This window comes from Aurantiacibacter hainanensis (assembly GCF_036321025.1).
Classification (GTDB): Bacteria; Pseudomonadota; Alphaproteobacteria; order Sphingomonadales; family Sphingomonadaceae; genus Alteraurantiacibacter; species Alteraurantiacibacter hainanensis.
In genome coordinates, this window is sequence record NZ_JAZAPB010000001.1 from 506,887 (window position 1) to 728,659 (window position 221,773).

At 65.0% G+C, this 221,773-nt stretch carries 234 protein-coding genes, 5 tRNA genes, 1 other RNA gene and 1 pseudogene (2 of these 241 running past the window's edge); 104 read left to right on the forward strand and 137 right to left on the reverse strand.

The window, feature by feature from the left end:
• The 4 genes and pseudogenes from AAA989_RS02445 to AAA989_RS02460 all read right to left on the reverse strand — a co-directional run.
• Positions 1–225 (reverse strand): annotated as a pseudogene (locus tag AAA989_RS02445) (DUF5681 domain-containing protein); its annotated part reaches 54 nt to the left of the window's first position; the annotation flags it as partial.
• Positions 201–719 carry a DUF5681 domain-containing protein gene (locus tag AAA989_RS02450; RefSeq protein ID WP_338240930.1) on the reverse strand — a complete coding sequence of 173 codons (519 nt, stop codon included), beginning with the start codon at positions 717–719 and terminating at the stop codon, positions 201–203. The gene AAA989_RS02450 and the pseudogene AAA989_RS02445, both read right to left, overlap by 25 nt.
• The gene (locus AAA989_RS02455; protein WP_338240931.1) at positions 716–1,207 is read right to left on the reverse strand and encodes a DNA-methyltransferase; all 492 of its coding nucleotides are present in this window, start codon (positions 1,205–1,207) and stop codon (positions 716–718) included. Before AAA989_RS02455 ends, AAA989_RS02450 begins: the two co-directional genes overlap by 4 nt.
• Before the next feature lie 38 nt (positions 1,208–1,245).
• A tRNA-Ser gene (locus AAA989_RS02460) sits at positions 1,246–1,336 on the reverse strand.
• A 163-nt stretch (positions 1,337–1,499) separates the two neighbouring features.
• On the opposite strand from AAA989_RS02460, the gene hspQ reads away from it, so the two are divergent.
• Positions 1,500–1,880 (forward strand): heat shock protein HspQ, encoded by a 381-nt coding sequence (hspQ, locus tag AAA989_RS02465; protein WP_338240932.1) that lies wholly within the window; start codon positions 1,500–1,502, stop codon positions 1,878–1,880.
• Positions 1,881–1,895: 15 nt separating this feature from the next.
• On the opposite strand, the gene AAA989_RS02470 is transcribed toward hspQ, so the two are convergent.
• A complete protein-coding gene (locus AAA989_RS02470; protein WP_338240935.1) occupies positions 1,896–2,804 on the reverse strand; it encodes an ABC transporter permease in 909 nt (302 codons plus the stop codon).
• An 86-nt stretch (positions 2,805–2,890) separates the two neighbouring features.
• On the opposite strand from AAA989_RS02470, the gene AAA989_RS02475 reads away from it, so the two are divergent.
• Positions 2,891–3,577, forward strand: coding sequence for a GcrA family cell cycle regulator (locus tag AAA989_RS02475; protein WP_338240936.1), 687 nt, complete (start codon positions 2,891–2,893; stop codon positions 3,575–3,577).
• A 96-nt stretch (positions 3,578–3,673) separates the two neighbouring features.
• Here the strand turns inward: AAA989_RS02475 and AAA989_RS02480 are convergent, their stop codons facing one another.
• The 5 genes from AAA989_RS02480 to AAA989_RS02500 all read right to left on the reverse strand — a co-directional run bounded on the left by AAA989_RS02480 (position 3,674) and on the right by AAA989_RS02500 (position 8,712).
• Complete coding sequence (locus AAA989_RS02480) at positions 3,674–4,333, reverse strand: DUF885 family protein (protein WP_338240937.1); 660 nt, start codon at positions 4,331–4,333, stop codon at positions 3,674–3,676.
• Positions 4,315–5,460, reverse strand: coding sequence for a DUF885 family protein (locus tag AAA989_RS02485; RefSeq protein WP_338240938.1), 1,146 nt, complete (start codon positions 5,458–5,460; stop codon positions 4,315–4,317). Before AAA989_RS02485 ends, AAA989_RS02480 begins: the two co-directional genes overlap by 19 nt.
• 149 nt (positions 5,461–5,609) lie before the next feature.
• Positions 5,610–6,131 (reverse strand): class I SAM-dependent methyltransferase, encoded by a 522-nt coding sequence (locus tag AAA989_RS02490; protein ID WP_338240940.1) that lies wholly within the window; start codon positions 6,129–6,131, stop codon positions 5,610–5,612.
• Positions 6,132–6,409: 278 nt separating this feature from the next.
• Positions 6,410–7,762 (reverse strand): MFS transporter, encoded by a 1,353-nt coding sequence (locus AAA989_RS02495; RefSeq protein ID WP_338240941.1) that lies wholly within the window; start codon positions 7,760–7,762, stop codon positions 6,410–6,412.
• Positions 7,762–8,712: an SDR family oxidoreductase gene (locus AAA989_RS02500; RefSeq protein WP_338240942.1), complete on the reverse strand. Its 951-nt coding sequence runs from the start codon at positions 8,710–8,712 to the stop codon at positions 7,762–7,764. Before AAA989_RS02500 ends, AAA989_RS02495 begins: the two co-directional genes overlap by 1 nt.
• A gap of 176 nt (positions 8,713–8,888) precedes the next feature.
• Here AAA989_RS02500 and AAA989_RS02505 point away from each other — a divergent pair, with 176 nt between their 5' ends.
• Complete coding sequence (locus AAA989_RS02505) at positions 8,889–9,407, forward strand: DUF1993 family protein (RefSeq protein WP_338240943.1); 519 nt, start codon at positions 8,889–8,891, stop codon at positions 9,405–9,407.
• Between the two features lie 18 nt (positions 9,408–9,425).
• Here the strand turns inward: AAA989_RS02505 and AAA989_RS02510 are convergent, their stop codons facing one another.
• From AAA989_RS02510 to AAA989_RS02535, 6 genes are all read right to left on the reverse strand, one after another.
• A complete protein-coding gene (locus AAA989_RS02510; RefSeq protein WP_338240945.1) occupies positions 9,426–10,490 on the reverse strand; it encodes a class I SAM-dependent methyltransferase in 1,065 nt (354 codons plus the stop codon).
• Positions 10,491–10,533: 43 nt separating this feature from the next.
• Positions 10,534–11,217 (reverse strand): spermine/spermidine synthase domain-containing protein, encoded by a 684-nt coding sequence (locus tag AAA989_RS02515; protein WP_338240947.1) that lies wholly within the window; start codon positions 11,215–11,217, stop codon positions 10,534–10,536.
• Positions 11,218–11,291: 74 nt separating this feature from the next.
• Positions 11,292–13,604, reverse strand: coding sequence for a polyribonucleotide nucleotidyltransferase (pnp, locus tag AAA989_RS02520; protein WP_338240949.1), 2,313 nt, complete (start codon positions 13,602–13,604; stop codon positions 11,292–11,294).
• Positions 13,605–13,810: 206 nt separating this feature from the next.
• Positions 13,811–14,080 carry a 30S ribosomal protein S15 gene (gene rpsO, locus AAA989_RS02525; protein ID WP_338240950.1) on the reverse strand — a complete coding sequence of 90 codons (270 nt, stop codon included), beginning with the start codon at positions 14,078–14,080 and terminating at the stop codon, positions 13,811–13,813.
• A 25-nt stretch (positions 14,081–14,105) separates the two neighbouring features.
• Positions 14,106–15,053: a tRNA pseudouridine(55) synthase TruB gene (gene truB / locus AAA989_RS02530; protein ID WP_338240951.1), complete on the reverse strand. Its 948-nt coding sequence runs from the start codon at positions 15,051–15,053 to the stop codon at positions 14,106–14,108.
• A 22-nt stretch (positions 15,054–15,075) separates the two neighbouring features.
• The gene (locus tag AAA989_RS02535) at positions 15,076–15,795 is read right to left on the reverse strand and encodes a site-2 protease family protein (RefSeq protein WP_338240952.1); all 720 of its coding nucleotides are present in this window, start codon (positions 15,793–15,795) and stop codon (positions 15,076–15,078) included.
• A 111-nt stretch (positions 15,796–15,906) separates the two neighbouring features.
• Here AAA989_RS02535 and AAA989_RS02540 point away from each other — a divergent pair, with 111 nt between their 5' ends.
• Genes AAA989_RS02540 through AAA989_RS02550 form a run of 3 tightly spaced genes read left to right on the forward strand, consistent with a single transcriptional unit; the run spans position 15,907 to position 19,626 of the window.
• Positions 15,907–17,517, forward strand: a complete 1,611-nt coding sequence (locus AAA989_RS02540) for an AbgT family transporter (protein WP_338240953.1) — start codon at positions 15,907–15,909, stop codon at positions 17,515–17,517.
• 25 nt (positions 17,518–17,542) lie between these two features.
• Positions 17,543–19,138, forward strand: coding sequence for an AbgT family transporter (locus tag AAA989_RS02545; protein ID WP_338240955.1), 1,596 nt, complete (start codon positions 17,543–17,545; stop codon positions 19,136–19,138).
• Positions 19,135–19,626 carry a flavodoxin family protein gene (locus AAA989_RS02550; RefSeq protein ID WP_338240957.1) on the forward strand — a complete coding sequence of 164 codons (492 nt, stop codon included), beginning with the start codon at positions 19,135–19,137 and terminating at the stop codon, positions 19,624–19,626. Before AAA989_RS02545 ends, AAA989_RS02550 begins: the two co-directional genes overlap by 4 nt.
• On the opposite strand, the gene rbfA is transcribed toward AAA989_RS02550, so the two are convergent.
• The 9 genes from rbfA to pspF form a co-directional block, all read right to left on the reverse strand.
• A complete protein-coding gene (rbfA, locus tag AAA989_RS02555) occupies positions 19,623–20,018 on the reverse strand; it encodes a 30S ribosome-binding factor RbfA (protein WP_338240959.1) in 396 nt (131 codons plus the stop codon). The two genes, AAA989_RS02550 and rbfA, sit on opposite strands and share 4 nt — an antisense overlap.
• Complete coding sequence (locus AAA989_RS02560) at positions 20,018–20,572, reverse strand: DUF1697 domain-containing protein (RefSeq protein ID WP_338240960.1); 555 nt, start codon at positions 20,570–20,572, stop codon at positions 20,018–20,020. Before AAA989_RS02560 ends, rbfA begins: the two co-directional genes overlap by 1 nt.
• Entirely contained in the window at positions 20,548–20,961 is a 414-nt protein-coding gene (locus AAA989_RS02565) for a PaaI family thioesterase (protein WP_338240962.1), read from the reverse strand. The genes AAA989_RS02560 and AAA989_RS02565 overlap by 25 nt, the downstream gene beginning before the upstream one ends.
• Before the next feature lie 96 nt (positions 20,962–21,057).
• Positions 21,058–23,595, reverse strand: a complete 2,538-nt coding sequence (infB, locus tag AAA989_RS02570; RefSeq protein WP_338240963.1) for a translation initiation factor IF-2 — start codon at positions 23,593–23,595, stop codon at positions 21,058–21,060.
• 72 nt (positions 23,596–23,667) lie between these two features.
• Entirely contained in the window at positions 23,668–24,357 is a 690-nt protein-coding gene (locus tag AAA989_RS02575) for a DUF448 domain-containing protein (protein ID WP_338240964.1), read from the reverse strand.
• Positions 24,338–26,005 carry a transcription termination factor NusA gene (gene nusA, locus AAA989_RS02580; RefSeq protein ID WP_338240965.1) on the reverse strand — a complete coding sequence of 556 codons (1,668 nt, stop codon included), beginning with the start codon at positions 26,003–26,005 and terminating at the stop codon, positions 24,338–24,340. The genes AAA989_RS02575 and nusA overlap by 20 nt, the downstream gene beginning before the upstream one ends.
• Positions 26,005–26,565, reverse strand: coding sequence for a ribosome maturation protein RimP (rimP, locus tag AAA989_RS02585; RefSeq protein WP_338240966.1), 561 nt, complete (start codon positions 26,563–26,565; stop codon positions 26,005–26,007). Before rimP ends, nusA begins: the two co-directional genes overlap by 1 nt.
• A 166-nt stretch (positions 26,566–26,731) precedes the next feature.
• On the reverse strand, positions 26,732–27,127 hold the full coding sequence (locus AAA989_RS02590; RefSeq protein ID WP_338240967.1) for a hypothetical protein: 396 nt from the start codon (positions 27,125–27,127) through the stop codon (positions 26,732–26,734).
• A 152-nt stretch (positions 27,128–27,279) separates the two neighbouring features.
• Positions 27,280–28,308 (reverse strand): phage shock protein operon transcriptional activator, encoded by a 1,029-nt coding sequence (gene pspF, locus AAA989_RS02595; protein WP_338240968.1) that lies wholly within the window; start codon positions 28,306–28,308, stop codon positions 27,280–27,282.
• Between the two features lie 154 nt (positions 28,309–28,462).
• On the opposite strand from pspF, the gene AAA989_RS02600 reads away from it, so the two are divergent.
• From AAA989_RS02600 to AAA989_RS02660, 13 genes are all read left to right on the forward strand, one after another.
• A complete protein-coding gene (locus AAA989_RS02600; protein WP_338240969.1) occupies positions 28,463–28,615 on the forward strand; it encodes a hypothetical protein in 153 nt (50 codons plus the stop codon).
• 74 nt (positions 28,616–28,689) lie between these two features.
• Positions 28,690–29,445, forward strand: a complete 756-nt coding sequence (gene pspA / locus AAA989_RS02605) for a phage shock protein PspA (protein WP_434781433.1) — start codon at positions 28,690–28,692, stop codon at positions 29,443–29,445.
• A gap of 3 nt (positions 29,446–29,448) precedes the next feature.
• Entirely contained in the window at positions 29,449–29,754 is a 306-nt protein-coding gene (pspB, locus tag AAA989_RS02610) for an envelope stress response membrane protein PspB (protein WP_338240970.1), read from the forward strand.
• Positions 29,751–30,128: an envelope stress response membrane protein PspC gene (gene pspC, locus AAA989_RS02615; protein ID WP_338240971.1), complete on the forward strand. Its 378-nt coding sequence runs from the start codon at positions 29,751–29,753 to the stop codon at positions 30,126–30,128. The genes pspB and pspC overlap by 4 nt, the downstream gene beginning before the upstream one ends.
• Positions 30,129–30,164: 36 nt before the next feature.
• Positions 30,165–30,473 (forward strand): hypothetical protein, encoded by a 309-nt coding sequence (locus tag AAA989_RS02620; protein ID WP_338240972.1) that lies wholly within the window; start codon positions 30,165–30,167, stop codon positions 30,471–30,473.
• Positions 30,473–30,829, forward strand: a complete 357-nt coding sequence (locus AAA989_RS02625; RefSeq protein ID WP_338240974.1) for a hypothetical protein — start codon at positions 30,473–30,475, stop codon at positions 30,827–30,829. The genes AAA989_RS02620 and AAA989_RS02625 overlap by 1 nt, the downstream gene beginning before the upstream one ends.
• Positions 30,829–31,140, forward strand: a complete 312-nt coding sequence (locus AAA989_RS02630) for a hypothetical protein (RefSeq protein WP_338240976.1) — start codon at positions 30,829–30,831, stop codon at positions 31,138–31,140. The genes AAA989_RS02625 and AAA989_RS02630 overlap by 1 nt, the downstream gene beginning before the upstream one ends.
• Positions 31,140–31,439 (forward strand): hypothetical protein, encoded by a 300-nt coding sequence (locus tag AAA989_RS02635; protein ID WP_338240977.1) that lies wholly within the window; start codon positions 31,140–31,142, stop codon positions 31,437–31,439. Before AAA989_RS02630 ends, AAA989_RS02635 begins: the two co-directional genes overlap by 1 nt.
• Entirely contained in the window at positions 31,436–31,666 is a 231-nt protein-coding gene (locus tag AAA989_RS02640) for a hypothetical protein (RefSeq protein WP_338240978.1), read from the forward strand. The genes AAA989_RS02635 and AAA989_RS02640 overlap by 4 nt, the downstream gene beginning before the upstream one ends.
• Positions 31,667–31,694: 28 nt before the next feature.
• The gene (locus tag AAA989_RS02645) at positions 31,695–31,934 is read left to right on the forward strand and encodes a hypothetical protein (protein ID WP_338240980.1); all 240 of its coding nucleotides are present in this window, start codon (positions 31,695–31,697) and stop codon (positions 31,932–31,934) included.
• A gap of 24 nt (positions 31,935–31,958) precedes the next feature.
• Positions 31,959–32,366 (forward strand): SufE family protein, encoded by a 408-nt coding sequence (locus tag AAA989_RS02650; RefSeq protein WP_338240981.1) that lies wholly within the window; start codon positions 31,959–31,961, stop codon positions 32,364–32,366.
• Between the two features lie 7 nt (positions 32,367–32,373).
• On the forward strand, positions 32,374–32,724 hold the full coding sequence (locus AAA989_RS02655) for a YbaN family protein (protein WP_338240982.1): 351 nt from the start codon (positions 32,374–32,376) through the stop codon (positions 32,722–32,724).
• Between the two features lie 68 nt (positions 32,725–32,792).
• Complete coding sequence (locus AAA989_RS02660; RefSeq protein ID WP_338240984.1) at positions 32,793–32,951, forward strand: YqaE/Pmp3 family membrane protein; 159 nt, start codon at positions 32,793–32,795, stop codon at positions 32,949–32,951.
• Between the two features lie 2 nt (positions 32,952–32,953).
• On the opposite strand, the gene AAA989_RS02665 is transcribed toward AAA989_RS02660, so the two are convergent.
• A complete protein-coding gene (locus AAA989_RS02665) occupies positions 32,954–33,472 on the reverse strand; it encodes a sterol desaturase family protein (RefSeq protein WP_338240985.1) in 519 nt (172 codons plus the stop codon).
• Between the two features lie 44 nt (positions 33,473–33,516).
• A complete protein-coding gene (locus AAA989_RS02670) occupies positions 33,517–33,939 on the reverse strand; it encodes an acyl-CoA thioesterase (protein WP_338240987.1) in 423 nt (140 codons plus the stop codon).
• Between the two features lie 99 nt (positions 33,940–34,038).
• On the opposite strand from AAA989_RS02670, the gene leuC reads away from it, so the two are divergent.
• The 10 genes from leuC (at position 34,039) to AAA989_RS02720 (ending at position 41,108) form a co-directional block, all read left to right on the forward strand.
• Positions 34,039–35,481 (forward strand): 3-isopropylmalate dehydratase large subunit, encoded by a 1,443-nt coding sequence (gene leuC, locus AAA989_RS02675; RefSeq protein WP_338240988.1) that lies wholly within the window; start codon positions 34,039–34,041, stop codon positions 35,479–35,481.
• The gene (locus AAA989_RS02680; protein ID WP_338240989.1) at positions 35,468–35,998 is read left to right on the forward strand and encodes a DNA-deoxyinosine glycosylase; all 531 of its coding nucleotides are present in this window, start codon (positions 35,468–35,470) and stop codon (positions 35,996–35,998) included. The genes leuC and AAA989_RS02680 overlap by 14 nt, the downstream gene beginning before the upstream one ends.
• Before the next feature lie 6 nt (positions 35,999–36,004).
• Positions 36,005–36,160: an isopropylmalate isomerase gene (locus AAA989_RS02685; RefSeq protein WP_338240990.1), complete on the forward strand. Its 156-nt coding sequence runs from the start codon at positions 36,005–36,007 to the stop codon at positions 36,158–36,160.
• The gene (gene leuD, locus AAA989_RS02690; RefSeq protein ID WP_338240991.1) at positions 36,160–36,765 is read left to right on the forward strand and encodes a 3-isopropylmalate dehydratase small subunit; all 606 of its coding nucleotides are present in this window, start codon (positions 36,160–36,162) and stop codon (positions 36,763–36,765) included. Before AAA989_RS02685 ends, leuD begins: the two co-directional genes overlap by 1 nt.
• A gap of 66 nt (positions 36,766–36,831) precedes the next feature.
• Positions 36,832–37,155 (forward strand): DUF1476 domain-containing protein, encoded by a 324-nt coding sequence (locus tag AAA989_RS02695; RefSeq protein ID WP_338240992.1) that lies wholly within the window; start codon positions 36,832–36,834, stop codon positions 37,153–37,155.
• Positions 37,156–37,179: 24 nt separating this feature from the next.
• The gene (locus AAA989_RS02700) at positions 37,180–37,413 is read left to right on the forward strand and encodes a BolA/IbaG family iron-sulfur metabolism protein (RefSeq protein WP_338240993.1); all 234 of its coding nucleotides are present in this window, start codon (positions 37,180–37,182) and stop codon (positions 37,411–37,413) included.
• A 42-nt stretch (positions 37,414–37,455) separates the two neighbouring features.
• Positions 37,456–37,788 (forward strand): Grx4 family monothiol glutaredoxin, encoded by a 333-nt coding sequence (gene grxD, locus AAA989_RS02705; protein WP_434781434.1) that lies wholly within the window; start codon positions 37,456–37,458, stop codon positions 37,786–37,788.
• 108 nt (positions 37,789–37,896) lie between these two features.
• Positions 37,897–38,775: a hypothetical protein gene (locus AAA989_RS02710; protein ID WP_338240995.1), complete on the forward strand. Its 879-nt coding sequence runs from the start codon at positions 37,897–37,899 to the stop codon at positions 38,773–38,775.
• A 5-nt stretch (positions 38,776–38,780) separates the two neighbouring features.
• Positions 38,781–39,398 carry an SOS response-associated peptidase gene (locus AAA989_RS02715; protein ID WP_338240997.1) on the forward strand — a complete coding sequence of 206 codons (618 nt, stop codon included), beginning with the start codon at positions 38,781–38,783 and terminating at the stop codon, positions 39,396–39,398.
• Between the two features lie 330 nt (positions 39,399–39,728).
• On the forward strand, positions 39,729–41,108 hold the full coding sequence (locus AAA989_RS02720; protein WP_338240998.1) for an NAD-dependent succinate-semialdehyde dehydrogenase: 1,380 nt from the start codon (positions 39,729–39,731) through the stop codon (positions 41,106–41,108).
• Positions 41,109–41,178: 70 nt separating this feature from the next.
• On the opposite strand, the gene AAA989_RS02725 is transcribed toward AAA989_RS02720, so the two are convergent.
• Positions 41,179–41,255 (reverse strand) — tRNA-Arg (locus AAA989_RS02725).
• 57 nt (positions 41,256–41,312) lie between these two features.
• Here AAA989_RS02725 and AAA989_RS02730 point away from each other — a divergent pair.
• A complete protein-coding gene (locus tag AAA989_RS02730; protein ID WP_338240999.1) occupies positions 41,313–42,020 on the forward strand; it encodes a queuosine precursor transporter in 708 nt (235 codons plus the stop codon).
• A gap of 22 nt (positions 42,021–42,042) precedes the next feature.
• Here the strand turns inward: AAA989_RS02730 and AAA989_RS02735 are convergent, their stop codons facing one another.
• The 3 genes from AAA989_RS02735 to AAA989_RS02745 are packed head-to-tail and all read right to left on the reverse strand — an operon-like array spanning position 42,043 to position 42,553.
• Positions 42,043–42,267 (reverse strand): PspC domain-containing protein, encoded by a 225-nt coding sequence (locus tag AAA989_RS02735; RefSeq protein WP_338241001.1) that lies wholly within the window; start codon positions 42,265–42,267, stop codon positions 42,043–42,045.
• Entirely contained in the window at positions 42,264–42,386 is a 123-nt protein-coding gene (locus tag AAA989_RS02740) for a hypothetical protein (RefSeq protein WP_338241003.1), read from the reverse strand. Before AAA989_RS02740 ends, AAA989_RS02735 begins: the two co-directional genes overlap by 4 nt.
• 38 nt (positions 42,387–42,424) lie before the next feature.
• Positions 42,425–42,553 (reverse strand): hypothetical protein, encoded by a 129-nt coding sequence (locus AAA989_RS02745; protein WP_338241004.1) that lies wholly within the window; start codon positions 42,551–42,553, stop codon positions 42,425–42,427.
• Between the two features lie 223 nt (positions 42,554–42,776).
• Here AAA989_RS02745 and recF point away from each other — a divergent pair, with 223 nt between their 5' ends.
• Positions 42,777–43,862 carry a DNA replication/repair protein RecF gene (recF, locus tag AAA989_RS02750; protein ID WP_338241005.1) on the forward strand — a complete coding sequence of 362 codons (1,086 nt, stop codon included), beginning with the start codon at positions 42,777–42,779 and terminating at the stop codon, positions 43,860–43,862.
• Positions 43,863–43,872: 10 nt separating this feature from the next.
• Here recF and AAA989_RS02755 read toward each other — a convergent pair whose 3' ends face one another.
• A complete protein-coding gene (locus tag AAA989_RS02755; protein ID WP_338241006.1) occupies positions 43,873–44,565 on the reverse strand; it encodes an arylesterase in 693 nt (230 codons plus the stop codon).
• A gap of 72 nt (positions 44,566–44,637) precedes the next feature.
• On the opposite strand from AAA989_RS02755, the gene AAA989_RS02760 reads away from it, so the two are divergent.
• Both AAA989_RS02760 and AAA989_RS02765 read left to right on the forward strand, forming a co-directional pair.
• Positions 44,638–45,339, forward strand: coding sequence for an ABC transporter ATP-binding protein (locus tag AAA989_RS02760; protein ID WP_338241008.1), 702 nt, complete (start codon positions 44,638–44,640; stop codon positions 45,337–45,339).
• Between the two features lie 3 nt (positions 45,340–45,342).
• Entirely contained in the window at positions 45,343–47,850 is a 2,508-nt protein-coding gene (locus AAA989_RS02765; protein WP_338241010.1) for an ABC transporter permease, read from the forward strand.
• Here the strand turns inward: AAA989_RS02765 and AAA989_RS02770 are convergent.
• The 3 genes from AAA989_RS02770 to AAA989_RS02780 all read right to left on the reverse strand — a co-directional run bounded on the left by AAA989_RS02770 (position 47,847) and on the right by AAA989_RS02780 (position 51,710).
• Entirely contained in the window at positions 47,847–48,344 is a 498-nt protein-coding gene (locus tag AAA989_RS02770) for a DUF805 domain-containing protein (RefSeq protein WP_338241011.1), read from the reverse strand. The two genes, AAA989_RS02765 and AAA989_RS02770, sit on opposite strands and share 4 nt — an antisense overlap.
• A gap of 26 nt (positions 48,345–48,370) precedes the next feature.
• Positions 48,371–48,844: an RDD family protein gene (locus AAA989_RS02775; protein ID WP_338241012.1), complete on the reverse strand. Its 474-nt coding sequence runs from the start codon at positions 48,842–48,844 to the stop codon at positions 48,371–48,373.
• Positions 48,845–48,977: 133 nt separating this feature from the next.
• Complete coding sequence (locus AAA989_RS02780; protein WP_338241013.1) at positions 48,978–51,710, reverse strand: TonB-dependent receptor; 2,733 nt, start codon at positions 51,708–51,710, stop codon at positions 48,978–48,980.
• A 301-nt stretch (positions 51,711–52,011) separates the two neighbouring features.
• Here AAA989_RS02780 and typA point away from each other — a divergent pair, with 301 nt between their 5' ends.
• Complete coding sequence (gene typA, locus AAA989_RS02785; protein ID WP_338241014.1) at positions 52,012–53,856, forward strand: translational GTPase TypA; 1,845 nt, start codon at positions 52,012–52,014, stop codon at positions 53,854–53,856.
• A gap of 24 nt (positions 53,857–53,880) precedes the next feature.
• On the opposite strand, the gene AAA989_RS02790 is transcribed toward typA, so the two are convergent.
• Together AAA989_RS02790 and AAA989_RS02795 are read right to left on the reverse strand one after the other, a co-directional pair.
• On the reverse strand, positions 53,881–54,270 hold the full coding sequence (locus AAA989_RS02790; RefSeq protein ID WP_338241016.1) for a hypothetical protein: 390 nt from the start codon (positions 54,268–54,270) through the stop codon (positions 53,881–53,883).
• Entirely contained in the window at positions 54,267–55,019 is a 753-nt protein-coding gene (locus AAA989_RS02795) for a hypothetical protein (RefSeq protein ID WP_338241017.1), read from the reverse strand. The genes AAA989_RS02790 and AAA989_RS02795 overlap by 4 nt, the downstream gene beginning before the upstream one ends.
• 176 nt (positions 55,020–55,195) lie before the next feature.
• Between AAA989_RS02795 and AAA989_RS02800 the strand changes: the two genes are divergently transcribed.
• Positions 55,196–56,362: a glycosyltransferase family 4 protein gene (locus AAA989_RS02800; protein WP_338241018.1), complete on the forward strand. Its 1,167-nt coding sequence runs from the start codon at positions 55,196–55,198 to the stop codon at positions 56,360–56,362.
• Here AAA989_RS02800 and AAA989_RS02805 read toward each other — a convergent pair.
• Both AAA989_RS02805 and AAA989_RS02810 read right to left on the reverse strand, forming a co-directional pair.
• Positions 56,354–56,791, reverse strand: coding sequence for a hypothetical protein (locus AAA989_RS02805; RefSeq protein WP_338241019.1), 438 nt, complete (start codon positions 56,789–56,791; stop codon positions 56,354–56,356). The two genes, AAA989_RS02800 and AAA989_RS02805, sit on opposite strands and share 9 nt — an antisense overlap.
• A gap of 67 nt (positions 56,792–56,858) precedes the next feature.
• Positions 56,859–57,782 (reverse strand): PadR family transcriptional regulator, encoded by a 924-nt coding sequence (locus AAA989_RS02810; protein ID WP_338241020.1) that lies wholly within the window; start codon positions 57,780–57,782, stop codon positions 56,859–56,861.
• A 118-nt stretch (positions 57,783–57,900) separates the two neighbouring features.
• On the opposite strand from AAA989_RS02810, the gene AAA989_RS02815 reads away from it, so the two are divergent.
• Both AAA989_RS02815 and AAA989_RS02820 read left to right on the forward strand, forming a co-directional pair.
• Positions 57,901–59,214: a replication-associated recombination protein A gene (locus AAA989_RS02815; protein ID WP_338241021.1), complete on the forward strand. Its 1,314-nt coding sequence runs from the start codon at positions 57,901–57,903 to the stop codon at positions 59,212–59,214.
• On the forward strand, positions 59,211–60,074 hold the full coding sequence (locus tag AAA989_RS02820) for a hypothetical protein (protein WP_338241022.1): 864 nt from the start codon (positions 59,211–59,213) through the stop codon (positions 60,072–60,074). The genes AAA989_RS02815 and AAA989_RS02820 overlap by 4 nt, the downstream gene beginning before the upstream one ends.
• A gap of 9 nt (positions 60,075–60,083) precedes the next feature.
• On the opposite strand, the gene AAA989_RS02825 is transcribed toward AAA989_RS02820, so the two are convergent.
• Entirely contained in the window at positions 60,084–60,452 is a 369-nt protein-coding gene (locus AAA989_RS02825; RefSeq protein ID WP_338241024.1) for a TM2 domain-containing protein, read from the reverse strand.
• A gap of 120 nt (positions 60,453–60,572) precedes the next feature.
• Here AAA989_RS02825 and AAA989_RS02830 point away from each other — a divergent pair.
• Positions 60,573–60,648: transfer RNA gene (locus tag AAA989_RS02830), tRNA-Thr, on the forward strand.
• Positions 60,649–60,672: 24 nt separating this feature from the next.
• Here the strand turns inward: AAA989_RS02830 and AAA989_RS02835 are convergent.
• Together AAA989_RS02835 and queF are read right to left on the reverse strand one after the other, a co-directional pair.
• Positions 60,673–61,977 carry a UDP-glucose dehydrogenase family protein gene (locus AAA989_RS02835; protein ID WP_338241025.1) on the reverse strand — a complete coding sequence of 435 codons (1,305 nt, stop codon included), beginning with the start codon at positions 61,975–61,977 and terminating at the stop codon, positions 60,673–60,675.
• Between the two features lie 85 nt (positions 61,978–62,062).
• Positions 62,063–62,521, reverse strand: a complete 459-nt coding sequence (gene queF / locus AAA989_RS02840; RefSeq protein WP_338241026.1) for a preQ(1) synthase — start codon at positions 62,519–62,521, stop codon at positions 62,063–62,065.
• A 96-nt stretch (positions 62,522–62,617) separates the two neighbouring features.
• Here queF and AAA989_RS02845 point away from each other — a divergent pair, with 96 nt between their 5' ends.
• The 9 genes from AAA989_RS02845 to AAA989_RS02885 all read left to right on the forward strand — a co-directional run bounded on the left by AAA989_RS02845 (position 62,618) and on the right by AAA989_RS02885 (position 70,739).
• The gene (locus tag AAA989_RS02845; RefSeq protein WP_338241027.1) at positions 62,618–63,457 is read left to right on the forward strand and encodes a sulfurtransferase; all 840 of its coding nucleotides are present in this window, start codon (positions 62,618–62,620) and stop codon (positions 63,455–63,457) included.
• A complete protein-coding gene (gene metC, locus AAA989_RS02850; RefSeq protein WP_338241028.1) occupies positions 63,454–64,671 on the forward strand; it encodes a cystathionine beta-lyase in 1,218 nt (405 codons plus the stop codon). The genes AAA989_RS02845 and metC overlap by 4 nt, the downstream gene beginning before the upstream one ends.
• The gene (locus tag AAA989_RS02855) at positions 64,668–65,927 is read left to right on the forward strand and encodes a mechanosensitive ion channel family protein (RefSeq protein ID WP_338241029.1); all 1,260 of its coding nucleotides are present in this window, start codon (positions 64,668–64,670) and stop codon (positions 65,925–65,927) included. Before metC ends, AAA989_RS02855 begins: the two co-directional genes overlap by 4 nt.
• A gap of 69 nt (positions 65,928–65,996) precedes the next feature.
• Positions 65,997–66,728 carry a hypothetical protein gene (locus AAA989_RS02860; RefSeq protein WP_338241030.1) on the forward strand — a complete coding sequence of 244 codons (732 nt, stop codon included), beginning with the start codon at positions 65,997–65,999 and terminating at the stop codon, positions 66,726–66,728.
• A 91-nt stretch (positions 66,729–66,819) separates the two neighbouring features.
• Positions 66,820–67,575 carry a uroporphyrinogen-III C-methyltransferase gene (cobA, locus tag AAA989_RS02865; RefSeq protein ID WP_338241031.1) on the forward strand — a complete coding sequence of 252 codons (756 nt, stop codon included), beginning with the start codon at positions 66,820–66,822 and terminating at the stop codon, positions 67,573–67,575.
• Positions 67,572–67,868, forward strand: coding sequence for a DUF2849 domain-containing protein (locus AAA989_RS02870; RefSeq protein WP_338241033.1), 297 nt, complete (start codon positions 67,572–67,574; stop codon positions 67,866–67,868). The genes cobA and AAA989_RS02870 overlap by 4 nt, the downstream gene beginning before the upstream one ends.
• A 1-nt stretch (position 67,869) precedes the next feature.
• Positions 67,870–69,504 (forward strand): nitrite/sulfite reductase, encoded by a 1,635-nt coding sequence (locus AAA989_RS02875; RefSeq protein ID WP_338241034.1) that lies wholly within the window; start codon positions 67,870–67,872, stop codon positions 69,502–69,504.
• Complete coding sequence (locus AAA989_RS02880) at positions 69,497–69,961, forward strand: DUF934 domain-containing protein (protein WP_338241035.1); 465 nt, start codon at positions 69,497–69,499, stop codon at positions 69,959–69,961. The genes AAA989_RS02875 and AAA989_RS02880 overlap by 8 nt, the downstream gene beginning before the upstream one ends.
• Entirely contained in the window at positions 69,954–70,739 is a 786-nt protein-coding gene (locus AAA989_RS02885) for a phosphoadenylyl-sulfate reductase (RefSeq protein WP_338241036.1), read from the forward strand. Before AAA989_RS02880 ends, AAA989_RS02885 begins: the two co-directional genes overlap by 8 nt.
• Positions 70,740–70,748: 9 nt before the next feature.
• On the opposite strand, the gene AAA989_RS02890 is transcribed toward AAA989_RS02885, so the two are convergent.
• The 31 genes from AAA989_RS02890 to AAA989_RS03040 all read right to left on the reverse strand — a co-directional run bounded on the left by AAA989_RS02890 (position 70,749) and on the right by AAA989_RS03040 (position 103,021).
• Entirely contained in the window at positions 70,749–71,951 is a 1,203-nt protein-coding gene (locus AAA989_RS02890) for a cupin domain-containing protein (protein WP_338241038.1), read from the reverse strand.
• A 71-nt stretch (positions 71,952–72,022) separates the two neighbouring features.
• Complete coding sequence (locus tag AAA989_RS02895) at positions 72,023–72,484, reverse strand: hypothetical protein (protein WP_338241039.1); 462 nt, start codon at positions 72,482–72,484, stop codon at positions 72,023–72,025.
• A gap of 151 nt (positions 72,485–72,635) precedes the next feature.
• Positions 72,636–73,544 (reverse strand): NAD-dependent epimerase/dehydratase family protein, encoded by a 909-nt coding sequence (locus tag AAA989_RS02900; RefSeq protein WP_338241040.1) that lies wholly within the window; start codon positions 73,542–73,544, stop codon positions 72,636–72,638.
• Positions 73,541–74,674 (reverse strand): glutamate 5-kinase, encoded by a 1,134-nt coding sequence (proB, locus tag AAA989_RS02905; protein WP_338241041.1) that lies wholly within the window; start codon positions 74,672–74,674, stop codon positions 73,541–73,543. Before proB ends, AAA989_RS02900 begins: the two co-directional genes overlap by 4 nt.
• Before the next feature lie 56 nt (positions 74,675–74,730).
• Positions 74,731–75,795 (reverse strand): GTPase ObgE, encoded by a 1,065-nt coding sequence (gene obgE / locus AAA989_RS02910; protein WP_338241042.1) that lies wholly within the window; start codon positions 75,793–75,795, stop codon positions 74,731–74,733.
• 85 nt (positions 75,796–75,880) lie between these two features.
• Positions 75,881–75,956, reverse strand: a tRNA-Ala gene (locus AAA989_RS02915).
• 108 nt (positions 75,957–76,064) lie between these two features.
• Positions 76,065–76,991, reverse strand: coding sequence for a hypothetical protein (locus AAA989_RS02920; RefSeq protein ID WP_338241043.1), 927 nt, complete (start codon positions 76,989–76,991; stop codon positions 76,065–76,067).
• 172 nt (positions 76,992–77,163) lie between these two features.
• A complete protein-coding gene (locus AAA989_RS02925) occupies positions 77,164–77,940 on the reverse strand; it encodes a Bax inhibitor-1/YccA family protein (protein WP_338241044.1) in 777 nt (258 codons plus the stop codon).
• 130 nt (positions 77,941–78,070) lie between these two features.
• Complete coding sequence (locus AAA989_RS02930) at positions 78,071–78,871, reverse strand: pyrroline-5-carboxylate reductase family protein (RefSeq protein ID WP_338241045.1); 801 nt, start codon at positions 78,869–78,871, stop codon at positions 78,071–78,073.
• 32 nt (positions 78,872–78,903) lie between these two features.
• The gene (locus AAA989_RS02935; protein ID WP_338241046.1) at positions 78,904–79,410 is read right to left on the reverse strand and encodes a type III secretion system chaperone family protein; all 507 of its coding nucleotides are present in this window, start codon (positions 79,408–79,410) and stop codon (positions 78,904–78,906) included.
• Between the two features lie 158 nt (positions 79,411–79,568).
• Positions 79,569–81,152, reverse strand: a complete 1,584-nt coding sequence (locus AAA989_RS02940) for a tetratricopeptide repeat protein (RefSeq protein WP_338241047.1) — start codon at positions 81,150–81,152, stop codon at positions 79,569–79,571.
• Positions 81,153–81,268: 116 nt separating this feature from the next.
• On the reverse strand, positions 81,269–82,969 hold the full coding sequence (gene ftsZ / locus AAA989_RS02945) for a cell division protein FtsZ (protein ID WP_338241049.1): 1,701 nt from the start codon (positions 82,967–82,969) through the stop codon (positions 81,269–81,271).
• Between the two features lie 107 nt (positions 82,970–83,076).
• Positions 83,077–84,372, reverse strand: a complete 1,296-nt coding sequence (gene ftsA, locus AAA989_RS02950; protein ID WP_338241051.1) for a cell division protein FtsA — start codon at positions 84,370–84,372, stop codon at positions 83,077–83,079.
• Positions 84,372–85,298, reverse strand: a complete 927-nt coding sequence (locus tag AAA989_RS02955) for a cell division protein FtsQ/DivIB (protein ID WP_338241052.1) — start codon at positions 85,296–85,298, stop codon at positions 84,372–84,374. Before AAA989_RS02955 ends, ftsA begins: the two co-directional genes overlap by 1 nt.
• Positions 85,291–86,256 (reverse strand): D-alanine--D-alanine ligase, encoded by a 966-nt coding sequence (locus tag AAA989_RS02960; protein WP_338241053.1) that lies wholly within the window; start codon positions 86,254–86,256, stop codon positions 85,291–85,293. Before AAA989_RS02960 ends, AAA989_RS02955 begins: the two co-directional genes overlap by 8 nt.
• A 4-nt stretch (positions 86,257–86,260) precedes the next feature.
• Positions 86,261–87,223, reverse strand: a complete 963-nt coding sequence (murB, locus tag AAA989_RS02965; RefSeq protein WP_434781421.1) for a UDP-N-acetylmuramate dehydrogenase — start codon at positions 87,221–87,223, stop codon at positions 86,261–86,263.
• The gene (murC, locus tag AAA989_RS02970; RefSeq protein WP_338241054.1) at positions 87,220–88,644 is read right to left on the reverse strand and encodes a UDP-N-acetylmuramate--L-alanine ligase; all 1,425 of its coding nucleotides are present in this window, start codon (positions 88,642–88,644) and stop codon (positions 87,220–87,222) included. Before murC ends, murB begins: the two co-directional genes overlap by 4 nt.
• Entirely contained in the window at positions 88,641–89,837 is a 1,197-nt protein-coding gene (gene murG / locus AAA989_RS02975) for an undecaprenyldiphospho-muramoylpentapeptide beta-N-acetylglucosaminyltransferase (protein ID WP_338241055.1), read from the reverse strand. The genes murC and murG overlap by 4 nt, the downstream gene beginning before the upstream one ends.
• Entirely contained in the window at positions 89,834–91,060 is a 1,227-nt protein-coding gene (locus tag AAA989_RS02980) for an FtsW/RodA/SpoVE family cell cycle protein (protein WP_338241056.1), read from the reverse strand. Before AAA989_RS02980 ends, murG begins: the two co-directional genes overlap by 4 nt.
• Positions 91,057–92,418 (reverse strand): UDP-N-acetylmuramoyl-L-alanine--D-glutamate ligase, encoded by a 1,362-nt coding sequence (gene murD, locus AAA989_RS02985; RefSeq protein WP_338241057.1) that lies wholly within the window; start codon positions 92,416–92,418, stop codon positions 91,057–91,059. Before murD ends, AAA989_RS02980 begins: the two co-directional genes overlap by 4 nt.
• Entirely contained in the window at positions 92,415–93,488 is a 1,074-nt protein-coding gene (mraY, locus tag AAA989_RS02990; protein WP_338241059.1) for a phospho-N-acetylmuramoyl-pentapeptide-transferase, read from the reverse strand. Before mraY ends, murD begins: the two co-directional genes overlap by 4 nt.
• A gap of 11 nt (positions 93,489–93,499) precedes the next feature.
• Positions 93,500–94,957, reverse strand: coding sequence for a UDP-N-acetylmuramoyl-tripeptide--D-alanyl-D-alanine ligase (locus AAA989_RS02995; RefSeq protein ID WP_338241060.1), 1,458 nt, complete (start codon positions 94,955–94,957; stop codon positions 93,500–93,502).
• On the reverse strand, positions 94,954–96,429 hold the full coding sequence (locus AAA989_RS03000; protein ID WP_338241061.1) for a UDP-N-acetylmuramoyl-L-alanyl-D-glutamate--2,6-diaminopimelate ligase: 1,476 nt from the start codon (positions 96,427–96,429) through the stop codon (positions 94,954–94,956). The genes AAA989_RS02995 and AAA989_RS03000 overlap by 4 nt, the downstream gene beginning before the upstream one ends.
• The gene (locus AAA989_RS03005) at positions 96,429–98,192 is read right to left on the reverse strand and encodes a peptidoglycan D,D-transpeptidase FtsI family protein (protein WP_338241062.1); all 1,764 of its coding nucleotides are present in this window, start codon (positions 98,190–98,192) and stop codon (positions 96,429–96,431) included. The genes AAA989_RS03000 and AAA989_RS03005 overlap by 1 nt, the downstream gene beginning before the upstream one ends.
• Complete coding sequence (locus tag AAA989_RS03010; protein ID WP_338241063.1) at positions 98,189–98,731, reverse strand: hypothetical protein; 543 nt, start codon at positions 98,729–98,731, stop codon at positions 98,189–98,191. Before AAA989_RS03010 ends, AAA989_RS03005 begins: the two co-directional genes overlap by 4 nt.
• The gene (gene rsmH / locus AAA989_RS03015; RefSeq protein ID WP_338241064.1) at positions 98,728–99,678 is read right to left on the reverse strand and encodes a 16S rRNA (cytosine(1402)-N(4))-methyltransferase RsmH; all 951 of its coding nucleotides are present in this window, start codon (positions 99,676–99,678) and stop codon (positions 98,728–98,730) included. Before rsmH ends, AAA989_RS03010 begins: the two co-directional genes overlap by 4 nt.
• Positions 99,675–100,178: a division/cell wall cluster transcriptional repressor MraZ gene (locus tag AAA989_RS03020; RefSeq protein WP_338241065.1), complete on the reverse strand. Its 504-nt coding sequence runs from the start codon at positions 100,176–100,178 to the stop codon at positions 99,675–99,677. Before AAA989_RS03020 ends, rsmH begins: the two co-directional genes overlap by 4 nt.
• 203 nt (positions 100,179–100,381) lie before the next feature.
• A complete protein-coding gene (locus AAA989_RS03025) occupies positions 100,382–101,230 on the reverse strand; it encodes a motility-associated ABC transporter substrate-binding family protein (RefSeq protein WP_338241067.1) in 849 nt (282 codons plus the stop codon).
• Positions 101,214–101,588: a hypothetical protein gene (locus tag AAA989_RS03030; protein WP_338241068.1), complete on the reverse strand. Its 375-nt coding sequence runs from the start codon at positions 101,586–101,588 to the stop codon at positions 101,214–101,216. Before AAA989_RS03030 ends, AAA989_RS03025 begins: the two co-directional genes overlap by 17 nt.
• A gap of 9 nt (positions 101,589–101,597) precedes the next feature.
• A complete protein-coding gene (locus AAA989_RS03035; RefSeq protein WP_338241069.1) occupies positions 101,598–102,620 on the reverse strand; it encodes a cysteine synthase A in 1,023 nt (340 codons plus the stop codon).
• Between the two features lie 83 nt (positions 102,621–102,703).
• A complete protein-coding gene (locus AAA989_RS03040; protein ID WP_338241070.1) occupies positions 102,704–103,021 on the reverse strand; it encodes a 2Fe-2S iron-sulfur cluster-binding protein in 318 nt (105 codons plus the stop codon).
• Between the two features lie 75 nt (positions 103,022–103,096).
• Here AAA989_RS03040 and AAA989_RS03045 point away from each other — a divergent pair, with 75 nt between their 5' ends.
• From AAA989_RS03045 to AAA989_RS03055, 3 genes are read left to right on the forward strand one after another with little or no spacing between them, the layout of a single operon-like run.
• The gene (locus AAA989_RS03045; protein ID WP_338241071.1) at positions 103,097–103,714 is read left to right on the forward strand and encodes a DNA-3-methyladenine glycosylase family protein; all 618 of its coding nucleotides are present in this window, start codon (positions 103,097–103,099) and stop codon (positions 103,712–103,714) included.
• 54 nt (positions 103,715–103,768) lie between these two features.
• Positions 103,769–105,745 carry a S9 family peptidase gene (locus tag AAA989_RS03050; protein ID WP_338241072.1) on the forward strand — a complete coding sequence of 659 codons (1,977 nt, stop codon included), beginning with the start codon at positions 103,769–103,771 and terminating at the stop codon, positions 105,743–105,745.
• The gene (locus AAA989_RS03055) at positions 105,742–106,596 is read left to right on the forward strand and encodes an SDR family oxidoreductase (protein ID WP_338241074.1); all 855 of its coding nucleotides are present in this window, start codon (positions 105,742–105,744) and stop codon (positions 106,594–106,596) included. Before AAA989_RS03050 ends, AAA989_RS03055 begins: the two co-directional genes overlap by 4 nt.
• A 9-nt stretch (positions 106,597–106,605) precedes the next feature.
• Here AAA989_RS03055 and AAA989_RS03060 read toward each other — a convergent pair whose 3' ends face one another.
• Positions 106,606–106,893: a 4a-hydroxytetrahydrobiopterin dehydratase gene (locus AAA989_RS03060; protein WP_338241075.1), complete on the reverse strand. Its 288-nt coding sequence runs from the start codon at positions 106,891–106,893 to the stop codon at positions 106,606–106,608.
• Between the two features lie 53 nt (positions 106,894–106,946).
• Here AAA989_RS03060 and ccmA point away from each other — a divergent pair, with 53 nt between their 5' ends.
• The 3 genes from ccmA (at position 106,947) to AAA989_RS03075 (ending at position 109,423) form a co-directional block, all read left to right on the forward strand.
• On the forward strand, positions 106,947–107,543 hold the full coding sequence (gene ccmA / locus AAA989_RS03065) for a heme ABC exporter ATP-binding protein CcmA (RefSeq protein WP_338241076.1): 597 nt from the start codon (positions 106,947–106,949) through the stop codon (positions 107,541–107,543).
• Positions 107,540–108,202, forward strand: coding sequence for a heme exporter protein CcmB (locus AAA989_RS03070; RefSeq protein ID WP_338241077.1), 663 nt, complete (start codon positions 107,540–107,542; stop codon positions 108,200–108,202). The genes ccmA and AAA989_RS03070 overlap by 4 nt, the downstream gene beginning before the upstream one ends.
• A gap of 180 nt (positions 108,203–108,382) precedes the next feature.
• Positions 108,383–109,423, forward strand: a complete 1,041-nt coding sequence (locus AAA989_RS03075; RefSeq protein ID WP_338241078.1) for a hypothetical protein — start codon at positions 108,383–108,385, stop codon at positions 109,421–109,423.
• A 35-nt stretch (positions 109,424–109,458) separates the two neighbouring features.
• On the opposite strand, the gene AAA989_RS03080 is transcribed toward AAA989_RS03075, so the two are convergent.
• From AAA989_RS03080 to AAA989_RS03090, 3 genes are all read right to left on the reverse strand, one after another.
• The gene (locus AAA989_RS03080; protein ID WP_338241079.1) at positions 109,459–109,815 is read right to left on the reverse strand and encodes a c-type cytochrome; all 357 of its coding nucleotides are present in this window, start codon (positions 109,813–109,815) and stop codon (positions 109,459–109,461) included.
• 66 nt (positions 109,816–109,881) lie between these two features.
• A complete protein-coding gene (gene map / locus AAA989_RS03085; RefSeq protein ID WP_338241080.1) occupies positions 109,882–110,706 on the reverse strand; it encodes a type I methionyl aminopeptidase in 825 nt (274 codons plus the stop codon).
• Between the two features lie 44 nt (positions 110,707–110,750).
• Complete coding sequence (locus tag AAA989_RS03090; RefSeq protein WP_338241081.1) at positions 110,751–111,575, reverse strand: PdaC/SigV domain-containing protein; 825 nt, start codon at positions 111,573–111,575, stop codon at positions 110,751–110,753.
• A 57-nt stretch (positions 111,576–111,632) separates the two neighbouring features.
• Between AAA989_RS03090 and AAA989_RS03095 the strand changes: the two genes are divergently transcribed.
• From AAA989_RS03095 to glnA, 5 genes are all read left to right on the forward strand, one after another.
• On the forward strand, positions 111,633–113,015 hold the full coding sequence (locus AAA989_RS03095; protein WP_338241082.1) for a leucyl aminopeptidase family protein: 1,383 nt from the start codon (positions 111,633–111,635) through the stop codon (positions 113,013–113,015).
• A gap of 92 nt (positions 113,016–113,107) precedes the next feature.
• The gene (locus AAA989_RS03100) at positions 113,108–113,467 is read left to right on the forward strand and encodes a hypothetical protein (RefSeq protein ID WP_338241083.1); all 360 of its coding nucleotides are present in this window, start codon (positions 113,108–113,110) and stop codon (positions 113,465–113,467) included.
• Positions 113,468–113,469: 2 nt separating this feature from the next.
• Positions 113,470–114,405, forward strand: coding sequence for an N-acetyl-gamma-glutamyl-phosphate reductase (gene argC / locus AAA989_RS03105; protein ID WP_338241084.1), 936 nt, complete (start codon positions 113,470–113,472; stop codon positions 114,403–114,405).
• Positions 114,406–114,650: 245 nt separating this feature from the next.
• Positions 114,651–114,989, forward strand: a complete 339-nt coding sequence (locus AAA989_RS03110) for a P-II family nitrogen regulator (protein ID WP_338241085.1) — start codon at positions 114,651–114,653, stop codon at positions 114,987–114,989.
• 65 nt (positions 114,990–115,054) lie between these two features.
• Positions 115,055–116,464, forward strand: a complete 1,410-nt coding sequence (glnA, locus tag AAA989_RS03115) for a type I glutamate--ammonia ligase (RefSeq protein ID WP_338241086.1) — start codon at positions 115,055–115,057, stop codon at positions 116,462–116,464.
• Between the two features lie 83 nt (positions 116,465–116,547).
• Here the strand turns inward: glnA and AAA989_RS03120 are convergent, their stop codons facing one another.
• Both AAA989_RS03120 and AAA989_RS03125 read right to left on the reverse strand, forming a co-directional pair.
• Positions 116,548–117,195 (reverse strand): hypothetical protein, encoded by a 648-nt coding sequence (locus tag AAA989_RS03120; RefSeq protein ID WP_338241088.1) that lies wholly within the window; start codon positions 117,193–117,195, stop codon positions 116,548–116,550.
• Positions 117,195–117,404 (reverse strand): helix-turn-helix transcriptional regulator, encoded by a 210-nt coding sequence (locus AAA989_RS03125; RefSeq protein ID WP_338241089.1) that lies wholly within the window; start codon positions 117,402–117,404, stop codon positions 117,195–117,197. The genes AAA989_RS03120 and AAA989_RS03125 overlap by 1 nt, the downstream gene beginning before the upstream one ends.
• Before the next feature lie 138 nt (positions 117,405–117,542).
• Here AAA989_RS03125 and AAA989_RS03130 point away from each other — a divergent pair, with 138 nt between their 5' ends.
• The 3 genes from AAA989_RS03130 (at position 117,543) to AAA989_RS03140 (ending at position 119,820) form a co-directional block, all read left to right on the forward strand.
• Positions 117,543–118,160 carry a lysozyme gene (locus AAA989_RS03130; RefSeq protein WP_338241090.1) on the forward strand — a complete coding sequence of 206 codons (618 nt, stop codon included), beginning with the start codon at positions 117,543–117,545 and terminating at the stop codon, positions 118,158–118,160.
• A 61-nt stretch (positions 118,161–118,221) separates the two neighbouring features.
• Positions 118,222–119,256 carry a hypothetical protein gene (locus tag AAA989_RS03135; RefSeq protein ID WP_338241091.1) on the forward strand — a complete coding sequence of 345 codons (1,035 nt, stop codon included), beginning with the start codon at positions 118,222–118,224 and terminating at the stop codon, positions 119,254–119,256.
• Positions 119,257–119,265: 9 nt separating this feature from the next.
• Complete coding sequence (locus AAA989_RS03140) at positions 119,266–119,820, forward strand: fasciclin domain-containing protein (RefSeq protein ID WP_338241092.1); 555 nt, start codon at positions 119,266–119,268, stop codon at positions 119,818–119,820.
• An 87-nt stretch (positions 119,821–119,907) separates the two neighbouring features.
• On the opposite strand, the gene AAA989_RS03145 is transcribed toward AAA989_RS03140, so the two are convergent.
• The 4 genes from AAA989_RS03145 to AAA989_RS03160 form a co-directional block, all read right to left on the reverse strand.
• Positions 119,908–124,131: a translocation/assembly module TamB domain-containing protein gene (locus tag AAA989_RS03145; protein ID WP_338241093.1), complete on the reverse strand. Its 4,224-nt coding sequence runs from the start codon at positions 124,129–124,131 to the stop codon at positions 119,908–119,910.
• The gene (locus AAA989_RS03150) at positions 124,131–126,263 is read right to left on the reverse strand and encodes an autotransporter assembly complex protein TamA (protein ID WP_338241095.1); all 2,133 of its coding nucleotides are present in this window, start codon (positions 126,261–126,263) and stop codon (positions 124,131–124,133) included. Before AAA989_RS03150 ends, AAA989_RS03145 begins: the two co-directional genes overlap by 1 nt.
• A 10-nt stretch (positions 126,264–126,273) precedes the next feature.
• Complete coding sequence (locus tag AAA989_RS03155) at positions 126,274–127,125, reverse strand: arginyltransferase (RefSeq protein WP_338241096.1); 852 nt, start codon at positions 127,123–127,125, stop codon at positions 126,274–126,276.
• A gap of 178 nt (positions 127,126–127,303) precedes the next feature.
• Positions 127,304–128,542 (reverse strand): threonine ammonia-lyase, encoded by a 1,239-nt coding sequence (locus tag AAA989_RS03160; protein WP_338241098.1) that lies wholly within the window; start codon positions 128,540–128,542, stop codon positions 127,304–127,306.
• A gap of 103 nt (positions 128,543–128,645) precedes the next feature.
• Between AAA989_RS03160 and AAA989_RS03165 the strand changes: the two genes are divergently transcribed.
• The 3 genes from AAA989_RS03165 (at position 128,646) to AAA989_RS03175 (ending at position 131,537) form a co-directional block, all read left to right on the forward strand.
• Entirely contained in the window at positions 128,646–129,536 is an 891-nt protein-coding gene (locus AAA989_RS03165; RefSeq protein WP_338241099.1) for an NAD(P)-dependent oxidoreductase, read from the forward strand.
• A complete protein-coding gene (locus tag AAA989_RS03170) occupies positions 129,533–131,197 on the forward strand; it encodes an amidohydrolase (RefSeq protein WP_338241100.1) in 1,665 nt (554 codons plus the stop codon). Before AAA989_RS03165 ends, AAA989_RS03170 begins: the two co-directional genes overlap by 4 nt.
• Positions 131,198–131,303: 106 nt before the next feature.
• Positions 131,304–131,537, forward strand: a complete 234-nt coding sequence (locus AAA989_RS03175; protein ID WP_338241101.1) for a hypothetical protein — start codon at positions 131,304–131,306, stop codon at positions 131,535–131,537.
• A gap of 58 nt (positions 131,538–131,595) precedes the next feature.
• On the opposite strand, the gene tatC is transcribed toward AAA989_RS03175, so the two are convergent.
• The 9 genes from tatC to AAA989_RS03220 all read right to left on the reverse strand — a co-directional run bounded on the left by tatC (position 131,596) and on the right by AAA989_RS03220 (position 138,934).
• A complete protein-coding gene (gene tatC / locus AAA989_RS03180; protein ID WP_338241102.1) occupies positions 131,596–132,423 on the reverse strand; it encodes a twin-arginine translocase subunit TatC in 828 nt (275 codons plus the stop codon).
• Positions 132,423–132,854 carry a Sec-independent protein translocase protein TatB gene (gene tatB, locus AAA989_RS03185; protein ID WP_338241103.1) on the reverse strand — a complete coding sequence of 144 codons (432 nt, stop codon included), beginning with the start codon at positions 132,852–132,854 and terminating at the stop codon, positions 132,423–132,425. Before tatB ends, tatC begins: the two co-directional genes overlap by 1 nt.
• A 26-nt stretch (positions 132,855–132,880) precedes the next feature.
• Positions 132,881–133,144 carry a twin-arginine translocase TatA/TatE family subunit gene (gene tatA, locus AAA989_RS03190; RefSeq protein ID WP_338241104.1) on the reverse strand — a complete coding sequence of 88 codons (264 nt, stop codon included), beginning with the start codon at positions 133,142–133,144 and terminating at the stop codon, positions 132,881–132,883.
• A gap of 31 nt (positions 133,145–133,175) precedes the next feature.
• Positions 133,176–133,859: an SMC-Scp complex subunit ScpB gene (scpB, locus tag AAA989_RS03195; RefSeq protein ID WP_338241106.1), complete on the reverse strand. Its 684-nt coding sequence runs from the start codon at positions 133,857–133,859 to the stop codon at positions 133,176–133,178.
• A complete protein-coding gene (locus tag AAA989_RS03200; protein ID WP_434781435.1) occupies positions 133,852–134,670 on the reverse strand; it encodes a segregation and condensation protein A in 819 nt (272 codons plus the stop codon). Before AAA989_RS03200 ends, scpB begins: the two co-directional genes overlap by 8 nt.
• A 5-nt stretch (positions 134,671–134,675) precedes the next feature.
• On the reverse strand, positions 134,676–135,695 hold the full coding sequence (gene nagZ / locus AAA989_RS03205) for a beta-N-acetylhexosaminidase (protein ID WP_338241107.1): 1,020 nt from the start codon (positions 135,693–135,695) through the stop codon (positions 134,676–134,678).
• A gap of 87 nt (positions 135,696–135,782) precedes the next feature.
• Complete coding sequence (locus AAA989_RS03210) at positions 135,783–136,490, reverse strand: SPOR domain-containing protein (RefSeq protein WP_338241109.1); 708 nt, start codon at positions 136,488–136,490, stop codon at positions 135,783–135,785.
• A 2-nt stretch (positions 136,491–136,492) separates the two neighbouring features.
• Complete coding sequence (gene argS / locus AAA989_RS03215) at positions 136,493–138,238, reverse strand: arginine--tRNA ligase (RefSeq protein ID WP_338241110.1); 1,746 nt, start codon at positions 138,236–138,238, stop codon at positions 136,493–136,495.
• Positions 138,239–138,283: 45 nt separating this feature from the next.
• Entirely contained in the window at positions 138,284–138,934 is a 651-nt protein-coding gene (locus AAA989_RS03220; protein WP_338241111.1) for a hypothetical protein, read from the reverse strand.
• A gap of 89 nt (positions 138,935–139,023) precedes the next feature.
• On the opposite strand from AAA989_RS03220, the gene ispH reads away from it, so the two are divergent.
• Genes ispH through rnhA form a run of 3 tightly spaced genes read left to right on the forward strand, consistent with a single transcriptional unit; the run spans position 139,024 to position 141,413 of the window.
• Positions 139,024–139,998: a 4-hydroxy-3-methylbut-2-enyl diphosphate reductase gene (gene ispH, locus AAA989_RS03225; RefSeq protein ID WP_338241112.1), complete on the forward strand. Its 975-nt coding sequence runs from the start codon at positions 139,024–139,026 to the stop codon at positions 139,996–139,998.
• Between the two features lie 9 nt (positions 139,999–140,007).
• Positions 140,008–140,982: a homoserine kinase gene (gene thrB, locus AAA989_RS03230; protein WP_338241113.1), complete on the forward strand. Its 975-nt coding sequence runs from the start codon at positions 140,008–140,010 to the stop codon at positions 140,980–140,982.
• On the forward strand, positions 140,979–141,413 hold the full coding sequence (gene rnhA / locus AAA989_RS03235) for a ribonuclease HI (RefSeq protein ID WP_338241114.1): 435 nt from the start codon (positions 140,979–140,981) through the stop codon (positions 141,411–141,413). Before thrB ends, rnhA begins: the two co-directional genes overlap by 4 nt.
• A gap of 20 nt (positions 141,414–141,433) precedes the next feature.
• Here rnhA and AAA989_RS03240 read toward each other — a convergent pair whose 3' ends face one another.
• The 3 genes from AAA989_RS03240 to AAA989_RS03250 form a co-directional block, all read right to left on the reverse strand.
• Positions 141,434–141,610, reverse strand: a complete 177-nt coding sequence (locus AAA989_RS03240; RefSeq protein ID WP_338241115.1) for a YegP family protein — start codon at positions 141,608–141,610, stop codon at positions 141,434–141,436.
• Positions 141,611–141,678: 68 nt separating this feature from the next.
• The gene (locus tag AAA989_RS03245) at positions 141,679–142,791 is read right to left on the reverse strand and encodes an NAD(P)/FAD-dependent oxidoreductase (protein ID WP_338241116.1); all 1,113 of its coding nucleotides are present in this window, start codon (positions 142,789–142,791) and stop codon (positions 141,679–141,681) included.
• Positions 142,792–142,799: 8 nt separating this feature from the next.
• Positions 142,800–143,708 carry an alpha/beta fold hydrolase gene (locus AAA989_RS03250; protein WP_338241117.1) on the reverse strand — a complete coding sequence of 303 codons (909 nt, stop codon included), beginning with the start codon at positions 143,706–143,708 and terminating at the stop codon, positions 142,800–142,802.
• Positions 143,709–143,858: 150 nt separating this feature from the next.
• Between AAA989_RS03250 and AAA989_RS03255 the strand changes: the two genes are divergently transcribed.
• The 7 genes from AAA989_RS03255 (at position 143,859) to AAA989_RS03285 (ending at position 151,245) form a co-directional block, all read left to right on the forward strand.
• Positions 143,859–144,350: an A24 family peptidase gene (locus tag AAA989_RS03255; RefSeq protein WP_338241119.1), complete on the forward strand. Its 492-nt coding sequence runs from the start codon at positions 143,859–143,861 to the stop codon at positions 144,348–144,350.
• Between the two features lie 75 nt (positions 144,351–144,425).
• Positions 144,426–145,535: a Flp pilus assembly protein CpaB gene (gene cpaB, locus AAA989_RS03260; protein WP_338241120.1), complete on the forward strand. Its 1,110-nt coding sequence runs from the start codon at positions 144,426–144,428 to the stop codon at positions 145,533–145,535.
• 5 nt (positions 145,536–145,540) lie between these two features.
• Positions 145,541–147,214: a type II and III secretion system protein family protein gene (locus AAA989_RS03265; RefSeq protein WP_338241122.1), complete on the forward strand. Its 1,674-nt coding sequence runs from the start codon at positions 145,541–145,543 to the stop codon at positions 147,212–147,214.
• A 5-nt stretch (positions 147,215–147,219) separates the two neighbouring features.
• On the forward strand, positions 147,220–147,882 hold the full coding sequence (locus AAA989_RS03270) for a CpaD family pilus assembly protein (RefSeq protein ID WP_338241124.1): 663 nt from the start codon (positions 147,220–147,222) through the stop codon (positions 147,880–147,882).
• Positions 147,882–149,174, forward strand: a complete 1,293-nt coding sequence (locus AAA989_RS03275) for a pilus assembly protein CpaE (protein WP_338241126.1) — start codon at positions 147,882–147,884, stop codon at positions 149,172–149,174. Before AAA989_RS03270 ends, AAA989_RS03275 begins: the two co-directional genes overlap by 1 nt.
• A 77-nt stretch (positions 149,175–149,251) precedes the next feature.
• The gene (locus AAA989_RS03280; protein ID WP_338241127.1) at positions 149,252–150,223 is read left to right on the forward strand and encodes a type II secretion system F family protein; all 972 of its coding nucleotides are present in this window, start codon (positions 149,252–149,254) and stop codon (positions 150,221–150,223) included.
• Positions 150,224–150,249: 26 nt separating this feature from the next.
• Positions 150,250–151,245 (forward strand): type II secretion system F family protein, encoded by a 996-nt coding sequence (locus AAA989_RS03285; RefSeq protein ID WP_338241128.1) that lies wholly within the window; start codon positions 150,250–150,252, stop codon positions 151,243–151,245.
• An 84-nt stretch (positions 151,246–151,329) separates the two neighbouring features.
• Here AAA989_RS03285 and AAA989_RS03290 read toward each other — a convergent pair whose 3' ends face one another.
• Genes AAA989_RS03290 through AAA989_RS03300 form a run of 3 tightly spaced genes read right to left on the reverse strand, consistent with a single transcriptional unit; the run spans position 151,330 to position 153,551 of the window.
• Positions 151,330–151,806: a MarR family winged helix-turn-helix transcriptional regulator gene (locus AAA989_RS03290; RefSeq protein WP_338241129.1), complete on the reverse strand. Its 477-nt coding sequence runs from the start codon at positions 151,804–151,806 to the stop codon at positions 151,330–151,332.
• A gap of 47 nt (positions 151,807–151,853) precedes the next feature.
• Positions 151,854–152,741 carry an S-methyl-5'-thioadenosine phosphorylase gene (mtnP, locus tag AAA989_RS03295; RefSeq protein WP_338241130.1) on the reverse strand — a complete coding sequence of 296 codons (888 nt, stop codon included), beginning with the start codon at positions 152,739–152,741 and terminating at the stop codon, positions 151,854–151,856.
• Between the two features lie 24 nt (positions 152,742–152,765).
• Entirely contained in the window at positions 152,766–153,551 is a 786-nt protein-coding gene (locus AAA989_RS03300) for an SDR family NAD(P)-dependent oxidoreductase (RefSeq protein ID WP_338241132.1), read from the reverse strand.
• Positions 153,552–153,854: 303 nt separating this feature from the next.
• Between AAA989_RS03300 and AAA989_RS03305 the strand changes: the two genes are divergently transcribed.
• Together AAA989_RS03305 and AAA989_RS03310 are read left to right on the forward strand one after the other, a co-directional pair.
• Positions 153,855–157,088: a TonB-dependent receptor domain-containing protein gene (locus tag AAA989_RS03305; RefSeq protein ID WP_338241133.1), complete on the forward strand. Its 3,234-nt coding sequence runs from the start codon at positions 153,855–153,857 to the stop codon at positions 157,086–157,088.
• 100 nt (positions 157,089–157,188) lie between these two features.
• Positions 157,189–157,980, forward strand: a complete 792-nt coding sequence (locus AAA989_RS03310; protein ID WP_338241134.1) for a hypothetical protein — start codon at positions 157,189–157,191, stop codon at positions 157,978–157,980.
• A gap of 19 nt (positions 157,981–157,999) precedes the next feature.
• Here AAA989_RS03310 and clpB read toward each other — a convergent pair whose 3' ends face one another.
• Entirely contained in the window at positions 158,000–160,579 is a 2,580-nt protein-coding gene (gene clpB / locus AAA989_RS03315) for an ATP-dependent chaperone ClpB (protein WP_338241135.1), read from the reverse strand.
• Between the two features lie 279 nt (positions 160,580–160,858).
• Here clpB and AAA989_RS03320 point away from each other — a divergent pair, with 279 nt between their 5' ends.
• Together AAA989_RS03320 and AAA989_RS03325 are read left to right on the forward strand one after the other, a co-directional pair.
• Positions 160,859–163,750 (forward strand): M16 family metallopeptidase, encoded by a 2,892-nt coding sequence (locus AAA989_RS03320; protein WP_338241136.1) that lies wholly within the window; start codon positions 160,859–160,861, stop codon positions 163,748–163,750.
• A gap of 25 nt (positions 163,751–163,775) precedes the next feature.
• The gene (locus AAA989_RS03325) at positions 163,776–164,084 is read left to right on the forward strand and encodes a hypothetical protein (RefSeq protein ID WP_338241137.1); all 309 of its coding nucleotides are present in this window, start codon (positions 163,776–163,778) and stop codon (positions 164,082–164,084) included.
• On the opposite strand, the gene AAA989_RS03330 is transcribed toward AAA989_RS03325, so the two are convergent.
• The 8 genes from AAA989_RS03330 to rpsU form a co-directional block, all read right to left on the reverse strand.
• A complete protein-coding gene (locus tag AAA989_RS03330) occupies positions 164,081–164,545 on the reverse strand; it encodes a tRNA (cytidine(34)-2'-O)-methyltransferase (protein WP_338241138.1) in 465 nt (154 codons plus the stop codon). The two genes, AAA989_RS03325 and AAA989_RS03330, sit on opposite strands and share 4 nt — an antisense overlap.
• Positions 164,546–164,555: 10 nt before the next feature.
• Positions 164,556–166,055, reverse strand: a complete 1,500-nt coding sequence (gene gatB / locus AAA989_RS03335) for an Asp-tRNA(Asn)/Glu-tRNA(Gln) amidotransferase subunit GatB (RefSeq protein WP_338241139.1) — start codon at positions 166,053–166,055, stop codon at positions 164,556–164,558.
• Positions 166,052–166,315 (reverse strand): hypothetical protein, encoded by a 264-nt coding sequence (locus AAA989_RS03340; protein ID WP_338241140.1) that lies wholly within the window; start codon positions 166,313–166,315, stop codon positions 166,052–166,054. The genes gatB and AAA989_RS03340 overlap by 4 nt, the downstream gene beginning before the upstream one ends.
• The gene (gatA, locus tag AAA989_RS03345; RefSeq protein WP_338241141.1) at positions 166,312–167,793 is read right to left on the reverse strand and encodes an Asp-tRNA(Asn)/Glu-tRNA(Gln) amidotransferase subunit GatA; all 1,482 of its coding nucleotides are present in this window, start codon (positions 167,791–167,793) and stop codon (positions 166,312–166,314) included. The genes AAA989_RS03340 and gatA overlap by 4 nt, the downstream gene beginning before the upstream one ends.
• The gene (gatC, locus tag AAA989_RS03350; RefSeq protein ID WP_338241142.1) at positions 167,793–168,095 is read right to left on the reverse strand and encodes an Asp-tRNA(Asn)/Glu-tRNA(Gln) amidotransferase subunit GatC; all 303 of its coding nucleotides are present in this window, start codon (positions 168,093–168,095) and stop codon (positions 167,793–167,795) included. The genes gatA and gatC overlap by 1 nt, the downstream gene beginning before the upstream one ends.
• 58 nt (positions 168,096–168,153) lie before the next feature.
• Complete coding sequence (locus AAA989_RS03355) at positions 168,154–169,824, reverse strand: DUF4153 domain-containing protein (RefSeq protein WP_338241143.1); 1,671 nt, start codon at positions 169,822–169,824, stop codon at positions 168,154–168,156.
• Positions 169,825–169,828: 4 nt separating this feature from the next.
• Complete coding sequence (locus tag AAA989_RS03360) at positions 169,829–170,404, reverse strand: FKBP-type peptidyl-prolyl cis-trans isomerase (RefSeq protein WP_338241145.1); 576 nt, start codon at positions 170,402–170,404, stop codon at positions 169,829–169,831.
• A gap of 121 nt (positions 170,405–170,525) precedes the next feature.
• Positions 170,526–170,732, reverse strand: coding sequence for a 30S ribosomal protein S21 (rpsU, locus tag AAA989_RS03365; RefSeq protein ID WP_119084150.1), 207 nt, complete (start codon positions 170,730–170,732; stop codon positions 170,526–170,528).
• Between the two features lie 205 nt (positions 170,733–170,937).
• On the opposite strand from rpsU, the gene crcB reads away from it, so the two are divergent.
• Genes crcB through AAA989_RS03390 form a run of 5 tightly spaced genes read left to right on the forward strand, consistent with a single transcriptional unit; the run spans position 170,938 to position 174,028 of the window.
• Positions 170,938–171,351 carry a fluoride efflux transporter CrcB gene (gene crcB / locus AAA989_RS03370; RefSeq protein WP_338241147.1) on the forward strand — a complete coding sequence of 138 codons (414 nt, stop codon included), beginning with the start codon at positions 170,938–170,940 and terminating at the stop codon, positions 171,349–171,351.
• A complete protein-coding gene (locus AAA989_RS03375) occupies positions 171,348–172,463 on the forward strand; it encodes an RluA family pseudouridine synthase (protein WP_338241149.1) in 1,116 nt (371 codons plus the stop codon). Before crcB ends, AAA989_RS03375 begins: the two co-directional genes overlap by 4 nt.
• Positions 172,460–173,116, forward strand: coding sequence for an HAD-IA family hydrolase (locus AAA989_RS03380; protein WP_338241150.1), 657 nt, complete (start codon positions 172,460–172,462; stop codon positions 173,114–173,116). Before AAA989_RS03375 ends, AAA989_RS03380 begins: the two co-directional genes overlap by 4 nt.
• Positions 173,109–173,336: a hypothetical protein gene (locus AAA989_RS03385; RefSeq protein WP_338241151.1), complete on the forward strand. Its 228-nt coding sequence runs from the start codon at positions 173,109–173,111 to the stop codon at positions 173,334–173,336. Before AAA989_RS03380 ends, AAA989_RS03385 begins: the two co-directional genes overlap by 8 nt.
• On the forward strand, positions 173,312–174,028 hold the full coding sequence (locus AAA989_RS03390; protein WP_338241152.1) for an ATP12 family chaperone protein: 717 nt from the start codon (positions 173,312–173,314) through the stop codon (positions 174,026–174,028). Before AAA989_RS03385 ends, AAA989_RS03390 begins: the two co-directional genes overlap by 25 nt.
• Here the strand turns inward: AAA989_RS03390 and AAA989_RS03395 are convergent.
• The 4 genes from AAA989_RS03395 to AAA989_RS03410 are packed head-to-tail and all read right to left on the reverse strand — an operon-like array spanning position 174,025 to position 177,569.
• Positions 174,025–174,609, reverse strand: coding sequence for an ABC-type transport auxiliary lipoprotein family protein (locus AAA989_RS03395; RefSeq protein WP_338241153.1), 585 nt, complete (start codon positions 174,607–174,609; stop codon positions 174,025–174,027). The genes AAA989_RS03390 and AAA989_RS03395 overlap by 4 nt on opposite strands.
• A gap of 17 nt (positions 174,610–174,626) precedes the next feature.
• On the reverse strand, positions 174,627–175,574 hold the full coding sequence (locus AAA989_RS03400) for an MlaD family protein (protein ID WP_338241154.1): 948 nt from the start codon (positions 175,572–175,574) through the stop codon (positions 174,627–174,629).
• Between the two features lie 10 nt (positions 175,575–175,584).
• Positions 175,585–176,463, reverse strand: a complete 879-nt coding sequence (locus tag AAA989_RS03405; RefSeq protein WP_338241155.1) for an ABC transporter ATP-binding protein — start codon at positions 176,461–176,463, stop codon at positions 175,585–175,587.
• Positions 176,460–177,569, reverse strand: coding sequence for an MlaE family ABC transporter permease (locus tag AAA989_RS03410; RefSeq protein ID WP_338241156.1), 1,110 nt, complete (start codon positions 177,567–177,569; stop codon positions 176,460–176,462). The genes AAA989_RS03405 and AAA989_RS03410 overlap by 4 nt, the downstream gene beginning before the upstream one ends.
• 86 nt (positions 177,570–177,655) lie before the next feature.
• On the opposite strand from AAA989_RS03410, the gene AAA989_RS03415 reads away from it, so the two are divergent.
• The 3 genes from AAA989_RS03415 (at position 177,656) to AAA989_RS03425 (ending at position 181,649) form a co-directional block, all read left to right on the forward strand.
• Positions 177,656–180,367, forward strand: a complete 2,712-nt coding sequence (locus AAA989_RS03415; protein WP_338241157.1) for a valine--tRNA ligase — start codon at positions 177,656–177,658, stop codon at positions 180,365–180,367.
• Positions 180,368–180,372: 5 nt separating this feature from the next.
• Positions 180,373–180,732 (forward strand): VOC family protein, encoded by a 360-nt coding sequence (locus AAA989_RS03420; protein WP_338241158.1) that lies wholly within the window; start codon positions 180,373–180,375, stop codon positions 180,730–180,732.
• A 182-nt stretch (positions 180,733–180,914) separates the two neighbouring features.
• Positions 180,915–181,649, forward strand: a complete 735-nt coding sequence (locus AAA989_RS03425; RefSeq protein ID WP_338241159.1) for a 7-carboxy-7-deazaguanine synthase QueE — start codon at positions 180,915–180,917, stop codon at positions 181,647–181,649.
• On the opposite strand, the gene AAA989_RS03430 is transcribed toward AAA989_RS03425, so the two are convergent.
• The 5 genes from AAA989_RS03430 to AAA989_RS03450 all read right to left on the reverse strand — a co-directional run bounded on the left by AAA989_RS03430 (position 181,650) and on the right by AAA989_RS03450 (position 187,846).
• Entirely contained in the window at positions 181,650–183,260 is a 1,611-nt protein-coding gene (locus AAA989_RS03430; RefSeq protein ID WP_338242174.1) for an ATP-binding protein, read from the reverse strand.
• A 244-nt stretch (positions 183,261–183,504) separates the two neighbouring features.
• Positions 183,505–184,305, reverse strand: a complete 801-nt coding sequence (locus AAA989_RS03435; protein WP_338241160.1) for a TIGR02186 family protein — start codon at positions 184,303–184,305, stop codon at positions 183,505–183,507.
• Positions 184,305–185,234, reverse strand: a complete 930-nt coding sequence (locus AAA989_RS03440; RefSeq protein ID WP_338241161.1) for a sulfite exporter TauE/SafE family protein — start codon at positions 185,232–185,234, stop codon at positions 184,305–184,307. The genes AAA989_RS03435 and AAA989_RS03440 overlap by 1 nt, the downstream gene beginning before the upstream one ends.
• A 54-nt stretch (positions 185,235–185,288) precedes the next feature.
• Positions 185,289–186,446, reverse strand: a complete 1,158-nt coding sequence (locus tag AAA989_RS03445; protein WP_338241162.1) for a hypothetical protein — start codon at positions 186,444–186,446, stop codon at positions 185,289–185,291.
• A complete protein-coding gene (locus tag AAA989_RS03450) occupies positions 186,443–187,846 on the reverse strand; it encodes a glycosyl transferase family protein (RefSeq protein ID WP_338241164.1) in 1,404 nt (467 codons plus the stop codon). The genes AAA989_RS03445 and AAA989_RS03450 overlap by 4 nt, the downstream gene beginning before the upstream one ends.
• Positions 187,847–187,980: 134 nt before the next feature.
• Between AAA989_RS03450 and nhaA the strand changes: the two genes are divergently transcribed.
• Positions 187,981–189,207, forward strand: a complete 1,227-nt coding sequence (gene nhaA / locus AAA989_RS03455; RefSeq protein WP_338241165.1) for a Na+/H+ antiporter NhaA — start codon at positions 187,981–187,983, stop codon at positions 189,205–189,207.
• Positions 189,208–189,873: 666 nt separating this feature from the next.
• Here the strand turns inward: nhaA and AAA989_RS03460 are convergent.
• Both AAA989_RS03460 and AAA989_RS03465 read right to left on the reverse strand, forming a co-directional pair.
• Entirely contained in the window at positions 189,874–190,158 is a 285-nt protein-coding gene (locus AAA989_RS03460; protein WP_338241166.1) for a DUF3297 family protein, read from the reverse strand.
• A gap of 33 nt (positions 190,159–190,191) precedes the next feature.
• Positions 190,192–190,467, reverse strand: coding sequence for a hypothetical protein (locus AAA989_RS03465; RefSeq protein WP_338241167.1), 276 nt, complete (start codon positions 190,465–190,467; stop codon positions 190,192–190,194).
• A gap of 160 nt (positions 190,468–190,627) precedes the next feature.
• Here AAA989_RS03465 and AAA989_RS03470 point away from each other — a divergent pair.
• A tRNA-Leu gene (locus tag AAA989_RS03470) sits at positions 190,628–190,712 on the forward strand.
• A gap of 73 nt (positions 190,713–190,785) precedes the next feature.
• Positions 190,786–192,375 (forward strand): trigger factor, encoded by a 1,590-nt coding sequence (gene tig / locus AAA989_RS03475; RefSeq protein WP_338241168.1) that lies wholly within the window; start codon positions 190,786–190,788, stop codon positions 192,373–192,375.
• Positions 192,376–192,423: 48 nt separating this feature from the next.
• Here tig and AAA989_RS03480 read toward each other — a convergent pair whose 3' ends face one another.
• From AAA989_RS03480 to AAA989_RS03490, 3 genes are all read right to left on the reverse strand, one after another.
• On the reverse strand, positions 192,424–194,550 hold the full coding sequence (locus AAA989_RS03480; RefSeq protein ID WP_338241169.1) for a TonB-dependent receptor plug domain-containing protein: 2,127 nt from the start codon (positions 194,548–194,550) through the stop codon (positions 192,424–192,426).
• Between the two features lie 83 nt (positions 194,551–194,633).
• On the reverse strand, positions 194,634–196,151 hold the full coding sequence (locus tag AAA989_RS03485) for an amidase (RefSeq protein WP_434781422.1): 1,518 nt from the start codon (positions 196,149–196,151) through the stop codon (positions 194,634–194,636).
• A gap of 40 nt (positions 196,152–196,191) precedes the next feature.
• A complete protein-coding gene (locus tag AAA989_RS03490) occupies positions 196,192–198,285 on the reverse strand; it encodes a TonB-dependent receptor plug domain-containing protein (RefSeq protein ID WP_338241171.1) in 2,094 nt (697 codons plus the stop codon).
• Positions 198,286–198,507: 222 nt separating this feature from the next.
• Between AAA989_RS03490 and AAA989_RS03495 the strand changes: the two genes are divergently transcribed.
• The 4 genes from AAA989_RS03495 (at position 198,508) to AAA989_RS03510 (ending at position 201,762) form a co-directional block, all read left to right on the forward strand.
• On the forward strand, positions 198,508–199,203 hold the full coding sequence (locus tag AAA989_RS03495; RefSeq protein WP_338241172.1) for an ATP-dependent Clp protease proteolytic subunit: 696 nt from the start codon (positions 198,508–198,510) through the stop codon (positions 199,201–199,203).
• A gap of 198 nt (positions 199,204–199,401) precedes the next feature.
• Entirely contained in the window at positions 199,402–200,673 is a 1,272-nt protein-coding gene (clpX, locus tag AAA989_RS03500; protein WP_338241173.1) for an ATP-dependent Clp protease ATP-binding subunit ClpX, read from the forward strand.
• A 146-nt stretch (positions 200,674–200,819) separates the two neighbouring features.
• Positions 200,820–201,026: a hypothetical protein gene (locus AAA989_RS03505; RefSeq protein WP_338241174.1), complete on the forward strand. Its 207-nt coding sequence runs from the start codon at positions 200,820–200,822 to the stop codon at positions 201,024–201,026.
• A 43-nt stretch (positions 201,027–201,069) separates the two neighbouring features.
• On the forward strand, positions 201,070–201,762 hold the full coding sequence (locus tag AAA989_RS03510) for an aspartate/glutamate racemase family protein (RefSeq protein ID WP_338241175.1): 693 nt from the start codon (positions 201,070–201,072) through the stop codon (positions 201,760–201,762).
• On the opposite strand, the gene AAA989_RS03515 is transcribed toward AAA989_RS03510, so the two are convergent.
• The 6 genes from AAA989_RS03515 to mtgA form a co-directional block, all read right to left on the reverse strand.
• Positions 201,759–202,256: a GFA family protein gene (locus tag AAA989_RS03515; RefSeq protein ID WP_338241176.1), complete on the reverse strand. Its 498-nt coding sequence runs from the start codon at positions 202,254–202,256 to the stop codon at positions 201,759–201,761. The genes AAA989_RS03510 and AAA989_RS03515 overlap by 4 nt on opposite strands.
• 119 nt (positions 202,257–202,375) lie before the next feature.
• Positions 202,376–202,927 (reverse strand): fasciclin domain-containing protein, encoded by a 552-nt coding sequence (locus tag AAA989_RS03520; protein ID WP_338241178.1) that lies wholly within the window; start codon positions 202,925–202,927, stop codon positions 202,376–202,378.
• 85 nt (positions 202,928–203,012) lie between these two features.
• A complete protein-coding gene (locus AAA989_RS03525; protein ID WP_338241180.1) occupies positions 203,013–203,759 on the reverse strand; it encodes an anti-sigma factor in 747 nt (248 codons plus the stop codon).
• Positions 203,756–204,328, reverse strand: a complete 573-nt coding sequence (locus tag AAA989_RS03530) for a sigma-70 family RNA polymerase sigma factor (protein WP_338241183.1) — start codon at positions 204,326–204,328, stop codon at positions 203,756–203,758. Before AAA989_RS03530 ends, AAA989_RS03525 begins: the two co-directional genes overlap by 4 nt.
• Positions 204,325–205,248 (reverse strand): cation diffusion facilitator family transporter, encoded by a 924-nt coding sequence (locus AAA989_RS03535; protein ID WP_338241184.1) that lies wholly within the window; start codon positions 205,246–205,248, stop codon positions 204,325–204,327. The genes AAA989_RS03530 and AAA989_RS03535 overlap by 4 nt, the downstream gene beginning before the upstream one ends.
• A 5-nt stretch (positions 205,249–205,253) precedes the next feature.
• On the reverse strand, positions 205,254–205,925 hold the full coding sequence (mtgA, locus tag AAA989_RS03540; protein ID WP_338241187.1) for a monofunctional biosynthetic peptidoglycan transglycosylase: 672 nt from the start codon (positions 205,923–205,925) through the stop codon (positions 205,254–205,256).
• Positions 205,926–206,070: 145 nt separating this feature from the next.
• Here mtgA and AAA989_RS03545 point away from each other — a divergent pair, with 145 nt between their 5' ends.
• The gene (locus AAA989_RS03545; protein WP_338241189.1) at positions 206,071–206,343 is read left to right on the forward strand and encodes a DUF4242 domain-containing protein; all 273 of its coding nucleotides are present in this window, start codon (positions 206,071–206,073) and stop codon (positions 206,341–206,343) included.
• 60 nt (positions 206,344–206,403) lie between these two features.
• Here AAA989_RS03545 and rpoH read toward each other — a convergent pair whose 3' ends face one another.
• Positions 206,404–207,246 carry an RNA polymerase sigma factor RpoH gene (gene rpoH / locus AAA989_RS03550; RefSeq protein WP_434781436.1) on the reverse strand — a complete coding sequence of 281 codons (843 nt, stop codon included), beginning with the start codon at positions 207,244–207,246 and terminating at the stop codon, positions 206,404–206,406.
• Positions 207,247–207,430: 184 nt separating this feature from the next.
• The gene (locus tag AAA989_RS03555) at positions 207,431–208,384 is read right to left on the reverse strand and encodes an RluA family pseudouridine synthase (protein ID WP_338241191.1); all 954 of its coding nucleotides are present in this window, start codon (positions 208,382–208,384) and stop codon (positions 207,431–207,433) included.
• 16 nt (positions 208,385–208,400) lie between these two features.
• Here AAA989_RS03555 and AAA989_RS03560 point away from each other — a divergent pair, with 16 nt between their 5' ends.
• From AAA989_RS03560 to rnpB, 4 genes are all read left to right on the forward strand, one after another.
• The gene (locus tag AAA989_RS03560; RefSeq protein WP_338241192.1) at positions 208,401–208,796 is read left to right on the forward strand and encodes a M67 family metallopeptidase; all 396 of its coding nucleotides are present in this window, start codon (positions 208,401–208,403) and stop codon (positions 208,794–208,796) included.
• 138 nt (positions 208,797–208,934) lie between these two features.
• On the forward strand, positions 208,935–209,588 hold the full coding sequence (locus AAA989_RS03565) for a histidine phosphotransferase family protein (protein ID WP_338241193.1): 654 nt from the start codon (positions 208,935–208,937) through the stop codon (positions 209,586–209,588).
• A 29-nt stretch (positions 209,589–209,617) separates the two neighbouring features.
• Positions 209,618–210,376, forward strand: coding sequence for an N-acetylmuramoyl-L-alanine amidase (locus AAA989_RS03570; RefSeq protein ID WP_338241194.1), 759 nt, complete (start codon positions 209,618–209,620; stop codon positions 210,374–210,376).
• 65 nt (positions 210,377–210,441) lie between these two features.
• An RNA gene (rnpB, locus tag AAA989_RS03575) (RNase P RNA component class A) lies at positions 210,442–210,844 on the forward strand.
• 16 nt (positions 210,845–210,860) lie between these two features.
• Here the strand turns inward: rnpB and AAA989_RS03580 are convergent.
• Positions 210,861–211,658 (reverse strand): metallophosphoesterase, encoded by a 798-nt coding sequence (locus tag AAA989_RS03580; protein WP_338241196.1) that lies wholly within the window; start codon positions 211,656–211,658, stop codon positions 210,861–210,863.
• A 285-nt stretch (positions 211,659–211,943) separates the two neighbouring features.
• Here AAA989_RS03580 and AAA989_RS03585 point away from each other — a divergent pair, with 285 nt between their 5' ends.
• Positions 211,944–212,687 carry a TorF family putative porin gene (locus AAA989_RS03585; RefSeq protein WP_338241197.1) on the forward strand — a complete coding sequence of 248 codons (744 nt, stop codon included), beginning with the start codon at positions 211,944–211,946 and terminating at the stop codon, positions 212,685–212,687.
• A 178-nt stretch (positions 212,688–212,865) separates the two neighbouring features.
• Here AAA989_RS03585 and AAA989_RS03590 read toward each other — a convergent pair whose 3' ends face one another.
• Positions 212,866–213,183 carry a PRC-barrel domain-containing protein gene (locus AAA989_RS03590; protein WP_338241198.1) on the reverse strand — a complete coding sequence of 106 codons (318 nt, stop codon included), beginning with the start codon at positions 213,181–213,183 and terminating at the stop codon, positions 212,866–212,868.
• A 25-nt stretch (positions 213,184–213,208) separates the two neighbouring features.
• A complete protein-coding gene (locus AAA989_RS03595) occupies positions 213,209–213,748 on the reverse strand; it encodes a hypothetical protein (RefSeq protein ID WP_338241200.1) in 540 nt (179 codons plus the stop codon).
• A gap of 434 nt (positions 213,749–214,182) precedes the next feature.
• Between AAA989_RS03595 and AAA989_RS03600 the strand changes: the two genes are divergently transcribed.
• Positions 214,183–214,713, forward strand: a complete 531-nt coding sequence (locus tag AAA989_RS03600; RefSeq protein ID WP_338241202.1) for an eCIS core domain-containing protein — start codon at positions 214,183–214,185, stop codon at positions 214,711–214,713.
• Between the two features lie 246 nt (positions 214,714–214,959).
• Complete coding sequence (locus AAA989_RS03605) at positions 214,960–215,397, forward strand: VOC family protein (protein WP_338241204.1); 438 nt, start codon at positions 214,960–214,962, stop codon at positions 215,395–215,397.
• Between the two features lie 9 nt (positions 215,398–215,406).
• Here AAA989_RS03605 and AAA989_RS03610 read toward each other — a convergent pair whose 3' ends face one another.
• On the reverse strand, positions 215,407–216,594 hold the full coding sequence (locus AAA989_RS03610; RefSeq protein WP_338241206.1) for a cation:proton antiporter: 1,188 nt from the start codon (positions 216,592–216,594) through the stop codon (positions 215,407–215,409).
• A 188-nt stretch (positions 216,595–216,782) separates the two neighbouring features.
• Between AAA989_RS03610 and der the strand changes: the two genes are divergently transcribed.
• From der to AAA989_RS03625, 3 genes are all read left to right on the forward strand, one after another.
• Complete coding sequence (gene der, locus AAA989_RS03615; protein ID WP_338241208.1) at positions 216,783–218,267, forward strand: ribosome biogenesis GTPase Der; 1,485 nt, start codon at positions 216,783–216,785, stop codon at positions 218,265–218,267.
• Positions 218,268–218,273: 6 nt separating this feature from the next.
• On the forward strand, positions 218,274–218,789 hold the full coding sequence (locus tag AAA989_RS03620) for a DUF2721 domain-containing protein (protein WP_338241209.1): 516 nt from the start codon (positions 218,274–218,276) through the stop codon (positions 218,787–218,789).
• 148 nt (positions 218,790–218,937) lie between these two features.
• On the forward strand, positions 218,938–219,138 hold the full coding sequence (locus AAA989_RS03625) for a hypothetical protein (protein WP_338241210.1): 201 nt from the start codon (positions 218,938–218,940) through the stop codon (positions 219,136–219,138).
• 4 nt (positions 219,139–219,142) lie between these two features.
• Here the strand turns inward: AAA989_RS03625 and bfr are convergent, their stop codons facing one another.
• The 4 genes from bfr to AAA989_RS03645 all read right to left on the reverse strand — a co-directional run.
• Entirely contained in the window at positions 219,143–219,646 is a 504-nt protein-coding gene (gene bfr / locus AAA989_RS03630) for a bacterioferritin (RefSeq protein WP_338241212.1), read from the reverse strand.
• A 135-nt stretch (positions 219,647–219,781) separates the two neighbouring features.
• Positions 219,782–219,973: a (2Fe-2S)-binding protein gene (locus AAA989_RS03635; protein ID WP_338241213.1), complete on the reverse strand. Its 192-nt coding sequence runs from the start codon at positions 219,971–219,973 to the stop codon at positions 219,782–219,784.
• A gap of 96 nt (positions 219,974–220,069) precedes the next feature.
• Positions 220,070–221,344 carry a DUF418 domain-containing protein gene (locus AAA989_RS03640; RefSeq protein ID WP_338241215.1) on the reverse strand — a complete coding sequence of 425 codons (1,275 nt, stop codon included), beginning with the start codon at positions 221,342–221,344 and terminating at the stop codon, positions 220,070–220,072.
• An 85-nt stretch (positions 221,345–221,429) separates the two neighbouring features.
• Positions 221,430–221,773: the 3' portion of an SPOR domain-containing protein gene (locus AAA989_RS03645; RefSeq protein WP_338241217.1), read on the reverse strand. The gene runs 805 nt beyond the window's last position; only the last 344 of its 1,149 coding nucleotides appear in the window; the start codon falls outside the window, past its right edge; the stop codon is at positions 221,430–221,432.

Genomic DNA, 221,773 nt, shown 5'->3' on the forward strand with positions numbered 1-221,773 from the left:
TAGTTGGAGAAGAAAAGCCTCGGCGGCTGTTACCCGCCGTTCCCGACCGTCTTCGCGGATCGTGACCATCTGTCCCAGAACAGCATCGTGCGGAACTTCGCGGTGACGGTTCTTCGGCCGTCCACGCGGATTGCCGGATTGCCCCTTGCGGAACCGCGTCACGCGTGGGGGCTTTCCATAGCCGATTTCTTCCTGCCCGCTCATGCGGTCCGCCCGCGCGGCCATCGAAGGGTGTCCCCGTCGAAGGTGAAGAACTTGATTTCATCGACCTCCTTCTTGCTGAACTTCCTTCGACCCGGCCGACTGAGTGCTGCCTGCGCTGCCCAGGCACGCACCTTCCAGCGCTTACCTTCGAAGCCGGGATCGGGCTCAGCGATGCCAAGAATGCGCATGGCCTCGTTGGCATTATCAGCATCATGGTGATGTTCGACCTTGACCGGGTGCGAGGGAGCCTTGTCCCTCGCCCGCAAGGCACGTTCACGTTTCTCGATCATCTTGAGGATCTTGCGGATCGCCATGCGGCTACCCTTGATAGCATCGTGGTAGGTCTGCAGCTCGAGCGCTTCGTCGATCGTCAGTTGTTGAGTCTTGCCCGACTGGGTCACCGTAAGCGTCTTATCGAAGATGATGTCGAACGCGGAGTTATGGGGACGCCGTTTTTTCGGCCGCCCCTTGGGATTGCCGGACTGACCGGGCTGGAAACGCGTGTCGTTGCTCATGCCGCTATCTCACCATCAGCGCGGCAAACGAGTTGCGGCTCCTTGCCGGTCAGGTCGGTCCAGCGGGTCATCGCCAGGTCGACATAAGCAGGATCGATGTCTAGGCCGCGGAAACATCGTCCAACCCGCTCGGCGGCGATCAGGCTGGTGCCCGAGCCAAGGAAAATGTCGAGCACCAGCTCGCCCTGGGTGACATCGCAGATCGCGTCGGCGACCATGGCAACGGGTTTCACTGTCGGATGCAAGGCGAGGTCCTCGCGGCGCGATCCCTGCATCGAGTTGACGCTGGCATAGTCCCAGACATTGGTGCTATTGCGGCCATGCTTGGCGAGTTCGACAGTGTTCGTATGCGGGGCGCTTCCGACCCGGTAAACGAAGACCATCTCGTGCTTCGAGCGATAGAGCGAGCCCATGCCGGCATTGCTCTTGTTCGAGACGCTGAGAAGGTCGTCGTAGGTGTCGCCTACCGCAGCGAACACATCGTCCATATGCCGCCAATCCATACACACGAAGTGCTGGGGGTAGGTGGCGGAGAGGGAGGGATTCGAACCCTCGGAACCCCAGAAGGGCTCAACGGTTTTCGAGACCGCCCCGTTCGACCACTCCGGCACCTCTCCGCGAAAGGGTAACGGCTGTATTAACCCGCAGTCGATTGGGAGCGCGGCGGTTAGCTTAGCGCGGTTCGCTTGCCAAGACCCTTCCGCGCATTTCGCATCAAAAATGGGGGACTATCATTTCACAACGCTTGTGAAGGGGGTCGATAGACATATATCAGGTGGCATGGATCGCTCGGAATTCTACTCGTCCCAGGCCGGTCGTCGCATCGATGCGCCCCGCCGTTCGCGCGCCCGCTTCGCCATCGGGGACATCGTCAAACACCGCAAGTTCGACTTCCGCGGCGTCATCTTCGATATCGATCCGGTCTACGCCAATTCCGAGGAATGGTACGAACAGATCCCGGCCGAGCAGCGCCCCGATCGCAACCAGCCGTTCTATCACCTGCTGGCCGAGAACGAGGAAAGTTCCTACGTCGCCTATGTCAGCCAGCAGAACCTGCTGATCGACACGGAGGGCGAACCCATCGACCATCCGCAGGTGAACCAGCTGTTCGAGGAATTCTGCGCCGGTCGCTATCGCCTCCGCCGCAGCCTGACGCACTAGACGCCGGGCGATCGCCTAGCTCTTGATCTTCCAGCCGCTTTTCAACACGCGGTAGGTGATGAAGCCCAGCACCAGGTTCAGCACACCGACGCCCACGGCTGCACCCAGTACGTGGGCATTGTCGTTGCCGATATCGCTGACGCCCAGGAAGCCGTAGCGGAAGCCCGATATCATGTAGAAGAACGGGTTCGCCATGCTGATCGCCTGGAAGAACGGCGAGAGGTTGGAGATCACGTAGAACGTGCCCGACAACAGGCTGAGCGGAGCGACGACGAAGTTGGTGATCGCCGCGTTGTGATCGAACTTTTCCGCCCAGATGCTGGCCAGCAGGCCGAAGATCGCCAGCATCGTGGCGCCCATCAGGCCGAACCAGATCACCGCCCAGGGATGCGCCACGGAAAGGTCGACATCGGGATAGAGCACCATGGCCAGCGCCACTGCGCCGCCCACCATCACCGCGCGGGTAATGGCGGCCATCACGATGCCGATCATCAGTTCCGCTTCCGACAGGGGCGGCATCAGCAGGTCGATGATGGTGCCCTGCAGCTTGCCCGACAGCAGGCTGAAGCTGGAATTGGCAAAGGCATTCTGCATCATGCCCATCATGATCAGGCCCGGCGCCACGAAGGTGCCGAAGTTCACGCCCATGATCTCCCGTCCCGAGCGGCCGAGAGCCACGGTGAAGATGACGAGAAAAAGCAGCGTGGTGACGGCCGGAGCCCAGACGGTCTGCGTCTGCACCTTGAGAAAGCGGCGGATCTCCTTAATATAGAGGCTCCACAGCCCGATCCGGTTTATCCCGACGATCTGCGGCTCTCCCTTGGGCGGGAATTTTCGACCGGCATTGCTGCCGGTATCGAGAAACTCGTGCCCCCCATCGGTGAGTCCGGTTTCGGAAGCTGTCGCGGGTGCTTGATCGGCCATGGGGGCGCGACTATCTCCCAATGGCCGGGCTGGCAAGAAAACATGGGGCGCTCGGCGCCTCGACAAACGAACGGAATTGCCTTTTCATGAGTTGGACCGAAGAACGCATCGCCACCCTCACCAAGATGTGGGAAGGCGGATCGACCGCGAGCGAAATCGCCACCGAACTGGGCGGCGTGTCGCGCAACGCGGTGATCGGCAAGGCGCACCGCCTTGGCCTGAAGGCGCGGCCCAGCCCCGTGAAGGCGAACGAGAAGAAGAAGGTTGCCAAGAAGAAGGAGCCGGCTGCCAAGCCCGCAGCGGCAAAGGCACCCAAGGCCAAGCCCGCTCCGGTAAAGAAGGCCAGGGAAGAGGAGGCTCCGAAGGCCGATCCCGCGCCCGTGCAGGCTTCTTCCGGCAACGAGAGCCAGCCGCTGCCCGACAAGCGCGAGGACTTGCCCAAGATCGTTTCATACGGCCCCGGCGGCTTCCTGCGGCAGGGTCCGGGCGACCAACAGCCACCCATCCCGCCCGCGCCGCCCCGCCGCCTGGTTCCGGCCAAGCCCGATCCCTCGATCGCAGACAAGACCAGCCTTCTGGACCTGAACGACCGGGTCTGTCGCTGGCCGATGGGCCACCCCGGCGAACCCGACTTCCACTTCTGCGGCGAGAAGGTGAATCCCGGCTTCCCCTACTGCGTGCAACACTGCGGCCGGGCCTACCAGGCGCAGCTGCCGCGCGGTGCTCGCCGTCCCCCGCCCCCGCTGCCCTTCGGCGGACCGCGCGTTCGCTGACGGCTTACAGCCGGATACAGAAAGGCCCGCCATCCAAATCCGGGCGGCGGGCCTTTTCTGTTTTGGCGACTTTCGCCGCCTGTCTTCCGAAGCGGCTTACCGCTGACCCAGCTGCGCGGGAATGAATTCCTCGCGCACCGCCTGGGCAATCAGGTCGAGGGGGATGATACCCTGGCTCAGCAGGAAATCGTTGAAGGCCATTTCGTCGAACCGCTCGCCCAGCGCCAGTTCGGTCTCGATGCGTAGGTCGATCAGCTTGCGATAGCCGTAGTAGTACGATCCCGCCTGGCCGGGCATGCGGAACTCGTAGCGGTCAAGCTCCTGCTTCGTCATGCCGGGCGAGAACAGTGCATCCTCGCGCAGCACGCGTTCGGCCTCGTCGCGGGTCATCAGGCCGAGATTGAGGGCGGGATCGAGGAAGGCGCGGGCCGCGCGCAGCAGGCGGAACTGCAGCGCGATGAATTGCCCCTCGATCGGCTCGTGCGGCAGCATCTCGGCCTCCGCATAGAGCGCCCAGCCCTCCACGTTCACGCTGTTGAAGGCGTAGAGCATGCGGGCAAGGCTGACGCCCTGCTCCACCAGCGCGGCGAATTGCATCTCGTGGCCGGGGCGCGCTTCGTGGGCGCTCAACGTCCAGCTGGCGGCCGGGAAATTGAAATCGTCGTAGCGATCTTCCGGACCCGCCGTGGGGTTGCCGACGGTCAGCACGAAGGTGCCCTGTTCTCCGGTGTTGCCGATCAGGCGCGGCGGGCGCATGTGCGGCGCGGGCTACACAGCGCTCCGGCCTGCGAGGCAACGCGCATCTGCAGTTCGGTATCCGGCAGAGAAACGATGTCGTTGCGACGGATTTCCGCTTCCAGCTGGCGGTTCACGTCGCGGTAGAAATCCTCGATCTCGTCATTCGGCACGGTCATCTGCTTCAGACCGGCCATGACCGAGGCCATGTCGGTTTCTTCCCAGCCGTACTTCTCGGCGATCTGCGGAGCCAGCGCTTCCATCTGCGCGCGCAGCTCATAGAAGCCGCGGCGCGCTTCGCTCATCAGTGCGCGCGGATCCTGGTCGATACCCACCTGCTCCAGATTGAGGGCGTAGATTTCCTCGGGAAGACGCGCGGTGTCGCGGCTTAGCGGAAGCACGGTTTCCTGCGTCCACTCTCCGTACTCGGTAAGCTGCGCCTCCATCGCATCGAGAGCCTCGTCGGCGCCCGCGATCTCGTATCTTTCGAACAGTTCGCGGATACCTGCGACGAAGGTCGGAATGTTCCTGACGGATTCCTCCACCTGCACCCGGTACGGCCCGACCTTGCCTTCACCTCGGCTGGCCTCGAAACGCCTCTTCGCCAGTTCGGTCATCGGCTCGGTATCGGGCCACGTTCCCGTATAGCGCTGCAGAAGTTCGAGCGCCTTCGGACGGCGGTTTTCGGCGGTCTGGTCGGACAGGAGCTGCCCGATGGCGCCGAACATGCTTTGCGGAACCTGCGCGAACTCCAGCGTCAGGCTGTTGCCGAGCTCGATCCCTTCGATGTCCTGCTGCAGTGAATCGATCAAGATCTGCAGGTCCTGCCGGACAAGCGGGTTCGTCTCGGTTTCCCTCGCAGCTTCGAAATCGGCGATCAGGGCACGGGCCGCCGCGATGTAGCGTTCGTCCCGATCGAGCGACATGTCGGTGACAAGGCCGTCATATTGCTCATAGCCCGAGGACGAAGCGTTGATGGGGAAGAACTCCGCCTGCATCTCAATGACCCGCTCGGTGTAGGCATTGCTCGTTTCGACCCATGCGGGTGTCGCCGGTGCTTGCGCTACCTCCTGCGCGTGCAGGGGGGCGGCTGGGAAGGCGACGGCAGATGCAGTTGCAAGCGCGATGGCTGCGGCAAAAGTCTTCATGTAGGTCTCCGTTCTGATGTCAGATCCGGTGCGCGCATCAGGAAGGTTTTGCAAGCTCGCGATCGCCCGGAAGGCCTTTCGGCAACTGCATCGGGATCGAGAGGATATCTAGCGGCCCCGACCCGGGCGGGCTGGAGAAGTGGGAGGGCTCAGCCCTCCTCTGACTTCCAGCCCCAGACCAGCAGGCACGGCGGGATGTTGCGCCAGACGAAGCCGGTTTCCACTTCGTCGAAGTATTCTTCCGTCAGTTCCTTGGCAGCCGGACGGAACTGGTAGGTCAGGAAGGCACCTCCGCCGCGGATCACCCGGCGTGTCGCCTCCACGATGCTCCTGCCCACCGTGTCGGGCAGAGAGGAAAACGGCAGGCCGGAGAGCACGTAGTCGGCCTTCTCGTGGCCGATCTTGTGCACGTATTTCTCCACGTCCTCCGCAGAGCCGAGCACGGCGTGAAAGCGGCTGTCGTCGATGGTATCGCGCAGGTACTCGATGAAGCGGGGATTGGTGTCGATCACCAGCAGTTCGCCACTGGGAGGCAGACGATCTAGGATTTCGGGACAGAACGTGCCGACGCCAGGGCCGTATTCCACGAACAGTTTGCATCGCTCCCAATCGACCCGTTCCAGCATGGCATCGATCGTGACGCGCGAAGACGGGATGACCGAGGCCACCATTCCGGGATTTTCGATAAACCCGCGAAGGAAAACGCCAAACGGGCTGGAGAACCGCTTTCCTGCCGAGCGTCTTCCTCCATCCCTCGAAAGGGCCCTTTCATTTCCATTCACGTGGCTGCGACTCCTTGATTTCTCGGGAAGAATGATTGTCCGGCATTCGCCGGGATCGTTGCGCCGTTCCGGCAGACATACATGGCGACTGTGGCGCTTTTCTCAACAACGGCCCAATCCATAGGGGTTTCCGGCCATAACGCACAACCGTTTCCAAGACACCCGCGCTATCCCGTCTTCCCCAGGGGCGGCACATGCCTGTCCACGACGAAGGCTGCCGCCGAGACCAGCACCGCCGCCGCGGCCAGGGTGCCGAAGAAGGGCCATACGCCCTCTCCGCCAAGGTCCAGCAGCCAGCCGCCCAGTCCCGTGGCGGAAACAGCGCCCACACGGCTCATGAAAATGCCGAAACCGATGCCGCCCGAACGGCAGCTGGGCGGATAGCCGTGCGTCATCATCACGTACATACCCGCAATGCTGGCGCTGAAGGCAAAGCCCGAGAGGCCCACCAGCCAGGTAACATAGGCGCGCGTCCCATCGTCCAGCGTCGCCGGCAGGTCTTCGATGGTCCAGCCGATGGCGAGCATCCAAACGACCATGATTGCGGAGAGCAGTGCCATGACGATCTTCGATCCGAAGCGGCGCATGACGATGCCCACCAGGATCGATCCGATCATGGAACTGATGCCCGCCAGCGCCACGGCCTCTCCCGCCTGGTTCAGGGTAAAATCCTCCGCCGTCAGGAAAGTCGTGCCCCAGCTGAGGATGCCGTAGGCGACCAGTGTAGATGCGGCAAAGGCGATGCCGATGCCAAGGTTCAGGCGCAGGTTGCTGCGGTGAAGAACGCCGATGTCCGGCCCATCCGCCACGTCCGTCTCGTGCCGGTCCCGCTCCAGCACCACATCGTCGTCCAGCACCAGTCGCGCGTTTTCCTGTGCCTGCTCGGCGCGTCCCCGTGCCAGCAGGAAAGACGGGCTGTCGCGCAGGACCGCCCAGATCACGAAGACGACCAGCAAGGTAGCGAGGCCGAAGATCAGGAAAGTCCCTTCCCAGCCGTAGGCGGCTTCCAGGTCAGGGCCGATCCAGCCGACTATTGTTCCGCCAATGGGCGTGCCCACCGCCAGCGTGCTGACCGTGACCGGACGCCAGCGATCGGGCAGCCATTCCCCCGCCATGGCGAGAGCGTTGGCATAGGCTCCGCCAAAGCCGAGGCCGGCAAACATGCGCCAGAAGGCCATCGCCCAGACGCCATCCGAGGTGGCGGCCGCCATGGTTCCCAGCGAGAACACGAGCGCGGCGATCACCAGGGTCCAGCGTCGTCCGATGGCATCGCCAAGCCATCCGCCGCCCCAGCCGCCAAGGCCGAAGCCGATCAGCGCGGCCATCATGGCAATGCCGAAGGTGGAGCGGGAGACGTCGAAGGCCTCCATCACCTTGGGCGCGACGACGCCCAGCAATTGCAGGTCTATGCCGTCACACACCAGCACCAGCATGCACACGGCCACGATGGCCCACTGGATCGGCTTCACCGGCTGCGCGTTCAGCGCGTCGCCGAACGTGGTCTTCGGATTGCTTGCCATTATCGGGAATTCTCCTGCGGGCTCTTCGATCCCAGGTCGAGCGCCATGTCCTCTGCTTCCTGCGCGGGAACGGGCCGGTTGCCCGGAGCCATCAGGCGTTTCACCATCTCGCGCCGCGTCGTCTCGAACTTCACCCGGCCGGGCGTGGGTTCGTCGTCGGGAAAAGCGTCCTCGATCTCGCGGTGGCGTTCCTTCACTTCTTCGAGGAATTCGCGGTTGGTGAAGATGTAGAAGCGGTTCTCGCGGATCGCCTCCACCACGGCGCGGCCGGTATCCAGAGGATCGATGGCCCCGCGCATCGCGTCCCACAGGTCCTTCAGGAACTGCGGCGCGTTTTTCTCGTCCAGCGTGGGATCGTCCTCGGGCGTGGGCACCAGCGCAGTACGGGTGGCGCCGGGGAACAGACAGGACACGCCGATGCCCTTTTCCGCCAGCTGGATGCGCAGGCTCTCCGAAAAACCTCTCACGGCGTATTTGGCGGTGGAATAGGCGGCAAGACCCGGCAGCGGCACGACCCCTGCCATGGAGCTGGTATTGACCACGTGACCGCCCTCGCCCTGCGCCCTGATGATCGGCACCACGATCTTCGTACCGTTTATCACGCCGCCCAGGTTTACCGACAGCGCGCGGTCCCAGTCCTCGAAATCGGGGCTGGCGGCAGTGCCACCTCCGTTCACCCCGGCGTTATTGCAGAGCACGTGGATCTTGCCGAAATGGTCCAGCGTCTCATTGACCGCCGCGCGCAGGTTTTCGCGATCGGCGACATTCGTCTTCACGAAGTGAACGGCGTTGTTGCCCGCCAGTTCGCCTTTCGCCTTGGCGATATGGTCCTCGTTCCAGTCGGCCAGGCTTACCTTCATGCCCTCTGCCAAGAACGCCTTGGCCATGCCGAGGCCGATGCCGCTGGCCCCTCCGGTGATGAAGCCCACGCGCCCTTCCAGTTGCTGCATCGGATGCTCTCCCTCTCCGGTCCCACAATGCCAGCCGCCATGCGAATGTCACGCACAAAGCTGAACGGGCCAAATTGCCTGACGGGTCGGCAGCTTGAATAAAACGGGGCAAGGTGGCAGCAGATGAAATCAATACGGCGCGCAGCTTCGCATGCCGTTGCAGGAGCACGAAAACGATGTCCTTCTCCCTTTACGAGGCGACTATTCCCACCATGATCCAGATGCTTAACGCGGCACAGGGATGGATCGAAAAGGCGAAGGACAGCGAATTATCGGAGGAGGAAGTGGCCGGTGCCAGGCTGACCGACGACATGGCCCCCTTCGCCAAGCAGGTGCACTGGATGCTGGCCCATTCCACCGGCGCGATCGAGGCAGTGCGCAAGGGAACGATGTCGCCTGATCTCGAAGACCCGACCACCGAACTAGAAAAGATGCGCCTCAACCTCGGCGCGGCAGAGAACACGCTGCGCGCGCTCTCCATGGGCGAGATCGAGAGCTTCATCGGGCAGGAAGTCCGCTTCGTCTACGAGCCGAACAACGTGGACATTCCCTTTACCGCGGAGAACTTCCTGCTCAGCTTTTCGCAGCCGAACTTCTTCTTCCACACAACGACCGCCTACGCCATCCTGCGGCACATCGGCGTCAAGGTAGGCAAGATGGACTACATGGGCCAGGTGCGCGCGGCGCGCGAGTAGCGCCGCGTTCCGGCCCGCTCAGCCGGTAACCTCCAGCACCATGTTCGTGGGCGTCTCCGCCGCCCGGCGAACCTTTCCGAAGCCAGCTTCCCGGCAGACTTCGGTCAGCTGCTTCTGCCCTGCCTGCGCGCCAAGCCCGCGGCCTACCTCCTGCGCCAGCGACGCGGGCGTGCAGGCCACCGTGCTGAAGCCGTAGAATATCTGGCCCAGCGGATGCATGTTTTCCGCCATGCTGTCGCCCGCCATCGGCTCCACCAGCATGAAGGTGCCGTCCTCCTTCAAAGTCTCGCGGATATGGCGCGCCGCGCCCACCGGGTCGCCCATGTCGTGCAGGGCGTCGAAGATGCAGGCGAAATCGTATCCCTCGCCCAGATAGTCCTGCGCGCGCGCCACCTCGAAGCTGACGTTCTTCAAGCCCGCCTCTGCCGCCTGCTGGCGTGCCTTGTCGATCGAGGGCTCGTGAAAATCGATGCCGACGAACGTGGAATTGGGATAGCGCTGCGCCATAAGCACGGTGGACGAGCCGTAGCCGCAGCCGATGTCGACCACCTTTGCACCCGCTTCCAGCTTGTCCGTGACGCCCTCCAGCGCGGGCAGCCACTCGTCGATCAGGTGCGCCTGATAGCCAGGGCGGAAGAACCGGTCGGTCGAGCAGAAAAGGCACGGCGAATGGTCGCTCCAGTCCCGGCCCTCACCCGACTTGAACGTCTGCACAGCCTTTTCGTGGGTCTCGAACTGCGCGACGATGGCCTGGATGAAACCCTGCATGCAGGCGGGCTGGCCTTCCCTTGCCATCACCAGGGCCTTTTCCGGCGGCAATTCGAATGTCTCGCTCTCTGGATCGAAATCCACGTAACCCGCCGCCGAGACGGAACCGAGCCATTCGTGCAGGTACTTGGGGTTCATCCCGGTCTTGTCGGCCAGCTGGCTGCAGGTCATCGGGCCTTCGCCATCCATCGCGTCGAATATGCCGGCCTGGTCACCCATGTAGGCCATGAACAGGCTTACGGCACCTGCCACGTCGCCCACGATCTTGCCGGCCATCTCCTCGACCTTGGCCATGTCGATCTGTTCTTCGCTCATCCGTCCTCTCCTTCAGACTCGCGACTCCGAGGGTGATGATAGGCTAGGAACGGCGGGCGAACCAGATCGTGTGCCGTGGCCCCTTGTTGTTGGGCCGGGCACGCACGCTTTCCACCGTTACATCCAGCCGCCCGTCCTTCAGGCGGCGGGTGAACTTGTGATCCGGCGCGGCGGACCATATGGCCAGCACGCCGCCGGGGTTCAGGGCATCGCGCAGGCGGGCAATGCCGGTGCGGGTATAGAGCCGTTCGTTCCCCTCGCGCACGATGCCGTCGGGACCGTTGTCGACATCCAGCAGGATTGCGTCGTATTTCGCCGTGGTGCCGTCCCCCGCGTCGTCCACCAGCGCGGCGACATCGGCGATCACGACTTCGCCACGCGGATCGTCGAGGGTGTCACCGGTCAGTTCCGCCAGCGGGCCTTTTGCCCAGTCGATGATCTGGGGCACCACTTCGGCCACGACAACCTCGCCCTCGCCTGCCGGGAGGGCATCCAAGGCGGCACGGTAGGTGAAGCCCATGCCATAGCCGCCGATCAGCACGCGCGGTTTTTGCACGTCCAGTCGGTCCAGCGTCAGGCGCGCCAGCTGTTCCTCGCTGAACTGCATGCGCGTGCCCATCAGCTCGTCGCGGCCCAGCATGATGATGAAATCGCGGCCGTGGCTGACCAGCGTGAGCTTGTCTCCGCCGGGTATCTGCGCGGTGGCGATTTCCTCGCGTGGCAACATGGCAATCCACTCCAGTCAAAAAGAAAGGGCCGCGAGTTGCTCGCGGCCCTTCCGTTCTAGCCAATCGAACAGGATTAGTCGTCCTTGAGGAAGGCCGGCATGTGATCGGCGCTGCCGCCGTCATTGTCGCCACCCTTGCCACGACCGCCACGCTCGCCGCCGCGACCGCCACGATCGCGACCGCCGCCACGCGGGCCACGACGATCACCGCCGCCACGGCCACCACGGTCGCCGCCGCCGCCTTCGCGCTTTTCACGCGGGGGACGGGTATCTTCCAGCTCTTCGCCGGTTTCCTGGTCGACCACGCGCATCGACAGGCGGACCTTGCCGCGATTGTCGATCTCGAGGACCTTGACCTTAACTTCCTGTCCTTCGGACACGACGTCGGTCGGCTTCTCGACACGCTCGTTCTTCATTTCGGACACGTGGACGAGACCGTCCTTGCCGCCCATGAAGTTCACGAATGCACCGAAGTCGACGATGTTGACGACCTTGCCGGTGTAGATCTTGCCGACTTCCGCCTCTTCGACGATGCCTTCGATCCACTTGCGTGCGGCCTCGATCTCGTCGGCGTTGGAGGAGCTGATCTTGATCACGCCCTCGTCGTCGATGTCGACCTTGGCACCGGTTTCGGCCACGATCTCGCGGATCACTTTGCCGCCCGTGCCGATGACGTCGCGGATCTTCGCCTTGTCGATCTGCATCGTCTCGATACGCGGAGCGTGCTTGGAAACCTCGCCGCGGGCAGAGCCCAGCGCCTCGGTCATCTTGCCGAGGATGTGCGTACGACCGGCCTTCGCCTGCTCCAGCGCGGTCTGCATGATTTCCCTGGTGATGCCGGCAACCTTGATGTCCATCTGCAGGCTGGTGATGCCCTTTTCGGAACCGGCCACCTTGAAGTCCATGTCGCCCAGGTGATCTTCGTCACCCAGGATGTCGGACAGCACGGTGAAATCGTCGCCTTCAAGGATCAGGCCCATGGCGATGCCCGAGACGGGACGCGCGACGGGAACACCGGCATCCATCATGGCCAGACAGCCGCCGCACACCGTCGCCATCGAGCTCGAGCCGTTGGACTCGGTGATGTCGGACAGGATGCGGATGGTGTAGGGGAAATCCTCATGGCTCGGCAGCACCGGGTGCAGCGCGCGCCATGCCAGCTTGCCGTGGCCGGTCTCGCGGCGGCTGGTGAAGCCGAAGCGGCCAACCTCGCCCACCGAATACGGCGGGAAGTTGTAGTGCAGCATGAAGTGGTTGTACGAAAGGCCTTCCAGCCCGTCGATCATCTGCTCGGCATCCTTGGTGCCCAGCGTGGTGGTGCAGATCGCCTGCGTCTCACCGCGCGTGAACAGCGCCGAACCGTGCGTGCGGGGCAGCAGGCCGACCATCGCCTCGATCGGGCGAACCTCGTCGGTCTTGCGGCCATCGATACGCTGGCCGTCCTTGAGGATGGCCTTGCGCACGATGTCGCTCTCCAGCTTCTTCACCAGCTTGAGCTTGCCGAGATATTCGGCCGGATCGTCGTGATCCAGGCTCTCGTAGTGATTGCGGGCCTTCTCGCGCGCCGCACTCACCGCATCCTGGCGGTCACCCTTGTCGGTGATCTTGTAGGCGGCTTCGAGGTCCGGGCCGATGATGCCGCGCAGTTCCTCCAGCGTGGCCGACTTGTCTTCGACCGGCTGAAGTTCCCACGGATCCTTCGCAGCCTTCTCGGCCAGTTCGATGATCGCACCGATGACCTTGCGGCTTTCCTCGTGCGCGAACATGACGGCGCCGAGCATTTCTTCCTCGGTCAGCTCCTTGGCTTCGGATTCGACCATCATCACCGCGTCCTGCGTGCCGGCGACGACCAGGTCGAGGCGACCCTCTTCGTCCAGCGCCTTGTCCAGCGACGGGTTCAGTTCGTATTCGCCATTGCGGAAGCCGACGCGCGCGGCACCGATCGGGCCCATGAAGGGCACGCCGGAAATGGTCAGCGCGGCAGAGGCGGCGATCATCGCGACGATATCGGGTTCGGTCTCGCCGTCATAGGACAGGACCTGCGCGATAACGTTGATCTCGTTGTAGAAACCTTCCGGGAACAGCGGCCGCACGGGGCGGTCGATCAGGCGGGAGGTCAGCGTTTCCTTCTCGGTCGCGCGACCTTCGCGCTTGAAGAAGCCGCCCGGGATACGGCCCGCGGCGGAGAATTTTTCCTGGTAGTGGACGGTAAGGGGGAAGAAGTCCTGCCCTTCCTTCACACTGCGGGCGGCGGTCACGGCGCACAGCACCACGGTTTCGCCATAGGTGGCCAGAACGGCGCCGTCGGCCTGACGGGCAATACGGCCGGTTTCCAGAGTGAGGGTCTTTCCGCCCCACTCCAGCGATACGGTTTTCGTGTCGAACATTGATTTTCCTTCTGAACCCGCCCGGCCACATTGCCGCGCGGGGCCTACAATTTCCGGGTGAACCGTCCCGGTCCGGTGTGGGGCCTTGTGCGCCCCTAGGCCCCTTCACCGAATTGCGAAGGATGCCGTTTTGCATTGCATGCCGAATGTGACGGCTTGCAGATAGACGAAGGGGCGGCTCTTGGAGCCGCCCCTTCGAGAAACTCTTATTTGCGAAGACCCAGCTTCTGGATCAGGGCATTGTAACGCTCCAGATCCTTCTTCTTGAGATAGGCCAGCAGGCTGCGACGCTTGTTGACCATCTTCAGCAGGCCACGACGGGAATGGTTGTCCTTGTGGTGGTCCTTGAAGTGCTCGGTCAGGTTGCGGATGCGCTCGGTCAGGATGGCGACCTGGACTTCCGGCGAACCGGTGTCGCCCTTGGCGACGGCGTTGTCCTTGATGACTTCGGTCTTCTTTTCGGCGGTAACCGACATGTATTCATACCTTTCGCAGTATCTTTCAAAGGTTGAACCCCCGCACGACCTTCATCGCGCCACCTTCGAGTTCCACCAGAGCCACCGGGACATCGCCCAGTTTCGCAAAGTAGAGCCCGTCGGGTTGGGGCAATCCGGAAACGACCCGGCCCTGTCGGGCCGCCTGCGCACTATCCGGATCGAGAGCGAGGGCCGGGATACCGTCCAGCCCCGCCTCCAGCGGCAGGAGGTGGTCTTGAAGTGGCGCGCCCTTACCGATTTCGTTCAGCTTGTCCAGCGAAATCGCCTGATCTTCACTGAAAGGCCCGGCCTTCGTGCGACGTAGATAGGTCACATGACCCACGGTGCCAAGGGCATGGGCGATATCGCGTGCAAGGGATCGGATGTAGGTGCCCTTGCTGACCCGCGCGACCAGCGTGATGGTATCGGCCAGTTCTAGCGGCCTTTGCGGATCGTAGGGATCGGGACGGCCCAGCGTCGTATCGAACGGCGAAACGCCTTCATGCGACAGGTCCGGCCCCAGGAATTCCAGGGAATGGATGGTGACACGCCGCGTCTCCAGTTCCACGTCCTCTCCACGGCGCGCCAGATCGTAGGCGCGCTTGCCATCCACTTTCAGGGCCGAGTACTTCGGCGGCACCTGCTCGATTTCGCCGACAAAGTGTTCGCAGATGGCGGCGATCGCGGCCAGAGGCGGACGCCGGTCGGAGCGTTCGACCACTTCGCCTTCTGTATCCAGCGTATCGGTCTCCTCGCCGAACTGGATGGTGAATTCGTAGGTCTTGTCGCTGTCGAGCATGCGGCCCGACAGCTTTGTCGCCTCGCCCAGCGCGATCGGCAGTACGCCCTCGGCCAGCGGGTCCAGCGTGCCGCCGTGGCCCACCTTGGTCTTGGGATAGCCCCCTTCACGAAGGTTCCGCTTCACCGCGCCCACCGCCTGTGTCGAGCCCAGGCCGCGCGGCTTGTCGAGCACAAGCCAACCGTTTGGCGAGGATTCAGCCACCGGCGATCCAGTTGGCAATCGCCAAATACTGCCCCATCGCCCAATCAACGGGCGGACCGACCGTGTTCTCGATCACACCGCTGTCGGGAAAGGCCCAGGTGATGGCGATCAGCATGACGAAGAACACCATGCCGAGCGCCTGCAACTTTTGCCACTGGCCCGCCCAGCGCCGGGGCAGCAGTCCGCCGACGATGTGCGACCCGTCGAATGGCGGAATGGGCAGGAGGTTGAAGAGCGCCAGGAAGATGTTGATGAGGATGAAATAGAACATGCCGCTGGCAATCGGAGCGAGCAGCCCGTCTGAATTCTCGATCAGCATCATGCCCGTATCGCCGACGGCCATTCTTGCGCCTTCCGGATAGACGAGGCCCAGGACGACAGCCCCCAGCAGTGCCAGCACGATGTTCATGGCCGGCCCAGCCGCCGCCACCGCCATCATGCCGAAACGGGGGTTGTCCAGCCGGTCGAAACGCACCGGAACCGGCTTTGCCCAGCCGAACACCGGCCCTCCGAACACCGCCAGGGCGCCAGGAACCAGCAGCGTACCGACCGGATCTACATGGCGGATGGGATTGAGGGAAAGGCGGCGCTTTTCCTTCGCCGTGGGATCGCCCAGCGCCAGGGCAGTCCAGCCGTGGGCCACTTCGTGAAAGACGATGGCCACGATCAGGCACGGGATCAGGATCGCCGCCAGGATAAGGGTGTCACTCATGCCGGGTGTAGATGGGGAGCCATTCACCGGGGGTAAAGCCCCGCGACGCTTGTCATGAACGCCAGGATGCCGCACGAAGTATCAGACGCAATCACTTGATCGGAGTTTTCGATGAGCGACAGCAGCGCCGCCACAACGACGCAGAAGGGTTTTCTCGGCTGGGTTGAGCGTACCGGCAATCGCCTGCCAGACCCGGTTTTCCTGTTCTTCTGGCTGATCGCCATCCTCATCGGCATTTCGGTAATTGCCAGCCTTTCCGGCCTCTCCGCCGCACACCCGGTGGAGATCGACCCCGACACCGGCACCAACCGCGTGATCGAGGCGGTCAGCCTGCTGAGCGCGGAGAACATCCAGCGGCTCTGGGTGGAGATGCCGGAGACCTTCACCCACTTCCATCCGCTGGGCTACGTTCTGGTGGTGATGCTGGGCGCGGGCGTGGCCGAACGGTCGGGCCTGTTCGGCACGGCGATGCGTGCGGGCGTTCGCAATGCGCCGGTCAGCCTGCTCACCCCCATCGTCGTGCTGGTGGGCATGCTGGGCAACCTTGCCGCCGACGCCGCCTATGTCGTGCTGATTCCTCTGGCAGGCATCATCTTCCACGCCGCGGGTCGCCACCCGGTGGCGGGCATCGCCGCCGCATTCGCGGGCGTTTCGGGCGGCTTTTCCGCCAATCTCGTGCCGGGCCAGCTCGACGCGCTGCTGTTCGGCATTACCGAGGCGAGCGTGGAGACCGTCTTCGGCGACTGGACCGCGAACATCGCGGGCAACTGGTACTTCATCGCCGCCATGACTTTCGTGTTCCTGCCGGTCATCTGGTTCGTCACCGACCGCATGATCGAGCCGCGGCTGGGCAAGTGGAACCCGGACATGGCCGGTCGCCCCGCCGACGATGAGGAGCAGGACCGCCCGCTCACCACGCCCGAAAAGCGGGGCCTGAAGTGGGCCGGCCTCGCCGTGCTGGCCGTGTGCGCCCTGTGGGTATTCTTCGCCTTTGGCCCCGGCACGCCGCTGATCGACGAAACCGCCAGCCCCGAGGCGCAGTGGACGCCGTTCTACCAGAGCCTGGTGGCAGGCTTCTTCCTGCTGTTCCTGCTGGCGGGCTGGGCCTACGGCAAGGGCGCGGGCGTGATCGACGATCACCGCGGTCTTGTGAAGATGATGGCCGGGTCGATGGAAGACATGGCCTATTACCTGGTCCTGGCCTTTGCCGCCGCCCACTTCGTGGCGATGTTCGCCTGGTCGAACCTCGGCCTGATCCTGGCGGTGAACGGCGCGGATTTCCTCGGCGGGCTGGGCCTTCCGGCCTGGGCGCTGCTGGGCGCGATCGTGATCGTCGCCGGCGTGCTGAACCTGTTCGTCGGTTCCGCCAGCGCCAAGTGGGCGCTGCTGGCGCCGGTGCTGGTGCCGATGCTGATGCTGCTGGGCATCACGCCAGAGATGGCAACGGCCGCCTACCGCGTGGGCGACAGCGCCACCAACATCATCACCCCGCTTATGGTCTATTTCCCGTTGATCCTGATCTTCTGCCAGCGCTGGCAGAAGGATTTCGGCCTGGGATCGCTGGCGGCAACCATGCTGCCCTACTCCATCGGCCTGATGATCATCGGCGTCCTGATGACAATCGCCTGGGTGTTCTTCGATATTCCGCTTGGACCGGGGGCGCAGGTTTTCCAGGTGGTGCCCACGGCCATCGATCCGACCGGCCCTGCCACGGCGCCATAGGACGCGACGCTTCAGGGGGGACGAATTGGCCAGCACGGGACCAGGTACGGACAGCACTGCCACGGCAACGGGCACGCAGACCGGCTTCCTCGGCTGGGTAGAACGCACCGGCAACCGGCTGCCGGATCCGGTCTTCCTGTTCGTCTGGTTCATCCTCGCCCTGATCGGCATTTCGGTCGCGGGTTCGCTGGCGGGCTGGTCGGCGGCCCACCCGGTCGACATCGATCCGGAAACCGGCGCGCCGCGGATCGTGGCCGTCGAGAGCCTGCTCAATCGCGAGAACCTGCGGCTGCTGCTGACCCAGGTGCACGAAACCTTCACCCACTTCCCGCCGCTGGGCTACGTTCTCACGGTGATGCTGGGCGCTGGCGTAGCCGAGCGATCCGGACTGTTCTCCACCGCAATGCGCGCCAGCCTGGCCAATGTGCCGCGCTTCTGGATGACTCCAGCGGTGGCGCTCGTCTCCATGCTGGGCAACCACGCCGCCGATGCCGCCTTCGTGGTGATGATCCCGCTCGCCGCGATCATCTACCATGCTGCCGGACGCCATCCGCTGGTGGGCATAGCCGCCAGTTTCGCGGGCGTTTCGGGCGGCTTTTCGGCCAACCTGCTGCCGGGTCAGCTGGACGCGCTGCTGCTGGGCATAACGGAGGCAGCGGTGCAGACCGTGTTCGGCGACTACACCGCAAACATCGCGGGCAACTGGTATTTCATCGCGGCACTGACGATCGCCTACCTGCCGGTGATCTGGTACGTCACCGACCGGATCATCGAGCCCAAGTTCGGCACCTACAAGGCCCCGCCCGAAGCGCCGGTGAAGGACGAGCCGGAAGAAGAGGTCACGAAGGACCAGAAGCGCGGCCTGCGCCTCGCCGGGCTGGCCGTGCTGGCGCTGGTCGCGCTGTGGGCATTCCTGACACTGGGCCCCAATCCCCCGCTGATCGACGACACTGCCCCGCCCGAGGGGCGGCTGACACCGTTCTACCGCAGCCTGCTGCCGTTCTTCCTGCTGGTGTTCCTGGTGCCGGGCTGGATCTACGGCCGGGCGGCGGGCACCATTCCCGATCACCGCAAGCTGGTGGAGATGATGTCCGGCGCCATGAAGGACATGGCCTACTACCTCGTCCTCACCTTCGCCGCCGCGCATTTCGTGGCCATGTTCGCCTGGTCGAACATGGGCCTGGTGCTGGCGGTGAACGGGGCGGACGTGCTGCGATCTTCCGGAATGCCCGCATGCGCGATGCTGGTGGCCGTGCTGATATTCGGCGGATTGCTGAACCTGCTGATCGGCTCTGCCAGCGCCAAGTGGGCGGTGCTGGCGCCGGTCTTCGTGCCGATGCTGATGCTGCTGGGAATCTCGCCGGAAATGGCGACAGCAGCCTACCGCGTAGGTGACAGTGCCACGAATATCGTCACCCCGCTGATGGTCTATTTCCCGCTGATGCTAGTGTTCGCGCAGCGCTGGGTGCCCAGCTTCGGCCTCGGCAGCCTTACCGCGATGATGATGCCCTACCTCGTCGGGATCGGCCTCGCAGGCATCGCCATCACCATCGGCTGGGTCGTGTTCGACCTCCCGCTTGGGCCAGGGGTGGGCGTGTTCCTCGAGCCAGCTGGCCAATGACGCGCCTGGCCATCATCTGGTATTCGCGCACCGGTGGGAGCCGTCAGCTTGCCGAGGCGGCTCACGAAGCCGCGCGAGAGGCTGGCGAGGTAGAAGTCCGCCTGCTCGAGGCGAAGGACGCCGAGGCCGACGACCTGCTCTCCGTCGATGGCTACATCTTCGCCTGTCCCGAAAACCTGGCCGCCATCGCGGGCGTGATGAAGGCCTTCTTCGACCGGACCTATTACGAGGTGCTCGGCAGGATCGAGGGGCGCCCCTATGCCGCGATAATCTGCGCGGGCTCGGACGGCGAGAACGCGAAGCGGCAACTGGAACGGATCTGCCAGGGCTGGCGGCTGAAACGCGTGGCCGACACGCCGATCATCAATGTCGGCGCGCAGACGAAGGAGGAAATCCTGGCCGAGAAGTCGATCGGCGAGGACGATCTGGAAAAGGCGCGCGAACTGGGCGCCACCCTTGCCGCAGGGCTGGAGATGGGGGTCTTCTAGTCGTCCTCGTCGAGGTCGCGCCGCACCTTGGGATCGTCCAGCAGCTGCTCGATCCGGCTGGCCTCGTCGAAGCTTTCGTCGGCGCGGAATTGCAGCCTGGGCGCGTATTTCAGGCCGAGACGCTGAGCCACTTCGCGCTGGAAGAAGGCGGTGTTGGTCCGCAGCGCCTTGATGACGACCTCCTCGTCCTCGCCCAGCAGGGGCTTAACGTAGATCTTGGCGTTGCGCAGGTCGGGCGACATGCGCACTTCGGTGACGGAGATGTTGTGCGCGCGCAGGGTCTCGTCGTGCGCTTCGCCGCGGGCGAGCAGTTCGGAGAGGATATGCCTCACGCGCTCGCCCACCTTGAGCAGGCGGACGGACTGGTCTTCGGGTTGCGAATGGCGGGCCATTACTTTTCCATTGCCTCCATGATCCGGCGAATCGAATGAATGTTGCGAGCCGTGCCCCGGCAGCCGAGGCGGCGCTCGATGAAGTTCTTGGTCAGCTTGGAACTGCCTGCCCCATCGACGTAATCGATGTGGAGGGCACAGGTGCCCGGCGCAAGTTTCTCCCGCCCGCGCCCCTGGTGATCGGCCTGCAGCTGCGCGAAGGCTTCTGCGTCCGGCTGGCCTTCGAGAAACATCGTGTGAACGAGGTTGTCGGCGCCGCTCCCGGTAAACGGATTTTCCTCCAGCGCCTTCGCCAGCTCCGCCGACGAACGCACGGCGGCGAAGCTTTCGATGCCGAATTCGTCCACCAGCAGCGCCGCGATCCGCTCCTCCGCGTCGCCGGAACCATGATCGTCGAACAGCACGTTCCCGCTGGCCGTGACGGTAGCGACATCGGCAAATCCCGCGCTCTCGAATGCGGAGCGCAGGTCGGCCATCTTCACCCGATTGCCGCCGACGTTGATCGATCCCAGCAGCGCGACCTTGCGCATCAGCCGGTCTTCGCGCCCGGCCATTCGGTCACCATCGATGTGGCCGTGGCGCGCACGCAGAGATTTCCCTCGTGGTCGAACAGCTCGCCCTCCAGGAAAGCCACCCGCCTGCCCGCCTTCACCGCGCGCGCCTTCACCGTGATCCGTTCCATCGGGACGGGCCGCAGGAACGACATGGTGATGTCGAGCGACAGTTGCAGCTTGCCGCCTGTGGCCATGAACACCACCGCGCCGAACGCCTCGTCGATCGGCCCGGCCAGGAGCCCGCCCTGGGCCGTGCCGCGCATGGCGGCGAACTCGTCCGGCAGGGTGAAGGCCATCTCCACGCTCCGGGCGTCTTCGTCATAAGAGAGGTATTCCGCGCCCATCAGCTTGGCCGAGGGCCAGCTGGGCAGCGAGTTAATTTCCGTCATCGTCGCCCTTGCCGGTTACTCCCGCGAGATAGGGAACGGTCACGATGAAAAGGCCCGCCAGCATCGCCAGGCCGAAGATCATTGCGAAGGTGTCCACTAGAGGGTCCGCTCTTCCTCGTTCACTTCGAACACCTCAAGCTGGTCGCCCGGCTGGATGTCGTTGGTGTTCTCCAGCACGACACCGCATTCCAGACCGGCGCGGACTTCGTCCACGTCGTCCTTGAAGCGGCGCAGCGACTGGATGACCGTTGCCGACACGATGACGTCGTCGCGGGTGAGACGGGCGTGCAGTCCCTTGCGGATGACGCCTTCCACCACCAGCAGACCGGCGGCCTTGTCGCGCTTGCCGGCAGGGAACACCTGCTTGACCTCGGCGCGGCCGACCACGTTTTCCACCTTCAGCGGGCCAAGCTCGCCAAGCAGTTCCTTCGTGATCTCGTCGGTCAGGTGATAGATCACGTCGTGATACATCATGCGCACGCCGTCGCGCTTCACCAGTTCGCGCGCCTTGGCATTGGGGCGCACGTTGAAACCGATGATCGGAGCGTTGGAAGCGGCCGCCAGCGAGACATCGGTCTCGGTGATGGCACCCACGCCAGCATGAAGCACGCGCACCTTGATGTCGTCGTTCGACAGGTTGTGCAGCGCGGTGTTGATCGCTTCCACAGAACCCTGGACGTCGGCCTTCACAACCACCGGCCATTCGATGACGTTGGTCTTGTTGAACATCGTATCGAAGCTGGTGGGGGCGAGAGCCGTGCGCTTCTCGGTTTCCTTTTCCTTGCGGTACTCGGACACCTCGCGGGCGCGCTGCTCGTTCTCCACCACGGTCAGCTTGTCGCCGGCCGAGGGAACACCGGACAGGCCCAGCACTTCCACCGGAACCGAGGGACCGGCTTCCTTGACCTGCTTGCCCTGGTCATCGATCAGCGCGCGGACCTTGCCGCTCTGGGTGCCGACCACGAAGGTGTCGCCACGCTTCAGGGTGCCGCGGGTAATCAGCACGGTGGCCACGGGGCCGCGGCCCTTGTCCAGCTGCGCTTCGACCACGGTCGCCTCGGCATCGCGGTCAGGGCGAGCCTTCAGCTCCATCAGTTCGGCCTGGAGACCGATCTTCTCGATCAGTTCGTCGAGGCCCGTGCCGTCCTTGGCGGAGACTTCGACGTCCTGCACGTCGCCGCTCATCTCTTCCACGATGACCTCGTGTTCGAGCAGGCGGTTGCGGATCTTCTTCGGATCGGCTTCCGGCTTGTCGATCTTGTTGATCGCCACGATCAGCGGCACGTTCGCCGCCTTGGCGTGATTGATGGCCTCGATCGTCTGCGGCATGATGCCGTCGTCGGCGGCCACCACCAGCACCACGATATCGGTGACGTTGGCACCACGCGCGCGCATCTCGCTGAAGGCGGCGTGGCCCGGCGTATCGAGGAAGGTGATCTTCGACTTGTCCTTCGTCGTCACCTGGTAGGCACCGATGTGCTGGGTGATGCCGCCCGCTTCCCCGCGCGTGACATTGGTCTTGCGCAAGGCGTCCAGCAGGCTGGTCTTGCCGTGATCGACGTGACCCATGACGGCCACGACCGGCGGACGCGGCTGCAGCGTCTCTTCCGGATCGACGTCTTCGTCGGTGGAGATGTCGACGTCGGCTTCCGACACCTTCTGGATGTTGTGGCCGAACTGTTCGACCAGCAGTTCCGCGGTATCCTGGTCGATCGTCTGGTTGACGGTCACCATCATGTCGAGGTTGAAGAGTTCCTTCACCAGGTCGGCGCCCTTCTCGCCCATGCGCTTGGCCAGTTCGGCAACGGTGATGACTTCCGGCACCACCACGTCGCGAACCTGCTTCTCGCGCGGCTGGCTGGAGCCACCGCCCTGTGCGCGGCGTTCCTTTTCACGGGCGCGCTTCAGCGCGGCAAGGCTGCGGGCGCGACGGCCCTCGTCCTCGTTCAGCGCCTTGTTGACGGTCAGCTTGCCGGAGCGACGCTTCTCGCTAGCGCCGCCACCGCGTTCCACGCGGCCGACGCTCTTCTTTTCCTCTTTCTTGCGTTCCGGGCGCTTTGGCTCGGGACGCGCAACGGGAGTGAACTTGCGCGCGGCGGGCTGCTTGTCGCCGCCCTCTTCGGGCGCGGGTGCGGGCGCTTCCTCTTCGGCAGGTGCTTCGGCTGCGGCCTTGGCGGCAGCTTCTTCCTCGGCCTTGCGCTGCTTTTCGGCCTCTTCCTCGGACTTCTTCTTCTCTGCGACGCGCTTCTTCTCGTCGGCAGCAGCTTCCTTCGCCTGCTTGTCCTCGCGCTTGCGCGCTTCTTCGGCCAGGCGCAGCCGCTCTTCCTCGGCCTCGCGCTGGAGACGCGCGACCTTTTCCTGCGGCGTCTCGCTATCGGCCGCAGGCTTCCTGGGCGCAGGCTTCTTCGGCTCAGGCTTCTTCGCCGAGGGTTCGGGCGCGGGTTCGGGCGCAGGTGCAGGCGTCGGCGCGGGCTCTTCACCCGGCTTCACGAGCTTGCGACGACGCTTCACTTCCACCGCCACCTTGTTGGTGCGGCCGTGGCTGAAGGTCTGCTTGACTTCCCCGGCATCCACCGCTCGCTTGAGGCCAAGCGGTTTGCGGGTGCGCTTCGGGGTTTCGTTCTCTTCGCTCATGTGCTCGTTTCAGTCCTTCAAATTCAATCAATCACGCTTCCCGCCCGGGAAGCCTGTCCGCCACCCGGCGAGTTACGTGTCAGCAGCCGCTGGTACGGCCCCCAGAAAGGTCTGCAGACGCCCTAGCGGAATGGATAACCGCAGTGCCGATTTGGCATCGGCAAGCGCCAGGTGGACGACATTTTCGCGGCCCAATGCCACAGACAGGGCCTCGCGGTCCAGTGGCAGGCGTTCACCTGCGCGGCCCGAACCTTCTTCATCGAGGCCGACCCGCCATGCCTGGTCCAGCTTGCGACACCCGTCCTCTTTCGCGTCCGACGCGTGGTAGAGGGCGGCTACCGTCCCCATCCGCGCCTCGTTTGCGATGCGATCGGACCCCAAGATAAGACGTCCGCTGCGCATTTCGAGACCCAGCCGTTCCAGCACGGCCTTTTTCAGCGCCGCCTCCAGGCGTCTAGGCAAGTCCTCGGGGATGCCGAGGTCGCCGGTCTTGAAGGCGCGGGCAAGCGCACCCTTCAGGCGACCGGACTCCATCGCTTCCTCGAGTTCGGCCTTCGAAACTCCGATCCACGCGCCCCGCCCCGGTGCCTTGGCAAGTGCATCGGGCAGCACGTCGCCGTCCGGAGAAACGGCCAGGCGCACGAGATGGTCGCGCGGGGCCGTCCTGCCGGTCAGCACGCAGCGACGTTCGCTCCCCGTTTCGGGGCAAACGCCGGAGTCGGTTTTAGGCGAACCTAATGTGTCATTGCGAGGATTCCGCATCGGCGGCCTCCTCTGCTTGGGTCTCGGGTTCGGCAGCAGGCGCTGCCTCTTCCTCGTCCTCGAACCAGTGCGCGCGGGCGGCCATAATGATCTCGTTGCCCTGCTCTTCGGTCAGGCCGAACGCACCCAGTACGCCGCCCTTGTCCTGCTCCCGCTGCGGACGCCGTGCCGGCGGGCCGTCGGGGCTGTTGTTGCGGCGACGCGGCGCTTCGCGCTTCTTCGCGATCAGTTCGTCGGTGGCGAGATCGGCAAGATCGTCGAGCGTCTTGATGCCGGCCTTGCCCAGCACCACCAGCATTTCCTCACGCAGGTGCGGGAGTTCGGCCAGTGCGTCTTCCACGCCCAGTTCGCGGCGCGTTTCGCGGTGGGCGGCTTCCTGCCGCTCCAGCGCTTCCTGCGCGCGGGACTGAAGCTCTTCGGCCAGTTCCTCGTCGAAGCCCTCGATCGTGGCGAGCTCGTCGAGCTGCACGTAGGCCACTTCCTCCAGCTCGGCGAAGCCTTCGGCAACCAGCAGCTGCGAGAGGGTCTCGTCGACGTCCAGCTCTTCCTCGAACATCTTGGAGCGTGCGGCGAATTCCTTGCTGCGCTTCTCCGAGGCTTCTTCCTCGGTCATGATGTCGATCTGGCTGTCGGTCAGCTGGCTGGCGAGACGCACGTTCTGGCCGCGGCGGCCGATGGCCAGCGAAAGCTGGTCGTCGGGCACGACCACCTCGATGCGGCTCTCGTCCTCGTCCAGCACCACGCGCGAAACGGTGGCGGGCTGAAGGGCGTTCACGACGAAGGTGGCGGTGTCATCGCTCCAGGGAATGATGTCGATCTTCTCGCCCTGCAGTTCCTGCACGACGGCCTGCACGCGGCTGCCCTTCATGCCGACGCACGCGCCGACCGGGTCGATGCTGCTGTCGTGCGAGATCACGCCGATCTTGGCGCGGCTGCCCGGATCGCGGGCGGCGGCCTTGATCTCGATGATGCCGTCGTAGATTTCGGGCACTTCCTGCGCGAACAGCTTGCGCATGAAATCGGGATGCGCGCGGGACAGGAAGATCTGCGGACCGCGATTGTTGCGCTCCACCTTGCTGATCAGCGCGCGCACGCGCTCGCCAACGCGGGCGGCTTCGCGGGGGATCTGCTGGTCGCGGCGGATCACGCCCTCGGCGCGGCCCAGGTTCACGATCACGTGGCCGAATTCGACCGACTTGATGACACCGGTGATGACCTCGCCGGCGCGGTCCTTGAATTCCTCGTACTGACGCTCACGCTCGGCATCGCGGACTTTCTGGAAGATCACCTGCTTGGCGCTCTGCGCGTCGATGCGGCCCAGATCGTCCATCGCGGGCAGCGGATCGACGATGAAGTCGCCCACGCTCGCGCCCGGCTCAAGCTTCTGCGCCTGCTCGAGGTCGACCTGCTTGAAATAGTCCTCGACCTCTTCGACCACCTCGACCACGCGCCACAGGCGCAGGTCGCCGGTCTGCGGGTCCAGCTTGGCCCGGATGTCGTTTTCCTGGCCGAAGCGCGCACGCGCGGCTTTCTGGATGGCCTCTTCCATCGCTTCGATCACGATGGTCTTGTCGATCATCTTCTCCGATGCGACGGAGTTGGCGATCGCAAGCAGTTCGGCCTTGTTGGCGGAAATGGGACTGGCCATCAGTCTTGAGCCTCTTCTTCCTGTTCGAGTTCTTCGATATCTTCGACGCCCGACATGTCGAGCGGCCTTGTTGCGGCAATCAGCTTGTCCGTCAGGATCAGCTGCGCCGAGTGAATTTGGTCCAGCGGCACTTCGACGCGGCCGCTCTTCCGGTCCTCGATGGCGACGGTGCCTCCATCGATGCCGAGCAGTTCGCCGGTCAGATGACGATGCCCGCCGACTTTCTCTGCCAGGGCGATCTTGGCCTCGTGGCCGGCCCAGTCGGCAAAGTCCTTTGGCCGGGTCAGCGGACGGTCGATGCCGGGGCTGCTCACTTCCAGGTGATAGGCGCCCTGCACCAGTTCCTCGCCGCCTTCCTCGACCGCATCGATGCGGTCGGAAATTCGGCGCGAGAGATCCATGCACTGCTCAACCACCAGCTGACCCGTCTCGGGATCCTCTGCCATGATCTGCAGCGTTCGCTCTTCACCCGAGCCGGTCATCTTCACGCGCACGAGTTCGAAACCCAGGGCCTGGGCCTCGGGTTCGATGACTTGTGTCAGGCGCGCGATATCGACCAAGCGGGTCTCCAAAAAACTGGCGACATGGCGGACATGGAGCCGGGTGCCGGCCCCTCGCGGCGCCAGCCCCTCCAGTGTCACGACAATGTCGGGATGGCCGTCATGTAGGCCGGTACTGTCTGGAAAGCAATATGCCGCGTGCGAAAAGCTGCGGCCCGCGCAAACCTCAGGTCGCGTTGCGCGACGTCGCCTGGGACTTTGCCAGCGCCGCCTCGCCCCAGCCGCCATCGTCCGCGTCGGCGTAGAGCTCTTCCACGGGATCGCCATAGTCGCCGATCACGTAGTCGCTTTCCTCGTTGACCTGGGCCTCTTCCGCGCGTTCGCGAAGTTCCTCGACGGAAGGCTGCTGCGGCGCGCCACCCGCGAAGATGACCTTCGCAACCTGCGACTCGGGTTCAGGTCCGCCGCCCAGGGTCAGCCCGGTAAGGCCGAACCAGCCAACCACCCCGATCGCGGCGAAGAAGGACGTCATGCTGATGACCATCGCCCTCTTGTCCTGCGATGTACCACCATGCTGACGCAGGGCCGTGGGGCGAAGGAGGCGGCTTGCAGCTTGCGACATCGTTTCCGTTTCGGCCTCTCTCTAGTGGCAATCGGGGATGGCGGGCGGGTGCGCCAGAGGCGCGGCGACCAGTCAAACCGGCGATTTCGCGATTATCCTTAACCCGCAGTTCCTAAGCGGCCCTTAATGGGCGCGGATTCAACGGGCACATCTCAGGCATCCTGCCCGATACCGTGCTTCTTCATGGTGTGGCGCAACTGGTCGTACGTCAGGCCCAGCGCCTTTGCGGTCTGGCGCTGGTTCCAGCGATTCGCACCGAGCGCATGCTCCACGATGGTCTTCTCGTGCGCATCCACGGCTGCGCGTAGATCGTCCACCTTGTCGAACTGCTGGCGCTGCACCGGTGTTGCGCTGCTCTGCGTATGTTCGTCATCCCGGCGTTCGGGACTGCTTGAGGGAAGCGGTTTCCACGGACTGTCGAAAGGATCGAAGACCACTTCCCCGATCGGCTGCTCCCAGCTGTCCCAGCGATAGACCGCGCGCTCCACCACGTTGCGCAGTTCACGCACGTTGCCCGGCCATGGATGGTTTTCCATCGCGGTCGCGACGTGATCGGCAAAACCGGGCCACTCCTCCCAGCCCAGCTCGGCCGCCATGCGACGGCCGAAATAGTCCGAAAGCACGGGAATGTCCCCCTCGCGCACGCGCAGGGGAGGCAGGGTGATCACTTCGAAACTCAACCGGTCGAGAAGGTCGGGCCGAAACGTGCCCTCCTCCGCACGGCGGGGCAGGTCCTCGTTCGTGGCGGCCACGATGCGCACGTCCACACGCTTCGGGCGGGTGGCGCCGATGCGGGTCACCTCGCCATATTCCACGGCGCGCAGCAGGCGCTCCTGCGCGCCCATCGACAAGGTGCCCAGTTCGTCGAGAAATAACGTGCCCCGGTCGGCTTCCTCGAACCGTCCCTCGCGCGCTCTGGTAGCACCGGTGAAGGCGCCCTGTTCGTGACCGAACAGTTCCGCCTCGATCAGCGTTTCGGGCAGAGCGGCGCAGTTCAGCGTGACCAGCGGCTCTTCCCATCGGTCGGACAGGCGGTGCAGACGCTCGGCGATCAATTCCTTGCCGGTTCCCCGTTCGCCGATTACCAGTACGGGACGCGCCATCGGGGCTGCGCGACTGGCCCGCTCCACCGCGTCGAGAAAGGCGCCGGACTGGCCAATGAACTGGTTTTCACGTTCCATTGCCAAGATATAGTGCTTTTTCCCAACACTTGGCAATAGACACTAACGTGTTAAGGCAAGGGTGGCTGAAAAACCGCAGATTTCCGCCGATCCCACAGTTTGGCACGGCTGTTGCAATTAATCGGGCAGAAAGGGTTCAGGAGGAAATCACCCAATGTTCGATCGCCGCTTCTTCAACAGCCAGCTTGGCCAGGCCGCCCTGGTCAGCATCGCCGCGATGATCGCATTCACGGTCTTCGCCGGCATGGAGCCGATGGCAGACGTGCCGACCTTGCTGGTCGGCGCCCCCACGGTAGAACTGGCGTGAGCAACGAAGACCGCAATTCCCTTACGCCGCTGGGACGCGGAAAGGCTGGCGGACGCACTCGTCTCGACAAGGAGATCGAGCGCATCCGCACCAGCCCCACGCCCACCGGTAACTCGCTCAATATCGGAGGACCCTTGATGGGCATTTTCTCTCGTACCCGCGACATTATCGCCGCCAACTTCAACGAACTTCTCGACCAGGCCGACGACCCGTCGAAGATGATCCGCATGATCATCCTGGAAATGGAGGAGACACTGGTGGAGGTGCGCGCCAGCGCCGCGCGTACGATCGCCGACCAGAAGGAAATGCACCGTCATACGGTGAAGCTGGAGCGGCTGCAGACCGACTGGTCGGAAAAGGCGCAACTGGCGCTGAGCAAGGACCGCGAGGACCTGGCCCGCGCCGCGCTGATGGAGAAGCGCAAGGCTTCGGACATGTGCGACCAGCTGAAGCAGGAAATCGCCGTGCTCGATGACGCGCTGCGGTCCTACGAACAGGATATCGCCAAGCTGCAGAACCGACTGCGCGAGGCGCGCAGCCGCCAGAGCCAGATCTCGGCCCGCCTGGAAAGCGCGGAGAACCGGGTGAAGCTGCGCAGCCTGATGACCAGCGACCGGGTGGACGAGGCGCACAGCCGCTTCGACCAGCTGGAGCGCCGGGTGGACTACGCCGAAGGCCGCGCCGATGCCCTGGGCATCGGCCAGGACAAGGCATCGCTCGCCGACGAATTCGCAGCCCTGGAAGGCGGTGACAAGGTGGACGACGAACTGGAGGAAATGAAGCGCGCGCTCGGCAAGAGCAGCAGCGCCAAGAAAGACGAAGGGGAATAAGACGTGGAAGAAGTTGCCGGAATTCTAATCGTAGCTTCGATTTTCATCGGCCTGCCGTGGATCATCCTCCACTACATCACGAAGTGGAAGACGTCCGCCACGATCACCACCGATGACGAAGCGCTGCTGGAAGAACTCTACCAGCTTGCCAAGCGGCTGGACGAACGGATGGATACGGTCGAGCGCCTCGTCGCCGCCGACAACCCCGATTTCGAACCCGCCCGCATCCGCCACGACAAGGCAGTCGACAACGTACCGCTGCGCGAGCTGGAAGAACTGCTCGCCGAGAAGAAGGGAGACCACGCATGAATTCGCCCCGCACCACGCTTTATCGCGACAAGATGAACGGAAAGCTGCTGGGTGTCTGTGCGGGTGTCGCCGACTACACCGGCATCCAGGTGATCTGGGTCCGCCTGATGGCGATCTTCCTCACCTTTGCCGTCAGCGGTTTCACGATCCCGATCTACCTTCTGGCCGGCATCCTGCTGAGCAAGAAGCCGCCGCACCTCTACACCGCGCCGGACGAGACGCAGTACTGGCAGCGCGTGCGGCAGAGCCCGAAGCGCACGGCACGCGAAATCCGCGCCCGGATGAAGGACATCGATCGCCGCCTGGCCGATGTGGAAACCTACTACGTTTCCGCCAATCCGCGCCTGTCGCAGGAAATCGAACAACTGCGCTGAGGGGCGCACGCCAACAAGGAAAGGGGGACCTCGACCATGGGTGAACTGATACCAATCTTCGGCATCGTGTTCGGCTGCATGATCCCGATCAGCGTGATCTGGACCAAGCACAAGCAGAAGATCGCCGAGATGCAGGTGGACGCAACTGCCGCAAGCACCGCCGAACGCGCCGCGCAATACGCCAGCCAGGTGCAGAAACTGGAAGATCGCGTCCAGGTGCTCGAGCGCATCGTGACCGACAAGGGCTATGACGTAGCCACCCAGATCGAGGCCCTGCGCGACCAGCGTTCGGTTGATGAAAGCAACGGCGTAGCGCTGGACTTTGCGAAGAAGGAGACCGCCTGATGGACTGGGGAAGCCCCGAATTCGTGATCGCGATCGTCGCCGTGTCGATGCTCGGCTGGATCATCAACAACTGGATCCGCGCCAAGCACGGCTATCCGCTCGAAGACGAATGGGGCGGCAAGTCCGAACGGATCGAGAAATCCGACAGCCGCGAGGCGGAGATGCTGCGCGAGCAGAACAAGCAGCTGCGCGACGTGATGGAGCGCATGGAAGACCGCATGATCGTGCTGGAGCGCATCGTCACCGACAAGGGCTATACCGTGGCCGAGGAGATCGAAGCCCTGCGTGACAAGCCCGGTCGCAACGACCGCGAGAGCGGCGTGCAGCTCAACTTCGAGAAGAAGGAACAGGCGTGATGGAACTGATCACCGAAACCACCGTCATCGCGGGCGTCGCGATCATGACGGTCGGCTGGATCATCAATACCTGGATGCGGATGAAGCACGGCTACCCGCTGGAAAACAGCTGGGGCAAGGCCGTCTATCCCAAGAACGACCAGGCCGTGGAGCGCGTGAAGCTGCTTAGCCAGGAAAACGCCGCCTTGCAGGCCGAACTGGGTTCGCTGAAGGACCGGCTCGCCAATGTGGAGCGGATCGTCACCGACAGTGGCTATCAGCTCACGCATGAGATCGAGAGCCTGCGCCGCGACAAGAAGGACGCGAACTGATGGACGGCGAACTGATCCTGATTTTCGGTTTCGTCCTCACTATTCTGGTGACGGTCCTGACGTTCGGAACCATCGCCGGACAGCGTAGCCGGGAGCACAAGTTGCGGAGGCTCGAGATCGAGGCGCGCATCGAAGAGGCCAAGGCCCAGCAGGCCCTGAACCAGCGTCAGGAGGCGGTGGACATCGAGGAGCGTTTGCGCGTGCTCGAACGCATCGTCACCGATCCGGGCGCCGATCTTTCGCGCCAGATCGAGGATCTGCGCAAGGACAGCCTGGCCCGGAAGGAGGCGGCATCGTGAGTTTCTGGAGTGCCGCCGTCCTCATCGTGCTGATCGTCGTCGTGGCCAAATACTTCCAGGGGCGCGGTTCCCGCGAACTGCCCCCTAGCGAGGGCCACAGCGAGCGCGAACGCGAACTGGAACACGAAGTGGAACAGCTGCGCGAGAGGGTGAAGGTGCTCGAACGCATTGCCACCGATCCCTCGCGCCGGACTGCCGAAGAAATCGAGAAGCTGCGCGACGAGTGAGGCTCGTCGCCCTCGCAGGGAGGACCAAATGACGCAAATCGACCTGTTGATCGCCGCCAGCGCCCTGCTTGCTCTGGCCATGCTGACCGCCTCCACGCTGCTGGGATGGCAAGGCTGGCTCGCCCTCAAGAACCGCGAGCTGGAGATGAAGCGCGTGCCGCCCGAAATGGAAGGTGGATCACGCGAGGGCATGGCGCGGATCGAGATCGCCGACCTCAAGGAGCGCATCCGCAAGCTGGAAGCCATCGCCAACGGGGTGGACCTCTGACGCGCAGCCGCTAGATGCTGCTGCATGCGCACAATTGAAGACATCCAGGAAGAATACGAATTCCTCGAAGGCGACGAACGCTATCGCCTGCTGATCGAACTGGGCCGCGAGCTGGACGAAATGCCCGCTGCCCTCAAGACCGACGCCACGCTCGTCCGCGGCTGCTCCGCCCAGGTCTGGGTCTATCCCACCACCGAGGGCGAGAAGCTGCACTTCCTGGCAGACAGCAATGCCGCCATTACCAAGGGCATTGTCGCACTGGTGATTTCCACCGTGCAGGACAAGCCCGCCGCCGAGGTCGCGCAGATGGACATCGAAAAGGCGCTCGCGCCGTTCGATCTTCGCAACCAGCTTTCCTCCAACCGCACGCAGGGCGTGCCCAACATGATCGCCCTGGTGCAAGAGCACGCCGCGCGCATGGCGCAAGGCTAGGAACGCCGTGGCGCGCCCCCTCTGGATGGCGGCGGGCGCAGTGCTGTTGGTGCTGGGGTGGGTCGGCATGGTCATGCCGATGATGCCCGGCTTCGTTTTCCTGCTGGGAGCGCTGTTCTGCTTCGCGCGCGGCAATCCGGCATGGGAAGCGCGGATGCTGGATCACCCGACCTACGGCCCTGCCCTTCGGGACTGGCGCGAGCATCGCCGAATTGCGCGCAAGGCGAAGTGGTCGGCCATGGCATTCATGGCCCTTGCGGCGGTGCTGTCCGGTGCAATGGCGGGATTTCCCATTGCGCTCGTGCCCATCACCATCATGGCCCTGGTGGCCGGCTGGATCTGGACGCGGCCGGACTGAAGGAACAGGCGTCGGGCTCAGCGATTGATTGGACAAACACCGTTCAATCGATTTTTGGAGCCTTTTCCATGAGTATCATCGTCCTGATCGCCTCGATCCTGCTGCCGCCGCTGGGCGTCGCGCTGAAGCACGGCCTCGGCAGCACTTTCCTCATCAATCTGATACTGACGCTGATTTTCTTCGTGCCTGGTGTGATCCACGCGATCTACGTGAATTTCGTGCGCTGACTTCAGGCGCCGGCGCTCTCGCGCACGACTGCAATGCCAGCCTCTCGCTGGCGGCGCAGTTCGGCCTTCAGCTTGGCCGGATCACGGGCGAAGACGAAGCCGAAGCTGACCCCGCCCTCCTTTCCGATCGTGGCATGGTGCAGCTTGTGCGCCTGCACCAGCCGCTTGGCATAGCCGCTCTTGGGAACCCACCTGAAATAGCGCTGGTGCACCAGCCCGTCATGCACGAGCGTGTAGATGATGCCGTAGCCAAGGATGCCCACACCGATCCACGTGGCCGGAATCCAAGCGGCATCGCCCAGCACCAGCGGGCTGCCCCAGGCAAACATCGAGATGCTCATGGCCGCCCCGACGACGGCATAGAGATCGTTCTTCTCGAAGGTGTTGTCGTGCGGTTCGTGATGATCGCGGTGCCATGCCCAGCCAAAGCCGTGCATGATGTACTTGTGGCTCGACCAGGCGACGAATTCCATCGCCAGGATGGTCACAAGCACGATCGCGATGGGAACGAGGATGTCCATGACGCCAATATAGGCGCTTGCGCCCGTTGCCGCAAAGAGCCTTGTTACGAGTCTTTGGGTCCGCCGGCGGGCGGAAGGCCGAAACAGCGCTCCGCCACGTCCTGGTCGATGCGCGCGGGGCGATGCGTTTCGCTGTCGATGCAGCACCACATCGATTGAACCTCGGCCAGCACTTCCTCTCCGCGGCGGATCACCGTGTTGTAGAAGCTGCGCGCGCCCTTGATCTTCTCAAGCACCGTCTCGGCGATCACGTCATCTTCGAGGAAGGCCGGACGGCGATAGGTGATCTCGTGCTTCAGGGCGACCCAGGCCTTGCTTGCCACCTCTTCGGCGGGAGCGAGTTTCTGCCAGTGCTGCAGCACGACGTCCTGAACCCAGTTCAGGTACTTGGAATTGTTCACGTGCCCCATGAAATCGATATCGTCGGGCAGGATCTTGATCGGAATCGAAAAGGGCTTGGCTGACATACCTGTAAGTTAGGTGGACAACGTTAACTTTCCAAGACACGACAAAGCCTTTTTTCGTGCAGCTTGGCTATGACCGGTGGGCGCGCTATCTGGCTGGCCATGGCCAGCAGACCGCGCACCCTCTACGAAAAGATCTTCGACGCCCATGTGATCGAGCGGCGTGACGACGACACCTGCCTGATCTTCATCGACCGTCACCTGGTGCACGAAGTGACCAGTCCGCAGGCGTTCGAGGCGCTGCGCATGAAGGGCCGCACCGTTCGCCACCCCGAACTGACGCTGGCCGTTCCAGACCACAACCTGCCCACCACGCCGCGCGTGGATGCCGATGGCAACCGCGTGCCCATCGCCGACGAGGAAAGCCGCAACCAGCTTGCCGCGCTGGAGCGCAACGCGCCCGAATTCGGCGTACGCTACTTCGATGCCACGGCGCGCCAGCAGGGCATCGTCCATGTCGTCGGGCCGGAACAGGGATTCTCCCTTCCGGGGACCACCATCGTGTGCGGCGACAGCCACACCGCTTGCCATGGCGGCCTCGGGGCCTGGGCCTTCGGCATCGGCACGTCGGAAGTGGAGCACGTGCTCGCCACCCAGACGCTGCTTCTGCGACAGTCGAAGACCATGGAAGTGCGCGTTGAAGGGCAGCTTGGCCTTGGCGTGACGGCGAAGGACCTGGTGATGCATATCATCGGCACCGTGGGCACCGCGGGCGGCACCGGGCACGTGATCGAATATCGCGGCAAGGTGTTCGAGGACATGAGCGTCGAATCGCGCCTTACCGTGTGCAACATGAGCATCGAGGCCGGAGCCAGGGGCGGCCTCATCGCTCCCGACGAAACGACCTTCGCCTACATCAAGGGCCGCCCATTCGCCCCGCGCGACGAAGAGTGGGACGATGCCGTCGCCTACTGGAAGACGCTCTACACCGATGAAGGCGCCGAGTTCGATCGCAGCGTGGTGATCGATGCCACCAGGGTCGAACCCTCGGTGACCTGGGGCACCAGCCCGGAAGATGTCGTGCCCATCGGCGGGGTCGTGCCCGCGCCCGAAAGCTTCGACGATCCCTCGAAGCAGGAGGCCGCGCGCGCCAGCCTCGATTACATGGACCTGGAGCCAGGCACCCGGATGCAGGATGTCGAGGTGCAGAACATCTTCATCGGCAGCTGCACCAACAGCCGCATCGAAGACCTGCGCGCCGCCGCCGAAGTGCTGCGCGGACGGCGCAAGCATCCCAATATCCGCTGGGGCATCGTCGTTCCCGGATCGGGCCTGGTGAAGATGCAGGCCGAGGCCGAAGGACTGGACAAGGTCTTCACCGATGCGGGACTCGAATGGCGCGAGCCAGGATGTTCGGCGTGCCTGGGGATGAACCCGGACAAGGTTCCGGCCGGAGAGCGCAGCGCCTCCACCAGCAACCGCAATTTCGTGGGCCGACAGGGCCCCGGCGCCCGCACGCACCTCGTCTCGCCCGCCATGGCCGCGGCAGCTGCCGTCATGGGCCGCCTGACAGACGTGCGCGAACTCACGCGTGAGCCAGCGTAAACAGTCTTTTGCTCCCGTCGTCAGCGCCGAAACACGGGTCCTGATCCTCGGCAGCCTGCCGGGCGAGAGGTCGCTCGAGGCAGGGCAGTACTACGCCCATCCGCGCAATCTCTTCTGGTCACTTCTCGAAGGCGTGCTCGATACCGAACTGGTGCGGCTTTCCTATCAGGACCGGCTCGAGGCGATCCTGCACCATGGAATCGGCCTGTGGGACTCGGTCCGCTCGGCACGGCGCAGCGGCAGCCTCGATTCGGCCATGCGCGACGTGGAAGGGGCCGATCTGCCCGCGCTCGTTTCCGGTCTGCCGAACCTGCGGGCCGTGGCCTTCAACGGCAAGACTTCGGAACGGGTGGGCAAGCCGCAAGTGGCCGAATTGCCCGTCGATTTTCTTACCCTTCCCTCCTCCAGCCCCGCCTATGCCGCGATGCCGCTGTACGAGAAGCAAGCGCGCTGGCTCGTGCTGAAAGATTATCTTGCGCGCGATTTTCTTGAAACACCTTCCGCGCAGGACCATTGAGCAGACATGACTGACAACATCCCCAAGAAAGCCGCCATTGCCGGCGCCATCGGCTCCGCCGCGGTTGCCGCCGCGCTCCTTTACGTCAATCGCCGCAAGAAAAAGAACGAGCCTACCCAGCCGGGCCCGATCCCGAGCGGCGAGAAGCCGGAAACCGATTGATGGACAAGGTCGGCGAGGTTTCGGGCCGGGCGATCCCGTTCGGCCGAAAGAATGTTGATACCGATCTGATCATCCCGGCGCGCTGGCTGAAGACGACCAGCCGCGAAGGGCTGGGTCAGGGTGCATTCGAAGCCGTGCGCACAGACAATCCCGACAACGTGTTCGACCAGGCCGAGTTCGCCGGAGCGCCGATCCTGGTGGCAGGCGACAATTTCGGTTGCGGCTCCAGCCGGGAACACGCCGCCTGGGCCCTCCTCGATCTGGGCATACGGGCCGTGATCGCCCCCAGCTTCTCCGACATCTTCGCGGGCAACGCATTCAAGAACGGAATTCTCACCGTAGCCCTGCCGCAGGAACAGGTGGACCGCCTGCTGGAGGTCGCCAGGACCGATCCTATCACGATCGACCTAGAGGCGCAGAGCGTCACCACGCCCTTCCAGGATCGCTTCCGTTTCGAGATAGACCCGTTCCGCAAATACTGCCTGACCGAGGGGCTGGACGAAGTCGGCCTGACTCTGACCCGCGACGAGGCCATTTCGCGCTATGAAGAGCGCATGGCGGCAGGAAAGCCATGGCTGGCCCGCGGCACGGGAGTTGCGGCCTGAGCGGCCAGCGCCTATTCCCGCAGGACGTGAGATGCGGCCACCAATCAGGAAAAGAGAGTTAGCCCAATGACCAATTTCAAGGATCGTGAGCGCGGCGAGGAAGCCAAATACGCGATGGACGAGGAAACCGCCTTCAAGGTGGCCGTTCGCCGCAACCGCCTGTTCGGCGAATGGGCGGCCGGACTGATGAATCTGACCGAGGAAGAGACGGACGCCTACAAGAAGGCGGTGGTCCAGGCCGATTTCGAGGAAGCGGGCGACGAGGACGTCGTCCGCAAGGTGCTGGGCGATCTTACCCAGGCCGGTTGCGACGTGGACGAAGCGCAGGTGCGCGCGAAGCTGGAGGAAAACGCTGTCGAGGCGCGCCGCCAGTTCATGAGCGAATCCTGATCCAGCACACCGGAGCAATACCCCATGCCCATGCCAGCCGCGCAGATCGAAGCCCTCATCAAGTCCGCCATCCCCGATGCCACCGTGGAGATAGAGGCCCTGGTTGACGACAACGATCACTGGCTGGCGCGGGTCACCTCCGCCGAATTCGAAGGCAAGAACCGCGTGCAGCAGCACAAGATGGTATTTGCCGCGCTGGGCGATCGCATGGGCGGAGAGCTTCACGCCTTGCAACTGCACACCAGCGTTCCCACCTGACCGCTACGTTACAAACATTGATTGGTGGGACAGATGAGCGACATGGACGGTGAAACCAAAGACCGGATTTCCAAGATCGTAGAAGACGCAGACGTGGTGCTTTTCATGAAGGGCACGCCGCTGTTTCCGCAGTGCGGCTTTTCGAACCGCGCAGTCTCCATTCTCGATCATTGCGGCGTTGCATTCGAAAGTGTCGACGTGCTGCAGGACATGGAAATCCGCCAGGGCATCAAGTCCTTTTCGGACTGGCCGACGATCCCTCAACTCTACGTGAAGGGCGAATTCGTGGGCGGCAGCGACATCATGATGGAAATGTTCGAGGCCGGCGAACTGCAGCAACTCCTGGACGAAAAGCAGGTCGCCAAGGCCAATTGACGGCCTTCAATTCAAACCACGTTCACCCCGTTTCCGCCTAGGCTTGTGGCCCCTCCCGCGACGACGCTAGAGGGGCTTGGCTTTCACTCGGCAGGTTTCGGGGAACAGATGGTTCGCACTCTTTTCATAACGGCCGCGTTGGCGCTTGCGCTGCCTGTCGCAGCGCAGGAAGCCATGCCCGAAGACCTCGACCAGCGCATGGCTGCCGCCAGGCAGGCCGAGGCGACGGCGCGGATGCTGGCCGACGTTCAGCGGGCCAGCGCCATCGCGCAGCAGCAATACGCAGGCATGACCGGCGGCGACTTCGGCGATGGATATCGCGGCGCTGTCGCGTTTCCGGGCGAGGGACTGGGCGTGTGGAACGTGGTGATCGCCGCGGCGCGCGGCGAAGGGGCGCAGGCCCCGCTTGTCGCCCTGGCGGAATATGAAATCGCGCAGGACGAGATCCTTTCCGAGACGATGCACGACAGCGCCGACGCACCGCCGCTAAGCGGCACCGCGCTGGTCATGGCCCGGGCCAAGTACGTTGCGCCCCGCGCCGTCATTGCCGCCCCCGACGCGGGGTATTGTCTCGACGGAGAACCCGCCGAAGAAGGCGCAAGCCATTCCGTGATCTACATTCCCATCGTCCTTCCCCCTGCGGAAGACGGGACGATGGAGGCCTACGTCCTGAACGGTCCGATTGCCGAGGGCTCCGTTCCTCTGGGCAAGCATTACCGCGTCACCTTCGACGAATTCGGCCAGGTAGGCACGCCCACGGTGGTAACGGACACGTGCGAGGTCGTGACCTGGGATCCCGCAGATCCCGAGGTCGCCACGAGCATCTACGTCACCCAGTACGAAGGCGGCAGCCAGCCCAATGCGCTGCAGACCTTCATATCAAGCCAGTTGCCGATGAGCCTGGGCGTGGTGACAGGCGACATCGTCTGGCCCCTGACAGGCGGCATGATCGCCCCGCCCGTTCCCGCGGCACAGGCGGGCCTCTAGCGGCCATGTGCAACCTCTATCGCATGGCGAAGTCGCAGGACGAGGTTGCGCATTTCTTCGATGCGATCGCGCAGGATCTATCGGTATCTCCCGGCGGCAACGCGCCCGAACTGGTCTATCCCGGTTATCCCGGAATGGTGCTGGCCGACGGGCGGCTGACGCAGATGACCTGGGGCTTCCCCCTTGCTCGCAAGGGTGCGAAAGGCCAGCCGCTGAAGCCCAAGCCGATCAACAATGCTCGCTCTGACAAGCTGGGCAGCCCATTCTGGTCCGCCAGTTTCAGGGCGCGGCGCTGCCTGATCCCGGTGTCCGACTTTGCCGAAGCCGAAGGACCCAGGGGCGGCAAGACGCGCACCTGGTTTGCCCTGCCCGACAGTGATCTGATGGCCATAGCCGGGTTCTGGCGCGACAGCGCCGAATGGGGCGAGGCCTATACGATGGTGATGACCGACGCGAACCGGCACGTTCACGGCGTGCACGACAGGATGCCGGTCATTCTCCATCCCGCGGACTGGTCCGCCTGGATGACAGGTTCGGCGGACGAAGCCTTCGGCCTGTGCCGACCCTACGATGGCGACATGCGTGTCGATCGCACGGACGAACCCTGGGCGGGCCGGCGGTGATCTCGTGATTTCGGGATAGGCGTTCTTCGGGGAGGCGGAGCCGGGAGACTTGGTTGGGGACCTTTGTGTCGGCCCCGCCTCGTTCGAAGAACTCTTGGGTACGCCAACTACATTGCAGGCCCCGTGCCAGTTTTGCCGACCCAAGGATTTCCGCCGGAGACGATGGTTGGCGAAACGTTAACGGCTGTCCCGCCTGTCAAAAATCCCGACATTCCGGCCTGAATTGTTCCGGTCAGCGCGTCCCCGGCGCGTCCCGACCAATTCGCCGGACCTTGTGCCCCCCTCCAGGCGTCGAAAGGGCAAAGCCCCATTCGCGAAGGACATTTCAGCATGAGCACGATCACCACAGTCAATCCCGCCACAGGCCAGAACCTCGACAGTTACGAGGAAATCGGCAGCGCCGAAGCCATGGCGAAGATCGAGTCCTGTCACGAGGCCTTCCTTTCGTGGAAGCTGAAATCGCGAGAGGAGCGGGCCGAGGTCATCAAGGGCATCGGCCAGGCGCTGCGCGATCACAAGGAAGAGCTGGCGCAGCTGATGACCGACGAGGTCGGCAAGCTGATCGGCGACAGCCGCGAGGAAGTGGAACTGTGCGCGGCCATCTGCGACTACACCGCCAATTGCGGCCCGGCCGAACTCGCCCCCGAACCGCGCGATCCCGCCAACGCCGGGCGCGGCCTGGTAAGCTACCAGCCGATCGGCGTCGTCTACGGCATCCAGCCCTGGAATTTCCCGGCCTATCAGGTCATCCGCTACTCCATTGCCAACCTGATGGCGGGCAACGGCGTATTGCTGAAGCACGCGGCAAACTGCACCGGCAGCGGGCTGAAAATCGCGGAAATCTTCAAGGCGGGCGGACTGCCCGAAAACCTCTTCACCGTGCTGGTGATCAGCCACGACGTGTCCGACGCGGTGATCGAGCACGAGAAGGTTCGCGGCGTGACCCTGACCGGATCGGACAAGGCCGGTAAGCACATTGCCGAAGCGGCCGGGAAGGTGCTCAAGCCCACCGTTCTCGAACTCGGCTCCAACGATGCATACCTGGTGCTGGAAGACGCCGACATCGATACCGCGGTGGAAGTCTGCACGCAGGCGCGGCTCTACAATAACGGCCAGACCTGCATCAACGGCAAGCGCTTCATCGTGACCGACAAGGTCTATGACGCCTTCCTGGAAAAGTTCGTCGCCAGCTTCGAGAGCGTCAAGACCGGCGATCCGAACGACGATGAAACCGACATGGGCCCGATGGCGCGCGATGACTTGCGCGACACGCTGCAGGAACAGGTGGACAAGAGCGTTTCGAAAGGCGCGAAGATCGAGTGCGGCGGCGCAATTCCCGACGGACCCGGCGCCTTCTATCCCGCCACCGTGCTGACCGGTGTGCAGAAAGGCCAGCCTGCCTACGATGACGAACTGTTCGGACCGGTCGCATCCGTTATCCGCGCCAAGGACGACGACGACGCGATCCGCCTTGCCAACGACAGCCGCTATGGCCTTGGCGGAGGCATCATCTCGAAGAACGAGGAACGCGCCGTGGAACTGGCGGCCACGCATTTCGACACCGGTATGGTGTTCGTGAACGTTTACGGCGTGGCGGATCCCTCCATGCCGTTCGGCGGTGTAAAGAATTCCGGTCACGGCCGCGAACACGGCGGGTTCGGGATGCGCGAATTCACGAATGCCAAGAGCATCTTCGTCGGAGCGGCCTGATCTGCTGACTTCTCAGGCGCCGGGCGGACCCCGTCCGGCGTCCTCGGCTTTGGGGACCGCAAAGGAAGAATGGCGCGCCCAGCAGGATTCGAACCTGCGGCCTCAGGTTTAGAAGACCCGTGCTCTATCCAGCTGAGCTATGGGCGCGTGGCATTCGCCTCTAGCGTTCTTTGCGGCACACGCAAATGGCGCTAGCACCCGGATATGGACACCGCAGGGCCGGACAGCCATCGTTTTCGCTACTTCGACCTGGTCATGGCGGCCTTTGTCGTGGTGCTTGTCCTGTCGAACGTCATCGGGGCTGCCAAGCTTTCCACCGTGGCAGGCTTCACCTTCGGGGCGGGCATTCTGTTCTTCCCGCTATCCTACGTGATCGGCGACGTGCTGACCGAGGTGTACGGCTATGCCCGCGCGAGGCGAGTGATCTGGGCCGGTTTCGCTGCTCTTGTGTTCATGGCGGTCATGAGTTTCGTCGTCGTTGCCCTCCCCCCATCCGAAAGCTGGACGGGACAGGCCGCCTACGAGCAGGTTTTCGGCCAGGTGCCCCGCATAGTGCTCGCCTCCATCACCGCGTTCTGGGCCGGCGAATTCGTGAATTCCTATGTCATGGCGAAGATGAAGGTGTGGACCGCGGGCAAGGCCCTGTGGACGCGGACCATCGGTTCGACCGTGGTGGGCCAGGGTGTCGACAGCCTGCTGTTCTATCCCATCGCCTTTCTCGGCGTGTGGGAGACGCGCGACGTGCTGATCGTGATGGTCACGAACTGGGCGCTGAAAGTGGGCTGGGAGGCCGTGCTGACGCCGGTTACCTACCGCGTCGTCGGCTTTCTGAAGGATAGGGAAGGCGTCGAGATATTCGATACCGACACCGATTTCTCGCCATTTGCGAGCCGCGAACGCCCTAGGGCGTAGCCAGGCGAAATGGCCGCCGGCGTCAGTCCGCCAGCAGCCAGATCGCGAGATAGATGAGGATGAAGCTGCCGAACCCGGCAACGGCACCCACCAGGAATACCAGCCGAACGATCAGCGGGTTGATCCCAAGGTATTTGGCAATCCCTCCGCAAACCCCGGCGATCTTGCCGTCTGCGTGATCGAGACGGAAGCTCTTCGAAGATGCCGGGCGCACGGCGTTGTAGTTGTCGTGGCTCAGCTTGCTCATGCCAGCAGGCCCGCGACGCTCGTAGCATGGGGGTTTGCAAAGCTGCTGACCAACAGCGTAAGGGTTACGGCGATGGCGGCGAAGCCGGCCATCAGCTTGGTCTGGAATTCATTGGTCATTTCAGTCTCCTTGGTTTGAACGTGGTTGGAAGTTTGGATCAGGCCAGGATGCTGGCGATAATGCTGGCTTCCGGGGTCGAAAAGCTGCTGACGAGGATCGTGGTGGTCACCACCACGGCGGCGAAAGCGGCGGAAATGCGAGCGGCGAAGTCATTGGCGAAAGTCATTTTGTTTCCCTCTTGTGTTTGGATCGAACCATTTCGTCCCATGTCCCCAACATTGCAGGCGGCGTGCCAGTTTTGAAAAACCGCAGAATTCTGCCATTCCTGTTCACGCAACAGAAAGGTTTCCGATTTCTGAAACCCACAATGTGGGAAATTTCACCAATATTCTGACACGGCGCTTTCCGGTGGCGTGCCGCTGCCGCCTCGCATAGGGACTGCCTGCAACATGGCGCTCGATCGCATCACCCTGTCGACCTTCCGCAACCATGCCGCCACGCAGATGGACGGCACGCAGCAGCTCAACCTGCTGGTGGGGGAAAACGGCGCGGGAAAGACCAATGTGCTCGAAGCGCTTTCGCTCTTCGCTCCAGGGCGCGGAATGCGCCGCGCGGCCCTCGCCGACATGGCCGAGCTGGAGGGCGCAGGCGGATTTGCCGCCAGCGTATCGTTGGACACCGGCGATGGCGGCGAGCCGGTCAAGCTGGGAACGGGCATGGCGGCGGAGAGGCCTGGACGCCGCATAGTGCAGGTCAACGGAGCGGAAGCCACGGCGATCAGTCTAGGCGAGTGGCTCGCCATGGGATGGCTGACCCCGGCCATGGACCGCCTCTTCACGGATAGCGCGGGCGCGCGGCGGCGCTACATGGATCGCCTCGCCGTGGCGCTGGAGCCGGGCCACGCTCGCGCCGCCAGCCGCTACGAGGCTGCCCTGCGCGAGCGGAACAAGCTGCTTTCGGACGAGAACGAACCCGATCCGGCCTGGCTGGATTCAATCGAGGCGCAGATGGCACAGGCGGGTGCGGCCCTTGCGCAAGGGCGTGTCCGCCTGATCGAGGCGCTCGACCGTCGCCTGCTGGAACTGCCCGAAGCGCCGTTTGCCCGCCCCGCCCTTGCCTACGTGCCCGGTGGGACGCTGACCGAAGCCGACCTGGCCGCAATGTGGCGACAGGAACGCTCCCGCGACCGGGCGGCGCAGCGAACTCTGGCAGGCCCGCACCGCGACGAACTGGCGGTGACCATGGCGGGAAAGGGAATGGCGGCCGCGGAATGCTCGACCGGAGAGCAGAAGGCCATGCTGGTCGCGATCACCCTCGCCCACGCCGAACTCGCCGCGCGCGGCCGTCCAGGTGTCCTGCTGTTGGATGAAGTGGCCGCCCACCTCGATCCCGTACGACGAGCGGCGCTGTTCGACCGGCTGCGCGCCAGCGGCACTCAGGTCTGGCTGACGGGCACCGAAGCCGCCCCGTTCGAGAGCATCCTTGAAGAAGCCGCCGTATGGCGAGTGGCCGGGGGAACGGTAGAGCGGCAGTAGGCCTTGCCGACTATTCCTCGCCGTCGGGCAGCGCGGCAGCCACATCGTCCACCGTCGCTGCGACCATCGCTTCCAGTCCTTCCGCGGTCGGGTGGATGCGATCGTCCTGCATCAGCTCGGGCTGGTCGTAGACTGGCTCCATGAAGAACGGCACCAGCGCGGTATCGTATTGCTGCGACAGCGCGGGATACAGGCCGTCGAACTGGCCCACGTATTCCACGCCCAGGTTGGGCGGCGCGCGCATGCCCATCAGCAGCACGGGGATACCGCGCGATTGCACTTCCTCGATGATGGCGCCCAGGTTCTCGCGCGTCTGCTCCACGTCGATCCCGCGCAGCAGGTCGTTGCCGCCCAGTTCGATGATCGCAAGGTCGATGTCCGCCTCGGCATTGTCCAGCACGAAGCCGATCCGCTGGCGACCCGCGGCAGTGGTGTCGCCCGAAACGCCTGCATCGATCACCCGGGCATTGATCCCGCGCCCGCGCAGGGCTCGCTCCAGCGTCTCGGGATAGCCCTGCTCCTCGTCGACGTTGTAACCGGCCATCAGGCTGTTGCCGAAGCCCAGGATCACCCGTTCCGGCCCCATCACCGGCATGGGCTCTTCAAGCGCGCTCGCAGGTGCTGCGGTTGCTCCGGGTTCCGCCACCGGCGTTTCGGAGCCACAGGCGGCCAGCGCCAGCGTTATCGGGGAAATGATCGACAAAGCGCGTATGGCGCTAGGCCACCGCCTTAGGACTGGCTTGCTCATGCATCATAGCTATGCCATCGCCGCCCCGTGACAAGTCCTGATCATGCGAAACCCGTCATCGCTGCCAGCAACCTGCGCCTCACCCTTGGTGACGGCGCGGCGGCAGTGGAAATCCTGCGCGGGATCGACCTGCAGGTAGCCCCCGGCGAAACGCTGGCGCTGCTCGGCCCTTCGGGAAGCGGGAAGAGCTCGCTGATGGCGGTGCTCTCGGGCTTGGAACGCGCCACCTCGGGCTCGCTGATGGTGGCGGGGGAGGACTTTACCTCTCTCGACGAGGATGCCCTTGCCCTGGCGCGCCGGGGCCGTATCGGCATCGTGCTTCAGGCCTTCCACCTGCTGCCGACGATGACGGCGGTGGAGAACGTGGCGACGCCGATGGAACTCTCGGGCGACAAGGATGCCTGGGAGCGCGCTTCGCAGGAGCTGGAATCGGTTGGCCTGGGCCACCGCCTGACCCACTATCCCGCACAGCTTTCGGGCGGCGAGCAGCAGCGCGTGGCCATCGCCCGCGCCATCGCTCCGCGTCCGCCGCTTATCTTCGCCGACGAGCCGACCGGCAATCTCGACGCCACCACGGGCGACAGCGTGGTCGACGTGCTGTTTCGCCGCCGCAAGGAAACGGGGGCGACGCTGGTGATAATCACCCACGATCGCCACCTTGCCGAAATGTGCGACCGGGTGGTGACGCTGGCCGACGGCAATATCGCCACCGACACGAAAGCGGCCTGACGCATGGGCTGGGCCACCGCCTGGACCATCGCCCGGCGCGATCTGGCCAGCGGGTTTCGCGGGCTGCGCCTGCTGCTCGTCTGCCTGTTTCTGGGTGTCGGCGCGCTGGCGGCGATCGGCAGCCTGACTTCCGCCATACAGGGCGAGCTGGATAGCCAGGGACAGGCGATCCTGGGCGGCGACCTGGAGATAGAGCTGTGGCAGCGCATGCCCAGCGAAGAGGAAATGACCTTCCTCGAAGAGTACGGCACGACCTCGCCCGGCTATCGCCTGCAGGCCATGGCCACGACGCCCGATGCCGCCGTACCCGTGGAACTGAAGGCGGTCGCGCCCAACTATCCGATGTACGGCACGCTGCGGCTTGCAGGCGGCTCCACCTTCGGTGCGCCGCCCCAAGGGCAGGCCTTCCTGGCCCCGGGCGCGGCAGAACGGCTGAACGTCGAGCCGGGCGACAGCTTCACGCTGGGCACCGAGCAAGTGATGGTGGCCGGCATCATCGAGGAGGAGCCGGATCGCCTGTCCGAAGGCTTTGCGCTGGGACAGACGGTGATTGTGCCGCTGGGCCTGCCCGAAGCTGCCGGTCTCGTGGCGCCCGGCGCCATGTTCCAGACCAAGACCCGCATCGCCTTCGACGGCAACCAGGACCCTGATGAGGTGGCGGAGGCCCTGCAGGAAGCCTTTCCGGAAAGCCCCTTCGACATCCGCACGCGCAACCGCGCTTCGCCCGGCGCGGATCGCTTTGTCAGCCGCATGGGCGAATTCCTGACGCTGGTGGGGCTTGCCGCGCTGGTGATCGCGGGCATCGGCATCGGCGGCGGCGTGAATTCCTATCTTGAAGCGCGGCGCAATTCGATCGCGACGCTGAAGATCCTGGGCGCAACCTCGCGCGACATCAGCCACATCTATGCGCTGGAAATCGGCATCGCCGCCTGCCTTGGCGCGGCGGCGGGCCTGGCTGTAGGCGTGATGGTGACGCCGCTGCTCGCGGGCGCTCTCGGCTCCCTGCTGCCCGTCACGACCGAGTTCGTGATCGATCCGCTGGCGCTTTTGCGCGCGGCGGCATTCGGCCTGCTTGTCGCGCTGGTGTTCGCCGCACCGCCGCTGGTGCGCGCCCGGCAGTTTCCGGCGATGGCCCTGATGCGCGCGCGGGTTTCGCCGCTGGCGCAGCAATGGCGCGCCGCCGCGCTGCCCGTCGGCCTCGGCATCGCAGGCATCGTGGCGCTCGCAGTGATCGGTTCCAACGATCCGCTGCTGTCCGCCATGTTCCTTGGCGGGGCCGCAGCGATCCTGGGTTTCCTGGCCCTCCTGGGCCGGGCCATTCGCTGGGCGGCTTCGCGCATGCCGCGCCCGTCCGATCCGATCGTGCGAGCCGCCGTTGCCAATCTCCACCGCCCCGGAGCCGCCACCGGATCGCTGGTGACGGCGCTGGGCTTCGGCCTCTCCGCCTTTGTCCTGCTGGCAGGCGTGCAGTCGAGCCTGGACGGCAACATCCAGCGCTCCGTGCCCGAGCGCGCGCCCGACTACTTCGTGCTCGACGTGCCGCGCGAAGGAGTGGAGGAATTCCGCTCCATCGTCACCGGCATCGCGCCTGACGCATCCATCGAGACGGTGCCGTCCCTGCGCGGCGCGATCACCGCCTTCGGACCGGAAGGGGACATGACGCGCGTGGCCGACATGGAAGAGCGCGAGGGGACCTGGGGCCTTCGCGGCGAACGCGGCCTGACCTATTCCGATACCGTGCCGAGCGGCAATGTCCTCACCAATGGCGATTGGTGGGATGAAGGATATTCGGGCGAACCCCTCGTCTCCGTTGACGAGGAACTGGCCACCGCGGCAGGCATCGCCATCGGCGACATGATCACGGTGAACGTGCTTGGCGTCGATTTCACCGCGCGCGTCGCCAACACCCGCCGCATCGACTGGGAAAGCCTGGGCTTCAACTACGTCTGGGTATTTTCCGCCAACACGTTCGACAGTGCTCCGCACAACCTCGCCGCCACCATCGAACTGCCCGAGGGCACCCAGGCGAGCGGTTTGCTGCGCACGCTGGTGTCGGCCTTCCCCAGCTCAAGCGTGATCGAGGTCGGGCCGATCCTGGCCGAAGCGCGCACCATTCTCGATCAGGTGAGCCTCGCCATCCTGGCCGCCGCCTCTGTCGCAGTGCTGGCGGGCATCGCGGTGCTGCTGGGGGCGATTGCCGCCGCGCGCGCGGCGCGCATCTACGACACCGTGATCCTGCGCGTGCTGGGCGCCAGCCGCCGTCAGTTGCTGGTCCTGCAGTTCGCCGAATTCGGTCTGCTCGCCGCCGTGCTGGCGGTGGTGGCGCTGGCGATGGGCAGCGGGATCGCGTGGCTCGTCATCGTGCAGATGTTCGAATTCGACTGGCTGCCCGACTGGACGGAAATCATCGCCGTGCTGGGTGGAGGACTGGTGCTGGTCCTCGCCTTCGCGCTGGGCGCCTCGCTGCCCCTGCTGCGCGCCCGCCCGGCGCAGACGCTCCGCTCGCTCTAGGTGAAAACCGAGGCGTGGGCCGGATCCTTGGGATCGGGCCCCCAGCGGTTCGGCCCCTCCTGCCCCGGAAGCGCGCAGATCACGAGGATGCCGATGAACCCGAAGAACGAGATCATGTTCAACACGGGCACGAAATTCAGGATCAGCACCCCGGCATACCACCAGCCGGACATCCCCCGGTCATGCAGGCGACGCACGGTAACCGCCAGGTTCGGCACCAGTGTTCCCAGCACGAATATCAGGTAGAAAACTGCGCCGAGCCAGAAAGCGGCGCCCATCCCGGCGAAGGGCTCTGCATCCAGCGTCGACGGGTCGATATTGTCGCCGAACATTATCTGCCAGGGAAAGCCGGAGAACATGACGAGCATCAGCCCGATGGCGAGGGCGAAGTAGCCCAGCGTCCACCACCAGAACTCTGCCCGCCCCGCTCGTCCGCGGAAATCCGCGTAGCGGCGCAAAGGCTCGATCATCCATTGAAGCGGCGATTTGCCCATCCCTGCCCCCTGACTTGCGGACGCGACTATTCGAAAACGCCTGCCGTCGCGTGTTCGCCCGGCTTCCCCTTGATGACGAGGGTGCTGGCCAGCATGTCGTGCAGGCCCTGCTTTTTCGCAGTGAAGGCGACCATGATGTAGCCGATCAGCAGGATCAGCGCGGAAAGGATCTTCGCGAGATATCGCCCTACGCCACGCAGGAAGCTGATCCTGTTTCCGCCATCGTCGACGACCACCAAGCCAAGCACCTTCTTGCCAACCGTTGCCTGCCAGGAGGAGCTTTCCAGTCCGGCGAAATAAGCAATGCCGATGATGAAATTCAGCAGGCTGCCCAGCGGGCTCGCGCCTTCGGGTTCTACGCCAGTGGGGGCCAGCGCAGCGTCAAGATCGACGCCGAAATCAATGCCGGTCAGCGTCTGCAAGACCGTGATCGAAATTCCCAGGACGATTATGTCGATCAGATAGGCCGCAACCCTGATCCAGAACCCTGCATAAAACATGTGAAACCCTGCCCCTTCAGTCTGCCCGCATGTGATTAGGAAACGATCATAGTTTCACTGCGAGCGCAAGGTGCTCGAATGAAAAAGGGGGCCGCGAAGGGCCCCCTTTCCGTAGCTCTCGTCGTCCTGCGACTTACCAGCGGAAACGGCCGGTAATGCCGTAGGTGCGCGGATCGTTCGGGTAGCCCGAGACGCTGCGCGGCTGGGCCGGGGTATCGAACACCGTTCCCAGGTTGCGGTCGTCGGTGAGGTTCCGGCCCCACACGGAGATCGAGTAACCGGCTTCGCTCTCGTAGGTGAGCGAGGCGGTAAGGTTGTCGATCTGCGAAGTGAACGGCAGGCCTGCCTCGATCGCCGGCTGACCGTTCACGATCGTACCGTCCGGTCCCCGCACGGCGAAGGCGGGAAGGCCTTCCACCAGTTGCGTTTCGGAGGACCAGAAGTAGTTCACGCGCGGGATCAGCAGGCCGTTGCCAAGATCGGCTTCGTACTGCGCACCGACGATCACGGTCCATTCCGGGATGCCCGACGGACGCGTGCCCGAGATATCGCCCTGCGCCGACTGCTCGAAGCTGTCGAAGGTCGGGTCGAGATAGGTCACCGCGGCGTTCAGCGTCAGGTCGGGGGTGGGGAAGAACGTGCTTTCCAGCTCCACGCCCCAGGTCGACTGGCTGCCGGCGTTGGCCAGCACGAAGCCCGAACCGGTGAAGATGTTGGACTGGAAGCCCTCGATCTCCTGGTCGAACACCGTCAGGTTGGCGCTGAAGAAGTCGAAGTTGGCCTTGATGCCGACTTCCATCACCTTCGATTTCTCAGGCCCGGCGAAGCGCGAGCCGAAGGTCAGGTTGGGCAGGTCGAGCCCGGCAGCGATGATCGCCGCGCGGTCCGTCGGAGACGGGCGGGCATCGCGAGACAGGTTCACCGAGCTGGCCTTGAAGCCCGTCGCATAGCTTGCGTAGATGTTCACGTCGGGCGTGATGTCGTAGGCAAGACGCGCGGTGTAGCTGAAGTTGTCGTCGCTGATCTCGCCGTCTTCCACCTCGTTGGGAACGCCCAGGAACGGCGGCAGGAACTGCAGCGCGCGGAGCGGATTCAGCGGGTTCGCCAGCGGGTTGTTGACGTTGGCTGCGGCGAATTGCTGTGCCCCGGCCTGGATCTGGCCGAAGGCGGCCATGTTGGCTGCGGCGAAGGCACCGATCTCTGCAGCGGTCGCCATGCGACCCAGCATCAGCGCATTGCCGACACCCTGCGCCAGGGCGCCCTGGAACAGCACCTGCTGCCGGAAAGGAGCCAGCTGCGGCGCGTCGAAATCGATCGACGAGAAGATGTCGGTCGACACCGCGTTCTGGGTGAAGGTCTTGCTGTCATCGGTGTAGTTGCCGCCGAGCGTCAGGACCAGACCGTCGACGAGCTCAAAATCAATCTGCCCGAAGATCGAGTAGGCCTCGGATGCGAGGGTGTAGTCTTCGGTGAAGCCCTGCCCTTCCTGGAAGAACTGGCCGACGAAGTTCTGGCCGAAGCTGGCGCTGAACACCTGTTCCAGCGGCGTGGCACCAGGTGCCACCGGGCTGGGGAACAGGGTGAAGGCCCCGCCCGACTGGCTGGCCACCAGCAGGTTGGCGTAGTTGCGGAAGTCCTCTCCGTAGAGAAGCTGATTCGCCTGATCGACGTCCTCGTTGATGTAGAACACGCCCAGCAGCACGTCGATGGCATCCGTGATGGAACCGGCGATGCGGAATTCCTGGGTGAAGGTGTCGATCTCCAGGTCCTGCGAGTTCGGGTAGATCAGGTCGGCACTGGAGAAGTCCGAATCCTGGAAGGTAACGGCCTCCGTCGTGCGGCTGGCGGTGATCGAGGTGAGCGTGAAGTCCCCAATTTCCCAGTCGGCCTGGCCCGAAACGCCGTAGTTGCGGATCTTGTTGGTGGAATCGAAATTGTTGAAGATGACGTCGGCGAACGGATCGTTCGGGTCCGTCACCTGTCCGCCAACGCCGATAACGGCGGCCGTGGCCGGGCCGCTCTGCACGTTGACGACGCCGCAGCAGATCTCGTCGATATCGTCGATATCGCCAATTATGCGGAGACTGAAATTGGTGCCGTTGTCGATCAGCACCTGACCGCGGGCATACCAGCGATCGCGATTGTTGGCTTCGCTTCCGGTGCCAAGGTCGTCGAAGAAACCGTCACGGCTGTTCAGGCCACCACCGATGCTGACCGCGACATTCTCGGACAGCGGGCCAGTGGTGTAGGCGCGCGCCACGAAGGCATCGTAGTTGCCGTAGGTGAGCTCTGCACTGCCGCCGAAGTCGAACTGCGGCTCCTCGGTGGTGACCGAGATCACGCCCGCGGACGCATTCTTGCCGAACAGGGTCGACTGAGGGCCGCGCAGAACCTCGATGCGCTGCACGTTGGGCAGGTCGGAGATGGAGCTGGCGGTGCGGCTGCGATAGACGCCGTCGATGAACACGCCGACCGAAGGCTCGATACCGGCGTTGTTGGCACCGTTGCCGAAGCCGCGGATGAAGAAGCCGGTGTTGGCCGAGGACTGGCGCTGGCCGACGGTGAGCGAGGGCACGACGGTCTGCAGGTCGCGGATGTCACGGATCTGGTCGCGTTCCAGCGTCTCGCCGCTGGTCACGGAAACCGCGACAGGTACTTCCTGCAGGGTCTGCTCACGCTTCGTCGCGGTCACGACGATGCTGTTGCCCTGGTTGCTTTCCTCGCCTGCTTCCTCGGGATAGATATCCTGGCCCGCTTCGGCTTCGTCCTGCGCATAGGCGGCGGCAGGTGCGAGCAGGGCAATGGCGGCGGCACCGCACAGGCACTTGCGCGAAAAACCGGCGATGCCGGCGGTCTTGCTGGTCATTGAATTCTCCATCTCTCCCTCGAAGCCCTGCGCCCCCTTTCTGGGGTATCGACCTGGCTTCAAGCGACCTCTTTTAGGCGGTTCACCAATACCCGCCGGAAAAGCGCCAGACAATCGGGAGTTTACCAACCGATTACGGAAGAAACCGCCTCTGTTACATTCGCGCAACATGGAGGGGTCTAACGTATACGTTAACCAACTCGGCCCGTCGCGACTTGCGGCGCGGGCGCGCATCGGCTATCGGCGCGCGAGTTCGCAGGTGCAGCATATGCCGCCCGCCGTAATCCAGGAAACACACATCATGTCCGCCCCCCTTCGCAACGTGGCGATCATCGCCCACGTCGACCATGGCAAGACCACTCTTGTCGACCAGCTCTTCCGTCAGTCCGGCACCTTCCGCGATAACCAGCGCGTCGAGGAACGGGCGATGGATTCCAACGAACTGGAGCAGGAACGCGGAATCACGATTCTCGCCAAGCCCACCAGCGTGGAATGGGCGCCGGAAGGGGCGCAGCAGAACTATCACATCAACATCGTCGACACTCCCGGCCACGCCGACTTCGGCGCCGAGGTGGAACGCATCCTGTCCATGGTGGACGGCGTGATCCTTCTGGTGGACGCCGCCGAAGGCCCGATGCCGCAGACGAAGTTCGTCACCGGCAAGGCGCTGGGCCTGGGTCTCAAGCCCATCGTCGTCGTCAACAAGATCGACCGTCAGGACGCCCGCGCTTCCGAAGTGCTGGACGAGGTGTTCGACCTGTTCGTGAACCTTGATGCCAACGACGAACAGCTGGACTTCCCCGTCCTCTACGCCTCTGGCCGTTCCGGCTATGCGAGCGAGGACATCGATGCCCGTGAAGGCAGCCTGACGCCGCTGTTCGAACTGATCGTAAGCCACGTGCCCGCGCCCGATCTCGATCCCGACGGCGATTTCGCCATGCTCGCCACCCTGCTGGATCGTGACGCCTTCCTGGGCCGTATCCTGACCGGCCGCATCGAAAGCGGCCGCCTGGAAGTGGGCATGCCGATCAAGGCGCTGGACGTGAACGGCAAGGTTGTCGAAACCGGCCGCGCGACCAAGGTCTTTGCCTATAACGGCCTGGAGCGCGAGCCCGTGCTGCACGCCAAGGCGGGCGATATCGTGGCCATCGCCGGGCTTACCGATGCCACCGTTTCCAACACGCTGGCCGCGCCGCACGTGAGCACTCCGATACACGCGCAGCCGATCGATCCGCCCACCCTCTCCATGACCTTTGCCGTCAATGACAGCCCCTATGCGGGCCGCGAGGGCGACAAGGTGCAGAGCCGCGTGATCCGCGAGCGGCTGGAGCGCGAAGCCGAAGGCAACGTCGCCATCCGCGTGACCGAAAGCGCCGGCAAGGATGCCTTCGAAGTCGCCGGGCGCGGCGAATTGCAGCTGGGCGTGCTGATCGAGACGATGCGCCGCGAGGGCTTCGAGCTTTCCATCAGCCGCCCGCGCGTGCTCTATCGCGAGGAAAACGGGCAGCGCATGGAGCCCTATGAAACAGTCGTGATCGACGTCGACGACGAGTTCTCCGGCACGGTCGTCGAGAAGATGTCGCAGCGCAAGGCCGAGATGACCGAAATGCGCCCGAGCGGCGGTGGCAAGACGCGTCTCACCTTCATCGCCCCGAGCCGCGGCCTGATCGGCTATCACGGCGAATTCCTCTCCGACACGCGCGGCACGGGCATCATGAACCGCCTGTTCGACAGCTATGGTCCCTACAAGGGCAAGATCGCCGGGCGCCAGAACGGCGTGCTGATCTCGATGGAACAGGGCGAGGCCATGGCCTACGCGCTGAACACCATCGAGGAACGCGGCGTCCTGTTCGTCTCGCCGGGCGAGAAGCTCTACGAAGGCATGATAATCGGCGAGAACGCGAAGCCGGAAGATCTCGAGGTCAATCCGCTGAAGTCGAAGCAGCTGACGAACTTCCGCGCCAGCGGCAAGGACGAGGGCATCCGCCTCACTCCGCCGCGCCGCATGACGCTGGAGCAGGCCATCGCCTACATCGGCGACGACGAGATCGTGGAAGTCACGCCCGAGAACATCCGCCTGCGCAAGCTTCACCTCGACCCGCACGAGCGCAAGCGCGCCAAGCGGCAGTCCGCCGAAGCGGCCTGATTCCCGCGGTCGCCTGCGGGCGGCTCAGCGGCAGCGATGCAGGGTGAAGGCACCGCGCGCGTCATAGCTGGCGCGCATGGTGTTCTCGTCCTGCAACGCCATGCGGAACGCCGTCTGCGCGCCTTGCGCTTCCAGCTGCACCACGGCGACCCCGTCGCGCAGCGTCACCTGCTCGACCTCGCCCCCGAAATCGGGCCGGTCGATGCGGGTCGCCGCGATTTCGTAGCGCCGGGTATTCGCGGTGAGGCAGGCAGCGGCGGTTTCGCCCCAGCGCCCCCGATAGTCGACCGGGATGACGTGCGACTGCATCACGGCGGTCTCATTCCCCTCTTGGGCATCGGGCTCGGAGGGGGAACAGGCGGCGAGCACTGCCGGCAGCAGCAGGAGAAAGACACTGAGTCGGCGGAACGTCATGCCCAGTGCCTTTCCGCCAGGATCAGTCCGGCGTAGAGCAGCGCGCCGAACAGGAATGGCAGGAAGAAGCTCTGCCGTTCCTCGGGCAGTTCCTCCTTCAGCACGTTCAGGATGATGCCGCCCGCCAGGAAGGCGAACAGGAACCCGATCAGTACCGGCGACAGGTCCACCGCCAGGCCAGCGACCCAGCCGGCGATAACGGCGGCGCTGATGACCCAGCGGCCCATGCCGTCGTAGGCTTCCCTATGATCCTGCCGCATGCCGAAATCGGCGGTGAAGAAGTGCAAACCCATCGCGACGAAATAGAGCGCCAGCGACCAGCCGCCGGCTTCCTCCCGATGCAGCAGGAGATAGCCGATCAGCGCATTGAACATGCCGTAGGTGACGAGATGCAGGTAGAGCGCCCCGTTTCCGGGCCGGTCCCCTCCCCCCGCTTCGGCATTCTTCGCACGGCTGACTTTCACCATGCGCTCCAGCCCGTAGAACACCGCCAGTCCCGCCAGTGTCAGCGAATAGACCGCGCTTTCGGCCGCCAGTGCGGACAGGTCCAGCTCCTCGACGAATTCGCGCTGGTGCGCGGATATATCGGGAAGAACGTGCAGGAAGACATAGGCCACCGCGACGCCGCCGGCGAAGGAAAGCCAGCGGCTGCGCGGCGTCACGTCGAGGAAATGCAGGCGATTGACGAAAACGTGGATGGCCACGAAGCCCGCGACCATCGCCGCGGTAATCGCGGTCTCCCCGATCATAATCTCACCCTTGCCCATAGCCCCCGAACGCGGGCAACCGCTGGCGCGTTCCGATCACGCGCCGGGCGATGACTGTTGCCCGAAACCGGATGCAAGGCGCTGTGCCGTGCGCCAAGTTCGCCGCCTGGCCACCCAACCCCTCGCCAATCGGCAAAGCCTCGCCTAAAGGCGTCGCGATGGAATTGAGCGATCTTCGCGTGGCGCTGTTCAGCGGCAACTACAATTACGTCCGCGACGGCGCGAACCAGGCCCTGAACCGGCTGGTGGATTTCCTGCTGCGGCAGGGAGCGGACGTGCGCGTCTATTCCCCCACCACCGATACGCCCGCGTTCGAACCGGCGGGCGAACTGGTGAGCCTGCCGTCCGTGCCCATTCCCGGTCGCGGCGAATACCAGTTCTCCACCGGTCTTGGCAGCACGATCAAGGCGAACCTTGCCGAGTTCGATCCGCACATCGTTCACATTTCCAGCCCCGATGTGGCCGGTCACCGCGCGCTGACCTGGGCGCGCGCGCACGACAAGCCGGCGCTCGCCAGCGTGCACACCCGGTTCGAGACCTACCCGCGCTACTACGGCTTCGGCTTCGTGGAACCGGTTTTCGTCGCCCTGCTGCGCCGGTTCTATCATCGCTGCGATGCCATTGTGGCCCCGTCTGCCAGCATGATCGCGGAACTGCGCGAACAGGGCATGCACAGCGATATCGGAACCTGGTCGCGCGGGGTCGACCGACATATTTTCAATCCCGAGCGGCGCGACATGGCCTGGCGGCGCTCGCTGGGCATCGCCGACGACGACATGGCCGTCGGCTTCCTGGGGCGGCTTGTGCTGGAGAAGGGCATCGACATCTTTGCCGAAACCATGGTGGACCTGCGCGAGCGCGAGATTCCGCACCAGGTCATCGTGATCGGTGAAGGACCGGCGAAGGATTTCTTCGCGGAGAAGGTGCCCGAAGCGAAATTCGTCGGCTTCCAGCAGGGCGAGGACCTGGGCCGCGCCGTCGCCAGCATGGACGTGCTGCTGAACCCGTCGGTTACCGAGACCTTCGGCAACGTCACATTGGAGGCGATGGCCTGCGGCGTGCCGGTGGTCGCGGCCGATGCCACGGGCGCATCCAGCCTGGTGGAGGACGGGGAGACGGGATACCTCGTTCCCCCGCGCGACATCGCCGCCTATTCTTCACGGCTGGCCGGCTATGCCGCAGATCCGGCCCTGCGCCGCGCCCATGGCGAAGCGGGCGCGAGGCGCGCCGATGCCTACGACTGGGATACGATCAACGGCGCCGTGGCCGATACCTACCTGCGCCTGATCGAAGCGCGCCGCGCGGACGCCAGGCGCTCAGCGTAGCACGCCCCTGCGCATCATCACGTAGGCATAGACCGCCAGCAGAATCTGGCTGATCCAGATGACCACGGTCATGATCAGGCCCGTCCCGTCCAATACGCCGGCCGGTGCCGGATTGGTGAACTGGTAGATCGAGGATCCCACCAGCCCCAGCAGGCCCAGCGCGAGGGCGAGAAAGGCGTACTGGCTGCGCAGCACCAGCAGGATGGCGCCGAGAAATGCGGACCACACGCCGAGAGCCCAGAACACCTCCATCCACAGCGGAAAGCTGTAGAAATATTCGAGCTGCTCGGGCGTGAAGGCAGACATGTATGCCTCGTTGCGCGTCTGCGTCATGAGGTAATCGTAAGCGCCGAACCCGTTCCACAACAGCGCCAGGATGCCGATCACCCACAGGTGCCACGGCGTGGCGGGACGTTCCATGATGGCCATATGTCAACCTCCCTGTTGCAACCGATCCTAACACGACCGGCCGCAACAGGGAATTACGTTAACCTAGTTATAGACGCTCGATCTTGCGCGCCAGTTCGTCGATCAGATCGACGACCTGGTCCTTGTCCATGTCCTTCAGAGCGCCGCTGGCAGCCTTGTTCTTCAGCACGGTGCCAAGGTTGCCCATGGCGCGGAAAAGTTCCGAAGACCCCTTGGGCCGCGCCTTCTCGCGCTTGCGGCCAAGCCGCGCCCACAGGTCCTCGAGCTCGTCCTTGCGATCCTCCAGTTCGGCAAGACCTGCCTTCGTCGCCTGGAACAGCTTCTTGGCATCGTCGCTGTCCTTCTCGGCGATTGCGCCTTCGTCGGCGAGCATCTGCAGTGTCGGATAGATCGTGCCGGGGCTGGGCGAATAGGCGCCGGCGGTCATGTCCTCCAGCGCCTTGATCAGTTCGTAGCCGTGGCGCGGTTCCTCGGCCAGCATGGCCAGCAGCACAAGGCGCAGTTCGCCGGGGCCGAACAGACGGCGACGGCGCGGGCCTTCGCGGCCTGCCTCGTCACGTCCGCCGCGATGCTGCCCGCTCTTGGCGAACAGGCCGCCGGGGCCGAACATGCCTTTCTTGCCGAAGGGTCCGCCGGCGCCGAACGGGCCGCCAGGACCGAAAGGCCCGCCCGGACCGAAGGGTCCGTCCGCGCCGAAGGGCCCACCGGGACCGAAGATATCGTTGCCGCGATATTCGCGCCGGCGATAGCGACGCGGGCCGCGATCGCTATCGTCATCGAAGTCATCGTCGTTGCCGGCGATCTCTACCTCGATCTCGACGTCGAAATTCTCGTCTTCGGGCTCGCCCTTGCGCTCATCAGCCTCTTCATCGTCGACGGGTTCGATATCCTCGGGCTCGACGATTTCCTCCCGCGCCTTCGAACTGCGCCGCGAGCTCCCCCGCGCGTCAGTCCTGCGCGGCTTTCCCGGCTTTCTCCTATCCTTGTTCATCGTGTCTCTCCAGGTCGTCCCGCTCTTAAGATATATCTTAGACCTATCGTAACAAGATGCGCCGAAAAATTTCTCCCTGTGCCCTGTCGCCGCCCGGACGAGGCGCTACATAGGCGGCATGGCCGATCTTTTTGCCGACGAGATGCCGCAAAGCACGCCCGAACAGGTGAACGCGGACGCCCCGCTCGCCGATCGCCTGCGACCGCGCAGCCTGGCAGAGGTGATCGGGCAGGAACACCTGACCGGCCCCGAAGGCGCGATCGGACGCATGGTGGCGGCCGGCCGCCTTTCCAGCGCGATCCTGTGGGGGCCGCCGGGAACGGGAAAGACCAGCATCGCGCGCCTGCTCGCCGACGAGGTGGGCATGCGATACGAGGCGGTGAGCGCGGTATTTTCCGGGGTCGCGGACCTGAAGAAGGCCTTTGCCGCTGCCGAGCAGGCGCAGAAGGCTGGCCAGCGCACGCTGCTGTTCGTTGACGAGATCCATCGCTTCAACCGCGCCCAGCAGGATGGCTTCCTGCCGTTCGTGGAGCGCGGCATCGTCACCCTGGTAGGGGCGACCACCGAGAATCCCAGCTTCGAGCTCAATGCCGCCCTTCTCAGCCGCGCGCAGGTGCTCATCCTGCGCAGACTGGACGCGGAAGCCCTGGCCAAGCTGCTGGACAGGGCCGAGGAACTCGAAGGCCCCCTGCCCCTGACCGACGAAGCGCGCGAGGCGCTGATCGCGTCTGCCGATGGCGACGGTCGCTTCCTGCTCAACCAGGCGGAAACGCTTTACGCGGCCAATATCGAAAAACCGCTCGATCCGGCAGCGCTGGGCCAGTTCCTGCAGCGCCGCGTCGCCGTGTACGACAAGGATCGCGAGGGGCACTACAACCTCATCTCCGCGCTTCACAAGGCAGTGCGCGGGTCCGACCCGCAAGCCGCGCTGTACTACATGGCGCGCATGCTGGTGGCGGGCGAGGAGCCGCTGTTCGTGGCCCGGCGGCTGGTCCGCATGGCGGTGGAGGATATCGGCCTTGCCGATCCGCAGGCGCTGACCCAGTGCATGGCGGCCAAGGATGCCTACCAGTTCCTGGGAAGCCCCGAAGGCGAACTGGCGCTCGTGCAGGCCTGCCTCTACCTCGCCACCGCACCCAAATCGAACGCCGTCTACAAGGCGCAGAAGGCGGCCTTCCGCAGCGCCAGGGAGACAGGCAGCCTGATGCCGCCGATGAATATCGTCAACGCGCCGACCAAGCTGATGAAGGACGCGGGATACGGCAAGGGCTACACCTACGATCACAATGCGGAGGAAGGCTTCTCGGGCGACGATTACTGGCCCGAGGAGATGGAGCCGCAGCGCTATTACGAGCCGGTCGAGCGCGGGTTCGAGCGCGAGATCAGGAAACGCCTCGAATACTGGGACAAGCTGAGGGCCGAACGCTCTTGAGGCGATTTACGGAGTTCTGCGCCATAGACTGGTCGGGCGCGGTGGGAGAGCGGCATCGCGGGATCGCCGTCGCCCTTGCCGGGCAGGAGGGCCCGCCCCTTCTCAGCGTGCCGGAAGGCGGCTGGTCGCGGCAGGCAGTTACCGACCTGCTGCGAGATGGCCTGTCCGGCGATACGCTGGTGGGCCTCGACCTTGGCATTTCGCTGCCCTTCGCCGACAGGGGAGCCTTCTTTCCCGGCTGGGATGCCAGCCCGCCCGACGCCAGGGCCCTGTGGGCGATGATCGAGCGGATCAGCTCGGACGATCCGCACCTTGCCGCATCCACTTTCGTCGATCATCCGCAGGCCAGCCGCTATTTTCGTCGCCACGGCGGACGCGAGGGCGACATGTTCGGCGGGGGTCGCGGGCGTTTCCGGGTGACGGAGATCGAACAGGCGAAGCGGGGCTGCAAACCCTATTCGAACTTCAACCTGGTCGGCGCGGCGCAGGTGGGCAAATCCAGCCTCACGGGCATGCGCATGCTTCATGCCCTTCGCGGCCAGGTTCCCGTCTGGCCCGTGGATCCGCTCCCCGCCAGCGGGCCGGTGATCGTGGAGATCTACACCGCGCTTGCAGCCATTGCCGCAGGACGCGCGGCATCCCGGGCAAAGATGCGCAGCTACGATGATCTCAATGACGCCCTGGCGGCACTGGGCAGCCCGCCCGTATCCGGCAGCGGCCCGATCGACGATCACGCCAGCGATGCGTTGGTGACGGCGGCCTGGCTGAGGCGCGTGGCAAACGAGCCGGCGCTCTGGACCCCCCGGTTGCTGACCCCGCGGCTTGCGGCGACGGAAGGCTGGACCTTCGGCGTTCCCTAGGTCACCGGATTAGCGGCGCCGCAGTTCGCGGATTTCCTCCACGCGCGGGTCCAGCTTTTGCGGCTGGATCGGTGGCGGCGACGAGAGCTTGCTCTTGTCGCCGGGCTGTCGTCCGGCCTCGATATTCCGGATCGTCTTCATGTTCTCGTCCCGAACCATTTCGGGGATCAGGAAGGCATCGATCAGCCACCAGAAGGCCATCGGGATCAGGCCCACGATGGTCAGCGACAGCACCAGTTGCGCGATTCCCGAGCCCGTGCGACCGAGATAGAAGCGGTGCGCGCCAAAGAAGCCGAAGAAGAACCACAGCAGGTATGTGGCACCGGTGGACTTGCGATGCGCCTCGAAAATCAACTGCTCGCGGGTGCGGGAATCCATTGTTCGCTCCAGATTCGTCCCATGCGGATTGAAGCACATCGGACTGACGAAGCAACCCGAATCTTCCTCTGGATTTCTGGCGCGTATTGGACCAAAGGGGCCACCCGCATTAGCATGCGCGCCGGCTTAGCTCAGTTGGTAGAGCAGTTGATTTGTAATCATCAGGTCAGGGGTTCGACTCCTCTAGCCGGCACCACCCCCTCAGATCACGCTCCTGCCGTCACCGTCCGACGGCGACGTAGGTGAACCCGTGTCGCTCGACGTCGCTGCGGCTGTACAGGTTGCGCAGGTCCACCAGCAGCGGGTTCTTCAGCAGGCTCTTCACGCGGTCGAGGTCGAGAGCACGGAACGTGTCCCACTCGGTCACGATAACCACGGCATCGGCACCCTCGATGGTATCGTAGGGTCCGTCGCAATAGGTGACGTTGTCGATCACCTTCTTCGCCTGCTCCATGCCTTCGGGATCGTAGGCCTTCACCCTGATGCCCGCGTCCTGCAACGTCTGCACGACGCTGATCGCCGGGCTGTCGCGCATGTCGTCGGTGTTGGCCTTGAAGGTCAGGCCGAGAACCGCGACGGTCTTGCCGTGCTGGTCGCCGCCGCCTAGGACATTGATGACCTTGCGGCCCATGCCGCGCTTGCGCTGGTCGTTGCTGGCGACCACGCTTTCGACGATCCGCAGGGGACTTTCGTAATCCTGGCCGGTCTTGAGCAGCGCCAGGGTATCCTTCGGGAAGCAGCTGCCGCCGTAACCGGGGCCGGGCTGAAGGAAGCGGTTGCCGATGCGGCTGTCGAGGCCGATGCCCTTCGCCACGTCGCGAACGTCCGCGCCCACTTTCTCGCACAGGTCGGCGACTTCGTTGATGAAGCCGATCTTGGTGGCGAGGAAGGCATTGGCGGCATACTTGGTCAGTTCCGCGCCGCGCCGGCTCATGCTGATGAGCGGGGATTCATTGCGCGTAAGCGGACGATAGACTTCGCAGAGCACGGTTTCGGCGTGCTGGTCGTTCACGCCGATCACCACGCGGTCCGGCCGCTTGAAGTCGTCGATCGCGGCGCCTTCGCGCAGGAATTCGGGGTTGGAGGCGACGGAGAACTGGAGATCGGGCGCTTCCTCGCGGATGATGCGTTCCACCTCGTCGCCCGTGCCCACCGGGACGGTCGACTTGTCGACGACCACCACGCCATCCGGAAGCAGCGGCGCCATCTCGCGCGCGGCGGCGTAGACGTAGGACAGGTCCGCATGGCCATCGCCGCGCCGGCTGGGCGTGCCCACCGCGATGAACACGGCGTCGGTCCTGGGCAGCGCCTCTTTCAGGTCGAGCGTGAAGGACAGCCGGCCGGCCTCGACGTTCTTCGCAACCAGTTCGTCCAGTCCCGGCTCGAAGATCGGGATCTCCCCGTTCAGCAGGGCGTCGATCTTCGACTGGTCCTTGTCGACGCAGATCACCTCATGCCCGAAATCGGCGAAGCAGGCCCCTGAAACCAGGCCCACATAGCCTGTCCCGATCATCACGATACGCATAGGAAATTGGTCCTCAGATTGGTTGCAGCAGTCCTAGGCAACAGGCTTGAGCCCGGCAAGCGACGGAAAGAACGGCAAAACATGGCTACCCGCGCCCGCGATAGGACGCCACGCCCTGGTCCGGGACCCACAGGCCCCCGGGCGGGGCATCGCTCTGCCAGAATACGTCGATGGGAATTCCGCCGCGCGGATACCAGTAGCCGCCGATCCGCAGCCAGCGCGGCTGCATCTCGTCGAACAGGCGCTTGCCGATGCCGACTGTAACGTCCTCGTGAAACCCGCAATGGTTGCGGAAACTGCCCAGGAACAGCTTCAGGCTCTTGCTTTCCACGATGGTTTCGCCGGGCGCATAATCGATCACGAGGTGCGCGAAATCGGGCTGGCCCGTCACCGGGCACAGCGACGTGAATTCGGGCGCGGCGAAGCGCACCAGGTACAGCTGTCCGGCGCGCGGATTGGGCACGTAGTCCAGCACCGCCTCCTCGGGCGATGCGGGAAGCGCGCTTTGCTGGCCCAGATGCAGCGGGGAAGTGTCGTCGCTCATGCGCGCCCAAATGGCCTGCATCGCCGCGCCGCGCAAGCGGCTGGCGCACCAGGTGTGCCATTTACGATCACTCTGGAAGCGGTTAGGCCCCACGGGATGAAATCCCTCGTATCGACGCAGTGGCTTGCCGAAAGGCTGGATGCCGATGACCTCGTCGTCCTCGATGCCTCCGCCCATCTTCCCAATGCCGGACGCGATGCGGAAGCAGAATTTGCCCAGGCGCACATTCCCGGCGCGCGCTTCCTCGATCTCAAGACCCTGGTCGATCCCGACAGCGCGGTGCCCGCCGCATTGCCCACCCGCGTGCAGTTCGAGGAGCGGCTTTCCGCGCTAGGCGTCGAGACGGGCAACCGCGTGGTGCTCTACGACAACAGCGCCATGCGCACCTCGGCGCGGGCCTGGTTCATCTTCCGACTGTTCGGGGTGGACAATTTCGCCGTGCTGGACGGCGGTCTGCAGAAATGGGTCGAAGAAGGGCGCGAGACCGAGGCCGGTCACCCGAAACCGTCCCGCTCGCAGTTCCGCGCGACAGGTGGCACCGGCACCGTGCGCGACAAGGCGGCGATGCTGGCCAATTGCGAAACCGGCATGGAGCAGACGGTGGACGCGCGCGATGCCGGTCGTTTCACCGGAGAAACGCCGGACACCATCCACAACCTGCCCGGAGGCCACATTCCGGGCGCTCGCAACCTGTTCTTCGGCGACCTCTTGCGCGAGCACACGACGTTCCGCTCCCCGTCCGAACTGGCGGAGGCATTCGCGAAGGCCGACATCGATCCCGCCCGGCCCCTGGTGGCCAGTTGCGGCAGCGGGGTAACCGCATCGGTCGTGCTGTTCGCGCACCACCTGCTGGGTCACCAGCACGGCGCGCTCTACGACGGCAGCTGGAGCGAATGGGGTGCCGATCCGCACACGCCCAAGGAAACCGGCGCATGAGCGACAAGCCCCGCAAGCCGTCTACCCGCGCCGTGGAGGCCGGTCGAAAGCCCGAATGGACGAGCGTTGCCGGCCAGCCGGGCAGCGTGGTGAATCCGCCGGTATGGCGTGCCAGCACGCACCTTTACGAAGACACCGGGGACCTGGCCAAGGGACGCCCCAACGAGGACGGTCATTTCTACTACGGGCGTCGCGGCGGCCCCACGCAGTGGGCTCTCGCCGATGCCCTGACCGAGCTGGAGCCGGGAGCGGACGGCACCGAACTGTTCCCCAGCGGCGTCGCCGCCATCGCCTGCACACTTCTGGCATTGCTGCGACCCGGGGACGAGTTGCTGGTGACCGACAACGTCTATGAGCCAACGCGAAACATCGCGCTTGCCATGCTCAAGGAGTTCGACATCACCGCGCGGCCATTCGATCCGCTGGACCCCGATAGCCTGGCGGACATGATCGGCGAAAGCACGAAGGCGGTAATGCTCGAAAGCCCCGGCAGCCTGACGCTGGAGGTGAGCGATATCCCTGCGCTTGCCGCCATCGCGCGGGACAGGGGCGTGCTGTCCGTCCTCGACAACACCTGGGCGACGCCGCTGGGATTTCCCGCCCTTTACCATGGCTGCGACGTTTCGGTGATGAGCCTTACCAAGCACGTCGGGGGCCATTCCGACGTCATGATGGGCAGCGCCGCCGCCGCCAGGCCCGTGCTCGCCCGCATTCGCAGACAGGCGCAGATGATGGGACAGGTGGTTTCGCCCGACGATGCCGCCCTCGCCCTGCGCGGATTGCGGACCATGCCGCTGCGCCTGCAACGCTCCACCGAGACGGCGCTTGAACTTGCCCGGTGGCTATCCAGCCGGCCGGAAGTTTCAGCGGTGCTGTGCCCGATGCTGCCGGGTGCCCCGGGACACGACCTCTGGGTGCGCGATTTTTCCGGCGGGTGCGGGCTGTTCAGCTTCGTTGTGGCCGAAGGTGCCGACAAGAGCGCGCGAGCCAGGCTGATAGACAGCCTGGAACTGTTCGGCATCGGCTTCAGCTGGGGCGGTTTCGAAAGCCTTGCCATCCCCTTCGATCCCGCGCCGGTCCACACGCTTCGCCCGTGGCCACCGGAAATCGATGAAGGCAGCGGGCTTGGCGTAAGGCTTTCCATCGGGTTAGAAGACGCGGAAGACCTGATTGGCGATCTCGCCCAGGGCCTCGATGCGATGGGAGCGACATGAGCGGATCAGCCAGTCTACCGGATTCCGCCACCGCGGCTCAGCCCGCTTCCCAACCCTCTGCAACGCCGGAGGCCGTGACGCTTCGCGATCCCGAAACGGGGGAGCCGCTGATCAATCCCGAAACGGGTGAGCCCCTGATGGGCATCCCCTCGCCCAGCGAGGCGGTGCCGGTGCTGGACCCGGAGACGGGCGAACCGATCATCGATCCCGAAACGGGAGAGCCCCTGCTGGCCATTCCCGATCCGGCCCCCGCCCCCACGCCCACCGCGGAAGCGGATAGCGTCACCGCCATTACCACCGCCGAAGATCTGCGGGATGCGGTGACCGAACGCAGCGAAACGGCTGGCGGAATCGTCAGTACGCTGGATGCCGCCGCGGTGGAGATCGGCTCCATACGGTTCTCGATGTGGGATGCCTTCGTGCTGATGGGGGTCATCCTGCTGGTGATCCTGCTCGCCTGGGGCATCACCCGGCTGATCCGCTTCGCGCTTCGCCGGATCACACAGCTCGACGGTTCGCAGCGTTTGCTGACGGAGAAGATTTCGACGATCGTCGTATGGGCGCTGGCCTTCCTGATCGGGATCGACCTGCTGGGCATCGACCTGACCGCGCTGGCCGTGTTCTCCGGCGCCTTTGGCCTCGCCATCGGTTTCGGCCTGCAGAAGACCTTCGGTAACCTGATCGCGGGGATCATCCTGCTGATGGACAAGTCGATCAAGCCCGGCGACGTGATTTCCGTAGCCGATTCAGCAGGAAACGAAGGTTTTGGCCAGATCCGCAAGATCGGCATCCGCGCGATCTCGGTGGTGACGCGCGACCAGACGGAATACCTCATTCCCAACGAGAACCTGATGATCAACCAGGTGGTGAACTGGTCCTACAGCTCGCGCGACGTGCGGGTGAAGGCACCGGTAGGCGTATCCTACAACAGCGATCTCGATCTGGTGACGGAGCTGCTCTACAAGGCGGTGGAGGAGACCCCGCGCATCCTCAAGACGCCCAAGGCGCGCGTCAACATCATGGCCTTTGGCGACAGTTCGGTGGATTTCGAGGTGCGGTTCTGGATCACCGACCCCGAAGGCGGTCTCGCGAACATCCGGTCCGACGTCTACGGCCGCATCTGGCAGCTTTTCCGCGAAAACGACATCGAGATCCCCTATCCGCAGCGCGATCTGAACTTGCGCACGAACGCACAATTCGATCAGCTGGTCGCGGCAATCAGCCAGCGGCTGGAAAACAATTCCACCAAAAGCTGATCCAGTCCGACCGGACTGTTTCAATCCCTTAACACACCGTGCTAGTTCCCCGGCCCAAGGCAAGGGAACATGACGCACTATCTAGGCATCATCACCGCCTACGGGGCCGTGGCCATTCTCGCATGGTTGCTGGCACTGCTGTATCCGCGCCTGATACCGGCGGCGGGGGAATACGCGGTCGATGCGCGCTGGCGAAAGGCCGGGCTGTTCCTCCTCGCCCTGGCGGTCGCAATAGGTCTCTCCCGACTGCGGGCGCAGGGCTGGCTGCTGGCGGACGGCAACGTCTGGCTATCGGCTGTGAACCAGCTTCTGGTGATTGTGCCGTTCCTCGTGTTCATCCTCTACATGCGGAGCAGGGCGGCGGCCCTGATACCCGACAGGCATATCCTGCGCTCGCTGGCGGTCGGTGCGATGTTGGCAATTCCGGCCCTGCTCGCCTTCTACTCGTCAGTCGATGGATGGCAGACGATCCCGGCCCTGCTGGATGCGCTGACGTTGGGCGACACGGCCGCCATCGCCCTGCGCAGCCTGCTGCGGTGCCTCGTGGTGGGCGCATTCCTGGCGCTGGTGGCAGGTGGCTGGTCGGGCCGGACCGCGCTGGCCCTTGCGGCCATTGCGATTGCAGCCACGCAGATTCCTTCCCTGCTCGACGGCGGATTTTCCGCCGAATGGCTGGTCGTCCTGATTGCCCATGTCGCGCTTGTCGTCGGCCTGCTGTCCGCCATCCTCGTCACGCGCAACATCGTGTGGTTCTGGCCGGTCCTGGTCGCGCTTAACCTGCTCCAGTTCCACACCTTCTGAAGCCGGCGAACAGGTCGGATAAAGCTGACCTAGGGTGCCGCCAAAGCTTTCTCACTGGCACGCACCGGACCGCGCGAGCATCTAGTGCGGCATGGAAATGGGCACGATCTATCTCGTGGGCGCGGGTCCCGGCGATCCCGACCTTCTGACACTGCGCGCGGCGCGGCTGATAGAGGGCGCTGATCTCATCGTTCACGATGGCCTGGTCGCCCCCGCAATCCTCGCCATGGCAGGCAACGAAGCGCGGCTGGTTTCGGTCGCCAAGAGCCGTTCGAAGCACACGCTGCCGCAGGACGAGATCAACGCCCTGCTGGTGCGCGAGGCGCGCGCCGGGCGTGACGTCGTGCGCCTGAAAGGCGGCGACCCCTTCATTTTCGGACGCGGCGGCGAGGAGCTGGAAGCTGCCCGCTCCGCCGGCGTTCCGGTAGAAGTCGTTCCCGGCATCACCGCCGCCAATGGCGCGGCCGCCGCCAGCGGCATCGCCCTGACTCACCGCGAGGATGCCAGCATCGTCAGCTTCGTTGCCGGCCAGTGCAAGGGCCTCTCCGATCAGGACTGGGCCGGCCTTGCCGGAAAGGGACGGACGCTGGTGATCTACATGGGCGTGAAGACCGCGCCCCAGATCGCCGAGAAGCTGATGGCGGACGGGCTTGCCCCCGACATGCCCATCGCCATCATCGAGAACGCCTGCCGCGCCGACATGCGCGTGCTGCGCGGGCCGCTTGCAGGGCTTCCGGGCCTGGTTCGGTCCCACGCCGTACAGAGCCCGGCCCTCATCGTCATCGGACACGTCACCGCGCGCGAGGATGCAAGGCTCGCGCAGATTATCAAGGAACAGGCGAAGTGAAGATCCTTACCGGCAACGATCTCAAGTCCGGCGCCGTCGTCTGGTGGGACGGCCAGGGCTGGACGATCCACATCACAGAGGCCGTGGACGCCGGAGACGAGGCGGAGTCCATCATTGCCTCCGAAAGCGCGGCGCGCCGCGTGAATGCCGCCTATGCCATCGATGCCGAGCAGACCGAGGACGGTCCGCGCCCGGCGCATATCAAGGACCGGGTGCGCGCGCTCGGCCCGACCGTTCGCCCCGATCTGGCCGTCCCCGCGGCCAATCACGTGGGCTGGGACTGGGTAATCTGACATGTATCGCTACGACCAATACGACCAGGCCATGGTGGACGCCCGCGTGGAGGAATTCCGCGACCAGGCCCGCCGCCGCCTCGAAGGCAAGCTGACCGAGGACCAGTTCAAGCCGCTTCGGCTGCAGAACGGCCTTTACCTCCAGCTTCACGCCTACATGTTGCGCGTCGCCATCCCCTACGGAACGCTTTCCAGCATGCAGATGCATGCCCTGGCCGACATCGCCGAGAAGTACGACCGGGGTTACGGCCACTTCACGACGCGGCAGAACATCCAGTACAACTGGATCAAGCTGGAAGACGCCGCCGATATCCTGGCCGATCTCGCCAAGGTGGAAATGCACGCCATCCAGACCAGCGGCAACTGCATCCGCAACATCAGTTCGGACCAGTATGCCGGTGCCGCCGCCGACGAGGTCGTGGACCCGCGCCCCTACGCGGAGCTGCTGCGCCAGTGGTCGAGCTTCCACCCGGAATTCGCCTACCTGCCGCGCAAGTTCAAGATTGCCGTCATCGCCTCGGAGAAGGACCGCGCGGCCATGCGGCTGCACGATATCGGCATCAACATCGTCAAGAACGACAAGGGCACGCTGGGCGCGGCTTTCTACGTCGGCGGAGGCATGGGCCGCACCCCGATGATCGCCCCCCTGATCCGCGAATTCGTGCCGCTCGACCAGATGGTGACCTATGCCGAGGCTTGCCTGCGCGTCTACAATCGCCACGGCCGCCGCGACAACAAGTACAAGGCGCGCATCAAGATCCTGGTCCACGAAATGGGCGCAGAAGAATACGCTCGTCAGGTGGAAGAGGAATTCGCTCACCTGCTGGAACAGGGAGTGGAACCGCCCTCTGCCGAGCTTGATCGCATCCGCAGCTTCTTCCAGCAGCCCGAATTCGGAGTTGGCCTGACCGAGAAGGCCGACCGGTCCGACCCCGATTTCGCCTTGTGGATCGATCGCAACTGCTCACCCCACAAGGTGCCGGGCTACGTCTCGGCTGCCATCAGCCTCAAGCCTGTCGGCGGCATCCCCGGCGATGCCACGACCGAACAGATGCACCTGATGGCGGACCTCGCCAGGGAATACAGTTTCGACGAATGCCGCGTCACCCATGCGCAGAACATCATCCTGCCGCATGTCGAGATCGGTCGCCTCTACGAACTCTGGCAGAAGCTGGACGAAGCAGGTCTAGGCACCGCCAACCTAGACAACATCGGCGATATCATCGCCTGCCCCGGGCTCGACTATTGCAGCCTGGCCAATGCCCGATCGATCCCGGTCTCGCAGAAGATTTCGGAGCGCTTTGCCGAAAACGGCAAGGGCGAACTGCTCGGCGAACTGAAGCTGAAGATCTCCGGCTGCATCAATGCCTGCGGCCACCACCATGCCGGCCACATCGGCATCCTCGGCGTGGATCGGAAGGGTGTCGAGAACTACCAGCTGCTGCTGGGTGGCAGCGAAGCGGAAGACGTTTCCCTCGGCAAGATCACTGGTCCGGGCTTCGACGAAGCCGGGATTGTCGACGCCGTGGAAACCGTGGCCGACCTCTATCTCGAGAAGAGGGAGGACGGCGAACGCTTCCTCGACACCTATCGCCGGCTTGGCATGGATCCGTTCAAGGAGGCGCTTTATGGCTGATCACAAGACCGTGGACCTCGGCACCGGTCGCGACGAGGTGCAGCTGCGCTTCCGCGAGGACGAACAGGCCGGCATCGCCGCCGTTACCGTCGATTCCTTTCTCGACCAGTCCGATGCCGAAGCCGTCCGCATCGAACCGGGCGACGATGCCCGCGACCTGCTGCCGCACCTTTCGCGCCTGCGCCTTGTCGAGGTGAACTTTCCCAGCTTCCACGACGGGCGCGGCTATTCCGCCGCCCGCCTGCTGCGCGAGCACGGCTATACCGGCGAACTGCGCGCCGTGGGTGACGTTCTCGTCGACCAGCTCCGCTACATGCGGCGCTGCGGCTTCGATGCCTTCGCGCCAGAGCGGCCGCTCGACGAGAAGGACGCCGCAGCCGCGCTGGAGCGCTTCGATCACGTTTATCAGCCCGCGGCAGACAGCCAGACGCCGATCTGGAGCTTGCGGCATGGGTGAACCCGCCCGCAAGATCGACAGGATCGATACGGCACCTGCTTTCACGCAGGTCGATGCCGATGCGCTGAACGCCCGTTTCGAGGGTGTGCCGGCGCCCGAGATGCTGCGCACGCTGCTGACCGAGGACACTCTCGGCCGCGTCGGGGTGGTGTCCAGCTTCGGCACCGAGGCCATCGTCCTGCTGCACCTGGTTGCCGAGGCGAACCGGGACGTGCCCATCATCTTCGTCGATACGCTGAAGATGTTCGGGGAAACGCTCTCCTACCGCGAGCAGGTGATAGACCTGCTGGGTTTCACCAACGCCAGCGTCGTCCAGCCCGACGCCGCGGTCCTGGCAGCGAAGGACGAGACAGGAATGCGCTGGTCCTACGATCCCGACGGATGCTGCGAAATCCGCAAGGTGGAACCGATGAACCGCGCGAAGGCCGGTCTCGACAGCTGGATTTCGGGCCGCAAGGCGTTCCAGTCCCACACCCGCCAGAACCTGCCCCGGTTCGAGGTCGAGGATGGACGCATGAAGGTCAATCCGCTGGGTGACTGGACTAAGGACGACCTCGACGCCTACTTCGAGGAGCACAATCTGCCGCGGCACCCGCTGGAAGCCCTGGGCTATCCGTCGGTCGGCTGCTCTCCATGCACCAGCACCGTCCTCCCGGGCGAAGATCCGCGCGCCGGACGCTGGCGCGGGTGGGACAAGACCGAATGCGGTATCCATTCGGTCAACGTGCCGAAGGGCGAGGACGGCGATCTTCCTCCGGGTTACGAACCCTTCCTGTAGAAGTCGCGATCAGGCCCGCACGAGCAGGCCGTAGGCCACGAGCGAGCCGATGACGTCGTCAAGCTCCTCGTTGTCCGTCACGTCGAAGTCGGACTTCGACAGCGATCCTGCGGCGATGCGGTCCTGCAATTGCCCTGCCAGCGCGTCCGACAGCGGGAGGCTGGCTCCCGCGAGCACGATCTGACGGCCCTCGCCTCCCTCCTCCCGCGAGTCCTCGAAGGCGTAGAGGACATTGTCGCGCACCGTGAAGCGATCGTCGGCCCCGATCGGTCGGCAAAGCGCGTTCAGCCCGCCACGCACCCGGCCACCCTGCGAGCGCACGAAATTGCCCGAGAAGGCCGCCAGCGTCGCATCGAAACTGGCACTGTCGGCAATGGCCCTGGCCAGGCGTTCGAATGACGCCTTGTGCGCTTCCCGGTTGCCGCCGTCGAAGAAGAGGTCGCGAGGCAGCGACCGCCGCATTTCCGGGATGCGCAGGGATGCCTCCGCCACGGCTTCCAGCATAAAGTCGGCCCAGGTCTGCACCAGTATGCCAACGGTTATGTGCAGGCTCGGCCCGTCCCCGTGGGTCAGCGCCCGGTGCGCCGTGCCGCGCGGCACGTAGAGGCACTGACCGGTTTCCAGCACGAACTGGGCCTTCAGTTCCCCGGGATCGTCGCGATCCTTCCGGAAACGCTCGCCGCGAAAGGGCAGGGTCTCGCGATCCCCGTAGATTTCCCAGTCCTTCGCCCCGGCCACCTGCAGCACGAACACGTCGTGATCGTCGTAATGGACGCCGAAGCCGTGTTCGCCGGGCGGTGTCATGTAGATGTTGGTCTGCGTTCGCGCTCCGAACGCGCGTTCCAGCGAAAGGCAGAATTCGTAGAGCTTGCCGTCGGCAAAATGCAGCTGCGGCAGGATGATCGTCGCCCCGTCGCGAAACCCGTCGAGCACCGCACCGCGATCCACCACCCCGTTGGCGAAAGTGTACTCGGCCGGACTGATCGACTGGCCGGACTTGGCCATGGCGATCGAGGTCGGGGGCAGTTCGCTGTCGGCGATGATCTCGTCGATGCGGTCGATACTCAGCAGGTCGCCGATCGCGGCGTGCCTGTGCGTGCCGCGAAAGTACGATTTCTCGTAATATGTGTCGAAGAACTCCGCGGGCGAAAGCGGGGCGATTAGCATGGCCAGCGCATCGCTGGCGGAACGGGTGCTGGCCTGGCTTGTCATGGGTCCTGCTCGAACAAAGGGGCCGGATCCGCTGCCCCCGATGATACGCAACTGCGGCTGGCGACCCGCGCCTAGCCCGTTCCGCGACCCCTGCCGTAGCCGCCCCTGTCTGAATCGTCGGAGTCGGTCAGGCCGCTGCGACCCTGGCCCACGCCGTCACTCGGGTCGCTGTCGGTATAGCCGGTGCCGGTGCCGCGCCCCCTGCCCGCAGCGTCCCTGTTGGAACCCGTGTCGGCATCGGTCACGTTTCCTCCGCGACCGTTGCCGATGGAATCGTGGGGATCGGAATCGGTCACGCCGTTGTTCTCGCTGCCGGCACGGCCATAGCCGGCGCGATCGGCATTGGTGCCGGTATCGCTGTCCGTCATGCCGGTGCGGCCATGGCCCGCGCGATCGTCGGGATCGCTGTCGGTGTAACCGGTGCTGCCTTGGCCAACCTTGTCGGTAGGATCGCTGTCCGTCCGGCCGGTCTGCTGGGCCGCTGCCGGCGCCCCGATCATCGTCGCCGCCATGCCGCCACTGACCAGAGCCACAAAGGACCGCCGCGAAACGGGCTTCACTCGCCTTGCCATCGATTTTCCCCCACTGACCTCCCATCCCGCGGGAGGCTACCTGAGACCCTCGCCGATCAAATGACCTATCAGAGATTGCCGCGCAAGTCCGCCCGCTAAGATTTGAAGGCGCCTAAAGCCAATCGTGATCGCGATACCACATGGCGGTGTCCGCAAGCCCGCGTTCGGTATCGATTTTCGGGCTCCAGATACTGGCGGGCACACGGCGCTCCAGAGCGCTCGTCCAGTCCGGATGCGCCATGTAGCTTGCCCGGTCGGGCGTCAGCTTGGCGCCGTCTCCCCTGAACAACCGGTCCAGGCGCGCGCCGAGCATCAGGACTTTCCGGGGAACATGCGGCGCCCAGACCGACTTGCCCACCGCCGCTCCGATGGCCCTTGCCAGCTCCTTGTGGGACCATCCGTTCGCGCGCCCGTCGTCAGGCTCGAAAATCCGTGATCTGGTTTCGGACCCGGGGCGGCGAAGCGCCAGCAGCAGGCGGGCAAGGTCATCGACATGGATGATCGAAGCGCGACCGGCGGGCGGCATGGGTACGAACCGCCACCGCGCCGCCTGGAACAGTTCCAGTATCTCGGTGTCGCGCGGGCCATAGACGGCGGGCGGGCGCACGATCGTCCAGTCCAGCCCGCTGGTCTGAACGACTTCTTCCGCCATCCGCTTCGAATATCCGTAGTCGGACAGGTTAGGCTCGGTCGCCGCCAGCGACGAGACGTGAATGAACCGGTCGACCCCGACCGAACGAGCGGCGGCGATGACGGCTTTCGTGCCTTCGACGTTCCCGGCTTCGAAGCCGGCCTTGTCGGGCGCGTTTACGACCCCTGCGACATGAATCATCGCTTCGGCGCCGCGCGCCAGCTCTTCTAGGGCTTCGGGTGTCGCCAGATCACCGCGCACCCAGGTTACGCCCTGCCGCTCCGGCTGTTCGCGCCGGGTCAGCGCCCGTGTTGCCAATCCCTGTTTTGCCGCCTCGTCGAGAACGGCCCGGCCGACAAAGCCGGTGCCGCCGGTGACGGCAATGGTCACAACAGCACCAGGTGATCCCTGTGGATCACCGCCGAGCGCGGCGTGTGGCCGAGGATTTCCTCGTGCTCCTCGCTCGAGTGACCCTGGATGGAGGCGACATCGGACCAGTCGTATTCCACCACGCCCTTGGCGATCATGCGGCGGCTTTCGTCGTAGACGGGAAGGATGTCTCCCCGCTCGAACTCGCCCTCCACTTTCAGGATACCCGCCGCGAGCACGCTCTTGCCGTTCTGCAAGGCCTCGACGCAGCCATCGTCCACCGTCAGCGCGCCGTTGAAGCGCATGCGCCCGCCGATCCATGCCCGGCGGCCGCTGTCCTCGCGCTTGGGCAGGAACAGCGTTCCGGTCTGCCCGGCAAGGGCCCGGCCCATCGGCATTTCGTAGCGCCCGTCGATGATGGCGAGCGCGATTCCGGCGCGCTCGGCAATTTCGGCAGCCAGCAGCTTTGCCGTCATACCGCCCGAGCCGAGACCCGAGCCCGAGCCGCCATCGGCCATGGCATGTATCTCGTCGGTAACGCCGCGCACTTCCTCCAGCCGTTCGGCGCCCGGATCGTCAGGGTGGCGATTGTAGAGGCCGTCGACATCCGTCAGCAGCATGACGCCGTCGGCATCGCAGGCCTGCGCCACGCGGGCGGCCAGGCGATCGTTGTCGCCGAAACGGATCTCGCCGGTGGAGATGGTGTCGTTCTCGTTCACGACCGGCACCACGCCCGACTTCAGCAGGCGCCGCAGGGTCGCGGAAATGTTCAGGTAGCGACGACGGTGTTCGAAATCGTCCAGCGTCAGCAGCAACTGGGCGGCGACGAGGCGACGTTCCGTCAACAGGCTGGACCATGTGGACGCGAGCGAAATCTGGCCCACCGATGCAGAGGCCTGTGCCTCGGCCAGGGTGCGCCGGCCGCCGTGGGTGAAATTCAGCTGCTTGGCGCCGATGGCAATCGCGCCGGAGCTTACGACCACGACCTCCTGGCCACGCTCCTTGGCGGTCACGATCTCGTTGACGATCGTGCGCAGCCATTCCACGCGAACCTGGCCGGCTCCGTCAACCAGCAGAGCGCTGCCGATCTTGATGACCAGGCGGCGGCATTTCTCGGGATCGCGAAAGTCGTCTAGTGTCTCAATAGGCATGGCCCGCCAGATAGTGAATGGCCCCGCGCTTTGCCAGTCTAGATTGGTTGCGCCCCTCAAAGGGGGGACCAGGGCTTCTCCTCCGGCGCCGCCTCATCGTCCGAAGCGAGGGTTCCGGGCTGCTCCGTCGCGGTGCGTTCGGGCAGGTAGCGAAGAACCGCATCCAGCAGCTTGTTCAATCCCTTGCCGCTCGCTCCCGAGATCGGAAAGACCTCGTCCGCCCCTGCTTCGATCAGCTCGTCCGCGAAGCCTGCCGCCAGTTCCTCGTCGGCAAGGTCGATCTTGTTGAGCGCCACGATCCGCGGCTTGTCCTCCAGCCCCGCGCCATAGGCCTCGAGTTCCTGCTCCACGATTCGCATGGCGGTCGAGGGGTCCTCGTGACTGATGTCGATCAGGTGGATCAACACCCGGCAGCGTTCTATGTGGCCAAGGAAGCGGTCGCCGATCCCGGCGCCTTCCGCAGCGCCTTCGATCAGGCCGGGGATGTCGGCCACCACGAATTCGCGCCCCTTGTGCCGCACGACGCCCAGCTTGGGGATCAGCGTGGTGAAGGCATAGTCGCCCACTTTCGCCTGCGCGTTGGAGACGGCATTGATAAAGGTGCTCTTGCCCGCGTTGGGCAAGCCGACCAGGCCGACGTCGGCAAGCAGTTTAAGCCGCAGCCAGACCCACATCTCCTCGCCAGGTTCGCCCGGCTGATGCTGGCGCGGAGCGCGGTTGGTGGAGCTTTTGTAGCTGGCATTGCCGCGCCCGCCCATGCCGCCATGCAGCAGGGTTATGCGCTGGCCGACCTCGGTGAAATCGGCGAGGATCTCTTCCTTTTCCTCGTCCAGCACCTGCGTGCCGACGGGAACCTCGATCACCAGGTCGTCCGCGCCAGCGCCCGTCCGGTCACGGCCCATTCCGTGCCCGCCGCGCTTCGCCTTGAAATGCTGGGCGTAGCGAAAGTCGATCAGCGTATTGAGGCCCTGCACGGCTTCCAGCACGACATCGCCGCCCTTCCCGCCGTTGCCGCCGTCGGGACCGCCGAATTCGATATACTTCTCGCGCCTGAAGCTGACGGCCCCTGGACCGCCCGCACCGGATTTCAGAAAGATTTTGGCCTGATCGAGGAAATGCATCCCGCGCCCTTATGCGCTTTTGTCCGGTCGCGCCAGTTTCTCCCCGGCTAAACCGTGGCGGACCGACAACGCCTTTCAAAGGAACTGGTGGAGCCGAGCGGGATCGAACCGCTGACCTCGTCATTGCGAACGACGCGCTCTCCCAACTGAGCTACGGCCCCGTTCCAGTGTCTTCTTCCCCGTCAGATCAGCCAGGCCGATCCGGGAAGGAGCGGCATCTAGCGGCACTTTGCCGGGCATGGAAGGGGGAAAATTCTCCCCCTTCCTCCCTATTCCTGGGCGTCGTTGGGCAAGGGCTGGACGACCGGCCTGCTGGCCGTGCTGTCATCCACGGTGATTACCGGGATCAGCGCACCCGTTTCGGTATCGGGCACGGCCACCGAATCTTCCTGCAGATAGCCCTGTACGGCCACGCCGGCAGCGCGCTGCTGGTCCGGCGTGCCATAGAGCGCCACCCAGCCGGGCTGGGACGCGCCATAGCGCTGGCCATAACGCATATCCCAGTCGCTCGAGGCTTCCTGGTAGCTTTCATAGGCGGTGTAGAACTGCTCGAACGCCATTTCGTAGCGTTGCAGCCCGCTGATCGCGAAGGTGGTGAAATCCATCTCCGGCCCGGCCAGATAGTCGTTCGCAACCGCGAGCGCTGTCGAGCAGAAGTGAGACCGCGCGGGCGGGGATGCGAAATAGTTGTACAGGCTGGTCGAATGCGTTTCCCGCAGCAGCAGGGCCGTGCGGTTCACGTTGCTGCGCCGGGTGGATTCCCCGGCATTGGCCAGCTGATCACTTGCCAGGTCGCGGAAAGTCTCCTCGACCGCGGCATTCGCCTCGTCCAGCCGGGAATCCTCTGCCTGCAGCATCTGGCCGTAGGCATCGAGGATGGGAGTATGTACATCGCGAAGGCAGTTGAGCGCGGCCACGTTCCAGCCTGAACGGAAGTGCCACACCGCCTCGTCCGTGGCGAGGCCGGTGTTGATCGTCTGCCGCATTCCCGTCGCGTCCTTCTCCGGGATCTCCATGCGGTAGGCTGCCTGCGGAGGGGGCACCGGACGGTACGGGATCGCTTCCACCACCGGCGGCGGGGGAGGCGGCGGCGGGGGCGGCGGAGGAGGTGGCGGCGGAGCGGTGGCGCAGGCCGCCAGCAAGGCAAGGCCGGTAGCGGCAGCAATGGTCCGTATCGTGAGGGGAGGCTTTGTCATGGTTGTTAGTTCAATTCCTCTCGTGCCCCAGTTGTTCCACTGCGGGCATGATGTCTTTCCTGTCGCCCTAGGCGGTTGCGAAGACAAAGAAAATGCCCGGAGCACAGATTTTGCACCCCGGGCATCGCGTGTTCGATTCATCCTGTCCCGACAGGGCGGTGGGCTGTCCCTGCTATTCGCGGGACGCGCCCATGAACTGCAGCAGGAACAGGAACATGTTGATGAAATCGAGGTACAGCGTCAGCGCGCCCAGGATCACCATCTTGCCCAGCGGGTAGGCCGCAGCCGCCGAGGGGTTCGACATCTTGACCTGCTGGATCGCCAGGTACTCGCGCTTCAGGCGCTGCGTATCGTAGGCGGTGAGGCCAGCGAAGATCAGCACGCCGATGAAGCTGATGGCATACATCAGCGCCGGGCTCTGCACGAACCAGTTGATGACCATAGCCACCAGCAGGCCGACAACGCCCATGATCAGGAAGCTGCCCCAGCCACTGAGATCCTTCTGCGTCGTGTAACCGAAAAGGCTTAGACCCGCGAAGGCAGCCGAGGTTGCGAAGAAGGTCACCGCGATGGATTCACCGGTGTAACGCAGGAAAAGCGTCGAGAGCGACAGGCCCATCAGGACCGCGAAACCCCAGAACATCGCTTGCAGCGTGCCCGTGGAGAACTTGTTGCGGCCGAAGCTCATCGCGAAGACGATGGCGAGCGGCGAAAGCGCCACCAGCCACATCAGCGGACCCTGCGCGAACTGCACCGCCAGGCCCGAGCGCGCGGTAAGCAGCGCCACGATGCCCGTGAGCAGGACGCCCGAGGCCATGTAGTTGTAAATCGAGAGCATGTGCTTGCGCAGGCCCGCATCGAAAGTCGTGCGGCCGGCGACATCACCCGCCTGGCTCGGCGACACGCCGAAACCCTGCCGGGTCGTACGGTGGTCGTTCCAATCTGCCATGTGTTCCAAAACTCCTTTGGCCCGGTCTCACATTGCGGACCGGATTGAGGGCAATATCGGACTTTCGGTGCCGATTTTCAAGGAAAACCGGGCGCGGTGACCGTTGTCTAGGGTTAACCGGAAAGAAAGGTCAGCCGCGGGCTTCGCGCGACATCTCCACGCTGCGATCGCGTGCGGCGCGAAGGCATTTGGTCATCAGCTGGGTCATCGCCTCGCCGTCGTCGAGAACGTCCAGTCCCTTGCGCGTCACGCCGCCCGGGCTGGCCACCATGTCGGCCAGCTTGCCGGGGTCGTGCTCGGACTGCGCAGCCAGCGCCGATGCCCCTTCGGTCATGGCAATCGCCAGCTCTGTCGCCTGCTTGTCCTCGAGGCCAAGCCGCACGGCAGCCACCTTCAGCGCATCGATGAAGCGATAGACGAAGCCCGGCCCGCTACCCGCCAGGGCAGTGACGAGGTCGAACTTGTCTTCGCTCACCCAGCTCGGCGTTCCCAGGTGGGCCATGAATGCGTAGAGTTCTTCGCGTCCCTGATCGTCCAGCCCCTTCTCGGCAAGCGCGACGGGAGCCTTGCCCAGCGAGACCGCCAGGTTGGGCATCACGCGCACGTTGGCCTTGGCGGCGGGAAAGTTCTTTGCCAGCGTCTCGAGCTCGACCCCTGCAAGGATCGAGAGGATCGTGGTGTTCGGGCCCACCAGGTCCTGAAGCTGCGGGGCCACGTCGCCCAGCATCTGCGGTTTCACGCCGAGCTGGATGGCATCGAACGTGCCCTCCTTCGGCAGTTCGCGCAAAACCGGAATGCCGCCGGGCAGGCTCTCGCGCTGGGGGTCCATCACGGTGAAGGTTTCCGCGGGAACGCCGCCCTTCAACCATCCTTCGAGCATGGCTCCGGCCATGTTGCCGCAGCCGACCATCAGTATCGAATCGTAAGTCATGGCGGAATGACTTGGCACGCTGGGCCGCGAAATCAAGCTTCGCCGGCTGCATCCACCAGTGCGGCGTCCAGCGCTTCGGCCGGATTCTTGTCCCCCCAGAGCACGAACTGGAACGCCGGATAGAACCGGTCACACTCGGAAATGGCCGATTCGATGGCGAACTGCGCCATGTCCAAACCGAGCAGGCCGTCATCGCCCAGCATCAATGCGTGGCGATAGAGGATCACCCCGCCCTGCGACCAGATTTCGAAATGACCCAGCCAGAGCTGCTCGTTGATCCGGGCGAGAAGTTCGTGCGCGCCGCGCTTCTTCGCCTCGGGCACGCGAATTTCCGGCAGGCAGAGGATCTGCAGCACCTTATCCTCTTGCCGCCAGATCCCGCGGACCTGGTAAGTCGTCCAGGCACCGGGAGCCTCGCAGCGGACCTCGTCGTCCCCGATCTGCTCTGTTGCCCAGCCATGCGCCTCGAACAGTGCGGCCAGCATGTCGACCGGAGCCGCATCCTGGGTTTCCTCGATCGTGTCGCGTTCCGGGTTCATCTTTTGCGAGCCTGCCAATACGTCATGGAATGCTTAATGCAGCGGCAACCATGGCGGGCGCAATCGCGCGCGCCTAGTTCGCCGGGCAAAACCCGGATCGCCTGTTGGCAAGGTGTGAACAAGGCTTGGGAAAACCTGGGCAGAACTGCGGGACAAGATCAGTCAAGCTGCTGAACTTCCTCGCCTTCCTGGCTGTGGAAGCGGAAACTGTCGACGCCCTCGCCCGCCAGCGCGCTGACCATCTCCTGCGCTGCCGAGGCACTGTCGAACGGTCCCGTCAGAAGGCGATTGGTCTGGCCCCAACGGGCCCTGTATGCCTCGGCGTCGTCAAGCAGGCCGCCAGCATTGCGAACGATGCGCCGCCAATCGAAACGGAAGGCAGAGGTATCCTGTCCGGTCGCCACCTGCACCCAGTGGCGGGAAGGATGCGCGGGCTCCACGGGTACTGCCGGGGCCGGCCGCTCTCGCGGGGGATCTATCGACCGGATATCCACCCCGCCGGCCATCGCGGGCGTTTCCGCCCGTTCCAGGTCGAAGTCCGCGAAGGCATCGGCAAGGTCGATCACGGAAGGCTCCGGCTCGGGAGCCGCCTGCGCGATAGAGGCTGCGGCTTCCGGCTCTTCGCTAACCGATGTTTCCGAAAGGGAGAACGAGGGCTGCGCGACCTGCTGATCGGGGAACGTGGGTTGCTGACCCAGGCTCGAATCCGGCGGCTGGGGCGGCTCGTCGGCAAGGCTCACCACGACAGGGGCTTCATTTACGGGGGGAAGTTCGCCTGAGCTTGCGTCACCAAACGCGGACTCCTGCGGCGCGGGCTGCCGGGCAGCGACGCTTGCCACGACGGGCGCTTCCTCCACCGGCGGAAGTTCGCCCGTGGTCGAGGTTTCGGCTTCGGCTGCAACTGGGCCCAGCGGCTCCCCCTGCGGCTGCAGGCGCTCTGCCGCGCTTGCCCGGCGGGCCGGCTGCTGCTGCCTGGGGGTGTCGGTTTCCGTGAAGGACGCGATTTCGGTGCTGTCCTGCCCCACCTCGTTCGCCGCGGGGAAACGGCCGAGATTGGCCGCCGCCGCCTGCTGTGCGCGCGTCAGCCGCGGCATGTACCGCAGGTAGGGCGCCAGCCGCGTGGAAACGCGCGGCGGCAGCATTGTTTCGGCAATCGCGATGGCCTCCTCGTCGCGTCCGCGGATTGCCAGGGCAAACGCGCGCGTGCGGTAGGCGGCCCGATCCTGCCGCTGGAGAAGCGGAAGAAGCGTCGTCTCGGATGCCTCGGCATTCCCGGCAATGGCATAGCTGAGGGCGAGGCGGCGCAGTATCTCGGGGTTCTCTTCCTGCGACAGCGCCAGCCGATAGAGCCGCTGTGCCCGATCGTTCCTGCCGACGAGATCATAGGCCAGGCCGCGTTCGGCAGCATAGGGCGCCATTGCAGCGCCGGCCGCCTCGGCATTCTGGAACAGTTGCAGCGCGGTCACGGCATCGCCGCGCCTTACGGCAACCAGGGCGAGGCCCACCAGCACCCGGCCGTCTTCTGGAGCAACCGCCTGCGCGCGGGAGAAGAACCCGAGCGCCGCCGCGACATCGTCCAGCGCCAGCGAGGCACGACCCGCGGCCACCAGCGCAGGCACGCTTTCGGGATTGCGCGAAAGGCGCCGCAGGGCGTCGTTCAAGTTCTCGGCTGCAGGATCGGGAAGCGCCTGCACGACCTCCTGCGCCTGCGAAGACGCAGGCGAAAGCAGGAGGCCCGGCATTGCAGACATGCAGGCAGCCAGGGCGAATATTCTCGAAGGCACGCGTATCATTCGCCGCCCACTATACATTCCTCGCTGAACGGGGCGAGAACGCTTCGCCCGATTTTACGCCCGGCCTATTGGTTGTTCTGCCGCCCCAGGAAACGCGGGATGCGCATCGCACCGCCGCCATCGCCGTCGTCATCGTCGTCCCGGTCATCCTCGTCGTCTTCGCTGGAATCGGGGGCCTGCCTCGACAGATTGGCCATCCGCTCGAACAAGGTGCTGCCAGCCGCGGGTGCCGCGCCGCCCTTCGCGGGAGCGGACTTCCCGGCGCTGCCGCCTTCGTCGTCGCCCTCTCCGTCGGGACCTCCGCCCAGAAGACGCGCGCGCCTGCCGCCCTGGGGGGCAACCTGCTCGTCGGCTTCCGCCAGACGGCTTGCATCGAGGAGCAATTCGTCCTGCTCGCTCTCGTCATCGCCATCTTCGGCAGTCTCGGCATCCGCGTCCGCTTCCTGGGTCAGGTCGAATGCGTCGCCTGCGTCGGCGCTCTCATCGTCGGATTCATCGTCGGCCTCGGAAAAGCCTTCCTCGTTGCCCGCGCCGAAGCCACTGTCGTCGGCAGGCGTGGCGAGACCTTCCTCGGCATCGCCTCCCGACGCATGGACTGCGCGCTCATCGTCCTCGCTCGCGTCGGCGTCGGCCTCGTCGGAAATGCTGAGATCCAGCGTATCGTCCTCGTCCGAGGCCGAAAGTTCTTCGGCTTCGCGCGAACCGGCATTGCTGCCGCCCGGAATGGCGAGCCCTGGCCGGCGCGGACCGCGCGCGGACGAAAGATCGAGCGGTCGCGCGCTTTCCTGCGACCTCTGCCCGGTCTGTTCGATCCCGGTGGCCACGACGCTGACGCGGATCTTGCCGTCCAGATCGGGATTGAAGGCGCTGCCCCAGATAATGTTCGCCTCGGGATCGACCAGTTCGCGAATGTGGTTCGCGGCCTCGTCCACCTCCAGCAGCTTCATGTCCTCGCCGCCGATGATCGAGATGATCACGCCCTTGGCGCCCTGCATGGACACGCCGTCAAGCAGCGGGTTTGCGATCGCGTGTTCGGCCGCTTCCAGCGCGCGGTTGTCGCCTTCGCCTTCGCCCGTGCCCATCATTGCCTTGCCCATTTCGCCCATGACCGAGCGGACGTCGGCGAAATCGAGGTTGATGAGGCCCGGCATCACCATCAGGTCGGTGATGGAGCGCACGCCCTGCTGCAGGACCTCGTCGGCCAGCTGAAACGCTTCCTTGAAGGTGGTTTCCGCCTTCGCCACCAGGAACAGGTTCTGGTTGGGAATGACGATAAGGGTATCGACGTGCTTCTGCAGCTCCTCGATCCCGCTTTCGGCGGCGCGCATGCGGCGCGTGCCTTCGAACAGGAACGGCTTGGTCACGACGCCCACGGTCAGGATGCCCTTGTCGCGCGCAATCTGCGCGATGACGGGTGCGGCACCCGTGCCGGTGCCGCCGCCCATGCCGGCAGCGATGAAGACCATGTTCACGCCTTCAAGCGCGCGCTCGATCTCCTCGACGGTTTCCTCGGCCGCTGCACGCCCCACTTCGGGTCGCGAACCGGCGCCAAGGCCCTGGGTGATTTCCGGGCCTAGCTGGATGCGATGTTCCGCCGCAGAACTGTTCAGCGCCTGCGCGTCGGTGTTGGAAACAATGAAGTCCACACCCTCGATCTCGGCGTCGATCATGTTGGCGATGGCATTGCCACCCGCGCCGCCGACGCCGATCACGGTAATCCGCGGACGCAGCTCGTCCACCGAAGGCGGGCCAATATTGATGCTCATCTTATCGTCTCCTCGGCAGGCCTAGGAAATCTGCCATTCGTATTCTTGCCATAAAGCATTGTGGTAAAGGATGCTGGCTCTCGCACTATCCACAGGTAGAAAACCAGTCAGAAATATTCGCGCATCGCGCTCCACGCACGCATCAGCGTGGCGAGCGGTCCGTAACTGGCCGTATGCGTGAAACGCGATCCGATTGCACGAATATCTATCGGATCTTCCGAGGCATACAGCACCAATCCCACGAGAGTGGCGAAGCCGGGCGCGCTGTGCGCTTCGGGCAAGCCCTTTAGCGCCACCGGCTTGCCGATCCGCACCGGCACGCCGAGCACGCTCTGGGCATAGTCGGCAAGACCGGACAATTCCGCGCCGCCACCCGTAATCACGACCTGGCGCGCGCTCGATCCCGGTGCGCCGCCTGTAAATCCCATCGAGTCCAGCGCCTTGGCGACATCGCTCATCAGCATGTCCAGCTCGCCGGTGATGACGCCGATCAGGTCCGCGCGCGGAACCTGCCCCGACGCGTCCCCGCCCCGGGCAACGGGCCGTGCCCCCTCTTCCGCGGGCGAGGCGATGGGTATCATCTCGCGGTGGTCGGTCGGGCTGGCGATGGCCGAGCCCGAAACGCACTTCAGCCTTTCCGCCTGGAACCGGCGGATCGAAAAGGCAGAGGCGATGGCATCGGTGATATCGGCAGACCCCCGGGCGATTGCCGTGAGCCCTACCAGCATCCCGCCAGCATAGACCGAGACGTTGGTGACTTCGCCGCCCAGTTCCACCATGGCCACGCCCAGGTCGCGCTCCTCCGCGGTGAGGCAGGCAAAGCCCGTCGCCAGCGGCGATGCAACCAGCCCCTCCACCTCGAGGTGCGCGTTCTGCACGCTCTCGGTGACGTTGCGGACCGGCGCACCGTCCGCCAGCATGACGTGAATGTCCACGCCCAGCCTGTCCGCGTGCAGGCCCTTGGGGTTGGAAACGCCGTGCGCCCCGTCCAGGAAATAGCAGGCGGGCTGCGCATGCAGCACCGTGCGACCGTCGGGATTGAGGCTTTCGCGCGCGGCTATCAGCAGCGCCTCGATATCCTCTTCCTCCACCCGGCGACCGCCAATTCCGATTTCCACCGGGCGGATCTCGCTTGCCAGTCCCGCACCCGAACAGCCGATCCAGACCGAATCGACACTGGTTCCGGCCAGCTTCTCGGCCCTTTCGAGGGCGTCCCTTACGGCATGAGTGGCGGCGGCCATGTCCACGACATAGCCGCGCTTGATGCCCTGGCTGGCGCGGTGACCGCTGCCGAGCACCTGCATCTCGCCGTCCTCGGTCAGTCCGGCGATCATGGCCGAGACGCTGAACGAGCCGACGTTCACCGCTCCGAAAACGCGGGCAATACGCTGGTTGCCGACCATCAGGTTTCCTCCTCGGCTTCACGCGCCTGCATCGAAAGCTCCTGTCGCTCGGAACGGCCCGGTACGTGCATGTACATGCGCGGCGGGTTGCGCATGTCGAAACTTGCAACCTCGCCGCCGATCAGGCGATGAACACCATCGGCCTGCGCGAAACTGATGAGCGCGGCGGCAGATCTATCCACCCCCTGCGGTAGCGCGAGCCGCTGGCCGGTGTCGAAGGTGAGGTTCCAACGACGGTTGCCCACCCATTCGGCGCCCACGACCTTGCCTTTCAGGGCCGGCGCGGCGTCAAGCAGGGTATCCAGGGCTTCGACCTGCGCCTGTGCAGCGGGCCCTTCGATCAGCAGGTAGCCGGCCGCATCCGCACTGGAAATCGGCTCCAGTTCCACGCCGGTGGGGTCGATCAGCATCAGGCGATCCGCGCGGCGCAGGACGGCGTGCGGTTCGCGCTCGACGATATTCACGACCATGAGATCGGGCAGCTGTCGCGAAACGCGGGCATCCTGCACCCAGGGCAGTTGCAGCAGGTCTTCCCGAAGGCCTGCGGTATCGACGCGCGTCATCGCGAGGTCGCGCTGGCCGAAGGCGCGTTCGTGCACCAGCATCGAATTCATCCGCTCCGTGCCGCGAACCTCGACGCGGCTCAGCTTGAAACCCGCGTTGCTGGCGACATGGGCGAACCGGTCGGAAGCAAGCGCCGTCGCCCCGGAAACCTGCGCCACCCAGCCGAGCCCCACCAGCGCGCCACCCAGGATCAGCACCGTGAAGGCCTTCTGCAGCTGCTCCTCGGTGAAGGGCAGCATGCCGAGCATCCGGCCCAGGATCGATTGACCCCTGTTGCGGGCCGAGCGGACCTTGCGGCTGGTGCCTTGCGCCTTGGCCTGCCGGCGCACACCCTTCGTGTTGCGGGAATTCGTCCTAGCCATGGCCAGTCTTTCCCGCGCGCTGGAGCGCGTCCTCCACGATCATCTCGCAGAGGTCGGCATATTCGATGCCGCAGCCTTTCGCCTGTTCGGGCACCAGGCTGAGAGGCGTCATCCCCGGCTGGGTGTTGGTTTCCAGCAGGAACAGGCCGTCCTCCCCGCGCTCGTCGTCCCAGCGAAAATCCGAACGCGACACACCTTCGCAGCCAAGACGGCGGTGCGCCTGCATGGCATATTCCAGGCACAGGCGCTCGATCTCCGGCGGAAGGTCCGCAGGGAAAATGTGCCGGGTCCTGCCCTCGGTGTACTTGTTCTCGTAATCGTAGAAACCGCTGTCGACGATCAGTTCGGTCACACCCAGGGCGCGAGGCCCCTTCGCGGTGTCGATCACGGCGGTGGTGAGCTCACGGCCGCGGATGAACGGTTCGGCCAGCAGCGTGGCGAACTTCTGCCACGGCCCCTCGGCATCGCGAGAAATGGGATTGCCGCAATTGCTCTCGTCGGTGACGATGGCGACGCCCACGCTGCTGCCTTCGTTTACCGGTTTCAGGACATAGGGCCGCGCAATCGGATCGCCTTCGTAGAGTTCCTCTGCCGCCACCACGCGCCCGCCGGGCATGGGGATGCCGTGCGGCACGAGGGCGTGCTTGGTAAGCTCCTTGTCGATGGCGATGACCGAGGTGGCGAGCCCTGCGTGGGTGTAGGGGATGCCCATCAGGTCTAGCATGCCCTGCACCGTGCCGTCCTCGCCCGGCGCGCCATGCAGCGCGTTGAACACGACGTCGGGCGCGGCTTCGCGGATCCTTGCCGCCACGTCGCGGTCCATGTCGAGCCGGGTCACGCGGTGGCCCTTGCTCTCCAGCGCGTCGGCCACGCCCTTGCCTGACATCAGCGAGACTTCGCGCTCGTTCGCCCAGCCGCCCATCAGGACGAGGATGTGAAGATCGGTTGGAAGAGTCATCGCGCTACGGCCGCCCCACCCGCTTGATTTCCCATTCCAGCGTCACGCCGGTCTTCTCGGCCACGCGGCGGCGCACTTCCTCGCCCAGCCCCTCGATGTCGGAACTGGTCGCATCGCCGGTGTTGATCAGGAAATTGGTGTGCTTCTCGCTCACCTGCGCGCCGCCCATGGTAAGGCCGCGGCAACCTGCCTCGTCCACCAGTTTCCAGGCGCTGGTGCCCTTGGGATTCTTGAAGGTCGATCCGCCGGTCTTTGTCCGCAGCGGCTGCGAATTCTCGCGTTCGTCGGCGATGCGATCCATTTCCGCGCCGATCTCTTCGGGATCGCCCGGCTTGCCCTTGAAGCGGGCGGCCACGACCACGGCACCATCGGGAAGGCGCGAATGGCGATACGAATAGTCTAGATCCGCGACCGGCAGCGTCACAAGGTTGCCCCCCGGCAGAACCACGTCGCAGTCGACCAGAATATCGGCCACTTCGCGCCCGTAGGCTCCGCCGTTCATGCGCACGAAGCCGCCCACCGTGCCGGGAATGCCGCGCAGGAATTCCAGGCCGGCGATCCCCGCATCGCGCGCGGAAGAAGCGACCAGGATGCCCGGCGCTCCGCCGCCGCACTCCAGCACGCAGTCGCGCTTGACCTCGACGCTGGAGAACGGCTTGCCCAGCCGCACGACCACGCCGGGCACGCCGCCGTCGCGGATGATGAGGTTGGAGCCGAGGCCGAGCGCCATGACCGGAGTGGACGGGTCAAGCTTTTCGAGAAAGGTGACGAGGTCATCGAGGTCGGCAGGCTCGAACAGCCAGTCCGCCGTTCCGCCGCTCTTGAACCAGACCAGTTTCGCCAGCGGGGCATTGGCCTTCAGGTCTCCGCGAACGTCGGTGGGCACGTGGCCGGTCACGCCAGGCGCGTCGTCCGCTCCGGGCGCTTCATCGCTCCACATGTATTCGCCGGGTTGCATCATTGTCATCGTGCGCCCTCCATGGCGCGGAATTCGGTAACGTCGGCAGCAAGATCCGCCGCCCATCTGGTGATATCGCCAGCGCCAAGGCAGACGACGATGTCGCCGGGTTGCAGCTCGCCCGCCAGTTGGCGTCCGAGGTCGGCGGGTCCATCCACCGCGACCGCGTGGCGATGGCCGCGGGCCTTGAGACCGGCGACCAGAGCGTGTTCGTCCACGCCGGAAATCGGCTCCTCGCCAGCGTCATAGACGGGGGCGGCAAACACCAGGTCGGCGTCGCCGAAGGCCCCCTGGAAATCCTCCAGCAGGTCACGCAGGCGCGTATAGCGGTGCGGCTGAACGACAGCCACCACGCGCCCGCTCGCCGCGTCGCGCGCAGCGGACAGTACAGCGCGAATTTCCACGGGGTGGTGCGCGTAATCGTCGATCACCCTGATATCGGGTTCGATCGTGCCGACGTGGCTGAAGCGGCGACGCACGCCGCCGAAGCGCGCGAAGCCGGTGCGGATGGCATCGGGCGTACAGCCCATCTCCAGCGCCACAGCGATGGCCGCACAGGCGTTCTGCACGTTGTGCCGACCGGGCATCGGCAGCTCGATATTGGCTATGCGCAGTTCCGCCCCGTCCCTGCCGGTCTGCACGGCATCGAAACGCGTCACCCCGCCATCGGGCACGACATTCTCGGCCCGCACGTCGGCGTGGGGTGAGAAGCCGTAGGTGATAACCCGGCGATCGCGCACCTTGGCGATCACGTTGCGCACCTCATCATGGTCAAGGCAGAGCACCGCCGCGCCGTAGAACGGCACGTTCTCGATGAACTGGACGAAGGCATCCTTCACCGCGTCGAAGCTGCCGTAGTGATCGAGGTGTTCGGGATCGATGTTGGTGACCACCGCGATGGTGCCATCCAGCCGCAGGAAGCTGCCGTCGCTCTCGTCGGCCTCCACCACCATCCAGTCGCTGTCGCCCAGCCGCGCGTTGGAACCGTAGCTTTCGATGATGCCGCCGTTGATCACCGTGGGATCGACGCCGCCTGCGTCCAGCAGCGCCGCCACCATGCTGGTGGTGGTGGTCTTCCCGTGCGTGCCCGCCACCGCCACGGTGCGTTTCAGGCGCATCAGTTCGGCAAGCATTTCCGCGCGGCGCACCACGGGGATGCGTGCCTCGAGCGCGGCGGCAACCTCGGGGTTGTCGCGCTTCACGGCGGTGGAGGTGACCACGACGGCCGCATCGCCCAGGTTCGCAGCATCGTGACCGATGGCCACCGGGATACCGCTGTCGCGCAGCGCCTTAACGCGCGGCCCGTCGCTGAGGTCGGAGCCCTGGACGCTGTAGCCCAGGTTATCCATCACCTCGGCAATGCCGGACATGCCGATGCCGCCGATGCCGACGAAATGGATCGTCCCGATGTCGGTGCCGATCGCCTTCATTCGACCCGCTCCCGCGAAGCGGTCTGCCCGGCCGTCGCCCCCTGGGTGGCGCCGCGAGCATTGTTGGAGCCGACGCGGATGACGTCCTGAATGTCGGAGCCGCCAAAGCTTTCCACCAGGTCCGCAAGGTCTCTGGCCGCATCGGGCCGTCCACAGTTCCACGAGGCGTGGGCAGCGTTGGCGAGTGTTTCCGGGCGCTGCGCCATGGCAGCGATCTGCTTGGCGAGTTCCTTGGCCGTGAAAGAGGTCTGGCGGATCGAGCGAGCACCGCCGGCCTTCACGATTTCGCGCGTGTTGGCGGCCTGGTGATCGTCGGTCGCGATGGGCAGCGGCACGAGGATGGCCGGACGACCCACGGCGGTCAGCTCGGCAATGGTCGATGCGCCGGCCCGGCCGATGAACAGGTGCGCATCGGCAAGGCGAGCGGCCATGTCCTCGAAATAGGTGGCCAGTTCGGCCGGAATCTCGTGGGAAGCATAACGTGCGCGTACGGCATCGAGATCTTCCGGGCGGCATTGCTGCGTCACCTGCAGGCGGTTGCGCAGGGCGGGCGGAAGCATGGAAAGCCCGTCCGGGACGATTTCCGAAAGGACGCGGGCGCCCTGGCTCCCGCCGGTCACCAGCACGCGGAACAGGCCGTCTTCGGTGAAGGCGGGGAACTCCTGGTCTCGCAGCGCCAGCACGCCGGGACGCACGGGATTGCCCACCAGGTGGGTCTTGCTTTCGTGCTTGGTCTTCAGGCGATCGACATCGGGATAGGCGAGCGCGATCGCATCCACGCGCCCGGCCAGCAGCCGGTTCACCCGGCCCAGAACGGCGTTCTGTTCGTGGATCACGGTGGGAATTCTCATGCCCCGCGCGCCCAGCAGTGCCGGCAGCGCGGGATAGCCGCCGAAGCCGACCACTGCGGTCGGGCCGAAGGTTTCGTAAAGGCGCTGCGACATCTTGCGCCCTTCCAGCACCGAACCGATAGCGGAAGGCCAACGCAGCGGGTTCTTGCCGAAGCGGCCTGCTGGCAGGACATGGGCCGTCAGGAAATCGGGCTTGCCCGGAATGGCCTTGCCCCGCTCGTCTGTAATCAGCGCGACGTGGTGGCCGCGCCGCTCCAGCTCGTGCGCCAGCGCGAAGGCCGGGGTAAGGTGGCCGCCGGTACCGCCTGCGGCCAATACGAAATGGCGCGAAGAGCTGGTCATTGATCGTCCTCCTTCTCCAGTGCGTCGCGCACGTCGAAAGGTTCCCGCGCAAGGAAGGGGTTGCGCCGCGTTACCGCCAGCAGCAGCCCGATCGTGAAACACTGCGCTATTGTCGACGATCCGCCGTAACTCACCAAGGGCAGGGTCATGCCCTTGCTGGGGAAAAGCTGCAGATTGACCAGAATGTTGATGAAGGCCTGGCCGCCGAACAACGCGATAAGGCCGCTGGCCGCAAGGATGATGAACAGGCGGTCCTCTTCCACCAGGCGGATCAGGGTGCGCAGGATGATGCAGAGGTAGAGGATGACGATGATGGCGCAGACGATCAGCCCCATCTCCTCCCCGATCACGGAGAAGATGTAGTCGGTATGCGCTTCGGGCAGGCGCATCTTGTTCTCGCCCAGCCAGAAGCCGCTGCCGGTCCAGCCGCCGCCCGTCAGCGTGCGGTTGGCAAGGTCTACGTGATCGTAGGCCGTCGGCCCGCCGAAGAACGAGTCGATGCGATGGCGCGCGTTATCGTAGAAGAGGTAGGCCAGCAGCATGCCGGCCAGTCCCGCACCCAGCAGCATCCCGATCCGCTGGAGAGGCAGGCCGGCGAGCATCACCATCACCAGCCACGCGCCGATGAACAGCACCGCCGAACCAAGGTTCGGCTGCGCCATGACGAGGACCACGATGAGGCCGACCAAGGCGCCCGAGATGCCGATGACCGGAAGCTTCGGATCGCGCAGCTTCCACGACAGGATCCAAGCCATGGTAATGGCGAAAGCCGGCTTCAGGAATTCACTGGGCTGCATCCCCAGGCCGAACCTGATCCAGCGCTTTGCACCGTTCACCTCGTAGCCGATGAAAGGAACCAGGAACAGCAGGACCAGCATGGCACCGGCGAAGAGGATCGTGCCGCGCCTCATCGTTTCGCGGGGCAAGAGCGACGTGCCGAAAAGCACGCAGAGCCCCAGGATCTGCCAGCGCACATGGGCCCAGAAGAAATACAGATCGGGCAGCGTTTCTTCGCTGGTGGAAAGCCTGTGCGCGCTGGCGGGCGATGCTGCCGCGACGGCCAGCGTTCCCACCGCCATCAGCAACAGCACGAAGAACAGCAGCCAGCGGTCAATTTCCCGCCACCAGATGCGCAGCTCGCGCTTGCGATCGCGCGGCAGGCGCGGATTGCGCTCTTCGCTGCCGCCCCCGCTGCGCGGAATATAGATCGGCTGCGTGGTCATGCCGCCGACCTCGAATCGAGGGTGCACCGCGGGACGTCGGTTTCGCATCCAAGGCTGGCGGCGATGTCGCGAAAGGTGTCGCCGCGCACTTCATAGTCGCGGAACTGGTCGAAACTGGCGCAGGCGGGGCTCAGCAGTATGACGTCGCCCGCCTCGGCCTTGGCGATGCAGCGTGAAACCGCCTCAGCCAGCAGTTCGCAGCGCTCCACCGGCATGTAGGGTTCCAGCAGGTCGGCAAACAGCGGACCGGCCTCACCGATGGTGTAGGCACGGGCAATGTTCGCGAAGTGCGGCTTGCAGTCGTTGAGGTTGTCTTCCTTGGCCAGACCACCACAGATCCAGTGGATGCGGGGATGCGAGCCGGTCGGCGGAAAGGCGGCCAGTGCGGGCGCGGTGGAGGCGGGATTGGTCGCCTTGCTGTCGTTCACGAACAGCACTTCGTCGCACTCCCCGATCCGCTCCATACGGTGCGGCAGTCCGGCGAAGGTCGACAGTCCTTCCAGCAGGCACTCTCGCGAGATGCCCAGGTGCTGCGTCAGTGCCGCAGCGATGGCCGCGTTCTGCAGGTTGTGCGGTCCCTGCAGGCTGGGCCAGTCCGCTTGCAGAGGTTCCCAGGCCCAGGCATCGGCGCAGACGGCCAGCCCTTCCGGACGCCGTGCCGCCTCGGCCTGCTGAATGGCGCTGGTGGGCGCATCGGCGCAGCCGAAGACGGCGAACTGGTTCGAGCCCTGCATCGCGAACAACCGGCCCTTGGCAAAGGCGTAGGCGGCAAAGTCCACGTAGCGATCCAGGTGGTCGGGAGTGATGTTGATCAGCGCCGCCGCCTCGCAGGCGAGCGAGCGGGTCAGGTCGATCTGGTAGCTGGAGAGCTCGAAGACGTAGACACCGCCCTCCTCCAGCGGCTCCTGCCCGAGCACCGGCAAGCCGATGTTGCCGCCAATGCGGGTGGCAACCCCCGCCTGCGACAGCAGGTGGTTGACGAGAGCGGTCGTGGTCGATTTGCCGTTGGTGCCGGTGATGCCCACCACCTGGTGCGGCGGCAGTTCGGGCCGGGCCAGGGCAAAAAGTTCGACGTCGCCGATGATCGGCACGCCCGAGGCCTGTGCCCTTTCGGCAATGGGATGGCTGTTGAGCGGAACGCCCGGCGAAACCACGATGGCGTCGAACCCGGTGAGATCGCTCTCGAGCGGATCGGCGATCGCCGCGCGGCCCTGCAAATCCGCGCGCGGTTCCTCGCGCCGATCCCAGGCGGTGACCTGTGCACCGCTGGCCAGCAGCGTTTCCACCGTGGCCATCCCGGATCGGGCGAGCCCGAGCACGCAGTATTTCTTGCCGGAAAAGACCTTGGCCGTGATCACCTGAGCTTCAACGTGGCGAGCCCGATGGTGGCGAGCACGATGGCAATGATCCAGAAGCGGATCACCACCTTGCTCTCGCTCCAGCCGAGCTGTTCGAAATGGTGGTGGATGGGAGCCATGCGGAAAATCCGCCGGCCGGTGCGCTTGAACCAGAAAACCTGCACGATGACGCTGACCGCCTCGAGCACGAACAGTCCGCCGATGATGGCGAGCACGATCTCGTGGTGACTGGCAACGGCAATCGCGCCCAGCGCGCCGCCAAGGGCCAGCGACCCGGTATCGCCCATGAACACCGCGGCGGGCGGGGCGTTGTACCACAGGAAGGCAAGCCCGGCGCCCATGATCGCCGTGCACATGATGGCCAGTTCACCCGCCGAAAGGACGTGCGGAATGCCGAGGTATTCGGAAAAGTCCGCGCGGCCCACCAGGTAGCAGATCAGCGCGAAGGCGCCGGCAGCTATCACGACGGGCATGGTGGCCAGCCCATCGAGCCCGTCTGTCAGGTTGACCGCGTTGCCCGCGCCCACGATCACCGTGGCTGCGAAGGGATAGAAGAACCACCCCAGCTCCAGCCCGGTAGCGGAGAGGAACGGCAGGTAGAGCGCGGTCGAACCGACTTCCTGCACGATGATGTAGGTGGCGACGCCAGCCACCAGGAATTCGCCAAGCAGGCGCACCCTGCCCGGCACGCCCTTGTGGCTGCTCTTGGAAACCTTGTCGTAGTCGTCGAGGAAGCCGATCAGTCCGAAGCCCAGGGTCACGGCCAGGCACGCCCACAGGAACGGGTTGGAAAGGTCCATCCACAGCAGCATCGAAATCGAAAGGGCCGTAAGGATCATCAGACCGCCCATGGTGGGCGTTCCCACCTTCTTCTGGTGCGATTCCGGTCCGTCGAGACGGATCGGCTGTCCCTTGCCCTGCCGTACGCGCAGCATGTTGATGAATTTCGGCCCGATGATCAGCCCGATGAAAAGCGCCGTCATCATGGCGGCGCCGGCGCGGAAGGTCTGATAGCGGACGAGGTTGAAGATCCCCTCGAATTCAAGCATTTCGGCGAGATAATAGAACATGGGCGCGCGCGTCAGCCTTCCCTGGCTGTGAAATGATCCACGACGCGGGCGAGCCCTACCGAATTGGAACCCTTGACCAGCACGGCGTCTCCGCCGGTCAGGCCGAACTCCTGCAAGGCGGCGATCGCCTCGCCCGCATTTCCGCAATGGGCAAAGGAAGGCCCCTTGCCAAGCGTATCGCCACCGTCTTTCCCCATTTCACGCGCGAGGGAGAGCATCTCCTCGCCCACCATGACCAGGTGATCGATCTTCGCGGCGCGGATCGGTTCTGCCAGCTGGGCATGGAAGGCGGGGGAGAAATCGCCCAGTTCCTTCATGCTACCCAGCACCGCCACGCGCCGGTTGGCGGGCGTGTGGCCAAGTTGCGAAAGCGTTGCCCGCATCGATGCGGGATTGGCATTGTAGCTTTCGTCGATGATCAGGGCGTGGCCGCCCGGCACCTTGGCCCGCATCCGCGCGCCGCGACCCTTCAATCCGCCCATTTCGGCCAGCGCCAGCCCAGCCGCACCCAGATCGCCGCCTGCCGCATGAACGGCCGCCATTACGCAAAGAGCATTGTCGATCCAGTGTTCGCCCGGTTCGGCCACCGTGAAGCACAGGCGCATGTCGCCCATCGCTGCGGTCACCAGCGACCCGCCGGAGCCATCGGGCACGGCATCGAGCAGGCGAAGGTCGGCACGGCGGGAGCGGCCGAAGCCGATGACTTTCGCGCCGGCGCGGGCGGCGGCCTCGCGCAGCTGATCGAAATGGTCGCTGTCGGCGGGAATCACGGCTGTCCCGCCCTTTTCCAGCCCCTCGAAGATCTCCGCCTTGGCGGAGGCAATCGCCTCCATGCTTCCAAGGTTCTCGATATGCGCGGGCGCGATGGTGGTGATGACGGCCACGTGCGGGCGAACCTGCACCGTCAGCCCGGAAATCTCGCCGGCATGGTTCATGCCCATCTCGAACACGCCAAAGCGGCTGCGAGGTGCCATGCGCGATAGTGAAAGCGGCACGCCCACGTGATTGTTGTAGCTGCGCACGCTGCGGTGCGCGCGCCCCCGGCTGGTTCGTTCAAGAGCGGTGAAGATGGCTTCCTTCACCCCGGTCTTGCCGACCGATCCGGTGACGCCGACGATCCGGGCCGCGGCGCGCTCTCGCGCTGCCTGGGCCAGCGCCTGCAGGGCTTTGGTGGTATCCTCCACCCGCACGTGCGGATAATCGACTTCCCTGTCGACGAGCGCCGCGGCTGCGCCGTTGGCGAAGGCGGCGTCGATGAAACGGTGGCCGTCCATCGCTTCGCCTTTCAATGCCACGAACAGGTCGCCGCCGCGCACGTCGCGGCTGTCCATTTCGACGCCGCTAACCTGAAATTCACCATAACAGGTCCCGCCTGTAGCGGCCGCGATCTCGGCAGACGTCCATAGCGCCAGCCGAGCGGTGTCGGAGCCGGCACGCGGCCAGCGCAGCAGGTCGAGCGCAGCGCTCACCGCTTGTGTTCCGCTGCCAGCTCGGCTGCACATTCCCGCGCGACGGTTACGTCGTCGAAGGGCAATACCCGCATGTTGTCTCCCGATCCCACGATCTGTCCCTGCTCATGTCCCTTGCCTGCGACCAGCACGATGTCGTCGCTGCCAGCCTCGGCAATCGCGGCGGCAATGGCGTCACGCCGTCCGCCGATGTTGCGCGCCTTTTCACCCGCACCCTGCATCACCGCTTCGCGGATGCTGGCGGCGTCCTCGCCGCGCGGATTGTCGTCCGTCACGATCACCAGGTCGCTGCCCGAGGCGGCAGCTTCGCCCATCGGCCCGCGCTTGCCGGTATCGCGGTCCCCGCCCGCGCCGAATACTGTGATGAGGCGACCATTCACGTGGGGACGCAATGCAGCAATTGCCGCGGCAAGGGCATCCGGGGTGTGGGCGTAATCCACATAAACGGGCGCGCCCTTGGTGGAAATCACTGCGCGTTCCAGCCGCCCGCGAACCGGTTGCAGGCGGGAAACCGCGTCGAAGACCTGCGCGGCGTCTGTACCGGTTGCCAGCGCCAGACCGGCGGAAACCAGCGCATTGGAAACCTGGTAGGCGCCGATCAGCGGCAGCCTGATGGCGTGGGCGCGGCCCGCGTGGACGAATTTCAGTTCCTGCCCCAGCGGGCTGGGTGTGCGGGAAATGAGGTTTATATCTTTACCTTGTTCGCCAACCGTAAACAGACGCAGACCGCGCGTTCGGGCCACTTCGATGACGCGCTTGGACCATTCGTCGTCGGCCCAGATCACCGCCGTGCCGCCGTCGTCGACCACCTCGGAGAACAGCCGCATCTTGGCTGCGAAGTAATCCTCCATGTCGGGATGGTAATCGAGGTGGTCCCGGCTCAGGTTGGTGAAGGCCCCTGCATGAACCGGCAGTCCCTCGTTGCGATACTGCGAGAGCCCGTGGCTCGATGCCTCGTAGGCGACGTGGGTCACCCCCTCGCGCGCAAGGCCCGTCATGTTCGACAGGAAAGTGACTATATCGGGCGTGGTAAGGCCGGTGGATACGCTTTCGTCCGGCGTGGTGACGCCCAGCGTGCCGATGCTGGCCGCGCGTTCGCCGCACATGCGCCAGATCTGCCGCGTCATTTCCACGCAGGAGGTCTTGCCGTTGGTCCCCGTCACCGCGACAACCGTGCCGGGGGTGGGCCGGAAGAACGACGATGCGGCGCGGGCGAATGCCCGGCGCGGCGTCGGATCCGCCAGGTGCAGCGCGCCTTCCACCTTCGCTTCCGGACGAGCGACGACGGCCACGGCGCCACTGGCGATCGCTGCGGGAATGAAATCCTCGCCATTGACGGCAGTGCCCTGGAACGCCCCGAAGACATTGCCCGGCGCCACCTTGCGGTGATCGATGGCGAAGCCCGTCACGCGCGTTTCGCCGGCATCCCCGGCATCGGTGCCCAGCGTCTTGGCAAGGTCGGAAAGTCGCATCAGTCAACGTCCCCTACAAGCGGGCGCAGGTCTGTCAGGTCGATATCGCGGTCGGCGTCGGGAAGCACGCCGAGCTGCGGCCCTATACGGGGAACAAGCCGGCCCACGATCGGTGCCGCGTTCCACGCCGCCGTGCGCTGGTACGAACTGGCGACGGTGCCCTTCGGCTCGTCCAGCATGGCGATCACCACGTAGCGCGGATCGTCCATGGGAAAGGCGGCGGCGAAGGTGGAAACGAGCGAAGAGCGGCGATAGCCGCCCGCACCGGGCTTCTCGGCGCTGCCGGTCTTGCCGCCGACCCTGAAACCGGGAGCATTGGCGTTACGACCCGTACCGTAGACGGCAATCATCCGCAAAAGCTGGTTCATCCGTGCGCTGGTGCTGGCCTTGAACACGCGTCGACCGCGCGGCGCATTGCCGGGCTCGACGCGTTGCAGGGTGGCCGGGCGCCAGATGCCGCCGTTCACCATCGCCGCATAGGCAGAGGCAAGATGCAGCGGCGTTACCGCAAGGCCGTGGCCATAGCCCACGGTGATCCCCCGGATGCGCGACCACTCGCCCGACTGCCAGATCGGGAAACCGCGCGCAGGCAACTCGATATAGGGACGCTCGTTCATGCCGAGGTCGGCCATGTAGCTGCGCAGCGTGGCAGCGCCCATCTCGTCGACGATATGGCCGGTGACAATGTTCGACGAGTGAATGAGCATTTCCGGCGTGTTCAGCGAAGCTCCCAGGGGGTGGGAATCGCGAATCGTGCGCCCCTGCGCCACGTAGGGCGTGGCCCCGTACCGGCGCGAGAGATCGGTGATCGAGCCGCTGTCGATGGCCGCGGCCACAGTCAGCGGCTTGAAGGTGCTGCCCAGTTCGTAGACCTGGTTCGTCACGCGGTTGAACGCCGGGGCGGTAATCCCGCGGTCATACTGCTCCTGCGTCACCTTGACGTCGGAGGTCTTCACCTCGTTCGGATCGAATTCGGGCAAGGATGCCAGGGCAAGCACCTCGCCCGTGTCGACGTCCAGCACGATCCCGGCAGCGCCGACGGCGTCCACTGCCAGCATGCCGCTGCGAAGTTCATCCTCCAGCGCGCCCTGCACGCGCATGTCGATGGAGAGCGCCACCGGATCGGCGCGGCGCACCGGGTCAAGCAGCTGCTCGTCCAGCACCGCTTCCATGCCCACGCGACCGTGCCCGTCGGCCGCCACGTAGCCTAGCACGTGCGCCGCCAGCGAACCTTGCGGATAGTGCCGGTCCGTCTCGCGCGGCAGTTCCAGCGCCAGCTCGCCGATGGCGATCACGCGGTTCGCATCCTCGGGAAGCACGCGGCGACGCAGGTATCCCGCCCGGCCCGAGCGCAGCTGCTGGGTCACTTCGTGCGTGTCGAGATCGGGGAATATCGCCTTGAGTTCCGCCGCGACTTCCTCGGGCGACTTGATCAGCGGAGGGCCGCCGTCGCCCCCTTCGGCCATGGCGGTGGGATTGAACCAGAGGGCATAGGCGGGAAAGGCGCGCGCCAGGGGCAGGCCGTTGCGGTCCGTAATCTCGCCGCGCGGGGGCAGGAGAGCCTCGGCCATCGAGCGTTCCGCCGGTCCCGGTTCGACGGTGCCGATCCAGGCGATGCGCACCAGCGCCACGGCGGCCACGAACAGGAACGCCGCGGCGATCAGCAGCAGGCGCAGGTGCGCAATCAGCAAGGCGCGGCGGCGATGATCGACGCGCCCCGCCTGGCCGGTGATGATCGTGTGCGGGGCTGCGAAGGTGGTCACCGCACGGCGGCTCCTGCAAGAACGACGTCTGCCTTGGCGATGACGGAAGGGTTGGCGATCGCTACGCGCAGGGGGCCCGACGCAAGCGTGACGGCAAGGTTTCCGCCCTCAGGCCCATCGCTTCCCAGCACGCGCTCGTCCACCGGCTCGCCGGTCAGCGGAGAGACCAGCTGGGGGAATTCCGGCATGTCCTCTCCGGTGGTCATTCCTGCGAGGCGGATCGGTGCGGGGGCATCGACGCCGCGCGGACTTCCAAAGCTGGCCAGCTGCATCGGGCTCTCAAGGAACTGCTCTGCACGCGGGGCCTCGAAGCCGAAATCGACCCTGTTCCATGCCGCCAGCTGGACCTGGCTGGAGCGCGTCAGGAATTCGGTTTCGAGCAGCAGGTTCTGCTCCTCGAGGCGAACTATCTCGCGCTCGGCACGCACGACGTCGGCATGGACCGCGTTCACCTTCAGGTGCAGCAGGGCGTAGAGGGCGATGCACGTGCCGAGTGCGGCGAGCCAGCCAATGCGGCGGATACGGCTGTGGGGAGTCATGCGACATCCTTTCGGGCAGGTGCGTTGGTGCGGACGGCGGCGCGCAGGGTGGAGGAGCGCGCCCTTGGGTTGCGGTCGATCTCTGCCTGCGACGGGCGGATCGTCTTGGACAATTGCCCGAAACGCGCGAGGGGCAGGTCGCGCGTTTCGGGCAGGTGGCGTGAGCCGCGGGGATTCGCATTGGCGGCATCACGCAGGAACTTCTTCACCATCCGGTCTTCAAGGCTGTGGAAGCTGACGACGGCGAGCCGGCCGCCCTCGCCCAGCAACTGCTCGGCGGCGGACAGGCCCTCGGCCAGTTCGTCCAGCTCACCGTTCACATGAATGCGAATGGCCTGGAATGTGCGGGTGGCGGGATCCTTCTTGTCGCCCGGACGATGGCCCAGCGCCTTGCGAACCACCTCGGCAAGTTCGCCGGTGGTCGAGAGCGGGCGCGCGGCGACGATGGCGCGGGCCACCCTGCGCGACTGCCGTTCCTCGCCATACTGGTAGAGCACGTCGGCGATGTCCTTTTCCGCCGCCTCGTTCACGAAGTCGGCAGCGGTCGGGCCCGACCGGCTCATCGTCATGTCCAGCGGACCGTCGATGGAGAAGGCAAAGCCACGCTCCGCCTGATCCAGCTGCATGGAGGAAACGCCGATATCCATGACCACGCCGTCGACCTGACGGATCCCGGCCTCTTCCATGGCGTCGACCATTTCGGAAAAGCGCCGGTGATGCAGAACGAGTCGCGGGGGATCCTCGCGCGTTTCGTCCCACGCGCTGCCGGCCTCGATGGCATCGGGGTCGCGGTCGAAGGCGTGCACCGTCGCACCGCGTTCCAGGATGGCACGCGTGTAGCCGCCCGCGCCGAAGGTGGCATCGATGATGACGTCGCCGGGGCGCGGAGCGAGCGCTTCGATCACTTCGTCGAGCAGGACGGGGACGTGGGGAGCGGGCGCGGTCACTTCTTGCGCCCTTCCGCCTTTGCCCGGGCTTCCTCGGCTTCCGCCAGGCACAGCTCGTACTGGTCTTCCCAGCCACCTTCCATCTGGCCCAGCCGGTCGAGGTCCCACATGGTCAGGAACTGGCCGCCGCCCAGGAAACAAATGTTGTCGCCGATCCCGCCCACCTTGCAGAAGCGCGGCGGCAGGATGAAGCGACCGCTCTTGTCGAAGGGCACCTCGGTGAAGGTCCACATCTGGGTGGAGCGCAGGTCGCGGTCGAAATCGAGGTCGCGGCGGACCGCGTTCTCTTCTTCCTTGTCGAGGATGTCTTCGAAGTTCTCGGTGCGCGAGGGGCCGAAAGCCGTCAGACAGGGGTACTTGTGGTGCTTGGCGACGCACAGGACGCCCTCGTCGCCCAGTTCGGCAAAGACCTTGCGGAACAGCGGCGGCAGGACGAACCGGCCCTTTTCGCCGCGAAGCGAAAAGCCCTGCCCCCTGTATCCTGCTGGCCGCTGCGCCAAGAGCCCCAATCCCTCAATTCGTGTTTCCACTGCCGGACACGCCTTCCCCGCCATGAGCCGCGCACGAGCACGGCCCATTCGCCCCTAGCGAGGCGCATCACGGGCTTGTTGTCCGATGGAATCACTAAATAACGCGGGCGAGCGCGGGATGGAAGGGGAAATTGCGGGAAATTGTGGGAGAAGCCGATAAATTGTTGATATCGCTATGGCGGGTTTTGGCCTTCTCCCTGGCCTGCAGACTCATGATGATCGCCGTGGGACGGCGGGATTCCGCCGTTTTCCGCGTGCCGCGATACCTCCGGCGCGCGCTTTCCCGCGTCATCCCCGATTTCTGGAAAAACATGCGCCAGCAGATTTCGCAGCGCGCTATCGGCGTGCTCCTGCGGACCGGACAGATCGAGCATGGCGGCATCGGCCACGATCAGCGCCTGCCCTTCCCCGATGGCGCAATGCGCCAGCAGGCCGTCTCCCGGAATGCTGCAATAGCTTGCTTCCCCCGAATGGCGCAACTCGCCGCGCATGTTCACCGGCAGGGGATCGCCGAAATGATCCACTGTCTGCGATCCGGCAGGCTGCGCGGCATCGAAGAACAGTTCCAGGCCCCAGTGCGCCAGCAGGGGCGAAAGGAGCGTGACGTCCTGCGGCCTGCGGCGATCCCCGATGTGGAAGCGGGATTCGCCCGTCATCATGGGATCGGCGAACAGCAACAGCGTGCCGCCCTCGCGCACCCAGGCGTCGAGCGCGACATTCTCCTCACCCGAAAGTCCGCGCGGCTGCGCCATCAGGAGATAGCGATGCCCCGCGAGAGCTTCTGGCGAAAGGTAGTCGACCGGCGCGAGGGCAAAGTCCTCTTCCAGAACTGCGCGGGCCCAGTGGACGGGCGCTTCCCCGGAAAGCAGTTCGTCGAATCCGGCAGCCTCGCCCCAGTAGATCGGCACCGTGCCCATGAGCGCCAGGTCTGGCCGATCGTCCTGCGCGTGCACGGGCGCAGCCGATGCCATCGCTGCAGAGCACACGGCCAGGGCGGCCAGCAGCCTATTCCTGCGGCGCATTGCCGGTTGACTGGTTTGGCGGCGGAACATCGCCTGTCGGCTGCCCCGCGCCCGGAGACGCGGTGGAAGTCGGTTCGGCGGGCAATTCCGGAACCACGCCGGCATCCGCCAGCGGATCGCGCGGCGCCGCCGTTTCGGTCGGCTCCACGGTCGGCGCCGCTTCGGGCACCGCCGCCGCCCTCGTCTGTTCGGCCCGGCTGATCACCACGTCGGCCAGACCCACCAGCAGGACCATGGCGAGGATTCCGAACAGTCCGATCTGGAGTCGCTGGATTCGCTCGGCACGCGTTCCGGCCAGCGGGACGGGCTCGTTGGAGGGGCCTCGGGGGCGCAAGAGGTCTCTGGGATCGAGTACCATGCCCTCTCCCTACTCGGCCGAAGCTGAACCTAGCCAGTCGAAAACGGGCAGGCCCTTATCCCGCAGCCACTGCGCGTTGTAGAGCGTGGAAAGATACCGGAAGCCGGTATCGCACAGGATCGTGGCAACGCGCGGATTGGCGATGCCATCGGCCTTCAGCTGTTTCCCCAGCTCAACGGCTCCAGCCACGTTGATGCCGCTGGAAAGCCCGAGGCACAGCCCCTCGTCGCGCAGGAGACTGGCAACCCACTGCAGGCCTACCTCGTCGGAAATGCGGAACTGCGTGTCGACCGGCGCGCCTTCCAGATTGGCGGTGATACGCCCCTGCCCGATCCCTTCCGCTACCGAAGAGCCTTCGGACGAGAGCTCGCCGTTCTCGTAATAATTGAACAGTGCCGCGCCGTGCGGGTCGGTCAGGGCAATGCGGACCTTCTCGTCCTTTTCCTTCAGCCCCAGCCCGACTCCTGCCAGCGTTCCGCCCGTTCCCACGGCGCATGTGAAGCCGTCGACGCGGCCTTCGAGCTGCTGCCAGATTTCCTGTGCCGTTCCCTCGATATGGGCGCGGCGGTTGGCGATGTTGTCGAACTGGTTGGCCCACATGGCGTTCTGCGTCTCTTCCGCCAGGCGGCGGCTGGTGTGGACGAAATGATTGGGATCGGCGAACTTGGTGGGCGGCACCGTCACCAGCTGCGCACCCAGCGCGCGCAGGGTGTCCATCTTTTCCTTGGACTGGTTGTCCGGCATGACGATCACGGTCTTGTAGCCTAGGGCATTGGCCACCAGAGCCAGGCCGATGCCGGTGTTGCCCGCCGTGCCCTCGACCACCGTGCCGCCGGGCTTCAGTTCGCCGCGCGCTTCCGCATCGCGCACGATCCACAGCGCCGCGCGGTCCTTCACGCTGGCGCCCGGGTTGGCGAATTCGCACTTGCCCCAGATCTCGCAGCCCGCTGCCTCGCTCGGCCCCTTGAGCAGCACAAGCGGCGTATTGCCGATCAGGTCGAGCGTGGAAGTGCGGACGGGAAGCATTGTCATGCCGGAAGAACTAGGAGGGCGACCCGAAGGCCGCAAGATATTCCTCCCTGTTCCGGTCAAAGCAGAACTGGAAAGGGGCCGCTTCAGTCTTCCTCGGCGATCCGCACTTTCAGGCCGTCGAGATCAGCCGTGAAGGGAATCTGGCAGCTGAGACGCGAATTCTCGTCGCGGTCGTCGCTGGAATCGAGCAGGTCGTCCTCGTCCTCGCTCATTGCCGGCAGCTTGTCCTTGAACTCCGGATCCACGTGAACGTGGCAGGTGGCGCAGGAACAGCAGCCGCCGCACAGCGCCAGCAGCTCGTCGAAGCCGTTGTCGCGGATCGCTTCCATCACGGTCAGGCCGTCCTCGACTTCGACCGTGGTTTCCTGGCCCGAGCGATTGGTGACGTGGAGCGTGGGCATGGTGTGTGCATTTCCTCTGGTGACTTTCCGCGCGGCTGCTAGGCAATCGCGCGATGATTGGCAAGGAACTGAGACATGGGCCTTAGTGCAGGCCAGATCAAAGCCGGGCTGGACGAAGTCGCCCGGCGCGAACCCAGGATAGCCGACGCGCTGGAAAAGGCGGGCTACCCCGAACCGCGCATCCGCGAGACGGGCTACAAGACCCTGCTGCGCACGATCGTCGGCCAGCAGGTAAGCGTCGCGGCGGCCAGCAGCATGTGGAACAAGCTGGAAGCAGAACTGGGGGAGGACTTTACCCCCGCCTGCCTCCTCGAACGCGATTTCGACACGCTGCGCGCCTGCGGCCTCTCGCGCCAGAAGCAGGGCTATGCGCGAAGCCTGTGCGAGCTGGTGAGCGCGGGCGAGGTGGATTTCGACAACCTGCCCGCCGACGACGAGGAAGCCATCGCAGAGCTGACGAAGATCAAGGGCATCGGTCGCTGGTCGGCGGAAATATACCTGCTGTTCGCCGAGGGCCGCCCCGACATCTGGCCCGCCGGCGACCTGGCGGTGATGGCGGGCATCGGCAGGATCCTGAACATGGACGAACGCCCCGACGAAAAAGCCACCCGCGCCCTAGCCGAACCCTGGCGACCGCACCGCGGAGCGACCGCCATCTTCACCTGGCACTGCTACAACAATCCGGCGTTATAGGTTGGCAATACGCCTGCCGCTTCCTAGCTGTCCTTCACAACACTGGGAGACATCATGACCGACGCCGCCACTGCCGCCACCTCCGCCGCCGACCGCGTAGCAGACACGCCGCTGATCCCGCGCGATCACCTGTTCGGCAATCCCACACGCGCGCAGGGCAAGATCAGCCCGGATGGCAAGTGGGTCAGCTGGATGGCGCCGTGGGAAGGCGTGATGAACGTCTTCATGGCCCCGGCGGACGACGAGAGCGCGGTGCGCCGCATGACGAGCGCCAAGGATCGTCCGATCCCGGCCTATTTCTGGGCGCCCGACAGCCAGAGCCTGCTCTACATCCGCGACAAGGATGGCGACGAGAACTACCTGCTCTACCAGGTCGGCATTGGCGAAGGATCGGAAGAGAAATGCCTGACGCCGTTCGACGAAACCCGCGCGCAGGTCGTCGGGTTCTCGAACACGATCAAGGACCGGCTGCTGGTCGGCATCAACAACCGCGATGCCCGCTTCCACGATGTCCATATGCTCGACCTGAAGACAGGCGAGCTGGAACTGGTCTTCGAGAACAACGAATGGGCCGGCTTCGAGGCGGATGACAGCCTGACCCTGCGCTGGGCCGTGCGGCAGAATGCCGAAGGCGGCACCGACATGCACGAGATCACCGACGGCAAGGTGGCCGACGAGCCGCGCGAGCGCACGGGCCTTGACGATGCCCTTACCACCGGGATGGCGGGCTATACCACCGACGGCGCTACGCTCTACTGGCTCGACAGCCGGGGCCGAAATACCGCCGCGCTGTTCGCGGAAGACGTCGCGACCGGCGAGCGCACCCTGATCGCCGAGCACGACAAGGCCGACATCGGCGCGACCATGCGTCACAAGCAGACCGGCGAGATCCAGGCCTGGACAGCCACCTACCTGCGTACCGAGCACCATGCCATCGACCCGGACTTCGGCGAAGCCTTCGCCTGGCTGCGCGAACGGCTGGAAGGCGATTTCGGAGTGCAGTCGCGCACCGACGACGATCGCCGCTGGCTTGTGTGGAACGATCCGCTGACCGCGCCCATCGCCAGCTACCTGTTCGATCGCGACGCGATGACGCTGACGAAGTTCTACACCACCTATCCGGAGCTTGAGGGCACCCCCTTGCAGCCCATGCACGCCCGCGAGATCGCCTCGCGCGACGGACTTACCCTGCCCAGCTACCTCACCCTGCCACCGCAGAGCGATCCCGATGGCGACGGCGTGCCCGATGCCCCGGTGCCAATGGTGCTGCTGGTGCACGGCGGACCGTGGGCGCGCGACGGCTACGGATACAATCGCACCCACCAGTGGCTTGCCAATCGCGGCTACGCGGTGCTGAGCGTGAACTTCCGCGGTTCGACCGGGTTCGGCAAGGATTTCATCAACGCCGGCAACCGCGAATGGTCGGGCAAGATGCATGACGACCTGCTCGATGCCGTTCAGTGGGCCGTCGATCAGGGCATCGCCGACAAGGACAAGGTCGCCATCATGGGCGGATCCTACGGCGGCTACGCCACCCTTGTCGGTCTTACCTTCACGCCCGAAACCTTTGCCTGCGGCGTCGATATCGTCGGCCCGTCGAACCTGGAAACCCTGCTGGATACCATCCCGCCCTACTGGGAACCGCTGGTGAAGCAGTTCCACGAACGGATGGGCGATCCCTCGACCGAGGAGGGCAAGAAGTTCCTCCAGTCGATCAGCCCGCTCTACCGGGCAAAGGATATCACCAAGCCGCTGCTGATCGGACAGGGCGCCAACGATCCGCGGGTCAAGCAGGCCGAAAGCGACCAGATCGTGGAGGCGATGGAGCGGGACGGCGTGCCCGTGACCTATGTCCTCTTCCCCGACGAAGGACATGGCTTCCACCGGCCAGAGAACAACATCGCCTTCAACGCCGTTGCGGAGAACTTTCTCGCCGAATGCATCGGCGGCAGGGCGGAACCGCTGGGTAACGTTCTGGATGCCTCGACAGCGCAGATTCCTACGGGCAAGGAGCATGTGAAAGGTTTGTGACCGGCAAGGGAGAGGAGGAGACATTGCCAAGATCGATCTTCATCACCGGTGGCGGCTCCGGCATTGGCCGCGCCATCGCTCAGAAGTTCGCAAGCGAAGGGTGGCTGATCGGCATAGCGGATCGCAACTCGCAGGGCCTCGCCGAAACCAAGGCGCTGCTGCCCGAGGGTCGATGCTATACCTACCAGTTCGACGTCACCGACCGTGACGGGTGGGACAAGGCTCTCAGCGACTTTGCCTCGCACACGCTGAATGGCGGGATCAATGTCATCGCCAACAACGCCGGCCTGCCGTCTGGCGGACCGCTGACCGAGGTGACTCACGCGGAACTGGACCTGCTCCTCGACGTGAATCTGCGCGCCGTGTTCTACGGGGCGAAGGCCGGTTATCCATACCTCAAGAAGGCCGCGCCCGTCGCCTGCCTGCTCAACACCGCGAGCGCGGCGGCCATCTACGGCATGGCCAACCAGAGCGTCTACGGCGCGACCAAGGCCGGCGTGAAGTCGATGACCGAGAGCCTGGATGCCGAATGGGCGCCGCACGGCATCAAGGTGCGCTCGCTCATGCCCAGCTTCATCGACACCCCTCTGCTGCAACAGCCGCCCAATCGCAGCCGCAACACCCCCATACGCGATGCGGTGGTGAAGGCCGGGCTGGAATTCACCCCCGTCGAAGTCGTCGCCGAGGAGGCGTGGAATGCCGTGCACGGCGAGAAGGTCCATCTCCTGGTCGGCAAGACCGCGCGCAAGATGGCGCGTGTGGCGAAGTGGTTCCCCGGCAAGCTGCGCGAGCGCGCCCGCACGCTGGCAGAGGCCCACGAACGCAGCGAGGGGCGCCCTGCTTCGGACTAGGGAGGAAAGCTAGAGCGCCTCGATCGCCTTCGCCATCCTGATATCGCGTTCGGAAAGGCCGCCCGCATCGTGGGTGGTCAGGGTGATTTCCACCTTGTTGTAGACGTTGAACCATTCAGGATGGTGGTCGCTCTTCTCGGCAATCAGGGCCACGCGGCTCATGAAACCCCAGGCGGCGCTGAAATCGGAGAACTTGAACGTCTTGGCAATGGCATCGCCGTCGCGGTCGAATTCCCATCCGTCGAGCTCGCTCAAGTGCTTTTCGGCTTCGCTGCGCGGCAGTTTCTCTACGGCCATGTGATGCTCCCTTGCTTGCGTGTTCGTATCTGTGTGTCCTAACGCACGAGGCGATGGAAACGCCCCGCCTTGCCGCGACAGACCTTGCATGCCGCCGCGGCGAGCGGCTGCTGTTTCGCGGGCTTTCGCTGGACATGCGCGCGGGCGATGCCTGCCATGTGACAGGCGCGAACGGCACGGGCAAGTCCAGCCTGATCCGCATTCTTGCCGGACTGCTGCGGCCCTTCTCCGGAAACGTCATGCGCGCGGGCAGCGTGGCGCTGCTGGACCAGACACTGGCGCTGGACGAGCATCTGCCGCTGGGCAAGGCACTGGGCTTCTGGGGCCGGATCGACCGCTGGCCGGACCGCGACGACGCCACTGCAGAGCGGATGGCGCAGCTTGGCCTGTCGGGCCTTCTGGACGTGCCGGTGCGCTACCTTTCCACCGGCCAGCGCAAGCGCGCGGCGCTGCTGCGGCTGCTGGGCCAGGGGGCCGACGTCTGGCTGCTGGACGAGCCCCTGAACGGCCTTGACCGCGATGCCGTGGCGCTGGTTGAAACCCTGGTGGAGCGGCACGTCTCCGGCGGCGGCCTTGCCGTCGTTGCCAGCCACCAGCCGTTCGGCCTGTCTGCGAAGACTGAACTTCACCTGCCGGACTTCGCGCCGTGAGCGCGTTCCGTACCCTGCTCTTGCGCGATCTTGCGCAGCTTCTGCCCGGCGCCCGCCGGGGCAACACGCTGTTGCCGCTGCTGTTCTTCCTGGCGGTCGCCATGCTCTACCCCTTCGCCGTGGGACCGAACCCGGCCGTGCTGGCCGTCACTGGCGGCGGCGTGATCTGGGTTGCCGCCCTGCTGGCCGCCATCCTGCCGCTGGACAGGCTGCTGGCGCCCGACCTCGAGAACGGCTTCTTCGACCAGTGGGCACTGCGCGGCATCGCCGAGGAACTGGTGGTCGCCGTGCGGCTGCTCGCCCACTGGCTCAGCTTTGGGCCGTTCCTGATGCTGGCCGCCCTGCCCGCCAGCGCCCTGCTGGGCATAGACGGAGCCACGCTGCGCATCGTGGAACTGGGCCTGCTGGCAGGCACTCCGGGCCTGGCCGCGATCGGCGTGATCATTTCCGCCGTCACCGTGGGCCTGCGCGGCGCCGGGGCCGCTCTTTCCGGCCTGCTGGTGATCCCGCTGGCGGTGCCACTGCTGATCTTCGGCGCGGGCTCCCTGTCCACCGGCGGCGAGGGCGGCATCGCCCTGACGGCCGCGATCAGCCTGGTGCTGGTGGCAATTGCGCCCTTCGCGGGCGGTGCCGCGATCAGGGCCAGCCGGGAGGGCTGAGGCAGATTCTTCGAAGTTGGCGCGCTCCAGTCCTCTGTCGAAACCGCGGACCATCGTGCGCGGCCGAGGCTGCAGGAAGGCGCAATCGCTCGCCGGCTTGGAGATAGCAGCACATCGGGTTATCGTGGGGCCGGACACGGCGCTTCCGGGGGGAAAGCCATGCGTATCTCGATGATGTTGATGCCTGCCCTTGCATGTCTTGCCGCGCCAGCGGCCAGCCAGCGCGTGCCGGACGATCTTGCCACCATGCCGCCGGTCGCCACCGACTTCGAACCGGCGCGCACCGCCTGGGGCGATCCCGACCTGCGGGGCATCTGGCCCATCGAGAAGATCGACGACATGGACCTGCCGATAGAGCGCGACGAGGAATACGGCACGCGCGCGTGGCTGACCGATGAAGAATACGCCGCCCGCTTGGCAGAGGCGCGCGAAAGCGACGGCAGTTTCGTCGACGAATTGAGATCCGGGGGGACGCAGGGACTGGCCGACTGGCTGGAGTCGACCGACTTCGGACGGCGCAACTCGATGCTGGTCGATCCGCCCGACGGTCGCTTCCCCCCTCTGACGCCCGAGGCGCAGCCGTTGCAGCAGGCCGGAAAATCAAGCTGGGTCGATGGGCAGGCGCGCGACTGGATCACCGATCTCGACATCTACGATCGCTGCGTCACGCGCGGTTTTCCCGCCAGCATGTTCCCCTTCCCCTACAACAACGGCATCCGCATCTTCCAGGCGCCGGGCCTCGTGGTGATCCACCACGAGATGATGGCGACCCGCGTCGTGCCGCTGTTCGAGGCCGAGCGCTGGCCCGAGGCCGTGCGCACCTACATGGGCCAGTCGATCGGGCGCTGGGACGGAAATGCGCTGGTGATCGAGACGACCAACATCATCGACGGCGACGCCGCCGACCCGGACATCTTCCGCCGCGCCGCCTCCCCCAATGCCTGGGACACGACCTATCCGACCAGCCGCGAGGCCCACGTCGAGGAGCGCATCACGATGATGAGTCCGGAGCGGATGATCTACGAAGTCACCTACACCGACCCGCTCGTCTACACCGCGCCCTGGAGCGCGCGCCTCGACTGGACCCGCGACGACGATTACGATTTCTACGAATTCGCCTGCCACGAAGGAAACGTGCAGGTGCGCGACATGATCAACAGCTCGCGCGCGCAGCGTCTGCGCGACGCGGGAGCCGAGAGCCTGTCGCTGGCCGGCGACTGAGCAGCGCGGGGTCTGAAGGGGCCCCAAGCACCGCCTCAATATTGCGGGTGATAATCCTCGCGCCGCAGGGTGAGCATGTAGTCGACCAGCTGCTCCACCTCGTCATCCTCGAGGTAGAAATCCATCTCGGCAGGATAGTTGTGCGCGTCCACCAGCCAGGTGGTCAGGGTTTCGCGCGTCAGTCCGCGCCTGTTGGCGATGGCGGGCCATTCGGGCGCGTCGGAATTGGGGGAGAGGCCGTAGGGCTCTACCGAATGGCACGAACCGCAGGCGGCCTGGGCCAGGGCGTGATCCTCGGGATCGGCCGTCGTTGCGACAAACGGTTCGGCCGGGGTGGTCTGGCATCCCGCCAGGCCCACCAGCACGACGGCTAATATCGACAACGATTTCATACGACCAACTCCCGATTTTTCCTGTGCCCAGCTTAGCCTGCCATGCGAAGGCTGCCTTGCGCTGGATCAATAGGGCGGCTTGTCCAGGCCCTTGGGGCTCTTGGTGAATATCTCGCAGCCATCCTCGGTAATCCCGATCGAATGTTCGAACTGCGCCGACAGGCTCTTGTCGCGGGTCACCGCGGTCCAGCCGTCGTTGAGCAGCTTCACGTGGGGTCGGCCGAGGTTGATCATCGGCTCGATGGTCATGAACATGCCCGCCTTCAGTTCCGGCCCGGTGCCGCGGCGGCCCGCATGCACCACTTCGGGCGCATCGTGGAATAGTCGGCCAAGGCCGTGGCCGCAGAATTCGCGCACCACGCCGTAGCGGTGGCGTTCGGCATATTCCTGGATAGCAGCGCCGACATCGCCCAGCCGCGCGCCGGGGCGCACCTCGGCGATGCCGATCATCAGGCATTCGTGCGTCACTTCCACCAGCTTCTTCGCCTTGATCGAAGGTTCGCCGGCGTAATACATGCGGCTGGTGTCGCCGTGCCAGCCGTCGAGCAGCGGGGTGACATCGATGTTCACGATATCGCCTTCCTTCAGCCGCTTGTCCGTCGGAATCCCGTGGCAAACCACGTGGTTGATCGAAGTGCAGCACGAATGGGTGAAGCCGCGATAGCCCAGCGTCGCCGGCACCGCGCCGCCATCCAGCGTCATCTCGCGCACGATCTTGTCCAGTTCGCCGGTGGTCACGCCGGGCTGCACCCGCGTGGTCAGCTCGTCGAGAATCTCGGCGGCGAGCCGGCCCGCCTTGCGCATGCCCTCGAACCCTTCGGGACCGTGCAGCTTGATGGTGCCGTCGCGATAGACGGATGTGTCGGCAGTAACGTGCTGGTATTCTGTCATGTCCGTTACTTAGGCGGTTTGCCGCCGGATTGCGAGTGCGCTCGTCAGTTTGCCGCAAAGGCGCCGCGATACTCGTCGCGTACGGTTTCCAGCAGTTCCTCGGTCACCGGAAAGGTGAATTCATACGACCCCTCGGCATAGGGCCCTGCCAGGTAGGGCGCGATCTGGATGCCGATGCGATTGAAGCTCTCGCCGTTGGTGGAGCCGAGCAGCAGGTTCGTCTCGTCGGGCTTGATGCAGGCATCGAAGGTGTCGTCGCTCCCCTCCTCCACCGGCTCGCCGCGGCGCTCCTCGCGCTCGGCATTCAGCGCTTCGCAAAGCTGCGGGCCGAGCGCCTCGTCCAGCGCCTCCGCCGATGTGAAGAAACTGATCGGTTCGCGGACGGTGTCGTTTTCCTTGTCCCACACGATCGTGTCGAACCCGTAATTGGGATGCGCGCCGCCGTAATAGAACGACTGGGATGCCGAGAGGCTAAGCCAGTTCGGCAGGTCGGCCGCGACTTCCCACGCGGTTTCGCTGGAATAGGTGTTGAAGGGGAAGCCGTTGTCGCTCGCCTCCTCGCGGCCCTGCGCGGCGCGCGCGGAAAGCCGTCGTCTTTCGCGTTCCAGCCTGTTGTCGAGCCATCCGGCCAGCCCCTCGGTGTCGCCGGCTGCCTGGGGATAGGAGTATTCGAAAACGAACAGGTCCGTTCGCTCCGACACCTGACGCGCGCCCCCCAGCGGGCTGGGAGGCTCGGTCGTGCCGGGCGTGTCCGGGGGCGTGGGCGCCGTGGGCGTCGCGTCCTGCCCCGGATTGCCGGATTCGCCGGACGGATCGCAAGCCGTCAGGAACGCCGGAACTGCCAGTAGGGTGAATCGTCGGATCATCATCGGGATCATTTCAGGCAAGCCTTCCCAAACGGAAAGGAAAACGGCAAGCGGAATTCCATGACTATCGCAGCAGACCTCATCCAGCCGGATCGCGGGCAGGACGCCATCGCGATCCATCTCGTCCACTCCGAATCGTTCGAACGTTTCGCGAAGGACCTGAGCGGACCGCAGCGTGCCGCCCTCGCGGCTCAGAAGTTCACCGGTGGTGGCTATCAGGTGGGTATCGTGCCCGATGGCGAAGGCTGGTTCGCCGTCGGCGGAGTGGCCGACCCGCAGGATCTTACCAGCTGGTGTCTTGCCAAGCTGGCGGAAGAGCTGCCCGAGGGCACCTATCGCCTGGCCGACGTGTCGGCGGGCGCGGCCCTGTTCGGCTGGCAGACCGCGCAGTACCGCTTCACCCGCTACAAGGACGACCGCGATGCCGAAGGTCCGCGCGTGCTGCTGACGGAAGACGTGGCGAAGATCGAACTGGTCACCGCCGAGGCGCAGGCCGCCAGCCTGGTGCGCGACCTGGTGAACACCCCAGCTGAGGACATGGGGCCCGCCGCGCTGGAGGCCGAGGCCGAACGCATCGCCAAAGAGCAGGACGCGAAGATCTCGGTCACGCGCGGCGATGCGCTGGAGAAGGGCTTTCCCATGGTCCACGCCGTGGGCCGTGCGGCGGAGCGCAAGCATGCGCCCCGGCTGATCGAGCTGGAATGGGGCGACCGGAGCCATCCCAAGATCGCCATCGTCGGCAAAGGCGTGTGCTTCGATTCGGGCGGGCTCGACATCAAGGGCGCGAGCGGCATGCTGCTGATGAAGAAGGACATGGGCGGCGCGGCCCATGCCCTCGCCCTGTCGGAACTGATCATGAAGGCTGGCCTGAAAGTGCGGCTGCACTGCGTGGTTCCCGCGGTTGAGAATGCCATTGCCGGCAATTCCTTCCGCCCGGGCGACGTGCTGCAAAGCCGCAAGGGGCTGACCGTTGAAATCGGCAACACCGATGCAGAGGGACGGCTGATCCTGGGCGATGCGCTGACGCTGGTGAGCGAGCGGGAGCCGGAGTTCATCCTGGATTTCGCCACGCTCACGGGCGCCGCGCGCGTCGCGCTGGGGCCGGACCTCCCGGCCCTGATGACGCGGCGCGACCAGACGGCGGAGCAACTGATTTCCGCCGGCAAGGCGCACGACGACGAACCCTGGCGTCTGCCCCTGCCCGAAAGCTATCGCGAGTGGCTGAAATCGGACATCGCCGACACCAACAACACCCATACCAACGGCTTTGCCGGCGCCAGCGTCGCCGGACTGTTCCTCGACAAGTTCGTTGGCGAGGATGTCGACTGGGCGCATTTCGACACCTTCGCATGGCGGCCCACGGCAAAGCCCGGACGATCGAAGGGCGGTGCCGCTCTCGGCCTTCGCGCGGCGTTCCATGCCCTGCGCGGTCGATATGGTTAGCCCGCAAGGTTGCAGGCACCGCCCCACCCGTCTAAGCGCGCTTCGTTCGCCGGGCCGTTCGCCCGCGACCGGATTCAACGGGTGAAGCGCGCTTGAGCCAGGACGAAATTACAGACGCGGAACTTTCCGCCCACGGACCCTACGTCCTGGCGGGCGCGGTCGCGCGGCCCGATCCCACGCGCGTGCCGATCCGCGGCGATCTTGCCCACATCGGTCTGGCCGGTATCCATTTTGTGCCGCACTACGCCGTGCCCCAGCCACGCACCGTTCTGCCTGGCGGTGCACCGCTCTATGCCGATCCGGATAATACATCCGAGGAGCTTTGCGTGCTGCTGGAAGGCGACAGCTTCGAGGTTCTCGACGTTACCCGCGCATGGGCCTGGGGCTGCCTTTCCCTCGAAGGCCCGGTGGGCTATGTCCGGCTCGACCGGCTAGAGACAGCAGGAGGCTGAGTGTGGCGCACACCGTCTTCATCGACGGGGCGGCCGGGACGACCGGCCTGGAAATCGCCGACCGGCTTGAGGGCCGCAGCGAATTCGAACTGGTGCGTCTCAACGATGCCGAACGCAAGGACGAGGATTGCCGCCGCGCGGCGCTGAACTTCGCCGATTTCGTGATCTTGTGCCTGCCCGACGACGCCGCGCGCGATGCCGTGGCCATGATCGAGGATGATTCCGGCACCCGCGTCATCGACGCCTCCACCGCGCATCGCACCGCCGCGGGCTGGATCTACGGTTTTCCCGAGCTGGTCGGGCCGAACGTGGTGGCGGGTGCAGACCGCGTCTCGAACCCCGGCTGCTATCCCACGGGCTTTCTGGCCATAATGGCACCGCTGGTGCGGGCCAAGCTGCTCCCGCGCGACTGGCCCTATACCGTCAACGCCGTGTCGGGCTATTCGGGTGGCGGCAAGAGCCTGATCCAGCGGTTCGAGGGCGAAGGCAGCGACATCGCCTTTCGCACCTACGGCCTGTCGCTGGATCACAAGCACCTGAAGGAAATGCAGTCGAAGGCAGGGCTCAAGAACCCGCCCGTCTTCGCACCCTCGGTCGTGCCCGGATTTCGCGGTATGGTGGTGGAAGTGCCGCTAGCGATCACCGCCATGCGCGCGGCGGCCCCTCCCGCCGATCTGCACAAGGAACTGGCGCGCTATTACGAGAACGCCCCGCTCGTCACCGTGCACGACAGGGACGAGGACGTGAGCGAACTGCTGCTGCACAAGCGGTCCGAGCCGTGGGACCGGCTCGACCTCTACGTCTTCAGCGACGCGAAGGAAGAAAACGCGCGCCTGGTCGCGGTTCTCGACAACCTCGGCAAGGGCGCCAGCGGCGCGGCCGTGCAGTCCCTCAACCTGATGGCGGGCTGCGACCCGCTTGCGGGCCTCCATCTGTAGCCCGAACTGCCCGCTTTTTGGGCACCCCTGCCCGTCAAAAGGTCATTGTCAGGGTCGCCGGCAGCGCAATTTGATTGCAGCTTTCCCGCGCTTCCGGCCGCGATTGTTGCGAATCCGCCCTTTCGCTCGTCCCCGCGATTGTCTAGCACTCGGCCAGTACATTCTGGCATGATTCTTGAAGCCTATGTCTCGGGAATTGCCTAGGGAGAAAGGCCCGGATCGACCGGGTTAAGACAGGGACCTGAGTGAAAAAGATCGAAGCCATCATCAAACCCTTCAAGCTCGACGAGGTGAAGGATGCCCTGCACGAGGTCGGCGTGTCCGGCATTACCGTGACGGAGGCGAAGGGCTTCGGACGGCAGAAAGGGCACACGGAACTCTACCGCGGTGCCGAATATGTCGTCGATTTCCTGCCCAAGGTTAAGCTGGAAATCGTCGTGCCGGACCAGTTGGCCCAGCAGGTGACGGATGCCATCGCCAATGCCGCCAAGACAGGCCGCATCGGGGACGGCAAGATCTTCGTATCCGATATCGGCTCGGCAATCCGCATCCGTACCGGAGAGCAGGACGACGCCGCCCTCTAGGGCGGTCCACCCACAGGCGAATCCCGCCAGAACAGACAATACGTTCAATTCAAGGAAGGATAATCATGGCCAGTGCAAAGGACATCGCGAAGCGTATCAAGGACGAGGAGATCGAATGGGTCGACGTCCGCTTCACCGACCCCAAGGGCAAGTGGCAGCACCTCTCGATGTGCGCCGGCGTCGTCGACGAGGACATGCTTGAAGAAGGCATGATGTTCGACGGCTCCTCCATCGAGGGCTGGAAGACCATCAACGAATCCGACATGATCCTGAAGCCGGATCTGGATTCGATCTACATCGATCCGTTCAGCGCCACGCCGATGATGGTGATCAACTGCGACATCGTGGAGCCTTCCAACGGTGAGCTCTACAGCCGCGACCCGCGATCCACCGCAAAGCGTGCCGAAGCCTACCTGAAGAGCACCGGCATCGGCGATACGATCTACGTCGGCCCGGAACCCGAGTTCTTCATGTTCGACGACGTCCGCTTCGAGGATGGCTATTCCGGATCGGGCTACCAGATCGACGACATCGAACTGCCGACCAACTCGGGCACCGAGATGGAAATGGGCAACATGGGCCACCGTCCGCGCGCCAAGGGCGGCTACTTTCCCGTTGCGCCGGTCGACAGCGCCATGGATATCCGCGCCGAAATGGTCAGCACCATGCTGGAAATGGGCCTGCCGATGGACAAGCACCACCACGAGGTGGCCGCTGCCCAGCACGAACTCGGCATCACTTTCGGCACGCTGACGCAGACCGCCGACCGCGTGCAGATCTACAAGTATGTCGTGCAGCAGGTCGCCCATGCCTATGGCAAGACGGCCACCTTCATGCCCAAGCCGATCAAGGCCGACAACGGCAGCGGCATGCACACCCACATGTCGATCTGGAAGGACGGCAAGCCGACGTTCGCGGGCAATGAATATGCCGGTCTGTCGGAAACCTGCCTGTTCTACATCGGCGGCGTGATCAAGCACGCCAAGGCCCTGAACGCCTTCACCAACCCCACCACCAACAGCTACAAGCGGCTGGTGCCGGGGTTCGAGGCGCCGGTGCTGCTGGCCTACTCCGCCCGCAACCGTTCGGCTTCCTGCCGTATTCCCTACGGCTCGGGCGAAAAGGCGAAGCGCGTGGAATTCCGCTTCCCCGATCCGCTGGCCAACCCCTACCTCGCCTTCTCGGCGCTGCTGATGGCCGGCATCGACGGGATCGAGAACAAGATCCATCCGGGCGATGCCATGGACAAGAACCTGTACGACCTGCCGCCGGCCGAACTGGCCGACGTGCCGACCGTGTGCGGTTCCCTGCGCGAAGCCCTGCTCGCCCTGCGCGACGACATGGACTTCCTGCTGAAAGGCGACGTGTTCACCAAGGACCAGATCGAGGCCTACATGGACCTGAAGTGGGAGGATGTCCTCCGCTTCGAGACCACGCCGAGCCCGGTCGAGTTCGACATGTACTACAGCAGCTGATCCCAGCGCATCGAGACAAAGAGAAGGGGCGTCCGGGCAACCGGGCGCCCCTTTACTTTTCGCCATTGCTCTTTTCGGGGCCACTAGCGCGGGGCAAGCAGGCCGCGGCGCGCACTGGCAATGAAGGAGCCGAACAGCCCGGCCGCCCAGATCATCGACAGCCAATCGAGCGTTGCCGGAGGAGCCAGGTACTCCAGATGCGCGAGGATGGCCCAGCCGCCGCCGATTGCGAACAGCAGGTAGAACGCGGTCGCTGCACTTTCGTGGGAGACCGTCCGCATAAGTTCGTCGGCATAGCGCCACTGACGGATGCCGAGCACCAGGCCTATGGCAACCAGCGGCACCGCGATCAGGCCGATATCCGGTCCGAACGTGCCCCCGGGGCCCGACAGGACGACGAGCAGCAAGCCGCTGCCCAGGGCCAGGATCGATGCCGCACTGTAGGCCAGCAGCGTGCGCTGTTCGCGAAGCTCGCTGCGATCCTCGACATTGAGGAAGCGCACGCCAAACCCGGGGCTCACCAGGCCCACGCCGACCATCAGCGACGTGAGGATGTAGATGATGGCAACGATACCCGCGATCTTGGCGGATTCGCTCAGCACGCCGCCGAATTCATCGGTTCCCAGCAGGAAGGCCATCGAAGCGGCAAAGCCGGCCACCGCCCCCGCGATTGCAGCCAGTCCCGCCTTCTTCCATTTCTGCGACTCGGTCCGTTCCGACACCATGTCCATTACTCCGCCTCCGGTTCCCAATCGTCGATAAACAGCTCCGGCACGGCGACGGCGAACAGCTTTGCCATGCGCAGTGCCAGCGGCAGCGAGGGATCGTACTTGTCGGTTTCCACCGCGTTGATCGTCTGCCGCGAAACGCCCAGCCGCCGGGCGAGTTCGCCCTGGCTCCAGCCCTTCGCCTCCCGATGATCCTTCAAGTGGTTCTTCACCGTTTCGCCTCTCTGCCTGCAAAGAGCTCTTTGCTGTAAAGAACTCTTGTCAGTCAAGAGCTCTTTACAGGTCTTTCCTACGCGAAGACGCGCGACCTAGCGCCGGGACCGTTTTTCCGCGACACCAGGAGCATTCCCATGACCCAGATACCGCTGTTCGAAATCGTCCGCGCAATCCTTGGCCGCCAGCCGCCTGCGGCCGAGAGCGAGCCGGTGGAGGTTGCCGCCGATTCTCCGGCCCGCGACTGTGTTCCCGAGGCTCCGGACTACCCTGCCAGGCCCGCTGTCGGGCCGAAGGGCATCGCCCTCATCAAGCAGTTCGAGGGCTGCGCGCGTATTCGCAAGGACGGAATGGTGGAGGCCTATCCCGACCCCGGCACCGGCGGTGCGCCCTGGACCATCGGCTGGGGCGCGACCGGTCCGGGAATCGACCAAGGCACGGTCTGGACGCAGGACGCCTGCGATGCCCGGCTGGAGGCCGACCTCCGGCGCTATGCCGCCGAGGTTGCCGATGCGCTGGGCGATTGCCCTGCCACTGCGCTGCAGTTCGATGCCCTGGTCAGCTTTCACTACAACACCGGCGCCATCGCCAGGGCCACCCTGACACGCAAGCACAAGGCGGGCGATTTCGAAGGCGCCGCGCGCGAATTCGACCGCTGGTGCTACGCCGGCGGACGCGTGATGCGGGGCCTCGCCAGGCGCCGTGCAGCCGAAGCCGCGCTCTATCGCCAAGGCTCCTTAACGAAGGACGCTTAACAAACATCAGGAACTTGTCGCCACGATCGGCCGTTTTCCAAGGCTGAAGGAGCCAAGAACAATGAAAATTCTGGTCGCATCCGTCTCAGCCCTCGCCCTGGCCGCCGTTCCGGCCCTGGCGCAGGGAAATGGCAACGGTAATGGTAATGGAAATAACGGCAATCGCGGCGGTCCGCCGGCGATGGCCGGGCCATCCAATCAGGGCAACGGAAATGCCGACAGGGGCAATGGCAACCGCGGCAATGCCGATCGTGGCAATCGCGGCGGCGGCCAGGAGCAGGCCCGCGGCAATTCCGGCGGCCCTCCCCCGCAGGCTCGTGGCAACGGCAACGATCGCGGCGGTCCGCCCGTGGCGCGCGGCAACGGCAACGATCGCGGCGGTCCGCCGGTCGCCCGTGGAAACGGGAACGGCAACGGAAACCGTGGAGGTCCGGGGCGCGGCAACGATTCCGTGTCCGTTCGCTACGACGGCGGATCGATCATCGATTTCCGCCGCATGGCCCGCACCGGCATCGCCGACGGCTGCCCTCCCGGACTCGCGAAGAAGTACAACGGCTGCCGTCCGCCCGGTCTGGCACGCCAGCAGGATCGCTATCGCTATTCGCGCTACGCCCCGGACTGGTGGGGTCTTGGCGGCCTGTTCGGCGACCGACGCGGCAATTATTTCTACGATGATGGCTACCTGCTGCGGATCGGCAGCGGAGACGGAATTTCCGGCTACATCCCGCTGCTGGGCGGCGCGCTGGCCATCGGCAATCCGTGGCCGGACGACTATCGCTATTCACGACTGCCGTCGTACTACGAAAGCTACTACGGCCTCGGCCCCTCCGCGAACTATCGCTATGCCGACAACGTCGTCTACCGGATGGACCCGGAGACGGCGGCAATCACCTCGATCGCGGCCCTGTTGACGGGTGACGAATTCCGCGTCGGCCAGCGCATGCCGCGCGGATACGACGTCTACAACGTGCCCTACAGTTACCGTGACAGGTACTATGACCGCCCTGACGCGATGTACCGTTACAACGACGGATACGTTTACGAGATCGACCCGGAAACGATGCTGGTTGCCTCGGCAATCGAGCTGTTGGTTTAGGAGGGTTTCATGACGAAAAAGCCATTCCTCGCCGCCGCAGCCGCTGCCAGCCTGTTCGCCCTGACCGCCTGCGGCTCCGACGCGGGCGAAGGCGGCGAAGCCGACGGCGGTGTGGGCACCAGCACGCTTGCCGCCCTGATCGAGGATGCCGACGATCTCAGCGTCGTATCAGAGATCGTATCAAATGCCGGGCTGTCCGGCGTGTTCGACGGCAATGCGCCCTACACCGTCTTCGCACCGACCGACGAGGCGTTTTCCGCGCTCGACGTGCCGCTGGAAGGCGAGGAGACGCGCGCCGCGCGCGTGGCGATCCTGCGCGAACACATCGTGCCAGGCTATCTCAGCCGCGAGGATATCGTCGCAGCCATCGAAAGCGCCGGAGGGTCGGTGGAGATGAAGACGATGGGATCGAACACGCTCACCTTCACCCGCGATGCGGATAATCTCGTGGTCACATCTTCGGATGGCTCGGAAGCCAGTGTCGAAGGTGAAGTGATGAGCGGGGTCAACGGCTCCGTGATCCCCATCGACGGCGTCCTGAAATCGATGGCGTCGCCTGGCTGACGCAAGCCAGGCCAGACAACGCCTTGGAAGAGGGGAGCGCGCCGGACCGGTTCGCTCCCCTTTTTCATGTCGCCGCGCCTCGGCCGGCTAGTAGTCCCGCCGGTACTCTGCCGCCGCCTGGTGACGGCCGATGGTGCTGACGGTGGCCAGCAGGTTCAGCCAGCTGGTCACCCGGAATTCCAGTTCGCTGGCGTTGTAGCCTGCACCGTCGGTGATGATCTCGACATAGAACCGGCGGCCGAAGTTCTTGCCCAGCGCCACCGCCGTACCGCGATCCAGCGCGGGATCGGCGGGAATGATGCGCAGGCGATCGAGGCCGACCGCGTTGCGCAGCTGGTTGATCGGACCCACGCCGCCCCCGCCACGCAGGGACGCGACCGCCGCGCCCAGCTGCAGCGCATCGGTGGCGGAAAGGTTGGTGATCGAACCGCCGAACAGCAAGCGCGCGAGCAGTTCCTCTTCCGGCAGGGCCGGTGTCGAGGAGAACGTGATCTGCGGCTGGCTGGCGCTGCCCGAGACATCGACCTCGACCGTCAGGCCGTTGACTTCCGTCACGGCGGTCAGGTCGATGCGCGGATCGATCGGCACGTTGCGATCGAAGTCGATCTCGCCGCGCGTGATCTCGAAGCGCGTGCCGGCGAACGAGTAGAAACCCTGTCGCGGCACGATGGAGACCGAGCCGCCCACGCGGGGATCGTCGGTCGTGCCGCGGAGCAGCAGGTTTTCGGTGCGCCATTCGCTTTCGAGGCCCATGCCGTCGACTTCGATGCCGCCGGGCGCGCGCACGTCGATCAGGAAGCTCCACGGAGCCTGGTTGGCCGCGACGGGGCGCTGGTCGGCCGGAAGGTTGATCTCGGTGACTTCGACACTAGGCAATTCGGCCAGGACTTCGGACGCGCCAAGCTGCCAGCGGGCGCTGGTCGCCTCCAGTCTCCCGGCAATCGTCCCGCCCACGCCGTTGGAAACGATGCGCATGGGCCCGGTCACGGTTGCGCCCATGTTCTCGAGGTCGACGATCTCGGCGTTGCGCGCCGCCATGCGCAGATCGATCTGCGGCCCGCGCTCTGCCGAAATGTCCGACAGGTCGACGAAGCCGCTTCCCGAAATCTGCCCGCCGTTGGGCGCGGTGCCGCTGAACCTGGTCAGCGCCAGCCGCGACCCGGTGAATGTGCCGCGCGCGGAAACGTCAGAGATGTCGGTTCCCGTCAGGGTACTGCGCACCCGCAGGTCGTCTCCCGTCAGGGAGCCGCGCACCTGCGGGTTGCCCAGCGAACCGCGCATGTTGGCAGCAACGGTGATGTCGCCGGTCATGTCGAGCAGGTCGATCGCGGCGAGGCGCCACAGCGTTGCCGCGGAACCCTCGAAGCGGAACTGGCCGAACAGGTCGCCGTTGTAGAGCCTCTCCGTCAGCGCCCCCGACTGCGGCAGGTTGGCTATGCGCGCCTGCAGGCGACCGCTCGCGTTACCGCCGTCGGAAATCACCGCGCGCGTCTGCAGCAATTGCTCGGAAAGATCCGCCACAAGCGCGATGTTGATCGGCCTGGACGTCAGCAGCAGGCTGGAGCGCGTCAGGCCCTCCACCATCAGCCGTGCCTCGCCGACCGGCAGTCCGCCCTGCCCCTGTTCCACCTCGATCACGCCGGAGATATCGCCGCCGATGCCGAGGTCGCCCGAGAGCGCGCCGAGGATCTCGAGCGGCATTTCGGACAGGGCGACGCGGCCCTGCATGGGCCTGTCGCCGCCAAACTGGCCGCTGGCGATCACGTAGCCGTCGCCATAGCTGATCTGCGAACGCTGCAATTCCCAGCCACCGCCTTCGAGGCTGGTGAGGACGGCGCGGCGCGGCATGGAAATGTCGGTGCCGGCGTAGGAGCCGTCCACCGCGACGGCGATCCGTCCGGGTTGCAGCCTTCCGTTCACCAGCAATTCGAACTGGCTGCCGCGCTGGCCGGTCAGGGCGGCGTCGAAAGAACCGCTACCGTTGACGATTTCCGCCTGCGCGGCGAGGCGACCTATGAACAGGTTGCCGTAGGAAAGGCCCTGGAGATTGGCATTGCCCATCACCGTAGTGTTGCCTTCGGCGATCAGGCCGCTGGCATCTATGGTGCCCGCGCCTATCGCAAGCGGCGTTGCTCCGCCAAAGCGCGCGTTGTCGGCCACAAGGTCGATGTCAAAGCCCTGCCCGCCGTCTCGCACCGCCAGGTCTATCGTTCCGTCCAGTCCGCCGCGCGCGACGTCCAGCGATCCGGCGATCCCGCCTTCGACTAGGTCGAGCGTACCGCTGACGCGGGTTTCGGCGACATCGAGGCGGTCGATGCGAATGGCCGTATCGCCATTCTCGGCAATCTCCAGCCCCAGAACCCCGTCGAACGGCCCCAGCATCGATCCGCCGCTCGTTTCGATGTTGAAGCCGTCTTCGGTGGGCGACAGGCTGACGCGGACATCGGTGAGGCCGGCGGAGGGCAGCGGGTCGGCCAGCACAAGTTCGACATAGGGACCGTCCTCGGCCAGCGTGGCTTCCACGGTGAACGGCCCATATTCGGTGTGCCGCCCGCTTCCGACGATGCTGGTTCCGGCATCGTCCACCCGCCCGTCGAGCGTGGCGGTCAGCTTGGTGGCGTTCACGGTAAGGGCATTGAACGCGAGCGGCATTTCGCCGCCCAGCACGAGCCCGCCGTTGAAGCGAATGTTCTCGCCCGCGATGCTGGTGATGGTGGAATTGGTCACTTCTTCCACCCGGCCCTGCAATTCCGCGCGCAGCATCCACGGCGCCTCTCCGCCGATGCGGAAGCGGATTTGCGCCGCGGCATCGATGACGCCGACGTTGTCGAAGGCAAGGCCGGCGATCGTGACCGGGCCGTTTACCTGCGTGATCCCGGTTTCAAGGTCGCTGTTGAGGCCCAGCCGCGCCCGCAGACCGCGGAATTGCACCGCCAGGTTTTCGGAGAGAATTTCACCGCCCGCATAGACGATCGTTCCGTCGAGGCTGCCGTTGACCAGGCGCGGATCGAAAAGCTCGTTTCCGCTGACGATGCGGCCAATCTGCGCATCGACGGGCAAGACGAAGCGGGTGCCGTCGTAGGCGAGCGTGCCTTGCTGGACGATGCTAGAGACCACGATGCCGCCCGCGTCGATTTCCTCGACAGTCAGCGTATGGGGTATGGTGAGGTCGCGGAAAGCGCCGTCCAGAGTTGCTTCCAGCGCAAGGCCGTTCAGGGCCACGTCTTCGCTGAACAGCGTGGGATCGAGCAACTGGGCAGCCACGTTGAAATCGTCGAAGCTGTTTTCCGCAAGGTCGATCGAACCTTCCCCATCCGCGTTCACGCCGCGGCCGCGCAGCACGAAATCGCCTTCCAGAACAGAATCTTCCAGCGTTCCCGAAGCCGACAGCGTCACCAGATCGCCCAGCGCGCGCTGCGGCAGGCCTTCGAGGTAGGCGGAGGGGCGTATCTGGCCCACCAGGCGGTACTGGCCGCTCTCGTTGTAGATATCGAAGTCCAGCAGCTCGGTCTCACCCTGGACCGCCAGCGCCTCGCCTTCCCACGAAGACCAGGTGCCATCGCCCTGCAGGCTGATGGCGAGGTCTTCTTCCGCACCTACCATCGTCGCCAGGAAGCCGCCGGCGGGCGCCTGCCAGTCGAGATCGAGGTCGAACCGGTCGCCATCGGGTTCGGCGTGGATCAGGGCCTCGAACTCGTCGCCGCCGCCGAATTCGCCGCCGGCGTCGAGATAGACGAGGCCGTCGCGGATATCGGCTTCCGCGGCGAAGTCGATCACCCTCTCCTCGCCCAGCAGCCCTTCTGCGACCGTCAGGTCCTCGATCACGAAGCGATCCACGCGGATATCGAAATCGGGCAGGATCGGCGCGTCAGGGTCGCCCGGCTCCAGCTCGGGTGCCGCAAAGAGCGTACCGTCGGAAACCACCAAGTGGCGCACGTCCAGCCCGCTGGCGAACCAGCGGTGCGGTCGCCAGTTCAGATCGATGGTCGGCACCTCGAGAAACAGCGTGTCGTTGGCGTCGTAGAACTTCACGTCGTGGAAGGTGCTGCTCCACAGCACCGATCCGTCGATCTCGCCCACTTCCACGCGCAGTCCCGAAGCGGGAGCGAACTTGCTGATCTGGTCGACGATGAACTGACGGCCCGGCGGGGTGTGGAGGAACGCCACGACCAGCAGCAGCAGGCCGAGCAGGCCGACCAGCAGCCAGCCCACGGCTTTCATGATGCGGATGGGTATGCGCCTCTTGCCGCCACCGCGAGGGCGGGTCTCGGTCTCATCCTGCAGGGAGTCCATGTCCGCTTCGGCCACCATCAGAACGCCTGTCCCAGCGCGACGTAGACGGCCACCCAGTTATCGTTCGGACCGGGGTTGAGCGGGAAGGCAACGTCGAGGCGCAGCGGCCCGAAGCCGGTATCGTAACGCACGCCTATGCCCGCACCGTACTTGATCGTATCGAAATCGGGTATCGGATCGAGGCCCACAGAGCCGGCGTCGATGAAGGGCACCACGCTGATCGCGCCGTCCATCAGGCCGGTGCCGATGCGCGCCTCGGCGGAAACCTCCACCAGGCTGCGTCCGCCCAGCGGATCGCCGGTGTTGTTGAGCGGGCCGATCTCGCGATAGCCGTAGCCGCGAACCGAGCCGCCGCCACCGGCATAGAGCCTGCGCGAGGGCGCGATGGCTTCCAGCGGTGCGCCGGGAATGCTCGCCACCCGCACGCGGCCCGCCAGCACCGTGTTCTCGCCCACGGACTGATAGAAGGAGGCATCCACCTGGCTGCGCACGTAGAAGCTCTGCACGCCCTCGTTGTCGGAAATCTCGGGCGAAAGACGTCCCGAAAGCCGCCAGCCCTCGGTCGGATCGAGCAGGTCGTCGGATGCATCGAGCTGCGCATAGAGAGGAAGCGCGGCGATGAAATAGGTCTCGCGCTGCAGATCGGTGCCGTCGGCGTCCCGTTCGCTTTCCTGCGAGGCGACCAGTTCGACGCCCATCGACCAGCTGAAAGCCTTCTGGAACAGCAGCGTGCTGACGCGCTCATAGGTTCCGATCAGCGATGCGGTGCGGGCATCGTAAGCGTCGTAGTCGATGGTGGAGGCGAATGCGTCGACCGTCAGGATGCGGTCGCGGCCCTTGAAGTTGTTCTTGCGGAAGGTGACGCCCGCCAGCTGCTCCTGCGTGCCCGCGATGCCGCGAACGCGCAGCATGCCTTCGGGCGGGAACAGGTTGCGATGTTCCCAGCTGCCTTCCAGGCGGATGCCTTCTTCCGTGCCGAAGCCGATGCTTCCCGCCAGCGTGCGCAGCGGGGCCTGGGTCAGTTCGGCCTCGATATCCACGACGCCCGGCTCGGTCGCCGTGGGCTCCTCCACCACCACCGGGGTCAGTTCCACCGAACCCAGCAGGCCGGTGGCCAGCATGGCACGGCGCAGGTCCATCTCGTCGCTGCGGCGGTAGATGTCGCCCTCGTCCCAGCGGGCGATGCGGGTGAGGTGACGGCTGGACAGGAAGTCCGAGTCCGAACTCACGACATTGCGCAAGACATAGCGCCCGCCAGGCCGCACAGGCATGTCAATGTCGCCCTCGGTGCGGGCATGGTCCACCAGCAGGGTAGGCGCATCGATTTCCGCGAACGGATAGCCGCTTTCGCCCAGTGCTATGTCGAGATCGAACTGCTCCTCCTCGATCGTGTCGAGCGAGATCGGATCGCCCACCTCGATATCGTAGGCGCGACGCAGGGAGGGATACTGGTCGCCGGTCGATTCCAGATTGCCGAGGTCGATTGCGCCGACGGTGTAGCGCTGGCCCGGCACGATGTCGAAACGCACCGCCGGTCGATCGAGGTCGGCATCGGTGGCGTCATCCACCTGGCCCACGGTGCGGATCACCTGGGCATCGAAGTAGCCGTAAACCTGCAGCAGCTGCGTCAGCAATTCCTCGTCCGCGCGCGCCTGCGCCGCGAGCCGGGCGATGTTGTCGTCGTCCTCCAGATCCTCGATCGTGGACAGCGACGTGAAGCGGGTGATGAATTCCTCCCGCTGGGGGAACAGCGAACGCTCGTTGGGGAACACCAGCACCAACTCGTCGGAAATGCGCTCCTCGCTGCCCGTGGTGATGCGCGGAATCTGCTCCTCGAACTGGACGAATTCGATTTCGTCCTCGTCCGGTTCGAGCGGGGCGAGCTGCGGCAGGTCGATATCTTCCGGCCACGGTATCGTCACCAGCGGCATGGGATCGAGCGCGGCATCGGGGCCGAGAGGCTGCTGGGCCTGTGCATCGGCCTCGTCGTCGGCCGGCACGCCCTGCGCTGCCCAGTCCTCGGGATTTTCGACCGCGGCATCGGGAATCAGGTCTTCCAGCCGCGGGGTATCCTGCCGCCCCTGCGCGGCCAGCGGCTGGGCAAGCACGGCAAGCGCAGCGGCCAGGGCCGTTGATGTACGGGCAATCATCGAGAGCAGCTCAGGTGAGCTTGTATTCCTCTTGCAGTCCCGGCGTGTTGTCTTTCGAGCCGCCATCCGTTGCCGGAGAACGCTCGCCACACCCCTTGGCCACGCCTTGTATATGGAAACGCTGCTCGTCTTCGGACATCCGCCGCCATCCATCGGGGCCGAGTGCCTCGAGGGGGCGGAAACGGACCTTGTACTGCATCCGCTGCGAACCTTCGACCCAGTAGCCGAGATACACGTAGGGCAGTCCGGCTTCCGCCGCCCGCCTGATGTGTTCGAGAATGACGTAATTCCCAAGCCCGCTACGATCCTCCAGTTCAGGGTCATAGAAGCTGTATATCATCGACAACCCGTCGGCCTGCCTGTCGGTAAGACATGCGGCGACCAATCGGCCAACGGAACCGTCGGAAGAAGGTTCCCTGTATTCAATGACAAAGCTGGTGACGCTGGTGTGCTCCACCATGTCGGCATAGTCCACCTCGTCCATAGCGGCCATGCCGCCGCCAGGGTGGCGATGTTCCAGGTAGCGCTGCAGCAGGGCAAACTGTTCCTGCGTCGCCCAGGGCCGACATTCCGTCACCACGAGATCGGAATTGCGCTTCAAAGCGCGCTTCTGCGAATTCGACGGATTGAATTCCATCGCCGCCACGCGAACCGAGACGCACGCCTTGCAGCCTTCGCAGCTCGGACGGTAGGCCACCGTCTGGCTGCGGCGGAAGCCGATGCGGCCCAGGGCATCGTTCAGCTGTTCGGCGTGAGGGCCCTTCAACTCGGTGAAGACCTTCCTCTCCGTCCGCCCCGGCAGATACGGACACGGCGCCGGGCTCGTTACGAAAAAGCGGGGGAAGCGAACTGGTGCCGTCACGAAGTTATGCTGGTCCCTTTAGGCGTTCATTGTTGCGACGCGGTCTTTCTCCGCATTGCCTGCAACCTTAAGACCACAGGGAATCGCGGGGTTGAACCATATTAACCATATAATAAGCCATTCGCAGGATTAATTTCCACAAATTGCTTCCCCGATCGACCAAACGGCCCAAAGCGGGTCAGTTCAGCTCCACCTGGCTGACCGAATAGCCCTTGTCGGTCAGCGCCTTGACGAGCGCCTCCAGCTGCTCGCGGTCGCGCGCCTCGCATTCGATGTCGGTGATCAGCCCCTTGGCCGGCAGGTTGGTGAAGATCCGCTGGTGATAGATTTCCAGGATGTTGACCTGGTGGCGGTCGAACTCCCGCATCACCTTGAACAGTGCGCCGGGGCGATCCTGCAGGGTGATCTGCAGCCGCGCCAGTCGGCCCGAACGGGCGAGATCGCGCAAGAGGACGTTGGCGAGAAGGCGGGTATCGATGTTGCCGCCGCACAGCACCAGGCCGACCTTCTTGCCCGCGAACCGCTCCCGGTGGGCAAGCACTGCCGCCAGCCCGGCCGCGCCGGCCCCTTCCACCACGGTCTTCTCGATCTGCAACAGCAGCGATACCGCTTCTTCCAGGTGGCGCTCTTCCACCAGCAGGATATCGTCCACCACCTTGTCGATCACCTTCTGGGTGAACTTGCCAGGCTCCTTCACGGCGATGCCTTCCGCCAGCGTGTCGCCGCCCGACGGCAGGTCGGTCCCCGCCCAGGCATTGTAACTGCTGGGATAGAGGCGCGCTTCGGCACCGATCACCTCGATCGGACGATCCTGCGACTTGGCAACGGTGCCCATGCCACTGATCAGGCCGCCGCCGCCGATGGGTACCACGATGGTCTCGATCTCGGGCGCATCCTCGAGCATCTCCAGCGCCACCGTGCCCTGCCCCGCCGCGACGTTCGGATCGTCGAAGGGGTGCACGAACGTCAGCCCCATCTCCGCCTCCAGCTTGCGGGCATGGGCATAGGCCTCGTCGAACGTCTCGCCTTCCAGCACGACGTTGCCGCCCACGCTCTCCGTCTGCATCACCTTCACCGTGGGCGTGGTGCGCGGCATGACGATGGTCACCGGAACGCCCAGCCGCGTGCCGTGATACGACAGGCCCTGCGAATGGTTGCCTGCCGACGCCGCGATCACCCCCCGCCGGCGCTGCTCGTCGCTCAGCAGCAGGAGCGCGTTCAGCGCGCCGCGTTCCTTGTAGGCGGCGGTGAACTGGTGGTTCTCGAACTTGAGCCAGATATCCGCGCCCAGCATCTTCGACAGCGTCTGCGAGTGGAGCGTCGGCGTATGGACCACCGCGCCCTCTATCCGCCTTGCGGCGGCGCGCACGTCGTCCAGCGTGAGGCTGGGGCTGAGCATGTCCTGAGTTCCCGTCATGGCATGTTGCGCTAGCCGACTGGCGGCCCCGTGCAAATAGGCTGGCGGCTTTTCCGTCACAAAGATTGCCTTGGCGCATCATATTGGGCAACGGTCCGGCCCCATGAGCAAACTTGCATTCCTGGGTCTCGGCGTGATGGGCGCGCCGATGGCTGGACACCTCGCCCGCGCAGGGCACACTGTCACCGCCTACAATCGAACCGCCGCGAAATCCGCCGAATGGCACGATCGCCTCTCGGCAGACGGGCTGGATGTCGGCACCGCCGCCACCCCGGCAAAGGCCGTCGCCGACTGCGACGTGGTGCTCGCATGCCTCGGCAATGACGAGGACGTGCGCAGCGTGATGCTGGGCGAAGACGGAGCCCTGGCGGCGATGAAGCGCGGCGCGACCTTCGTCGATCACACGACGGTTTCGCCAGCTCTGGCCAAGGAACTGGCCGAAGCGGCAGCATCGCACGGCCTGCACTGCGTCGATGCGCCCGTCTCCGGCGGGCAGGCCGGGGCGGAAAACGGCAAACTCGCCATCATGTGCGGCGGGAGTGACGAGGCCATGGCCGCCGCCCGCCCCGTTATGGAGGCCTACGCGGCGCGCATCGTCCACGTCGGCCCCGCTGGCGCGGGCCAGGCCTGCAAGGCCGTCAATCAGGTCTGCATCGCGGGCGTTCTGGCCGGCCTGTCCGAAGGGGTCCGCCTGGCGCAGGCGAGCGGCGTCGACACGGCAAAGGTGCTGGAAGCCATTTCCGGCGGCGCGGCGCAAAGCTGGCAGATGGAAAACCGGTGGGAGACCATGGTGAAAGGCGAGTTCGATTTCGGCTTCGCGATCGACTGGATGCGAAAGGACCTCGACATCGCGCTGAGCGAGGCGAAGGACGCGGGCGTATCCCTGCCCGTCACGGCGCTGGTCGACCAGTTCTATGCCCAGGTGCAGGCCGCGGGCGGCGCGCGGCAGGATACCAGCGCCCTGATCCGTCACCTGCCGGAGGCGAAGCGATGATCCTGCGCGGAGCCGCGCTCGCGGCAGGCCTGCTCATCGCCGCCCCCGCTCTTGCCGACACCCACATCGACAACATCGAGGGCATCTCGGTGATGCGCGACGGGTCTATCGACCGTTTCGCCGGCATGGTGGTGGACGAGAACGGACGCATTTCCGAACTGCTGGATTTCGGCGACGATCCCACGCGCGAGATCGACTACCGCGTCGATGGTGAAGGCCGGGTGGTCGTGCCGGGATTCGTCGACGGCCACCTCCACCTGATGGGGATCGGCCTCGGCACCCTGGTGCTGGACCTGTCGGAGACCAACTCGCTCGACGAAGCGCTTTCACGCATCGCGGCCTATGCCGCCGCCTATCCCGACCGCCCCTGGATCATCGGGCGCGGATGGAACCAGGAACGCTGGGGCCTGGGCCGCTTTCCCACCGCCGCCGAACTGGACGAGGTCGTATCCGACCGCCCCGTCTGGCTCGAGCGGGTGGACGGCCATGCCGGCTGGGGCAATACGCTGGCGCTGGAGGCGGGCAACGTCGACGCTGCCACGACCGATCCTTCGGGCGGACGCATCGAGCGTATCGCCGGGTCGAGAGAGCCGTCTGGAGTTCTCGTCGATGCGGCCATGGGGATGGTGGACGATGCCGTGCCGCCGCCACTTCCCGAAGACCGCGACATTGCCCTCTACAACGCCCAGCGGTTGCTGCTGCGTCATGGCGTGACCGCGGTGTCGGACATGGGCACGAGTGTGGAAGACTGGATGACGTTCCGCCGCGCCGGCGATGCCGGGCGACTGCAGCTGCGCATCATGTCCTATGCCGACAGCGTGGATTCCATGCTGCTGATCGGCGGCCCCGCCCCGACGCAATGGCTCTATGAAGACCGCCTGCGGCTGAACGGCGTAAAGCTCTACCTCGACGGCGCACTCGGGTCGCGCGGGGCCTTGCTGCAGGAAGACTATGCCGACGACCACGGCAATCGCGGCCTTCCACTGCTTTCGGGCACGCAGCTGCGCAACCTGATGAGCCGCGCCGCGCTCGACAATTTCCAGCCCGCCATCCACGCCATCGGCGATGCCGCGAATGCGGAAGCGCTGGCCGCGATCGAGGAGCTGTCGCGCGACTACGACGGGGATCGCCGCTGGCGCATCGAACATGCGCAGATCGTCGATCCCGCCGACCTCCCACGCTTCGGCGAGCACGGCATCATCGCCTCCATGCAGCCGGTCCACCAGACGAGCGACATGTTCATGGCCGAGGCGAGACTGGGCGAGGACCGCCTGGGCGGAGCCTACGCCTGGCGCTCTATCCTGGAAGCAGGCGGCGCACTTGCCTTCGGCACCGATGCTCCCGTCGAACCCGTCGATCCCCTAGCCGGTCTGGCGGTTGCCGTCAGCCGCACCAATGCCGATGGCGAACCCGCCGGCGGCTGGCGAGCGCAGGAGGCCATCAGCCGTGAACTGGCGCTGGCGGCCTATACGGCAGGCGCGGCCTATGCCGGCTTTGCCGAGGGGCGTTTCGGCCGGCTGGCGGAGGGCGAGCGGGCGGATTTCGTCATGCTCAGCGCCGATCCCCTGACGGTCGATCCGGACGAGATACGCGACATCGAAGTGCTGGAAACGTGGATTGCGGGCCAGCGCGTTTACGATATCGAATTGGAACAACGCTAGGGCACCGGGCGTTAACCCGTGGAATTAGGCGCAATTGAGTCTCGCATTCTGCAGACCTATCGGTTAAGGCCAGGCGCAATACGAATACGATGAGGTAAGGTAAGTCATGACCAAGAAGCTCTTCGCGGCGATCACCGCCTCCGTGGCCCTCGTTGCCACGCCCGTTCTGGCGCAGACCGACATCGCCCAGCGCGCTGCCGCGCAGATCCGCGATGCAGAGCAGATTGGCGAAGACGACGACGGCGGCACGATTCTCGCCCTCGTCGCAGGTGGCCTGATCATCGCCGGTGCCGTCGTCGCTCTCAGCAGCGACGAGGAAGAACTGCCGACCAGCCCGTAAGGCGGCCAGCCACGATAAAGACGAAGACGGAGCCCGCGCGGCTCCGTTTTTTTTGGCCTCAGTCCGCCTTGCTTTCCGGGGAGGACGGTTCGCCGGCGGCTTCCGCCTCGGCCTTTTCCTGCTTGCGCTTAGCGTCGCGGCGCTCGGTGATCTTCATCAGGATCAGCGATCCTTCGAACAGGAACAGCAGAGGTCCGGCCAGCACGAGCTGGGAAATGACGTCGGGCGGTGTCACCACCGCCGCCACCGCCACGACCAGCACGATCACGTACCTGCGCGACGCGACCAGCTGATCGCGCGAGACGATACCGGCGCGATTGAGCAGCATCAGCAGGACCGGCAAGAGGAAACATATCCCGAATGCCAGGATGAACTGCATCACGAGGCTGAGGTACTGCCCCATTTCCGGCAGGGCTTCCGCATCGATGCCGCCGACATTGCCCTGGAAGCCCAGGAACCACGGAAAGGCGAGCGGCATCACCACGAAATACGCAAGACAGGCCCCGGCCGTGAACAGCACCGGCGTCGCGATCAGGAAGGGCAGGAAAGCCCGCTTCTCGCGCGCGTAGAGACCCGGCGCGACAAAGGCCCACAACTGGTTGGCGATGATGGGGAAGCTGAAGAAGAACGCGGCGAACAGCGCCACCTTGATCTCGACGAAGAAGGCGCCGTAAAGCTGGGTATAGACCAGTCGGCCCTGCCCCTCGGGGAAGCTGGCCGTTAGCGGGCGCACGAGGATGCCGAAGATGTCATCGGCGAAATAGAGGCACACGGCGAACGCCACGCCCAGCGCCAGGACGGCCTTCACCAGCCGACCGCGCAGTTCGATCAGGTGCTCCATCAGCGGAGCCTGGGTATCGTCGAGGTCGGAAATCTTGAAGGCCATCAGCCCGCGTCCTTGGCCGGCTTGTCGGAAGAGCCTTCTGCCTCGCTATCAGGGCTTGTCGACGTCGAAGCGACCTTGTTTTCCGCCGAGGAGGCCGTCTTGTTCGCTTCGGCCTTTTCCTTGGCAAGACGCTTCAGTTCGGCTGCCTTGTCGGGAGGATAGGCTCCGGTAGGCTCCATCTGCGAGGGGACGCCTTCCGGATGTTCGCGCATGATCTTCTCGTTCTGCGCTTTCCACTTCTTTTCCATGTCCTCCATTTCCGCTTCGCGCACCATGGCATCGAGGCCGGTGCGGAAGTGGCCGGAGATCTTGCGGATCTTGCCGATCCAGCGGCCCGCCGTGCGCATGGCAAGCGGCATGTCCTTCGGGCCGATGACGAGGATCGCCACCACCACGATAAGCAACAGTTCTGTTGCGCCGATATCGAACATGGCTCAGCGGCGCTCGCTTGCAGGGGTTAAGAGGCGGTCTTGTCGCCGGTTGTGGCCGTGGAGGCGTTGTCGATCGTCTCTCCGGCCGGCTTTGCGTCGTGCGAAGGGCCTTCGATCCGGGCGGACTTCTTGTCTTCCGTCGACGAGTTGTCCTCGTCGCTCAGTCCCTTGCGGAAGCTCTTCACGCCCTTGCCGAAGTCGCCCATCATCTCGCTGATGCGGCCACGGCCGAACAGCACCAGTATGACCAGTGCGATAATCAGGATCTGGAATGGTCCAATGCTACCCACGAGAATTCTCCGAAATACGTTTCAACGGAGTCTAGGCGCTTTCTCCCGGCTTTTCCAGCGTATCCGTCTCCGGCTCGTCGTCGGTCAATTCCGCCTCGTCGTCCGCAGGCCCGTTTTCCTGCTCCGTGGCGCTTTCCGAGGCGTTCTGTTCCATCAGGTCCTCGTAGGCGTCGTCGACGGGGTCGAGCAGACCGGAAGCCTTCAGTTCCGCCAGTCCCGGCAGGTCCTTGCGGCTCTCAAGGCCAAAATGCGCGAGGAATTCGGGCGTCGTCGCGTAGATGACTGGGCGCCCCGGCACCTCGCGCCGGCCAGCGACGCGCACCCAGCCCGCTTCCATCAGCACGTCCAGCGTGCCGCCGCTGGTCTGCACGCCCCGGATGGCCTCGATCTCCGCCCGGCTCACCGGTTCGTGATAGGCGATGATCGCCAGAACCTCGGTTGCCGCGCGACTCAGGCGGCGAAGCTGGTCCTTCTCCCGCCGAAGGATGTGGGCCAGATCGGGCGCGGTCTGGAACAGCCAGCGCTTGCCGCGTTCCACCAGGTTGATGCCCCGCCCGGCGTACTGCTCCTGCAACGTGGCCAGGGCATCCTTTACGTCGGCGTCGCCCAGGTGCGCCGAAATCTGCTCGCGGGTAAGGGGTTCCTCCGCAGCGAACAGGCACGCTTCGACAGCGCGCACCAGGTCGTCGGCCTTCGGCACTTCCGTTTCAGGCACCGGCCTTCACCCGCCTGAGGTGCAAGGGTCCGAAAATCTCCTCCTGCCGGATTTCCGCCTTGCCCAGCCGCGCCAGTTCCAGCGCCGCGACGAAGCTGCTGGCGAGCGCCGACTTCTTCAGCCGAGGTTCGGCATCGACGGGCAGGAAGGTGCGCAGTTCCATCCAGTCGAGCGACACGCCGAGCATGGCGGATACCCGGTCAATGGCCGAATCGAGCGTCATCACCGGGCGTTCGGCCACCATGTGCACCACCGGCTCCGTCCGCAGCTTCACCTGCCCGTAGGCGTGCACGAGCTGGTACCAGTTGCACTGCCAATGGTTCTTGCGGAGAACCCTCAGACCTTCGGGCGCGCCGCGGGCGAAGACATCGCGGCCCAGCCGGTCGCGCCCCATCAGGCGTGCCCCCGCCTCCCGCATCGCGCCGAGGCGAGCGATCCGCAGCTGCAGTTTCAGCGCCAGTTCTTCGGGGCTGGGGTCTTCCTGCTCTTCCTTAGGCAGCAGCAGCGCCGACTTGAGATAGGCGAGCCAGGCCGCCATCACGAGGTAATCGGCGGCAATTTCCAGCTTCAGCGCCTCGGCACGCTCGATATAGGCGATGTACTGGTCCACCAGCGCCAGGATCGAGATGGACTTTAGATCCACCTTCTGCCGCCGGGCGAGGTCGAGCAGCAAGTCCAGCGGCCCTTCCCAGTTGTCGAGTTCGATATAGAGCGCGCTGGAATCGCCGGGATCGGGGGCGGCGACGCCCTGCCAGCCTTCCGCGTCGCCATCCATGGCATCGGCGGCCTGGATCAGGTTGCCCTCGTCCATGGCGGTCATGCACGCTCCCCGGCGAGGTCGAGCAGGCTGTTGCGGGCGGCGAGCAGGTCTTCGCGCGGGGTCTCGTCCGTCGGGGTGCCGACCCCGGCCATGGCGCTGTCAAGGCGCTCGCGGGTCTTGGCGGACATGGCGGGCAAGGCGTCGGCGGTTCCGGCCATGTCGTCCATCTTGCCCCAGCAATTGAGCACCAGGTCGCACCCGGCCGCCACGGCCCGGACGGATCGTTCGGGAATGGTCCCCTCAAGCGCCTGCATGTCGATATCGTCCGACAGCAGCAGGCCGTCGAACCCGATGCGCTTGCGGATGATCTCGGAAATCACGAATTCGCTCTGCGTCGCGGGATGGTCGGCATCCCAGGCAGTGTAGCGGATATGCGCGGTCATCGCGATGGGCGCGTCGGCCAGCTTCGCGAAGGGCGCGATATCGGTGGCCAGCTCCGCTTCCCCGGCATCGACGACGGGCAAGTCCTTGTGACTGTCCACCGTCGCGCGTCCGTGGCCCGGCATGTGCTTGATGCACCCGGCCACGCCGCCCCGGGCGAGGCCGTCCAGCGTTGCCCGGCCCAGCGCCGCGACCTGCATCGGTTCGCGGCCCAGGGCACGGTCGCCGATCACGTCGTGCGCGCCGTCGGTGGGAATATCCAGCAAGGGCAGGTAGTCCACGGTGATGCCGACTTCGGCCAGGTCCATCGCCAGTAGCTGCGCATTGGCGCGCGCCGCCTGGATCGCGCTGGCCGGGGCGATATCGTAGAGCGCCGCGAAGGCGCCCGGCGCGGGATAGGCATCCCACTCTGGTGGCTTCATGCGCGCCACGCGCCCGCCTTCCTGGTCGATCGAGATCAGCAGGTCGTCGCGCCCGTGCAGTTCGCGCAAGGCGTCGGTCAAAGCGCGCACCTGTTCGCGGTTCTCGACATTACGCCCGAACAGGATGTAGCCGGCGGGCTGCGCCTCCGCGAAGAAGGCGCGCTCGTCAGCCGAAAGCGACGGACCGGACAGGCTGAATATGGCAGGCGTCATAGGACGAGCGATTAGGCCCAAAAGCTTGGCGAGGTGCAAGCACGCGAACGGTGCATGCCGGGGAAAACACGCCGGGGCGTGCACCTGTCAGCGAATATAGCAGTCCCCGCCCGCGTTGCGGATCGCGCGGCAGGTGGCGTCGCCGGACGACCGATCGGCCGCGATGACCTGCAGGCGATAGACCCTGGCCCCGTTCACTTCGGCCTGCACGACACGGTGCCGCATGCCCGACAGCACGGAATAGCGGTTGCTGGCATTGACCCACGCCTCGTCCGCGTCGGAGCGGCTGGTGTAGGCACCGATCTGGACATAGACGGCGTCGGAAGGAGGTGCGCTCGCCTCTTCCTCTTCCGGAGCCGTCTGCTCCTGCTCGCGGTCGATGGAAGGCTGCGGTGGTGCCTCGTCCGTGTCGGACAGGCGTCCGCGCTGCGTTTCTCCTTCGGCTACCTGGTAGGCGGTGTCGCCGGTGCCCGCCACTTCGCGGCCGCCGGGATCTTCGGGACGTTCCTTGTAGGGGCCGTCGGGAGCTTCGATGGTGCTGCCGTCGGCGGCCAGTTCCGGATCTGCCCGGTCGTTGAAGAACCACCATGCCGACAGGAGCAGCGCGCCGATCACCACCAGGCCGATCAGGGCAAACCAGATCAGCCGGGCGTCGAACCCGCCTTCATCCTCGTATTCGCCGTCGTCCTCGAGCCAGGGCAGCGAATCGTCGTCGTCCTCGAGAGCGAGTTGTTCTTCCGCCTCGTAGGTATCCTCGACGCCGTCCTCTTCCTGTCTCTCCGACGGGAAATTCATTCCTAGAGCTCCTCGACCGCCTCGACACCAAGGATGCCGAGACCATTGCGGACAACCTGCCCGATTTGCTGGCTGAGGAAAAGCCTGGCGGCAGTCAATTCAGGCTCTTGTGCCACGATGATGCGCTTTTGCGCATCATCGTTGCCGAGGTTCCAGTAGGCATGGAACGCCGCGGCGAGATCATAGAGGTAGAAGGCGATGCGATGCGGCTCGCGCGCACGCGCCGCGGCTTCCACTTCGCGCGGGAACTGCGCGGCCTGCCTGATCAGGGCCAGTTCGTCTTCGCCCAGCACGCTCAGGTCGTCGCCAGCCGGGGCCAGCCCCTCGTCCTTCGCCTTGCGCAGGATCGAGCTGATGCGCGCATGGGCGTACTGCACGTAGAAGACCGGATTGTCCTTGCTGGCTTCCACCACCTTGGCAAAGTCGAAATCCATCTGCGCTTCGGGCTTGCGGGTCAGCATGGTGAAACGCACCACGTCCTTGCCCACTTCCTCCACCATGTCGGCGATGGTCACGAAGTTGCCCGAACGCTTGGACATCTTCACCGGCTCGCCGCCGCGCAGCAACTGCACCATCTGAACCAGCTTCACGTCGAAGGGGATGGGCTTGCCCTGCCCTTCCGACAGCGCGGCGACGGCGGCCTTGATGCGCTTGACGGTGCCGGCATGGTCGGCGCCCCAGATATCGATCAGCGCATCGGCCTTTTCCGCCTTCTGCATGTGATAGGCGAGATCGGCTCCGAAATAGGTCCACTTGCCATCGGATTTGCGGATCGGGCGATCCTGGTCGTCGCCGAACTTCGTGGAGCGGAACAGCGGCAGTTCGATCGGCTCCCAGTCGTCGATCGTCTTGCCCTTCGGCTTTTCCAGTACGCCGTCATAGACGAGATCGTGCTCGCGCAGCCACGCCTCGGCAGCCTCGGGCTTCTGCGCAGCCTGCAGCGCGGCCTCGGACGCGAAGACGTCGTGCTCGATGCCCAGCAGCGCGAGGTCGGACTTGATGACGTCCATCATCCGCTCGACCGCGAAGGCGCGGAAGATCGGCAGCCATTCCTCCTCCGGCTCGGACACGAAGCGATCGCCGAATTCCTCGGCAGCGGCCTTGCCGACCGGAATAAGGTAGTCGCCGGGATACATGCCTTCAGGGATGTCGCCGATGTCCTCGCCCAGCGCCTCGCGGTAGCGAAGGTGGGCGCTGCGGGCGAGCGTATCCACCTGGCCGCCCGCGTCGTTGACGTAGTATTCGCGCGTTACCGCGAAGCCCGCATGCTCCAGCAGGCTGGCCAATGCATCACCGACCACGGCACCGCGGCAGTGGCCCATGTGCATGGGGCCGGTGGGATTGGCTGAGACATATTCGATGTTCACCGTGGTGCCTGCGCCCATCGCCGACTTGCCGTATTCGGGGCCACGCGCGGCAATTGCGGCGACTTCGTCCAGCCATCCCTGCGGGGCAAGGCGCAGGTTGATGAACCCCGGACCGGCAATCTCTGCAGAGATGATCGCCGGGTCGCGCTGAAGATGCTCGACGATCTTTTCCGCCAGCGCGCGCGGATTGGTGCTCGCCTGCTTGGCCAGTACCATCGCGGCGTTCGTGGCAAGGTCGCCGTGGGCGGGGTCGCGCGGCGGCTCGACGCTCACATTCGAGCGGTCGGTTCCCGGCGGAAGCGAGGCTTCCGCTTCCAGCGCGGCAAGTACGGCGTCGATCTTTTCCGCGTAGGCGGCGTAGAGGGTCTTGTTCTCGGACATGGCCGCGCCGTTAGCCTGTTTGGCGCGGCGCGGAAAGCATCCGATTTACCGGGTGGCGTTGTAGGCCAGCTGGTCCTCGGTCAGCTGGAAACCCACCAGCAGCTCGAACGTGGCGCGCGCGACGGCGGCCCGCACGTCGGGCTCGGTCAGCGGATCGATCGCGGCCGACTGGTCCCCTGCGCGGCGACGCCGGGTGATCCGTTCGCGAATCTCGTCGGGAAGGGTGGCCTCGGCCCGGTTGACATAGGCGCCCGCGGTTCCGCTGGCCTGCGCACGCGCCTCTCCGGGGGCGAAGTTGAGTTCGACGGTGCCGATGCGCTTCGCCACCACGGACGAGCCGCCGCGCATTACGGTGGAATAGTAGGGCAGGGAAACCGTGCGCGCGCCGGACGTGTCGGAGCGCAGCGCCACCACGTCGAAGGTGGCGGACGAATAGACCTGATCGCCGGTTTCGTCGCATGTGGATCGCACGTTGGTGATCGCCGCCGTCACGTCGATGGCGTCGGCCGTGCGCGCGTCCGCCGGAGAGAACAGCGTGACATCTCCGGTATAGTCGGGAACGCCGACCGCGGGGCAGACGGAGCGCAGAGCCGTGATGCCCACGCCCTGCTCGACCACGATATCGCCTTCGCCCCGGCAGCCCCCGAGGGCGGCAAGACCTGCGAGAGCAGCGACTATTGCGATCCTGGCGTTCATTCCCATTCCTTGTATCATGCACACAGCAAAAAATATCCGCGAGGCCCTAGCCCTTTCGCGAGTGGGCGACAACAGCTAGAGATACCTCCATGAACGCCCCCTTTCAGGAAAATCGCCCCTCCGGTGAGAAACTGCCGCTCGTCGTGCGCATCGCCGCGCCGCGCGGCTTTTGCGCCGGCGTCGACCGCGCCATCGATATCGTCGAGAAGGCGATCGAGAAGTACGGCGCGCCGGTCTATGTCCGGCACGAGATCGTCCACAACCGCTACGTGGTGGATGGCCTGCGCGAAAAGGGCGCGGTCTTCGTGGAGGAGCTGGACGAGGTTCCCGACGACATGCCGGTCGTCTTCAGCGCCCACGGCGTTCCGAAATCCGTCCCTGCCGAGGCGCGCAGGCGCAAGATGATCTATGTCGACGCCACTTGCCCGCTGGTGTCGAAAGTCCATCGCCAGGCAGAACGGCAGATCGAAAAGGGCCAGCACATCATCTTCATCGGTCACGAGGGTCATCCCGAGGTGATCGGCACGATGGGCCAGGTTCCCGAGGGCCAGATGACGCTGGTGGAAACCGTGGATGACGTGGCCGGTCTGTCCTTCTCGCCCGACGACAGCCTCTCCTTCCTGACCCAGACGACGCTCTCCGTGGACGATACGGCGGAAATCGTTGCCGCCTTGCAGGCGCGCTATCCGCAGATCATCGCGCCCAAGGCGGAGGACATCTGCTACGCCACTTCCAACCGGCAGGAAGCGGTGAAAGCCATGGCTCCGGGATGCGACCTGGTGCTGGTGATCGGCGCGCCCAATTCGTCGAATTCGCTGCGCCTCGTCGAGGTGGCCGAGCGGCTGGGCACCGATGCCCGGCTGATCCAGCGCGCCGACGAGATCGAGGCCGATTGGCTCGACGGGGTCGGAACGGTTGGAGTCACCGCCGGTGCCAGCGCGCCCGAAGTGCTTGTGCGCGAAGTCGTGCGCAAGCTTTCCGAATGGCGCGACGTGCAGGAAAGCAAGGTGAAGACCGCCGAGGAGAAGATGGTCTTCAAGCTTCCCCGCCAACTTCTGGACTAGGTTCGTCTCTTGGCTGTCTACACACAGCTTTCTGCCGAAAAGCTGGCGCAGCTCGTCGCGCAGTACGATGTCGGCGACCTGGTGTCGGCCAAGGGCATCGCTGAAGGCGTTTCGAACTCCAACTGGTTCATCGAGACCACCGGCAGCGAGGCGAACGGCAAGCGCTTCATCCTGACCATGTATGAGCGGCGCATCGACGTTGCCGAACTGCCCTTCTTTCTCGGCCTGCTGGATCACCTTGCCGCCAGGGGCTGCCCCGTTCCGCGCACGATCCATGATCTGGAAGGCGCGTCGCACCGGAAGGTGGGCGGCAAGGCGGTCGCCCTCATCGAGTTTCTGCCGGGCGTATCGGTGGACCGGCCGACGCCGGCCCAGGCCCGCGCGGTGGGCACCGTGCTGGCCCGGATGCATCTTGCCGCCATGGACTTTCCGGGCACGCGCGCCAACGATCTCGGGCCGCAGGTCTCCGCCCGGGTCCTTGCCGATTGCGGAGAGGCTGCGCTGGCCGCGATCGACCCCGGCCTGCCCGCCATGATCGAGACGGCGCAGGCCGTGGCCTCGGCCTGGCCGGAGGGGCTGCCGCAATCGATCATCCATTCCGATCTGTTTCCCGACAACGTGCTGATCATGGGCGACCGGGTGAGCGCGCTGATCGACTTCTATTTTGCCTGCAACGACGCCATGGCCTACGACCTTGCCGTCACGCACGCGGCCTGGAGTTTCGGCAGCGACGGCGCGAACTACAGGCCCGAAGTGGGACATGCTCTCGTGAAAGGCTATGAAAGCCAGCGGCCTTTGGAGGATGATGAGCGCAAGGCTCTTCCCATGTTGGCCCAGGGCGCTGCGTTGCGGTTCATATCGAGCAGGGCGCAGGACTGGATCGAGACACCTGCCGATGCGTTGGTAACACGGAAGGATCCGATGGATTTCGCAAGGCGGCTGGAGTTCTATCGCCGCGAGGGAAAGGACGTGTTCGGCTTGTGAAAAAGGTCGAGATCTTCACCGACGGTGCCTGCAAGGGCAATCCCGGCCCGGGCGGCTGGGGCGCCCTGCTGCGCATGGGCCGCCACGAGAAGGAGCTGTCGGGGTCCGATCCGGAAACCACCAACAACCGGATGGAAATGACCGCGGCGATCCGCGCGCTCAAGGCGCTGATAGTGCCGTGCGAGGTCACGCTGCATACCGACAGCCGCTATGTCATCGACGGCATGACCAAGTGGATCGACGGCTGGAAAAAGCGCGGCTGGGTGAATGCCAGCAAGAAACCGGTGCGCAACGCCGACCTGTGGCATGACCTGATCGAGGCAGCCAAGCCGCACGCGATCACCTGGGAATGGGTGAAAGGCCACAACGGCCACCCGGAAAACGAGCGCGTCGACCGCATCGCCAGCGACGCGGCCGACAGCGCTCGTTGAGAATCAGGACAGGCTGGCGCTCAGCTCTCGTCGACGATCTTCGCCCCCGGGCCGTTCTTCTGGATAGATTCGATGGCGTTTTTCGCGCTCGCCTTCGACGAGTAGCCCTCGGTCGAGAACATGATCTCGTCGTTGTACTTGAACCGAACGCGATATTCGCCGGCCTTGTCCTTATAGATCTGGAAATGGTGTGCCATTGTCTGGTCTCCCGTTGATGTGGTCGGGCAGCACAATAACAAACATCAACCTCTTGGCTAGACCGCTGTCAGGCCGCGAACCTGCCGGGGGAATAGAGCCCCGCATCGAGGCGTTCGGTCATGGTATCGCGCGGCCTGCCCAGCAACAGCTGCGCGCCCAGCCGCGCCGCCGCGGGAGCCGTCTGAATGCCGTAGCCGCCTTGCCCGGCGAACCAGAAGAAACCCTCCAGCGCCGGATCGAAACCGTAGACCGGGCGGCGGTCGGGAGAGAAGCTGCGCAGTCCCGCCCATTTGCGTTCCACCGCCTCTATCCGCCAGTCCACCACGCCTTCCAGACGGTCGATGGCCAGCGCCACGTCGTAGTCCTCCGGGGCCGCATCGCAGGGTTCGCTGGGCGTCTCGTCGTGCGGGCTTAGCCAGAGGCGGCCGTTGTCGGGCCGGAAATAGAACTCGCCGGAGATATCCAGCGTCAGGGGCAGGTCTGCAGGCGGGGGCGGATCAGTTCGTAGCTGCGCGACGGTACGCCGCAGCGGCTGGATGCCATGCGGCCTTGCCCCCAGCAGCGATGCGACCTCGTCGGCCCACGCGCCCGCGGCATCGACGACCACGGCTGCCCGCAAACGGCCTGCCGCGCCGAAATCCAGGTGCCACTCTTCACCTTGTCGCCGGGCGGCGTGCAGGCGGTGACGGGTTCGTAGGTCCACCCCGCCCTTGCGCGCCAGTTGCAGGTAATGCTGGTGCAGCTGCGCCACGTCGATATCGGCGCAATTGCGCTGGTACAGGCCGTGCGACCAGCCCTCCCGCACGCCGGGCAGCGCCTGTTCCAGCCGGGCGCGGTCGAGCCTTTCCAAGGTGACGCCCGCGATACGGAAGCGCTCCCGGAAAGCTTCCACCGCTTCGCCCTGCCCCTCGCGAGCGACGTAGAGCCCGCCGCGCGGCGTCAGGAACCCGCCGCTGCGCAGATAGTCGCCCGACGCCAGCGTCAGGGGGACGATGTCCGGACCGCCGTAGCACTCCTCGTAAAAGGCGGCGGAGCGACCGGTGGTGTGATAGCCGGGATAGTCCTCCCCCTCGCACAGCACAATACGCGCCTCGCCCTCCGATTGGGCCGCCAGTTCGGCAGCGATGCTGGCCCCGGCCATGCCGGCGCCGATCACGGCAATATCGAAAGATTCGCTCATCCCGGCAGTCAGTCGGCGACGCGCCGATCCAGGAAATCGTCGATCGCGGCCAGCGCGCGGTCGCGAACGGGGTCGCGCTCGCGCAGTACCTCGTGCCGCGCCTCGGCACCGAACATGAGCGATTCGACATCGGGCAGCCGGCTAATCACGCTGCGGATGGCAGCAGGGCTCACCAGCCTGTCGGCATTCGTCGCCACCACCATCACCGGCAGATCCACGCTTTCGGGCGCGCCGCGCGCATGAATGGCGCGAATCGAATCCATCGCGCCGCGAACCCAGCCCCAGCTTCCCGGCCCCAGCTTCAGTTCGGGCCGGTGGCTGCGCCAGAATTTCTCGTCTTCGTAGCGGTCGTCATCGTGCGTCAGCAGGTTCTGCCGATAGGCGTTCATGGCGATTGGCTTCTCGCCCTTGCCCCATGCGGGTCGTCTCGGATCGCCCACCCGCGCCATTGCGTGGGCGAGGCCGCGCTTCATGAACAGGGGCAGGTGCTCGGGCAGGACGTCCAGCATCGGAGCGGTCAGCACCAGCGCAGCGGGTCGCGGCATCAGAACCTTCTCGATGACCGCGCGCAGAACGAGGTGCCCGCCCATCGAATGGCCCATCAGGACATGAGGCCCGTCATGGGTTTCGGCGAAATGGGTCCACAGCTGCGCAAGGTCCGTCACCCACAGCAGAAAGTCGTCGACATGGCCGGTGGCATCGTCGGTGCCCAGACGCCCGGATCCGCCCTGCCCGCGCCAGTCGGCGGCGCACACGCGCCACCCTTTCAGACGCCAGTGTTCGAAGGTTTCCAGGTACTTCTCGTAGGCGTCGCCGCGACCGGCCATGAACAGGATGGAACCGCGCGATGGGACATCCGCAGGTGGCTTGCCCCATTCGATGATGCGGATCTCGTGTCCGTCCTCGGCGACCCACATCCGCTCGCTGGCATCCGCGGGAATGGACCTGCGATCGAAGTCCGCGGGAACGGGACTGTTTGCGTGGCTAATTCCATCCTCCTGCGTGTGGTTACTTTTTGGTAAGCCATGCGCGCTAGCACAAGGGCCGAAGGGATTACCGGGGGCCTCATGCTAGACGATCCGATCAAGTACGGTTTGCTTGCCGCATTGGCAATTGCGCTGGTGACGGCGGCCGTAACCGATCTCAAGAGCCGCCGTATCGCTAACTGGCTGAACGCGGCCATCGCCATCGGTGCGCCGCTTTTCTGGATCGCCAGCGGGCTTTCCTTCTGGCCGGAAATCGCCGCGCAGATCGGAGTGGCGCTTGCCACCTTCGCGGTGCTTTCGGTGCTGTTCGCGATCAAGGCGATGGGCGGCGGCGACGTGAAGCTGCTGACTGCCCTGGCCCTGTGGATCGAACCCACGCTGTTCCTGAAACTCATCATCATGATGGCGCTGCTTGGCGGCGTCCTCACCCTGATCTTCGGCGGCTGGAATCTGATGCGCCGCCAGAAGGGCCGCATCGCCGTACCCTATGGCGTCGCCATTTCGGCGGCGGGGCTGTGGGTCATCGGCACGTTCTACATGCCTGCATCTGCCGTGGCCGGTGCTGCGCAGTGAACCTGATTTTAACCAATACTGCCCTATTCGGCAGAAAGCTTAATGCAAGAACCATCTAAGGGGGCTTGACGCACCATGGACAAGAAGAAAGTTATTCTGCTGGTGGGGGCACTGATCGTTGCGATCGGTACTGCCTTGCTTGCCCGCAGCATGTTCGCCGGTGCCGCGGCACCCCAGGCCGAGGCCGCAGCCCAGGTCGAACCGACCGGGCCCAAAGTGCTCGTCGCCAAGCGCGGCCTGCCGGTCGGCACCATCGTGACTGCCGATGCCGTGGCCTACCAGCTGTGGCCGCAGGAACTGGTGCAGGACGCCTACTTCATTGACGGCGAAGCCGACATGCAGGCTCTGCTCGGCACTGTCGTTCGCCACCAGATCACTGCCGGTGAACCGGTGACCCAGGGCTCGCTCGTCGCGCCGGGTGATCGCGGCTTCCTGGCCGCGGCGCTTGGCCCGGGCATGCGTGCCGTCACCGTCCCGGTGTCCGCGCGTACCGGTGTCGGCGGCTTCGTGTTCCCGGGTGACCGCGTGGACATGGTGCTGACGCAGACCGTCTCGGGTGACGAGGGCGAACCGCTCCGCACCTCGGAAACGATCCTCACCAACCTGCGCGTGCTGGCAACCGACCAGTCGACCGAGACCACCACCACCGAGGACGGCCGCACCGTGGTTCGTGCCTTCCGCACGGTGACGATGGAAGTCACGCCCCGCATCGCGGAAAAGATCGCGGTGGCGCAGACCATCGGCACGCTCAGCCTCTCGCTGCGCTCCATCGCCGACAACCAGGCCGAACTCGAACGCGCGATTGCCGCGGGCGAAGTTGAGCTGCCCGACGATGCCTCCGCCGAAGAAGAAGAGCGGCTGCTGCGCATGGCCATGTCGCGCCCCGGCGAAGGTGCAACCACCTTCCAGACCGGCGGTGACGTGTCGCGCTTCCAGCGTCGCACCATGCCGCCCCAGGGTGGCAATGGCGGCCGCCGCGGCGGCAATGCCGAACCGGCTGTCGAATATGCACCGGGTATCTCGGCCAACGCCACGCCCACCGGCCCCACCGTCCGCGTGACCCGCGGCAAGTCGACCACCGTCACGCCGGTTGGCGCCGGTGCGGGTGCCCTGCTCGACCGGCAGTCCGGCGCCATGAGCGAAGGCGCCCGCGTCGGCTCGCTCGGCATGTCGACGGTACGGTGACCGCCATGAGCAAGCACATCACGAAACCCGAGATTTCCACTGGAAACGCTTCGAAAGGCAAGACGATGCAAAGCCGCCTTTACAAGACCGTGCTGAGCGCTGCATGCGCCCTTGCACCGCTGGCCGCCGTGCCGGCAGGGCCCGCCGCCGCCCAGACCGTCAGCCCGGCACAGGATATCGTCCTGTCCATCGGCCGCGGTGAACTGATCACGGTGCCTGGCAACATGGCCGACATTTTCGTGTCGAACGACCAGATCGCCGACGTCCAGGTGAAGAGCCAGCGCCAGCTGTACGTCTTCGGCCTGTCGGGTGGCGAGACCACGATCTACGCCAGCAACGCTGCCGGCGATATCATCTGGTCGGCCAACATCCGCGTCGGATCCAACCTCGACAGCATCGACCAGATGCTGGACCTGGCCATGCCCGAGGCGGACGTTCGCGTCGCCACCATGGGTACCAACACCGTGCTGCTTACCGGCACCGTGGCCGCACCCGAGGACGCTGCCGAGGCCGAGCGCCTGGTTTCCGCCTTCGTGGGCGACACGACCAACGTGATCTCGCGCCTTCGCATGGCTACCCCGCTGCAGGTCAACCTGCGCGTGCGGTTCGCCGAGGTCAGCCGCTCGCTGGTCCGGAACATCGGAGCCAACCTGCAGACGATCGATGGCACGGGAGGCTTCCAGTTCGGCATCGGCCAGGGTCGCGGGGCCGACTACTTCGCGCCCGGCACCGCAACCGGCGTCAATGTGGGCGACCTCACCACGCTGGTCCCGAACCCGAACTTCAACCCGGGCATTCCGGTTTCCGCTTCCAACCCGCAGTTCCTCGAGGAAGCGGCCACGTCCTTCAGCTCCGTGTCCCCGGGCACCACGTTGGCCGGCGTCGGCAGCCTCTTCGGTCTCGACATCGGTGCCGCGCTGGACCTCGGCGAACGCCGCGGCCTGGTCAACACCCTGTCGCAGCCGAACCTGACCGCCCTGTCGGGCGAGACGGCCGAGTTCCTGGCGGGTGGCGAATTCCCCATCCCGCTGTCGCAGGGCCTGGGCACGACCACCATCGAGTACAAGAAGTTCGGTGTCAGTCTTGCCTACACGCCGACGGTGCTGGCCAATGGCCGCATCTCGATCCGCGTGCGTCCGGAAGTGTCCGAGCTGTCCAGCCAGGGCGCGGTGAACCTGAACGGCTTCACCATCCCCGCCCTCACCGTGCGCCGTGCGGAAACCTCGATCGAGCTTGGCTCGGGCGAGAGCTTCATGATCGCCGGCCTGCTGTCGAACAACGCGCAGAGCACGATCGACCAGGCCCCCGGCGTGGGTGACATCCCGATCCTCGGCAACCTGTTCCGCTCTTCGGAATTCCGTCGCGGCGAAACCGAGCTGGTGATCGTGGTGACCCCCTACCTGGTGGAACCGGTCAGCGACCATGAAATCCGCCTGCCGACCGATGGCTATGCCTCGCCGACCGGTGTCGCCCAGTTCCTGCTGGGTCAGGAAACCAACGGCACGACCGGCGCGCAGCGCCCGATGCCGCGCGCTGCCAACCCGGCGCCGGATGGCCCGGATGTCAGCCTGATCGATCAGAACGGCACTGCGCTTTCCGGCGGCGAAAGCCCCGAAGGCGCGGACACCCGCACCGCCGCGGCCGCAACGCCCGGCTTCAGCATCGCAAACGGAGAGTGATCGCCATGACCTTCAGCTTCAAACGTGCTGCCAGCTCTACCCTGGCGATCTCGCTCGGCCTCGGACTTGCCGCCTGCGGCGGCCTCGCCGGGGGTGAAAAGAACTACTCGCTCAACAGCGTCAACCAGCCGGTGGTGGAGCGCAGCAACTACGTGCTCGACCTGCGCACCGGGGCGTCCGGCCTGGACGCTCAGGAAGAGGCCCGGCTGGCCGACTGGTTCGATACTCTCGACCTGGGCTACGGTGACCGTGTCGCCATCGACACGCCGGTCGACAACCCCGCCGTGCGCGAGGACGTGGCCTCGGTCGCAGGACGCTACGGCATCCTGGTCGCCGACGGTGCGCCAGTCACCCAGGGCTATGTCGAACCCGGCAACGTCCGCGTGGTGGTAACCCGTTCCACCGCTTACGTGCCGAACTGCCCGAACTGGTCCGACCAGTACGGTTTCGAGCGCGACAACTTCACCTCCGACGGCTTCGGCTGCGCGGTGAACGGCAACATCGCTGCCATGGTCGCCGATCCCGAGCACCTGCTCGAAGGAGCCAAGGGCACCGGTGAAACGGTCGTGATGAGCTCGAACCGCGCCATCGACACCTTCCGCAACCAGGAGCCGACCGGCGCCGGCGGCCTTCCCGCAGTATCTTCGACCGAAGGAGGAGGTAACTAATGAACTCGCCATTCAAAACAGGTTCGATGGGCAACCGCGAACCCTTCTCCGCCTTCATCTGCGACGAGAGCGCGCTCGACGTGCTGCGTCCGGTGGTCATCGAGATGGGCTGGCAGCCCGAGAAGTGCAACAAGGGTGGCCTGCGTAACGCCATCCAGTCGCTCTCGATCGCCGCGAGCCCGGCCATCCTGATGGTCGACCTGTCGGAAAGCGGCGACCCGCTGAACGACATCAACGCCCTGGCCGAGGTTTGCGAACCCGGCACGGTGGTGATCGCGGTCGGACAGGTGAACGACGTTCGCCTCTATCGCGACCTGCTTGCCAGCGGCATCCACGACTACCTGCTGAAGCCGCTTTCCGCGGGTCAGCTGCGCGATGCGCTGACGCAGGCCCAGGCCGTGTTCTCCTCGCCCCGCAATGCCGAGGGCGACGGTGAGCGCGAGCATGTCGCGACGGCGGTCGTGGGCACACGCGGCGGCGTGGGTGCTTCCACCCTCGCCACCTCGCTGGCCTGGCTGTTCTCCAGCGAGCACCAGCGCTCCACGGCGCTGCTCGACCTGGACGTGCATTTCGGAACCGGCGCCCTGGCGCTGGACCTGGAACCGGGCCGCGGCCTGACCGACGCGATCGAGAACCCCAGCCGCATCGACGGCCTGTTCATCGAACGCGCCATGATCCGCGCCAACGACAACCTCGCCATCATGTCTGCCGAAGCGCCGATCAACTCGCCGCTGATGACCGACGGTGCCGCCTTCCTGCAACTGGAGGAAGAGTTCCGTCAGGCGTTCGACATGACCGTGGTCGACCTGCCGCGCAACATGCTGATCAACTTCCCGCACCTGCTGACGGACGTGAACGTGGTGACCCTGGTTACCGAACTCACCCTGGCATCGGCGCGCGACACGATCCGCATCCTGTCCTGGCTGAAGACCAATGCGCCTGCCTGCCACCCGCTGGTGGTCTGCAACAAGATGCAGCCCGGCGCGGCGGAAATCAGCAAGGCCGACTTCGAAGCCTCGATCGAGCGCAAGATCAACTTCCAGATCCCGTTCGACCAGAAGGCCGCGGCCAACGCTGCCAAGCTGGGCCAGACCTTCGCCGAGGCGAACAAGAACTCGAAGACGGTCAACCCGATCCGCGAGATCGCCAAGATGATCGTGGGCGTGGCCGACGACGACGGCGCCAACCTCGAGGAGGCGGGCCAGAAGGGATCCATGCTCGGCAAGTTCGACATCAAGTCGCTGCTGGGCTCCACCCCCAAGAAGGCCAAGACCGCAGAACCTGCGGAATGACCTGACCGATAGCGGGCGGGACATGTTCCCGCCCGTTCAAGGACTGCAACACTCAGACGTTTGAAAGAAGGGTTTCCATGAGCATCATCCAGCTTCTGCTTATAGCCGGTGGCCTCATGGGCCTCATGATCATGGGCTACATGCTCGTGACGGGCTCTTCGCCGGCCAAGGAAAGCCAGCGCCGCCTCGAGGCGGTTCGCTATCGCCATTCGGAAAGCACCACCGACAGGGTGGAAAGCCAGCTGAAAAAGGCCATCGCAGCGCGCAAGCCCAAGCAGTTCTCGCGTGCCGGTGCCGGCTCGCGGCTCGAAGCCCTGCAGCTGCGCCTCGATCGCACGGGCATGGGCTGGTCGCTGCCCCAGTATCTCTACACGTCGCTGGGTATCGCCATCGTGATCGCGGCGCTGCTGTTCCTGCAGACCGGCGCCCCCCTGCTGTCGCTGGGCGTGGGCGTGCTGTTCGGCGCGGGCCTTCCACACATGATTGTCTCGCACTTCATCAAGCGCCGGACGAACAACTTCAACGCCAAGTTTCCCGACGGCATCGAACTGCTGGTTCGCGGCCTGCGCTCCGGCCTTCCGGTAACGGAAACGCTGGGGGTCGTCGCCAGCGAGGTTCCCGGCCCGGTGGGCGCGGAGTTCCGTTCGGTGGTCGAGCGTATCAAGATCGGTCGCACGATGGAGGAATCGCTCCAGGAAACGGCCGACAAGCTGGGCACCGCCGAATTCCAGTTCTTCGTCATCACGCTGGCCATCCAGCGCGAGACGGGCGGCAACCTGGCGGAAACGCTGTCCAACCTGGCCGACGTTCTGCGCAAGCGCGCGCAGATGAAGCTGAAGATCAAGGCAATGAGCTCGGAATCGAAGGCCTCGGCCTACATCGTGGGCTCGCTGCCGTTCATCGTGTTCGGCCTGATCTACTGGATCAACCCGAGCTACATCGGCGACTTCTTCGTCGATGATCGCCTGATCGTGGCGGGCCTTGGCGGCGTGGTGTGGATGAGCATCGGCGCCTTCATCATGGCCAAGATGGTCAGCTTCGAAATCTGAGCGCGGAGGATACCGAACCCATGTTGATGATCTCTCCCGCCTCCGGCCCCACGCTTCTCGGCGTCGACGTTATCCTCGTCGGCACCGTGCTGGCCGGCATCGCCGCCGCCGCAATGGTGTTCGCGATCTATGCCGCCGTCACGGTGAAGGACCCGATGGCCAAGCGCGTGAAGGCGCTGAACGATCGCCGCGCCGAGCTGAAGACCGGCATGATCACGCAGGCTTCCCGCAAGCGGAAGAGCCTGACGCGTCGCAGCGATACGACCGACAAGATGAAGGACACCCTGCAGGGCATGAAGGTGCTGCAGGAAAGCCAGGTGAAGATGATCCAGCAAAAGCTGGCCCAGGCCGGCTATCGCAACAAGGAATGGGCGATCATGATCATCTTCGCCCGCATGGTCCTGCCGGTCGTGCTGGGCCTTGTCGGCGTGGTCGTGTTCTACTGGACCGATGTCTTCCCCGAATGGGGCAGCTTCAAGCGGTTCCTCGGCTTCGCCGCCCTGGTGGTGCTGGGCTACAAGGGCCCCGAACTCTATCTCGCGAACGTCTCCACGAAGCGCACCAAGGCCATCCAGAAGGGTCTGCCCGACGCGCTCGACCTGCTGGTGATCTGCGCCGAGGCCGGCCTGACCGTCGACGCCGCGTTCAACCGCGTCGCCAAGGAACTGGGCCGCGCCTATCCCGAGCTGGGCGACGAATTCGCCCTGACCGCGATCGAGCTGTCGTTCCTGAACGAACGCAGGCAGGCCTTCGAGAACCTGGCCTATCGCGTGAACCTGGAAGCCGTGCGCGGCGTGGTGACCACGATGGTGCAGACGGAGCGCTACGGTACGCCGCTGGCTTCCGCACTGCGCGTGCTTTCGGCCGAATTCCGTAACGAGCGCATGATGCGCGCCGAGGAAAAGGCCGCGCGCCTTCCCGCCATCATGACGGTGCCGCTGATCCTCTTCATCCTGCCGGTGCTGTTCATCGTGATCCTTGGCCCGGCCGCCTGCTCCATCTCCGACGCCCTTATCGACTAAGGAACGTCGCAGACGAGCCAGACAGAAAAGGCCCCGTCGGCAAGAAGCCGGCGGGGCCTTTCTCTTTGTAAGCTAAACAGCCTTTCAGCCGACGCCGAAGCTGCCGTCGAGTTCGGACTGGTCGAGATCTTCCGCCTGCTGGCGCGAGCGCTCGAGAAGCTTGCGGAAAAGGTCCAGTTCTTCCGGCGAGAAGTCGCCGAACAGAAGCCGCTCTATTTCCATGGCCAGGGGCATGATCTCCGCGTGCATGGCGCGGCCTTCCTCGGTCAGGTCAAGAAGGTGCGAACGACCGTCGGATTCGTTGGGCTCGCGATGGGCGAGCGCGCGCTCTTCCAGTCCCTTGCAGGCGCGGTTCACCGCAACCTTGTCCATCAGCGTCCGCCGCGTCAGGTCGCGCTGGGTCAGCGCCCCTACGTCGCCCAGTACCGCCATGACGCGCCACTCCGGTATGCTGAGGCCCCAGCGTTGCCGATATTCGACGGCAATCCTCCCGCTTACGGCGTTGGACGCCAGCGAAAGCTGATATGGCAGGAACTGTGAAAGCGATTTCGTCGGTTGCATAAGCAACTACCTTGTTGAACTTCGTGCAACATTGCAAGATGCGGTCGTCATTTCTCCGGCTCCTGAATTATTTTGACAAGGCGACCGGCGATCGCGTCCAGCCTTGCGCTCGCGCCGATGTCCCATTGTTCGCGCGGTGTGATGATGGCGCTGTCGAGGATCGTGTCGATCGGACTGGGGCTGCGTTTCTTGGGAAGCGCGGCGGCGAGTTCCGCAAGGGTGGCCCGCGCCTTGTCGGCATTGCCTTTCATCACCTCGAGGATGTCGGTCACGTCGACGTCCCCCTTCGGATCACGCCAGCAGTCGTAGTCGGTGACCATGCCGATCAGGGCGTATGGCAATTCCGCCTCGCGGGCCAGGCGGGCCTCGGGCATGGCGGTCATCCCGATGACGTGGGCTTCCCACTGGCGGTAGAGATGGCTCTCCGCACGGGTGGAGAACTGCGGTCCCTCGATGGCGACGTAGGTTCCGCCCTTGTGCACCGTCGCCCCGGCCTTCTTCGCCGCCTTGCAGACTTGTTCGGTCAGACGCGGGCAGACCGGGTCGGCCAGCGGCACATGGGCAACGATGCCGTTGCCGAAGAAACTGCGTTCGCGACCCGTCGTGCGATCGATGATCTGGTCGACGGCGACGAAATCGCCGGGCGGCAGGTCTTCGCGCAGGCTGCCGATCGCCGAGATCGCCACCACGTCGGTCACGCCGCAGCGCTTGAGCACGTCGATATTGGCGCGATAGTTGACGTAGGAAGGCGACAGCGCGTGCCCCTCGCCGTGGCGGGCAATGAAGGTGAACCGCACCCCGCCAATGGAACCTGTCGTCACCGGTCCGGACGGGTCGCCGAACGCGCTGTTGACCGCGATTTCCTGCGCATCGTCCAGCGCGCCGGGTTCGTAGAGGCCGGACCCCCCGATGACGCCGATATGCCAGCCGCTCATGTCCGTTCTCCCCCCGACCCGCGACTACTTGGGCGGCATGCGGATGGCGCCGTCGAGACGCACCGTTTCCGCATTCATGTATTCGGCTTCCACCATGAAGCAGGCAAGCGCGGCGTATTCCTCGGGCCTGCCCAGGCGCTTGGGAAAGGGCACCGATGCCGCCAGCGCGGTCTGGGCCTTTTCCGGGAGGCCTTCCATCATCGGGGTCATGAAGATGCCCGGCAGGATGGCGTTCACGCGGATGCCCTCGTTCATCAGGTCTCGCGCGACGGGCAGGGTCATTCCCTTCACGCCGGCCTTGGATGCCGCATAGGCGACCTGCCCGATCTGGCCGTCCTCGGCAGCGACGGAAGCTGTGTTGATGATGGCGCCGCGTTCCCCGTGCTCGCCCAGCGGGTCCAGCGTCATCATGCCCGCGGCCGATTTCGCCATGCATCCGAAGGTGCCCATGAGGTTCACCTTGATGGTCTTCTCGAAGAGGTCGAACGGCAGGTGGCTTATCTCTCCGGTTTCGCGGTCTCGGCGGGTCAGCTTGCCGATCGTGCCGATGCCGGCGCAGTTGACGAGGATGCGTTCCTGCCCGTGCGCCTCGCGCGCTTTCGCGAATCCGGCCTCGATGGATTTCTCGTCGGATACGTCGACCTCGCAGAACACGCCGCCGATTTCCTTGGCGATGGCTTCGCCCCGCTCCGCGTTGAGGTCGAACAGCGCCACCTTGGCCCCCTTGGCGGCGAAGGCCCTCGCGGTCGCCTCCCCCAGTCCCGAAGCGCCACCGGTGACAACCGCTGCAACACTGTTGTCGATTTGCATAAGACTTTCCTTGTTCAGATCGGCATTCGTAAACGATTGTTTCAAGACGGTCCTAGCCACCAACCTGACGGGGTCAAGCGGTGAGGCCGATGCGGCAGTGCAACGTTGTTGTGCATCTGCAACACGACTGAAACAATCCCTGGAAGCATCAGAGTTTACAATTGCAACTTGTTGGCCGTTCAAGCAGGTCGAAAGACGGCAAAACCTGCCGTGTCGGGCGTTTAGCATCATTATTCGCGGACGGGTCTTGGACGTTAAACAATCACCAGACCGGGGGACTCGGTCACATAATGGGGAAAATCTGTGAAGCTTAGAACTGCTCTGAAGGGCGCGTGCGCCCCGATAGCCTTCTCGGTTGCGCTGGCCGCCAACCCGGTGCTGGCTCAGGACGAAGGCGACGAAACTTCCGAGGAAATCCGCGCCGAGACACCCGGCGAAGATGAAGAACCTGCCAGTGCTACGGGTACTCCCCCGCCCGCTGCCGACACCATCTTCGTCACCGGTTCGCGCATCCGTCGCGACGAATTCAGCTCGGCTTCGCCGATCACTCTGGTCGATCCGGAAATCGCCGTTCGCCAGGGCCTGATGGACACCGGCTCGATGATCCAGGGTTCGCCCATCGCGGCGGGTTCCTCGCAGGTCACCGCATCGCTCTCCAGCCAGTTCCTCGTTGACGGCGGCCAGGGCGTGCAGACCATCTCGCTGCGCGGCCTTGGTGCCAACCGTACGCTGGTCCTGCTCAACGGCCGTCGTGCCGGTCCCGCCGGTACGCGCGGCGCCGTTTCGGCGTTCGACCTCAACGTGCTGCCGCAGTCGATCGTGGAACGCGTCGACATCCTGAAGGACGGCGCATCCTCGATCTACGGTTCCGACGCCGTGGCCGGCGTGGTCAACCTGATCACCAAGACCGACACCGATGGCATCGAGTTCGACATCTTCGGCTCCGTGCCGACGACTTCGGGCGGCGAAACCTGGTCGGCAGCTGCCACCTGGGGCGAAACCTTCGATCGCGGCCACGTGATGGTCTCGGCCAACTACTTCCGCCAGAACGAGCTCGCTCGCGGCGATCGCGACTATCTGCAGTGCTCGGAAGCCAACGTCTTCACCGACCTGTCCTACGACACGCGTGCCGACCTGATCGACCCGCGCACCGGTGAGTTCAGCTGCAACGGCGCCGAAAGCAACAACACTTGGGGCCACATCTGGACCTACGACTACAGCGCCTATTTCACGGCGGATGGCCAGTCGAACATTCCGGGCAGCGATGGCACGGGCCCGGCGCAGCTGCTGCAGTACAGCTATCCCGGCGACAACCTGGGCCAGTATCTCCCCGAAATCGGCCGCACCGGCGCGTTCGGTGAAATCGACGTGCCCGAAGGCTGGTACAACGTTGGTTACGATCCGGCCTCGCGTTCGGTCTACAACAACTATCACCCGCTGATGGACCAGGACACGATCATCCCCACGACCGATCGTTACACCCTGTATGTCGATGCGGCCTACGAAATCACCGCCGGCATCGAAGCCTACACCGAACTGCTGTACAACAAGCGCAAGACCGAGTTCGATTCCTCGGGCCAGGTTTATCAGTTCGGCTTCGGCGAAACGACCGATGGCCTTGCAGGTCTGTTCGGCTTCCCCGCCAACTTTACCGATCCTTTCGCCAACGGCTTCGGCGGTCCGGCCCTGTTCAGCCCGACGGCCTTCATCGACTGGTACGACACTTCGCAGGAAGTCGATTACTACCGCGCGGTCGCGGGTTTCCGTGGCGATATCTCGCCGAACTGGTCCTATGACCTGTACGGCCAGTACTCGCTGTCCGATGCTACCTACACGAACCAGCGCATCCTGGCCGACTCGATGGCCACGCAGGACTTCCGCAGTGGCTCGTGCGTAGGCACGGTTACGCCCGTGTCCGGCAAAAACTGCGTCGATGTCGACTGGTACTCGCCGCGCGTGATGTACGGCAACTTCACGGCCGAGGAGCTCAACTTCATCGGCGATACCGAAGTCGGCGAAACCGACTACACCCAGTGGTATGTCGAAGGCGTCGTCAGCGGCGAGCTCTTCGAACTGTGGGGCGATGGACCCATCGGCATCGCGCTTGGCGGCCAGTTCCGTCGTGACGAGATCGAAGACGTCCCCGGCCCGATCTCGCAGGCCGGCAACGTCTGGCTTGGCGGCCCTGCCGGTGTCACCGCCGGTAAGACCGACACTCTGGAAGGCTTCGGCGAAATCAACATTCCGCTGCTGGCCGACCTGCCCGCGATCCAGTCGCTCAACCTGACTGCAGCCTCGCGTATCACCAACGTGAAGGCCGTCCGTTCGGACGGTGCCACCGACGAGAACAACGGCAACATCACCTACAAGCTGGGTGCCGACTGGGAAGTGACCGACTGGCTGCGTTTCCGCGCAACCTACGGTACGTCCTTCCGCGCTCCGGCGCTGTTCGAACAGTTCCTGTTCGACCAGGTCGGTTCGCTGCCGCAGCGCTCGCTCGACCCGTGTATCCAGTGGGGCCTCAAGCTTGATCGCAACGAGATCTCGCAGTCGTTTGCCGACAACTGCGCGGCCGACGGCGTTCCTGCCAACCACAGCGGTGCCGGCATCAACGGCTCCACCATCACCGGTGGCGGCCTGGGCGTTCTCGATCCCGAGGAATCCACGGCCTGGACGGCATCGGTCGTCCTGACTCCGGAATTCGGCTTCCTGCCGAACACCCGGATGAGCATTGCCGTCGACTACTTCGACATCGAGGTGACTGGTGAAATCGCACGCTTCGGCGCGGCGAATGTTGTCTCCAGCTGCTACGCTTCGGACGACTTCCCGAACGACCCGCTCTGCGGCCAGTTCGCCCGTATCGACGATCTCGATCCGAGCGATCCGTTCTGGAATGCCGGCGATTCCAACAACATCGCCTTCGTTCGTGACAGCTTCATCAACATCAACAGCCAGAAGAACGCTGGTGTCGACGTGACTGCACGCATGATCCATGACTTCGCCGGCGACATCTCGCTGACGGTTCAGGGTCAGATGACCTGGCAGACGAAGGACGAGATCTCGGTCTTCGACGGCTTCCCGGAAAGCGTGAACGGCGAACTTGGCGAGCCGAAGTGGGTTGGCGATTTCTACGCCCAGCTCGACGCCGGTCCGTGGTCGCTGTTCTACGGTCTCGACGTTGTCGGTTCCGCCAGCGACGTGCCGGACTTCACCGAATCCGAACTGGGTATCGAGGAAGCCGACCAGACGCAGGCCGACCAGGACACCGCGCTGTGCGGCAACTTCACGACCTATCCGGACGAAATCTGCTTCGATCTGGATGTGCCGGCGACGTTCTACCACAGCGCATCGCTTACGCGTGACATCGGCGAGAACTTCCGCATCACGGCGGGCGTGTCGAACATCTTCGACACCCAGCCGCCGCGCACCTCCAACGTCGGTGGTGACGGCATCAACCAGCTGGGTGACGGCGTTCTCTACTCGCAGTACGACCTGTTCGGTCGCCGCGTGTTCCTGAACGTGAACATCCGCTACTGATCGGCCTTACCGAACTGTAGCCAAAGAGGGGCGGCGGGTGACAAACCCGCCGCCCTTCGTTTATCCGCTTTCGACAAGTCCCAATCCCGCAGGAACGCCCATGGTCCATATCCGCCTCAAGCCCGATACGCTGGACGAGGAGAACGCCAGGTTCAGCCACGAGCGACTGCCGCGGCCGCTGTTCCTGAACTCCGTTCCCAAGTCGGGTAGTCACCTGCTCAAGAACATCATGCGGATGTTCGTGCCGGTGGAGGATCACTTCAAGGACCAGTTCATTCAGTGGGGCAACCTGCAGCAGTACAAGCACGCCTTCCGCGCCGACGCGAAAATGCTGAGCTGGGGCCACCTGCTGTTTTCCGATGCATCCGCGGTGGAGACCGCTCCCGCCCGCAAGATCATCCTGGTGCGCGACCCCTACAGCTGGGTGCTGGCCCGCGCGCGGTTCTTCCTGTCCGACGAGTTCGGCGACAATTCGGTGCTGGTGAAGAACGGCGAGCTGACCGTCGATTCGCTGCTCAACCTGATGATCTTCGGCATCCACGGCAAGGCGATGAGCATGCGCGAGCTGTTCACCTACAATGCCGTTGCCTGGCAGGGCAGCGACTGCACGACCCTGCGATATGAAGACCTGCTCGATGCTGTGAAGACCCTCGGCTCGCCCGAATCCGAAGCCTACTTCATGAAGGTGTTCGAGGCCGCAGGACTGACGAAGGTTCCAGACGACTGGGAAGAGCGCGTGCGCATCGGTTCAGACCGCAAGCAGAGCGGCACAGCCCGCGAGAACCTGTCATCGGAATCCGGCATCGAAATCCCGAAGGAGCTTACCGACAACCAGAAGGCGCTGGTGGAATTCGCGGCCCCGGGGCTGCGGGCGCTTCTGGGCTACACCTGAGCCCCGGAGGGAGGTGGCGCTAGGCCACCTCCATCTGCAACTCGCCCTCGCCTTCGTCGATCGTCACCGTGCTGCCGTCGGGCACCTTGCCCTGCAGCAGCATCTCGGCCAGCGGATCCTGCACGTAGCGTTGCACGGCGCGCTTCAGCGGCCTTGCACCGTAGACGGGATCGTAGCCGACCCGGCCCAGCCAGCGACGCGCCGCCTCCGACAGGTCGAGCGTGATCTTGCGATCCTTCAGCAGCTTCTGCACGCGCGCCACCTGGATATCCACGATCGGCGCCATGTGCTCCTGCGCCAGGCGATGGAACAGGATGATCTCGTCCAGCCGGTTCAGGAACTCGGGCCGGAAATGGCCGCGCACGACGTCCATCACCTGGTCTTCCACGTCCTCCACCGTCTGGTCGCTGTCGAGGTTGGACAGATACTGGCTGCCAAGGTTGCTGGTGAGGATGATCAGCGTGTTGCTGAAGTCCACGCGGCGGCCCTGACCGTCGGTCAGGTGTCCGTCGTCGAGAACCTGCAGCAGCACGTTGAAGACGTCGTTGTGCGCCTTCTCCACCTCGTCGAACAGCACGACCTGGTAGGGCCGGCGACGGACCGCCTCGGTCAGCACGCCGCCCTCCTCGTAACCGACATAGCCCGGAGGCGCGCCGATCAGCCTTGCGACCGCGTGCTTTTCCATGAACTCGCTCATGTCGATGCGCACCATCGCCTGGTCGTCGTCGAACAGGAAAGCGGCCAGCGCCTTGGTCAACTCGGTCTTGCCCACGCCTGTGGGGCCAAGGAACAGGAAGCTGCCCAGCGGACGGTTCGGATCCTGCAGGCCAGCCCGCGCCCGGCGCACAGCCTTCGACACCGCCTCGACGGCCTTCTCCTGGCCGATCACGCGCTTGCCCAGCACCTCTTCCATGCGCAGCAGCTTCTCGCGCTCGCCTTCCAGCATCTTTTCCATGGGAACCCCGGTCCAGCGGCTCACCACACCGGCGATGTCGTCCTCGGTCACTTCCTCTTTCAGAAGCGCGTTCTCGGTCTGCCCTCCGGCCTCGGCCAGTTGCTTTTCCAGCATCGGGATCTTGCCATAGGAAAGCTCGCCCGCCTTGGCGAGATCGCCCGCGCGCTGCGCCTGCTCGAGTTCGATGCGAGCCGCGTCCAGGTCTTCCTTGATCCGCGCTTCGGCATGAATCTTGTCGCGCTCGTTCTGCCAGCGTGTCGTCAGTTCGGAACTCTGCTGCTCCAGGTTGGCGAGTTCGGCGCGCAGGTTTTCCAGCCGGTCCTTCGAGGCAGCATCGGTTTCCTTCTCCAGCGCGGATTCCTCGATCTTGAGCTGGATGATGCGCCGGTCGAGCGCCTCGATCTCCTCGGGCTTGCTCTCCACCTCCATGCGGATGCGGCTGGCGGCCTCGTCCATCAGGTCGATCGCCTTGTCGGGCAGGAAGCGGTCGGAAATGTACCGCTCGGACAGCTGTGCGGCGGCGACGATCGCGGCGTCGGTAATGCGCACGCCGTGGTGCAGTTCGTACTTCTCCTTGATCCCGCGCAGGATCGAGATCGTGTCCTCGACGCTGGGCTCATCCACGTACACGGGCTGGAAGCGACGCTGCAGGGCGGCGTCCTTCTCCACGTACTTCTGGTATTCATCCAGCGTGGTTGCGCCGATGCAGTGCAGTTCGCCGCGCGCCAGGGCAGGCTTCAGCAGGTTGGAAGCATCCATGCTGCCTTCGCTGGCGCCCGCGCCGATCAGGGTGTGCATCTCGTCGATGAACAGGATGATGTCGCCCTCGGCGCCCTTCACCTCGTCCAGCACGCTCTTCAGGCGCTCCTCGAACTCGCCGCGATACTTCGCGCCCGCGATCAGCGAGCCCATGTCGAGCGCCATGAGTGTGCGATCCTTCAGGCTGTCGGGAACGTCGCCGTTGGCGATACGCAGCGCCAGCCCTTCGGCAATCGCCGTCTTGCCCGTGCCCGGTTCGCCGATCAGCACGGGGTTGTTCTTCGTGCGTCGGGCCAGGATCTGCACGGTGCGGCGAATTTCCTCGTCGCGCCCGATCACGGGGTCCAGCTTGCCGTCCCGCGCCGCCTCGGTCAGGTCGCGGGCATACTTCTTCATCGCGTCGTAGGCGGCTTCGGCATTGGCGGTATCGGCCGTCTTGCCCTTGCGCAGTTCGTTGATCGCGGTGTTGAGCGCATCTGCCGTCAGCCCGGCATCGGCCAGCGCCTGGCCGGCCTTGCTTTGCTTCGCCAGCACCAGCGCCAGCAGCAGTCGCTCCACGGTCACGTAGCTGTCGCCAGCCTTTTCGGCGATCTGCTCTGCTTGGTCGAGCACGCGCACGGCATCGTTGTCGAGGCCCGGCGTCTGCTGCGCTCCGCCCCCGCTGACGGCGGGAATCTTGGCCAGCAGCCCGTCTATTTCCTGCACGGCGCGTCCGGGGTTGCCCCCTGCCCGCTGGATCAGGCCAGCGGCCATGCCCTCCTCGTCCTCCAGCAGGGCCTTGGCGATGTGTTCCGGGCTGATGCGCTGATGGCTGTTGCGGATAGCGACGGTCTGCGCGCTCTGCAGAAAGCCTCTCGCGCGGTCGGTAAATTTGTCGAGATTCATGGTGTGCCCCTCAATTCCTTTCCCACATCAGTTAGTGTTGCCATTTCGCAACACAAGTGTTGCAGAGCGACAAAATTCGTGCGCACCGCGAAAAGCTTGCGTCGCCTCGACATGCGATCACGCGCGCAAAGTTTCAATAGAGCTACAAGGGCGGCGGACCCGGCGCATTGACGCCGGACAAGTCTTCGTCTCGGCAGGCAGCCGACAAGCATCGACCAACGGCATGACCTTGCGACGAAACGGGTTTGCAGCACGGCGCAGCGTGCTATCTCGTTGCACATGAAAAGGTCTCTCGCGTTCCGTACGCTCGCTCCCCTCGCTGCCGCCCTGGGTCTGGTTGGCTGTTCCACCACCGCCACCACCCCCGCCGAAACCGCCGCCGCCCCGGCGAGCGAACAGGTTGCACAGCCGCAGATCGCCTCGCTCGACGAGATCATCGACGCGGTCGACATTCCCTACGAGACGTTCACGCTCGACAATGGTCTGACGACGATCGTCCACACCGATCGAAAGTCGCCGCTCGTGGGTGTCACGGTCTACTACCGCGTCGGCTCCAAGCACGAGCCCCGCGGCCGCACGGGCTTTGCGCACCTGTTCGAACACATCATGTTCACCGGCAGCGAGAACGTGGAGAACTTCGACATCCCGCTGGAGGCCGCGGGGTCCACCGGCACCAACGGCTCCACCAGCTACGATCGCACCAATTACGTGGAAACCGTGCCCACCGGCGCGCTGGACCTTGCGCTGATGATGGAAGCGGACCGGATGGGATACCTGCTGGGCGCCATCACGCAGGAGCGGCTGGATAACCAGCGCGCGGTTGTCCAGAACGAGAAACGGCAGGGCGACAACCAGCCCTACGGACTGCTCGACTACCAGCTTTCCGAAGGGCTGCTGCCCGTCGGCCACCCCTATCGTCACTCCGTGATCGGCTCGATGGCGGATCTCTCCGCCGCCTCGCTGGAAGACGTGCGCAGCTGGTTCACCGACAACTACGGCCCCAACAACGTGGTGCTGGCGCTGACGGGCGATATCGACGCGGAAACGGCCAGGCCCATGGTGGAACGCTGGTTCGGCGACATTCCCCGCGGGCCGGAAGTCGAACAGTTCGATGCCGGTCCGGTGACGCTGGCGGAGCCCGCCTACGAAACCATGACCGACCAGGTGCCGCAGGTGCTGATCGTGCGCTCGTGGACCGGGCCGGACATGCAGCACCCCGATGCCGTGCCGTTGCAGGTGGGGATGCATGTCCTCGCCGGGCTCAGCTCCTCCCGCCTCGACAACGCCATGGTCCGCGGGGCGGAACTGGCGACGAGCGTATCGGGCTCCTACCAGCCCTACGAACAGATCGGCTACGCGACTCTCTACGTGCAGGTCCGCCCCGACAGGACCCAGGAAGAGGCGCAGGCGCTGCTGGAAGCGGAAATCGCCCGCCTGCTTTCCGAAGGACCCACGCAGGACGAGCTGGACCGCGCGACCACTCAGATCGCGTCCTCCCTCGTCGGCGCGCTAGAGCGGATCGGCGGCTTTGGCGGCAAAGGCGCGATCCTGGCCGAAGGCCTGCTCTATACGGGCGATGCGGAGTTCTACCGCAAGGAACTGGAGAGCATGGCTGCGCTGACGCCTGGCGACGTGCAGGCGGCGCTGCAACGCTGGCTTTCGCGGCCTGCCTACAACCTCGCCGTGGTGCCGGGCGAACGCACGCTGGACGGCGGCGAGATGGGTGGCTGGGGCGACGAACATCTCAGCCCGCCGCCCGAACCCGACACCGGCAGCGACATCGAGGTGACGCGCACCGGGCCCGAAATTCCCCTGCCCACGCCCGAACCCGTCGGCGAACTCACCTTCCCGGAAGTGGAGCGCGCGACGCTATCGAACGGGATCGACGTGGTGCTGGCGCGCCGTTCGTCGGTGCCCAAGGTTTCCCTGGCGCTGACCTTCGATGCAGGATCGGTGGTCGATCCCGCCGGAGACTATGGCACCCACGGCACGATGGTCAGCCTGCTGACCGAGGGCACGACCAGCCGCAGCGCGCTGGATATCGCCGTGGAACAGGAAACGCTTGGCGCCTCGCTCAGCGTGACCGCAGGGGCGGAAACCACCACCGCCTATCTCTCCACGCTCAGTCCCAACCTGCAGCCCTCGCTCGACCTGCTGGCCGACGTGGTGCGCAACCCGGCCTTCGCGCCGGACGCGATGGAGCGCGTGAAGAGCCAGCGCATGGCCGCCGTGGCGCAGGAACTTTCCTCGCCCTCTGGCCTTGCGAACCGCGCGTTCATGCCGCTGGTCTACGGCGAGCGTCACCCCTACGCCCACGCCTCCAACGCGGGCGATGCCGAGGTGATTTCCAGCCTGACCCGCGAGGACATGATCGCCGAGCACGCCGAGTGGATCCGCCCGGCGACGGCCACGATTACCGCCGTGGGCGATGTGAGCATGGACGAACTGGTTGCCGCGCTGGAAGCCACGCTGGGCGACTGGCAGGACCCGGCGGTGCCCGTTCCCGCAAAGTCCGTGGATCAGCCTGCTGCCACCAGCGATGCGCCGCGCATCGTAGTGGTGAACCGGCCCAACTCGCCATCCAGCTACCTGGTCCTGGGTCGCCCCACGCCGCTTTCGGGCTGGCAGCCCGGCATGGAGGCGCTAGACCTTGCCAATGAAGTGATCGGCAGCGGTTTCCTCTCGCGCCTCAACAACGATCTGCGCGAAACGAGGGGCTGGACCTATGGCATCGGCTCCGGCGTGCCGAGCGCCAGGGGCCCCCGCATCTTCCAGATCGCCACCCAGGTGCAGGCCGACCGGACGGCGGATTCGATCCGCGTCATTCTCGACCAGCTGGAGGATTTCCCCGCCGAGCGCCCTGTCGACCCCGTGGAACTGCAGCGCGTGACGGACGGCAACGTGCGCAACCTGCCCAACCGTTACGAGACGAACGGACAGATCCTGAACGCCCTGCTGTCGAACCAGAACGCGGGCCGCGACGATCGCTACCAGGTATTGCTGCCGCAGCTCTACGCGGACGTGGACGCGGCCGACATCAACGCCGCCGCGCGCGACTACCTGCAGCCGGAAAATATCACCATCGTGGTGGTGGGCGACCGGGAAACGGTTGAACCGCAGCTGGAAACCCTCGACATGGAAGTCGAATACGTGGAGGCGGACAGCCTCTAGGCATCCTGCGAGAGGAGATAGAATAATGACCGACGTTGGCGGTACCTACGATTTCGTCGCCCAGTCCCCGATGGGAGAGCAGACCGGCACCTTCACCGTGGTCCCCGGCGATGACGGGGACACCTTCACCGGCCAGCTTTCTGGCGGCATGGGCACCATGGACGTGCAGGATGGCCGCATCGAGGGCAATACGCTCATCTGGAAGATGAAGATGGGCATGCCCATGCCGATGACGCTGGACTGCGAGGCGACGGTGGACGGCGACGCCGTGACCGGCACGATCAAGGCCGGGATGATGGGCACCATGCCGTTCACAGCGCAGCGGCAGGACTAGAACCTGCCGCGCAGCGCCTGGTAGGCCGCGGCCGTCACCGTATTGGCAAGATTCAGCGAGCGGACATGGGCCGAGCGCATGGGCAGGCTGACCTCGCAGTCCGGGTGCCTGTCGCGGATCGCGCGCGGCAGGCCTTTCGTCTCGCTGCCGAAGACGAGGATGGCATCTTCCGGATAGTCCGGCTCGTAGAAGCTGCGCTGGGCATCCTCCTCGAACAGGAACATCTGTCCCTCGCGTGGCTGGCGGTCGGCGAGGAACGCCTCCCAGCCGGCGTATTCCGCCAGCCGGACGTGCTGCCAGTAGTCGAGACCGGCGCGTTTCAGCTGCCTGTCGCTCAAAGTGAAGGCATAGGGCCGGATCAGCACCAGCTCCATGTCCAGCGCCACGCAGGTGCGCCCCACGGCCCCGGTGTTATGCGGAATTTCCGGGTGGACGAGGACCACGGCGGGACGGGCGGCCATAGGGCCTGCCCTACCCCAGCTTGTCCTTCAGGATCTGGTTCACCACCGCCGGGTTGGCCTTGCCCTGCATGGCCTTCATCGTCTGACCGACGAAGAAGCCGAACAGCTTGTCCTTGCCGCCGCGGTATTCTTCCACCTTGTCGGAGTTGTTCGCCAGGATCTCGTCGATGGCTCTCTCGATGGCGCCGGTGTCGCTGACCTGCTTCAGGCCCTCGCTCTCGGCGATCTCGTCAGGCTCGCGGCCTTCCTTGAGCACGATCTCGTAGATTTCCTTGGCCTGTCCGCCCGAAATCTCGCCCTTGTCCTGCATGGCGAGGATGGCGGCCTGTCGCTCCGCCGTGGCGTTCGCCATGTCCGCATCGTCGCCCAGCGATTTCACCACGCCCGGCGCGACGGAGAGAGACCAGTTGGCGACCTGCGTCGCGACGTCCTTCTCCGGCTTGCCGATCGTTATTGCGGCGACCGACAGCAGGGTTTCGAAGCGGGCGAAGGTTTCCACTTCGGCGGTCAGCTCGCGCGCGTTGTAGGGCGTCAGGCCCAGCTCGCTCTCGTAACGCGCGCGCTTGGCATCCGGCAGTTCGGGCAGGCTGGCGCGGCACTCGTCGAGGAAATCCTGTTCCAGCACCAGCGGCAGCAGGTCCGGATCGGGGAAGTAGCGATAGTCGTGCGCGTCTTCCTTGCTGCGCATCGAGCGGGTGGTGCCGGTGTTCGGGTCGAACAGGCGGGTTTCCTGAACCACCTTGCCGCCGTCCTCGATCACGTCGATCTGGCGCTGCACCTCGTGCTCGATCGCCTGCATGACGAAACGCACCGAGTTGACGTTCTTCGTCTCGGTCCGGGTGCCCAGTTCGGTATCGCCCACCTTGCGCACGGAGACGTTCACGTCGGCGCGCATGGAGCCTTCCTCCATGTTGCCGTCGCACGATCCGACATAGCGCAGGATCGCGCGCAGCTTGCGGATATAGGCCCCGGCCTCTGCGGGCGAAGTCATGTCCGGACGGCTGACGATTTCCATCAGCGCCACGCCGGTGCGGTTGAGGTCGACGTAGGACATGGTCGGGTGCTGGTCGTGCATCAGCTTGCCCGCGTCCTGCTCCACGTGGATGCGCTCGATGCGGATCACCTTGTCTTCCGGGATACCGGCCTTCTCGTCGGCCTCGATCACCAGCTGCCCCTCGCCCACCAGCGGGTGGTAAAGCTGGCTGATCTGGTAGCCCTGCGGCAGGTCGGCGTAGAAGTAGTTCTTGCGGTCGAACCGGCTCCAGGTGTTGATCTGCGCCTCGATCGCCATGCCGGTGCGCACCGCCTGGCGGATGCACTCGCGGTTGGGCACGGGCAGCATCCCCGGCATCGCGGCGTCGACGAGGCTGACCTGCGTGTTCGGCTCCGCCCCGAAGGCGGTGGAGGCGCCGGAGAACAGCTTGGCCTTGCTGGTGACCTGCGCGTGGACCTCGAGGCCGATCACGACCTCCCATTCGCCCGTTGCGCCCTGGACTGTGTAATTGCTCATGAGCGTTTCCCGAAATTCTGTTCGGCACTGTGCACGATAGCGTCGAGCATGGCGTCAATCTGGCCCAGCTTCTCTGCGGATATCGAATTGGCAGGAACCTCTTCCAGCACCTGTTTGACGCCTGAAGCCGACACTTCCATGTCCTGCCGCGATGCGATGCCGCGCTCTGCAAGGATGCGCAGGCTCTGTATCCCGGCGAGCAGACCCGCCAGCCCCAGCGTGCGATCGCGCTTGTCGTTCGAAGATTCGAACAGGCTCACCACCACTTCTCCGGCTGCGCGGTAAACCCGGCGCGCTGTTCGATTGCGAGGCCTGCATTCAGCACGCCCTGCTCGTCCATAGGCTTGCCCACGATCTGCAGGCCCAGCGGCAGGCCGTCTCCCGTCAGCGTGGCGGGCACGCTCATCGCCGGAAGACCGGCGAGGCTGGCGGGGACGGAGAACACGTCGTTGAGGTACATCGCCAGCGGATCCTCGCTCATCTCGCCCAGCGCGAAGGCGGCGTTGGGCGTGGTGGGCGCGAGGATGGCGTCGACCTGCTCGAAGGCATCCATGAAGTCGCGCTGCACCAGGGTGCGCACCTTCTGCGCCTGGGTGTAATAAGCATCGTAGAAGCCCGCGCTGAGCACGTAGGTGCCGATCAGGATGCGGCGCTTCACCTCGTCGCCGAACCCCTCCGAACGGGTGGCGGCATACATGTCCTGCAAGCCTGCCCCTTCGGGAAGGTCGCGAAGGCCGTAACGCACGCCGTCGTAGCGGGCGAGGTTGGAAGAGGCTTCGGCGGGCGCGATGATGTAGTAGGCGGGCAGCGCGTACTTCGTGTGCGGCAGCGATACCTCGACCACCTTGGCGCCCGCATCGCGCAGCCATTCCTTGCCCTGTTCCCAGCTCGCCTCGATCTCCGCGTCCATGCCTTCCATGTGGTATTCGCGCGGAATACCGATGGTCTTGCCGGAAAGGTCCGCGTCCAGAGCGCCTGCCCAGTCGGGCACCGGCGCATCGAGGCTGGTGGAATCCTTGGGATCGAAACCCGCCATCGCGCCCAGCATGATCGCGCAATCCTCGACACTGCGCGCCATCGGGCCTGCCTGGTCGAGCGAGGACGCGAAGGCGACGATGCCCCAGCGGCTGCAACGGCCATAGGTCGGCTTGATGCCGGTAATGCCAGTGATGGCGGCGGGCTGGCGGATGGAGCCGCCGGTATCGGTGCCCGTGGCTGCCGGGCAAAGCCGCGCGGCCACGGCAGCGGAGGAACCGCCCGACGATCCGCCCGGCGTCAGCGCCTGGTTGCTGCCCTGCTTGCGCCAGGGGCTCTTCACGTCACCGAAGTAGCTCGTCTCGTTGGAGGAGCCCATGGCGAACTGGTCCATGTTCAGCTTGCCAAGCATGCCCGCGCCCGCATCCCAAAGGTTCTGCGATACGGTGGACTCGTAAGGCGGCTTGAACCCTTCCAGAATGTGGCTGGCGGCGGCCGACTGCACGCCCTTGGTGGCGAACAGGTCCTTCATGCCGATGGGCACGCCCGCCATCGGGCCAAGCTCCTTGCCCGCGGCACGCGCCTTGTCCACCGCATCGGCGGCGGCCAGCGCATGGTCGGGGGTGGCGACGATGAAGGCGTTGAGTTCGCTGGCTGCGGCCACGGCCTCGTTGTGCGCCTCGGCCACTTCGCGCGCGGTGAAGTCGCCTGCGGCCACGCCGTCGCGGATGGCCTTCAGGCCCAGTTGCGTGAAATCGGTCACTATTCGATCACCTTCGGAACACCGAAAAAGCCGTGTTCGGCCACCGGCGCATTGGCCAGCACGTCCTCGCGCCGGCCGCCGCCCGTCTTGGGATCGGCGTCCACCACGTCATCGCGCAGGCGCAATTCCTGCGGGATCACCGCCGTCATCGGCTCCACCGTGCTGGTATCGACCTCGCCCAGCTGTTCTACCCAGGCGAGGATGTTGTTGAGTTCGGGCACCATGTGGTCGAGCGCAGCCTCGTCCATGCTGATGCGCGCCAGAGAGGCGATCTTGGCGACTTCTTCTCGGGTTACTGACATGGCCGCTGCGTTAGCCGCGCGGGGGGCACGCTTCAAGCGGTCAATCGCACGGGCGACCTCAGGGAAAGGGCTCTCCCACCGGCTGGCCATCGACGTAGATCTGCCGCCCCGTCCATTCGCGCACCTCGACGGTGTCGGGAGTGAAGGTCCCGTCCGGCGGCGGCGACGCCATGGGCTGCGGAGGATCGGGAACGCCATCGTCGCGGAACCGCACATGCTGGATCGGACCCGCGCTGACGAAGGCCACGTGGCGGCGGTCGCCATCCATCCCCAGATCTAGGGCGACACAGCTCGATTGGCAGACCCAGGGGTTCGCCCGCAGGTGGTCGCGCGTCCATTCGCGCAGGGCGGGATCCTCGAAATCGAAAGCCAGTTCCGCGGCCTGACTGCGGCGATCGGGAAAGACGGGGTAGCGCTCGTCCGCTGCCGCGGCCTTCGCCGCAAGTTCGCCAACTTGCCCCTCGCGCTCAGACAGCCGGGAAAGCGCGGTGCGCCCGGCATCGCCGAAATCCCAGCGCAGCGCGGCGAAGTCGAAATCCTCTGCAGAGACCTCGCCCGCGTCCAGCCGGGCGACTTGCTGGCGTGCCGAAATCCCGCCGAAATCGAGAATCGGCAGGGCCAGCAGCAATGCGACCACGCAGCTTGCCACGGCAAGGTGCAGGTTGGCGCGGCGCAGGTAATGGCTCCAGCCCTTCAGCCTCCCTCGCGCCAGCCCCACCCAGTAGGCGAGGCCGTAGGCAGTCGCGAGGGAAATGGCGACCAGCGCCCACAGCCGTTCGGGCGAGAGGCCATGCTGATCGATGCGGATGCCCATGCTGATCGCGGCGAACACGGTGAGCGGGAAGATGGCGGCGGATAGCGCCAGCGCGGCGGCGATCATCGCGACATTGTCGCTGCGCGCCTCGTCATCGTCGCGCACCACGGCGTTGGCCAGCACGAAACAGCCCAGCGCACAGGTCAGCAGCACCGGCGTGGCGCTGTCCGTGGCATCCCACAGGGCGGTTCCGCCCGATGCCAGCAGGATGGCGAGGAATATCAGGATCGCCGCGCCGAAAGGCACCGCCAGCAGGGCGAAGACCATCATCACCACGCGTTGCAGCGTGCCGATGATTCCCAGTTGGTTGCGCAGCACGCCCATCGCCGCGCCGAAGGTCGCGCCGCAGAACAGGCCCACGAACCCGTCGGTCTGGATGGCCTCTTCCACGACATTGATGCCGATAAGGCCGAACAGCGCATCGAGCAGCCACAAAAGCAGCCAGGACAGCAGGGTGAAGGCCAGCGCCCCGCCCGCGCTGACGGCGTCGCTCCACACGTGGAAATGCGTCTCGGCATAGGGCGTGGCCCAGCGGCGGCGGTGGAAATCGGCCTGGAACAGCGGCACGGCCAGCAGCGAGAAGAACACGCCGGCGGCAAAGGCGAATTCCTCGCCCGCAAGGTTGTCCCCGGTGTCGACCGCAAGCCAGGCGATGCCGCCCATCACCAGGCCGAGCGCGACCGAGAACACGGCGGCCTCGATCCAACGGTTCGGCCTCAGGGTGAAGCTGGCGGCGGCAGCGGCGAAGAAGATGGTGGCGGCCAGCGCGGCGGCCCAGGCCTCGTCGCCGTGATCGTCCAGCAGCAGCTGCACCGCCAGGCCGGCGATGGCGCCCAGCCCGGCCAGCAGCCACGGTCTCAGCGGCCAGTCCTGCAACGGCGCCGCCGTGTCCGCGGGATTGGCGCCGGCCGTCATGATATCAGGGCGCGGGAGGTGCCGCGCCTTCCTCCGGCGCGGAGCCCTGGGCTTCCATCTGCTGCTGCATCATCATCTGCTGGAAAGTTGAGACGCGCTGCTGGAAATCCTCGCGACTCATGACTTCGATCACCTCGATATCAAAATAGAGATCGCTGTTCGGCGGAATGGGGCCGCCTTCGGGCACGTCCTCGCCATAGGCCTGTTCGGACGGGATGAAGATCTCGTACTGCCCGCCTTCCTGCGTTTGCAGCAGGGCATCGCGGAAGCCGGGGATCATGTCGCTCAGCGGCAGGGGCGTGCCTTCGGGGAAAATGCCCTGGATCGGCAGCGGCATGGACTGCGACTGGTCGAAGACGGTGCCGTCTGCCAGCCTGCCGGTGTAGTTGACGAAGACCACGCTTTCCGCAGTCGGGCTTACGCCCTCGCCCGCGCGCACGGTATCCACCGATACGCCCTTGGGCACGGCGGCCCAGGCGATGCCGGCAGCCAGCAGCACGGCGATGATCACGCCCAGCCAAAGCTTGGTGAGAGAACCCTTGGCAATCGGCTGCAACGGTACGCGGGTGACTTCGGCCATGGAAAATTTGATCCCGTAAGAATTGGCGCGCCAAACGAAAAGGGCGCGGAAAAGACTTCCACGCCCCTTTGGCTTAGCTGCGATATGCTTTCAAGCTTGCAAAGCCCGAACGACCGGTGGCTTACCGGGCGCCGTCACGCTCCGCACGCTTGCGCTCCAGCTTGCGGGCGCGGCGTACGGCGGCGGCCTTTTCACGGGCGCGCTTTTCCGACGGCTTTTCATAGTGGCGGCGCAGCTTCATCTCGCGATACACCCCCTCACGCTGCAGCTTCTTCTTGAGCGCACGGAGAGCCTGCTCGACATTGTTATCGCGAACGATGATCTGCATAAACCTAAGCCAACCTTTCAATCAAAACGGCGAGAGCCCGCTGGCAAATGGCGCGGGATTGCACCTTGTAAGCAAAACGAAAATTGCGTCGAATCCCAACGGGGATCGACTTCACCGGGCCGCAGATAGTCGAATCGCCATGAAAAAGCAAGGCAGAGCGGCCTTTTGGGTTCGCAAAGCCTTCCGGCATGTCTAGATACCGCCCATGTCCAACGCAACACCGCAGCTCTATGCATCGCTTTCGGTCGCGCTGGGAGGAGGCATCGGTGCCCTTGCCCGCTACCAGCTGGGCCGGTTCATGACCGGCTGGCTGGGCGCGCCCGCCGTCACCGCCTTTCCTTTCGCGACCCTTGCCGTCAACACCATCGGCAGCCTGCTGATGGGCCTGCTCGCCGGGTGGCTGGTGCGCAGCGCGCCGGAGAACGCGGACCAGCTGCGGCTGCTGCTGGGCGTCGGCCTGCTGGGCGGGTTCACCACCTTCAGCGCCTTCAGCCTGGAACTCGCCTACCTGGTCCAGCGCGGACAGCTGGGCCTTGCGGCGATCTATCTCATGCTGTCGATCGGCCTCGGCGTTTCCGGCTTCGTCTTCGGACTCACCGTCACGCGGCTGTTCACATGAGCCAGTCGTCCGATGAAGTGCGCCAGTTCACCGTCGCCGAGGATGACGACGGCGTAAGGCTGGATCGCTGGTTCAAGCGCCACCTGCCGCAGGTGGGCTTCGGCACTGTCAGCCGCTGGGCGCGCACGGGCCAGCTGCGCGTCGACGGCAAGCGCGCGAAAGTGGACGACCGCCTCGCCACCGGGCAGGTGCTGCGCGTTCCTCCGGGCGGAGAGGACGACCGCCGCACCCAGCGCAAGCGGCGCGAACTTACCCCAGAAGACGAATCGCTCGCCGAGGACATCCTGATCACCCGCACGAAAGCCGCGCTGGTGCTCAACAAGCCGCCGGGCCTTGCCACGCAGGGCGGCACCAAGACCACGCGGCATGTCGACGCCTTGCTGGACGCCTATGCCGGAGAGGACGAGCCGCGCCCGCGCCTGGTGCACCGGCTCGACAAGGATACGTCCGGCATATTGCTAGTCGCGCGCACGCCGGGCAGCGCCGCGTTCTTTTCCAAGCGGTTCTCGGGCCGCAGCGCCAAGAAGATCTACTGGGCGTTGGTCGTGGGCGTGCCCGATATCCACGAAGGCGAGATCGAGGCACCGCTGGCCAAGCAGCCGGGCACCGGCGGCGAGAAGATGCATGTCGACATGGAAAACGGGCAGCCCGCCAAGACGGTCTACCGCGTGGTGGAGCGCGCGGGCAACGCCGCTGCGTGGGTGGAACTGCAGCCGCTGACGGGCCGCACGCACCAGCTTCGCGTGCACATGGCGGCCATGGGGCACCCCATCGTGGGCGACGGCAAGTACGGCGGGCAGGATGCGTTCCTGACCGGCAGCATCAGCCGCAAGATGCACCTTCACGCCCGCCGCCTGATCATCGAGGCGCCCGGCGGCGGCAAGCTGGACGTTTCGGCCGATCTGCCCGAACATTTCGCGCAGAGCATGGAGCAGCTGGGGTTCGACCCCAATCTCAGCGAGGCCGAACCGGTCGCCGCGCCGCCGCCGGAGCGGACCAGGGCGGAGAAGAAGCAGGCCGCGAAGGCGCACGCCAAGCAGTACCGCAAGGCCCGGCGCGGGGAGCGCAAGCGACGCGCGGAACCGGGCGGCAAGAAGCGGGGCAAGAAGTGAGTGTGCGCCTCGCCGTCTTCGATTGCGATGGCACCCTGAGCGACGGGCAGGCGGGCGTCGTCAACGCGATGGACGCCGCCTTCGCCGCGATCGGGGCCCCGCCCCCGCCGCATGCGCAGGTCCGCCGGATCGTGGGGCTCAGCCTGCCGCAGGCCATTCGCAACCTTGCGCCCGACCTTTCCGATGAGAGCCAGCTCGCCGTGGTGCAGGCCTACAAGGACGCGTTCCGCCGCTCCCGGGAGGACGGCAGCTTGCGAGAACCGCTGTTCGAGGGGATGGCGGACCTGCTCCACCGCCTGCACGGAACCGGCTGGATGCTGGGCGTTGCCACCGGCAAGTCCGACCGGGGCCTGGCGTCGACGCTTGCCACGCACGGCCTGACGCCGCTGTTCGCGACGCTGCACACGGCCGACCGCCACCCGTCGAAGCCGCACCCGGCCATGCTGGAAGCCGCGATGGTCGACACGCTGGCCGCGCCCGAAGGGACTTGCATGGTCGGCGACACGGTGTTCGACATGCAGATGGCGGCAGCCGCCGGGGTGCGCGCCATCGGGGTTTCGTGGGGCTATCACGAGCCCGGCGAATTGCTGGATGCGGGCGCGCAGGCCGTTGCCAATGACATGGCGGAGCTGGAGAAGCTGATCGATGGATGACCGGGGCCCGACCGAAGCGCAGTCGCGCCAGCGCTTCATGCTGATCAACTTCATGCGCATCGCCGGCGTGGTGATGATCCTGGCGGGAGTCGCGGTGTTCAACGACGCGCTGCCGCTGCCCGACTGGGCGGGCATCCTGCTGCTGGTGCTCGGCATGGTGGAAACCTTCGTCACGCCCACCCTTCTCGCCCGGATATGGAGTACGAACGAGAAGCGATGAGGCGGTTCTGGAAAGAGGTTTCCGTCGCCCGCGGCGACGATGGCTGGCAGGTCCTGCTGGACGGGCGCCCGGTGAAGACCCAGGGCGGCAATCCGCAGCGGCTACCCAGCGAGGAAAGCGCGCAGCTGGTGGCCGGGGAGTTCGCCGCGCAGGGCGAAACGGTCGATCCGAGGAGCTTCGTCCACCGCGACATCGCCGACTTCGCCATCGACGTGGTGCGAGAGGACCGCAAGGGGCATATCGCCAAGCTGGTCGCTTTCGCGGAAACCGACACGCTGTGCTACCGCGCCGATCCCGACGAGGCGCTCTACCGGCGGCAGCGCGACCTCTGGGAACCGCTGGTGAAAGCCTGCGAGGAACGCCACGGCATCTCGCTGGAGCGGGCCAGCGGAATCGTTCACCGCAAGCAGGCCGACGCCGCCATGACCGCCCTGCGCCAGCGCCTGGACCGCGAAGACGAGTTCACTCTCGCCGCCCTCGTGTCGCTGGCATCGCTGGCGGCTTCGCTGATCGTGGCGCTGGGGGTGCTGGAGGACGGATCGGATCCCGAGGCCCTGTTCGCGGCTGCCAACCTGGAAGAGGACTGGCAGGCCGACCTATGGGGTCATGACCACGAGGCGGCTCTGGCCCGTAAGGCGAAGCTGGAGGCGTTCATGCAGGCAGCCAGGTTCGCCGCCAGCGTGAAAGCCTAGCCAACCCACTCGGCAACCTGGTCGGCCACCGTGTTGGCTGCATCGTTCAGCGCCGATCCCACCGCAGTCGCCTCGGCCGGGATGCCGGACCTGCGCTCCTCGAAACGACGGGTGCGCAAGGTGCCGTCAGGGCCGCGCAGCATCGCATCGTAACGCACCACGGCGCTGCCGCTGAGCGCATCGTAGCCCATCTCGACAAGCTGACCGGAAAGCTGGGTCTGCGCGACGTATTCCAGTTCGCCCGCGCCCACCACCATGCGGTTGCCCTTGGCGCGGATGGTCTCTGCCAGCACGTTGCGGAACAGCTGCGCCGGCTTTTCCACCCAGAACGCATCCTGCAGGTAGGCAAGCGAGCTGTCGCTGGTGACGACGGGCACGCGGTTGACGTTGAGGCGCTGCGACACTGTCGGCACCTGCACGGCGAGTGCGGCCGATGCCTCTCCCTCGGAAGCGGCGCCGACGGGGATCGAGGCGCTGGGCGTCAGCGTCAGGAGTTGCTCGGGCGGTTCGGAGCCGAAGCTGATGCAACCCGACAGCGCGGCAAGCGAAAGGCTGGCGGCGAGGATCTTCATCTTGGTCATGGTCATGCTTCCCGGCCTCAAGGCTCGTAATCCGGCAGTTCGCGTCCGCCCAGCAGCGAGCCGGCGCCTTCGGTTTCCAGCCGCTCGGTCATCCGGCGCAGGTTCTCGCTGGTCTGGCGCAGATCGCGCAAGGTCGCGGTGGCCGCCGGCAGGGTGTCCTCGTTCAGCTGGCGGGTCAGCGGCTCGACATTGGCCAGCGATCCTTCAAGCGAATTGGCAGCCTGGCGCGCAGAAGCCAACGTCTGCCGCAGGTCGGCAGCCAGCGCCGGGCCCTCGCCTTCCAGCAGCTGGTCGGTGGTTTCCAGCGTGTCCTCGAAGGCGGCCAGCGTCTCGGTCGATTGCGCCAGCGTGGCCTGAAGTTGCTGCAGCGTGGCCTGCACCTCGGGCGAACTGGCCGCCAATTCGGCGCTGATCGCGTCGGTATTGCGCAGGATGCCCGCAATGGAATTCTGGTTCTCGTCGTCGAGCACGCGGGTCAGGCGGTCGGTCAGCGTCGCCAGCCGCTCCAGCAGCAAGGGGGCGCTGGCCAGGATCTCGCCCACCGCGCCCTGTGCTGGCGGGATCACCGGCACGCCTTCGGGGCAATCGGTGGTGTCGCAGGTGATCGGCGGCTGGTTGGAGCGTCCGCCCGCAAGGCTGATGTTGGAAACGCCGGTGAAGCTGGCCGAAATGCTGGCCGTGGTGCCGACCAGGATCGGCGTGTCGCTGTCCACCCGGATGCGCACCTTCACGAATTCCGGATCGCGCTCCCAGATGGAGATGTCCGACACCTGCCCGACCGGAACGCCCGAATAGGTGACGACCGACCCCTCGGCCACGCCGCCCACGGACTGTTCGTAGAAGATGTCGTAAAGCTTGTTGTCGCGATCGCCCAGCCGCGCCAGCCAGACGAAGAATACCGCCGCCCCTGCCAGCAGCAGCAACGTGATTGCACCGACCCAGACATGGTTTGCCCGTGTTTCCATCTGCCTAGCCCTATGCCTTCCCGTTGGCGTCGTTGTCCAACGCTTTCCCGCGTTCGTAGGTTGCCGTGGCCGCCCGCGCGCGCGGCCCGTTGAAATATTCCTGGATCCACGGATGATCGTTTTCGAGCAGTTCCGGGATCGTGCCCACGGCGATCACCTTCTTGTCCGCCAGCACCGCCACGCGGTCGCAGATGGCGTATAGCGTATCGAGGTCGTGAGTGATCAGGAACACCGTCAGCCCCAGCGTATCGGTGAGCTCGCGCGTCAGTTCGTCGAACTTGGCCCCGCCGATGGGATCGAGGCCCGCCGTCGGCTCGTCGAGGAACAGCAGTTCCGGATCGAGCGCCAGCGCGCGGGCGAGGCCGGCACGCTTCTTCATGCCGCCCGACAGTTCCGAGGGGTACTTGCTCGCCGCCTCCTCGGGCAGGCCGGTCAGCACCACCTTGTAGCGCGAGATCTCGTCGAGCAGGTCCTGCTTAAGCTCCGGATAGAACTGCTTGAGGGGCACCTGCACGTTCTCCGCCACCGTCAGGGTGGAAAACAGCGCGCCGCCCTGGAACAGCACGCCCCAGCGGTTGCGCACGCCGATCTCCTCATCGGGATCGGCCTGGGTGATGTTGCGACCGAACACCTCGATCTCGCCTTCGCGCGGCGGCTGCAGGCCGATGATGGAGCGCATCAGCACGCTCTTGCCGGTGCCCGACCCGCCGACGACGCCCAGGATCTCCCCGCGCTTCACGTCGAGGTCGAGCTCTTCGTGCACGACGAAATCGCCGAAGGCGTTGGTCAGCCCGTGGATGCGGATCGGGTACTCGCCCGCGAAACGATCCTGCGGGTTGCCGAGGCCGCTTTCCTCCTCGTGGGTCTCGATGTCGGTCTGCTCGCTCATGCCCAGCCGATCTCCGTGAAGAACACCGCGAAGAAGGCATCGAGCACGATGACCATGAAGATGGCCTGCACCACGGCCTGGGTGGTGCGCAGGCCCACTTCCTCAGCGTTCCCTTTCACCTGCATGCCCTGGTAGCAGCCCGCCATGGCCACGATCAGGCCGAACACCGGCGCTTTCACCATGCCGACCCAGAAATCGTAGGTGGGCACCACTTCCTGCACGCGGGCAAGGAAGGTCCAGAACGGGATCCCCAGCATCACGTCGCCGATCACCGCGCCGCCCACGATGGCGACGCACGAGGCATAGAAGCCGAGCAGCGGCATCATCAGGACGGCTGCCAGGAGGCGCGGGATCACCAGCGCTTCCATCGGCGAGACGCCGATCGTGCGCATGGCGTCGATTTCCTCGGTCAGCTTCATCGTGCCCAGCTGCGCCGCGAAGGCGCTGCCGGATCGGCCCGCCACCATGATGGCAGTCATCAGCACGCCCAGTTCGCGCAGGGTGATGCGGCCCACCAGGTTCACGGTCAGCGTCTCGGCCCCGAACTGCTGCAACTGCACCGCGCCCTGCTGGGCGATGACGATGCCGATGAGAAAGCTCATCAGGCCGATGATCGGCAGCGAGGTAACGCCAACCAGTTCCATCTGCCGCACCAGCGCCTTCATGCGGAAACGGCGCGGGTGGATCAGCAGCGTCAACGCGCTCATCAGCACCGCGCCCAGGAACGCGATGGATGAGCGCACGCCGCCGAAGAATTCGATCACCTTGATTCCGACTCGTTCGGAAATGTCGCCCAGCGACCGTTCGCGCGGCGGGGCGATGGCCGCATCGCTGGAGGCCCCCTCCACCGCGTCCAGCAGCACCTCGGCCTGTTCGCTGGCACCGATGATGTCGGCCCCGGTGCGCTCGGCAAAGCGATGGATGATCCAGGCTCCGACGGTGTCGATGGGCCTGGCATCGGAAATGTCGATCGCCTGCACCGAATCGGCGTATTCGCGCAGTTCGGGGTCCAGCTTGCCGATGCTGGACACCACCAGCGGACCGGTGATGACGACCGTCTGGCGGCCGCCCGCTTCCTCCACGCTGTATTGGGCCCATTCGCGCATCGTGCGCTGCTATGGGCACAAATCCTGCTCGCAGCAAGGTCTTCGCGTGTTGCCCTTGGGGTAAACCGGTGGCAGTGGCTCCTGCCATGAGCAGCGAACCAACCGGCACCCTCGCCAAGACCTTCGATCCCGCCGCCATAGAGGCGAAATGGTATTCTCACTGGGAAGGAACCGGCGCGTTCCGGCCGGATCGCCCGGATGCGGAGCCGTTCACCATCGTCAATCCGCCGCCCAATGTGACGGGCTCGCTGCACATCGGCCACGCGCTCGACAACACGCTGCAGGACATCGTCATCCGCTACGAACGCCTGCGCGGCAAGGATGCGCTGTGGGTGGTGGGCACGGACCACGCGGGCATTGCCACGCAGATGGTGGTGGAGCGCCAGCTGGAGGAACGGCAGGACAAGCGCACCAACTATTCGCGCGAGGAATTCGTGCAGAAGGTGTGGGACTGGAAAGAGGAAAGCGGCGGCACGATCACCCGCCAGCTGCGCCGCCTGGGCTGCTCCATGGACTGGAGCCGCGAGCAGTTCACCATGGACGAGCACTTCACCAAGGCGGTGCTCAAGGTGTTCGTGGACCTCTACAACGACGGCCTGATCTACCGCGACAAGCGGCTGGTGAACTGGGACCCGAAACTGCGCACCGCGATCTCCGATCTCGAGGTCGAGACGCACGACGTGCAGGGCCATTTCTGGACCTTCATCTATCCGCTTGCCGACGGCAGCGGCGAAATCCGCGTTTCCACCACGCGGCCCGAGACGATGCTGGCCGACATGGCCGTGGCCGTTCATCCGGAGGACGAGCGCTATGCCGGCCTGGTGGCGCGCGGTGCCAAGGTAAAGCTGCCGATCACGGGCCGCGAGATTCCCGTGGTGGCGGACGAGCATGCCGATCCCGAACTGGGCAGCGGCGCTGTGAAGATCACGCCGGGGCACGACTTCAACGACTTCGACGTGGGCAAGCGCGCGGGAATCGCGCCCGCCGACATGCTCAACATGCTCGATGCCGATGCCAGGGTCTGCCAGACCGCCGACGGGCTGATTCCGCAAGAACTGGTGGGCCTCGACAGGTTCGAGGCGCGCAAGCGCGTGGTCGAGATGCTGAAGGACAGCGGCCACCTCGTCACCCACATCACGAAAACCAAGAAGGGCGAGGAGCAGGAACTCGACGCCGAACCGCGCACCATCGCCACCCCCTTCGGCGACCGCGGCGGCGTGGTGATCGAACCCTGGCTGACCGACCAGTGGTATGTCGACGCCGAGAAGCTCGCCAAGCGCCCCATCGAGGCGGTGAAATCGGGCGAGATCGAAATCGTCCCCGCGACCTGGGAAAAGACCTTCTTCAACTGGATGGAGAACATCCAGCCGTGGTGCGTCAGCCGCCAGCTGTGGTGGGGACATCGGATCCCGGCGTGGTACGATGCGGACGGCAATGTGTTCGTCGCCGAAACCGAGGAAGAGGCACAGGCCAGGGCCGGTGAAGGCGTCGCCCTCACCCGCGACGAAGACGTGCTCGATACCTGGTTCTCATCAGCCCTCTGGCCTTTCGCCACGCTCGGCTGGCCCGATGCCGAGGAGCGCGTTGAGAAGCACTACCCCAACTCCCTGCTCATCAGCGGCTTCGACATCCTGTTCTTCTGGGACGCCCGCATGATGATGATGGGCTACTACAACATGGACGAGCGGCCGTGGGAGAAGCTCTACCTGCACGGGCTGGTGCGCGCGGCGGACGGCTCCAAGATGAGCAAGTCCAAGGGCAACGTGGTCGATCCGCTCGGCCTGATCGACCAGTACGGTGCCGACGCGCTGCGCTTCTTCATGGCGGCTATGGAAAGCCAGGGCCGCGACATCAAGATGGATGAAAAGCGGGTCGAGGGCTATCGCAACTTCGCCACCAAGCTGTGGAACGCCACGCGCTTCTGCCAGTCCAACGGCATCGGCGCATCTTCGACGATTGCCGCGCCGTCAGCGCGCCTTGCCGCCAACCAGTGGATCATCGGCGAAGTTCAGCAGACGGTGGAGGCGCTGGACAAGGCGATGGCCGATCTGCGCTTCGATGCGGCGGCCAGCACCATCTATCACTTCACCTGGGACCGGTTCTGCGACTGGTATCTCGAACTGATCAAGCCCGTCTTCCAGGGCGATCCGGATTCGATGCCCGCGAAGGAAACGCGCGAGGTGGCCGGCTGGGCGCTAGACCAGATCATGGTGATGCTGCACCCCTTCATGCCCTTCGTGACCGAGGAGCTCTGGCACGCGCAAGGAACCCGCAAGTACGACCTGATCCATGCCAGGTGGCCCGATCCGCGAGCCGAAGTCAGCAAGGATGCCACCGACGCCATCGACTGGGTGATCGCGCTCACCACCGCCACGCGAGGAGCGCGCAACGAGCTGGGCATCTCGCCGGGCGAGAAGCTGGCGGCCTATATCGAGAACCCCTCCCCGCTGGCGCAGGGCGTGATCGACCGCAGCAGCGCCGCCATAGAGCGGCTTGCCCGCCTTGCTCCCATCACCGTGGGCCAGGCCCCGGCGGGCGCGGCCATGCAGGTCGGCACCGGCAGCGACGTGTTCGTCGTGCCGCTGGAAGGCGTGATCGATATCGACGCCGAACGCGCGCGGCTGGAGAAGGCGCTGGCCGCCTCGCAGAAGGAAGCGAAGTCGCTGGAAGGGCGGCTGGGCAATGCCAATTTCGTCGAACGCGCCAAGCCCGAAGCGGTGGAAAAGGCGAAGGCCGATCTTACGTTCCACCTGGATGAAATCGGCAGGCTGGAAGCAGCCCTGCAACGGCTGGGATAACGGCGATGAAACTGGACCACATGGTCGTGATGGTGCGCTCTCTCGAAACGAGCCTGCCCTGGTACGAGACCATGCTCGGCCTGATCGGATTCACCAAGTCGCGTGACCACGTGTGGCTGAACGAGGATGGCGTCGCCATCGACCTGAAGCAGGCCAAGGCCGAAACCGCCGACTATGGCCGCTATGCGCCGGGGCTGAATCACCTGGGCTTCACTGCGCCCGACCGCGCTGCCCTTGACGGCGTGCGCGAAGGCATGGCCGCAGCGGGGTTCGAGGTGCCCGAGATTCAGCAGTTCAAGGGCGAAACCGCCACCTTCTTCCGCGACCCTGAAGGGATGCGCGTGGAAGTGACGGTCTACGACTGATCATTTCCTCCGCGCGGCAGACTGTGTCATGTCTGCAGGATGCGCAGTGCGATCAGCCAGCCTTATCTCACCGACAGGGTGTCAATTCCGCCTTTCGCGGATAAATAGCTGAACGAAAACAGAAATATGTCGCTTTCCACCATCCTAACGATCCCAACTTCGTCAAGTCCGGACGGTCCGGCATGGCGCTGATCCTCGCCACGCAGGCTCCCGGAGAGCCGGAGATCTTCTCCTCGGTACAGGGCGAAGGCCCTTCTGCCGGAATGCCGGTGGCCTTCCTGCGCCTGTCGCGGTGCAACCTCGCCTGCGTGTGGTGCGACACCGCCTACACCTGGCATTTCGAGGGCGACGAGCGGCCGCACCGCTCGGGCGAGCACTTCGTCCGCGAGGCGAACCAGGTGAAGCTGGACGAGGAAGATGTTGCCGGGCGTATCGCCGCCCTTGGCCAGAAACGCCTCGTCATCACCGGCGGCGAACCGCTGATGCAGGCGGGCAGGCTGGCCGACATGCTGGAACACCTTCCCGACATGCTGGTGGAGATCGAGACCAACGGCACGGTCGATCCTCCCGCCCGGCTGGATTACCGCGTCGACCAGTACAACGTCAGCCCCAAGCTGGCGCACAGTGGCAACCCGGCCCACCTGGCGCTGAAGCCCGAGATGCTCGACCGATGGGCGACGGACGAGCGGGCCGTGTTCAAGTTCGTGCTCGCCGCGCCGGAGGACATCGGCGAAGTGCTGGACCTGGTGACGACGCACATGATCCCGCCCGCCCGCGTGTTCCTGATGCCCGAAGGCACCGACAGCCAAACCCTGCGCGCACGGATGGAATGGCTCGTGCCGCTATGCCTGCAGCACGGCTTCCGCCTGTCCGACCGCCTGCATATCCACCTGTTCGGCGATAAGCGGGGGACTTGATCAGGTCCCCTGCGCGCGCCAGCGCTGGACGGTGCGGTGCACGGCGTCTTCCTCGCCGCCGCCATCGTTCCACAGCTCGACGAAGCTCGGGTCTTCCGAAGCGGGACGCTTGGCTTCCTCGAGGTTGTCGAAAGCCACGCGGATCGGGATCGACACGCCCTCGCCGCAGATGATGCATTCGCGGTTACGCAGCGCGGGAATGGAATCGAGAAAGCCGCGCGCGCCTTCGGGCATGGCGGCCTTCACGAAGGCCTGGTCGCGGTCGTTGTTGAGACGCATGGAGATGATCGTGCCGCACTGCGACAGCACGCCTTCGGCAAGGTCGGACGGACGCTGCGTGATCAGGCCCAGCGAGATGCCGTACTTACGGCCTTCCTTGGCGATGCGGCTGAGCACGCGGCCCACCGAGTTGCCATCGGCATTCTTCTCGTTGGGAACGTAACGGTGCGCTTCCTCGCAGACGAGCAGGATCGGATTGGTCTTCTCGTTGCGGCCCCAGATGGCGAAGTCGAAGACGAGGCGGCTGAGCACCGCCACCACCGTGCTGGTGATGTCGGACGGCACGCCGGAGACGTCGACGATGGAAATCGGCTTTCCGCCACCGGGCATGCGGAAGATCTTGGCCAGGAACTCGCCCATGGTGTCGCCCACCAGCATGCCGGAGAACATGAACTGGTAGCGCGGATCGGCCTTCAGTTCCTCGATCTTGGTCTTGATGCGCATGTAGGGCGCGGTGTTGGTGGCCTTGTCCAGCTTGCCCATCTCGTCCTGCACCAGGTTGGTCAGGTCGGACAGCAGGTAGGGAATGGGCGAATCGACGGTGATCTTGCCCATCGACTGCGCCAGGCGGTTCTTGCTGCGCGCGGCCAGCAAGCACTTGGCCAGGATGTCCTTATCGTTCTGCAGGTCGTTGCCGGACGACTTCAGCAGCACCTCGCAGTGCTCCTCGAAGTTCATCAGCCAGTACGGCATCTGCAGGTTGGAGACGTCGAAGATCATCCCGTAGTTCTTGAACGCGGCGGAATATTCGCCGTGCGGGTCGATCATCAGAACGTGGCCCTGGGGCGCCGCCTCGCAGATGCGGTGCAGGATCAGCGCGGCGCTGGTGGATTTACCCGTACCGGTGGACCCCAGCAGGGCGAAGTGCTTGCCCAGCATGGCATCGATGTACATGCCCGCGCGAATATCGCTGGTGGGGTACACGGTGCCGATCTGGATCGAGCTGCGACCGTCGCTGGCGTAGATCTGGCGAAGGTCTTCCGTCGTGGCGGGATAGACCAGCGCGCCGGGAATGGGATAGCGCGTTACACCGCGGCGGAAGCTGTGGATCTTGCCGGTCAGCTTCTCTTCCTTGCCTTCGCCCATGAAGTCGATGTTGGCGACCACGGAATTGGCCTGCCCGCGGCGATCCTGCTTCTGGTTGCGGACCGAGGCGAGCAGCCAGCCGTCGCGGGTGCGGATCTTGATCTGGCTGCCGACCTGCCCGGCCAGCGCGATCGAGGGATCGGGGTGGTCCATGCATTCGTTGAGTCGTTCGAGATCGAGAGCGATCTGCGAACCCGAACCGGCGATGTCGAGCACTACGCCGATCGGCTGACGCGCGCTTTCCATCGCGTCGTCATCGAGGGGGGCGGTAGCCTCTTCCTGGGGCGGCGCGGCCGGCTGCGCGGACGGCGAAATCTGTTCGTCCTGCTTCAAACCGGCGTCGCTTGCCGGAACGGAATTGAATGGTGACATATGCCCGGGCATTTCGGTCATGATTTCAGGTTCTCGCAGCCAAGTGGTTATGCAGGCTGCGATACCCCTCGCGGGGTTAAAATCGCATAAATCACGACGATTCGTGGTGCCTGAATCGTCAGACCAGCGCGAAGATGCGCCCCGCCGCCCAGCCCATGGCGACCGACAGTCCCACGGCGAACAGGCCGTAGAAGAAGGCGTATTCGTTCGCCGCCTCCTCCACCCCCAGTTCGAAGCCCTCCTTGAACACCTGCACTTCCGACGTGGCGGAGGAGATGACACGGCCGTCGGTGATGGCGAAGGTCTCGGCCACGTAGCGACCGGCTACGACGTTGGAGGGAATGGGAATGTCGGCACTGTAGAGCACGCCCTGGGAAATCTGCACGCCTTCGTCGTACTGCGCATAGAGGCCCTGTCGCTGCCGCAGGTCGACCAGCCCTTCGGAAAAGCGGAGCTGTTCGACAGGGTCGATGGAGCCTGACGGCGAGAGCTGGAGATAGTCCAGTCCCAGTTCGTAGATCGCCGCCGTGCGCTCATCCACGATCTCGAGAACCGGGCGCGAGCTGGCAATGGCGTAGAACGATGGCACCGAGCGGTATGCGGTCGTCTCGGAGTTCACCCAGATGCCGAAAATCCGCTCCTTCTCGCGCACCTGGATGGGCTCTGTCGGACCTTTCAGCACGACCACCACGTCGTAGCGCGTATTGCTGTTGGCCGGGTCGAGGACGGCGCCGTAGAGCAGGAGGTTCGCCCCGGTGAAACCCTGGCGGAGGACGATCTCGTGCTGCGAGATGTCGGGCACCAGGATCGGGTCCTCGCTCTGTGCCCGGGCCGGCGCGGCGAGCGCGAGCGCAGCGAATGACGCAAGCAGCGAAAGTGCCAGCGCCCGGCGAAGCGAGGAGAAGAGGTTTCGGACCATCACAGCGGCACCACCGTATACACCTCGTCCGGCCGAACGCCGAGGCCGAACGCCATGCGCAGCGCGATGGCGAGCACGATCATCGCCAGGACGAGGCGCAGATGCTCCGGCTTCGCGAAACTGGCGATCCGCGTGCCAAGCTGGGCGCCGGTTACCGAACCGATCAGCAGCAGGCCCGCCAGCACGATGTCCACGGCGCGGGTGGTGAAGGCGTGCACCATCGTAACCAGCATGGTGATGAAAAGGATGTTGAACAGGCTGGTGCCCACCACGACACGCGCGCTCATGCCGAGGATATAGAGCATGGCGGGCACCATGAAGAAGCCGCCGCCCACGCCCATCAGCATGGTGAGGATGCCCACCACCACGCCAAGGATCAGCGGACCCAGCGGCGAGATGTAGAGACCGGATTTGTAGAAGCGCCAGCGATAGGGAAGGCTGGCGATCATCGGGTGGTGACGGCGCTTGGCCGCGCGCCGGGCGCTCTTGCCGCTGCCCGAAGGACTGGCCCGGCTGCGCAGCGCATCCAGGCTCTCGCGCGCCATCAGGCCGCCGATGGTGCCCAGCATCACGACGTAGAGCACATTGATGACGACATCGATCTGTCCTGCGGAACGCAGCAGGTTGAAGATCAGCGCGCCCAGCAGTGCACCGACCATGCCGCCCGCCACGGTCACCCCGCCCATCTGGTAGTCGACGCCCTCGTTCCGGCTGTGCGCGAACACGCCGGAGACGCTGGCTCCCGTCACCTGGGTGGCTGCCGAGGCGGCGGCCACGGTTGGCGGGATGCCGTAGAAGATCAGGAGAGGCGTCGTCAGGAAACCGCCGCCGACGCCGAATACGCCGGACAGGATGCCCGTCGCCACGCCAAGCGCGATGATGACGAGACCGTCAACCGCAAGATTGGCTATGGGGAGATAGACATCCATTGGCTGCGCCTAGTGCAAAGGCGCGGTTGATTGAAGATGAATGCGCGCAGCCGCCTAAAATCCTGCCGAGAGTGTGAGCGCAGGGCCACTAGATGGCTCCGCATCGCCGGCTACGCGAAAGCGATAGTCTGCCGATATCCGGCCATGGGCCTGGCCGACGCGGAAGCTGAGACCGGCCGTGGGGCCCACGTCCAGCCGCTCGGCATCCTCCTGCGCGCCGCCCCACGCCCCGCCGCCCACGGTTAGGCGGAAATTCTCGGTCGCCGCGAGTTCGCGGGTAACGCGCGCCTGCCCGTCGACGAAGGGCGTGGCGAAGTCGCCGGTGACATAGCCGCCCTGCAGATAGGCCTCTCCCCGCAGTCCGGCCGGAAGGTCCACCGGCGGCAGTTCGGTGACGGCGTAGGTCGCCGCCCGAACTTCCGTGCCGCGATCGGTCTCGCTCACCCGCGCTTCGGCCGCCAGGCGCACCGGGACGGATCGCATCGGCCGCGCCGATACTCCTGCGGCGACCTCGTTCTCTCGCGCACCTTCCAGGGCGCGTGTCGCACGCAGATGCAGCTGGGGAGCGTGTCCGCCCTGCGTATCGAGCCGGTATCGCAGCACCGCGCCCACCTGGCTGCGACCGTAGCTGGGTCGTCCCGACGTCAGCGGGCTCGTCGTATCCTCGCGCCACAGCGCCCACAGGTCCATGGACCAGCGATCGCCAGGCGAATTCGTGAATTCGCGGGCGGCGGCGGGCGCATGGACGACACCGGGCGCGATCGGCCCTGCCCCGCTGCGATAGGAACCGCGCGGCCGATCCTGGGCGCCGTCGCGATAAGCGGCGGCGAGCAGCATCGAGTGAGCGATGATCCGGTCGGCCCCCATGAACCCGGAACGGTGCGCGCCGCCGCGTGGAGCGGTGTCGCGAAGCTGCTGATCCAACCTGTCGAATGACGGACGATCAAGCGGTTCGCGGGCCGGCGGACGCAATATGTCGTTCGACCATGCGCCCGGCATCTCGTCCCTGCCCGGGGAGGGAGCAGGATCGGCACTTCCGGAACGCATTGCCGGAACGGGGCTGGCCTGCGTTGAGGCGAGGCCCTGTCCGGAAGCGGCGGTCGTCGGGAAAGGCGTCTCCCACAGTGCCACGCGCATCAGCACCCAAGCGCCCAGCACCATGCCGAGCGATAGCAGCGGCCAGCCGCGCCTTCCGGTCTGACCTGTCTTCATCGAGCCGGCTCCAGCGCGGCGGTGCGGGCCGGGTGGGCATCGTGGGCGGTCTTCTCCCACAGCAATGCTTCCCCGCGAAGGGTGCGCCCATAGGCGAACAGCGCCCTGTAGCCCGCCATGATCGAGATCACGTTGGCCAGCGGAATGCGTGCCACGGCGCGCAGGCCCTCGACCCAGCCGTATTCGACGCGGGTGAAAGTGAAGCGCATGAAGGCGCGCCACGCGAAGCTGGCGATGTTGAAGGCGAGAAGCGCCAGCAGCAGTCCGCTGGGCTGCCAGGGAACGCCGATGCCGACGAGGTTGAGCAGGGCCAGAACCAGCGCGAGAACCATCAGCGTATAGCCGGAAAACAGGACGAGTGCCGAAAGCGGCCCGCGACGATCGCGAAGGCGCATCCACCATTCGCCCGCACCGCCGGTCCAGCCAAGCCTGTCCCAGCCCTGCAGGGCGATGCCGTGCATCCACCTGGCTTTCTGGCGCACGGCCCTGCCCAGCCTGTCGGGGAAATAGGCGCGGGTGGCGACCAGCTGGCCATCGTCTCCTCGGACACGCAGGAAGCGCGAGCGGCCACCCAGCGCGGCGACCTTGATGCCGAGCTCGTAGTCCTCGGTCAGCGAATCCTCGTCGAACGGCGTGTCGTTGCCGGACCGGCGGGCGATTTCCGAAAGCATCCCGCGCTCGAACGCGCAGCCGACACCGGCAGCCGGAAGACTGACGCCAAGCGCGTTGCGCACGACCATCGACTTGCCGTGGGCCTCGGCGAATTCCTCGCAATAGTGGCTGCCCACCCACCGCGCCTCGGGCCGCGGCATCGGCAGCACGGGCAGTTGCACGAAATGCGCGGAACCGATCGCGCGGTCGAGCAGGGCAAGCGCCGCGGCATCGACCATGTCTTCCGCATCGTGGAGCATGACCATGCGCGTCTCGCACCCCTCGCGCAGCTCGTCCTGCTGCAAGGCCTTGAACAGGCGGTTGAGGCAGTCGGCCTTGGTGGACGGACCGTCGCGGTCGTGCACGACGATCCGCACGCGGGCATCGCCCTGCGCCCCGCGAATGGCAGCTTCCAGCGTGGCGGCATCGTTGCGGTAGACCCCTACGTACATCCGCAGGTCCTTCTGCGGCCATACGGCAAGCGCGTGCGCCAGCGTGTCGGCGATGACCTTCGCCTCCTGCCATGCGGGCACGAGCACGGCGGCGCGTCCCGACAGGCGGCGGTGGTGGATGTCGCTTCGCGCGAGAACCGGGGTTTCGGCCCGTCCGGTCAGGCGCAGCCAGAACCAGGCGAAGTCCATCGACAGTTCGTCGATCGCGCCAAGCAGGAAGAAGAATCCCGCGAACAACAGCAATTCATGTTCGACCAGCGCCAGGATTTCCAGCGCGGTCGCGGCAGTCAGGTCCATCCCCATGCCCCTGGATAAGTATTTGTCCTGACGGTTAAAGCCTGTGGCTGAAAAGGCAACTGGCCGCCTGCAGCCGGGTTGCGAACTTTTTGCGGGCTTGCATCGGGCGGCGAATTTGGGGAAGGGCTTCTCGCATGGCCGAACCCAACATCATCAAATCCGCCGTCCGCAACTTCAAAGCCCTGTTCAAGGCCGATGCATTCGAAGGCATCCTGCTGATCGCCGTGGCCGTGGTGGCCATGGTGGTGGCCAATTCAGGCGTCGCGCCGGCCTATTTCGAGATGTTCAACGGCTACCTCTGGCCCAAGGACACGTTCTACCTGAACACCATGCACCTGTGGATCAACGACGGGCTGATGGTGATATTCTTCTTCGTCGTCGGCCTGGAGGTGAAGCGAGAGCTGATTTCCGGCAACCTGTCCGATCCGAAGCAACGAACGCTGCCGATCCTGGCCGCGATCGCCGGCATGGCGGTCCCGATCCTGGTGTTCCTGGGCGTTACGGGCGGCGCGCCCGAGTACCGCGCGGGCATGGCGATTCCCGCGGCAACGGACATTGCCTTTGCCATGGGCGTGATCGGCCTGCTCGGAACGCGCGTGCCCAAGTCGCTGCGCCTGTTTCTGCTGACCGTCGCCATCGTCGATGACATCGGCGCAGTGGCGATCATCGCGATCTTCTATTCCGAACCCAAGCTGCTGTGGCTGCTGATCTCGCTGGGCGTCTTCCTGTCCATGCTGGCGATGAACCGCTTCCAGGTGCGCCACCTGTCGCTGTTCGTGATCGGCACCATCGTGCTGTGGTACTGTGTGCTTAACTCCGGCGTCCACGCTACGATCGCGGGCGTGCTGGCGGCCTTCACCATTCCGATGCGGACCAGGGACGGCAACTCCATGCTGGAGAATGTCGAGCACACCCTGGTGCCGTGGAGCGCCTATCTGGTGGTGCCCATCTTCGGCTTCGCCAATGCCGGCGTCAGCCTCTCGGGACTGGGCCTCGAGAACCTTCTCGATCCCCTGCCGCTGGCCGTTGCGGCAGGCCTGGTGATCGGCAAGCAGGTGGGCATCTTCAGCACCGTGTGGGCCAGCGTGAAGCTGGGCATCGTCAAGATGCCGCCGGGATGTTCTTGGCCGGAAGTCTGGGGCGTCTCGATCCTGTGCGGCATCGGCTTTACGATGAGCCTGTTCATCGGCGAACTGGCCTTCACCGGCTCTTCCGAAGTGGCGCGCCTGCTGCGTGACGAGGCCAAGATCGGCATTCTCACCGGCTCGCTGATCTCGGCCGTGCTGGGCTACGTGATCCTGCGTCTGACGACAACGCACCCCGAAGAAGCGGCGGACGACCCGAGCAGCCCGGTGGTTTGAGGGTTGGGGAAGTTGGCTGGCTACTGAACCGTCAGCTTACGACCCGATTGCAGTCGTTGGGTAGCACGCTATCATCACCGCAAAGGGGCGGATGATGGCCGGGTGGTTTGAAGGAACGGTATCTGTTCTGCAGTGCGGCGATTGCACTGGGACGGTTCCGCATTTCGTCTTTTCAGGCGAAACCGACATGCCAACGCTGGGTCTCGCTTCACTGTCCAGTGCAGAGGCTAATGAACTAGTGTTCGTCGAGCTGGAACCCGCCGAGTTGTCGGATACATCTGGCTCCATAGTGGCAGCGCGGATCAATATTGAGCAGTGCCGGAAGGACTTGCGCTTCATCCGATTGGCTCGAGTGGAGGAAGATGTCCTTCCAAGAGGCATGCCATTCCAAGAGTTCCGGAAAGCCTACAGAGACCCTCTGTTGATCTACATGTGCCCAATATGCGCAAAGGGAGAAGCAGTTAAGGTCATTTCCCTCTCGCCTTCAGCATTCAAACATGAGGGCGGCAAACTGAGAAATCTTACTGGGCGGACGCTTCGAGGCTGAGGCTTCGTTGAACGTCCACTTTCCACCCAATAGCAGACGTTACTTTCCGAGCGCCAGCATACCCTAGCTTTGGCAATTTTCGCAGCGGCACAAGACATTGCCCGCCGCCTCGATTCGCCTCAATCCGCCTTCGCCACCGGCGGATTTTCGCCCAGGTCTTCGTACCAGGCCTCGACCGGGCCGTTCAGCTTGATCGTCAGCGGGCGGCCCTTGCGGTCCACCGTCTTGCCGGCCTGCACCCGGATCCAGCCTTCGGAAATGCTGTATTCCTCGATGTCGGTGCGCTGCTTGCCCTTGAAGCGGATGCCGACGCCGCGTTGCAGCTTGTCGGCATCGAAGTGCTCGCTGCGGGGATCGATCGACAGGTGATCGGGCGGGGTGTCGTTCTGGGTGTCTTCGCTCATGGCGAACAGCCCCTAGCCGGACGCCCGGAAAAATCAATCGGGAGGCAGTATTTCCTCGTCGGGAACGGCGGCGGGCACTTCTTCCGGCGTATCGCCGGGATTAAGGGTATCTCCGCGCTCGATATCGATTTCGTCCGGGTGCGTGCGATCCTTCTGCACGCCGTGCAGGTCGCGCGCGCCGTGCCAGGCGTCACGGTCCTGCGCGCCCTCGTCCTGGGCGAGTTCCCTGGCGCCCAGGGGAGGCGTCGCCGGGTCTATCTTCGGGGCCGGCTTCGTCTGGTCGGCATCGCTCTGGCTGGACTTGGTCATGGCTGAAACCCTTGTGTGGTGATCGAGACTGAAACCGCCTGCCACCCCTCCCCGTTCCTGTTGCACATTCCGTCTATCGTGATCCTTGCCCTTTTCGCCCTTGCCCCCTATGGGCACCGCTTCGTTTCGCAGGCGTCCTGCCTGCACGGTTCGTCGGGCCGCGGGCGTGGCGGAATTGGTAGACGCGCTGGTTTTAGGTACCAGTATCGCAAGATGTGGGGGTTCGAGTCCCTTCGCCCGCACCAGTTTCGCAAAGTCAGCGGCTGGCCGGAAAACCGGCCTGCCGAACCGCCAGGATGTATTGAGTAAAGGCAAGTCATGCAGATCGTCGAAACCACCAATGAAGGCCTCAAGCGCGCCTATTCCGTCACCATCACGGCCAAGGAAATCGATGACAAGATCGATGCCGAGGTGAAGAAGGTCGCCCCGCAGGTGCGCATGCCCGGCTTCCGTCCCGGCAAGGTGCCGGCCAACCTCGTGCGCAAGATGCACGGCGATGCGCTGCACGCAGACGTGCTGAACACCACGGTGCGCGAATCGGTCGACGGCCTGATCAAGGACAAGAAACTGCGCCCGGCGCTGCAGCCCAAGGTGGAAATGGCCGACGGCTACGAACAGGGCAAGGACGCCGAACTGACCGTCGAGGTCGAGATCCTTCCCGAGATCGAGACTCCTTCGATCGAGGGCCTGAAGCTTGAGCGCCTGACCGTGCCCGTCTCCGACGAGCAGATGGACGAGGCGCTGGGCCGCCTTGCCCAGAACCAGAAGAGCTACAAGGACGCTCCCAAGACCAAGAAGGCTGCCGAGGGCGACCAGCTGATCATCGATTTCGTGGGCCGCGTGGACGGCACGGAATTCGAAGGCGGCAAGGCCGAGGACGCGCCGCTCGTCATCGGATCGGGCCAGTTCATTCCCGGTTTCGAGGACCAGCTGACCGGCGTGAAGACCGGCGATGAGAAGACCATCACCGTGACCTTCCCCGAGGACTATCCCGCCGAGCACCTGGCCGGCAAGGAAGCCGAATTCGACGTCACCGTGAAGCAGGTGAAGGTCGAGTCCGAGACCAAGATCGACGACGAGTTCGCCAAGGGCCTGGGGCTCGAGAGCCTGGACAAGCTCAAGGAGCTGATGAAGGGCCAGATCGAGCAGGAAAGCGCCGGTCTCACCCGCACGCAGATGAAGCGCCAGCTGCTCGACAAGCTGGCCGCCGATCACGACTTCCCGGTTCCGCCCACCATGGTGGAAGCCGAGTTCGAGCAGATCTGGAACCAGCTGCAGGCCGAAGCCGCCAAGGAAGAGGATACCGAAGCTGCGCTGAAGGAAATCGAGGCGGAAAAGGACGAGTACAAGCGCATTGCCGAGCGCCGCGTGCGCCTGGGGCTGCTGCTTTCCGAAATCGGTCAGGCCAACAAGGTCGAGATCACCCAGCAGGAAATGCAGATGCTGATCCAGCAGGCGGCGCAGCAGTATCGCCCGGAAGATCGCGAGCGGTTCATCGAGTATATCCGCAACGAGCCGATGGCGCAGGCCCAGCTGCGTGCGCCCCTGTATGAGGACAAGGTGGTCGACTACCTGTTCGACCAGGCCGAAGTGACCGAGCGTGAAGTGACGCGCGAGGAACTGGAAGCCGCGATCGAGGCGGAGGAAGGAGCCGAAGCCGAGAAGGCCAAGCCCGCTGCCAAGAAGAAGGCTCCGGCGAAGAAGGCCCCGGCCAAGAAGGCCGACGAGGACAAGGCGGCGGACGAGAAGCCCGCTGCCAAGAAGGCCCCCGCCAAGAAGGCACCTGCCAAGAAGGCCGACGAGAAGAAGGCCGACGAGAAGCCTGCTGCCAAGAAGGCTCCGGCCAAGAAGCCCGCTGCCAAGAAGGCACCGGCGAAGAAGGCTGCTGCCAAGAAGGACGCCGAGTAGGCGCTGCGTATCCTCCCCGTGCCCGGCGGCATGGGGAGGAGCGACCCTCTAGAAGTTACCTGCCACGGTCACGCGGAAGGTCTGCCCGATATCGCGGCGGCGTTCTTCGGTGAACAGCACCGGCGAATCGTTGCGCGGACCGGCATAGACCGTGCGCAGCAAGGTGGTGTTGGCATCGAAGACGTTGCCCACCCGCAGGCCGACGGTGGCGCCGAACACGTCCTTGTGCTCGACGAAGACCGAACCGAACGTGCTGGGCGGATGGTCGAAGAATGCCTCGCGGACGCGGTAGAAGCGCGCGCGTTCGGTATCGCGGAAACCCAGGCCCCAGGCATAGTCGGTTTCCGGAATGTCATGGCGGAAATCGATCTCGATCTGGAACGGGTTGTTGCCATCGAAGCGCCGTTCCAGCGCGGTCACCGGATCGATGAGGTTGGAATTCTCGATCTCCAGCCGAACGTCCAGCTGCGCGCCGCGCACGCCCAGCGGCTCCATTTCAAGCCTGCCGTTCAGTAGCGCGCCATAGCGCCGCGCGCTGTCGATGTTGCCGCGCGCCTCGCCCCCGCCGAACACCGGCACGATCAGCACCAGGTCCTCGATCCGCTCGTCGAACAGGGTCAGCGTGGCCGACCCCCAGCGTCCGAAATTCTTCGACGCTTCCAGCCGGAAATCCCAGTTCTGCTGCGGGCGCAGGTTGTTGTTGCCGGCGTTTTCCTGGTCTTCGGTCAGGTTCACGCTGGCGAGGAAGTCGCCGAATTGCAGCTGCCCAACGCGGCGGGCGATTTCAAGGTTGATGTCCAGCCCTTCGGCCGCCGCCCAGGCGATGTTGAGGGAGCCCTTGGGCCGCTGGAAGGTGCGCGAGAGGGCGTTGGCGCCCGTCTGCGCGATCTGCGAATATTCGCCCCCGCCGATCAGCTGGACGGACAGTCTTTCGGTAACGGGAAATCCGACGCTCAGCAGTGCCTCGTAGCGATCCTCGCGCACGCCGCCGGCCCCGGCGGGGAACGGAATCTCGACGTAATTCTGGACGTCGGGATCGTAGGCGAACAGGCGGCCCACCTGGTCCAGCCGGTTGAAGGCGGCCTCGCCCGATACCTGCCAGTCCGCGCCCCACATGCCCCAGCCGTATTCCGCGCGACCGATCCTCTCTCCCTCTTCGCTCAGGCGCGTGAAGCGGGTTCCGCTATCGGGCACGCCGCCCAGTTGGAGCAGCGAGCGGGTTGCGAAGTCGCCGTCCTCGTAGGCCTCGAGGCCGATCAGCTTCAGCCGCCCGGGGCCGAGGGGGAATTCGATATCGGCCCCGATCTCGTAGAACCATTCGTCGTTGCTGGCGATGAAGCGTTCGTTGAACGGATCGAGCGGATTGGAGGCGATTCGCCGCTCGATCTCCTCGCTGCGGAATATCTGCAGCCCGCCGCTGAGATTGAGATTGGCGATCGCTTCCGGCCCCAGGTCGACCTGGAACTGGCCATTGAGCGTGGGCCGGTTGGAATCGCCGCGCGAGAGGTTGTTGCGCGCGTCCACCACGCCCGCCGCATCGGTGAAGATCGCCGGGCCCTCGGAGCCGCGGTAGAACGTGCCGTTCTCGAAAGCGATCGTGAAGTCGACTGGCCCGGTTTGGCCGGACACGGAGAGCTCGCCTTCGAAGACGTTGGGATTGGCGACACCCGAGTAGAATTCCGGCCGATACTCGAACTGCCCGGACAGCCCGCCCTGCTCGACGATGATGTTGGCGACCCGGCCCGAGAGACCGGGAATGTCCAGAGTCGCGCCGTCCACCACCTCGATGCGGATCACGTTCGACACCGGAATGCGCGCCAGCTGCTCGGCCGTGCTGGTGGACTTGCTGGAGATGCGCGCGCCGTTGATCAGCAGGTTTTCCTGCGCCTGCCCGAACCCTCGGCCCCCGCCACTGTTGTCGATCTCGAAACCGGGAATTTCCTCGATCAGGTCGGCGGCATTGCGCGGGGCGAAGCGTTCGAAGTCCTCCGGCACGTAGACTTCGCGCGCAGCAGCGCGGGAAGCCGGCGCCTGATCCTCGGCCGCGGGAACCTCCACGGCATCGGGCGGCCCGGCGTCAGACGGGTCGAGATCCTGCGCCAGGGCAGCATGGCCGGGAAATAGGCAAGCCGCGACCAGCGCCAAGCGGGCGGGCTGCGGACAACGAAGGGACACGCGGAAAACTCTCCTGATTGATTTTGTCCGGCGCGCTAGACCAGATCAATCTGCAGGTAAAGCAAGAGTATCCCTTTGTCCCGTCATTCCGGGGCGGTCGCGCCCCAGGGTTTCCAGCGTTCGAACGAGGGCTGGGGAATATCCACCGAGCGCGCGCGTTCATAGGCTGCGCCGGCGTGCAGCACGGCGCGATCGGCCCACCGGGCACCGATGAAGGAAAGGCCGACAGGCAGCCCCTCCACGTGCCCCATCGGCACGGTAAGGTGCGGATATCCGGCGATTGCCGCCATGCTGCCGATGCCGATCCCCTCTATCCAGTGATCGCCCAGCACCAGGTCCACGTTCCAGGCCGGGCCGCGCGTGGGAGCGATCAGGAACGCCACCTCGTTCTCGGCCAGCAGCGCATCGATGCCCTCTTCGCGCGCCAGCCGCCGCGAAGTGGCCAGCGCTTCCTCGTAGGCCGCGGTGTCCGTCGTCTCCAGCGCCTGCTCGAAGATGTCCTGGTCGAACCAGCGGAGTTCGGACAGGGCGTGGACGGCATTGAAGGCGATCAGGTCGTCCAGCGAGCGCACGGGAATGTCGGCGGGCGAGTTCTGGAGATAGGTATCGATGTCCCGCTGGAATTCGTGGAGCAGCACCGTGTATTCGGCCTCGCCCATTGCGTCGCTGGGGGAATAGTCGATGTCGACAAGCACCGCGCCCGCGCGGCGCAGGTCGGACAGGGCCTGCTCCCAAACCTGCCCCAGCGGCTCGAACCCGCCGTATCGCCCGCGCACCACGCCGATGCGCACGCCGTCGAGAGATGCCTCGGCAATCCCTTCGGCGAAGTCGACGGCATGGTCGTCCGCCTCTGCCGTCGCCGGGTCCAGCGGATCGCTGCCGGCAATGGCGGTCAGCAGCATGGCTGCGTCCCGCACGCTGCGGGCCATCGGCCCTGCCGTGTCCTGGCTGGCGCTCAAGGGGACGACGTGCGTGCGGCTGACCAGGCCCACGGTAGGCTTGAAACCGACCACGCCGTTCAGGCTGGCGGGACAGGTGATCGAACCGTCGGTTTCCGTGCCGATGGCCGCCCAGGCAAAGCCCGCCGCCACCGCCGCGCCGCTGCCGCTGGAAGAGCCGCAGGCGTTGCGGTCTGTCGCGTGCGGATTGCGCGTCTGCCCGCCCACCGCGCTCCACCCGCTGGTGGAGGACGTGCTGCGGAAGTTGGCCCATTCGGAAAGGTTGGTCTTGCCCAGCACCACCCCGCCCGCCTCGCGCAGGTTGGCGACCAGCGGGGCGTCGCGGCCCGTGGCATTGTCCGCCAGGGCGAGCGACCCCGCGGTGGTGGGCCATTCGCGTGTCTCGATATTGTCCTTCACCAGCACGGTGCGGCCATCGAGATAGCTTCCCGTGCGATAGCCCCGCTCCAGCGCACTCCCGTCGAAAACGATCAGCGAATTGAGCGCTTCATCGAGTGCCACGACCTCTGCAGCGCTGCGCCCCGTCCAGCGGTCGACCGGGTCGCCGCGTGCTTCGATTTCCGGTGAATCGGCGGATTGGGCGTAGGCGGTTTGCGGAAGAGCGAGCGCGGCAGCGAAGGCTGCAAGGGCAGGAATTCTCATTCCCGCCTTGTGCGCCGCCCCCTTGCCGCAGGCAATACCCCTAGAAGTCGCCCGTGAGGCGGAAATTGAAGATCGGCTGCACCGACAGGTCCTGCGTCTCGCGGAACAGGAGCGGGCTGCGGTCGCGGTAACCGTCGTAGACATAGCGATCCAGCATGCCCCTTCCGTCGGTCAGGTTGAAGATCGAGAAGTTGGCGGTCATCCCGAACACGTCCTTATGCTCGACGAAGGCGTAGGTGTAGGTCGGGCCCTCGGTATTGGTGCCCGTCTCGCCCAGGCGGTAGTAGGGCAGCGTGTGGTTGTATTCGAGGCCCGCGCCCCAGGCCCAGTCGCTGTCCGGAACGTCGTGCCGCAGTTCCACGTCGACCTCGCGATCCTCGTGGCCGCCGAAACTGCGGCTTTCCCCGGTAAGCGGGTCGGTGAGATTGCTCTCCTCCAGTTGCACGGTCACTTCCAGCTGCATCCCCGTCAGGCCGACAGGCTCCAGCTGGAAAGTGCTGTTCCAGCGAATGCCGTAGAGCGTGGCGCTGTCGATGTTGCCGCGCGTCTCCAGCCCGCCCTCGACCGGAATGAACTCGATGTAGTCCTCGATGAATCGGGCGAACACGGTCAGCTCGGTGCTGCCCCAGTCGCCCAGGTCCTTCACCGCCTCGGCATCGATCTCCCACGTCTGCGATGGCTTCAGCTCGATGTTGCCGGCGTTGGCCTGGCCCTCGTTCAGCGAAACGCTGGCAAGGAAATCGGCGAACGAAAGCTGTCCCACCGTCCGCGCCATCTCCAGCGACACGTCCAGCCCGTCCTCCAACTTCCATGCCAGGTTCACCGAACCCTTGGGCCGCCAGAAGCTGCGCGTCAGGCCCCGCCCGCCGGTCTGCGAAATGATCGAGTATTCCCCGCCCGCGCCGATCTGCAGCGTCAGGTCGGCGGACAGGCTGCGCGAATGCGTGAGGATGGTTTCATAACGATCCTCCGTCACGCCCCCGGTGCCGTTGGGGAAAGGGACTTCGACGAAGTCTCCGGAGGGATCGAGATCGAAAAGCTGCGCCGTGCGGTAGAGCCGGTTGAATGCGGCCTCCGCGTCCAGTTGCCAGTCGCCGCCCAGCATGTCCCAGCTGTATTCGGCGCGGGCGATCCGTTCGCCGGTTTCGGTGCGGGAGGCATAGCGACTGCCGGTATCCGGGCTGTCGTCGTCGAAGATGTTGATCGAATCCGAGCGGAAGCGGCTGCGATTGTATCGCTCGAGGCCGATGAGCTTCAGCTGGCCGGGGCCGAGGCCGAACTGGATGTCGCCGCCCAGTTCGTAGCTCCAGCCTCGGTTGCGGTTGTCGAAATCTCGCAGGTAGTCCACGCCGGTCACAAGGTCGCGAAACTGGTCCTCGCGAAAGTCTTCGTAGGAACGGCGGTAATTGGCGTTGGCGTTCATCACCGTGCCGCCAGGCGTCGTCCATTTCACCTGGCCCGACACGCGCGGAAGTTCGCCGACGAACTGATTGCGCACGTCGCGCGTTTCCAGCAGGTTTCCGTCGGGGTCGAAGACGAAGGACTCGCCCCCGCCCGCCGCCCCGCGACCGGTGCCGTTGGCGATCGCCACCGTCCATTCCAGCGCCTCGCCCGCGCCGCTCAGGGAAATCTCGCCGCCAATGAAGCTGGGCTCGGCATATTTGGGGCGGAAGCTGGCGCGATAGGTGAATCGCCCGCTGAACGGATCGGGCCGGGTGATGACATTGGCGACCTGGCCGGAAAGACCGGCGATCCCCAGCGTCGCGCCTTCGACGATCTCGATCCGCTCCACCCTGTCGGTGCCGATGCGGCTGAGCTGGGTGAAGATGTTTTCGGACTTGTTGGTATTGCGCTCGCCGTCGATCAGGACGTTCGCCGTCGCCTGACCGAGGCCGCGTGCACCCTCCTCGCCGCGGATGGTGAAGCCGGGCACTTCCTCCAGCATGTCGAGCGCGTTGCGCGGGGCGAAGCGTTCGAAATCCGCGGGGTAGAAGACGCGTGTGCCCGCGGCGGTCTGGATGGCATCGGGGGCGGGAGCGAGCTCCTGTTCCGGCGCTTCGGCCTCCTGCGCCTGCGCCGGGGAGGTCACGGCAAGCAAGGAAGCGGTGGCAACGCCGGAAAAAAGTCCCCTCAAAATCAGTCCCCTCGATCAATGACATTTGTAATCGCGCGTGGTTACAGGGGAAACCTGGCGAGGGCGCGCGCCCAGTTCGACAAGTTGCGATTTCAGCCCGATCAATCGACCAGCGTCGATTTCAGGCCGATAAACGGATTCTGAAGGGAACCTGCGGCACCCCCTTGAACCGGAAGGGCCGAAAGGCGACATAGGCCTGGTAACACGAGAGAAGGATCACGCATGTTCGACCTGTTCGGCGACAACAAAGACCAGTTCACGACAGACCCCGTCACCGGCGCCCTGGTGCCCGTCGTCGTCGAATCGACCAGCCGCGGAGAGCGCAGCTTCGACATCTTCAGCCGTCTGCTGCGCGAGCGTATCGTCTTCGTCACCGGCCAGGTGGAGGACACCATGGCTTCGCTCATCGTGGCGCAGCTGCTGTTCCTCGAAAGCGAGAACTCGCAGGACATCTCGATGTACATCAACTCGCCGGGCGGCGTGGTGACCGCCGGCATGGCGATCCACGACACCATGCAGTACATCAAGCCGAAGGTGCGCACCGTGGTCGTGGGCCAGGCCGCGTCGATGGGCAGCTTCCTGCTGGCCGCTGGCGAGCCGGGCATGCGCGTCGCCCTTCCGAACGCCCGCGTGATGGTTCACCAGCCCAGCGGCGGCGCGCGCGGCATGGCATCCGATATCGAGATCCAGGCCAAGGAAATCCTGCGAATCCGCAAGCGGATGAACGATCTCTACGTCGAATACACCGGCCAGAGCCTCTCCGACATCGAGAGGGCGATGGATCGCGATACCTTCCTCGAGGCGGACGAAGCCAAGAAATTCGGTATCGTCGACGCGGTTTTCGCGCATCGTCCCAAGGACGACGAGGAGCACGATCGCAGCGGCACAGGCGGCGCACCGACCGAGGAAAGCGAGTAATTGCGCAATCGCAAGCCCCTCTATCGTCGGACCGAATTTTGTAGCATTTTGGCAACCCTGTACCTTCAGGCTGGCGCAAGCCGGGGATGATAGGGTTTCATTTGATTGATATTCATCGTGCCTGCCCTAGATTGGTAGGCCGAGTCCCGAACATTTGCCCATCCCGGGTCCGGTTGGGACACACAGGACACGAAGGTTATGACGAAATTGAGCGGAACCGATAGCAAGAGCACCCTTTACTGCAGTTTCTGCGGCAAGAGTCAGCATGAAGTCCGCAAGCTTATCGCCGGTCCCACCGTCTTCATCTGCGACGAATGCGTGGAACTGTGCAACGACATCATCCGCGAGGAGGCCAAGAGCGGCCTCGCCGGTCGCAAGGATGGCGGCGTGCCCGCGCCGATCGACATCTGCGAAACGCTGAACGACTACGTCATCGGGCAGGATCGCGCCAAGCGCGTGCTGTCCGTCGCGGTGCACAACCACTACAAGCGGCTGAAGCACTCCGGCAAGTCGAACGACGTCGAACTGGCGAAGTCGAACATCCTGCTCGTCGGCCCCACCGGCAGCGGCAAGACGCTGCTGGCGCAGACGCTGGCGCGCACCTTCGACGTGCCCTTCACCATGGCCGATGCCACGACGCTGACCGAAGCGGGCTACGTGGGCGAGGACGTGGAGAACATCATCCTCAAGCTGCTGCAGTCGTCCGACTACAATGTCGAGAAGGCGCAGCAGGGCATCGTCTACATCGACGAGATCGACAAGATCACCCGCAAGGCGGAAAACCCCTCCATCACCCGCGACGTGTCGGGCGAAGGCGTGCAGCAGGCGCTGCTCAAGCTGATGGAAGGCACCACCGCCAGCGTGCCGCCGCAGGGCGGGCGCAAGCATCCGCAGCAGGAATTCCTGCAGGTGGACACCACCAACATCCTGTTCATCGTGGGCGGTGCCTTCGCCGGGCTGGAAAAGATCATCGGCGACCGCCTGCAGAAGCGCTCGATCGGTTTCGGCGCCAACGTGGAAGATCCCACAAAGGCCAAGATCGGCGAGATGCTGGAGAAGTGCGAGCCCGAGGACCTGCTGAAATTCGGCCTGATCCCCGAGTTCGTCGGCCGTCTGCCGGTCATCGCCACGCTGCATGACCTGGATACCGATGCGCTGGTGACGATCCTCAAGGAGCCGAAGAACGCGCTGGTGAAGCAGTATCACAAGCTGTTCGAGCTGGAAGACGTGGAACTCACCTTCACCGACGAGGCGCTGGAAGCCATCGCCAAGAAGGCGATCAAGCGCAAGACCGGCGCGCGCGGCCTGCGCTCCATCGTGGAGGGCCTGCTGCTCGACACCATGTTCGATCTTCCCAGCATGGACGACATTTGTGAAGTCGTCGTCGATGCGGACGTCGTGGAAGGCCGCAAGGAGCCGATCCGCGTGCTCGCCAACGACAACGGAAAGAAGAAGGAAGCGGCAGCGTAATCGCCTGCCGCTTCAGCCTCCCACCCCGTTTTCTACATTTTCGGGAAAATTCGCGGCGGTCCATCCGGGCCGCCCTTTCGCGTGCCTGACGACCCGGCGCGCTTGACCACCCCTGCCCGGCGCAGGGCAAACAAGGAGATTATCCAATGCCGACCAATTCCGAACTCGCCGCCAAGATGCTGCGCGATGCCTCCATGTTCTTCCGCCAGGTGGGCGAACAGAACCCGCCCGTCGCCGACCAGATGAACCAGAACGCCGCCGTTTACGAACAGGTGGCGCAGCTCGTGGAAAGCGATCCCACCGGTGAAGTGCCGGCGCAGGAACCCGCCGAAAGCCAGCAGGCATCCGAATAGAATAGCCTGTCCCGCTGATCCCGCCATCGGGTAGATTGGTTGCATGAAGACCATCGGCCTGATCGGCGGGATGAGCTGGGAAAGCTCCGCATTATACTATGCCGCGATCAATCGCGGCGTCCGCGACCGGCTGGGCGGCAGCGCTTCGGCCCGGATCGTGATGGACAGCTGCAATTTCGCAGAGGTCGAACGCCTGCAGCACGCCGGCGACTGGAACCGGCTGGGCGACATGCTGGCCGCCACCGCAAGACGCCTGCAGGATGCAGGCGCGGACCTGATGCTTCTCTGCACCAACACCGTGCACCGCCTTGCGCCCGAGATCGAGGCGGCCATCGACGTGCCCCTGCTGCACATCGCCGACCCGCTTGGCGAGGCGATCCAGACAAGCGGCCTGACCGATGTCGGCCTGCTGGGCACGGCCTTCACGATGGAACAGTCTTTCCTGACGGACCGTCTGCGAGAGAAGCACGGCATCGCCTGCCTTGTCCCCGACACGCAGGATCGCGCCGTGGTGCACCGCGTCATCTACGAGGAACTGATCGCAGGAGAGACGAAACGGGAAAGCCGCGATGCCTATCTGGCCATCGTCGATCGCCTCGCCGCCATGGGTGCGCAGGGCGTCGTGCTCGGCTGCACCGAAATCGGCCTGCTGCTGCAACAAGGCGATGGCCCCCTGCCCCTTTTCGATACCGCGGCCCTGCACGCCGCAGCGGCGGTGGATGCCGCGCTGGCCTAGCCCTCCGCTGCCTTGCGACGCGCGGCCAGGGCGCGCAGCCGGTCCAGGCTTTCTTCGGACAATACCTCGCGCGGATGGTAATAGCCCTCGAACTGGCGGATCCCGGCAGGCGGAGTCACCCACGGCATTGCCTCGGCCATGAAGATCGCCACGTCGGGCCTGATGCTGCCCGGATCGTCGAGCGACCCTGCGCGCACACCCGTCGATAGGCGGCCCAGCCGCGCGTAATAGCTGAACACAGCCGTGGCGCAGTTCGCGCAGCGCGCGATGGTGTGGTCCTGCCCGCTGCCGCCCGGCACCGCGAATTCCGAAAGCTCGCCCGAAAGGAGTTCGATCCTGTCGCTTTCCCAGAAGCCGTTGACGACGCAAGTGGAGCCCGTCTGCTGCTGGCACTGGCGGCAATAGCAGTTGTGCACCATCATCGGTTCGCCCGTGATGCGATAGCGCACCTTGCCGCAGGCGCAGCCGCCTTCCCTGTGTTCCCCGTCACCCACGCGCTCTCTCCTTTCCGCGAACAGGGAAGCGCGAACGCTGCGGCCATGCAAGAAGGAAAACGCCCCGCCCGGCCGACAGGGGCCGGACGGGGCGTCCGTTGCTGCGCCTTTGGATGGGGTCAACCCGGCAGCAGAACGCCGTCAAGAACGTGGATCACGCCGTTCGCGGCATCGATATCCGCAGCTGTGACCTGCACCTGCCGGTCGGCTCCGTCGGTCAGCACGATGTTGCCGTTCGACAGCCGGGCGACCAGCGTCTCTCCGGCCACGGTATTGATCACGGCCTGGCCGTCCCCGTCGCGGATCAGCTGGGCGAGGTCATCGGCCGAAACCCGGCCGGCGACCACGTGATAGGTCAGCACGCCCGTCAGCTGGTCGCGGTTCTCGCTCTGCAGCAGAGTGGGCACGGTGCCTTCTGGCAGGGCTTCGAAAGCCGCGTCGGTGGGGGCGAAGACCGTGAAGGGCCCGTCGCCCTGCAGGGTATCGACGAGACCGGCAGCCTGCACGGCCGCCACCAGCGTTTCGAAATCCTCGTTGCCCGATGCCACCGCGACGATGTCCGGGTCGGAGTGGTGGTCGTGATTGTGATTGTGCGCCAGCGCGGGCGCGGCGGTGAACAGCGCGCCTGCGGCAAGCAGGGCGGCGAGTGCGGATCTGGTATTCTGCGACATTGCATTGCTCCTTTGTCTGACAAGTCCCGTCCAACTTGCGAGCGGAGCTACGGAGCGAGCCTGCAAAAGGTCGCAGAATATTTTTCTAAATCGCGGTGAACTGTCCCTCGGCCACGACGGGGCCGGCTTCCGCGTCGGCGGGCTTGCCGCCCAGCGGCTCGCGCGTCAGCAGCAGCTGCGTGCCATCGTGGAAATGGTCCGCCAAGCTTGCATCGACGGCGAAGCGCGCCTCCTCGCCCGGCACGATGACGCCGAGGGAATGCAGGTCGCCCTGCCCGTCCACCAGCCACAATTCATGGTCGTGAACGCCGTCGGCCGCGAGACCCGTGGAGGATACGGACAGCTGTTCGCGCTCCGGCACCCAGGTCAGGGCCAGGCGCAGCGGCGTGTCGGCAATCGGGATCGAGGCTGCAAGCAGCGGCGCCTCGTCGCCGGGTGAGAGGTCAGGCTCCGGTATTTCCGGGCCGGAGGTAAGAACGAAGGTGAGCGCCAGGGCCACCGCTCCTGCCAGCGAGGCACCGCCCATCCAGCGCCAGCGATCGCGGCTGCGTCGCAGGGCAAGCAATTCCACCACCCCCGCGCCGGGCACGTGGGGCCCCGCGCCGGAGACGGTCTGCTCGATCCGGTCCCAGGCCCCCTGCGGCGGCGTCACCTCGTCCCAGGCGTCCAGCAGCGGGGCGAAGCGATCCTCCCACCGCGCGACTTCGTCCGCGAAGGCCGGTTCGCGCGCCAGCTTTCCGCGCGCCAGCAGCAGGCGCTCGCCCTCCAGCAGGCCGAGAACGAATTCTCCGGCCAGCACCTGGTCTTCAGCAAGGGCGGGTTCGTCGGTCATTCTTTCTCGATACACGCTTTCAGGCGGGCCAGACCGCGATGGACGCGGGATTTGACGGTACTGAGCGGCACGTCGTCCTCCTCCGCGAGCTGGACATAGGTCGCGCCGGTGAAGAAGGCGCGGGCGATGGCGGAGCGTTGCCGCTCCTCCAGTTGCGACAGGCAATAATGGATGCGCGCGTCGCGCTGGTCCAGTTCCACCTGCCTGTCGGCGGGAATGGAGCCGTCCGCGACATTAGCGGCCGCCTCCTGCGGAACGGCTCCGCATGCCACCTTGCCGCCGGCACGCAGGCGGTCGATGGCGCGGTTGCGGGCCATGGTCGCCAGCCAGCTGATGGGGCTTGCGCGCGAGGCATCGTAGCGGTCGGCGCGCTTCCACAGGTCCAGGTAGACATCCTGCAAGGCATCTTCGGCTTCGCGTTCATCGCCCAAGATACGCAGGCAAATGCCGAAAAGTTTTGCCGAGGTCGCCTGGTATATGTCCCGCAGCGCGCCGCGGTCCCCGGCGGCAAGCCGCGAAATGTTCGCCTTCAGCAAGGCGCGCGCGCGATCCGCCGCAGGATCGCTCATCCGCAACCCTCTGCACAGTTCTCGAAGGTGGTTTCCACCTGAAGGGTCACGTGGCCGATGGCGTGATGGTGCTCCAGTTCGTGCGCGGCTTCGCGCAGGAAGGCATCGCCGGGATGCCCGGTGGGCATGATCAGATGCGCGGTCAGCGCCGTCTCGGTCGTGCTCATGGGCCAGATATGCAGGTCGTGCACCGCTTCCACCCCCGGCAGCCCGCGCAGGAAGCCGCGAACCTGGCCTTCGTCCACCGTCTCCGGCACGGCCAGCAGGCTCATCTTCACGCTGTCCTTCAGCAGGCCCCAGGTGCCCCAGGCGATCACCGCCACGATCACTAGGCTGACGATGGGATCGATCACGAACGCGCCTGTCAGCAGGATCGCCACGCCCGCGATCACGACGCCTACGGACACCAGGGCGTCGGCGGCCATGTGCAGGAATGCGCCGCGGATGTTCAGGTCGTCCTTGCGGCCGCGCATGAACATCAGCGCGGTGGCGGTGTTGATGACGATGCCCACGCCCGCCACCCAGATCATCGTCCAGCCCTCGGGTTCCACCGGGTCGATCAGGCGGTCTATCGTCTCGATCAGGATGGCGCCGATGGCCACCAGCAGCAGCACGGCGTTGGCGAAGGCGGCGAGGATGGTGGAGCTTTTCAGGCCGTAGGTGAACCGCGCGCTGGGCGGCTTCTTCGCCGCGACGCTGGCGCCCCAGGCGATCAGCAGGCCCAGCACGTCCGACAGGTTGTGGCCGGCATCGGCGACCAGGGCCATCGACCCCGAAAGGAAGCCGAAAACCGCCTCCACCACCACGAAGACGGTGTTGAGAACCACGCCGATGGCGAAGGCGCGGCCGAAATCTGCCGGTGCATGGGCGTGCCCATGGCCGTTACCGTGCGAATGCGTGTGAGAATGCCCTGCGCCCATCTGCGCTATTCGTAGACGCAGGAATCGAGGCCGTCACGCCTTACGACGCCGATCCGCGCTTCGATGGTATTGCCATAGCGCGCGGTAAAGCCGCCGGGGTTCACCGCCTCGCGGGTCTTCGGGCTGGGCAGCACGGCGGCGATGCGGCTGGCCTCGTCGGCGGAAAGGCGCGCGGCGGAATGACCGAAGTATCGCTGCGCCCCGCTTTCCACGCCGTAGGTGCCCAGCCCCGTCTCGGCGACGTTGAGATAGACTTCCATGATCCGTCGCTTGTCCCACAGGTTCTCGATCAGCACCGTGAAGTAGGCTTCCAGCCCCTTTCGGAACCAGCCGCCGCCCTGCCACAGGAACACGTTCTTGGCGGTCTGCTGGCTGATGGTGGAGGCACCGCGCTGCCGCTCGCCCCGCGCGCGCTCTTCAAGAGCTTCCTCGATGGCTTCACGGTCGAATCCGTCGTGCGTGCAGAACTTGCCGTCCTCGGCTGCGATCACCGCGCTCACCATGTTGCGGTCGATGCGCGAAAGCGGCTCCCAGTCGCGCGTCACGCTGCGCTCGTCCATCAGCATGGTGGCGGTGTAGGTGACGGGCACGAAGCGCAGCAGGATCACCAGCGCCAGGCTGATGACGACGAACAGCAGGATCGTCTTGGCGATGATGAGGAAAATGCGAAGGATCATCGCAACGCATTAGCCAACCACGGGCCATCGCTCAATTGCCCGCAGCGTCAGGCACCCCTGCGCCGCCAAAGAGCGACGTAGCAGTCGCCGGCGCCAGAGAGTATAGGCCGGCTTCCGGGTCGCAATACCCCGGGAGTAACTGACGATGCCGCAATTTGTTATCGAGCGAGACATGCCGGGTATCGGCTCCGCATCCGCAGAGGATCTCAAGGAAGCGTCCCAGACCTCGTGCAGCGTGCTGCGGGAACTCGGAACCGGGATACAGTGGGTTCACTCCTACGTGACGCAGGACAAGATCTACTGCATCTACCGTGCGCCCAGCGCCGAACTCATCCTCGAACATGCCGAGAAAGGCGGGTTTCCGGCCAATTCGATCAGCGAGGTACGTGCGATGATCGATCCGACGACGGCGGATTGATCGACACATGCAAAAAGGGCGGCACGAAGCCGCCCTTTCTTGCTCTCGGTATCGACAGCGTCACGCCGCGGCGGGCATCAGCCTTTCGCCGGCAATGCGCTGCATTGCCTTCTGCAGCTTCTCGAAGGCGCGCACCTCGATCTGGCGGATGCGTTCGCGGCTTACATCGTAGACCTGCGAAAGCTCTTCCAGCGTCTGCGGGTTCTCCGTCAGGCGGCGCTCGGTCAGGATGTGCTGCTCACGCTCGTTGAGGGCTTCCATAGCCTCCACCAGCATTTCGCGGCGCACGTCCGCTTCCTCGGCATCGGCAACCACGGTGTCCTGCAACGGACGGTCGTCCGTCAGCCAGTCCATCCATTCGCCGCTGCCTTCCTCGCCGTTGCGCATGGGCGTGTTGAGCGAGCCATCGCCGCCCATCATCATGCGGCGGTTCATGTTGACCACTTCCTGCTCCGGCACGCCCAGATCGGTGGCGATCTTGGTCACGTCTTCCGGCGACAGGTCGGAGTCTTCGTAGGCCTCCAGCTGCTTCTTCATCCGGCGAAGGTTGAAGAACAGCTTCTTCTGCGCGGCGGTGGTACCCATCTTCACGAGGCTCCAGCTGCGCAGGATGAATTCCTGGATGCTGGCCTTGATCCACCACATTGCATAGGTCGCCAGACGGAAGCCGCGATCGGCCTCGAACTTCTTGACGCCCTGCATCAGGCCCACGTTGCCTTCGGAAATGAGATCCGAAACCGGCAGGCCGTAGCCGCGATAGCCCATGGCGATCTTCGCCACCAGGCGCAGGTGGCTCTGCACCAGCTGCGCGGCGGCATCGGGATCCTCGTGCTCCTCGTAACGCTTGGCGAGCATGTATTCCTGCTCGGGCGTCAGAACCGGGAACTTCTTGATTTCCGACAGATAGCGATTGAGCCCCTGCTCACCGCCCAAAGCCGGCACTGTTGGTCGCTTGTTACTCACTTTGTCCCAAACCTTTCTTCGTTGTCGACCATTCGTTTCGGGCCCCTGATGGGCACCCGGGATTGACGGTCACATTGGGTGCAACTCTACTTATAGCGCACCGCCGGCCGATATGGGGTGCATTTCATCGATTGGAATGACCTGTTTCGTCGATCAGTTCCCGCATATCACGGGGTAATTCGCTGGAAAACGACAGGCGGTTACCTTTGACGGGATGGATGAAGCCGAGCCGGGCCGCATGAAGCGCCTGACGCTCGAAACCCAAGCCCTTGATAATTGGTCTGATCGCGGCCGGAGTGCGTCCATATACTGGGTCTCCTATTAGCGCATGACCGATTGACGCAAGGTGAACCCGGACCTGGTGCGTGCGCCCCGTTTCCAGCCTGCATTCCACCAAAGCGCAGTGATCGAGGCACTCCAGCGTCCGATAATGGGTCACCGCGTGCTTCCCGCGCCGCGAATCGGGGGGAAGAACGGCCATCTTCTTGCGGTTGCGATCGGAGCGACCGATTCGCCCCTCCACCGTGCCTGCGGGCGGCGCCGGATGGCCACCGCACACGGCGAGATACGCCCGCTCCAGCGAGTGGTCGGCGAACTGCTTCGCCAGTCCTTCATGCGCCGCGTCTGTCTTGGCGACCACCAGCAGGCCGGACGTGTCCTTGTCGATCCGGTGCACGATGCCCGGCCGGGCCACCCCGCCGATGCCGGAAAGCTGGCCCCTGCAATGATGCAGCAGCGCGTTGACCAGCGTGCCGTCCGGGTTGCCCGCGGCCGGATGCACCACCATGCCTGCCGGCTTGTCGACGACGATCAGGTACTCGTCCTCGAAGGTGACAGCTATGGGGATATCCTGTGGACAAGCCTGTGGAGCGCTTGGGGGCGGCAGGTGGATGGAAAAGCTCGACCGCGCTTGAACTTTCGCGCTGGCGCTGGCTGCAGGCCGACCGTCCAGCTCGACTTTCCCCTCCGCGATCAGGGCCTTGATCCGCTCGCGCGAAAGATCCGTCGCCTCCGCCAGTGCCTTGTCCAGGCGGGCGGGGCCGTGGATGGTTCCGGTGATGGTTTCTGGGGCAGCCATGCTAGGGCTTTGGGCAATGGACCTGCTCGTGACAAGTGATGTGGTGGAATTGCTTCAGGACGAGGCGAAGCGTGCCCACCCTGCCGAATGCTGCGGCATCCTGCTTGGCCAGGGCAATCGCATTGCCAAGGCCCTGCCCGCGACCAACGTCCACCCGCAGCCGCTATCGCATTTCGAGATCGATCCGCAGACCCTGATAGACGCGCATCGCGCCGCGCGCGCGGGCGGGCCGCAGGTGCTGGGATACTATCATTCGCACCCCACGGGCGATCCCGCGCCTTCCGCCGTCGACCGGGCCGAGGCGGCGCACGACGGGTCTGTCTGGGCTATCGTGGGCGCGGATGCGATTGGCTGGTGGCGTGATGCGCCAGGCGGTTTTGCCGAGCTTCCCTACCCGGCCATCGCGGACTAGAGACACCCCCATGACCATGCCGGAGCACCCTGCCGCCACGGATTTTTCCCTGGCCGGATGCAAGGGCAGGTTTTTTGCCCTAGGACCGTGTTCCAAGTGTTCCACATTAGCGCCAGACAGAGGCCTTCAATCACACAAATGACTTCCCCCCTCGACCTTGCTTCCCTGCTTTGCTCGCGCCTTTGCCATGACATGCTCAGCCCCGTGGGCGCGCTGAACAACGGGCTGGAACTTCTGGCGGACGAGAAGGACCCCGCCATGCGCCAGCGCTGCCTGGACCTGCTGGAACAGAGCGCGCGCATTTCCGCCAACAAGCTGAAGTTCTTCCGCCTTGCCTATGGCGCAGCCGGCGGTTTCGGCGAACAGGTACCTTCGGAGGAACCGCAGGAACTGCTCACGGCGCTCACCTCGGCGGACGAACGCCTGACGCTCGACTGGGCCGTGTCGGAATCCAGCCTTTCCAAGCCGGCGGTGAAGGTGCTGCTGAATCTGGCGGCCATGGGCCTCGATTCGCTCGTGCGCGGGGGCACGCTCGCCATCGGGGCGGAGCGCAACAAGGGCAACACCGAGATCGCCATCCGGGCCAGCGGCCCGCGCGTCGCCTTCGACGCCACGATCGGCAAGGCGCTGGACGGTACGCTTTCGGCGGACGAGCTCTCGGGCCGAACCGCGCCTGCCCACCTGATCCGCCTGATCGTGGAGCGTGATGGCGGGGCGGTGCAGTATCATCACACCGACGGTTCGCTGGTGCTCGGCGCGATGCTGCCCGATCCCGAGGGTCTGATCGGTTGACGGACCACGGGGACGAAGGGGGGCCGAAGATGTCCGATTCCAGCTCTGATTTCGGCAGGGTCGGCAGGCAGCTGCCGCTCAGCGACGATGAACTGGTCCACCGCGAGGTACTCTCGCCCAACCATGACGAGCGCACGCTGCCCATTTCGATGGTGGTGATCCACTACACCGAAATGGAGGACAAGGGCTTTGCCATAGAGCGGCTGTGCGATCCCGAGGCGAAGGTTTCGGCGCATTACCTGATCGGCGAGCAGGGCGAAGTGGTCCGCCTGGTGCCCGAGGAAAAGCGCGCCTGGCACGCGGGGGTATCGTACTGGCGTGGGCACAAGGACGTGAACTCGGCCAGCATCGGCATCGAGCTGGATCACCCCGGCCACAAGTACGGCTACCGCGACTTCAACGAAGCGCAGTTCGAGGCGCTGGTGCCGCTGGTGGCGCGGATGGTGAAGGCCTACGATATCCCGCGCGCCAACGTGGTCGGCCATTCCGATGTCGCGCCCGGTCGCAAGATCGACCCCGGCGAGCTGTTCCCGTGGGATCGGCTGGCCGAATACGGCCTGTGCCTGCCGCGTCCGGAGAAGCTGGAGCGCGGTGACCCGTTCGATAACGACGCGGCCTTCTACCTGGCGCTCGAGCGGTTCGGATACGACATCACCGATGGCCACAAGGCGGTGGAGGCCTTCCAGCGCCGCTGGCGGCCCGAGCGGATCGACGGCGAGATCGACGGCGAAGTGCGCGCGATCCTGTTCCAGCTGCTGCTGGACCGCGACCGCGGCCTGACAAGGTAGGGCCAATTGCAGGGCAGACGCGAAAGGCTTGGAAAATAGCCGTCCTGCGCCTAGATCGCGAAGTGCCGGGGAGCCGGGCAGCCGCGTGGTCGCAAGACTGCGAGGAAAGTCCGGGCTCCACGAAACGAGGGTGGCGGGTAACGCCCGCCGGGTGAAAGCCCAGGGAAAGTGCCACAGAGAGTATACCGCCGATGGCCCCTAAAGGGCACAGGCAAGGGTGAAAGGGTGCGGCAAGAGCGCACCGGGGGGCCGGTAACGGTTCCCGTCATGGCAAACCCCACCCGGAGCAAGACCGCATAGGGGTCTCGCGCCTTTGAGGCAGGGATGTTTCGTCCCGAGAGACCCGGGTTGGTCGCTGGAGCGGCTGGAGCAATCCACCGCGTAAGATGAATGGCTGCCCCCGTGGCGCTGGTCCCTTCGGGGAAACCGGTCGCGGGACAGAACCCGGCTTACAGGCTCCCCGGCATCCTTGCCAAAAGCGGCCCTAGGTGGTGGCGATGGAGACCCCGCCCGCATTGTCGTCGATGGCGGTGATGTAGCGACGCTCTTCGCCTTCCAGCGCCAGCGCGGTCAGGCGGCCGGTGTGGTAGGCACCTGTATCGATGCCGATCCGGTTACCCTGGTCTTCGGGCATGTCGGTGATGGTATGGCCATGTATCACCACCCCGTCGAACGCCTCGCGGTGGCTCAGGAACGGTTCGCGTATCCAGCGCAGCTTGGCGACATGCTGCTCTTCGAGCGGGATGCCCGGCTCGATCCCGGCGTGGACGAACACGTAGTCGCCGATCCTCACCAGGTTCTCGAACCCGGCGATGAAATCCCTGTCGGCCTGCGGAACAAGCTCGATCATCCGGGCGTGCAGGTCCTCGATCGAGGAACGCGAATATTCCGACCTTTCGAGCCCGTAACTCAGCAAGGTTTCGCGACCGCCGTGGCGCAGGAAATGGCGCAGCATGTCGATATCCTCGAAGCTCCGCAGGAACATTTCCTCGTGGTTGCCGGCAAGGATGCGCACGTTGCGAAACTTCTGCCACTCGCGCGCCAGCGCCAGCACGTTCACGCTGTCGAGACCGCGATCGACCAGGTCGCCCAGCAGCACGATGGTCGTCTCGGCCGGGCCTCTCTGGCGATTGTCGAGTTCGATGGCTTCGATCATCGCGATGAAGAGGTCGCTGCGACCGTGCACGTCGCCCACGGCATAGACGCGCTGCCCCTCGGGGATGCGCGCCGCAATCGATAGCGGTTCGGGATCAACCTTCTTGGATCGGAAAAACTGGAACATGTTCATTCGCCTTGCCCACATAGGCATTACGCCCGGGGGTGCAATTGGTTGGCCTGAGCGGCGGTCACTTGCCCTCTTTATTCTGACCGGACCGTGAATGTGATGCCAAAAAATCACACTTTGTCGAAGCACATGTGATAGTGCGCAATTTCTCTTGTGCAATGCACAACGGATATGCATGATTATTGCGCTTTCGCGGAGAATTGGCACGCAAACGATGCCAGCACGCGGATGGCGCAGGTGGGACGAAGCATTAGTTCACCCAAGCAATTGAGGAAATTGCCCATGCTTACGTCCGTCCGCAGCCTCACGGCTGCTTCTGTTTTTGCACTTTCCACTGCCTTTGCGGCTCCTGCCATGGCGCAGGACGACGATATCGGGGTCGAGGTCTCGGCCAACGTCGCGTTGGTCAGCGAGTACCGCTTCCGCGGTGTCGACCTGTCAGGAGGCGAATTTGCCATCCAGGGCGGTGTCGACGTGGGTCTGCCCGCCGGTTTCTACGTCGGCACCTGGGCCTCTTCGCTCGATGAGCAGACCGTCGGCTATGGCAGCACCGAGCTGGATATCTATGGCGGCTGGGCCGGCGAATTCGGCAACGTCTCCACCGATGTCGGCGTCATCATGTACATCTATCCCGATGCCGGCGCCGGCGACTTCGACTATGTCGAATTCTACGGTTCCGTCGGTGTCGGCGTCGGCCCGGCCGATCTGACCGTCGGCGTTGCCTACGCGCCGGACCAGGATTCGCTTGGCGGTACCGACAACTTCTACATCTATTCCGACCTCGGTATCGGCGTCCCCGGCACCCCGGTCACCGTGACCGGTCACGTCGGCTACACCGACGGCTTCCTGACCTTCACCACCGACAGCGAGGCGTTCGACTACTCGATCGGCGCCGAAGTGGGCATTCCCAACACGCCGCTGGCCCTCGGCGTCGCGTGGATTGGCGTCGAAGGCGATGGCCTGGTCGATCCGGGCGGCACCTTCACCAGCGACGGGGTCGTCTTCACCCTTTCCGGCAGCTTCTGACGAGCTTTCGCGCAAAGCGAGGAACGGGAGGGCCCGCACCGGCGACGGTGCGGGCCCTTTCCAATCGCGCGGCTGTCGCCCGGCGCCTTCGCCACCAACCAGAATCCGGCGGCCCGCGGGCCAGGCTCGTTGTTACCGGCGGGGTTCAAAGGCTGGCCGAAGAGGCCCTGCCCCTTTGTCAGCTGCGGGGACGAACCGACACCCTGCCCCGCGGAACCGTGCGTTCGCGGCGCGGGGCGGCACTAAAGCCGGTAGCATCGACCGGATCGATGTAGGCATCTCCGTCACGAATTTCGATTTCGGAAACCGGCACGTAGCGGTGATCTTCAAGCACCAGGGCAGCGACATGGTTCCGTTCCGGGTCGACGAGCATGCGCTGCACCGTGCCCAGCCGCTCTCCTCCATAGGTGTAAAGGGCATGTCCCCGCAGATCCTGTTCGCGATTTTCCAACTGGTAATTGTCCAGTTCGTGCAGATCTTCATAGTCCTTGGCCATCTCGAGGCTCTCCTGTTTCTCGCCGTTAGGCCGCGTCAGTGATTTCCATGTTGGATTCGTCGATCAAAAGAACGGCTTCCTGGTCGGAGATCGTGTTCATCGTATCTTCGTCGAGCGTGTCACCCTCTATATCGGTGGCGGAGATCGTCGATGGATCTCGCACTGTGCCGCCATCGAGACGCAAGGTCGCGCCGGTATTGAGATCGATCCGCCGCTCGGCGGGATCGTCGATGACTACGGCGAACATGCGTGCGCCGTCGTTTTCGATCCAGAACCCGCGATCGGTAAGCGGACCGCCGACCTCGACCTCTCCGGTGAAGCCTTCCATTCCATAGTAGCTGCTCGGGTTGGCGAGTATGGCAGCGAGCGTCATCTCGCCCGTCGCCATTGCGTCCACGCTATCCAGATCGGCACTCTCCTCGACAGCGACCGTATCCACGGCTTCCACTTCGGGATCGTCCCCCTCCGCGAGAAGCCACCAGATGAGGGCGACCGCCAGCAAGACCAGGATGAGCCACAACCACCACTTCGAGCCTGATTTTCTTTCGACTGGTATTTCTGCCATCTCTGATTCTCCTCCTTACCAACTCGCGAAGACAGCGCTCGTCGGCGGCGTTTTGTTCCGAAATTGTTGAAAAGGTTGACGTTTGTAGCATTTGTTACTGCCACTTCGTCGCTGCTACCCGACCGACCAGTCGCCCGCTTCCCCGCCAGGCGAGGGCATGCAGCCCCGATGTCCGGCGACGACACCTCGCACCGGGCGGTTCGTTCTCAGCCACCTCTTCGACCCCGTTCTGCTCAAACGCGGGCACCGCTTGCTGCCGACCGCGCCACATTCTGGGCAAGATATTCCAATAAGGTCAGCCAATTGAGGAGGGTTGGACAGGAGGAGAGAGGAGGTTGTAGAAGTTGGCAGAGCGAAGGGGACCACGCCCGGGGCGACGTGCAACAAAACTCGGAGTGGTGATTTCGGCCCTTGCCATGCTTGGTTCGTGCGGCATGCCCCAGGAGACCGGATGCATCGGCCCGCCGCGGGAGCTTGCCCTGACGATCAACCAGCTTTTCACCCCGCTCATGGCCGAGGCGATAGAACACTCCAGGGCAAGCATTGATCGGAAGGTTCTGCGAGAGATACCCGAGCCTGTCAGGAACAGGCTATCCTCCTACTACGCGGAGGAGGAACTCGATCGAGTGCGTTGGGTCATGGCGGACGAGGCCGGCGGCATTGCCGGCATCGTTGCCGGCGAAGCCACCCGGTATAAGGCGGTAACGTTGGGCAATATCATCGTCTTCGAAGGTGAGCTCGCGGCGCGCGACCTTGGCCTGTGGGCTCACGAACTTCTCCACGTCCGGCAATACGAAGGGGCAGGTAATTCCCGCCGCTTCGCTCGCGACTACCTCGCGCGCTGGTCGGAAATCGAGCGCGACGCTGTCGAGGAGACCAATCGCGTCCTCCGGAAGCTTGGAGTGTACGCAGAGCAGGAGACGCCCTCTTTCGACCGCTGCAAAGCGTTCGATGAAGCTGGCTGAGGGTCGTTTGAGCGGAGCAAGGCTCGTCTTCTCATTCTAGCCAGACCCCCGCGCCGTCGATTTGCGGACATCAGAAGTCGCCCTGGGCCATTCGATCATGGCCCTGAACCCCTTTCTTCCATTCGACTTGCGAATGTGTGAGAGAGACTCCACTTCGTGAGACACCGGCTTCGCCACGAGTGGCTGGAAAGCCTCCCCAACGGCGAAAGGTTTCAAGACACCCAACGGCTAAAGGTTTCAAGACACATGGTAAAATTTCTGCACAGCATGATCCGCGTGGCCGATCCCGAAGCCACGATCGACTTTTTCAAGCTGATCGGACTGGAAGAGGTCCGCCGCAAGGAAAGCGAGAAAGGCCGCTTCACGCTGATCTTCCTCGCCGCTCCGGGGCAGGAGGACGTGGCCGAACTTGAACTGACCTACAACTGGCCGCCGGAGGATGGCAGCGCGCCCGAGCAATATGACGGCGGACGCAATTTCGGCCACCTCGCCTACCGCGTGGAGAATATCTACGAGACCTGCCAGAAGCTGATGGACGCGGGCGTTACCATCAACCGGCCTCCGCGCGACGGGCACATGGCCTTCGTCCGCTCGCCGGACGGCATCAGCGTGGAATTGCTGCAGGACGGGCATCTCGACCCGCAGGAGCCGTGGGCCAGCATGGAGAACACCGGCAGCTGGTAAGCTGCGCAGCTAGCCGGGCGGGTCGGCCTCTCCCGTCGCGCGTTCCACCGCGACGCCTGCGGTCATGCCGTGAACGGCTGCGGATACGACGATGGTGAACGTGACGGTGGCCCACAATGCGCCCTCGTTGACGAGTTCGATGTGGCTTCCGGCATAGGCGAGATAGTAGATCGAGCCGATGCCGCGTATCCCGTAGAAGGCCACCGCCCAGCGTTCGCGCTTTTCCAGCCCCGCTCCGGCCAGCGACACCCACCCGGCCACGGGCCGGATCACGAATATCAGGGCCAGCCCGACCAGCGCATGCGACCAGTCGAGATAGGGCAGCAGAGCCGGGATGGCCGCACCCAGCGCCACCAGCAGCACGGCTGTCAGGGCATGTTCCAGCGCTTCCGAGAAACTGTGCAGGCGCTCGTGGAACTCGTCCTGCGATTCCTCTCGCCGCAACACCAGTCCGGATACGAAAGCGGCGATGAAGCCATAGCCTTCGAGCAATTCGGTAAGGCCATAGGCAAAAAGAACGCCCGCAAACGCGATGACCCCGGACTGCGTCTTCGACAGGGCATTGTGGCGCGGCCAGTCGAACAGGACCTTCCCCAGCAGCCAGCCGCACCCCGCGCCGGCCAGGCCGCCCATGGCGATGCGATAGACAACGTCGCGCAACAGCCATTCGCCCAGCAGACCGGCGCTCAGCCCGCCCGCCGCGGCCACCAGGATACCGAGGTGGACGAACGGGAAGGCAAGGCCGTCGTTCATGCCCGCCTCCGTCGTCAGCGCATAGCGCACCGGGTGCTCTCCCCCTTCGAGCGGGGGCCCTACCTGCACGTCGCCTGCCAGCACCGGGTCCGTGGGTGAAAGCACCGCACCAAGCAGAAGGCTGCCTGCCAGCGTCATGCCCGCTACCCCCCAGCCGAACAGGGCCAGGGCGAGGATCGTGGCGGGCATGCCGAAAACCAGCAGCCGCAGTGTGGGCTTCCAGAGGCCGTGTCCGAAAAGTTCGTCGATCTTTATGCCCGCGCCGAACAGACCGATGATGACGGCGAGTTCGGCGGTGACTTCCCACACGACCGGCGATTCCACGGGATTGATCGCCGCGGGCATGCCGGGCACCAGGACGAACGCAACCAGCCCGGTCAGGATGAGCAGCGGCGCGGAGGCCGGTTCACGTCCGGAGAAGAAGCGTGGCAGCCAATAGGACAAGATGATGATCGAGCCCGCTACTGCCAGCAGGATGTGATAGGGTTCGAGCCCAAACAGATCGGTGAGGGAATCCAGCGTATAGTCCTTTCTCGATCAACACCCCGGAGCGCCGATCTTTCCCGCGAAGTGAAACGCCGGCCGCGCCAATGGCCTTGCCAATGGCAACACAAAGCGCCACCTCCCGCCCGATGAAAACGCGCAAGCTCCCCCAGGTGGTGATTATCGGCCGCCCAAACGTCGGCAAGTCGACCCTGTTCAACAGGCTGGTCGGCAAGCGACTGGCGCTGGTCGACGACCAGCCCGGCGTCACGCGCGACAGGCGCATGGGTCTTGCAGGCCTTGCGGGCCTGGAGTTCGAGGCTGTCGATACCGCCGGGTGGGAAGACGAGGACGACCAGTCGCTGCCCGGCAGGATGCTGGCGCAGACGCAGGTCTCCCTGAAGGGCGCCGATGCTGCCCTGTTCGTGATCGACGCGCGATCCGGCCTCACCCCGCTCGACGAGGAAATCGGTCGCTGGCTGCGGCAGCAGGAAGTTCCGGTGGTGCTGATCGCCAACAAGGCAGAGGGCAATGCAGGCGAAAGCGGGATTCTCGAATCCTATTCGCTCGGCCTGGGCGAACCGGTGCCGGTCAGCGCGGAGCACGCCGAAGGCATCGCGGATCTCTACAGCGCACTCATCCCGCTGATCGGCGAAAAGGCCGACCAGATGCAGCTCGAGCAAGAGGCCGAGGCCGCCATCGCTGCCGACAAGGCGAAGGCCGCAGCCGAAGCAGGAGAGGAACTCGAGGAAATCGACCCTTCTGCCCCGCTCAGCCTGGCCATCGTGGGACGGCCCAATGCGGGCAAGTCCACCCTGGTCAATCGCCTGCTGGGCGAGGATCGCCTGCTGACAGGGCCGGAAGCCGGCATAACCCGCGATTCCATTGCCATTGATTGGGAATGGACCGATCCCCGCTCCGGCGAGGAGCGGACCATCAAGCTGATCGACACGGCGGGCATGCGCAAGCGGGCCAAGGTGGTCGACAAGCTCGAGCGGCTCTCGGTACAGGACGGCCTGCGGGCGGTGGACTATGCCGAGGTCGTCGTGCTGCTGCTGGATGCGACGCGCGGACTGGAAGTGCAGGACCTGAAGATCGCCAGCCGCGTGCTGGAAGAAGGCCGCGCGCTCATGATCGCCATCAACAAGTGGGACATTGCCGAGGACGCGAGCGCGCTGTTCAACGGCATCCGCGCCGCGCTGGAGGAAGGGCTCTCGCAGTTGAGGGGCGTCCCGCTGTTCGCCGTCTCGGCCATGACCGGCAAGGGCCTGGATACCATGCTCGGTGCCGCCTTCGACCTGCGCGAGGCGTGGAGCCGGCGGGTTTCGACCTCCGCCCTCAACCGCTGGTTCGACGATGCCCTGTCCGCCAATCCGCCGCCCGCGCCCGGCGGCCGACGCATCAAGCTGCGCTATATCACGCAGGTCGGCACGCGCCCGCCGCGCTTCGTCATCTTCGGCACCCGGCTGGACGACCTTCCTGCCAGTTACGAACGCTATCTGCTCAACGACATTCGCAAGAAGCTGGGCTTCGGCGCCGTGCCGGTGCGCCTTACCCTGAAGAGCCCGAAGAACCCCTACGATTCCAACCGTGGCGGCGGCGGGAAGTTCAGCGGCGGCAGCGGCAGGGACTGATCGGCCATGCTGGATGCTCTTTCGCTCACGGGCGACCTGATAGAACGCACCTCCAGCACCGTGCGCGTGCAGGAAATCGTGCAGCTCAGCCTGGCGCCGGTGTTCCTGCTGGCCGCCATTGGCGCGATGCTGAACGTGATGAACCTGCGCCTGACGTGGCTGTTCGACCGGATCGAGTTCATCGAGCGACGCGTCGAGGACGGAGTCGAGGACCGCCTGAGCGAGGAACTGCCCGCCCTTATCCAGCGGCAGCGCAATGCGCAGATGGCGGTGAATCTCAGCACGTCCGCTGCGCTTACCATCTGCCTGGTGGTCGCGATCCTGTTCATCAGCGCCTTCATCGAACCGCGGATCGGCACGCTGGTCGCCATGCTGTGGATCGCCACCATGTTCCAGCTGTCGTGGGCGCTGGCGTTGTTTTTCCGCGAAACCAGCCTTGCATCCGCCACGGCGAGGGAGCGCCGGCGTCGCAGCCGCGACATTCTCGCCCGCAAGCGCAAGCATGACGATCAGCTAGACTGACGCGGCCACGCCTCGGCCCGGATACGGACATAAATGGTTGGACCGACTGGTTTTCCGGTCGAATCGAACGGACCCTTCACGCCCCTTGCGCGTTGGTGCGCAAAGAGGATGTCGGGTGCATGAGAGCACTGGCAAGAGGCGAGGAACGATGCAACGCTATCAATTGCAGATTGACTGCGGCGAAGCGGGCGAGGTGCTGAATCTGGATGTGCCGAACCTGGCCACGGCGCTGATCGTCGCCGATATCAACATTGCCCATGGTACGGCGCAGATCCTGGAAGGCGAAAAGGTCGTGGCACGCATCGAGAAGCATGGCGCCGGAAAGGCCCCTTACTGGGTCGTCGACTGACGCGTCAGCCCGCGCCCGCGTCGTTTTCCCCTTCGCCCGCGGCCTTGCTGTTCAGCTGGACGTAGTTCTCGATTCCCATGCGCGCGATCATGTCGAACTGGGTTTCCAGGAAATCGACATGCTGTTCCTCGCTGGCGAGGATGTTCTCGAACAGCTGGCCAGAAGTGAAGTCCTTCGCCTCCTGGCAATAGTCGGCCGCCTCGCGCAGCAAGGGGATGGCCTCGTTCTCCAGCGCGAGATCGGCCTTGAGGATCTCCTCCACCGTCTCGCCGACTTTCAGCTTGTGGAGCGCCTGGAAGTTGGGGAGTCCATCGAGAAACAGGATGCGGTCCGCCAGCCAGTCGGCATGCTTCATCTCGTCGATGCTCTCATGCCGCTCATACTCGGCCAGCTTGTAGACGCCCCAGTCGTTCAGCACGCGGTAGTGCAGCCAGTACTGGTTGATCGCCGTCAGCTCGTTGGTCAGAGCCTTGTTGAGATATTCGATGACTTTCGCATCACCCTTCATGGCGTGTCTCCTGACTGAATCTGCATGGCTGCTAGATGGTCAGGACAGAGCCGGAAAGGCAAGCGAAACCGCCCTTCGGATTGAGGAAAATCCGCAGAAAACCGGGCTATTGCGAATGCGAAGCAGGAAGCTGGATCAGGCCGCGGCCATCGGCTGCAGCATCGCCTCGCGCTCTTCGGTGATCACCTCGTCTGCCTCTTCCAGGCACTGGCCGCAATTAGGGCGCTTCCCCAGCTTGGCATAGACACTTTCCGCACCGCCACGGTGCTGCCGCGCGGCCTTGCGCAGTTCGCATTCACGGATGGCATTGCAGACGCAGGTGTACATTCTCGGCGATTCTCTCTCTCGTTTCGCCAGGAACGTTACTGCGAATGGATTGCATTAGCAAGCGCATTGCGAATAATTCTCAAGATCGTTTGGAGACTACCGACGCAGCGGAAACAGGCGGCCATAGGTCAGGCAGCGCCAGAGCCATTCCAGCGGGCCGTAGCGATAGCGCGCCAGCCACGGTTTCGACCATGCAAGCATCACCGCCCAGCCCAGCGCCACGACCAGGTAGAGCTCGGGTCGCGTCAGTTCGCCCCACAGGCCCCCTGCCCACGGATGAAAGATCAGCATCATCAGCACCGATGTGCCGATGTAGTTGGTGAAGGCCGCACGTCCCGCCGCCGACAGCCGCTCCGCCAGCCAGCCGCTGGCATGATTTCCGTAAAGCGCCAGCAGCAGCGCCAGCCCGATCACCATTGGCAATCGCGGCAGCATGGAGAAGGAGGCCATCGCCGACACCGTGCCCCAGTAGGTAAAGCCTTCATCCTTCACCCACAGCGCCATCAGCAGCGTAAGGCCGGCGCCCCCCAGCAGCAGTCCCCACCCCCAGGCCCTTCGCTTGCCAGTCGCCCCGCCGGGGCTGAACCACCCGAACCGGTAGAACGCCATGCCGATCAGGGTCAGGGGCACGGTTTCGAAAACCATCAGGAACAACGTGTCGAGGGGATCCGTGAGATGTTCTGAAAAGTTGTGGCCGACGAACTCGGCATAGCTGCCTTCGGTCATGATGGAGATTTCGACGCGGTCGTCCTCCAGGTTCGCCTGCTTGGCTTCCGCGATCGAGCTTTGGGCATCCTCTCCCGCAGCATCGCCGACGGCGGTATCGGCGATAAGCCAGGCGGAGCCGATGGCCAGCGCATAGATCAGCGCGCCGATCACATAGCCGATGAGGCCGAGCGTCAGCAGCTTGCCGGCGGTCATGCGAATGAACAGCAGGCTGGCAAATCCGGAGATGGAGTAGAGGATCAGGATGTCGCCGCGCCAGATCAGGTAGAAGTGCACGAGGCCGAAAAGCAGCAGCCAGGCGAGCCGCCGCCCCTGCAATCCCACTTCCGCCCCGCGTTCCCACGCCCGCTCCATGAACAGGGCCATTCCCGCGCCGAACAGCAGCGTGAACAGCCCGCGCATCTTGCCGTCGACCAGGACGAATTGCGCGACCCAAAGCCAGTCGGACGTCGCGTCGTGCGGCGTGAGGAAACCGCCGGGCCAGGAGTAGGCGCTCCAGGGCTGGCCGAACGCGACGATATTGGCAGCAAGGATGCCCAGAACGGCAAACCCGCGGATGAAATCCAGGCTGGCGATCCGCTCTGCCGACGCGACCGGGGCGACCGCCTGCGGCTCGCCGTCTGGCGTTGCGTTTTCCTGTGCCATGCTGCTTCCCTGTCCTTGCGTCCGGGCGGCCTTATGGCTGGCGCCCCGGTCGTTGGAAAGCGGCCTTCCAGCTGCCGTTGCGGATTCAGTTGCGTGTCACCAGGCATTCCTGTCCGGCGCGTTGCAGGCTGGAACAGGCAGCCTGGGCGTCCGCCCGCGTGGCAAAGCCTCCCGCCTGCACGACCGTGACCCGCCCGCGCGGGAGGAACAGGCGTTCGCGTCCGGCGATTTCCGGGCGGTGCGAAAGCCTGTTCCACAAACGCTCCGCATTCCCGTCGACCCCGAAGGCACCCAGCTGCACGCGCCATGGACCGCTTGCCGCAGCCTGGGCCGGAGCGGATTCGGGCGCGGCATCCGCCGGTGCGGGAGCCGGCGAAACGGTCTCAGCGACTTCTACCGGCTCGGGAGCCGGGGCCGCCGTCGGTGCCG

Bases quoted from the DNA above. Each gene is read 5' to 3' on its own strand.
- AAA989_RS03135 (WP_338241091.1), top strand. From the start codon at position 118,222: ATGAAAATTCTGGTCGCATCCGTCTCAGCCCTCGCCCTGGCCGCCGTT.
- AAA989_RS03440 (WP_338241161.1), bottom strand. From the start codon at position 185,234: ATGGATGTCTATCTCCCCATAGCCAATCTTGCGGTTGACGGTCTCGTC.
- AAA989_RS02715 (WP_338240997.1), top strand. From the start codon at position 38,781: ATGTGCAACCTCTATCGCATGGCGAAGTCGCAGGACGAGGTTGCGCAT.
- AAA989_RS02825 (WP_338241024.1), bottom strand. From the start codon at position 60,452: ATGGATTCCCGCACCCGCGAGCAGTTGATTTTCGAGGCGCATCGCAAG.
- clpX (WP_338241173.1), top strand. From the start codon at position 199,402: ATGACGAAATTGAGCGGAACCGATAGCAAGAGCACCCTTTACTGCAGT.
- AAA989_RS02855 (WP_338241029.1), top strand. From the start codon at position 64,668: ATGAGCGGATCAGCCAGTCTACCGGATTCCGCCACCGCGGCTCAGCCC.
- AAA989_RS02495 (WP_338240941.1), bottom strand. From the start codon at position 7,762: ATGGCAAGCAATCCGAAGACCACGTTCGGCGACGCGCTGAACGCGCAG.
- AAA989_RS03120 (WP_338241088.1), bottom strand. From the start codon at position 117,195: ATGGACATGGTGTCGGAACGGACCGAGTCGCAGAAATGGAAGAAGGCG.
- AAA989_RS02505 (WP_338240943.1), top strand. From the start codon at position 8,889: ATGTCCTTCTCCCTTTACGAGGCGACTATTCCCACCATGATCCAGATG.
- AAA989_RS03245 (WP_338241116.1), bottom strand. From the start codon at position 142,791: ATGAGCGAATCTTTCGATATTGCCGTGATCGGCGCCGGCATGGCCGGG.
- metC (WP_338241028.1), top strand. From the start codon at position 63,454: ATGAGCGACAAGCCCCGCAAGCCGTCTACCCGCGCCGTGGAGGCCGGT.
- AAA989_RS03035 (WP_338241069.1), bottom strand. From the start codon at position 102,620: ATGACAATGCTTCCCGTCCGCACTTCCACGCTCGACCTGATCGGCAAT.
- AAA989_RS03090 (WP_338241081.1), bottom strand. From the start codon at position 111,575: ATGATGATCCGACGATTCACCCTACTGGCAGTTCCGGCGTTCCTGACG.
- AAA989_RS02795 (WP_338241017.1), bottom strand. From the start codon at position 55,019: ATGATCGGGGAGACCGCGATTACCGCGGCGATGGTCGCGGGCTTCGTG.
- AAA989_RS03400 (WP_338241154.1), bottom strand. From the start codon at position 175,574: ATGGAAACACGGGCAAACCATGTCTGGGTCGGTGCAATCACGTTGCTG.
- AAA989_RS03360 (WP_338241145.1), bottom strand. From the start codon at position 170,404: ATGGCCGAAGTCACCCGCGTACCGTTGCAGCCGATTGCCAAGGGTTCT.
- AAA989_RS02980 (WP_338241056.1), bottom strand. From the start codon at position 91,060: ATGACCACGCAGCCGATCTATATTCCGCGCAGCGGGGGCGGCAGCGAA.
- AAA989_RS03040 (WP_338241070.1), bottom strand. From the start codon at position 103,021: ATGCCCACGCTCCACGTCACCAATCGCTCGGGCCAGGAAACCACGGTC.
- AAA989_RS02720 (WP_338240998.1), top strand. From the start codon at position 39,729: ATGAGCACGATCACCACAGTCAATCCCGCCACAGGCCAGAACCTCGAC.
- gatB (WP_338241139.1), bottom strand. From the start codon at position 166,055: ATGAGCAATTACACAGTCCAGGGCGCAACGGGCGAATGGGAGGTCGTG.
- AAA989_RS03535 (WP_338241184.1), bottom strand. From the start codon at position 205,248: ATGGGCGCAGGGCATTCTCACACGCATTCGCACGGTAACGGCCATGGG.
- AAA989_RS03460 (WP_338241166.1), bottom strand. From the start codon at position 190,158: ATGAGCGAAGACACCCAGAACGACACCCCGCCCGATCACCTGTCGATC.
- AAA989_RS02685 (WP_338240990.1), top strand. From the start codon at position 36,005: ATGACTGACAACATCCCCAAGAAAGCCGCCATTGCCGGCGCCATCGGC.
- AAA989_RS02930 (WP_338241045.1), bottom strand. From the start codon at position 78,871: ATGACTTACGATTCGATACTGATGGTCGGCTGCGGCAACATGGCCGGA.
- AAA989_RS02710 (WP_338240995.1), top strand. From the start codon at position 37,897: ATGGTTCGCACTCTTTTCATAACGGCCGCGTTGGCGCTTGCGCTGCCT.
- AAA989_RS03560 (WP_338241192.1), top strand. From the start codon at position 208,401: ATGGACCTGCTCGTGACAAGTGATGTGGTGGAATTGCTTCAGGACGAG.
- AAA989_RS02670 (WP_338240987.1), bottom strand. From the start codon at position 33,939: ATGTCAGCCAAGCCCTTTTCGATTCCGATCAAGATCCTGCCCGACGAT.
- AAA989_RS02700 (WP_338240993.1), top strand. From the start codon at position 37,180: ATGCCCATGCCAGCCGCGCAGATCGAAGCCCTCATCAAGTCCGCCATC.
- AAA989_RS03415 (WP_338241157.1), top strand. From the start codon at position 177,656: ATGAGCAGCGAACCAACCGGCACCCTCGCCAAGACCTTCGATCCCGCC.
- AAA989_RS02540 (WP_338240953.1), top strand. From the start codon at position 15,907: ATGAGCGACAGCAGCGCCGCCACAACGACGCAGAAGGGTTTTCTCGGC.
- AAA989_RS03585 (WP_338241197.1), top strand. From the start codon at position 211,944: ATGCTTACGTCCGTCCGCAGCCTCACGGCTGCTTCTGTTTTTGCACTT.
- clpB (WP_338241135.1), bottom strand. From the start codon at position 160,579: ATGAATCTCGACAAATTTACCGACCGCGCGAGAGGCTTTCTGCAGAGC.
- mtnP (WP_338241130.1), bottom strand. From the start codon at position 152,741: ATGAGCGGCTGGCATATCGGCGTCATCGGGGGGTCCGGCCTCTACGAA.
- AAA989_RS02935 (WP_338241046.1), bottom strand. From the start codon at position 79,410: ATGAACCCGGAACGCGACACGATCGAGGAAACCCAGGATGCGGCTCCG.
- AAA989_RS03010 (WP_338241063.1), bottom strand. From the start codon at position 98,731: ATGACTCCCCACAGCCGTATCCGCCGCATTGGCTGGCTCGCCGCACTC.
- AAA989_RS03635 (WP_338241213.1), bottom strand. From the start codon at position 219,973: ATGTACACCTGCGTCTGCAATGCCATCCGTGAATGCGAACTGCGCAAG.
- AAA989_RS03485 (WP_434781422.1), bottom strand. From the start codon at position 196,151: ATGAGAATTCCTGCCCTTGCAGCCTTCGCTGCCGCGCTCGCTCTTCCG.
- AAA989_RS02940 (WP_338241047.1), bottom strand. From the start codon at position 81,152: ATGCCGGGCCTCCTGCTTTCGCCTGCGTCTTCGCAGGCGCAGGAGGTC.
- ccmA (WP_338241076.1), top strand. From the start codon at position 106,947: ATGGAAACGCCCCGCCTTGCCGCGACAGACCTTGCATGCCGCCGCGGC.
- AAA989_RS02815 (WP_338241021.1), top strand. From the start codon at position 57,901: ATGGCCGATCTTTTTGCCGACGAGATGCCGCAAAGCACGCCCGAACAG.
- AAA989_RS02510 (WP_338240945.1), bottom strand. From the start codon at position 10,490: ATGAGCGAAGAACAGATCGACATGGCCAAGGTCGAGGAGATGGCCGGC.
- AAA989_RS02730 (WP_338240999.1), top strand. From the start codon at position 41,313: ATGGACACCGCAGGGCCGGACAGCCATCGTTTTCGCTACTTCGACCTG.
- crcB (WP_338241147.1), top strand. From the start codon at position 170,938: ATGTCCAACGCAACACCGCAGCTCTATGCATCGCTTTCGGTCGCGCTG.
- AAA989_RS03300 (WP_338241132.1), bottom strand. From the start codon at position 153,551: ATGCAAATCGACAACAGTGTTGCAGCGGTTGTCACCGGTGGCGCTTCG.
- AAA989_RS02535 (WP_338240952.1), bottom strand. From the start codon at position 15,795: ATGAGTGACACCCTTATCCTGGCGGCGATCCTGATCCCGTGCCTGATC.
- AAA989_RS02485 (WP_338240938.1), bottom strand. From the start codon at position 5,460: ATGAAGACTTTTGCCGCAGCCATCGCGCTTGCAACTGCATCTGCCGTC.
- AAA989_RS03165 (WP_338241099.1), top strand. From the start codon at position 128,646: ATGAGCAAACTTGCATTCCTGGGTCTCGGCGTGATGGGCGCGCCGATG.
- AAA989_RS02860 (WP_338241030.1), top strand. From the start codon at position 65,997: ATGACGCACTATCTAGGCATCATCACCGCCTACGGGGCCGTGGCCATT.
- AAA989_RS02650 (WP_338240981.1), top strand. From the start codon at position 31,959: ATGCGCACAATTGAAGACATCCAGGAAGAATACGAATTCCTCGAAGGC.
- AAA989_RS03255 (WP_338241119.1), top strand. From the start codon at position 143,859: ATGCTAGACGATCCGATCAAGTACGGTTTGCTTGCCGCATTGGCAATT.
- AAA989_RS03140 (WP_338241092.1), top strand. From the start codon at position 119,266: ATGACGAAAAAGCCATTCCTCGCCGCCGCAGCCGCTGCCAGCCTGTTC.
- AAA989_RS03545 (WP_338241189.1), top strand. From the start codon at position 206,071: ATGCCGCAATTTGTTATCGAGCGAGACATGCCGGGTATCGGCTCCGCA.
- AAA989_RS03320 (WP_338241136.1), top strand. From the start codon at position 160,859: ATGAAAAGGTCTCTCGCGTTCCGTACGCTCGCTCCCCTCGCTGCCGCC.
- AAA989_RS02790 (WP_338241016.1), bottom strand. From the start codon at position 54,270: ATGACGTTCCGCCGACTCAGTGTCTTTCTCCTGCTGCTGCCGGCAGTG.
- AAA989_RS03210 (WP_338241109.1), bottom strand. From the start codon at position 136,490: ATGAATTTCCCGTCGGAGAGACAGGAAGAGGACGGCGTCGAGGATACC.
- AAA989_RS03520 (WP_338241178.1), bottom strand. From the start codon at position 202,927: ATGTCGCAGAATACCAGATCCGCACTCGCCGCCCTGCTTGCCGCAGGC.
- AAA989_RS02810 (WP_338241020.1), bottom strand. From the start codon at position 57,782: ATGAACAAGGATAGGAGAAAGCCGGGAAAGCCGCGCAGGACTGACGCG.
- AAA989_RS03580 (WP_338241196.1), bottom strand. From the start codon at position 211,658: ATGTTCCAGTTTTTCCGATCCAAGAAGGTTGATCCCGAACCGCTATCG.
- AAA989_RS03130 (WP_338241090.1), top strand. From the start codon at position 117,543: ATGACCCAGATACCGCTGTTCGAAATCGTCCGCGCAATCCTTGGCCGC.
- AAA989_RS03375 (WP_338241149.1), top strand. From the start codon at position 171,348: ATGAGCCAGTCGTCCGATGAAGTGCGCCAGTTCACCGTCGCCGAGGAT.
- AAA989_RS03000 (WP_338241061.1), bottom strand. From the start codon at position 96,429: ATGCGACTTTCCGACCTTGCCAAGACGCTGGGCACCGATGCCGGGGAT.
- murG (WP_338241055.1), bottom strand. From the start codon at position 89,837: ATGACCAGCTCTTCGCGCCATTTCGTATTGGCCGCAGGCGGTACCGGC.
- AAA989_RS03310 (WP_338241134.1), top strand. From the start codon at position 157,189: ATGGTCCATATCCGCCTCAAGCCCGATACGCTGGACGAGGAGAACGCC.
- pspC (WP_338240971.1), top strand. From the start codon at position 29,751: ATGAATTCGCCCCGCACCACGCTTTATCGCGACAAGATGAACGGAAAG.
- AAA989_RS02635 (WP_338240977.1), top strand. From the start codon at position 31,140: ATGGACGGCGAACTGATCCTGATTTTCGGTTTCGTCCTCACTATTCTG.
- AAA989_RS03280 (WP_338241127.1), top strand. From the start codon at position 149,252: ATGAGCATCATCCAGCTTCTGCTTATAGCCGGTGGCCTCATGGGCCTC.
- AAA989_RS03465 (WP_338241167.1), bottom strand. From the start codon at position 190,467: ATGACCAAGTCCAGCCAGAGCGATGCCGACCAGACGAAGCCGGCCCCG.
- murC (WP_338241054.1), bottom strand. From the start codon at position 88,644: ATGAAGGCGATCGGCACCGACATCGGGACGATCCATTTCGTCGGCATC.
- nhaA (WP_338241165.1), top strand. From the start codon at position 187,981: ATGGCCGAACCCAACATCATCAAATCCGCCGTCCGCAACTTCAAAGCC.
- AAA989_RS03405 (WP_338241155.1), bottom strand. From the start codon at position 176,463: ATGAGCGAGCAGACCGACATCGAGACCCACGAGGAGGAAAGCGGCCTC.
- AAA989_RS03060 (WP_338241075.1), bottom strand. From the start codon at position 106,893: ATGGCCGTAGAGAAACTGCCGCGCAGCGAAGCCGAAAAGCACTTGAGC.
- AAA989_RS03505 (WP_338241174.1), top strand. From the start codon at position 200,820: ATGCCGACCAATTCCGAACTCGCCGCCAAGATGCTGCGCGATGCCTCC.
- AAA989_RS03510 (WP_338241175.1), top strand. From the start codon at position 201,070: ATGAAGACCATCGGCCTGATCGGCGGGATGAGCTGGGAAAGCTCCGCA.
- AAA989_RS02890 (WP_338241038.1), bottom strand. From the start codon at position 71,951: ATGACAAGCCAGGCCAGCACCCGTTCCGCCAGCGATGCGCTGGCCATG.
- leuD (WP_338240991.1), top strand. From the start codon at position 36,160: ATGGACAAGGTCGGCGAGGTTTCGGGCCGGGCGATCCCGTTCGGCCGA.
- AAA989_RS02480 (WP_338240937.1), bottom strand. From the start codon at position 4,333: ATGCGCCCGCCGCGCCTGATCGGCAACACCGGAGAACAGGGCACCTTC.
- rbfA (WP_338240959.1), bottom strand. From the start codon at position 20,018: ATGGCCCGCCATTCGCAACCCGAAGACCAGTCCGTCCGCCTGCTCAAG.
- AAA989_RS03240 (WP_338241115.1), bottom strand. From the start codon at position 141,610: ATGGCACACCATTTCCAGATCTATAAGGACAAGGCCGGCGAATATCGC.
- AAA989_RS03410 (WP_338241156.1), bottom strand. From the start codon at position 177,569: ATGCGCGAATGGGCCCAATACAGCGTGGAGGAAGCGGGCGGCCGCCAG.
- AAA989_RS03145 (WP_338241093.1), bottom strand. From the start codon at position 124,131: ATGGTGGCCGAAGCGGACATGGACTCCCTGCAGGATGAGACCGAGACC.
- AAA989_RS02470 (WP_338240935.1), bottom strand. From the start codon at position 2,804: ATGGCCGATCAAGCACCCGCGACAGCTTCCGAAACCGGACTCACCGAT.
- nusA (WP_338240965.1), bottom strand. From the start codon at position 26,005: ATGGCCAGTCCCATTTCCGCCAACAAGGCCGAACTGCTTGCGATCGCC.
- AAA989_RS03425 (WP_338241159.1), top strand. From the start codon at position 180,915: ATGGCGCTGATCCTCGCCACGCAGGCTCCCGGAGAGCCGGAGATCTTC.
- AAA989_RS02600 (WP_338240969.1), top strand. From the start codon at position 28,463: ATGTTCGATCGCCGCTTCTTCAACAGCCAGCTTGGCCAGGCCGCCCTG.
- AAA989_RS02925 (WP_338241044.1), bottom strand. From the start codon at position 77,940: ATGGCAGATTGGAACGACCACCGTACGACCCGGCAGGGTTTCGGCGTG.
- AAA989_RS02835 (WP_338241025.1), bottom strand. From the start codon at position 61,977: ATGCGTATCGTGATGATCGGGACAGGCTATGTGGGCCTGGTTTCAGGG.
- AAA989_RS03160 (WP_338241098.1), bottom strand. From the start codon at position 128,542: ATGACGGGAACTCAGGACATGCTCAGCCCCAGCCTCACGCTGGACGAC.
- gatC (WP_338241142.1), bottom strand. From the start codon at position 168,095: ATGTCAGTAACCCGAGAAGAAGTCGCCAAGATCGCCTCTCTGGCGCGC.
- AAA989_RS03270 (WP_338241124.1), top strand. From the start codon at position 147,220: ATGACCTTCAGCTTCAAACGTGCTGCCAGCTCTACCCTGGCGATCTCG.
- AAA989_RS02660 (WP_338240984.1), top strand. From the start codon at position 32,793: ATGAGTATCATCGTCCTGATCGCCTCGATCCTGCTGCCGCCGCTGGGC.
- AAA989_RS02515 (WP_338240947.1), bottom strand. From the start codon at position 11,217: ATGTTGCCACGCGAGGAAATCGCCACCGCGCAGATACCCGGCGGAGAC.
- queF (WP_338241026.1), bottom strand. From the start codon at position 62,521: ATGAGCGACGACACTTCCCCGCTGCATCTGGGCCAGCAAAGCGCGCTT.
- AAA989_RS02575 (WP_338240964.1), bottom strand. From the start codon at position 24,357: ATGCGGAATCCTCGCAATGACACATTAGGTTCGCCTAAAACCGACTCC.
- AAA989_RS02885 (WP_338241036.1), top strand. From the start codon at position 69,954: ATGGGTGAACCCGCCCGCAAGATCGACAGGATCGATACGGCACCTGCT.
- AAA989_RS02920 (WP_338241043.1), bottom strand. From the start codon at position 76,991: ATGACAAAGCCTCCCCTCACGATACGGACCATTGCTGCCGCTACCGGC.
- AAA989_RS03530 (WP_338241183.1), bottom strand. From the start codon at position 204,328: ATGAGCGATCCTGCGGCGGATCGCGCGCGCGCCTTGCTGAAGGCGAAC.
- AAA989_RS02880 (WP_338241035.1), top strand. From the start codon at position 69,497: ATGGCTGATCACAAGACCGTGGACCTCGGCACCGGTCGCGACGAGGTG.
- AAA989_RS03605 (WP_338241204.1), top strand. From the start codon at position 214,960: ATGGTAAAATTTCTGCACAGCATGATCCGCGTGGCCGATCCCGAAGCC.
- AAA989_RS03045 (WP_338241071.1), top strand. From the start codon at position 103,097: ATGGGCCTTAGTGCAGGCCAGATCAAAGCCGGGCTGGACGAAGTCGCC.
- AAA989_RS03640 (WP_338241215.1), bottom strand. From the start codon at position 221,344: ATGGCACAGGAAAACGCAACGCCAGACGGCGAGCCGCAGGCGGTCGCC.
- der (WP_338241208.1), top strand. From the start codon at position 216,783: ATGAAAACGCGCAAGCTCCCCCAGGTGGTGATTATCGGCCGCCCAAAC.
- proB (WP_338241041.1), bottom strand. From the start codon at position 74,674: ATGCCTATTGAGACACTAGACGACTTTCGCGATCCCGAGAAATGCCGC.
- AAA989_RS03495 (WP_338241172.1), top strand. From the start codon at position 198,508: ATGTTCGACCTGTTCGGCGACAACAAAGACCAGTTCACGACAGACCCC.
- AAA989_RS03285 (WP_338241128.1), top strand. From the start codon at position 150,250: ATGATCTCTCCCGCCTCCGGCCCCACGCTTCTCGGCGTCGACGTTATC.
- AAA989_RS03265 (WP_338241122.1), top strand. From the start codon at position 145,541: ATGAGCAAGCACATCACGAAACCCGAGATTTCCACTGGAAACGCTTCG.
- pspF (WP_338240968.1), bottom strand. From the start codon at position 28,308: ATGGAACGTGAAAACCAGTTCATTGGCCAGTCCGGCGCCTTTCTCGAC.
- AAA989_RS03565 (WP_338241193.1), top strand. From the start codon at position 208,935: ATGACTTCCCCCCTCGACCTTGCTTCCCTGCTTTGCTCGCGCCTTTGC.
- AAA989_RS02560 (WP_338240960.1), bottom strand. From the start codon at position 20,572: ATGGCCGGGCGCGAAGACCGGCTGATGCGCAAGGTCGCGCTGCTGGGA.
- AAA989_RS02780 (WP_338241013.1), bottom strand. From the start codon at position 51,710: ATGACCAGCAAGACCGCCGGCATCGCCGGTTTTTCGCGCAAGTGCCTG.
- tatC (WP_338241102.1), bottom strand. From the start codon at position 132,423: ATGGCCTTCAAGATTTCCGACCTCGACGATACCCAGGCTCCGCTGATG.
- AAA989_RS03075 (WP_338241078.1), top strand. From the start codon at position 108,383: ATGCCTGCCCTTGCATGTCTTGCCGCGCCAGCGGCCAGCCAGCGCGTG.
- AAA989_RS03080 (WP_338241079.1), bottom strand. From the start codon at position 109,815: ATGAAATCGTTGTCGATATTAGCCGTCGTGCTGGTGGGCCTGGCGGGA.
- AAA989_RS03430 (WP_338242174.1), bottom strand. From the start codon at position 183,260: ATGGAAAGCGCGCGTCAGCCGATCGGCGTAGTGCTCGACATCGCCGGT.
- AAA989_RS03525 (WP_338241180.1), bottom strand. From the start codon at position 203,759: ATGACCGACGAACCCGCCCTTGCTGAAGACCAGGTGCTGGCCGGAGAA.
- AAA989_RS02590 (WP_338240967.1), bottom strand. From the start codon at position 27,127: ATGTCGCAAGCTGCAAGCCGCCTCCTTCGCCCCACGGCCCTGCGTCAG.
- AAA989_RS03150 (WP_338241095.1), bottom strand. From the start codon at position 126,263: ATGATTGCCCGTACATCAACGGCCCTGGCCGCTGCGCTTGCCGTGCTT.
- AAA989_RS03330 (WP_338241138.1), bottom strand. From the start codon at position 164,545: ATGGCCGCCCGTCCCGCCGTGGTCCTCGTCCACCCGGAAATTCCGCAT.
- murB (WP_434781421.1), bottom strand. From the start codon at position 87,223: ATGACAATGATGCAACCCGGCGAATACATGTGGAGCGATGAAGCGCCC.
- AAA989_RS03275 (WP_338241126.1), top strand. From the start codon at position 147,882: ATGAACTCGCCATTCAAAACAGGTTCGATGGGCAACCGCGAACCCTTC.
- AAA989_RS03555 (WP_338241191.1), bottom strand. From the start codon at position 208,384: ATGGCTGCCCCAGAAACCATCACCGGAACCATCCACGGCCCCGCCCGC.
- AAA989_RS02565 (WP_338240962.1), bottom strand. From the start codon at position 20,961: ATGACGGAAATTAACTCGCTGCCCAGCTGGCCCTCGGCCAAGCTGATG.
- AAA989_RS02770 (WP_338241011.1), bottom strand. From the start codon at position 48,344: ATGGGCAAATCGCCGCTTCAATGGATGATCGAGCCTTTGCGCCGCTAC.
- AAA989_RS03175 (WP_338241101.1), top strand. From the start codon at position 131,304: ATGACCAAGAAGCTCTTCGCGGCGATCACCGCCTCCGTGGCCCTCGTT.
- leuC (WP_338240988.1), top strand. From the start codon at position 34,039: ATGGCCAGCAGACCGCGCACCCTCTACGAAAAGATCTTCGACGCCCAT.
- cpaB (WP_338241120.1), top strand. From the start codon at position 144,426: ATGGACAAGAAGAAAGTTATTCTGCTGGTGGGGGCACTGATCGTTGCG.
- typA (WP_338241014.1), top strand. From the start codon at position 52,012: ATGTCCGCCCCCCTTCGCAACGTGGCGATCATCGCCCACGTCGACCAT.
- AAA989_RS03435 (WP_338241160.1), bottom strand. From the start codon at position 184,305: ATGGTCCGAAACCTCTTCTCCTCGCTTCGCCGGGCGCTGGCACTTTCG.
- mraY (WP_338241059.1), bottom strand. From the start codon at position 93,488: ATGTTCTATTATCTCGCCGAAATGCTTGAATTCGAGGGGATCTTCAAC.
- glnA (WP_338241086.1), top strand. From the start codon at position 115,055: ATGGCCAGTGCAAAGGACATCGCGAAGCGTATCAAGGACGAGGAGATC.
- AAA989_RS02740 (WP_338241003.1), bottom strand. From the start codon at position 42,386: ATGACCAATGAATTCCAGACCAAGCTGATGGCCGGCTTCGCCGCCATC.
- pnp (WP_338240949.1), bottom strand. From the start codon at position 13,604: ATGTTCGACACGAAAACCGTATCGCTGGAGTGGGGCGGAAAGACCCTC.
- recF (WP_338241005.1), top strand. From the start codon at position 42,777: ATGGCGCTCGATCGCATCACCCTGTCGACCTTCCGCAACCATGCCGCC.
- AAA989_RS02550 (WP_338240957.1), top strand. From the start codon at position 19,135: ATGACGCGCCTGGCCATCATCTGGTATTCGCGCACCGGTGGGAGCCGT.
- argS (WP_338241110.1), bottom strand. From the start codon at position 138,238: ATGTCCGAGAACAAGACCCTCTACGCCGCCTACGCGGAAAAGATCGAC.
- AAA989_RS02450 (WP_338240930.1), bottom strand. From the start codon at position 719: ATGAGCAACGACACGCGTTTCCAGCCCGGTCAGTCCGGCAATCCCAAG.
- AAA989_RS02695 (WP_338240992.1), top strand. From the start codon at position 36,832: ATGACCAATTTCAAGGATCGTGAGCGCGGCGAGGAAGCCAAATACGCG.
- AAA989_RS03625 (WP_338241210.1), top strand. From the start codon at position 218,938: ATGCAACGCTATCAATTGCAGATTGACTGCGGCGAAGCGGGCGAGGTG.
- AAA989_RS02960 (WP_338241053.1), bottom strand. From the start codon at position 86,256: ATGACTCTTCCAACCGATCTTCACATCCTCGTCCTGATGGGCGGCTGG.
- nagZ (WP_338241107.1), bottom strand. From the start codon at position 135,695: ATGACGCCTGCCATATTCAGCCTGTCCGGTCCGTCGCTTTCGGCTGAC.
- AAA989_RS02455 (WP_338240931.1), bottom strand. From the start codon at position 1,207: ATGGACGATGTGTTCGCTGCGGTAGGCGACACCTACGACGACCTTCTC.
- AAA989_RS02665 (WP_338240985.1), bottom strand. From the start codon at position 33,472: ATGGACATCCTCGTTCCCATCGCGATCGTGCTTGTGACCATCCTGGCG.
- AAA989_RS03445 (WP_338241162.1), bottom strand. From the start codon at position 186,446: ATGAAGACAGGTCAGACCGGAAGGCGCGGCTGGCCGCTGCTATCGCTC.
- AAA989_RS02775 (WP_338241012.1), bottom strand. From the start codon at position 48,844: ATGTTTTATGCAGGGTTCTGGATCAGGGTTGCGGCCTATCTGATCGAC.
- AAA989_RS03325 (WP_338241137.1), top strand. From the start codon at position 163,776: ATGACCGACGTTGGCGGTACCTACGATTTCGTCGCCCAGTCCCCGATG.
- AAA989_RS03050 (WP_338241072.1), top strand. From the start codon at position 103,769: ATGACCGACGCCGCCACTGCCGCCACCTCCGCCGCCGACCGCGTAGCA.
- bfr (WP_338241212.1), bottom strand. From the start codon at position 219,646: ATGAAGGGTGATGCGAAAGTCATCGAATATCTCAACAAGGCTCTGACC.
- rpsO (WP_338240950.1), bottom strand. From the start codon at position 14,080: ATGTCGGTTACCGCCGAAAAGAAGACCGAAGTCATCAAGGACAACGCC.
- AAA989_RS02745 (WP_338241004.1), bottom strand. From the start codon at position 42,553: ATGACTTTCGCCAATGACTTCGCCGCTCGCATTTCCGCCGCTTTCGCC.
- AAA989_RS02490 (WP_338240940.1), bottom strand. From the start codon at position 6,131: ATGGTGGCCTCGGTCATCCCGTCTTCGCGCGTCACGATCGATGCCATG.
- AAA989_RS03095 (WP_338241082.1), top strand. From the start codon at position 111,633: ATGACTATCGCAGCAGACCTCATCCAGCCGGATCGCGGGCAGGACGCC.
- ftsZ (WP_338241049.1), bottom strand. From the start codon at position 82,969: ATGAGCATCAATATTGGCCCGCCTTCGGTGGACGAGCTGCGTCCGCGG.
- AAA989_RS03600 (WP_338241202.1), top strand. From the start codon at position 214,183: ATGCCCCAGGAGACCGGATGCATCGGCCCGCCGCGGGAGCTTGCCCTG.
- tatB (WP_338241103.1), bottom strand. From the start codon at position 132,854: ATGTTCGATATCGGCGCAACAGAACTGTTGCTTATCGTGGTGGTGGCG.
- ispH (WP_338241112.1), top strand. From the start codon at position 139,024: ATGAACGCCCCCTTTCAGGAAAATCGCCCCTCCGGTGAGAAACTGCCG.
- rpsU (WP_119084150.1), bottom strand. From the start codon at position 170,732: ATGCAGATCATCGTTCGCGATAACAATGTCGAGCAGGCTCTCCGTGCG.
- AAA989_RS03290 (WP_338241129.1), bottom strand. From the start codon at position 151,806: ATGCAACCGACGAAATCGCTTTCACAGTTCCTGCCATATCAGCTTTCG.
- AAA989_RS02625 (WP_338240974.1), top strand. From the start codon at position 30,473: ATGGACTGGGGAAGCCCCGAATTCGTGATCGCGATCGTCGCCGTGTCG.
- map (WP_338241080.1), bottom strand. From the start codon at position 110,706: ATGACAGAATACCAGCACGTTACTGCCGACACATCCGTCTATCGCGAC.
- AAA989_RS03395 (WP_338241153.1), bottom strand. From the start codon at position 174,609: ATGACCAAGATGAAGATCCTCGCCGCCAGCCTTTCGCTTGCCGCGCTG.
- AAA989_RS02805 (WP_338241019.1), bottom strand. From the start codon at position 56,791: ATGGCCATCATGGAACGTCCCGCCACGCCGTGGCACCTGTGGGTGATC.
- AAA989_RS03420 (WP_338241158.1), top strand. From the start codon at position 180,373: ATGAAACTGGACCACATGGTCGTGATGGTGCGCTCTCTCGAAACGAGC.
- AAA989_RS03385 (WP_338241151.1), top strand. From the start codon at position 173,109: ATGGATGACCGGGGCCCGACCGAAGCGCAGTCGCGCCAGCGCTTCATG.
- AAA989_RS03220 (WP_338241111.1), bottom strand. From the start codon at position 138,934: ATGAACGCCAGGATCGCAATAGTCGCTGCTCTCGCAGGTCTTGCCGCC.
- obgE (WP_338241042.1), bottom strand. From the start codon at position 75,795: ATGCATTTCCTCGATCAGGCCAAAATCTTTCTGAAATCCGGTGCGGGC.
- AAA989_RS03170 (WP_338241100.1), top strand. From the start codon at position 129,533: ATGATCCTGCGCGGAGCCGCGCTCGCGGCAGGCCTGCTCATCGCCGCC.
- cobA (WP_338241031.1), top strand. From the start codon at position 66,820: ATGGAAATGGGCACGATCTATCTCGTGGGCGCGGGTCCCGGCGATCCC.
- mtgA (WP_338241187.1), bottom strand. From the start codon at position 205,925: ATGATCCTTCGCATTTTCCTCATCATCGCCAAGACGATCCTGCTGTTC.
- AAA989_RS03355 (WP_338241143.1), bottom strand. From the start codon at position 169,824: ATGACGGCCGGCGCCAATCCCGCGGACACGGCGGCGCCGTTGCAGGAC.
- ftsA (WP_338241051.1), bottom strand. From the start codon at position 84,372: ATGGTCGGCAACCAGCGTATTGCCCGCGTTTTCGGAGCGGTGAACGTC.
- AAA989_RS02875 (WP_338241034.1), top strand. From the start codon at position 67,870: ATGTATCGCTACGACCAATACGACCAGGCCATGGTGGACGCCCGCGTG.
- AAA989_RS03030 (WP_338241068.1), bottom strand. From the start codon at position 101,588: ATGGTACTCGATCCCAGAGACCTCTTGCGCCCCCGAGGCCCCTCCAAC.
- AAA989_RS02845 (WP_338241027.1), top strand. From the start codon at position 62,618: ATGAAATCCCTCGTATCGACGCAGTGGCTTGCCGAAAGGCTGGATGCC.
- AAA989_RS03570 (WP_338241194.1), top strand. From the start codon at position 209,618: ATGTCCGATTCCAGCTCTGATTTCGGCAGGGTCGGCAGGCAGCTGCCG.
- AAA989_RS02800 (WP_338241018.1), top strand. From the start codon at position 55,196: ATGGAATTGAGCGATCTTCGCGTGGCGCTGTTCAGCGGCAACTACAAT.
- AAA989_RS03595 (WP_338241200.1), bottom strand. From the start codon at position 213,748: ATGGCAGAAATACCAGTCGAAAGAAAATCAGGCTCGAAGTGGTGGTTG.
- AAA989_RS03620 (WP_338241209.1), top strand. From the start codon at position 218,274: ATGCTGGATGCTCTTTCGCTCACGGGCGACCTGATAGAACGCACCTCC.
- infB (WP_338240963.1), bottom strand. From the start codon at position 23,595: ATGAGCGAAGAGAACGAAACCCCGAAGCGCACCCGCAAACCGCTTGGC.
- AAA989_RS02735 (WP_338241001.1), bottom strand. From the start codon at position 42,267: ATGAGCAAGCTGAGCCACGACAACTACAACGCCGTGCGCCCGGCATCT.
- AAA989_RS02765 (WP_338241010.1), top strand. From the start codon at position 45,343: ATGGGCTGGGCCACCGCCTGGACCATCGCCCGGCGCGATCTGGCCAGC.
- AAA989_RS02645 (WP_338240980.1), top strand. From the start codon at position 31,695: ATGACGCAAATCGACCTGTTGATCGCCGCCAGCGCCCTGCTTGCTCTG.
- AAA989_RS02630 (WP_338240976.1), top strand. From the start codon at position 30,829: ATGGAACTGATCACCGAAACCACCGTCATCGCGGGCGTCGCGATCATG.
- AAA989_RS02955 (WP_338241052.1), bottom strand. From the start codon at position 85,298: ATGGCTAGGACGAATTCCCGCAACACGAAGGGTGTGCGCCGGCAGGCC.
- AAA989_RS03590 (WP_338241198.1), bottom strand. From the start codon at position 213,183: ATGGCCAAGGACTATGAAGATCTGCACGAACTGGACAATTACCAGTTG.
- AAA989_RS03250 (WP_338241117.1), bottom strand. From the start codon at position 143,708: ATGTGGGTCGCCGAGGACGGACACGAGATCCGCATCATCGAATGGGGC.
- AAA989_RS03025 (WP_338241067.1), bottom strand. From the start codon at position 101,230: ATGCGCCGCAGGAATAGGCTGCTGGCCGCCCTGGCCGTGTGCTCTGCA.
- grxD (WP_434781434.1), top strand. From the start codon at position 37,456: ATGGACGGTGAAACCAAAGACCGGATTTCCAAGATCGTAGAAGACGCA.
- hspQ (WP_338240932.1), top strand. From the start codon at position 1,500: ATGGATCGCTCGGAATTCTACTCGTCCCAGGCCGGTCGTCGCATCGAT.
- tig (WP_338241168.1), top strand. From the start codon at position 190,786: ATGCAGATCGTCGAAACCACCAATGAAGGCCTCAAGCGCGCCTATTCC.
- AAA989_RS03390 (WP_338241152.1), top strand. From the start codon at position 173,312: ATGGAGTACGAACGAGAAGCGATGAGGCGGTTCTGGAAAGAGGTTTCC.
- AAA989_RS03200 (WP_434781435.1), bottom strand. From the start codon at position 134,670: ATGGACGAGGGCAACCTGATCCAGGCCGCCGATGCCATGGATGGCGAC.
- AAA989_RS02500 (WP_338240942.1), bottom strand. From the start codon at position 8,712: ATGCAGCAACTGGAAGGGCGCGTGGGCTTCATCACCGGAGGGGCCAGC.
- AAA989_RS02620 (WP_338240972.1), top strand. From the start codon at position 30,165: ATGGGTGAACTGATACCAATCTTCGGCATCGTGTTCGGCTGCATGATC.
- AAA989_RS02475 (WP_338240936.1), top strand. From the start codon at position 2,891: ATGAGTTGGACCGAAGAACGCATCGCCACCCTCACCAAGATGTGGGAA.
- AAA989_RS03450 (WP_338241164.1), bottom strand. From the start codon at position 187,846: ATGGACCTGACTGCCGCGACCGCGCTGGAAATCCTGGCGCTGGTCGAA.